Genomic DNA, 223,881 nt, shown 5'->3' on the forward strand with positions numbered 1-223,881 from the left:
GGACGCCAACCGCCTCGCACGCATCCTCCGCCTGCACCTCCAGAACAAGCTCAACGCACTCCGCAAAAGCCTCGAAAAGGCAAGCAGCGAAAAGCGGCAGCACCGCGCCTGAGCCGCATGCGAACAAGCGTCAGTGCGACATCAGCACCGGTATCTGCGCGTGGTCGAAGATATCGCGCGTCACGCCGCCGAGGATGTCCTCGCTGAACTTGCTGTGCTCGTAGGCCCCCATCACCAGAAGACCGGCCCCGACCTCCGCGCAGGCATCGAGAACAGTCCGCCCTATGCCGCCGCGTCCGGCGGGCCGCACCAGCGCCTCGGCCGCGATGCCGTGCCGACGCAGCAGCGCCAGAACATCGTCACCCGGCCTCTCTGGCAGCGCATCGCGATCTCCCACCGTGAGAACGGTCACGCGGCTCTTCGTCTCAAGAATGTGCATCGCGTCGCCGAGCGCTCGCGCGGCGGCCCGCTTGCCATCCCATGCGACAAGCGCATGTTCGTTGATCTCCGCCACGGCATAGTCCTGCGGCACCAGGATGAGCGGGCGGCCGCTGCGCAGCGCCACGACATCGGGTCGTGCGACGAAGTGCTCCCGACCAACCTTCGCCGCGCGTGCGCCCATCACGACGACATCGTAGCCGCGGGCGCACGCGGCGAGATTGAAGTCGCTCCTCCCTGTAAGGTCGAGGAACGTGCTGCGCGAGCCGAGGTCCTCAGCCGCGACTCGCGCCGCGAAGTCTCGCCGGATTTCGCCGACAAGCTCGGCGTCGCGTTCGCGAAGCACGCCGAGCACCTCCTGATTGAGATAACCGCGATAACGGCTCTCGAGAAAGCTCGGCCCGTGCCAGACGACGCCGGTCAGGTGCGCGTCGTACTTGCGCGCCATCAGCGCCGCCAGTCTCAGACCGCTCGACCCCTCGGCATCGCCGGAATAGGCGGCAAGGATGCTCTTGATCGACATCGACTGATCCTTTCTCCGATGTTCCGCCTCGGCGTGAGGCTCGGTTTCGCTGCGACGGCCCGTTTCTCATCCAGGCTCCCGCGTTGTCTACAGATCCCGGAAGCCCTCGACCTCGCGCAGAGGGCGCGCAGCGGCCAGCGCGTCGAGATCGGGCCGTGAGAGGCGCATCGAAGCGTCCGACGAGATCACCGCCTCGAGTTCGGCCGCGACCGCCAGCACGCCGGCGTCGTCGTTGCGCCGCCCGACGATCTGCAGACCGAACGGCATCCGGTTCGCATCGGTCCCGCACGGGATCGTCACCGACGGGTGACCGGCGATCGTTGTGGCATAGGCGAGCGCCAGCCAATGGTAGTAGCTTTGCGTCGGCTGGCCGTCGATCTCCGCCGGGTAGAGCTCGCGCCAGTTCCGCGGGCTGACTGTCACCGCCGGGCTCAGCACGAAGTCGACGCTCTCGAAGAAGTTTTGCCACGCGCGGTAGTACACCGCCTGCGCCGCGAGGGCCTCGGCCACGTCGCGGGCCGAGTAGCGCAGACCCTCCTCGACGTTGGCGCGGACGTTGGGGCCGACCTTCTCCGGGTATCGCTCCATGCGGTCGCGATGCGTGCCGAGGAAGCCCACCGCACGCAGCACCGCGAAGATCCGATCCGCCTGCGGACAGTCGGGGGTGGCGTGCTCGATCCGCAGATGGGAGGCGAGCCGCCTGACTCGGTCGCGGAACGCCTCGCGCACCACGCTTTCGGTCGGCGCGAAGCCGAAGTCCTCGGTCGCCGCGACCCGCAGGCGCGAGAGATCGGGCGCCCGCAGCGGCGCGAGGGACGCCGAGTCCGGTGCGGCGGCGCGCCCGCCGCCCGTCTGTGACCACGGATCGCGCCGGTCGGGCCGCGACAGCACCGACAGAAGCAGCGCCGCGTCGGCGGCGGTCCGCGCCATCGGGCCGGACGTCGACATGGGCAGCAAAGCCATTTCGCTGGTGGTGCCGGGAACGACACCCGGCGAAGGCCGGAACCCCACGACGCCACAATAGGCGGCGGGGTTGCGCAAGCTGCCGCCGAGATCGGACCCGGTCGCGAGCGGCGCCATTCGCGTCGCCAGCGCCACCGCAGATCCGCCTGAGGAGCCTGCGCATGTACGCTCGAGGTCGTAGGGATTGGCGGTCACGCCGAAGACGCGGTTGCGCGTATTGGCACCGGCGCTCCATTCCGGCACGTTGGTCTTGCCAAGGATCAGCCCTCCCGCGGCACGCACGGAAGCCACTAGGGAATCGTCGCTGTCGGGAACATTGTCGGCGAAGATCTCCGACCCGTAGGTGGTCGGCAGGCCGGCCACGTCGTTCATGTCCTTGATCGCGACCGGCAGGCCATGCAGGGCGCCGAGCGGTTCCCCGCGCGCCACGGCCGCCTCGGCACCGTGCGCCTCGTCCATCAGTCGATCGAAGTTGCGGGCGACGACGGCGTTGACTGCGGGATCGAGGGCTTCGACGCGTGCGATGCAGGCCTGCGCCAGTTCGACGGGCGACAGCTGTCGGCGGCCGATCATGCGTCGCGCCTCGATTGCGGTCAGGTCAGCGGGATCGCTCAAGAGATTACTCCTCGCTTCGCGACGTGCGCCGACCGCGCCAGGCTGCCCGCAGCAGAGCCGTTCCGGCATCGAGATTTCCACTTGTGAATTATGAATGCAAGATGCAGAGTTCTGATTGACGCTGTGAAAAGCAGGAGCGGATCGGGAACGGGGGAGGATCACGTTCGCAGACGCTGCGGAGACGACCGTCGAGCGCGTGGAGGTCGACGATTGCGGGCGAGCTCACAACAAATGACCGCAGACCGCGCCGCAACCACCGGCGCAGCGATCATGAGAAAAATCCGCAGACAGATCTGCGGCCGGGCGGAACAGGGAGACGTTTTCGGATGAAGATCACCGAGGTTCGCGCGACTGTGCATCGGTTCGACACGCGCCTGCCAATCGTGGGAAAGCCCGCCGGGGACGCAGTTCGCATCGTCTGCGAGGTCGAGACCGACGAGGGCCACGTCGGCATCGGCATGGCGTCACGCTTCCTGCCCCACGGCGTCGCGGCAATCGTGCAGCAGCACCTCGCCCCTGCCGTCATCGGCGAGGATCCGCGCGACCTCGAGCGCATCAACGACCGGCTGCACAAGCTCGTGTCCGAGCGTGGCCAGACCATCGGCGTGAACCTGGCGGCGCTGTCCTGCCTCGACCTCGCCCTCTGGGACATCATCGGCAAGGCTGCCGGCCGCTCGGTCGCGCAACTGCTTGGCGGGCACAAGGATCATGCCGAGTGCTACGTCACCTTCGGGTTCGGCGCGTTCGACCGCGACCAGCTCGTCGAGGTTGCGAAAGACCTGCAGGATCGTGGACATCGCCGCTTCAAGATGCTCGTCGGCGTGGCGGAGGGCGGTCTCCGCGAGGACGCCGCGCGTGTCCGCCACCTGCGGGAGTCGCTCGGCGACGCGGCGACCATCGCCGTTGACGCGAACGAGAGCCTGCCTCTCGACGAGGCGCAGCGCCTCGCCCGCATGATCGAGGACTGCGACATCGCATGGTTCGAGGACCCGGTCTGGCGCAACGATCCGCGCGACCTCGCGATCCTGCGCGCGAAGACGATCATCCCGCTCTCCGCGGGCCAGATGGACGGCCATTCGGCGCGGTTCCGCGAATTCGTCGAGCACGGGTCGATCGACATCTTCATGCCGAACAGCCTCTACAACGGCGGCATGACCGAAACGCGCCGGGTCGCGCATCTGGCGCAGATCTACGACCGGCCGCTCTCCGACGCGGGCGGTGGCGGAATATTCTGTCTGCATCACGTCGCCGGCTTCCGCAACGGCACGCTCGCCGAGACGCATCTCGGGGTCGAGCAGGTCGAGCGCGCGCTCTTCAAGGCAGTCCCCGAGGTCGAGGACGGCCGCCTTCGCGTACCTGACGCGCCAGGCTTCGGCGTCGAGCTCGACCGCGACGTGATGAGGGACACACTGGATGCGGCCGCATAGTGGCCGATCGCGCGGCCGGAATGGTCGGCCGGAGCAGCGCCGCAAGAGCGCGACCAACAGAGGAGACGACGAGATGACATTCATGAGAAGCCTGACGATCGGAGCGATCGGCGCGCTCGCCCTGGGCGGCGCAGATATCGCGAGCGCGCAGGCGTTGAGCCTGAGGATCTCGGGCGAGAACCCGATGACTGGGCTCGACCTGCGCATGGCCGAGCGGTTCGCGCAGAACCTCGAGGCCGAGCTCGGCGACGACTTCGACCACGAGCTGTTCCACACCCAGGCGCTCGGCGACGAGAACGTGCACCTGCAGATGATCCGCACCGGGCAGATCGACGTCTATCCGATGGGCTCGGATGCAGTGACGCTCGACGGCAAGTGGGCGATCTTCGACATGCCGTTCCTGTTCTCGGACCGTGAGACGATTGCTCGCCTGCTAGATGGCGAGGTCGGCGAGGAGCTGCGGCAGTCGATGCGGGAGTCCGCCGGCCTCGAGGTGCTTGCGTTCGGCGAACTCGGCTTCCGGCAGATCACGAACAACGTGCGGCCGATCAACGTGCCTGCCGACCTCGAGGGCGTGCAGATCCGGGTGCCCGGCAGCCCGGCGCGCATCCTGTCGTTCACCGAGCTCGGCGCGCAGCCCATCTCGATGAACTTCGGCGAGCTGTACCTGGCGCTGCAGCAGGGCACGGTCGATGGGCAGGAGAACCCGCTCATCACCATCAAGAACCGGTCGCTCTTCGAGGTGCAGGACTACCTCTCGATGTCCAACCACGTTTACTCGCCGGTCACGCTGGTGATGAACGGCGCCAGGTACGACGCGCTCACCGACGAGCAGAAGGAGGCGGTGAACGCCGCCGCCCTCGAGGCGGCGCAGTACACCCGCCAACTGGGCACGGAGGGCGACGCGACGCTGCTCGAGGAGCTGTCGCAGAGCATGGAGGTCAACGACATCGACCTCGCCGCCTTCAAGGAAGCCGCGCGTCCGATCTGGGACCAGGTCGGCGAGATGGCCGGGTCGGAGTTTGCGCAGGGCGTCATCGACCGCGTCAGCGAATAAACCAACTGTGCAGGGCCCGCGGCACCGTCCGCGGGCCCTTTCGCCGCCGTCCAGGGGGTAGAGAATGACCCGCGACCCAGATGACGAGGATCTCGGCCGCCAGATCGAGGAAGCATCGCGTGCCGCCGACTTTCTCGAATACGACCAGGGCCTCGGCCGGTTCGACCGGACGATCAACCTGATTGCCGAACTCGCGGGCGTGGCGATCTTCGCCACAATCCTCGGCCTCGTGTTCTTCAACGCCGTCGGCCGCTACGCCCTCGGCTTCACCTTCATCTGGGGCGACGAGATCGTGCTGTCGCTGCTGCCGTGGCTGGGCATGACCGGCATGTTCCTGGCGATCCGCCGCCGGCAGGTCATACGCATCGAGTTCTTCGCCAGCCTGCTGCCTCGCCCCGTCTACCGTGTGCTGACGATTACCGCCTCGGTCTTCGCGGCCGCGGTCTTCCTGTGGCTCGCCTTCGTGTCGATGCGCTATGTCGGCCTCTTCGGCGGCGACCGGCTGATCTACCTGCCAATCGACAAGGTCTGGTTCATGTCCGCAATGGTCATCGGCCCGGCCATTGCGGCCGTCGCTTACCTCATCGTCGCGGTCCAGGACGCGGTCGGACACGGGAGCGGCGGGCGGTGACCGTTTCCTTCCGCACGAGGTTGTCCGAATGATCGTTTCTCTCGCCGCCATCGGGATGATGCTGATCCTGCTCGTCCTGGGGATGCCGATGGTCGCCGCGCTTCTCGCGGCGGTGTCTTTCAACTTCGTGGCCGGCGGCCAGTGGGGCATCATGGTGCCGCAGACGATGGTCTCGGGCGTCAGCCAGTTCACCCTTATCGCGCTGCCGCTCTTCGTGCTCGCCGGCGTCATCATGAACGCGGGCGGCATCTCCGGCCGCCTCTTCGACTTCGCCCGCGCCCTCGTCGGCTGGATGCGCGGTGGTCTCGCGCAGGTCAACGTGCTCACCTCGATGTTCTTCGGCGGCATGATCGGCTCGTCGACCGCCGACCTCGCCGGCTCCGGCTCGATCCTGATCCCGGCGATGAAGCGCGAGGGCTACTCGTCCGAGCTTGCCGCCTCGGTCAGCGCCTCGTCGTCCGGCATCGGGCCGCTGATCCCGCCCTCCTCGCCGATGATCCTCTACTCGGCGGTCACCGGCACCTCGCTGGGCGCGCTCTTCATCGCCGGGCTGATCCCGGGTCTCCTGCTCGGCGGCGCTTTCATGGTCGCGATCGCGTTCCTCGCCCGGCGCCGCAAGTGGGTGCGGCACGGTGACCTTTCGCTGAAGGAGATCGCGCGCACCGGCTCGCGCGCGTCGCTCGCCTTCGGCACACCGCTGATCATCGTCGGCGGGCTCGTGCTTGGCGTCTTCACCCCATCCGAAGGCGGCGCCTTCGCGGTGGTCTACGCGATCCTGCTCTCGCTTTTCGTCTATCGCACGTTGGACCTGCGTGGCCTCTACCGCGCCTTCGTCGCGGCGCTGCAGATGACCGGCGAGCTCCTCATCATTGTCAGCCTCTCCTTCGCCCTCGGAGCGAGCCTCTCGAGCGCGCAGGTGCCGCAGGCGATGGCGTCGCTGATCGACGTCTTCACCCCCGGCGACAGCATGTTTGCCCGCCTGCTGATCCTGATGGTCCTCGCGATCATCGCCGGCATGTTCCTCGACCCGCTGATCCCGGTGCTGGTTCCGGTTATCCTGCCGACATTGATCATCTATCAGGTCGACCTGCTGCACTTCGGCACGCTGATGGTGATGGCGGTGGTGATCGGCCAGCTCACGCCGCCGCTCGCCATCGCGCTCATCATCACGTCCCGAATAGCCGAGACCGACCAGCTGAAGATCTTCTTCGCAAACCTGCCGTTCTTCCTGCTGATCATCGTTTTCACGCTCGTCCTCATGGCGGTGCCGCAGCTCGCGACATGGCTGCCCGCGCAGGTCGGGTGACCAGAAAGGAACGCGCTCAGATGTCCTCGACCTACCAGGCCAACGACGGCCCCGCCTACGAACGCTTCATCGGCCGCTGGACCCGCCGGCTCGGCGACGCCGTGGCCGAAGCGGCCCCGCCGGGAGGCGACGGCGCGATTCTCGATGTCGCCTGCGGCACCGGCAGCATGACCGCCGCGCTCGCCGCCATCTCGTCGGGCCGCCGCATCGTCGGCATCGACGTCGCGTCCGCCTATCTCGACCACGCGAGGACTCGCACGGATACCGGAGCTGCCGAATTCATCGAGATGGACGCGCAACAGCTGCTGTTCGAAGACGATGCCTTTGCCGCGGCCTATGCGACGATCGCGCTCAACTTCATGTCGGAACCCATTGCCGCGGCGCGCGAGATGAACCGCGTCGTGCAGCCGGGTGGTCTCGTGGCAGTGGCCGGCTGGGACTTCCGCGGCGGCCTCGTCTACCAGCGGATGCTGTGGGACACTGCCGCGGCCATCGAGCCCGGCGCGGCCAAGGTGCGCGCCCGCATCTTCTCGCACCCGCTCGCCAAGCCAGATGGCCTGGGCGACCTTTGGCAAGAGGCGGGCATTGTCGATGTCACGCGCAGGTCGCTCACCATCCGCATGGACTTCCAGAACTTCGACGACTACTGGCTGCCACTGCTTGGTGGTCAAGGGCCGGTCGGCGGCTACGTCGCCGCGCTCGACGAGGCCACGCAGGTGCGGGTCCGCGACGCGGTGCGAGAAGCCTACCTCTCCGGCGATGCCGACGGCCCTCGGTCATTGACCGCGACAGCGTGGCTTGTCACCGGCCGCGCCACCTGACCGCCAGTAAGGAGTCCCCGCATGAGCCTCTTCGAACGCATCGGCATGGACGTCGGGCGCGATCTTCCCGCCGAGGATGCAATCCGATGGGCCGCCGCAAACGACGTCAAGTATCTCGACGTGCAGACGGACCTCGCACCGAACGCTCTGGCCGAAATGCCCGCGCGCGCGGCGGCGATCCGCGAGCTCTGCCAGGAGACGGGGGTGGAGCTTGGGCTCCACACGCTCTCGGGCGTCAACATCGCGGAGGTCTCGCCGCACGTCTCGGACGCCGCGGACGCGTACCTCCGCAGCTACATCGACCTCGCTGCGCTCACCGGCGCCGGCTGGGTCATCGTTCACGCCGGCTACCACTTCACGTCGGACTACGAGCGGCGCCGCCAGGCGGGGCTCGAGCGGCTGCAGCGCGCGGTGGACCATGCCGAGGCGCAGGGCATCACACTCCTGCTCGAGAACACCAACCGCGAGCCCGACCATGCCGAGGTGCACTATCTCTGCTGCACGCTCGGTGAGATCCGCTGGTACTTTGAGCGACTGACCTCGCCAAACCTGCAAATGGCGTTTACCGCCAACCATGCGCATCTCTACCCCGAGGACGTGGCCGGATTCGTCGACGCGATCGACTTCGGACGCTGTCGCGAGGTGCGCCTCGCCGATTGCCGCGGCGAAGTCGAGGAGCACCTTCAGCCCGGCGAGGGCACGATGGACTTCGCCGACATGTTCCGCCGAATTGAGGCGGCGGGCTTCACCGGTCACTACATGAACCAGTTCGGCACGCTCGACGACATGCTGGTAGGACGCCGGTACCTTGTTGAAAAGGCCCGCACGGTCGGCCTCGCCTGACCGACACCGGCGCACGATGGCCGGATTGTCGACGCGCGCGAGGGTTTCGAGCGACAAGTAAGGTCGCGCCACGGCTGTTCGTTGTTGGTCTCGTGCAGTTCGCCATGAGGCTGGTCGACGTATACGTCGACGATCCGAGGCCTATGGCGGATGCCCGACGAACAGCGCGACCGCCTCGTCGTTCGGCAAGATGCTGATGACATCGCCGTGCCGAACTCGTGGTTCAGCCGTTCGAAGAGTTGGTGCAGGCGGTCTGGACCCGGTGCCGGCGAGGGCAGGCCATGCAGGACAGGACGCCGTCCCCAGACGCGTCCGTGAAGGCGCCGAGCTTCTCAATCTTCTCTCGGGATCCGCGTCGACCTCGGTGTTCCACCGGGGCTCGGCATCGGCCTTGCTCTCCTGCGCAGAGTTCGACTTCAGCATCGCCGCGACCGCGGCGCACTGCCTGGCCGAGGCATGCGACGGCGCATTGCGCATTCGGTGAATCCGGCACCTCTGGGTTTGCCATCGTCGCCCGGACCAATGGCGCATGCGCCGACCGATCCAATTACTCGCGCAAGGAAGCCTGCGTCCACGGCGTCTCGAGCCGGTCCATTGATGATCCCTGGTCAAGGCCATTGGCGCGGGCGGCATGTCTAAGAGTCAGGTCGGCCGGCTTTGCGTCGAGACCGACGAGCGCGTGAGCGCGTTCCTCTCCCGTCCCTTGGAGGGGTCGACGCATTCGCCGACGGCCCTTCCTCTGGCTCGATTGACCTGCGTCGAGGTTCGCGAGAATGGGGTTCGGGCACGCCCTCGAACCGGTATCGGGCATGCCCAAACCATCAGCCCTGCCGTGATGGTCGCTGTCGCGGTGAACGAGGTCGGCAAGCGCCGAGGGTGAGCCATCGATGCGCCGTTGGTTCAAGTACGGTGGCGCACGGTGGCCGCCAGCGTCACCGCCAGTCCCGTACCGCGCTACGCCGATGGCTCCGCGCGCGGCCTCCTGCACGCAAGCAACTGGGACAATGCCCCTGATGCTGAAGTCTTCCTCCATTCGGTCCAGCAACGTCTGCGAGGCGCCGACTTCGGCCTCACCGATGACGCCGCATGGCGCTCTCCTCTCGACTCACCGTACATGATGACGAAGCACCTGGTGTCGATCAAACAGGCCTCGGCGCAGGCGAAGCAGGACCGGCATCCCTGAGCGCGCGCCCATTGAGTCGCCTTGTCGCACTTCGCCTCGAACTTCGGCTGCGACGGTGAGGCCGCCTCGAAGGGGGCGGGTCCTGCTGGCATCCGCCGAGAGCAGGCGGCATCGACGGCGAAGCTCTCGCCCGAGACAGGTTCTCCTTCAGGCGTCGCTGCCCGTGCGGGATATACCTGCCTCGGCAGGTTGCACTCGCGGAACTTGTCGTGCCGATAGGTCGGAAAGCGACTGATCCGCCATCCTGCCGCCCCGGCCCAGCCCGCAGAACTACCGGCAGTCGGCAGTTTCCTGCGATGAAGCACGGGCTCAGGCAACATTATCGGCGCGGTCGACGGGATGAAGCCGCCGCTCTTGGCATGAATGCGTCCCGGCGCAGCTTATCAAGAGGATGCGACGAAGCGGGCCAACTTGCCGAGGGTCTGGAGACCCAGTTCCACGGCGCCGAATTCCTTCGCCTGCTGAAACTCCGCAGCCGTGCTGAAGACCATCCCTAGCGTGACTTTCGTCGCCCCGTCCCGATCCTCGAACGAGGCCCAGGCATCGGCATGTTTCGGCCCGTCCTCGCCCCAGAGCAATGTGTAACCGATCCTCTCCTCGGGCCGGACCTCGACATAGAGGTGGTGGTTCGGAAAGATGGTGCCGTCGGGCGCGATCATGTCGAACAACCACTCGCCGCCCGCTCGCAGGTTGATCCGCTGCGTCCGGCAGGAGAAGCCATCCGGCCCCCACCATTGCGGCAGCGTTTCCGGGTTCATCCAGGCGCCCCACACGACGGATCGCGGTGCCTGGATGAACCGCTGCAGCACCATGGTCCGTTCAGCCACCCCGACGAGGTTGTCGAGGCCGGCGCCGAACCCCTGCCGGTACCCGGCCTCCATACCCTCCACCAGCGACGAGAGCTGCACCGTCACGACCAGCCGGCTGCCTTCCTCCGCGCCCGAGATCTCCGCCGTCACCAGCGCTGCCGATCGCGTCACGCCGTCGAACGAGATCACCTCATAATTGACGCTGCGTGCCGTCGGCTGCAGTTCCAGCCACCCGCAATCGCAGCGGATGTCGGGTTCGCCTGCGACCTTGCAGAGCGAAACCTCACGGCCACCGACTCTGGTGTCGGCCTCAAGGAACTCCACGCTGACCGAAGGCGATGGCGCAGCCCAGACCGCCCGCGCCGCCGGGGCCGTCCATGCCTCCCACAGCGCGTTCGGTGGCGCGGCCACGTCCCGCTCGAAGGTGAGCGTCGCGAAACGGCTCCTTCCCTCATCTGTCGGAGCATGCGGCGCACTGTCCTCAGTCAAGCATCGTGTCATCTGTAGCCATCCTTCCTCGCCATCATCACGAATGCGTCCAACCGATCGAGCCGGGCCTCCCAGATGGCCCGCTGCTCATCAAGCCACGCCCGCACCGGCTCCAGGGCCTCGGGAACCATGGCGCAGGTACGAGTCCGCCCGTCCTTCGACGTGCTTATCAGACCTGCTTCCTCCAGCACGGAGAGGTGCCGCATCACCGTTGGCAGTCGCAGCCCGGTAGGGCTGGCCAGATCCGTCACGCGCGTGGGCGTCTCGGCAAGCCGCGTCAGGATCGACCGGCGGGTCGGATCAGCCAAAGCGTGGAAGAGCAGCGAGAGATCCGGATCATGCTTAGCCATACGTCTAAGTATGACGGGCGTCGGCAAAGGAGCAAGCAAAAAGGTTCGCCGGATGGCTAAGTTTTGCCGCAGGGACGCGCCCAGCTAACACGATCGTCGACGTCGACCGCCGTTCTCGCCAAGAAACCCGCTCGCGACGAGGCGCCACTGCCGGTAGCAGCTGGCACCTCGATACCGTCCCTATCGGTTGCACCGCAGGCTTCGCGAGTGCAGTCGGCCGTAATTCACGGCTCAGTAGGCACGCCGCCCTTCCAGTCGTCCCAGTTGCGGATGATCTCCTGCGCCAGCGCGTTGGCGACGCGAAAGGCATTCTCTGTCGCCGGGCCGAAGCCGCCAGAGTCCGCCGCGAGCGAGGCCGCCGCGCTTCCCCCCTCGGGCTGGCGGTCGAAGTTGGAGCCAGTCCGGAGCACGGCGATCCTGTCGAAATTCACCGCGCCTGCCTCGGCCGCGCGCGACAGCGCGGTCAATGTCGCGTTGTCCTCCATCTGAGTGGTGCAATACGTCGCCGCGCCGTCGGTCAATCGCTCCGTCCGGTCCTCCATCGCCTCGGCGACGATCCGCCCGTGCCAATAGGTGTCGGACGAGACGGTGTCGCAAGCGCTCACGAAGGGCGCCCGGCGTGCCGCCTCGGCATCATAGCTGGCGCGATACTCGGCCGCGCGGTCGCTGTCGGCCAACTCCACTTCTTGGGTAAGCTCCAGCGCCCGTTCGACCAGATCTGCGTTCAATTCGTAGACCTCGGATCCCGCCGACCACCCGCCTTCGCCGCCCGGCTCGGTGGTGCCGAGCGTCAGGGACCCGGTGCTCCAGTCCGCCGGGATCTCGCGCGGGTCGATCAGATGGCGCAGTCCGCCATCGACGACCCAGCGCGCCCAATGCGCCGAGCCGAGCGTTCCCTGCTCGGGGTCCACCCCCGCGATCCCTGCGATCAAGATGTAGCTTTCCGACAGGTCGACCACGTCGGACAAGGCTACGGCGGCGACCGACGAGGCGGCGTTGGCGAACCCCATCGTGGTAGTCATCACGCACAGATCGTCGTCGCAGAGAAGCTCCGGTGCGCTTTCCGGCAGCCCGGGGACATCAATTCGCCGGGTGAGGTCGAGGTTGTCGCGCCAAGGCTCGGTCTCTCCGTCGAACATCGTGATGACGAGGACCTTCGGCGCAAAGCTCTCTTGCGCCGAGGCAGCGAGGGGCACGAGGAGGGCAGCAGCAAGGAGCACGGGCTTTAACGGCATGGTGGACCCTTTCGATCAGCGCTTCATCATCTCCTGTTCGTTCCTTTAGAGACCTGACTGCTCGGCGCCCGCAAGTGTGGATCCGAGTGATGCGGCTCTTGACCGGCGTCAGGCATCGATCTGTTCCGCCGATTCCACGCTCTTGCAGTTCAGCGGAATCAACGCCGAGGACGAGTTGATCCTGCTCCCAGTATTCCCGGCGGGACATCGTGTCATTCTCCTCCTGTGGAAGACGCCTGGGTCGATGTGGCGTTCGATCCGAACTCAGTCTCCTTGTCGCTGATGATCGCCCGCCGGCCGCGCAGTTCGACGATCGCGATCGATCTCCGGCGGGTCATGCGCGCTTCGGAGAGCGAGGTTTCGGCGAGGGCATCGGTGGGTGAATTTCGTCCACCCGCGCCCAAGACTTGGCCCTTGCCATCGGCGCGCGGACTTTTCGAGTCCGCTTGCGTCAGCCGCGTCGCCGTGCGGCCAGTCGTTCTTCGCGATACAGGCGGAACAGCGTATTGTGAGTCAGTTTGCAGCAGGAGGTGCCGGCGGCGATAGCGCGGACACGCAGGTCGTCGTCGACCGGCCGAGTCGAAAGGCGTCGCAACGTCTTCGGGCGCGATCTCCCCCAGAACGCAGGCGTGGTCCTGAGAAAAACACATCCTGAATGTCAAAGTCACGGCTCGTACAGCATCGGGACTTTCGCCACAGTCTCCGCCAGCAGTTCCTTGAGCTGACTGTTCTCCTCTTCATTGAACGCAGGCCCGCATGCTCCTTCAGGATCGTGATCGCATATATCTTGCTGAGCCGGAACCTGCGCATCCGATTATCTTTTTTCTGAAGAACAGCCCAAGCCCATTTCGGCGCATCTGCGGGGGCAAGGCCAAGGGTCAAGGCGTCGGCATCACTTGGCGAACACGCGGAGCTAAGCTGCCGATCAGGGACTTTTCCTGAGCCGCACTGCAAGATCCCGAACAGGGTTATGCGTGCGGCGCACGACATACTCCTGCGCGCGTATGCCAGCTGAACGGAACATCGTTTCCAATCCTGCTGTCGGCGACCTGACGCGCCTTTGCGCTCGCGCAGATCCGCCTGAAGTCAGCCCTCGCTCACCTCCGCCGCGTTGCCCTGCGCTTCGAAGAGGAAACTGCCGGTCTTCAGGTAGTGCCTCTCGAGCGCCTCCACCGCGTCGTCGGCACGCCGCGCCAGGACCAGGTCCTTCAGGGCGTCGTGCTCCGTCGAGACGGTCCGGGTGCGGCGAGACTTCCGGCGCGACTGGAAGCGATAGCGTATGTTGAGGTCATAAAGCTTCTCGCAGTTCGCGGCCAGGATCGGCGAGCCGCAGGCGGAGATGAGGGCCATGTGGAATGTCTTGTGCGCGTGCTCCCAGTCACGGTTGATGTCGGTGTCCTCGGCGCTTCCGAAGCGGGGGACACGCCCCAGCCGGAAATGCGCCAGGAGCACCTCCTCCTCCCACGTGCTGTCGCCGGAGGCGATCGAGCGGCGCAGAGCCTCGGTCTCGAGAAAGCACCGGTTCATGAGGATGTCCTGGAATTCGGCCTCGGACGTCAGTGCCACGAAGAACCCGCGCCGGTCCAGCCGGACGACCCACCCGTGGCTGGCGAGCTGGCTCAGCGCCTCGCGTATCGGTGAGGCGCCGCAGCCGTAGCGGTCGCAGAGAACGCGCAGCCGCAGCTGCTCGCCCGGGCGGAGCTCGGCGTAGAGGATGTCCTTCTTGATCGCCTCGAACGTCGAGATGCCCAGCGAGGTGGCCTTGCCCGGCGCGTCGTCCGTCCGCGCGTGTACCACGCCTGATCTCCACTCAATCCGCCCCCGACCGCTGCGATCGATGCCGCCGGGGCCCTGCGTCAGCTCATCGGGACGCCTTGCTCCCCTCAAACCCGGCGGAGCCTGTCAGTGCTCCATCACCGCGCTCGACTTCTGCCAGAACACGAAGCGTTTCTGTGCCCACACGACCGCCATGAAGATCAGCATGCCGACGAGACTGAGATAAATGATCAGCGAGAACACCCGCGCCGTGTGCAGGTTGGTCGAGGCGATCCGGATCAGCTCGCCGAAGCCCTTGCCACCGCCGAGAAACTCGGCGGTGATGGCGCCGGCCATCACGCCGACCGAGCCGATCTTCAGGCCAGTGAAGAAATGCGGCATTCCGGTGGGCAGTTTCATCTTGACGAGGGTCTGCCAACGGCTCGCACCCAACGTCTTGAAGAGCATCCGCGCGTTCTCGTCGGCCGCGTGCAGGCCGGCCGCCGTCCCGACAATAATCGGGAACGTCGCGATGTAGGTCGCGAGCGCGACCTTCGACTCGATCCCGAAGCCCAGCCACGCGATGAAAAGCGGCGCGAACGCGACCTTGGGCATCGTGTCGAACGCCACGAGATAGGGCATCAGCGCGCGCTCGCCGAATGCGGTCTCGCCCACGATGACGCCCAGCGTGAAGCCGAGAACGATCGCGAGGACGAAGCCGTAGAATACTTCCTTCATCGTGATCCAGAGCGAGGTCAGCATGTACCCCCCGGTGAGGAGGTTGTGTCCCACGAACCAGATCTGCTCGGCCGTCTCGACGGGCGAGGGCAGGATGATCGGCGAGACGATGCCTGTGACGACGACGAGCTGCCAGAGCCCAACGCCGAGAACGAAGATTGCCGCCATGGCGACCGAGCGCGGCACCCGGTCGAACCAGGAGCCCTCCTCGACCCAGACTGTAGACACCGCACCGCTCGACGCGGCGATGTGAACCCCTTCGTCGGCCGGAGAGACATGGGTCATTCGAGTACTCCCATTTCGAGATGGCCCCGGATTCGGTCCACGAGCGCGCCGAACCGTGGCGTCGTGATCATGTCCAGCGTCCGCGGCCGCGGCAGGTTGACCACGACTTCCTCGACGAAACGTCCCGGGCGGGGCGACATCACGTAGACGACGTCGGAGAGGATCACCGCCTCGGGTATCGAGTGGGTGACGAGGAAGACGGTCGCGTTGCGCTCCATGCAGATTCGCTGGAGCTCCATGTTCATGAAATCGCGCGTCAGCTCGTCGAGCGCGCTGAAGGGTTCGTCGAGGAGCAGCACCGAGGGTTTGGAGACCAGCATTCGGCAGATCGCCGCCCGCTGGGCCATTCCGCCCGAAAGCTCGTTTGGGTAGGCGCCAGCGAATTTCGACAGGCCCGCCATCCCCAGCAGCTCGCGCGCTTGGTCATGCGCCGCGCGGGCCGCCGCCTTACCGTCGCGGATCTCGATCGGCAGCACCACGTTCTCGATCACGGTGCGCCACGGGAAAAGCGTTGCCTGCTGGAACATCATTCCGATGTCGTCCCGCGTCCCGAGCACCGGGCGGCCGTCCAGCATGACCGAGCCTTCCGACGGCGGCTGCAGCCCCGCCATGATCTTGAGCAGCGTCGACTTCCCGCACCCGCTCGCGCCGATGACCGAAGAGAAGCTACCTTCCCTCAGCGTCAGGTTGATGTGGTCAAGGGCATGGACGTTCCGCTTGGGAAAGACCTTGCTGACGTCGGTGAGCACGTAGATCGGCCGCGCGTCCTGCGCGGCCGACTCCGTCTCGTGTGGAACTGCGTTCACTCGGCGTTCCATGTTTCGATGAACTGGTTCGTGTAGACGCTCTCGAGATCGTCGAGCGGCTGTTCCAGTTCGCCGCTCGCAACCAGGCTGTCGTGCCATTCCTGCCAGTGCTCGGGGTCGTTGTAGCCCCAGCCGTTCTCCATGTTGTGCGGAATGCCGTTCTCCAGCACCTGGTCGAGCAGCGCGTTGGCAAAATCCTTGTCTTCGCCCTCCTGCGGATTTCCCGCCGCCAGATGCTCGAGAACACGCTCGCGGTTCGCTGGATCGCGCGTGAAGTTGTTGGCCCGCACCAGCGCCCGGCCGAAGCCCTCGACAGCCTCTGTATTCTCCTCGAGGAACTCGCGCGTCACCGCGTAGCCGTTGCCGAAGAGCGTCTGGAACCGCTCCGGAGTGATGTTGCGCATCGGCATGCCGCGGTAGGTCAGGATCGCGCGGTCGGCGGTGCTGCCGACATAGGCCACGATCTCGTCGCGCATCAGGCCGGCGAGCGCCGTGCCACCGTCACCCACGGGGATGAATGTGTAGTCCTCAGGCTCGCTCATGCCGTAATCGTTGAGGATGGTCCGCGCGAAGCCCACCTCGGCCCCGTCGGCGGTGCCGACGCCGATCGCGTTCCCGGCGAGTTCGTCAGGCTCCTGGTATTCCGACTCCTCCGGCACGAGGATCCCGAACGAGCTGCGCGGCAGCGAATTGTAGATGAACACGATCTCTTCGCCGCGCGCGTTGGCGAGGATCACCGGCGCGGGCCCTGGTCGTCCGAACTGCGCCTGACCCGAAGCCAGCGCCTGAAGGATCGCCGACGAACCGTTCACCGCCTGCGGGATGATCTCGAGTCCCTCGTCCGCGAAATAGCCCTCGCCTATGGCTACGAAGACGACATACGAGTTGATCGCCGAAGGGCTCGGCGACACGTAGGTGTATTGCTCCAGGTCTTGCGCGGCCACCGGGCCGGCGAGTGCCAACCCAAGAGCAATCGCACCGAGACCTGAGGTCCTCATTGCAGTCATGTTGCTTTCCTCCCTTTCGGTTTTTTTTGCCGAAGTGCGGGCGCCCTCCCCGCGCCCGCACTTCCTACGCCGCCGGCTCGGACGCGTACTTGCCCGAACTCTGCGGCGGTAGCGCCTCGAGCCCCTTCTCCTGCCGCTCGAGACGCGTCTCGCGCGGCCAGGTCCGCTTCAGCTCGTCGCGGATCGAGATGGAGAGCCGCCCGATGCCGCCGCATTCCAGCTCGACCCTGTCGCCATCCTGGATGCTGCTGAGGCCACGGTGGTTCGTCCCGGTGGCGAGGACGTCGCCAGGCTCGAGCGCATGGATGCTGCTGGCCCACTCGATGCAGCGGGCGATGTTGTGCCCCATGTCCGAGGTGTTGAAGCTCTGCTTCAGGTCGCCGTTGACCCAGAGCCTGATCGGGATGTCGTACGGATCTTGGACCTCATCGGCGGTGACGATCCACGGACCCATCGGCGCGAATGTCTCGCGCGACTTGCCCTGGAAGAAGACGTTGCGATCCGGCGGCAGCCCGCGGGCCGAGCCGTCGAGGAAGGGTACATAGCCGAAGACGTGATCCATCGCCGTGTCGGCGCCGACGTTGGCGGCGCGCTTGCCGATGATCACGGCGACTTCGGCCTCGCACTCGAAGTTGCTGGCGGGCACGTCGGGCAGAACCATCGTGTCGTCGGGTCCGATGACGGCGTTGGGCGCCTTGTGGAACGCGTTGATCGGCTTCGGCTCGGACAGCGTGCCATCCTCCAGGTAGTTCGTCGCCATGCAGACGATGTTGCGCGGCCGCGGCAGCGGGGCGCGGACACGGACCGAGCTCACCGGCGGGCCGCTCGCCTCCGCAACGTGCGCAGCGATCCTGTCTCGATAGCTGTCGAAGTTGGCGATCAGCGCCGCCATGAGATCCTCGCGCCGCAGATGCGGCAGATCCTCGACGAGCGGTGTGATGTCGATGGCCTGCTCGTTGGCGAGCACGCAGAGCCTGTAATCGTCCGCATAGAACAGCCGCATCGTTCCTCCCCGTTGTCGTTTGTTGTTTCTCGCGCAATTGATCATCGAAAAATCGCGCCGGTCAATCCACTTTGTCGATAATCGCGCCTGGAGCAATCGCCCACTGAAGCGTCGACGCATTCTGCAAGTTGTGCGACGCTAGCGAAGATCACGCCGGACTGGCGTTGATCGGCATCTTGGGAGGAGTACCATGACAAAGCGGCTCACGATCCGGCCCGTTCTGGGCGCCGGGATCCTCGCGATGGCAGTCTGTCACGCACCATTCGCGGCGGCGCAGGAGGAGGTCCCTCCTGCCGCGCAGTCCATCACCGACTATTCGCCACGCGACATCCCGACGGAGCAGCAAGTGGTGATGTCTCAGGGCACCGAAGTCGAGGAAGGCGTCGATGCAGAGGGCGTTCCGCACTACCGCGTCGATCCGTTCTGGCCAAAGCCGCTGCCCAACAACTGGGTGCTCGGGCAGGTCTCCGGCGCCGACGTCGGGCCGGACGGGAACATCTGGTTCCTGCACCGGCCGCGCTCGCTGAGTGATCGCGAGGTCGGGGTGACGCAGGACCCGCCGATCAACAAGTGCTGCTATCCCGCGCCGCCAGTGGTGGCGTTCGACCCGGAGGGCAATCTGGTCGACGCCTGGGGCGGTCCGGCCGAGGGATACGACTGGCCGGCAAACGAGCACGGCATCCATGTCGACGACGAGGGCTTCGTCTGGATCGGCGGCAATGCCGAGGACGACAATCACATCCTGAAGTTCACACCCGAGGGCGAGTTCCTCATGCAGATCGGTGCACCCGGCGCGAACCAGGGCAGCAACGATACCGAAAACCTGGGCCGTCCGGCGGACCTCGACGTCGACGAGGAGGCGAACGAGGTCTACGTGGCCGACGGCTATGGCAACCGCCGCGTCATCGTCTTCGACAGCGAAACCGGAGAGTACAAGCGTCACTGGGGCGCCTATGGCAACCAGCCCGACGACAGCGTGACGCCGCCCGAGGATCCGCGGACGGGCGACGCGCCGCAGTTCGGCAGCCCGGTCCATTGCGTCAGGCTGTCGGCAGAGAACCGTGTCTTCGTCTGCGATCGCGTGAACAACCGCTATCAGGTGTTCGAGAAGGACGGCACGTTCGTGAACGAGGCATATTACGAGCGGGATACGCTCCTCAGCGGCTCGGTCTCGGACCTGGTTCTTTCGAACGACCCCGAGCAACGGTTCGTCATCATGGTCGACGGATCGAACAACGAGATGCGCATCGCCGACCGCGAGGCGGCGGAGACGGTCGCTCGCGTCGGTCGGCCGGGCCGCAATGCGGGCCAGTTCCACGTCGTGCACGATATCGCCATCGACCAGGCGGGCAACGTCTACACGACCGAGGTCAATACGGGACAGCGCATACAGAAATTCGAACTTGTAGAGCCTTCCAACTAGTCTTTCAGCCAAGGCGCGGCGGAGGGAGCCCCCGCCGCGCAGTCTATCAGTTCACGCTTTTCGCAAGACCAGGGCTGCGGGGATGCGCACCGACACCGCATGCCCCGCAGGCATCTCAACGCTCGGGAATGGCCTCTTCCGCGGCTTCCAGAGCGGCGGCATTGTTGGGGCCCAGCCCTCCGCTCGCGCCCCCGAGGTTCAGCATCATCCACCCGGCCTCGATCCGCTCCGCCATTTCTCCGGCCGCGATCGACTCGCCGCAGGCCACGTTGTGCGCGAGGCAGGCCTCCAGAATCGTCGCACGCGCCTCGTCGATTTCCGGGGAGCTGCTCGAAACGCCCAAGGACCGCGACAGATCGGACGCCCCTACAAAGATCGCGCCGACTCCGGGCGTCGAAGCGATCGCATCCACGTTCTCCAGACCCTCCGCCGTCTCCACCATCATTATGGCCAAGAGTTCACCGTCCGGGTTCAGCGGCCATACGTCCGCGACCTCGGCGTATTCCGATGACGGGATGCCCCAGAGCCAGGTGGCATTGCCGGGGGACCAGCCGCGCAGTCCCGCGGGCTCGGGGATCTCGGCGTCACGCCTAGGCGGATAGCGCATCGTCCGCACCGCGAATTCAGCCTCCTCGGCATTGTTGATCGAGTTGAAGATGATTCCCATGAGCCCCAGATCGAGAGCCTGCTTCGAAATCCATTCCACCTGCTCACGACCGTATGGCGGGAAGCGCGCGAATATTGCGATGTCGGATTGCAGGTTGCCGCGCTCGTGAATCGCGGCGCGGTCGATGGTGGCGAGCGAGAAGCGGTAGAGCTCGCTCATGTCCATCGGGTTGTGCTCGAAATCGACGTAGACATAGTCGATTGGCGCCTGCGCCAGCGCTTTGGCGTGCTCGGGCGAGAGATTTGCGGTGCTGACGCCGATGAATGGCTGCCCGTTGGCTAGTCGCTCGATGACGGGATTCAGATAGCGGGTTCGCGTCCCGGCCGCGCCGGACACGGCGGCCTGATCCACCGTGTCCGCCTCCTCAGCAGCGTCGGGCGTCTCTTGTGCCACGGACGGCGATAACCCGAGACAGAGAAGTGCGGCGACTGCCGCGCTCAGTCGCATCAGCGAGTCGGGCTTGGCTTGCAACGTCATGTAGTGGTCCTCCTCCAGATTTTCGTGGAACGTGCTCCCGAAGGCCGGTTGCCTCAGGCACTTGCGGGCGACGGCATCGCTGTCGGCTGCGCCGCCACGCTACCACGTCGACGCGAACCGCCCTACACTTCAGGACGAGGTCAGATGCAGGTCCTAAACCGCCGCTTGATCTGGAATGCAGGATGGCAAGAGCACGTCGTTCGGCCAAGCTTCAGGCGTTCTTCGCGGCGCCTTCTGGCTAAGCGAGCTTTGCGAGCCAGATCGTGTGCCGTCCGCCGCGTTTCCCGCGCACGGCACGCGCCTGTACCACGCGGACATCGAAGCCGCACTTCTGGAGCCGACGGGTAAAGTCGCGATGTGGCGCGGCGGACCAGACGGCGAGCACGCCCCCGGGCGCCAGCGCCCGACGCGCCGCTGTTAGTCCCCGCTCGCTGTAAAGCGCGTCGTTGCCCGGCCGGGTGAGTCCGTCGGGGCCGTTGTCCACGTCGAGTAGAATGGCGTCGTAGGTTCCCGCCGCCTCGCGGATCTGCACCGCAACGTCAGATACGCACACTTCGACTCGCGGATCGGCGAGACTGTCGCCGAAGAGCGCGGACATCGGCCCCGTGGCCCAGTCGACCAGTTCCGGCACGATCTCGGCGACAACCAGATGCGCCTCGAGACCGACCATCGCCTGCGCCGCGCGGAGCGTGAACCCCATGCCGAGCCCGCCGATGAGCAGCCGCGATGCGAAGCGATCGGAAAGTTGCTCGATGGCGAGCGTCGCCAGCGCCTCCTCCGACCCGCTAAGACGGCTGTTCATCAGCTCGTTCCCTCCGTCGAGCCGGATCGAGAATTCGTCGCCGCGGCGCATCAGGCGCAGGATTGTGCCCTCCGGCGTCATCGCCGATCCGAGTTGGTGCCACGGCAGCATCGCATGCCTCTCAGTCTGACCCATCGCTGCCTGCACGCCACAGCCGTTCGCCGCAATGGCTGTCGCAGAGCCAACAGCTTCGCAATCCGGCGCCGACGGCCGCGGCGCTGCGGCGATCTGGTGAGGGCGAGAGCCGCCTGACCCTGCGTAAGTCTGCGCTTGCCAAAAACCGGCACTCTGGTACCATCTGAAGCTGATAGTTTATTAGACCGCACCACCGGCAATTGCCGCTGTCCATTTTCTTTCTCTAGCCATTTCGGAGACGGGATGGGAAAAGCGATTTCCACGGCCGTGACGGAAAGATCCGGCTGCGAGCGCCGCGTCACCGTCACATCGATCGGCACGGCGACTCCGGGTCAGGCCGCCTCCATTGCAATCGGGCTCGGGGTGCCGGTCCAAAGGGTGATGGCGGCGCTTTACCGGGCTCCCACCATACTCGTCGACGGTCTGCAGCCAGAGATCGCGCATCGCATGGCCGAGCTGCTTCGCGACGTCGGCTGCGAAGCTTGCGTCGAGGATGAGGCGGCCCCTCCGCCGGCGAAGGAGCCGCTCTTCGACGTCGCGCTCCATATCACCGACACTGGCCGCCATTCGGCGATTACCGAGTCGCTGGGCACGTTCCTGGGCATCGATGCGGGCGGCGCGGCTCGGCTTATCGCGCAGCAGCCGGGCGTCGTTCTGGGACAGGTCAGCGGCGCGACGGTCGCGGCGCTGCGGGAGCGGCTCGGCGACGGCGCGGACCTCCTGGCGTCCGATCCCGACACCGCCACCTACGACGTCTTCCTCGGCGACGGAGATGCGGCGTCGCGGACGCGTCTGCTCGGGCAGCTGAGGCGCCGAGGGCACACGCCGCTCGCAGAGCGTGGTTGTCTCCTGACCGGTCTCGATCGTGCCGCGGCCGACGCAATCTGGGCGGCCCATCACCGCGTCGCGGCCTTGCGGGTCATCAACCGCGATTTCCTCCGCTTCGACGTTGTGCTGACAGGCGGCGCGCCGACGCCCGAGGCGCTGGCGACGCTCGCCTCGGTCGCAGGCATTCCCGAGACGGTCCTGCCACGGCTCTTCGAGGCACTCCCGATCACGGTCATCGAAGCGCTGCCGAACGAGGCGCTCGCCGGGACGATGACCGCGCTGGCGCAGGCGAACCTCGAAGTGCGGGCCGATCTCATGACCTTCCTGCACCTCGGCGTTGAGGTCACTTCGGCGCCCTCTCGCTCGCGTCTTGCGCGGACGCTCTCCGTGCTCGGAGCCGAGGCGGAAGGGCTGAGTGCGCGGCCGCTGCCGATCCGACTGCCCTACCTCATGCCGGAGCTCCAGGCGCGTCTCCTGCGCGAAGCGCTCGCGGCGCAGGGCATCGAGGCAATGCTTTTTGAAGCGGCCGAGGCGGCATGACGCGCCCCGCCGCAGCCAGTGCGCACGAGATGCACCTCGGGATTGCCGAGGCCGGCAAGGCCGCGGCGCTCGCCGGGGATCATGTCGAGGCGCTGCGCCACTACCGCGAGGCGCTTCGCCTCGCCGTTTCGTCCCGTGCGCCCGAGGTCTTCTTCCGCCACTACACCCAGTGCGCGCTAGAGAGCCTGGAACTCGCCGGCCACTACGGCGACGTGATCGCCTTCTGCGAGCGGGCCGAGGCGCACTACCGCGAGATCGGCGTCAGTAATCCACTGCAGCGGCGCGACCGCGGCAGCATCCTTGAGCGCAAGGGGATTGCGCTGATCAAGCGCGGCGATCCGGCCGAAGGCCAGGCTGCGCTCGAGGCCGCCGTCGCGGAGGCCGGAACCGCCACGCTGCCGGTCAGCGAGACGGTGCTCGGGTGGCTGCGCCGCGGGCTGCGCCCCGACGTTCGCCGCCTGACCGAACTGCAGCGGCGCCAGCGCTATTTCACCGTCCGCCCCGGCCAAGTCGACGCCGACCGGGCACGCCCGCTACCCAAGCCGCGCACGCGCGGCAGAGGGGAGGCCGCCGCGCAGCACGCCCGCTGACCCCGCGCCGCTGCGTGGACCCATTCGAGAGGACGACCGAGATGCCCGACATCGAGAACATGACGCCCGGCGAGGTGCTCGCAGAGGCCAGCGTCGCGGACTTCATCAAGGCGCTGGGACTGTCGATCGCCGAGGCGCAGCGCGCGCTGGACGAAAACTCCGTCGACCAGATCGGCGAGTTCATCCGCCCGCGCGAAGGGCTCGACGGCCGTTCGCTCCTCGACCTCGGGTTGTCGCCGGCCTTCTATCATTATCAGCACGCCGACATCAGCTGCTCCATGCAGCTGTCGCTCCGGGTCGAGAAGGACCTCAGCGTCGGCGTCAACCTGTCCGGCTCATTCAGCGACACCTCGACCAGCGACGAGAACCGCTCGGAGAGCACGACCTCGACCGAGAGCGGGTCCACCGAGGTCAGCCGCGAGCGCACGGCCGAGATCGAGATTCAGTCCGCCTCGACCGGCGCCGTCTCGATCGGCGGGCGCGAGTTCCAGCTGTCGGGCGGCGATCCCCTGACCCGGATCCGCGCGCTGCAGGAAGCGGTAAGGTCGGACGCCTCGGCAGGAGTGCCGCGGCTGCTCTACGAGCCGACGCCTAGGACCTTCACCATCACCACCGATGCTCCGCCCGACCGCGTGCACACGACGTCCAACACAGTCGCCTTCCTCGGTTCCGCGAGCGATTTCGCGATCATCCAGATCGATGCGAACGCTGATACGAGCTACGTCTTCAATGGTACCACGACCATCGCCACCACTGCCCAGGGGGATCTCGACACCTATGCCGCGCATGTGGAGGCGCAGGTGCAGGCAGCGGGCTACACGACGCTGCTGGCGTCCCCCACGAGCCCGCTCGTCACGGTCAATTTCGCCACGGGCCTGCACCACTTCCAGGAGACAAATCCCGACGGACCGGTGGACAACACAGGCGACCGCAGCCGCCTGAAGCTGATCGCCCTCGTCGCACGCGCGAGGAATCTCGCGATCACCGTTCAGGGATACGCGGACGCACAACGCTATCCCGGCGGCCAAGCGATCTCGGATCAGGAGAACCGCCGGCTGGGCGACCGTCGTGCGGCGGAGATCAAGGCGATCCTCGAGAGCTACGGGGCGGATCCCGCGCGCGTTAAGATCACGCCGTCGACTGGAGCGGCGGATGCGAACGCGGACGTCACTGCCGGAGGATCGCGCGCAAACGTCAATTTCCGGCGCGTCGATGTCCGCATTCCCGGGCGCCCGCACTGGCTCTCGGTGAAGTCGAATACCGCCGCGCAGGCGATGAGCGGCATCGACCCCGACCGCCGCGCGCCGGGCAGCACCGGCAACGGCTTCATCTTCCTGCTCGCCACGCAGGCCCTCTCGCTGTCGGGGATGAAGTGCACCATCGACGGCACCGACTTCCCCTTCTCGGGCTCCGCTGCGGGCGGGCACGCCTCCGGCTCGGCCGAAGCCTACGCCGTCAACCTGAGGGACGACATCAACGGCAACGCCAGCGTCGACTATCAGGCCTCGGCCGATGGCAACATCGTGACGGTCTTCGGCAAGAGTTCGCCCTTCAAGGTCACGCTGCTCACGGCGGAGAACCGCCAGATCCAGCTCAGCGGCCGCGACGGCGTGTCGATCAAGCGCGAGTTTACCCGCACGTCGACCTCCAGCCTGACGCGGCAGAACACGGGCAACCGCACCGTCGCCGTCGGCGCCTCGGTCGATGTGCGCTTCGGTCGGCAGTTCGAGATGAACGTCACCGGCAACTCCGCGATCTCGGCACGGCTCGTCTCGATCCCGGCGCCGCCGCAGTTCCTTGAGACGATCAAGGAATACCTGCGGCAGGACAACGAGGGCTGACGATGGCCGAGACGCCGCAGGTCGTCCGCTCGCTGCTGTCGGCGCCGCTGCCGCAGATCATCGAGCGTCTGGGGGTGGCGGTCGCGCAGGCGCAGATGGCGCTCGACACGAACTCGGTCGAGATCGCGAAGACGATGTCCGAGACCGAGGTCGAGATCGGCGACAAGACCTACAACCTGCTCTCGCTCGGATTCGTGCCGAGCTTCTATGCCTTCACCGAGGCGACGGTGGAAGCGAAGCTCAGCTTCCAGATCTCCGAGTCGACCGAGACGTCGATCAACGTCGGAGTGCAGGCCGGCGTGCAGTACGGCGTCTTCATGGCCGCCGCCTCGATCGACGTCGGGTACGCGCGCAAGTTCAGTGTCTCGGCCGAAGGCATGTCGTCGCTCGCGGCGCGGCTGGTCTCGCTGCCGCCCCCCGAAATCTTCCTCGAATTGCTCAAGCGCGAATACCAGCAGGACATTCAATAGGGCGCCGGCCGCGTCCGCCGAAGGACAGGAGAGTCAAGGATGTCGATCGGACAGGAACTTCTGAACGTCCCGATGGGGGACATGATCCGGCAGATGGCCTTCGCGATCGCGGACGGGCAGGCCAAGCTGGACGAGAACTCGATCAACACCGCCGAGATGATGGGCGGCCTCACCACCGTCTACGACGCCGAGGGCAACGTTACCTTCGACGACAGCCGGGTGTTCTTCGGCTACGAGTACATGACGCTGGCCGAGGCGGTGGCCTACGCGATCATGGACGACGCGGTGACGGGCGCGCTTGACGAGACCGAGGCGGTCAAGCTCCTCGACCTCGTCAAGAAGGTGGCACAGCAGCTTCACGGCATCAACATCACGGGAACCGACGGTCAGAGCATGATCGACGGGATGACGGACGAGCAGAAGCGGCTCGAGATTCGGGTGCCGACGCGCCTGTCGATGATGGAGCTCGGCTTCGCGCCGACCTTCTATCAGTTCGTCGACACGATCATCGAGGTGAAGATCGCCATCAAGATCACGCGGACGAGCGAGTACACACACACCCGGCGCAATCGAGACTCGTCAGTCGACAGTTCGAGCCGGCGCAAGCGCAGCTTCTGGGGCACGAGCCGGTCGTCAAGCTACAGCCGCGACGTCGCTACCAGCCAAGTGGATGCGACCTACGCCAACAAGTACTCGTACTCCGCCGAGGGCGCCTCGATCCTGCGGACCAAGATCGTGCCGGTGCCGGTGCCGACAGCGCTCGAGGACCGGATCCAGTCCTTCATGCAGACCGAGGAGGCGCGGCGCGAGGCGAACCTCGAGAAGCGGCGGACGGAGTTCGGTCTGACGAACGGCTGATGGCGGGCGCCTGACAGGAGGAACGAGAGATGTCCGTCAGCACGGAGATGACCAACACGCCCTTCCCCGAGATGGTGCGGCTTCTCGGGATCGGCATCGCCGAGGCGCAGTACGAGCTCGACCTCGTCTCGCTCAAGATCGCGCGGATGATGGCGGGCTACATGCCCGACCCGGAGCCCGAGCCGGGACAGCCGCCGCCCGCGCCGTCCGGCACGCCGGAGCGGACGGTGCTGGTCAAGCTCGGCGATGGCAACGAGTACTCGCTGCTCGAGCTCGGCTTCGTGCCGACTTTCTACCAGTTCGTCGACACGCTGATTGAGCTGAAGCTGTCTATCTCAGCCTCGCGCGAAACCAACATTTCGCGCTCGTCGACCACCGTGAACGCGTCGGTCACGGGCAAGGTCGGCTTCTTCTCGGCCTCGGCCAAGATGCGGGTCAGTTCGGTCTCGGCGTCCTACTCGGCCAAGTACCAGTATTCGGCCGAGGGGTCGTCGCTGATGCGCACGAAGCTCGTTCCGGTGCCGGCGCCGGCGATCCTGGAAGAGCGCATCCGAGCGATGATCGCCTCCACCGTCGAAGAGGAAGGATGACGCGATGACCCGGCGCAGCTGGCGCGACCTTGCCGGTCAGCAGGCGACGCCTGCGGCCCCGCCGCGCTCTCCGGCGGCGGCGGGCGACGGCGACCTTCGCCGCGCCGCGGAGCTGGCGCCGCAGAGCCGCCTGGGCGACCTGCTGGCGCAGCGCGAGGCGCTGGAGCGGCGGCTGCGCGGCCTCACCGGCGCGCCCGGCAGCGAAGACGCCGCACGGGTGGCCCGCTTCCAGGTGATGACCTTCGCGGAGCGGCAGGCGCAGCAGCGCGAGCTCGACGCGCGGCAGGCCGCGCTGCGGCAGCGCCAGGACGCGCTGCGCCGCGCCGGCCAGACGCCCGGCGGCGGTTCGTCCCCCCTGCCCGGCTTCGCCGACACGCCGCTCGCGCAGCGGATGGAGGCGGGCCTGCCGGAGGGCACTGCGCTCGGCCGAGACGCGCGTTCGGGTCTCGGGCTGCCGGCGCTCGGACAGCTGCGCCAAGGCCGCGAGAGGATCGCGGGCCGCAGCCGGGCCGCCCGCAGCGCGCCTGTCGACCCCCTGCGGCGCGTCCAGGCGCAGGCGGAGGAGGTCGGGCGCCCGCTGCGGGACGTGGGTCGCCAGGTGTCGGATGCGCGGGACCAGCTTGCCGACCTCGACCGCCGGCTTGCCGCGGAGGGCGTGAGCGAGGCCGACCGCGCCGCCGTCCGCGAGGGCGTGGGCGGCGACACGCTCGACAAGGTCGGCGCGCGGCTCGACAAGGCGAACGCGGCCCTCGACGCGCCGAAGCGGATGGCCGACAAGATCGAAGCGGGCTGGATCGCGCGCGAGCGGCAGGTGACGGCGCCGATGGACCGTTTCTCGTCCTACGCCACACAGCGCGACCGCCGCCTCTCGACCGAGTTCGGCGGCTCGGGCGACCTCTTCGAGCGCATGATGCGGAACCGTAGCCGCGCGCTCGAGCGGCGGCGCGAGGCGCAGGCCGAGGAGGCGCGCGACCGCCGCCGGCAGGAGCGCGCGCAGGAGGCCGGGCGCGCCCGCCGCGCCGAGATGGAGGGCCCGAGGCGATGAGCGACGGGGCCTTCATCGCCGACACGCTGGAGAGCCTGATCGTCGGCATGGCGGAAAGCTTGCGCGAGGCCCAGGAGGAGCTCAGTGCGACGCCACCGCTCGACGGGTTCGGCCGACCGGTACCGCAGTACCGCATCCCGTACCTCGACTTCGAGATCGGCTTCCGCCTCGTCACCGAGACCAAGTCCTCGGGCGGCATGCGCCTCATCTTCGCGCCGGTCACGTCGAGCGAGGCTGCCCGCGAGGTGACGTCCCGCATCACCGGGCGCTTCGTCTCGATTCCGCCGGGCGAGGGCCTGCCGCTCCCCGTCCTCTCGGCGCAGATCACGGGCTCCGGCGCGGAACGCGAGCTGCGGGTGACCGCGGCGACGACGGCCGGCGAGCTCCTCGCCGGCGCGGAAGTGCAGCTCAACGTGGAGGTGGCCGCCTCAACCGCGCTCTCTCAGGCGGCAGGCATCACGAACCCGCGCATCGCAGGTGAGGTCGGCTTCGGCGCCGCTGTGCTGACGACCGGCGAGGACGGCACCGCCATCACCACGATCACCTTCGGCGCCGGGCTGCAGTCGAATGCGCGGGTGGTGGTGACCGCGGAACTCGGCCCCGAAATGATCCGCCTCACCACCGGCAAGGGCATCGGCTGATGAAGCGCATTCTGATCACCGCGCGCCTGTTTGGCGATGAGGAGGAGCCGGCGGCCGGCCACGTCGTCACGCTCGAGCTCTTTCGCATCGAGGGCGGCACCTGGCTCGAGATCGCGCGCAGCGAGACGGCCGGCGACGGACGACTGCAGATCGACCTCGACCCGGCCCAGCTCGGCATCGAGGGGGTCGCCCCGGCGCTCCGTCTCATCGAGGAAGGCCAGCCCGCGCCGCGCGTCCTCTCTGCCGGCGGCATGGTGCGCTACGATGGCCGCAGGCGCATCCTGTTCGTGGACTTCGGCGAGATCGAACGGCTCGAGGAAAGCGCCTACTCCCGCCCCGCCGTCGAGGAGAGCTTTTCCGGAAGCCCGGACGCCGTTGCGGGCGTGCCCCGGCGGGCGGGGCTGAACCAGCACATCATGCTGAGGAACCTCGACCGGAACGCGGTGCTGCGTGACGCCGTCTCCCGCAACCGGGTACCGCTCGGCGGCCTCGTCCTCAACACCACACCGGCGGTTGAGGTCGCGGAAGCCGGTTCGCCGCGGCTCCGCGACGAGGTCGTGGTGAAGCCCGCAGCGGATATCGCGGCGGCCATCCCACGCGAGGTCGACACGCTGAAGGGCATCATGATCGAGAAGGACAACCTCATCGTCCAGAAGGACCAGCAGCTCCTGTCGAGGACGAACGAGCTGAACCTTGCGAAGGCCCGGAACGACGAGCTGGCGAGCCGCCTCTCCACGGAGGTCGAGCGCGCCGACATCGCGGAGAAGAAAGTCGCGACGTTCGAGGCGCAGAAGCGGGTGACGGCACCCGTGACCTCCGTCGTTGCGGGCCTCGGGACGAAACTCGCCGACGCCAACGCCGAAATGAAGTCGAAGGCGGTCCCCTTCCGCCTCGGCGCGGTCAAGATTGATGTCCGCGGCCGCCTCAGCGAAGACGGCAGCGCGATCGTCATGGGCGACGACGTCAGGGACGGCTCCGGCTTCAGCGCTGAAATGCACGCCGACGCGCAGGCGGAGCGGCCAACGAGTGGGGTCACTGTGCCCGACGTCGGCGGCCTCACCACGGCGGCGGCCCAGAGGGTGCTGCGCTCGATCGGACTGAAGCTCGCGGTCGCGCAGCAGACGCTTCCCGCGGGCAGCGGCACGCCGGGTCAGGCACTGATGCAGCATCCGCGCGCCGGCGAGAGCGTCGCGCACGGCAGCGACGTCCTCGTCGTCTTCGGCGTCGCGTCCGCATGAGAGGGATCGGGAGTCCATGACCACCATAAAGTCGCTCGTGAACGATGTCGTGGCCTCGCCACTCGGCGACGTCATTGCTGCGGTGGGTCGCGGGGTGGCAGAAGCGCAGAACGCTCTCGACGAAGCCTCGCTGGCCGCGGTGCTCGATATCTACGCCGAGAACGACGACGCGAAGATCCGCCTCCTGCAGGAGATCGGCTACCGCCCGACGTTCTACGCGCTGCCGGATACGACAGGCGAGGTGCGCGTCGCGCTGCGGTTGGGACAGGGCGCGGCCGGCGCCGCCGGCGCGCAGGCGACGCGGCCGGCTCCGGCCCTCGCGACGCCCGCAGTACGGGCGGTGCCGCTCCGCATCGGCCTGAACGCGCGCCTCGGCTCCAAGCTCTACGCGACACCTGTCGACGCGGCGTACCAGAACCAGTTCGGCTACACCGCCGACGTCTCGGCGAAGGTGACCTTCAAGATCGTCCCGATCCCCGCACCGCAGGGCGCGGACGAGCTGCGCGTCGTGCCCGACCTCGGCGGCCGCACCGCCGCAGAGGCGGAGGCGGCACTCCGGCAACTCGGCCTCAACGCGTCGTTCCGCAACGCGGACGGCACCGTGCGACAGGATCCCGACCCCGAGGCAGAGGTGGCCGCGCAGGAGCCGGCGGCGCTCACGATCCTGCGCATCGGCGACGACGTCGTCCTGAAGCTGGAGACCTGACGGCAATCAGCGGCCGAGGGAAACCAGAATCGTCGGCCGAGAAACCTTCGCCGCAGGTCCGGCGAGTAGCCGCTGCACCCCCGGCGCGGTCGCGACGTCGCGACGTCAGTTACTCCGCGCAGCCAACCATCTCCTCCGCCACCGAGCGCAGGAGCTGCGGGTAGAAGTCAGGCCCGCTCTCGAGCCCGACACCGAGCGGATCGATGACGGCGGAGCGCGCCCGTGTTCCCTCGGTCACCGTACGGACGAGCGCCTGGTTGTACTGCGGCTCTGAGAAGACGCACGTTACACCGAGTTCCGTCACCGTCTCGCGCACCGCCTCGACCCGCGCCGGGCTGGGATCGCTTGCGTCACTGAGCGAGATCGCTCCCGCGGCCTGAATTCCGAAGCGCGCTTCGAAGTAATGGTAGGCATCGTGGAAGACGATGAAGTCCATCCCGCGGGCGGGAGCGATGAGCCGCTCGATCTCGGCCTCGACGGCTTCGATCTCCGCGTGTCCCGCCTCGGCGTTCGCTGCGTAGGCCGCGGCGTTCTCCGGGTCGAGGCGCCCCATCTCATCCGCGATCACCTCGAGCCACGCCTTGCCGTTCTCTGGATCGAGCCAGGCATGAGGATCATGCCCCTGCTCGTGGTCCTGTTCCTCCTCGTGCTCTTCGTGCGCGTGCTCGGCGAAGGTGGCGCCCGTCCGGAACTCGAGCACGGTCGTCGTGGGCGCATCGAGCAGCGCGACAGACACGGCATCCGGTGCGAGGTTGGCGATCGCATCCTCGAGCCACGGTTCCAGTTCGGAGCCGATCCAGAAGACAGCATCCGCCTCGCTCAGCGCGCGCGCCTCGGACGGACGCATGGAATAGCCATGCGGCGAGGCGCCAGGATCGACCACGAGGGATGGCTCGCCCAGCCCGTCCATGACGCGGGCGACGAGCGAATGCACCGGCGCGATGTCCGTCGCGACGCTCGGCACCTCTGCCGAGGCGGTAGCGGCGGAAAACGCGGCGCCGACAAGAGGCGCCAATCCGGCAATGGCACGACGCAGACGAATGGACACCAGCACCTCCTGTAATTATATAACGTTGACGAAGCTCTATGCGATACTGTATAACATTTCAAGAGCTGGTCCGGAGGAGAGGGTGCGCGAGCAGGTCGAGGTGTTCGGCGCACATGATCACGCGGGCTGCATGGCCGACGCGATGGCGGCGGCTGAGAGACATTGCACCGCAAACAAGCTCCAGTTCACCCCCAGCCGGCGGCGCGTGCTCGAGATCCTGCTCCGCGAGCACAAGGCGATGGGCGCCTACGAGATCCTCGACAAGCTGCGTGAGGAAGGGCTCGGCTCGCAGCCGCCCGTCGCCTATCGCGCCCTCGACTTCCTCGTGACGCACGGTTTCGCGCATCGGATCGAGCGGCTCAATGCCTTCATCGCCTGCACCCGCACCGAGGATCGGCACACGCCCGCCTTCCTGATCTGCCGCTCCTGCGATCGCGTCGTAGAGGCCGATACTGATCCGGAGGCGGGCGAACTCGGCCGCGCCGCCAAGCGGACTGGCTTCATCATCGAGCGCACCGTGCGGGAAGCCGAGGGGTTGTGCCCCCGATGCGTCGAGCGGAACGCCGCATGAACGAGTCCCTCGTCCAGACCACCGGACTGACGGTCCGTTACGGAGAGACACTGGTCCTCGAAGGTGTGGATTTCCGCATCGCGCGTGGGGAGATCGTCACGATCGTCGGCCCGAACGGGTCCGGTAAGTCGACGCTCCTCCGCGCGCTTCTGGGCGGTGTGGGACCCTCCGCCGGTCGCATTGAAAAGATGCCGGGGCTGCGCATCGGATATGTGCCGCAGCGCCTGGTGCTCGACCCGACGCTGCCGATGTCTGTCACGCGCTTTCTCGGCCTGCCGCGGCGCGTGACGGCGCGAGCCGCCGAGGAGGCGCTGGACCGCGCGGGCGTCCCCGGCACCGGCACGCGACAGATGTCCGCGCTCTCGGGCGGGCAGTTCCAGAGGGTCCTCCTTGCCCGCGCGCTGCTCGAGAAGCCGGACCTCCTGATCCTCGACGAGGCGGCGGCGGGCCTCGACCAACCCGGCGCCGGCGCCTTCTACCGCCGCATCGCGGCGGTGCGGGCCGAGACGGGCTGCGCCGTGCTCATGGTCAGCCACGACCTGCACGTCGTCATGAGCGCCTCCGACCGCGTCATCTGCCTCAACGGCCATATCTGCTGCGAGGGCGCGCCCGAAGTCGTGGCCGAGGCGCCAGTCTATCGCGCGCTCTTCGGCGAGGGCACGCAAGGGGCACTCGCGCTCTACCGGCACCACCACGATCACCACCACCACCGCGGGCAGGACGCCGCCGAATGATCCTCGACGACTTCATGGTCCGCGCCGCGCTCGCCGGCGTCGGCACGGCCTTGGCGGCGGCACCTCTCGGCTGCTTCGTCGTATGGCGCCGGATGGCGTATTTCGGCGACGCGACCGCCCACGCGGCCATCCTGGGCGTCGCGCTCTCCCTTGCCCTGTCGCTGCCGGTCTTCGCCGGGGCGCTGGTGGTCGCGCTCGTCATGGCGACGGTGGTGACGATCCTGACCGGGCGGGGCTACGCGATGGACACGCTCCTCGGCGTGATGGCGCACTCGGCGCTGGCGTTCGGGCTGGTGGGGGTGTCGTTCCTTACCAACGTCCGCATCGACATAATGGCCTATCTCTTCGGAGATATCCTGGCGGTGTCCCGCGCCGACCTCGCCGTCATATGGGGCGGCGCCGCCGTCGTGCTGGCCCTTGTCGCCTGGCGCTGGTCGGCGCTGCTGACAGCCACGCTCAACCCCGACCTCGCCCGCGCCGCCGGCATCCAGCCGAAACGGGAGCAGCTCGTCCTGACGCTCGCGCTCGCCGTGGTCGTGGCGGTCGCGATCAAGGTCGTGGGCGTCCTGCTGATCACCGCCATGCTCATCATTCCCGCGGCCACTGCGCGCCCGTTCTCGCGCACGCCCGAGGCCATGGCCGCCATCGCGTCGGGCGTCGCGATGCTCTCCGCGTGGGGCGGGCTGCGCGCGTCCTACATGCTCGACACGCCGACAGGCCCGACCATCGTCTGCGTGGTGGCAGTCCTCTTCTGCCTCTCGACCCTCATTTCGGGAACACGCCGCCGAGCTTGACACCGGTGCCGGACTCGTTGCGGTGCCGAGGGGACGACGCCCTTGTCCTGGATATGGCGAAGCCCGACTTGCGGACTCCGCCTCGCTCCCGGACCTGAGCTCCGCTCGCCGCCTCGGCGGATGTCTCAGTTGAGCGCGGCGACCACGGCGTCGAAGAACGCCATCGGGTCGATTGGCTCCTTCCCAAGCGGCTTGGGCTGCGCCATGTGCGTGGCGATGACCACGTTCCTCGTCGGGTTGATGTAGACGTTCTGCCCCTGGATGCCGATCGCGGCATAGGCACCGTCGGCGGTCGAGCCCTCGGTCCAGCCGGGCCACCACATCAGCCCGTAGTCGATGACGGTCCCGTCATCGAGGGTCTGCTTCTGCCCCGCCATGTCGGTCCAGCCCTCGGGCAGGACACGCTCGCCGTCGATGACGCCGCCCTCGAGGAAAAACTGGCCGAACCGGGCGTAGTCGCGGAGCGTGGCGGAGATGCCGCTGCCCCCGATCTCCACGCCGTCCGGCGAGTCGAGCCACCAGTTGGCGTCCGCCTCCATGCCATAGGGCTTCCAGATCTGTTCGGAGAGGTAGTCCGCGAGCGGCCCACCGACGGCGCCGTAGACCACCTCGCCCAGCACCTGCGTCTCGCCGGTCGAGTAGTTGTGGATCGTTCCCGGCTCGCCGGCGCGGGGCAGCGCGGCCATCACCTCCATCGCGCCGCCCGGCTCCTGGGCGATCTGCGCGCGCAGCAGGTCGCGGCGGTCCGAGGTAGGGTCGGTGTAGGTCTCGTTCCACTGCACGCCGGAGGCCATCAGGAGTACGTCGCGGATGCTCACGCCGTCATAGGCGCTGCCCTCGAGCGCGGGCACGTACTCGACCACCATGTCGTCGACGCTGCCGATGTGGCCGTCTTCGATCGCCGCGCCGACGAGTGTCGAGGTAATCGACTTCGCCACCGACATCGACATCCATCGCGTCTCGGGCGTGTTGCCGCGCTGGTAGGTCTCGTAGACCACCTCGCCATCCTGAAGGACGATCATGCCCGTGACGTTGTTGAGCGCGAGGAAGTCATAGAGGTCGTAGGTCTTGCCGTCGGCCTCCATGGAGACCTCGCCCTCGAGGTCCTGCTTCGCCTCGGGCAGGGGTCGCGGATCGTCGCCCGCCTCGATCACGCGCACCGGGAAGAGGCGGTCGATGTTGCGAAAGGTGTTGACCGCGAGGTCGGGCGTAAGGTGGCCGTCATAGACCTGCTCCACCGTCCCGATCGGCTCGTCCGCATGGGGATAGTCCTGAGCCACCGCCCCTCCTGCCGCAGCCAGTGCGCCTGTCATCGTCGCCACCCCCAGGACCGATGGCCAGATGCAGGTCTCGTTCTTCGACGTCAGCATGTCAGCTTCTCCTCCAGCTCTGTTTCGTCCCCGCACAGGTTCGCGCCGCCCCGATCCACTTGCACCACGCGTCCGGGCGAGGCGCAAGGTTGCACCTGCGCGCAAGCAAGTCTGCTGCCGACATGGATCGGCCGTGGCGCCAACTCGTGAGCGCCGGACGGTTTGGATATCTCTGGCCGCCGCCTCGGCAGGCAACGCGGCTCAGAGCCGGTCGAGCGTCGGCTCCTCCTCGCCCGTCCAGGCATCGCGCCACATCGTCATTGCGGCTTCGGCGCCCTCCGGATCGTCTTGCGCCTCCCTTGCCTTGGCAAGACCCCAGTACGCCCAGCCGTTGTCGGGGCTCTCCACGAGGGTGGCGAAGAACTCCTGCTCCGCCCGCTCGGCCTGACCGTCGGCGAGGAGTGCTGCGGCAAAGCTCTGCCGCGCCGGATAGTACCAGAACGGCGGCTCGAGGTACGGCAATTCGGCCTGGATCGCCGTCGCCCGGCCCCAGTGGTCGATCGCCGCGTCGCGGTCGCCCTCGGCCATCGCTGCCCGCGCCAGCACGCTCTCCTGCATGATGTCGACGAGCGGCGCGCCCGGCATTCCGGGGATCGCCGCGCCCCAGTCGGTGGCCTCGTCGAGCGCGGCCAGCGCCTCTGCCTCGGCGCGCGCCTCCTCCGGCTGTCCGAGCCGCGCTGCCGCCTCTCCACGTGCGTAGCGCCACGCCGCCTCGATGTAGGCGGGCGCGTCCGCGGGAGCGGGTGCCGCGAGGATCTCCTCGAACTTCGCCGCGTCCCCGAACTGGACCTTGGCGAACCATGGCGCCGCCTTGATCAGTTGCACCCAGCCCTCGACCGTCGCCATCTCCATCGGCAGCGCCGCGTCGAGCTGGTCGGCGGCCTCCATCACCGTGTCCGCCTCCCCCGCCATCTGCGCCGAGGTCAGGACGAAGTGCACGTTGTGGGGGTAGTAGCCGTAGCGGTAGATCGGGCTGATGGCGTCGCCCGCCTGCGCAATGTACGCCTCGTCAACCGCCACGGCCGCAATGTTGGCGTCGAGCGAGTCGGCGAAGCGCCCGACCCGGAAATAGGTGTGGGCCGGCATGTGGACGAGATGTCCCGCTCCGGGCGCCAGCTCGCCCAGTTCGGCGGCGTAGCGCTCGGCGCGCCAGGGATCGTCCGACGCTTCGGTCATGTGGATGTAGAGATGGATCGCCAGCACGTTCTCGGGGTTGCGCCCGAGGACCGTCTCGAGGCGGCGGAGACCGTCGCCGGCCGCGCCCTTCGGCGTGCGTCCGCCAACCTCCCAGTAGTCCCACGGCTGCGCGTCCATGATCGCCTCGGCCGCCAAGGCCTGGACCTGGTCGTGCTCCGGAAAACGATCGGCGACCTGCTGCATCGCCTCGGCGTAGGCGGCATCGAGCGCCGCCCGGTCGGCCGCCGGAACCTCCGAATAGCGGGTGAGCAGCGCTTCGGTCAGCGCCCGCTCGAGCTCGGTCCCGGCCTTTTCGGCCGCCAGGCGCGCGGCCTCGAGTGCGCGTGGATTGTTCGCAGGATCCATCGGGTCATTGATGTTGGGGCCGAGCGCGTAGGCCTCGCCCCAGTAGCAGAGCGCACACTCCGGGTCCGCCGCCTGCGCCGCCCGGAAGGCCCGCACCGCCTCGAAATGGTTGAAACCGTCGACCAGCCCGACGCCTTGCTCGAAGTAGGGGCGCGCCGTCTCGTTCACCGTCGCCTCAAGTGCCGACGAGGCGACCCCCGCGATCAGCGTCGGCGGAGCCGCGGGATCCGCGGCCGTTTGCGCGTAGGCTTTCGCCGCGCTGATGAAGAGACCGCGGCGCGTCGGCCCCTCCGCCGTCGTCGTGCGGCAGATCGAGAGGCTGGCGCTGAGCGGGTCGAGCGCGGACACGCCACTGCGCGCCTCGTCCGCCGGGCCGACAAAGGAGATCGTGGGAAGCGCAACGAAAAGAGCACAGCCGGCAGCGCCGGCGAGAAGCTTGGATCGCATCTGGCCCTCCTGGACCCGCAATCCCCATGGCTGCGCAGACTCGCGCGGGCCGAACGAGCGGTGCGCCTGCGGATGGTCTCACATCTCCCCGCTCCGATCAATTCGGTGCCCGCGCGCTTCGGTCGATCGCAAGACGTGCGGCCCGTCCACTGGCAGGCCTTTTCGCGCACCCCGGAATGCCTGATAGAATGAGGACAGCTGGCCGCGGGCGCGACGGCGAGCCCCCCGATGCGAGTGACCCCGCATGAGCGACGACCGCCCTCTCGGCTATGCCTCGCCCCCGTGCCTCGCGCACGAGGTCGATCCAGCGTACTTCGACCCGCTCGCCGTCGATCCGCAGCAGGCGGCCGATGTCGCCCGCTGGCGCCGAACCACGCGCGAGCGGCTGCTGGCCGAGCGGGCAGCGCTGCCCGCATCCGCGCGCACGGAGATGGGCAGGGCGCTCGCGGCCGGGCTCGATGCCCTTCTCGCCGAACAGGTCGGACCGGTCTCGGGGCGGATAGTCTCGGCCTATTGGCCCATCAAGTGCGAGCCTGACCTGCGTGGGTGGCTCCGGCGGCTGCTCGCTGCCGGAGCCACCACGGCCCTGCCGGTGGTGGAAACGAGGGCGGCGCCGCTGGTCTTTCGCTGCTGGCGACCCGGTGCGCGCATGACGCGCGGCCACTGGAACATTCTGGTGCCGCCGGAGGATGCCGGTACCGTCACGCCGGAGGTCACCATTGCACCCCTCGTCGGCTGGGACGCCGCCGGGTATCGGCTTGGCTACGGCGGCGGCTACTTCGACCGCACCCTCGCGGCGCTTTCGCCCGCGCCCTTCGTCATCGGCGTCGGTCTTGAGGCAGCCCGGCTGGCGACGATCTACCCGCAGCCGCACGACGTGCCGATGGATGCGATCGTCACCGAGGCGGGCCTGCGGATAGTTCGGGGCCGCTGACGCAGATCCACCGCGCGGGCTGTCGCCGCATGTTCCCGCGACCCTCCGCGGAGGACGCGGAACAGGCCGGGCAGAGATTTCCCGATGGGTGCTCGCGAGCGACATGAGCCCTCTCACTGCCGGTCGGTCGCCAAGCGGATCCGCCCGCCCCTCGGCATAATGGCGGCGTGCGGGCGCATCGCCGCGCTCTCCCGCTCGGGGCGGAAGAGGAGCAGGCGGAGCGCATTCAGCGTCACCAGGACCGTCGCGCCGGTGTCGGCGAGGATCGCGATCCAGAGGCCGGTGATGCCGAAGACGGTGGTGACGAGGAACACGCCCTTGAGCCCGAGCGCGATGGCGACGTTCTGGCGGATGTTGGCCATCGTCGCGCGGGCGAGGCGGATCTTGCCGGCGACGTCGGTGACGCGGTCGCGCAGGATCGCGGCATGGGCGGTCTCGAGCGCGACGTCGGTGCCCGAGCCCATTGCCACGCCGACATGCGCCGCAGCGAGCGCCGGCGCGTCGTTGATGCCGTCGCCCACCATCATCACCTGCGCCGCGCGGGCGAGGGTCCGGACCTCGGCCACCTTGTCCGCGGGCAGGAGACCGGCGCGATGGTCGAGCCCGAGGCTGGCGGAGACGGCGGCGGCGGTGCGGGCATTGTCGCCGGTCAGCATCACCGGGACGACGCCCATCGCGCGGAGCTGGCGCACGCCCTCGGCGGCATCCGCCCGCGGCTCGTCGCGGAGCGCGATGAGGCCGAGTGGCGTCCCGGCACGCCAGACGGCGACCACGGTCTTGCCCTCCGCCTCCAACGTGCCGATGCGCGACCGGACCTCATCGGTCAGCACGCCCGCCTCATCCGCGAGGCGCGGCGAGCCGACGGTCGCCGTCGCGCCATCGACCACCGCCTCGGCGCCCTTGCCGGGGATCGCCCGCGCGCCCATGGCGCCCAGCTGCGCGATTCCGTCCGCCTCGGCGCGGGCGCAGATCGCCTTGCCGAGCGGGTGGCTGGCGCCGCTCTCGACGCCGGCGGCGACGGCCAGCAACTCCGCCGCCGTCCCCGCCAGCGGCACGAGGTCGGTCACGCGCGGGCGGCCGTGGGTCAGCGTGCCGGTCTTGTCGAAGGCGACGTGGGTGGTGCGCGCCGCCGCCTCGATCACCGCGCCGCCCTTCATCAGCAGGCCGTTCCGCGCCCCCGCCGACAGCGCCGAGGCGATGGAGGCCGGGACCGAGATCACCAGCGCGCAGGGGCAGCCGATGAGCAGCAGCGCCAGCGCCCGGTAGACCCACTCGCCCCAGGCCTGCCCGAAGGCGAGCGGCGGGACGACAGCGACGAGCAGCGCCGCGCCGACCACCGCCGGCATGTAGACGCGGCTGAACCGGTCGATGAAGCGTTCGGTCGGGGCGCGGGCGCTCTCCGCCTCCTCGACGAGCCGGATGATGCGGGCGACGGTGTTATCCTCGGCCGACCGGGTGACGCGGATCCGCAGCGCCGCCTCGGCGTTGATCGAGCCCGCGAAGACCTCCACGCCCGGCTCCTTGAGGGACGGCACGCTCTCGCCCGTCACAGGGCTTTCGTCGACGCCGGAGACGCCCTCGATCACCGCGCCGTCGGCCGGCACGCGGTCTCCCGGCCGGACGAGCACGACCTGGCCGACCTTGAGGCTCTCCGCCGGCACCTCGCGCGTGCGGCCCCCGATCTCGAGCAGCGCGGTCCGCGGCACCAGCCGCGCCAGCGCCCGGATGCCGTCGCGCGCCTTGCTGGCGGCGAGCCCCTCCAGCATCTCGCCCACGGCGAAGAGGAAGACGACGAGCGCCGCCTCCTCCGCCGCGCCGATCACCAGCGCCCCGGCGGCGGCGATGGTCATCAGCATCTCGATGGTGAAGGGCATACCCGCGCGCGCCATGGCCACCGCCCGCCGCGCGATCGGCAAGAGGCCGATCAGCGTCGCCAGCGCGAACGCCCAGTGCGCCACCTCGGCGGAGGCGGCGAGCCGCACCGCCCAAGCCGCGGCGAGCAGCGTCCCGGTTCCGAGCACCAGCCGCCCCTTGGCGGTGGCGTGCCACTTCGGCGCGACCTCCTCCGCCGCGCGCGCCATCGGCTCGACCTCCTCCGCCGACTTACCGGTAGCGGCTGGGAACGCCCCGTCCGGCAGGATGAAGCCGCCCTTCGGCCTCTCCGGCGCGGCGCCCTTCGGCGCGATGCCGAAGCCGAGCGCGCGGACGGCGCCCTCCACCCGCTCCGGCGGCGTCCGCGCCTCGTCGAGCGTCAGGCGCAGCCGCTCGGCGAGGAACGCCACGTCGACCTCGGCGACCCCCGGCAGCCGCTCGACCGCGCCGCGCACCTTGGTGGCGCAGGCGCCGCAATCCATGCCCGTTACCCGCCACTCGCGCTGCCTTGATGCGCCGTCTGCCATTCCGTTCTCCCGTTGTCCGCGTAGGTCAGATACGACCTCCAGCGGCTAGAGCTTCAAGCCCTTTCTCCGCGATCTGGGGCCTCGCATCTCGCGTGGCCTGCGGCCAGAGCCTTGCCTGCGGGCTACCTGAACCTACAGTGACTGTAGCAAAGGGGAACGGCAATGATCTCTATCGGGACGCTCGCCGGGCGCACCGGCACCAAGGTGCAGACGATCCGCTACTACGAGCAGATCGGCCTCCTGCCGGAGCCGGAGCGAACCCAGGGCGGGCAGCGCCGCTATGACGATGCCGACCTTGACCGTCTCGCCTTCATCCGCCACGCCCGCCAGCTTGGCTTCACCCTCGAGGCGATCCGCGAGCTGCTGGAGCTCTCGGACCGGCCCGAGCGCTCCTGCGCCGAGGTCGATGCCATCGCCCAACGGCAGCTGCGCGAGGTTTCGGCGCGGATTGCCCGCCTCGAGGCGCTGCGCGGCGAGCTGCGGCGGATGCTGCGCGAGTGTCAGGCCGACCGGGTGGCGGACTGCCGCGTGCTCGAGGTGCTGCGCGACCATGCCGAGTGTCTGACTGATCACGACCGGATCGGGACGTGAGGCCCAGCCGGCGCATCAAGTCGCCACCGTCGCGCTCAGCGCGACATAATTTCGAATTACCTGGAAATACCGCTTGACGCGGCGCAGTCGACTGCGCAGTGTTATTCTATGAACATCGAAACAGCCTCTCGCCAGCTCGACGCACTGGGAAAGCCGACCCGGCTCAGGATCTACCGCACGCTGGTGCGCGCGGGGACAGCCGGCCTCTCGGTCGGGACGTTGCAGGAGCGCATGGCAATGCCGGCCTCGACCCTGTCGCACCACCTCAAGCGCCTCGTGGAGACCGGCCTAGTCTCGCAGGAGCGTGTGGCGACGACCTTGATCTGCCGGGCAGAATACCCGGCCATGAGCGCTCTCATCGGATATCTCGCGGACGAGTGCTGCGCGGACGAGCATGCCGAAGAGGCCCAGGCGGCGAGGCCATCGTGAGCCGATTCACACTCAAATCCCCAGACTGGAAGGTACTCCCATGACACCCTCCAAGACGCTTCCGATCGCGGTGCTCGGTGCCGGCCCGGTCGGCCTCGCCGCCGCCGCGCGTCTGGTCGAGCGCGGGCTCGAGCCGCTGGTCTTCGAGCGGGGCGCGCAGGCTGGCGCGAGCGTTGCCGAGTGGGGCCACGTCCGCGTCTTCTCGCCTTGGCGCCACAACATTGACGAAGCCTCCCGCGCGCTGCTCGAGGCGGAGGGCTGGCGGGAGCCCGACCCGGACGCCTTGCCGACCGGGGCGGAGATCGTGCGCGACTACCTCGCGCCGCTGGCGGCGCATCCGGCGATCGCACCGAGGCTGAAGACGCGGGCGACGGTGCTCGCCGTCACCCGGCAGGACCGGAGCAAGCTCCACTCCGACGGACGGGAGGCGGTGCCATTCGTCGTCGTCTGGCGCGACGCGGAGGGGCGGACGCACCGCAGCCTCGCCCGCGCGCTGATCGACGCCTCGGGCACTTGTACCCGGCCGAATCCGATCGGCCGCGACGGCTTGGCCGTCGAAGGCGAGGTCGAGAACCGCGCCCGCATCGCCTACGGTATCCCCGACGTCAAAGGCGCCGCCCGCGCCGACTATGCCGGCCGGCATATCCTTGTCGTCGGCGCCGGCCACTCGGCGATCAACGTCGCTCTCGACCTCGTCGGCCTCCAGGAGGACTCGCCACGGACCCGCATCACCTGGGCCACCCGTGGCGGCGGTGTCGGCCGGCTGCTCGGCGGCGGACTCAACGACCAGCTACCGGGCCGCGGCCAACTCGGCCTCGCCGCGGTCGAGGCGGTGCGCTCGGGACGGCTCTCGCTCCTGTCGCCGCTCGCCGTGCGCCGAATCGAGGCGCGGGGCGACGGCCTCGCCGTCAGCGCCGAACGCAACGGAGCGGAGGTCGCGCTCGAGGTCGACCGGATCGTCGTCGCGACCGGCTTCCGACCTGACCTCGACCCGCTGCGCGAGCTGCGCCTGTCGCTCGACCCGAGCGTGGAGGCGACGCCGGCACTGGCACCGCTGATCGACCCGAACCTGCACTCCTGCGGGACGGTGCGGCCGCACGGGGTCGACGAGCTCGCGCACCCCGAGCCCGGCTTCTACATCGTCGGCGTGAAGTCCTACGGCCGCGCGCCCACCTTCCTGATGGCCACCGGCTACGAGCAGGTGCGCTCCGTCGTGGCCGAGCTCGCAGGCGACTCCGTCGCCGCGCGGCAGGTCCACCTCGTCCTGCCGGAAACGGGTGTCTGCAAGGTCGCCGGTCCGGCGCCGGCGGCCGCGTCCTGCTGCGGCCCTGCCGAGGAAGGCTACTGCGCCGCCGCGCGGTCGGAGGTAGCGGCTGACGTCACCGACGCCTGTTGCGGCGGCCCGGCGAGGGAGAACGCCGAGGCCTGCTGCGCCGCCGACGAAGATGCCAAGGCCGGAGGAATGGCCGGCTGCGGCTGCGCTTCAACGGCCAACGCCGATGCCTCTTGCGCACCGGCATGATCTCGCACCGTGCCGGCGTGATCTCGGCGCTGGGAATCGTCGAGATCTTCGCCTGGGGCTCGACATTCTACCTGCTGGCGGTTCTGGCAGAACCCATCATCGCCGACACCGGCTGGTCCCGGACCGTCGTCACCGGCGGCATCTCCCTCGGCCTCCTCGTCGCGGGCGCGGTGGCGATCCGGGTCGGGAGCTTGATCCAGCGGCACGGCGGCCGTCCCGTCTTGGCCTCGGCTATGGCCCTTATCGCGGCGGGACTGGCCCTGCTCGCCGCCGCCCCCAACGTGGCAGTCTACCTCTGCGCTTGGATCCTCCTCGGCGTCGGCATGGGCGCTGGCCTCTACGACGCCGCCTTCGCAGCGCTCGGCCGACTCTACGGGCGGGACGCGCGGCGCGCGATCACCGCCCTCACGCTCTGGGGCGGGTTCGCGAGCACCGTCTGCTGGCCGATCTCGGCCCTCCTGGTCGAGTCGATCGGCTGGCGCGGCACCTGCCTTTCCTACGTCGCGCTGCACCTCACCGTGACGCTGCCGCTCTGCCTGATCCTGCCGCGCGCGGAGCCGCCGCTGCAGTCCAAGGCGGCGTCGCGGTCCGCGCCAGCGTCCTCGCCGCTCCGCGACCCGAAGTTCTGGCTGCTGGCGCTCGCGGGAACCACGCTCGCCATGATCGCATCGCTCTGGTCTGTGCACCTGATCTCGATCATGCAGGCGCACGGGCTGACGCTGGCGGCCGCTGTCGCGCTCGGCACGCTGATCGGTCCTGCGCAGGTCGGGGCGCGCGTGGTGGAGATGCTCTCCGGCGGACGGCACCACCCGATCTGGACGATGCTCGCCGCCACGCTCCTCGTCGCCGCCGGCTTCGCGGGCTTGCGGGCCGGAGTGCCGGCCTCCGCCGCCGTCGTCGCCTACGGCGCCGGCAACGGCATCTGGTCGATCACGCGCGGTGCCATGCCGCTCTCGCTCTTCGGGCCGGACGACTACCCCGCGATCATCGGGCTGCTGGCGGCCCCGGCGCTAATCGCCTCCGCCTTCGGACCGGCCGTCGGCGCCGTCGTCATCGAGCGCTTCGGCGCGGAGGGCGCGCTGGCCCTCCTCGCGGGCGCGGCCCTGCTTCCGGTCCTCTGCGCCATACTTGTCTTCGTGCTGCTCCGAAGAAACACGCCGCTCTCGATCTGATGCTGGCGCCGCCGCCGAGCGACCGGGCGCTTCAGGCGATGTCGCGCCGCGTGACGCCGTCGAACCCGAGCACGAAATCTGCTCCGAAGGCGGCGCCGGGCGTGTGGAAGCCGGGCGGAACGGCACCCTCGGCGACCCGCGCGGCGACCGCGAGGGCGGTGAGGGCAGTCAGGGCGTAGGGGTCCGGCGTCCGCATCAGCGAGGCAATGCGTCGGCCGGACTCATCCCACGCCTCGCCGAGCAGCCGCGCCTCTCCCTTCGCCCGCGACTGCGCGTCCGGGCCCGCCGCCGCCCGTCGCGCAAGCGCTTTCAGCACCGCCTTCAGGGGGCGCGACCGGAGCATGGCGCCGATCGGGGCCGGCGCTCGCGCCAGCGCCGAAAGCGCGGGAGACGCCTCGAAGTGCACCTCGATCCAGGGGGCGGCGGTGGTGTACCAGGCGGTCGCCACGTCGCCCCAGCTGACGGCGACAGTTGGACGCGGGCCGTCCCCGAAGTCCGCCTCAGCGCGCGGCGGCCGCGGCAGCTCGACGAGTTGACCCTCCCGTCGGACCAGCGTCCCGCGCCCGATCGCCTCGATCGCGGTCAAGGTCGTGCCGCGGCTCGCGCGGTTGAGACCGGAGATCGACAGGCGCAGGCGCTGCATCCCCGGCATCCGGTTCTTGAGATGCTTCGTCAGGCAGTCGCTCGGCACGACGTCGAAACCCGCGCCCGGCAGCAGGACGATGCCATCCCGCCGCGCCTCGGCGTCGCGGGCGGCCGCGGCCTCCAGCACGGCCGCCTCGCCGGTCACGTCGACATAGTTGGCGCGGGCGTCGCGGCAGACGTCGATCAGCGGTGCCGCCGTTGCCGAGAACGGGCCGGCGAGGTTCAGGACTGTGCCAATGCCTTCCAGCCCCGCGCGCAGCCGTCCCGGTTCGTCGAGCGCGAAGCTTCGCCAGGACAGACCGAGTTCGTGGGCCAGGCGCTCCAGCTCACGCTGGTTGCGGGCGGCGAGGACGACGCGCAGTCCCTGCAGCGCCGCCTCCTCCGCCACCAGCCGGCCGGTATAGCCGGTGGCCCCGTAGATCAGCAGCGTGCTCATCGGCGTCGAGATTGCGGATTTGGTGCCGCGAGCGCAACGGCTGCCTCTCGCTCCGCGATGGGTAGCTGCCCATCAGCCTTGGCAGCAGCGACCTTGCTGCGTTTGCGACACGATGGACGGGTCAACTCGCCGGCACACGCGACTGCGCAGCTCGACGGGCCGCACGTTGAGCGGGGCCTTCGGGCGCCGGCGTCGTCGTGGCCATCGCGTCGAAGTTGAACCAAGCGGCCAGATGCCAGATCAGGCGCGGCGGGCCGTCGGCCGTCAGCCGACCCGTCTCCAGCGCCGCCGCCAACGGGACGTCGCCGCGGTAGACGTGGATGAGATCGCGGAGCGTTCCAGCGAGGTAGAGGGCGGTCTCGCCGCCCGGATCGGAGACGCAGAGGTCCAGCGTCCCGCCCTCGCAGACGAACCAGTAGAGCCGCTTGCCGGCGGGCTGATCGTTGACGTCGAGCCGCAGGACGTGCCGCTCCGGCCCGAACGCCGCCGGATCGACCGAATGCTCGAGGCCCCAGATCAGGAGCCCGAGGTCCAGCTCTCCCTCCGCAAGTTCGCGGCGCGTCCACCGCTGGCCCCAGACGCCGAGGGCGCCAACAAGGGGCAGGAATTCCGCGCCCGCTTCGGTCAGGTGGTAGGTCCAGCTCTTGCCGCTGGCGCTGCGCCGGCGCGTCACCAAGCCCTCGGCCTCGAGCTGACGCAGCCGCCGCGTCAGGAGCGTCGCCGACATGTGCGGCACGCCGCGATGAATGTCGTTGAAGCGCTCCGCGCCGGCGCCGAGATTACGGATGACGAGCGCCGTCCAGCGCTCGCAGAAGATCTCGGCGGCCTTGGCGATCGGGCAGAACTGGCCGTAGCCCTTCATCTGCGCCTCCCTCGGATGTCTTCAGGATAGCGCAGAGAAGGGCCGGGCGGATACTCCAGATCGTGGAGTTTCCGGCGGCGCCGCGAAGGCGCAGGATCGCTCGCGAACCTGCGAAGGAGGCGGCCATGGATACGGCAATCGATCTCGCGCCAGCGGCGCGAATGTGGGGCGAACCGGGCGCAGCCTATGACGGCATCTCGTTCGGTCTCTCCGACACGATCTCGCACGCGGTGCAGCTGCTCTGGCCACGGCCCGGCGAGCGGGTGCTCGACGTCGGCACCGGTACCGGGTGGGCCGCGCGCCTCGCGGCACGGCGTGGGGCGCGGGTGACGGGCGTGGACATCGCTCCGGGAATGCTGGCGGCGGCCCAGCAGCTGTCGGAAGGGATCGAGCCGCGACCCGAGTTCGTCCGCGCGCGAGCCGAGTCGCTGCCGTTCGAGGACGCCACGTTCGATGGGCTGATCTCCACCTTTGGGGTGATCTTCGCCGAGGACTCCGCCGCAGCGATCCACGAGATGGCGCGGGTGCTTCGCCCCGGTGGTCGGCTGGCGCTCGCGACGTGGGCTGACGAACCGGAAGGCTACATTGCCCGGTTCTTTGGCCTGACTGCCCGCTGGTCGGACGTGCCGCCGCCGCCGGCCTCGCCCTCGGACTGGGGCCGGCCGGACTGGCTGGCGGCGGCGATGCAGGGGCGCTTCGAAATCGCCTGCAGGGCGCAGGTGACGGTTCTCTATGCTCCCGACCCGGCAACCGTCTGGCAGGAGTATCTGCATGGCTTCGGCCCGGTCGCCGCGACGCATGCCGCCCTGCCAGAGGAGCGGCGCGCGGACTTCCGCGCCGAGTTCGAGGCAATGCACCGCCAATATCAGACCGAGATCGGCCTGGTGATCCCTCGAAGTGCCCTGCTCGTGCGCGGCACGCGGATCTGACGCGGGACAGCCCAAGGCGGCGCGAGGAACGGGTCTGCGACGCACACGTTGACCGCCCGGACAACATCAGGACGGTCATCATGAGCCTCAAGCGTATACTGGGAACGATGCTCGCCACCCGCATGGCGGGACGCGGACGGCGACGCGGATCGATGGGAACCGCGGCGATGCTCGGCGGACTCGGCTATCGCAGGCGCCCGAGGATGGGCGGCAAGATGGGCCTCGCCGCACTCGGCTACATGGCCTACCGCGCCTATCAGGACCACCAGTCGAAGACCGGAGGTAGCACCGGGAGCACGAGACGCTCGAGCTCCGGCGGCGGCATTGCAGGCATGGTCCAGGACGTGGCGGACCGCCTCGGGGGAAGCATGGATGCAAACAACCGCGGGACCGGCGCAATGCCCGGCGCGGGCGAGGAGGATCTGCGCGAAGACGAGCGCGCCGCCGACAGCTTCAGCGACCAGACCGCACTCCTCTTGATCCGGGCGATGATCACCGCCGCCTATTCTGACGGTGCCATGTCCACCGACGAGCGGCAGCGGATCATGCAGGAGATCGACGAGGCCGGCGCCGACGAAGAGGATCGCGGCGTAATGGAACGTGAGATGGCGAACCCGAAGCCGCTGGACGAGCTGCTGGCGGAGATCCACGACGAGGAGACGGCGGAGGAGTTCTACCTAACCTCCCGCGCCGCGGTCGACGGCGAGACGGAGGCGAATCGCGCCTACCTCTCCGAGCTTCGCCGGCGGCTCAACCTCTCCGAGCAGCAGGTCGCCGAGGTGGAGGAACTTGCCTCCTGACGACATCGACCTTCCCTGAGATCCTCTCGCGATCCGCCGGCTTCCCCCGTGGTTCCCATCGGCAGGCGGACGCCATATGGTGCGCGCGAACGAGGCAGCGGCCGCTGCGAGAACAGGGAGGAAGAGTATGACGTTCGCGTTTCGGAAATCGATGATCGCCGCCGGGCTGACGGCTGCGATGCTGGGCGGGGCGGCCTCTGCGGAGACGCTGAGGCTTTCGCACAATGTCGGCGACACGACGACCTGGCACCGCGGTGCCGAGCGGTTCAACGAGCTGCTGCAGGAGAAGACGGGCGGCGAGTACGACGTGCGGATCTTCCCCAACGCCCAGCTCGCTGGCGGCGACCAGATGAAGCAGGCCGAGATGACCGGACGCGGCGCGATCGACGTCGTGCTGACCTCGGCGATCAACGTGACGCCGCTCGCGCCCGAGATGGCTGCATTCTCGCTGCCCTACCTCTACGCCGACTACGAGGCGGTCGACGCGACCACGTCGGGCGAGGCCGGCGCGCGAATGGAAGAGGTGATGGAAGGCCACGGCATCAAGGTGTTGGCCTGGGGCGAGAACGGTTTCCGCGAGGTCACGAACAATGTCCGCCCGATCCGCACGCCCGAGGACATGGCGGGCCTCAAGATGCGCGTCGCGGGGCCGATGTACATCGACGTGATGAATTCGCTCGGCGCCAACCCAGTGCAGATGCAGTGGTCCGAGACGTTCCCGGCGCTGCAGCAGGGCGTGGTCGACGGGCAGGAGAATCCGATCGGCGCCGTGATCATCCCGCAGCGGGTCTACGAGGTGCAGGATCACCTTACGACATGGCACTACTCCTACGACCCGATCTTCCTCGGCGTCAGCATGGAGCGCTGGGAGGCTTGGGACGAGGAGATGCAGGCCGCCGTGCAGGAGGCCGCGACCGAGGCGATGGAGTACCAGAAGCAGATCAGCCGCGAAGACACGGCGACCGGCGTGGAGTTCCTGCGTGAGCAGGGCATGGAGGTCTACGAGCCCACGGCCGAGGAGCTGCAGGCGTTCAAGGAGGCGACGCAGCCTGCCTTCGACAAGTGGGCCGAGCAAATCGGACCCGAAATCGTCGAGCTTTTCGTCTCCGAGGCGGGCGCGGCGGCGACCAACTGAGCCATCTGGGGGCCGCGTCCTGCGGCCCCCGACCGCCCGGAGGCGCGCCTTGCTGCGGATCCTCGTCACAGAGTTAGAGAAGATCGTCTGCGTCTCGCTCCTCGTGGCGATGACGGTTCTCGGCTTCGTCAACATCGTCGTGCGCTACGCGACCGACTACTCCTTTGCCGCGTCCGAGGAGCTGCTGACGAACGGCTTCCTGCTGCTTACGATATTCGGCGCGGCGATCGCGGCGCGGCGGGGTGAGCATCTCGCGGTCACGCTCGTGGCCGAGGCGCTGCCGGCGCTGCCGCGGCGCGGCGTGTTCCTCCTGTCGCTGGCCCTATCGCTGATGCTGCTCGGCCTGACCGCCTGGTTCATCTGGCAGCTCCTGCAGAACCAGCGCGGCACCGGCGTGCGGTCCTACGCCCTGCAGGTGCCGATGTGGTACTACACCGCGGCGCTGCCGCTCGGCTTCGCGCTGATCCTCGTCCGCACGGTCGAGCACGCCGTCCGCCGGATGCGTCACGACGCCCTCGACAGCGCCGACCCGCCGCATGTCTGACTTCAGCCCCGGCTCGCAGATGGTGGTGCTGTTCTTCGCCCTCCTGGCATTGCGCGTGCCGGTGGCCTTTTCGCTGGGGCTCTCGGCGATTTGGGCGATGTGGCAGCTCGGCTTCGGGCTCGACCTCGTGGGCGACCTTGTGACCGCCAGCGTGGCGCGCTTCTCGTTGCTCGCGATCCCGTTCTTCATCCTCGCCGGCACGCTGATGGCGGAGCTGGGCATCGCGGAGCGGATGATCCGCTTCTTCCGCGTGCTCGTTGGACGACTGCCGGGCGGAATGGGCCTCGTCGGGACCGTTGTGTGCCTCTTCTGGGGTGCAGTCAGCGGCTCGGGCCCGGCCTCGGTCGCGGCGATCGGCCCGATCGTCATCCGCTCGATGGCCGAGGACGGGTACTCGCGCGCCTTCGCCGCCGGCCTCGTCTGCACCGGCGCCGCGCTCTCCATCGTCATCCCACCGTCGATCGGGCTCATAGTCTACGGCGTCATTGCCGAGACCTCGATCGCCGACCTGTTCCTGGCGGCAATCCTGCCTGGCGCGGTGCTGGGGGTGCTGATGCTCTGCGCCCTCCCCTTCGGCAAGCCGCGCGGAGGCGCGCCCGCGCTCGAGGCGCTGGCGCCGATGCCCTACCAGGAGCATCCCTATGCCACCCGCCTCTGGCTCAGCTTCCGAGATGCGTTCTGGGGGCTGCTGACGCCGGTCGTGATCCTCGGCGGGATCTATTCCGGGATCTTCACCCCGACCGAGGCGGCCATCGTCGCCACTGTCTACGCGCTGCTCGTCGGAACGATCTACCGCACGCTGACGCTGCGCCGGCTCTACGAGGCGTTCTCCGATGCGGCGGCCTCGTCGGCGGTGGTGATGCTCGTCGTCGCCTATGCCAGCCTCTTTGGCTGGGTAGTGACGGTCGACGACCTGATCGGCCGCTACTCCGAGGCGCTGCTGGGGCTCAGCGGCAACGAAACCGTCATCCTGCTCGTGATCATGCTGATCCTGCTCGGCGCGGGCATGTTCATGGACGCGATCACCATCATGTTCATCACGCTCCCGATCTTCCTGCCGGTGATGCGCGAGCTCGGCTGGGACCCGGTCTGGTTCGGCGTGATGGTGATGATCAACCTCGCCATCGGCCTCTTCACGCCGCCCGTCGGCATCAACCTCTACGTCGCGGCCAACCTGACGCGCCTGCCGCTCGAGCGGATCGCGCGGGGCGCGCTGCCGTTCCTGGTGACGAGCCTGATAGGCCTCGGCCTCGTCGCGGCGCTGCCGAGCCTGTCGCGCGTCTTTCTCGACGCGTCAGGCGGATGAGCGCGAGCGGCCTCTGGCCATCGCGCGGCAGGGTCGCCCTGGCCGTCCCTCCGGTCACCAGGTGGCGAGGACGCCACCAGTAGGGCGGCGACCAGCGGACTTTACCGGGCTTTCCTGCGGACGCATCATCGATGGTGCGACGGAAGCCTTTGGCCAGCAAGAGCGAGGGACGAGAGATGAACGGGCGAACGGCAGCTTCGGCGGATGGCCCCACCGGATGACGGGCGAGCGTCCGCCGACCACCAGTCCGGCGATCCGGACCATCGCCATGCCGGCCGACACGAACCCCGCCGGCGACATCTTCGGCGGCTGGCTGATGAGCCAGATGGACCTTGCGGCCGGCAATCTTGCCGCGCTCACCGCCCGCGGACGAAGCGCCACAATCGCGGTCGACGCGATCAGGTTCCACCGGCCGGTGAAGGTAGGCGACGAGGTCTCGCTCTACGCCGAACTTCTCTCCGTCGGGCGCACGTCGATGAAAATCCACGTCGTCGCCTGGCGCCGCTACCGCGATCGCGAGGAAAGTCAGAAGGTGACCGAGGCGACGTTCACCTTCGTCGCCCTCGACGAAGACGGGCGCTCGCGTCCCGTCCGGCCGTAGCTTCAGCGCTCCACGAAGGTCTCGCAGCAGCGCGCGCGAGCCCGATTCCGGATTCGACCGTCGACCGATGGTGGTCGAACGTCGTGCGGGGCGCAGGCTAGGATGCCGCGGGTGGTCAGGTCGGAGCGGCGTCCGGTTGCGCGTCGTGCCTGCTCATGGCGCGGGCCAGCCGCCGGATCCTGATCGCGCGGTTCAGCTCGCCGCCAACGATCAGGACCAGCGCCGCGAGGTACATGAAGTAGAGGGCCGCGATAATGCCCGCCAGCCCGGCATAATAGCTGGCATACGTCCCGAAGCTGCGCAGGTAGTACGAGAAGACGGCCGCGAGGAGCATCCACGCGGTCACGGTAAAGAGGACGCCGGGCCAGATGCTCGAGAACCGCGTGCGCCGGGCAGGCAAGAAGACGTGGGCCGCGAAGAGGGTTACGAAGAGGATGCCGGTCGCGGCAGGATAGCGGATCAGCCCGACCGTAACCGACGCCGGATCGAAACCCGGCATCAGCGTGTGCAGCCAGGATCCCGCCCGCGGCGCCAGCACCAGCAGGTAGCCGACCATGACGAGGACCAGGCTGGCGACGAAGACCATCGCCGTCTGCACGGCATAAAGCACGACCGCGGAACGTGTCTCGTGGATGCCATACGCCCGGTTCAGCCCCACCCGGACACCATCGACGCCGCCGACTGCGAACCAGATCGTCAGCAGGATGCCGACGCTCAGCACGCCACCGCGCTGCACGGTCATCACCTGCCTCACCTCGGCGACGATGGGCTCTACCAGCGCGGGGGGCACGATCGCGATGAGGAAGGCGATCAGGTCCTGCGCCATGGTCCGGTCGCCGATGAAGGCGGTCAGCGAACTGGTGAAGATCAGGAACGGGAAGATGGCCAGCAGGGCGCGGAAGGCCACGTTGCCCGCGAGCCCGAAGGCGTCGTCGCTCCAGAGCCTCAGCGACGCCTCGCGGACCACCGCCCACGGCACACGCCAGCCCGTGCCGTGCAGCAGGTCCTCGGGATGCTCGCTCAGGACACCATGGGTCAGGACCGCGTCCCGCCCCGATTGATGGGCTGGCTTGGCACTCATGCACTGGCTCCGCGCACCTGCGACCCTTGCATGCGTAGCGACCTTCGCGACTATGGACCAGCCGCGCCAGGTCCGGGCCCGGCTCAGGCGAGGCGGGCATAGACGTCGCCCGAATTCCATTCGTCGGGCGCATCGCGAAGGAGGGCCGCTGCCTCGTCCGCGGACACCCACTTGCGAAGGTGGAGCACGTGCCGCTCACCCACGGACAGACCGAAGACGTAGCCGCCAAGTTGCACGAGCAGGCCCAGCGCCTCGAGCGCCTTGTCGCGCTGCATCGTCGTGAACTCGAACGAGAGCGCCGGGAGCGGCCGGCTCAGCCCCGCGATGACATCCGGCTCGAACCCCTCCACGTCGATCTTCGCGAAGTCCGGCACGCCGTGCCGCGCGATGAGGTCGTCGAGCGTCAGCAGCGGCACGTTGATGACCCGGTCCCAGCGCTCGTCCTGCCAGCCCCGCGTCTGCCCCGCGGCGGCCATGAAGCTCGGCGAGGCGCTGGAGACGGTGGGGTTCCGCGTGTTGACATGAAAGGCGATGCTGCCCGTCGCGGCCCCGACGGCGGCTGGCAGGAGCATCACCTCCGCGTCACGATGGAAGAGCAGGCGCAGCGCGCGGAACGCGGCCGGCTGCGGCTCGACCGCGACCACCCGCGCGCCCAGGCGGCGAAAGCTCGCGACCCGGTCGCCCACATGCGCGCCGATGTCGAAGGCGAGACTGCCGGGGCGGACGAAGAGAGCGTTCAGGGCATCCATCCGCCGGACCCGAACCGCATCGCGGTGATAGATCCGCAACGAGCGGGCGATGCCGACCGCTGCCGGCCGTTCGCTCTCTGCCATGTCCCGCTCCACTCGCACCCCAGGCGACGGAGGTAGTGCGCGGGAGCCATATGGCACCTGGCACGCGCCAGGGCCCCGCGGCGTCAGAGGAGGAAGTCGTCCAGCTCTCCCGCGTCGACGGCGGGCTCGGGCGCGGCATCCTCGCCGATGAAGTCCCTGTGGACCCGGCGCTCCGCCTCGGTGGTATAGCAGTCCCACAGCCACGCCGCCGAGCCGCGCTCGGCCGGGCTCACCGGTGGCGTCTGGCGCAGGAGGTGCGACAGCCGCGCCTCGGCCGCCGTGCCGTGCTGGATGAGCTGCCGCGCCTTTCGCGCATTCTCGCCCAGCGACCGCAGGCCGCGCGCGAGATCGGCGCGCACCTCGGCCTGGCGCTTCAGTTGCGCGTCCTGCTGTCGGACGGCCTCCTCCGAGGCGGCCTGGCTCTGCGAGAGGACGTCGAGCCCGTCCATCAGCGGCCTGCGGTCCACCGCTTCCAGCCCGGCGCCGATCGTCTCGAGCGCCGCGCGGCTGTCGCGCAGGCGGCTGGCGCAGGAACGCGCCGCCTGCTGCACCTGACCCGACAGGAACTGCAGCGCACCGCCGGCCTCGGACGCCCGCCCGGCGGCGATCGCCGCGTTGACGGCCGCGAGGTCGAGCTGGGCGATGAGCGCCTGGAAGTCGGCAATGGCCGTAGAGGCCCGCTCTCCCGACCGGGCCACCGCGTCGAGCAGGTCGCCCGCCACGCCGAGGCGCGCGCGAGCCGCCGAGACCGCCTCGCTGATCCGGGCGATCCTCGCACGCCGGTCGTCGAGCCACCGTTCGGCGGAGTTCGGGGCCGCGCCGGGAGCGAGGACGCTGGCGGCTTGCGCGGTGGCCTCGCTCATCCGGTCGAGTGCGTCGGCCGCGGCGGCTGCGACATTCCGGTGATCCTCGACCAGTGACGCAAGCTGCGCGGTCATCAGGGCGCGCGCGGCCTGCTGCGACGCGGGTCCCCGCGCCTCGATCTCGGCCGCGATGCGGACGAGGTTGCCAATCCGCTGGCTGAGCTCGTCCGAAAATTGCAGCGCCGGCACCAGCCGCCCGATCTGGCCGCCGCAGGTGATCGCCAGCTCCTGCGAAGTCGCCTTCAAGTTACCGAGATAACGGGTTCGGGATTGAAAGAGCGCCGTAGTTTCGGCGCTTTCGGCTCCGCATTTCTGCCGGGCATCGCGGAGCGACCGGGCCGCGACGGAAACGCCGATGCCGGCTGCGGAAATGTGCTCGCGGATCGGCCCGACCTGCCGGCCGGCCTCGCCGATGGCAACGTCGAGGCGTCGCACCAGGTCGTCCACCATCGTCGCGAAGTCCGAGGTGTCGCCACGCGCGGCATCGGTCGGCGGCGCGCTCGTCTTCACGAGGACCGAGACGATCGACAATTCCAGCGTGTGACGCCCCGCGTCCTTGAGGCAGGACCCGAGGTGCTGCGTGCACTGGATCAGGCCCGCGTCCGCAAGTGCTTCAGATGCGCACTGGCTGGTCGCGCAGATCTCGTCCAGCGTGCGCTCGTCGATCAGCGCGGCGTCGGCGGCACCGTCGGCGGCTTCGATCGTCCGGACCAGCTGGTCGGACTGGGCGACAATCGCGCCGACCGCATCGCGTACCCGCCCGATGAGCGGGATCATGCGCTCGTAGTCGCGGCTGATTGCGCGGCCGGCCTCCGACAGCGAGGCAGTCGCCACCGCACACGCCTCCGATGCGTCGAACAAAACGATGCCTCCTCGATACTTCGCGACAGTCGCGGGCGGTGAATTGGCAGCAAGTCTTTTCCGAAACGTGAATCGGCGAAATCTGCAAACGGGCAACTGCTCTTTAAGACTCGTCGCGGAAACAGGCGCCGCCGAACCAACCGAGCGGATTGCGCCGACATGACCACGACCGATTCCTTCTCGATGGCAGCCGACCTCGGGCCGGCGGACGCGCCGTCCTGCCGCGAGGCGCTGCTGGCCTGGCTCCGGTCTCCAGCCGATGGCGCAGTTCTCGAACTGGGCGCGGAGGCGGAGGCGCCGAGCGCCTGCGCGCTGCAGCTTCTCGCCGCCACGAGCCGCTCGCCGCTCTTCACGTCCCGCCGCACCGGGCCCCGCGCGACGGCCGCGCTCGCCGCCCTTCACGCCACGCAATCCGTCAAGGAGTCCGCCCGATGACCAAGACCATCCTGACCGTCGACGACTCGCGCAGCATCCGCGACATGATCGCCTTCGCGCTCGAGCCCCAGGGCTACCGCGTCGTCAAGGCCGAGGACGGCAAGGACGGCCTCGCCAAGGCGCGCGCCGAGCGTCCCGACATGATCGTTACCGACCTCAACATGCCCGTGATGAACGGCATAGAGATGATCCGCGAGTTGCGCGCCGACGCCAGCTTCAACGGCCTGCCGATCGTGATGCTCACGACCGAGGCGCAGAAGGAAAAGATGCTCGAGGGCAAGCAGGCCGGCGCCACCGGCTGGATCGTCAAGCCCTTCGACGAGGCGAAGATCACCGGCGTCGTCGCCAAGCTGCTGGGATGAGCGGAATGTCGAACCCTTCCGACACCTTCGCTCAGGAGGCCGAGGAGCTGCTGCAGTCGCTCGAGCAAAGCCTGCTGGAGCTCGAGGGCGCACCCGGGAACGCGACGCTGGTCGACGCGGTATTCCGCGCGCTGCACACGCTCAAGGGCTCGGGCGACATGTTCGGGTTTTCCGCCCTCGCCCGCTTCACGCACCACTTCGAAACCGCCTTCGACCAGGTTCGCGAGGGCCGCGCCCGCGTATCGCACGAGCTGATCGCCGTGGCGCTGGCCTCGCGCGATCACCTCGCGGCCCTGCTCGCTCTCGGTGCCGAGGCCGTGGCCGATGCCGGCATCGCGGCCGAGGGACATGCACTTCTCGCCCGGCTCAATGCGGTCGTCGAGGAACAGCCGGCCGGGGCGGCCAATGTGGAGGCACGCGCCACGCGCACCTGGCACATCCGTTTCCGCCCCGCGACCAACGCGCTCCGCAACGGCTTTCGGCCCGACCTGCTGCTCGCCGAGCTGGCCGAGCTCGGTCGCCTCGACTGGAGCTGCAGCGACGAGCTGGTCCCGGCGATCGAGGACCTCGACGCGTCGGATTGCTGGCTCGTCTGGGAGATGACGCTCGAGACCTCGGGCAGCCGCGAGGCAATCGACGACGTCTTCCTCTTCCTGCAGGACGGCGAGATCGACATCACGGCCGCCGACGAAGCGCCGGCCGAGGCGGAGACCGGTGATGAGCCTGTCACCGCGGACAAGGTCGAGCCGCAGCTCGAGACGTCCGCAGGTCCCGCCGCTCCGAAGTCAGACTCCGTCCGGGTGCAGTCGCATCGCCTCGACGAGCTCATGGACCAGCTCGGCGAACTCGTGATCGCCCAAGCGCGCCTGCGCCGCATCTCCGACGAGCTGGGCGACACCACCCTCGGCGAGACGGCCGAGGAGATCGAGCGCCTGGTGACCGGCCTGCGCGACGCCACGCTCTCGATCCGGATGCTGCCGATCTCGCTCGTCTTCGGCAAGTTCCGCAGGGTCGTCCGCGACCTCTCCGAAGAGCTTGGCAAGCCCGCGCAGCTCGTCACCGAAGGCGACGAGACCGAGGTCGACAAGAACGTCATCGACAGCCTGACCGAGCCGCTGGTCCACCTGATCCGCAACGCGATCGACCACGGCATCGAGACGCCCGAGACGCGCGCCGCCGCCGGCAAGCCCGCCGCGGCCCGCGTCACCCTGCGCGCCCGACAGGCCGGCGGCGAGGTGCTGATCTCCGTCACCGACAACGGCGGCGGCCTCGACGCGGACGCCATCCGCCGCCGGGCGATCGAACGCAAGCTGATTGCCGCGACCGACGACCTCTCCGAAGAGGCGCTCTACCAGCTCATCTTCGAGCCGGGCTTCTCGACGGCCAAGGCCCTCTCCAGCGTCTCCGGCCGCGGCGTCGGCATGGACGCCGTGCGCCGCGTGATCGAGGATCTGCGCGGCACCGTCGAAGTCCGCTCGCGGACCGGGATCGGCACCGAGGTGACGCTGCGCCTGCCGCTGACGCTGGCCATCATCGACGGCCTGCTCGTGCGGGTCGGTGAGGGCAGCTTCGTCCTGCCGCTCGCCAGCGTCGAGGAGTGCGTCGAGCTGCCCGAGGACGAGGAGGCGCGCCAGAGCGGCCGCTCGATCCTCCGCATCCGCGACCAGCTGGTGCCGTTCGTCGCCCTCGACACCCAGTTCGGCTTCCCGCCATCCGACCGCAAGCGCCGCCGCGTCGCCATCGTCTCGGTCGAGGGGCGCCGCGTCGGCCTCGTCGTCGACGACGTGCTCGGCCAGCACCAGACCGTGGTCAAGCCGCTCAGCGCCTACCACCGCGGCATCGAGGGGCTCGCCGGGGGGACCATTCTCGGCGACGGCTCGGTCGCGCTGATCCTCGAGGTCGCGACGCTCGTCCGCCGCGCCCAGTCCGCCCCCCGTATAGCCGCCTGAGGAGTAAGCATGTCCGACTTGAGCAACACGCCCCAGACGGCGCTGACCTTCGTCCTCGACGGCGAGACCTTCGGCGTCGACGTCGCCCGCGTCGAGGAGATCGTAGACCCGCTGCCGATGACCCGCGCCCCCAACGCCGACCCGTTCGCGCCGGCCCTGGTCAACGTCCGCGGCTCGATCGTGCCGGTGGTGGACCTGCGCCACCGCCTCGGGATGGCCGCGGCCGAGCAGCGGCCGTCAAGCCGCCTGCTGGTTCTGAACGTGCTTGTCGACGGCGAGCCGACCCGCGTCGCTCTCATGGCCGACGACGTCGACGCCATCGTCGAGACCACGGCCGCCGAGATCGAGGCGGTCCCCGAGCTCGGCCTGCGCTGGCCGGCCAAGTACTTCCGGGGCGTCGCCCGCAAGAACGGCGTCCTCGTCATCCTGCTCGACGAGCAGACCACCTTCCCGCCGCAAGCCGCGTGAAGATCCCTCCCGCCCCTACTCAACGACCGGAAACATCATGCGTATGACCATCAAGACCAAGCTGATCGGCACCTTCGTCCTGCTGATCGCGGCCCTCGGGATCTCGAGCCTCCTGTCCATCCGGCAGACCACCCAGCTCGACAGCCAGATCACGCTCGTGGCGGAGGAATACGCCCTGCAGCAGGAGCTGAGCCTCGACGTCAAGGCCGTCGTGGCCGACGCCATCGCGCTGATCCGCGGCTATCTCATCGCCGACACCCGGCAGGCCGCCCAGGACCTGGCGGTGACGCTCGACGCGCAGCTCGCGCACATTGAGGAGACAGTGGACAGGATCCGCCCGCTCCTGAAGACCGAGGAGAGCCAGGCGGTCATGAGCCGCTTCGACACCGAATGGGCAGAATTCCTCGCCGTCGAGGCGGAACTGCGCGAATTCGGCCTCGAGAATTCCGACACCCGCGCCCGCGCGATAAGCCTCGACGAACTCGAGCCGGCCTACGAGCAGATCATGGTCAGCCTCGACGCCGTGATCGAGCCGGCGCGCGAGCGGCTCGCGGCGCAGGCAATTCCCGATCCGGACCTCCAGGCGCTCGAAGCCACGCTCGACAGCGCCATGGACGACGTGCGCGCCATCCGCGCCTCCGAGATCGACATGCTCGTCGATCCCTCGCAGGACGCCCGCGACGCCAACGCCGAGATCATCGCCCAGTCCGTCACCTCGTTCGACGGCAAGCTCGAGAAGGTCCGCAGCCTGATCGACCCCAACCAGCGCGGTCCGATCGATCAGATCGGTGCAGACTGGCAAGTCTACCGTGACGGGATCAACGTGTTCTCGCCGCTCATCGTGCAATCGACGCAGCGGCGTGCCTTCGAGCTTCTCGATGCCGAGCTGGTGCCGGCCTACCTTGAGGCTTCCGGCGCTGCGAGCGACCTCGCCGAGCGTTCGGCCGTCGTGATGGCTGCCGCAACCCAGCACGCACACGACCTCGCCGCCACCACGAAGCAACTCCTGATCGGCGTCGGCGTCTTCGCCGCCCTCGGCGCAGCCGCCGCCGCGTTCTGGCTCTCGACCTCGATCAGCCGCGGTCTGGGCCGGGCCGTTCAAGTCGCCAAGGAAGTCGCTCGCGGCAACTTGGAGGTCGACACGAAGACGAAGAGCCGCGACGAGATCGGCGTGCTTCTGAACGCAATGGACCAGATGGTCGTCGACCTGACGGGCATGAGCCGCTCAGCCGAGCGGATCGCCCAAGGCGACCTGACGGCGGACGTCTCGCCGCGCTCGAACGAGGATAGGCTGGGCAACGCGCTGCGCGACATGACACACAAGCTGCGCGAGGTGATCTCCAACGCCTCGACCTCCGCCGGATACGTGGCCGAGGGCGCCGAGCAGATGTCGACCACCTCCGAGCAGCTGAGCTCGGGCGCCAGCCAGCAGGCCGCGGCCGCGCAGCAGGCCAGCTCGGCGGTCGAGGAGATGGCGGCCAACATCCGCCAGAGCGCCGACAATGCCGGCCAGACCGAGAAGATCGCCAACCAGTCCGCCGCCGACGCCCGCCGTTCGGGCGAGGCCGTGGCGGGCGCGGTCCGCGCGATGAAGACGATCGCCGACAAGATCAACATCATCCAGGAGATCGCCCGCCAGACCGACCTGCTGGCGCTCAATGCCGCCGTCGAGGCGGCCCGCGCCGGCACCCACGGCAAGGGCTTCGCGGTCGTGGCCTCCGAGGTACGCAAGCTGGCCGAACGCAGCCAGCAGGCCGCGGCCGAGATCAGCCAGCTCTCGGGCGAGACCGTCGGCGTCTCGACCGAGGCGGGCCAGATGCTCGAGACGCTGGTGCCGAATATCCAGCGCACCGCCGACCTGGTGCAGGAGATCTCGGCGGCCACGCGCGAGCAGAACATCGGCGCCGAGCAGATCAACCAGGCGATCCGCGAGCTCGACCGGGTGATCCAGCAGAACGCCGCGGCGGCCGAGGAATCGGCTGCGACGAGCCAGGAACTGGCCGCCCAGTCGACGCAACTGACGAGCGTCATCGGCTACTTCCGCGTGGGCGAGCAGACCGCCGCGGCGGCCGAGGCGCCGAAGGCGAAGGTCACGCCGCTCCGCGCCGCCAAGCCCGCGCCGGCCAAGGCACAGAAGCCCGCCAAGGGCTTCGAGCTCGACCTCTCCGCCGAGGAGGTCTCCGATGCGGAGTTCCAGCGCTATGCGGGATGATCGCGACACGGCCGGGGACCAGGAGGCGGACGCCGCCTCGACCTTCCTCACCTTCGACCTTGGGGCGCAGAGCCTCGGGGTCGAGGTCCGCCACGTCCGCGAGATCCTCGACATGCAGAAGATCACGCGACTGCCGAACGCGCCGCACGACGTCCACGGCGTCGTCGACGTCCGCGGCGCCAGCGTGCCGATCGTGGACCTCAAGTCGCGCCTCGGCGTGCCGCCCTCCGAGCTCGGCCCCGACGCCCGGATCGTGGTTTTGGAGGTCGAGGCCGGCGCCGCCCGACAGCCGATCGGCATCCTCGCCGACCGTGTCCGCAACGTGGACCTGATCGGCGACGACGAGATCGAGCCCGCGCCCGGCGCTGAAATCGGCGCTTGGGACGCCAGCACCCTACGCGGCCTGGTGCGTCGCGACGGCGATCTGATCGTGCTGGTGGACCTGCGAAAGGTCTTTGGCGGCGAACGCAGAGGACTGCCCGAGTTTTGCTGAAGCACGCGACCGCCATGCGGCATTACCGCGACACGGCAGACCGGGAGTAGGACGATGACAGAGCATCCGGGGCAACTTTTCGCAGCAGGCCCGCGCCTCAGGCCGGAGGAGGTACCCGCTCTGACGGCTGTCGCGCTCCGCGATGCCGGGATCAACCTCCACGGCGGCAAGATCGAGTTCCTGCAGGCCCGCCTGTCGCGGCGTGTCACGGCGCACGGGCTGGAGAGCTTCACCGATTACGCGCGCCTGCTCGAGCGCGACGCGGCGGAGCGGCGGGAGTTCGTCGAGGCGCTGACGACGCATACAACCAGCTTCTTTCGCGAAGGGGCGCAGTACCGCTGGCTCGAGATCACCGGCCTCGCAGCGCTGGAGCAGGCGCGGCAGCACCACCGCGGCGACCTCGTGATCTGGAGCGCCGCCTGCTCGACCGGGCCGGAGGGGTGGAGCGCGCTGATGGTGACCGAGCGGGCGCGGCGGATGCAGACCATGCAGCGGCGATTCCGGCTGATCGGCACCGACATCTCGCGCCGGGTGCTCAAGACCGCCGCCGACGCCGTCTATCCCGCCGCCGAGGTGGCGGGGGTGCCGGTCGAGATGCGGCGCCTCTTCCTCCTCTCCTCGCGCAGCGGCGACGCGCGCTGCCGGATCGTGCCGGAGCTTCGCACCCTGGCGCAGTGGCGGCAGGCGAACCTCGTGGAGGGCACCGGCCTCGACGGCATTGAGGCGGACATCGCGTTCCTGCGCAACGTGCTGATCTACTTCGACGCGCCGACGCAGGCCGCCGTAATCGACCGCGTCGTGCGCCGCCTGCGCCCGGGCGGCTACCTCTTCACCGGGCACACCGAGACGGCGTTCCGCCACCCCGAGCTGACCCCGCTCGGCCCCTCCATCTACAGAAAGGACGAGCGGTGACGACCGGCAGAAAGCGCGTGCTCATCGTCGACGATTCCGCCCTCGTGCGGCAGACGCTCTCGGACATCATCTCGGCGCATCCGCGGCTCGAGGTGATGGCCACCGCCTCCGACCCGTTCCAGGCGTCCGAGCGCATCCGGGCCGAGCTGCCGGACGTCATCACGCTCGACGTCGAGATGCCGCGGATGGACGGGCTGACGTTCCTCCGCCGCCTGATGGCGCAGCGCCCGATCCCGGTCGTGGTCTGCTCGTCGCTCGTGGGTGAGGGGACGGCGACGATGCTGGCGGCGATGGAGGCAGGCGCGGTCGAGGTCATCGCGAAACCCACGCTCGCCACCAAGCGCCAGCTCGAGGAGGCGAGCGTCCGCATTCAGGACGCCGTGCTCGCGGCCGCCGAGGCCCGTCTCGACCGGCGGAAGCCGATCCCGGCGGAGGGCAAGCTTTCGGCCGATGCCATGCTCGAGGCGCCGCGTCCGGGCGCGATGATTCAGACCACCGACAAGGTGGTGGCGATCGGCGCCTCGACCGGCGGCACCGACGCGCTGCGGCAGGTGCTCGAGCGGCTGCCGCCCTACGCCCCTCCCATCGTCATCGTGCAGCACATGCCGCACACCTTCACCGGAGCCTTCGCCAAGCGCCTCGACTCGCTCTGTCAGATCACGGTGAAGGAGGCGCGGAACGGCGACCGGCTGCTGCGCGGGCAGGCGCTGATCGCGCCCGGCAACGCCCACATGCTGCTGCGGCGGAGCGGCGCGAACTATCACGTCGAGCTGCGCGACGGCCCGCTTGTCAGCCGGCATCGTCCGTCGGTCGACGTGCTCTTCCGCTCGGTCGCGCGCTTCGCGGGCTCCAATGCGCTCGGCGTCATCATGACCGGCATGGGCGACGACGGGGCCCGCGGCCTTAAGGAGATGCGCGACGCGGGCGCCCGCACGGTCGGCCAGTGCGAACAGAGCTGCGTCGTTTACGGCATGCCCGCCGAGGCGGTGCGCCACGGTGCGGTCGAGAAGCAGGCCGACCTTGCCAAGATCGCCGACATCATCCGCCGCACCGGCGCGGAGACGGCCCCGGCGGAGTGACGCGCGGCATGAAGGGTGCATCGGCGGCGGTCGCAGGCTGTCTGCACCCGCCGCGCGCGGGCTACTCGACCTGCTCGATCTGCAGTTCGACTTCCGAGTACCAGTCGGCGACCTCGCGGATCTCGGCGTCGGTCATGTCCGCCGCTATCTGCGACATGATCTCGTGCTCTCGCTTGCCGAGACGGAAGGCCTTGAGCTGGGTGTCGATGTAGATGTTCACCTCGCCCGCCAGGTTGGGCGCGTCGAGCAGAAGCGAGATGCCGTCGGCACCATGACAGGAGACACAGGCCGCGGGCGCGTCATCCTCGCTGACGCCCTCCGGCAGCGTCGCGACGGCTTCGTGCGACGCATACCAGGCCGCGACGTCCGAGATCTGCTGCGCAGAGAGGCTGGCGGCGACCACGGACATCATCTCGTGCTCGCGCGCGCCCGTCTTGAAGGCCATGAGCTGCGCCTCGAGGTACTTCTCCGGCTCACCGCCGATGTGCGGGGCGATCGGGATCTGCGCGTAGCCGTCGATCCCGTGGCACGTCCGGCACATGTTGGCGACCTGGCGCCCGGCCTCGGGATCGCCGGCCATCGCCGGCTGTGCGGTGCCCCCGGCGAGCATCAGCCCGCCGAGAGCGATCGCGACCGCAGGCCTCATTCGGCCGGCGTAGGATTGTAGGCGATCCGCCAGATCGCGCCAGCGAAGTCGTCGGAGACCAGCATGGAGCCGTCCGGCAGGAACTCGATGTCCATCGGGCGGCCACGATACTCGCCCGTGTCCTCGTTCAGCCAGCCATCCGCGAAGACCTCGGCGCCGACCGCGTTGCCCTCCTCGTCGAGCGGGGTGAACATGACCCGCGCGCCGACCGGTTCGGTGCGGTTCCAGGAGCCGTGCTGCGCCCAGAAGATGCCGCCGTGATACTTCTCGGGGAACGAGTCGTCGTGGTAGAACCGCATTCCGAGATCCGCCGCATGCGCCGTCAGCTCGAGCTGCGGCTCGACGAACGTCACGCCCTCGGGACGCGGCACGTCCTTGTATTCGGGGATCTCGATCCGGCTGTTGGTCCAGGGGAAGCCGAAGTGCTGGCCCGCCGCGGTCTGCCGGTTCAGCTCGCCCGGCGGGATGTCGTCGCCCATTCCGTCGACCTGGTTGTCGGTGAACCAGAGCTCGCCCGTCTCCGGGTTGAAGTCCTGCCCGACCGAGTTCCGCACCCCGCGCGTATAAACCTCGCGGCCGGTCCCGTCGGTATTCATGCGGATGATGCCGCCGACGCCTATCTCGTCGTACATCTCGAGCTTCTCGACCGGCTGCACGTTGTACGGCTGGCCAAGCGAGATGTAGAGCATGCCATCAGGCCCGATGTCGCACACGCGCGCGGTGTGGTTGAAACTCTCCTCCTCCGGCGGGATGAGCTCGCCCTGATCGACAACCACGCCGACCGCCGGATCCGGCCCCTCGAAGAAGAACTCAGCCGCCGGGAACACGAGCACGCGGTTGCGCTCGGCGATGTAGAGGAATCCGTCCGGCGAGAAGCAGGGCCCGTTGGGGATGTCGAAGGTGATCGAGGGCGCGAAGTCCTTGACCTCGTCGGCCACGCGGTTGCGGTCGCGGTCGACGATCGACCACATCTTGTCCTTGCGCGTTCCCGCGAAGAGCACCGTGCCCTGCGGTGCCATCGCCATCGAGCGCGCGTCCGGCACCACGGCGTAGAGGCTCACCTCAAATCCGTCGGGCACGTTGATGTTCTCGACGATCTCCCTCAGCGCCTCGGCCCGCTCCCCCTCCTGATCGACATGCGTGAACGATGCGTCCGTCTTCTGCATGTTCGTCAGCTTGTCCATGTTGTCCTGCGCCAGACTTGGCCCAGACAGCATGGTTCCGAGCAGGAGCCCGGAAAGAACACGGCTGTTTCTCATGTAGTCCCCTCCCTTCGAGTCGATGAACCGGCGAGCCGCTTCAGCGTCGGCGTCCCTTCACCTCGCATACATTCGCTTCACGCTCGGTCACGTGTCAACTTCCTGCACTGTTCTGCGAGTGCCTGGCGTGGCGCTCCGGCGAGTGTGTGGCTCCAGGCGTCGGGCCTTTCGCGTTGCGCCGGAAGGGCACAGCGCCTAAACACGGGGCACCTTGCGGGGCCTTGGCGGAGAAGCGCCGCAACATCAGCATGTTGAGCCTCGCGCTGCGGATGGACCCGATGAAGGACGACACCGCCCGCGCCGACGATCTCGTCGCCCTCTGCCGCGCCGCGGTCGAGGGGGAGGCCGCCGCGCTGACCGCCTACGCCGCCGAGATGGGGCCGGAGGTCGCCGAGGCGCTCGCGCTCCTGTCCGCCGCCACCGCGCCGGTCGTCGTCTCCGGCGTCGGCAAGTCCGGCCACGTCGCGCGCAAGATCGCCTCGACCTTCTCCTCCATCGGCAAGCCCGCGCTCTTCGTCCATGCGGCCGAGGCAAGCCACGGCGACCTCGGCCTGATCGCGCCCGGGTCGGTGGTGCTGATCCTGTCGAACTCGGGCGAGACGCCGGAACTCTCGGACCTCATGCACTACTGCGAGGCGCACGACGTCCCGACCGTGGCGCTGACCGCCCGGCCCGACAGCACGCTCGGCCGCAAGGCGCGCGTCACCCTCGCCTATGGCCCGGTGACGGAGGTCTGCCTGATCGGCCTCGCCCCCACCACTTCGACGACGCTGCAGATGGCCGTCGGCGACGCGCTCGCGGTCGGCCTCACACGGATCATGGGCACCGTGCCCGACGACTTCCGCCGCTACCATCCCGGCGGCAAGCTCGGCGCCCGCCTGACCCGCGTGGCCGCGGTGATGCATACCGGCGACGGCCTGCCCCTCGTCGCGCCGGACACGCCGATGGCCGAAGTGGTGGTGGAGATGTCGCGCAAGTCGCTCGGCGTCGCGATCCTCTCCGAGGCGGGCGAGGTCGGCGGCATCATCACCGAGGGCGACCTGCGCCGGAACCTCGACCGCCTGTGGGACGCCCGCGCCCGCGATGTGGCCACGCCGCGCCCCGTCACCGTGGGACCCGACATGCTGGTGCACGAGGCGGTCGACCTGATGACCGCCCGCGCCATCACCTCGCTGATTGTGGCCGAGGACGGCCGCCTCGCCGGCCTCGTCCACGTCCACGATTGCCTGAGGCTGCTGTGAAGGTCGCCGTCATCATCCCGGCCCGCTACGCCTCGTCGCGCTTCCCGGGCAAGCCGCTGCACCCGCTCCGCGGCCGCGACGGCACCAAGACGCTGATCCACCGGACGTGGGAGCGCGCGGTCGAGGCGGTGGGCGCAGACGCCGTCTGGGTCGCCACCGATGACGGCCGCATCGCCGAGGCCGTGCGCGGCTTCGGCGGCCGCGTGGCGATGACATCGGCCGACTGCCGCAACGGGACCGAGCGCTGCGCCGAGGCGCTGCCCCAGCTCGGCGACCCGGACCTAGTCGTCAACGTGCAGGGTGACAGTCCGCTGACCCCGCCCTGGTTCGTCACCGGCCTCGTCGATGCGCTCGCCGCCAGCGACGCCGGCGTCGCGACGCCGGTCCTGCGCTGCGACCCGCAGACCCACGCCCGCCTGCGCGAGGACCGCGCCGCCGGACGCGTTGGCGGCACAACGGCCGTCTTCGGCAACGACTTGTCGGCGCTCTACTTCTCCAAGGAGGTCGTGCCCTTCGTCCCCGATGGCACCGCCAACCCGCCCGTCTTCCACCATGTCGGCCTCTACGCCTACCGCCCCAACGCGCTCGCCCGCTACGGCGGCTGGCCGCCCGGCAAGCTCGAGGAGATGGAGGGGCTGGAGCAGCTGAGATTCCTCGAGAACGGCGAGCGCATCCTCTGCGTCGAGGTCGAGGCGCGCGGCCGCGTGTTCTGGGAGCTCAACAACCCCGTCGACGTCGCCCGCATCGAGGAGGTGCTATGAAGACCGTCCGCGTGGGCGAGATCGACATCGCCAACGGCCGCCCCTTCGCGCTGATCGCCGGTCCCTGCCAGATCGAGACGCTGGACCACGCGCTGATGATGGCCGAACGCATCGGCGAGGCCGCCTCGACCGCCGGTGTGCCCTGGATCTACAAATCGAGCTTCGACAAGGCCAACCGCTCGTCCATCTCGACCCAGCGCGGCGTCGGGCTCAAGGCGGGGCTCGAGATCCTGGCCGAGGTCAAGGCGCGCTTCGGCTGCCCCGTCCTCACCGACATCCACGAGCGCGAGCAGTGCGCCCGCGCGGCCGAGGTGGTCGACATCCTGCAGATCCCCGCCTTCCTCTGCCGCCAGACCGATCTGCTCATCGCCGCGGGCGAGAGCGGCGCGGCGGTGAACGTCAAGAAGGGCCAGTTCCTCGCGCCGTGGGACATGGGCAACGTCGCCGACAAGATCGCCTCGACCGGCAACCAGCGCATCCTGCTGACCGAGCGCGGCACCTCGTTCGGCTACAACACCCTCGTCACCGATTTCCGCGCCCTGCCGCAGATGGCCGGGACCGGCTGGCCCGTCGTCATGGACGCGACCCACGCGGTGCAGCAGCCCGGCGGCCAAGGCACCTCATCGGGTGGCGACCGGCGCTTCGTCCCGCCGCTTGCCCGCGCCGCGGTCGCGGTGGGCTGCGCCGCGCTCTTCATGGAGGTGCATGAGGACCCGGACAACGCTCCCTCCGACGGGCCGAACATGCTCAGGATCGGGGACCTCGCGCCGCTCCTGCGCCAGCTTCGCGCGATCGAGACCGCCCGCGGCGACGTCTGGGGCTAGACCTCAGCCCCGCGCGATGTGCCGGTGGATCTCGGCGATCAGGCTCTCCGGCACCACGCCCGACAGCGCCGTTACGATCCGGCTCGGCGCTCCCGGCACCGTCTTCGCCTCGCCGCGCATCAGCGCCTCGTAGCCCGCGCGCGCCACCGCCGCCGGCTTCTTCGTCAGCACCTCGTTCGAGATCGGCGCGTCGCCCATGCCGGCCTTGTCGAAAATGGCGGTGTCGACCGGTCCGGGCATCAGCGCCGTCACCACCACGCCGGTCTCCTTAAGCTCGTCTCGCAATCCCATTGCGAAACTGTCGAGGTACGACTTGCTGGCGTTGTAGACCGCATCGAAGGGACCCGGAGTGTATCCCGCGATCGACCCGGTGATCAGGATGCGACCCCGTCCTCGCGCCGCCATGCCACGAGCGACCTCATGAACGAGCCGCGTCGTCTGCCGCACGTTGAGCGCGATCAGGCGGGCGATGTCTTCCCACGCCTGCTCGTGCAACGCGCCTTCTAAAGCGATGCCCGCATTCGCGAACAGAAGGTCGACCTCGCGCCCTTCCAGCTGCGCCAGCAGAGCCGCGACGCCCTCCTCGGTCGCAAGATCGGTTCGCACGGTCTCGACCGTTCCGCCCAAGCGACGAAGCTGATCCGCCGCCTGCATGAGCGCCGCGTCGTGCGCCACCGCGATCAGCGCGTGCCCGTCCTCGACCGCCCGCCGCGCGAGCTGATAGCCGATCCCGGACGACGCGCCGGTGATCACCGCCAGCGCCATTCAGTCCGCCTTGTCCGGGTCTGCCATGTTCCGGTGCATCTGCGCCAGAACGCTCTCCGGCACCACGCCTGCCAGCGTCGCCTGCACCTTGTTCTTCAGCCCCGTCGTCACGCCCGACGAGCCCTTCAGCATCGCCTGCCAGCCCTTCCGCGCCACCATCGCCGGGTCGTCCTTGTCCGCCTGCCCGACCGGCGTGTCTTCCATGTGGGCGCGCTCGAAGAACTCCGTCTGGGTCGGCCCGGGCATCAGGCAGGTCACCGTCACCTCGCTGTCCTTCAGCTCGTTGCGCAAGGCCCAGCTGAGGCTGTCGAGGTAGGCCTTCGTCGCGTTGTAGACGGCCTGATAGCTGCCGGGGATGAAGCCCGCGACCGAGCCCACGATCAGGACCCGGCCCTGGTCCCGCGCCACCATGTCCCGCAGCGCCCGGTGCACCAGCGCGGTGGTGCCGGTCACATTTGTGTCGATCACCCGCGCGATGTCCGGCCACTCCTGCTCGACGAACGCGTGGCCAAGCCCGCGCCCCGCGTTCGCCACGAGATAATCGACCGGCCGCCCGGCGACCGCCTGCCACAGCCGGTCGATGCCCTCCATGGTCGCGAGGTCGGCCTGCACCGCCTCGACCGTCGCGCCGCCGGAGCGGAGCTCGGCGGCCGCCTTCTCGATCTCCGGCTCATCTGCGCAGAGGATGAGGTCGCAGCCGTCCTCCGCCGCGCACCGCGCCAACTCCAGCCCGATGCCCGACGAGGCGCCCGTCACGACTGCCAGTTGCGCCATCTCAGACTCCCGCCGTTCCGGGCTTCAGCACGACCTTGGTCCAGTCGTTCTGGTTGTTGGCGAAGTTGTCGTAGCCGCGCGGCGCCTCCTCCAAGGGCAGCCGGTGCGAGATCATGAAGGTCGTGTCGAGCTCGCCGTCCTGGATGCGCTTCAGGAGCTCCTTGATGTACTTCTGCACGTGGGTCTGCCCGGTCCTGACCTGCAGCCCCTTCTCCATCAGCGCGCCCAGCGGAAACTTGTCGAGGAAGCCGCCATAGACACCGGGGATCGACACCCGCCCGCCCTTGCGTACCGCCATCAGCGCCTCGCGCAGCGCGTGGCCGGCGTCTGCGCCGAAGCCCACCTGCTGCTTGATGTTGTCGAGGATGTTGTCGGGTGCGAAGCCGTGGCTCTCCATGCCCACCGCGTCGATCACCGCGTCGGGACCGATGCCGCCCGACATCTCCATCAGCGCCTCGAGCACGTGGGTCTGGGTGTAGTCGATGACCTTCGCCCCCAGCTTGCGCGCCAGCGCCAGCCGGTTGGGGTAATGGTCGATCGCGATCACCTGATGCGCGCCCATCACCAGCGCCGACTGAATCGCGAAGAGCCCGACCGGGCCGCAGCCCCACACCGCGACGGTGTCGCCCTCCTCGATGTCGCAATTCGCCGCCGCCATCCAGCCGGTCGGCAGGATGTCGGACAGGAACAGCACCGTGTCGTCGTCCATGCCGTCGGGGATCACGATCGGCCCCACGTCGCTAAACGGCACCCGGACATACTCCGCCTGCCCGCCGGGGTAGCCGCCCGTCAGGTGCGAATAGCCGAAGAGCCCGCTGACGGAATGGCCGTAGAGGTTCTCGGTAATGTCCTGGTTCGCGACCGGGTTCGAGTTGTCGCAGGCCGAGTAGAGCTGCTTCTGGCAGAAGAAGCACGACCCGCAGGAGATGGTGAATGGCACCACCACCCGGTCGCCCTTCTTCAGCGTGCTCTTCGGCCCCGTGTCCACGACGCGGCCCATGAACTCGTGGCCGAGGATGTCGCCCGAGGTCATGCCGGGGATCACCCCGTCGTAGAGGTGCAGGTCCGAGCCGCAGATCGCGGTCGACGTCACTTCGATGATGGCGTCGCGGGGATTGATGATCGACGGGTCGTCGACGGTGTCGACGCGGACGTCGTGCTTGCCGTGCCAGGTGAGTGCGCGCATAGGGTCCTCCTCAGGCCGCGGACTTGTGGAGTTCGGAGGTGGCGATCTCGCCCGTCTCCATCAGCATCTTGAGCCGCTTCAGCTCGCGGCGGCCCTGGATCGCCGGCTCGCGCTGGAACAGCTTGGCGATCCACCGGCCCAGCTCGCCGGCCGGCGGGCGGTAGGCGACGATGGCCTCGACCTCGGTGCCGCGTCCGCCGGGGGCGTCGCGAAACATCACCTTGCCCTCGGTGTCGATCTGCGAGCTCTCGGTCGCGCGCCAGGCGATCTGCTCGCCGGCGCGGTCCTCGATGACGCGCGTCTCGACATGCACCGAACGGCCAGCCGGGCCAGCGATCTCCCAACGCGTCACATCGCCCGCGGTCGTGACCGACAGGACGTTCTCCATGAACTTCGGCAGGTTCGAGAAGTCGCGCCAGAAGGCGTAGAGCTCGTCCTTCGGCTTGGCGATCGTGACGGTCCGCCCGGTGACGGCATAGCGTCCGAAACGGCTCTGCCGCGCGGTGCGTCCCGGCGCGCTGTCGCCAGGCCGCCGCGCACGCTCGCGCCGCGACTGCTGGGTATACCAGGCAAGGCCCGCCGCGCCGAGCAGCGCCCCCACGCCCAGCGCGAGCCAAACGTTCGCATTGTCGTCGCCGCGGCCATAGGGGCTGTGGCGGAGGTCTTCGAGATGGTCCATTGCTGGCCCTCCGGATAACTGTCGCGGGTGCGCCGGGCCCGACGTACGGGGCCCGGCCGTCCGCTTACTTCTCCTGCTCGCTCTGCGCGCCGCTCTTCGGCTTGGCCTTGCCGAGGTCGGGCTTCTGGCCAAGCGGCTGCACCTTGTCGACGATCTTGAACTCCGAGCGTCCGTCAAGCGAGGGACCGCTCGTCCAGCGCCCTTCCGGGGTCGGCTCGTCCAGCGAGGTGTTGAGGAAGTAGTAGCTGTGCTCGGTCGCCTCGTGCTCCGTCGGCGTCGAGTTCGGGATCGGCAGCTGCGCGTTCCAGCCGCCCAATTCCTCGATCACCGCCAGCCACTGCTGCTGGTGCATCGTGTCGCGCGCGATCAGGAACGACAGCATGTCCTTCATGCCGGTGTCATCCGTCATGTTGTAGAGGCGGCTCGCCAGCACGCGCCCGCCCGACTCGGCCACCGCGTTCGCCATCATGTCGGCGGCGAGGTTGCCGGTCGCGTAGACGTGGCTCATGTCGAACGGCACGCCATTCGCGTTGACCGGCATCGCGCTCAGGCCCGAGGACAGGATGTGCCGCGGGTTCGCGCCGCCCATGATCGCGTGCACCACCGGGTCCTTGGCGGCCTCTTCCTGCGCCGTCACCGGCGCGCCCTCGAGGTTCAGCGCCACGGCGTGGCCCAGGAACTCGATGTGGCTCAGCTCCTCGGTCGCCGTCATCATCAGCATGTCGCGGTACTTGGCGTCGCCCCGCGCACCCATGGCCTGAAAGAAGTACTGCATCGCGACCCGGATCTCGCCCTCGATCCCGCCGATCGCCTGCTGCAGGTACTTGGCGAAGACCGGATCCGGCTTCTCGACGCGGACCTCGTACTGTAGCTTGCTCGAGTGGTGGAACATCGCTTTCCTCCTGGACAGTGACAGGCACCCAAAGCAGTGCCATCGAGAGTTGTTCCAGCCTGCGAGAGAGATAGTGGCCGCGACTCAGGCGCGTCAGGGCGGGTGGCCGACCGAGTGCCTAACCGTTTTCTTCGGCGGAATCGGACCGCCTCTTGCTGGTCCGCGAACGAGCTGGATGGCTTGCCACTCGGCGAGACAGCCGCGAGTTGATTTGAAGAGAAATTTACAACCGATTGCAGACCGCCAGCATCGAGAAAACTCTGGATAGAGCATCAATCGCGAAGTAGACTGGGAAAAGAAGATGTTCTTTATATGCGTGGATTTGCGATGAAAAGAATTAGTTCGGGCCTGTTTTGGGCTCTTGCCGCAACTGCATTGTTCATTTCGACAGATGCGGCGCTCGCACAGGATCGGGGAAGTATATGGGGCCGAATCCGAGATCGAATTGAGGACCGCAGGGAAGAACGCCGGGATCTGATCGAGGACTGGATCGAGCGCAGGAACGGGGGGGAAGTGCTCAACGCGCCCGAAATAGATGCCGCGCATGGTCTTGCCGCTCTTGCCGTTATCGGCGGGGGTCTGGCCTTGGCGTGGGAGCGGCGCAAGCGACGCACGTGAGGAGCCGGGGCTGTGCTCGCGGACGGAGCGCGTAGCGCCGCAACCTGCCCCGCCCGGACGTAGCCGAACGTCATCCGCGCGTCCGACGGCCGCCGCGCGATCCGCCGCGCCACGAAGGCGATGGCGAGCGAGATCGCGTCGCTGAGGTTGTGCACCGCGTCGGCGATGAGCGCGAGGCTGCCCGAGAGGAGGCCCGCCACGATCTGCGCCACCGTCAGCCCAAGATTGACCGCCACCGCGGCGAAGACGCGCCGGTCGCCGGCCTCCGGGTCCATGTGGTGCGCGTGGTCGTGCGGCATGACCTTCACCTAGCGTCGTTACTGCGCGAGAGACAGCCCCTCCCGCTCCCGCCGGGAGCGGCTATGCTCCGGGAGCCACGACCGGAGGCCGCCATGACCCACCGCCCGCCCCGCCTGATCCGCCGCGAGGACTGGGCCTCGCACCCTACCCTCCCGAAGGGTCGAGTCGAGGGCCACAGCCTCGGCACCGGCGTCACGGTCCTCTTCTACGCGACCGACGAGGTCGGCGCCGGCCCTCGCTGGCACGTCCACCCCTACGACGAGATCTTCATCCTGCGCCAGGGCCGCGCCCTTTTCACCGTGGGCGACGCGCGCATCGAGGCCGAGGCGGGCCAGATCGTCTTCGGCCCCGCGCACGTTCCGCACAAGTTCCGCAACCTCGGCCCCGGCCGGCTCGAGACCACCGACATCCACGACAGCGACCGCTGGATCCAGACCGACCTACCGGACCCGGAGGAGCCGGGCTAGCGCCGCCCCACGTCACGCCCCGGCCGCGCGCGCCAGACCGGCAGCGTCCAGCCAAACGCCAGCGCCGCCGCCCTCAGCCCGAACGCCGCGGCGAAGGCCAGGACCGCCGCCCACGCCCGCCCCTCCATTATGCCGTCCAGCACCACGAAGACGGCCGCGCCCAGCGCCGCGGCCGCGACGTAGATCTCGCGCCGCAGGATCACAGACGGCTCCTGCGCCAGCGTGTCGCGGATGATTCCGCCGACGCTGGCCGTGAAGACGCCCATCACCACCGCCACCAGCGCGCCGGCGCCAGCATCGACCGCCCGGGCCGCGCCTGCCACCGTCACCAGCGCCATCCCCACCGCGTCGAAGACGAGAATGTAGCGATAGCGGCTCTCCATCATCGGCGCGACGAAGTGCATGACCGCCGCAGTCAGCAGGCAAGCCACCAGAGGTGCGGGCGCCACCACCCAGAAGACGTCCAGCCCCAGCAGCAGGTCGCGCACCGTGCCGCCGCCGACCCCCGTCGCCACCGCCAGCCAGGCGAAGCCCAGGATGTCGAGCTGCTTGCGCGAGGCCGCCAGCGCCCCCGTCGCAGCGAAAGCCACCGCCGCCGCAAGGTCCAGCAGCGTCAGGATCGCGCCCAGCTCGGCCATCGCCTCAGTGCGCCGCCGCCCAGTTCCGCCCCCAGCCCGCGTCCACCGTCAGCGGAACCGACAGCTCCACCGCCGGGTGCGCCGCCCCCTCCATGACCTCGCGCGCCCGGTCGGCCAGCGCCTGCTCCGACCCTTCGTCGACCTCGAACAGCAGTTCGTCGTGCACCTGCAGCAGCATCCGCGCGGGCAGGCCCGCGATCGCGTCCTCCATGCGGATCATCGCGCGGCGGATCACGTCGGCCGCCGTCCCCTGGATCGGCGCGTTGATCGCCGCCCGCCGCGCGAAACCCGCCGTCGGCCCCTTGGCGTTGATCTCGGGCGTGTTGATCTTCCGCCCGAACAGCGTCTGGACGTAGCCGTTGTCCATCGCGAACCGGGTCGTGTCGTTCATGTAGTCCCTGATGCCCGGGAACCGCTCGAAGTAGCGGTCGATGAAGCCTTGCGCCTCGTCCCGCGGGATGCGCAGGTTCCGGGCGAGGCCGAAGCCCGAGATGCCGTAGATCACCCCGAAGTTGATCGCTTTCGCCCGCCGCCGCGTCTCGGCCGGCATCCCCTCGACGGGCACGCCGAACATCTCCGACGCCGTCATCGCGTGGATGTCCGTCCCGTCGCGGAACGCCGCCTTCAGCGCGTCGATCCCGGCGACGTGCGCGAGGATGCGCAGCTCGATCTGGCTGTAGTCGATCGAGACGAGGCTCTTGCCCGGCTCGGCGATGAACGCCTCGCGGATGCGCCGCCCCTCCTCCGTCCGGACGGGGATGTTCTGCAGGTTGGGGTCGGTCGAGGCCAGCCGCCCCGTCGCCGCCCCGGCGATGGAATAGGACGTGTGCACCCGCCCCGTCTCCGCGTTGATCGCCGTCTGCAGGTTGTCGGTGTAGGTGTTCTTCAGCTTCGAAAGCTGCCGCCAGTCCAGCACCCGTCCCGGCAGGTCGTGCTCGGTCGCCAGGTCCTCCAGCACCTGCGCCGGCGTCGCGTAGGCGCCGTTCTTGCCCCGCTTGCCCCCCGGCAGCCCCATCTTGCCGAACAGGATCTCGCCCAGTTGCGCGGGGCTGCCCACGTTGAACGGCTCGCCCGCCAGTGCGTGGATGTCGGCCTCGAGCTCCGCCATCTTCTGCGCGAACGCCCCGGACATCCGGCTCAGCGTGTCGCGGTCGACCTTGATCCCCGCCATCTCCATCCGCGCCAGCACCGGGATCAGCGGCCGCTCCATCGTCTCGTAGACCGTCGTCACCCGCTTCTGGTGCAGCTGCGGCTTCAGCTGGTCCCACAGCCGATAGGTCACGTCAGCGTCCTCCGCGGCATAGGGGCAGGCGTCGTCCACCGCCACCTTGTCGAAAGTGATCTGGCTGCGCCCCGACCCGATCAGCGTCTTGATGGCGATCGGCTGGTGCCCGAGATAGCGCTCGGAAAGCTCGTCCATCCCGTGATTGTGCAGCCCCGCATGCATCGCGTAGCTGAGGAGCATCGTGTCGTCGAGCGGCGCGACATCGATCCCGCAGCGCGCCATGACCTTAAGGTCGTATTTGGCGTTCTGCGCGATCTTCATCACCGCCGGGTCCTCCAGCACCGGCTTCAGCAGTGCCAGCGCCTCGGACCGGTCCATCTGCCCGTCCGCCAGACCGTTCCCCAGCAGGTCGTCGCCCTTGACGTGGCCCAGCGGCAGGTAGCGCGCGCGGCCCGGCGCGACGGCCATCGAGATGCCGACCATCTCGCACGCCATCTCGTTGAGGCCCGTGGTCTCGGTGTCGAAGGCCACCCGGCCCACCTCCCGGATCTCCGCGATCCAGTCGCGCAGCGCCTCCGCATCATGGATGCAGGCATAGCTCGCATGATCGAAAGGCAGTTGCTCCGGCATCTCGGGCTCGGCCGCGCGCCGCGGCGCGCTCTCGCCTTGCATCGGCACCTCGACGCCCAGATGCTCGGCCACCCGCTTGACGATGGTGCGGAACTCCATCTCCTTGAGGAAGCCCAGCAGCACCTCCGGGTCCGGCTCCTTCACCTCCAGGCTCTCGAGGTCGTAGCCGAGCTCCATCCCGCAATCGAGCTGCACCAGCCGCTTCGACGTGCGGATCTGCTCGGCATAGTCGATCAGGGTCTGCCGCCGCTTCGGCTGCTTGATCTCGCCCGCCCGCTCGAGCAGCTTCTCAAGGTCGCCATACTCGTTGATCAGCAGCGCCGCGGTTTTCACCCCGATCCCCGGCGCGCCCGGAACGTTGTCGACGCTGTCGCCGGCCAGCGCCTGCACGTCCACGACCCGCTCCGGCCCCACGCCGAAGCGCTCGCGCACCCCGTCCGCGTCGATGCGCAGGTTCTTCATCGGGTCGAGCATCTCGACCCCGTCGCCCACGAGCTGCATCAGGTCCTTGTCGGACGACACGATCGTCACCCGCCCGCCCGCGTCGCGCGCCTTGCAGGCGAGGCTGGCGATGATGTCGTCGGCCTCGAACCCCTCCTGCTCCAGGCAGGCCACGTTGAACGCCCGCGTCGCCTCCCGCGTCAGCGGGATCTGCGGGCGCAGTTCCTCGGGCATCTCGTCGCGGTTCGCTTTGTAGGCGTCGAAGATCTCGTTGCGGAAGGTGATCGAGCCTTTGTCGAATACCACCGCCGCATGGGTCGGCGCGTCCGAGCCCTTGCCGTCCTGGATCAACTTCCACAGCATGTTGCAGAAGCCCGAGACCGCCCCCACCGGCAGCCCGTCCGACTTCCGCGTCAGCGGCGGCAGCGCGTGATAGGCGCGAAAGATGAAGGCCGACCCGTCGACCAGGCTGAGGTGATGGCCCTTGCCGAATGGTTCGCTCATGCCAGACTCCTGCGCGTGTCGACGGAGGTCTTGCCATGATCCGGCGCCTGCTGCCAGCCGCCCTCGGGCTTCTCGCCCTCCCCGCCGCCGCGCAGGAATGCCCGCATACCGGCGGACCCGACAATTGCTCCCGCGTCCTCGCCTGCGTCGGCGACGACGGGCTCTGGTTCGACGGCCGCGCCATCGGCTGGGGCCACGGCACCGTCGCGGGAGAGCTCAGCGACGGCACCCTCTGCACCGGGGAATGGGCGTACCAGAGCGCCATCACCAGCCGGACCTACATCTCCTGCGACAACGGGATGGAGGCCGTGGTCATCGCCGTGTCGCAGGATCCGCCGACTGCCACCTCTATCGGCGAGGGCCAGACCTCCGACGGCCGCCGGATCACCGCATAGACGGGCCGCTACGTGCTCAACTTCCTCCGCGGACCCGACGGCACGCCGATCCTGCCCTGCACCGACGGCGCCATCCCGATCGGCTAGCCTTCGCCGGGCAGCCGGCGGAACGTCCGGCGTCCTCCGTCGTTCGGCGCCAAGGAGGACCGCAGATGGCCACGCACGCACCCACATTCCCCACCACCGCCGGCATCCTCTTCGGCCTCGGCATCGGCGGGTTCTTCGACGGCATCGTGCTGCACCAGATCCTGCAGTGGCACCACATGGTCTCGAGCGCCGGCTATCCGCCCGACACGGTCGAGAACCTGCGCATCAACACCTTCTTCGACGGGCTCTTCCACGCCTCGACCTACATCTTCGTGCTGGCGGGCCTCGCGCTCCTCTGGCGCAGCGCGCATCGCCGGCACCTCTGGTGGTCGGGCCGCCTCCTTGTCGGGACACTCCTGATGGGCTTCGGTCTCTTCAATCTCGTGGAGGGGGTGATCGACCACCACATCCTCGAGCTGCACCACGTGAACGAGACCGTCCCGCGCGAACAGTGGATCTGGTGGGACCTCGGCTTCCTCGCGTGGGGGGCGCTCATGCTCGGCGGGGGCTGGTGGCTCTACCCCTCCGGCCGCCACCGATCGCCTGCGGCTTGACCCCTCGGCTCCGGCATTGGAACCTCCGGCAGGTGCCCGGCTGAAGCCCGGCCTACGGATGCTCCGGCGGACGCGCCGCCCTCAGCGGTTCGGCTCGTCCCGCGTCGGGATGCCGGGATGCGAGTCCGCAGGCTGCACCGCCTCGCCCGGCGTCACCGCGCTCTCGTGGATGTAGCGCTTGTCGCAATAGCCGCACTCGACCCAGCCCAGCTCCTCGGGGATCTGCAGCCAGACGCGCGGGTGGCCCAGCGCCCCGTCGCCGCCGTCGCAGGCCACGCGCCAAGACGACACGACCTCGCTCTCGGGCGCGTCGTGGGTGGTTGTCCGCGGCTCGTTGCCCCTGGTGATCTGCGCCATGCGCCCTCCGCTCCGCTTGCCCCCGGCAGTCCCGGCAGCTAGGTCGCGGCGCATGATAACGGCACGACCGGCAGCCACAAGGCGAACGAGATGAGCAACGCCATCGAGATCGAGGGCCTGCGCAAGACCTACCCCGCCTCGGGTTCGGAGCCGCCCAAGGAGGCGCTGAAGGGCGTCGACCTGACCATCCCCGAGGGCTCGATTTTCGGCCTGCTCGGCCCCAACGGCGCGGGCAAGTCGACGCTCATCAACATCCTCGCCGGGCTCGTCGTGAAGACCTCCGGCACCGTGCGGATCTGGGGCTTCGACCAGGACCGCAACCCGCGCCAGTCGCGCGCGGCGATCGGCGTGATGCCGCAGGAGCTGAACATGGACCCGTTCTTCACGCCGCGCGGCTCGCTCGACGTGCAGGCGGGCCTCTACGGCGTCCCCCGGCGCGAGCGCAAGACGGACGAGATCCTCGCCATGATCGGCCTCTCCGACAAGGCCGACGCCTATGCCCGGAACCTCTCGGGCGGGATGCGCCGCCGCCTGCTCCTCGGCAAGGCGCTGGTCCACTCGCCGCAGATCCTGGTGCTCGACGAGCCCACGGCCGGCGTCGACATCGAGCTCCGCCAGATGCTCTGGCGCAACGTCCGCCGCCTCAACGAGGAGCGCGGGATGACCATCATCCTGACCACGCACTACCTCGAGGAGGCCGAGGCGATGTGCGACGAGATCGCCATCATCGACCATGGCGAGGTGCTGGTCCGCGACACCACCCGCGCCCTCGTCGCGCGGATGGATGCCAAGACCCTCGTCATCACGCCCGAGGCGCCGCTGCCAGCCGACCTCGCCCTGCCGCCTGGCGTCGAGACCGAGGCGCGCCCGGGCGGCGCATTCGCCTTCACCTATCGCCGCGCCGAGACCTCCCCGGACGACATCCTCTCGGCGCTGCGCACCGCCGGCGTCCGCATCCGCGACGTCGCCACCGAGGAGGCCCGGCTCGAGGACGTGTTCCTCGACCTCACCCGCGGCACCCACGACACGGCCGCCTGACGGTCGTTCACCGCCCCCAGCCTCGTCTTCGGCCCGGCTGGCCGCCAACGTCGCGACTGCATCGCCTGGATCGACAGAACTCACTGGCGCCGACGCGACGACCGATCCACCTCCTCGCTTGCCACGAGGCCAGCGACGAGATCGTCACCCCCCGCCCGATGGCGGACAGACGGGTCGAGCGCGAGCCAGCGTCTCGCCGCGCGCGAATGGCAGAGAAACGAGCGTCAGGCGCTGCTATCGCGACAAAGCCCGCCGCGCTGCCGGCCGTGCCCGCCTCAGTCGACCGGGGCCTCGAACTCGAACGAGCAGGACAGGCCCTGCTCCTCGAAATCGAACCGGACCTCCGCCTCGAACTCGGCGGCGAACACCGCCTCGATCATCCGCGTGCCGAAGCCGCGCCGCGCGGGCGGCCGGGCGGGCGGGCCTCCGCGCTCGATCCAGCTCAGGCGGATCCTTCCGCCCTCCTCGCCGACGGCCTCCCAGGTGACCAGGACCCGCCCCTCCGGCACCGACAGCGCACCGTACTTCAGCGCGTTCGTGGCCAGTTCGTGCAGCGCCAGCGCCATGTTCGTCGCCCGCTTCGGCGACAGGTCCAGCGGCGGTCCGCGATAGCTCATCCGGTCGGCCCCGCCAGCCTCCGCCGCCGTCAGCTCCATCAGGTCGTGCAGGCCGATGTTGCGCCAGTCCATCCCGATCAGCAGGTCCTGCGCCTGCGACAGTGCATGCATCCGCGCCTTGAACTCCGCCGCTTCCGGCCCCGTGAGCGACTGCCGCGCGATGCTCAGCACCACGCTCAGCACGTTCTTCACCCTATGGTTCAGCTCGCCCATGATCAGGTGAAGCTGCCGCTCCGCGCTGCGCCGCGCCGAGACGTCGCGCAGCACCACCGAGTAATCCGGATCGGAGAGCCCGCCATTCTCGTTGACGGGCAGGACCTGCACCTCGAGGTCGGTGCCATCCTCGAGCGCCGCCGCGAACTGCAGGCCCGCGACGGCGTCCGGGCGCGCATGCTCGGCGAACCAGCCCTCCGCCCTGCTCAACCGCACCACGGACTCGATCTGCCGCGACCGGGCTGCGTCGGCTGACAGGCCTAGCAGCCGTTCCGCGCCCCGATTCCAGCGACGGACCAGTCCCTCCGGCCCGACGCGGATCACCCCGTCGGGCGAGCATCGGACGATCGCCGCCAGCTCCTCGGCCTCGGACCGCGCCTCGCGCAGCGATGCCTCGTAGCCCGCGCGCTCGGTCGCGTCGAAGAGGGTCCAGTCGATCCGCTCGATCCGGTCGTCGGCGCCGCGCCGCACCACCGCATTCAAGAGCACCGGACGCGTCCCGCCGTCCTCGCGCACCAGCTGAAAGGCGATCTCGCGCACGAAGCCCTGCAGTCGCAGCATGGGCGCGACGTGCGCCTCGAGAAAGATCCGCCCCGGCACCGTCAGCAGGTCACCCAGCCGCGCCTTCTCCACCAGATCGTCGCGACAGCGGCCCACCCAGCGGCACAGGATCCGGTTCGCGATCAGGAACCGCCCGTCGGGATCGGTCACCGCGATGCCGCACGGCGCATCCTCCAGAAGCTCCGCCGCCAGCTCCTCGAGCTGTGGCAGGCTGTCTCGGTCAGCTGCCGTCACGGCCAAGATATGCTCGGATCGCTCGCACCGTCACGTCCGGCGCAGTCAGGTGGGGACAGTGGCCGCTGACATCCACCACCTCCAGAGCGCTGCGCGGGATCGACGCGTGCATCCATTCGCCCACGCCCACGGGCGCCAGCGCGTCGTCGGCGCACTGCACGATCAGCGCCGGCACCTCCAGGTTCGGCATGTCCGCCCGCCGGTCCGACAGGAACGTCACGCGGCCGAAATGCTGCGCGATCCTCGGATCGGTTCGACAGAAGCTCTGTGTCAGCTCCACCGCCCCCGGCTCGTCGCCGTCCTGCCCCGCGATCGTCGGCGCCAGCTGCGTTGACCAGCCGAGGTAGTTCTCGTCCATGAAGGCGATCAGCCCCTCCAGCTCCGCGCGCTCGAAGCCGCCACGATACGCTCCGTCGTTCATGAAGCAGGGCGACGGCGACAGGAGCACCAGCCGGTCGAACAGGTCCGGGCGGCGGATCGCGGCCAGCGCAGCGATGATCGCGCTGACCGAGTGCCCCACGGCCACCACGCGCTCCAGCCCCAGCGCCTCGCAGATCTCGATCATGTCCTCCGCATGCCCGTCTAGCGAGCGGTAGCGGGCGAAGTCATAGGCCCCGAGGTCCGAGCCCCCGGCCCCGGTCAGGTCGTAGAGCACGACCCTGTGGTCCGTCTCGAATTCAGGTGCCACCTGCCGCCACATTGCCTGATCGCACCCAAAGCCGTGCGCGAAGAGCAAGACCCTCGCGCCCTGCCCCGTCACCGTCACCCGATTGCGCTCAAGAACCGACAACGACACCTCCACTACAGACCCGCTCTATAGATCAGTCGCCAGCACGACGCGAGCCCGAGCCGACACGAGGCTCCAACGCCCGCTTAGCACCCGAGCAGGACGAAAGGCGTCGGCCCTGCCATGGACCGGCGCAGGCGCCAACTGCCGCCTGCGGAGTGCATGCCCTTCGGTTCGGTCGCTGAACATGAGCGGCCCGTCCACGTCCTCAGGCTCTGCGCCGTTTCATTGTTTGCCGCGATCCACGCGGGCGGGCTGCCATGGGCAGAGACGCGCGCCGAGATGGGCGCCGCGCGTCGCAGCCGCGCCTCGTCCGGCTCCGCGCGCTCCGCGGAAGTCGCTCCGTCATGATCCAGCGCCTCCGCGCGCCTGTCCCTTCGTCTCCAACCGCAGCTTCATCACGCTGCATCCGGCGCGGGGCCCACCGCCGTTGACTCCCGCGCGCGCCGCCCGGAGACTTCCCCGACTTCACGTCGTGGGAGACGCCGATATGACAAAAGCACTTCTGGTTTTCGCGCTGGTCGTCGCGTCCCTCGGGTCCGCGGTTCAGGCGCAGGACATCTACGACCGGACGCAGCTCCCGCCGTTCCTGCAGAGCACGATCATCTTCCCGGGCTTCCTGGCCATCTGGCACCACGCCCCGGAGAAGGCACGTCCCGGCGAAGTCACCGTCGATGCCTTTCATGCGCTGCAGGCCATCGCGGACCATCCCGCGCAGTGCCTGGGACAGAACGCCGAAACAGTGCGCTACACGACGCAGATCGACACGGTCACCCGCGACGGCTTCGGCATCGAGCGCGACCGCGAGACCATGGTCGCCGAGAGCGGGCTCGACGTGCGGCCGGAATTCGCGCCTTGGGTCCGGGAGAACATCCGCTCTATCAACAGCAATCCGCTCTCCGGCGTTCGCGAAGGAGTCTGGAACCTGATCGACGCAGCCGGATGCCACAGCGACGAATTCCGTCAGCTCGAGGAGGGCTTGGCGCTTGCCTTCGGCGTCACCCTGGTCGAGCCGGAGGTGCCGCAGATGGCCGAGGCCGACTGGCGCGCCTTCGTGGCGACCTGCCAGCCCGCCCAAGTGCGCGCGATGGCCGCCCGTGGTTACAACGTCGGCGAGCGCGGAATGGCGCTGGTTTGCGTCTGCACCGAGCACGCGGCGCAACTGGCGGGCGACGCCGCGCTCTACGAGAAGCTGCGGATTGCCGATCCAAGCGCCTGGGAGACGGTGCCCCCTGGCTTTCAGGAGACCTTCGACAGCTGCTATCATGAGCGAGAGCCGGCCGAGGTCGTCGCGCGCTACGAAAGCTTCATCCGCGAGAACGGCCTCTAGGCGGACACACCGCCCGCGCAACCCCGGCCAGATTTTGCAAGAACATGCAAGATGGGCGTCGAAATCTTGCACGTATTTGCAAGAACCGGGCTCAGCCGGGCTGGAGCATCCGGCCGAGTGGGCGGCCGCCGAGGATGTGGAGGTGGTAGTGCGGCACCTCCTGCACACCCGCCTGGCCGGCGTTCGAGATCGTCCGGTAGCCGCCGTCGGCCAGCCCCTGCTCCGCCACCACGCGAGCCGTCAGCCGCATGAAATCAAGCACTTCCGCGTCGCTTGCCTCGGCCGCGAAATGGTCGTGGCAGACATAGCGCCCCTTCGGCACCACCAGCACATGCACCGGCGCCTGTGGCCTTATGTCATTGAAAGCCAACGAATGTTCCGTCTCCGCCACAGTGTCGTTCGGGATCTCGCCCCGGATGATCTTGGCGAAGATGTTCTGATCGTCATAGCTGTAGGCCATCCGCCCCTCCCTCAAGCCATTGACCTTGCCGTCATTTCAGCCCCGCCTCGCGGAAGAGCTCCCGCACGTCCACCTCCGGCCGCGCGCCATAGTGCCCGATCACCTCGCGAGCCGCCAACACGCCCATTCTACCTGCGTTCTCAAGGTCTTGTCCGGTCGCAATCCCATAGAGGAACCCCGCCGCGAACTGGTCCCCCGCCCCCGTCGCGTCGACCGGCTGCACCCGCTCCACGGGCACCACGACCCGCTCGCCGCCCCGGATCAGGATGACGTCTTCCCCGGAACGCGTGCAGATCACGAGGCCACAATCACGGGCCGCGTGGCCCAGGGCCGCCTCCAGATCTTGTGTCTCGTAGAGCGAGATCCACTCCTTCTCGTTGCCGATGACGTAGTCCAGTTCGCCCACCAGGCGGCGAAAATCCATGCGGTGACGGTCGACGCAGAACGGATCGCTCAGCGCGATGCCGGCCTTGCCGCCACCCTCGCGGCAGGCCCGCGCGGCGGTGAGGAACGCCTGCTTTCCCTTTTCCTTGTCGAAGAGATACCCTTCGAGGAACAGGAGCGCCGCGCGACCCGGCACCGCCGCATCAACGTCCTCAGGCCCCAGCTCGGCGGAGACACCAAGGTAGGTGTTCATCGAGCGCTCTCCGTCCGGGGTGACGAAGATCATCGAGCGTGAGGTCGGCAGCTCGGCCGCAACCGGATCGTTGACGAACGCCATGCCGTGATCGCCCATCGAGGCCACGTAGAATTGCCCCAGCGCGTCGTCCCGCACGCGCCCGATGAAGCCCGTCGACATGCCCAGCGCCCCCAGCCCCGCCAGCGTGTTGGCGACCGAACCGCCGGCGATCTGGTGGCGATTGCTCATCGCGCCGTAGAGCGCCTCGGCTTCATCGCGCTCGACGAGCTGCATGATCCCCTTGGTGATGCCCATGCGGTCGAGGAAGTCGTCGTCGGTCTGGCTGATGACGTCGACGATGGCGTTGCCGATTCCGACGACGTCGTAGAGCTGGGTCATGTGGTCTTGTCCTCGTATTCGCAGAGATCGCGGATCAGGCATGCGGGGCATTTCGGCCGTCGCGCCACGCAGACGTAGCGTCCATGCAGGATCAGCCAGTGGTGGGCGCGGAGCTGGTAGGGCACCGGCACGTGGTCCTCGAGCGCACGCTCAACGGCGACCACGTCTTTGCCAGGCGCCACGCCGGTGCGGTTGGCGACGCGAAAGATGTGGGTGTCGACGGCCTGCGCAGGATGGCCGAACCAGGTGTTGAGCACCACGTTCGCCGTCTTGCGCCCCACCCCCGGCAACGATTCCAGCGCCGCCCGGCTCGCCGGCACCTCGCCGCCGTAGAGCTCGACTAGGATGCGGCTCATCCGGATGACGTTCCTAGCCTTGTTGCGGTAGAGGCCGATCGTCCTGATCCGCTCGGCCAGTCCCTCCTCGCCGAGCGCCAGCATCTGCTCGGGCGTCGATATCTCGGCGAAGAGCGGCTCGGTCGCGCGATTCACACCGGCGTCGGTCGCCTGTGCCGAGAGCGCCACGGCGACGAGCAGCTGGAAGGCGTTGCCGTGGCGAAGCTCCCCCACGGGCGAGGACTCGGCCTCCTCGAAGCGCGCGAAGATCTCGCTGAGCGTGGCATAGGGGAGCTGAGCCGGCATCGGCTGCGGGTATGGCGGCCGCGCGCGCGCGGGACAAGCCGGAATGGCGCCCTTTGCGCAAGATCCGGGTCGTGCGGCCTGATCGCACGGCGTAGATTGGGCGCAGACCGCGGGGAGACCGAAGATGCTCGACACGGATGCTGAGCCCGAGAGCCGCTACCATTACGGCGTGATCCGACGCGCAATCGACCAGATCGACGGCGCCGGACGCGAGTTGACGCTGGACGAGCTGGCGGCTGAGATGCAGCTCAGCCCGGCGCACTTCCAGCGGCTCTTCACGCAGTGGGTCGGGGTCTCGCCGAAGCGCTACCAGCAATATCTTGCGGTCAGCCACGCGCGCGCCCTGCTCGGCGCGCGCTTCACGACGCTGGAGGCGGCGGAGGCGCTGGGGATGTCCGGGCAGAGCCGGCTGCACGACCTCTTCCTGCGGTGGGAGGCGATGACGCCGGGCGACGTGCGGCGCGGCGGCGCCGGGCTGACGATCCGCACCGGCAGCTTCGAGGGGCCGTTCGGCCCGATGCTCGCCATGGGGACGGAGCGCGGCCTCTGCGCGCTGGCCTTCACCGAGGAGACGGGCGAGCCGGCCGCCTACGACGACCTGCGCGCGCGCTGGCCCGCAGCGGCCTACGTGCCCGACGCCGGGGCGCTGGCGCCCTGGGTCGAGGCGGCGCTGGCGCAGCGGGGCGAGGCGCGGCTGCACCTGATCGGCTCGCCCTTCAATCTCAAGGTTTGGCAGGCGCTGCTGGCGATCCCCTCGGGCCACGTCACGACCTATGCGGAGGTCGCGCGCGCCATAGGCTCGCCGCGCGCGGTGCGCGCCGTCGGCACCGCAATCGGCCGCAATCCGGTCAGCTGGCTGATCCCATGCCACCGCGCTCTGCGCAAGTCGGGCGGGCTCGGCGGCTATCACTGGGGCCTGCCGGTCAAGCGCGCCCTGCTCGCCCACGAGAGCGCGCGGGCCGATGCGCGCGGCTGAGACCTCGGCGGTCGTTCGCCGAGGGATGACGCAATCGCGTCGTGCAAGCCGCTGCCGGGTGCGCTAAGTGCGGCGGCGGAGATGCGTAATCGTGACGAGGTTCGAACCATGAGCATCAAGACAAGACCGGTCCTGCTGGCATCCGCCTGCGCGCTGGTGCTGGCGGGCTGCGCCGACCCCTATGGGTACGGCGGCGCAATCGGCAGCCCCGACTACGAGCGCACCCGGCAGGGCGCGGCCGTTGGCGCGGCCATCGGCACCATCGCCGGCGCGCGGCGCGGCGACGACACCAACGACCGGGTCCAGAACGCGGCCGTGGGCGGCCTGCTCGGCGCCGCGGTCGGCGGCGGCGTCGGCGCCCTGCTCGACCGGCAGGCGCGCGAGCTGCGCAACGACTTCGACAACAGCCAGATCGACGTCGTGAACACCGGCGAGCAGCTGATCGTGCGGATGCCTCAGGACATCCTGTTTGCCGTGAACAGCACCGCGGTGCGGGCCGACCTGCAGTCCGACCTGCGGGTGATGGCGGCGAACCTGCAGCGCTATCCCAACAGCCGCGTGACCGTGATCGGCCATACCGACAGCGACGGCAGCGCGGCCTACAACCAGGATCTGTCGGAGCGTCGCGCCCTTGCGGTGACGTCGATCCTGCAGGCCAACGGCGTCTCGGGCAGCCGCCTGCAGGCCGTCGGCCGGGGCGAGGACCAGCCGATCGCCAGCAACGCGACGGCGGCCGGCAAGGCGCAGAACCGCCGCGTCGAGATCGTCGTCACGCCGTACTGAACTTTCGAAGACGAACAATCTGCGAGGGGCCGGGCGGCGACGCCCGGCCCCTCGGCATTCGGAAGCCAGGTAAGCAGATGCGGGGAGTTGTTCCGAACGGCCAAGCGCCCTCGGCCCGCTACTGCATCGCCTCGTCGGAGGAGCCGCCGCGCAGCGCGAACTCGATGAGAGTGACGAGCGTCTCGCGCCGCGTCTCCAGCGACGGCGCCTCGAGCAGCGCCTGCTTGTCCTCCGGCTCGAACGGGCAGAGCATCGAGAGCGAGTTGATCAGGAGCTCTTCGTCCGCCTCGCGCAGGCTGTCCCAGTCGGTCGAGAGGTGCTGCGACTCGAAGTAGCGCCCGAGCAGACGCATGAAACCGTCGCGCGGAAAGCCGCTGTCGTGCTCGGTGCCGCCGAGATCCTGCACGAAGTCCTGCCACACGACGTCGCACCTGATGTAGGGCGCGAAACCCTCCTGCACGTTGCTGACACGGAACCGCGAAATTCCGCTCAGCGTGATCATGTAGCGCCCGTCCTCGGTCTCGGAGAAGGCGGTGACGCGGCCGGCGCAGCCGATGCGGTGCAGCCGCGTCTCGTCGCTGCCCGGCACCTCGCGCGGCTGGATCATCCCGATCAGGCGGTGCGGCGTCTTGAACGTGTCGTCGAGCATCTGCAGGTAGCGCGGTTCGAAGATGTGCAGCGGCAGACGCGACCGGGGCAGCAGCAGGGCACCGGGCAGGGGAAAGACGGGAATCGACTGCGGCAGGTCCGCGACCGTGAACATGGACCTGCAGGTAGGCGCGGCGGGCCCTCAGGCAAATATCATCGACGAGAGCCGGCGGCGTCCATTGAGCACGATCGGGTCCTGCGGCTTCAGCGCGTCGAAGATGGTGAAGAGCTGCGTCTTGGCCGCGGCCTCGTTCCACTCGCGATCGCGCCGGAAGAGCTCGAGCAGCTGGTCCACCGCGCCGGCGACGTCGCCCTTGGCGTGGAGCGCCAGCGCTAGGTCGAATCGCGCCTGGTGGTTCGTCGGGTCGGCCTCCACCGCCTGCTGCAGCTCAGCCACGGGTCCCGCCTTCTCGGCCTGCCGTGCGAGTTCGAGCTGCGCGCGCGCCGCCTCGAGCTCGGGCGAACCCGAAATTTCCGCGGGCGCCGCATCGATCAGCTGCGCCGCCCGGTCAGCCTCGCCCATGGCGAGATGCGCGCGCACGAGGCCGCCATAAGCCGCCGCGTTGGTCGGGGCCTCGCCCAGGATGGCTGCGAAGGTCTGCGCCGCATCGACCGCCGCGCCCTCCGCCAGCATCGTCTCGGCCGCCTCGACCGCCTCGGCGAGCGGATCGCCGTCGTCGCCGCCGCCGAGCTTCACCAGGCGCTCGATGAACTCCTTGATCTGGCTGGGCGGTACCGCGCCCTGAAAGCCGTCGACCGGCTGGCCCTGCCAAAAGGCGTAGACCGTGGGAATCGACTGGATGCGGAGCTGCGCGGCAATCTGCTGGTTGCGGTCGACGTCGACCTTGACCAGCCGCACCTTGCCGCGCGCCTCGGTCACCGCCTTTTCCAGCGCGGGCGTCAGCTGCTTGCAGGGACCGCACCACGTCGCCCAGAAGTCGACGATCACCGGCACGTCGCGACTGGCGTCGACGACGTCCTGCATGAAGGTCGCCTCAGTCGAGTCCTTGATGAGATCCGTCGCCGCGTCCTCTTTCCGACCGCCAAGCTCCAGCATCGGTTTCCCCCTGTTCCGGATTCGCGGCCCTATATGCGCCCGACGCGGCCGAAGGCCAAGGGCAGCGGTCAGTCGAGCCGTACCGGTAAGTCCGCGCCGCGCAGCGCCTCGGCCGCGCTCAGCGGGCGACGTCCCTCGCGCTGGACCTCGGTCACCTCGACGGCGCCGCTGCCGCAGGCGATGCGCAGCCCCTCCAGCCGCTCGCCCGGCGCCCCCTCGCCCGCCGCCAGGCGCGAGCGCAGGAGCTTCAGCCGCTCGTCCCCCGCCAGGCACCAGGCGCCCGGGAACGGGGAGAGGCCGCGGATCTGGCGGTCGACCTCCACCGCCGGGCGGCTCCAGTCAATCCTGGCCTCGGCCTTGTCGACCTTGGTGGCGTAGGTGACGCCGAACTCGATCTGCGGCACCGGGACGAGGCCGTCGAGCCGCGAGATCGCCTCGACGATCAGCCGCGCCCCAATCGCCGCCAGCCGGTCGTGCAGGTCGCCGGTCGTGTCCTCCGGCCCGATCGGCGTCGCCTCCATCAGGAGCGCCGGCCCGGTGTCCAGCCCCTCCTCCATCCGCATGATAGAGATGCCGGTCTCTGCGTCGCCCGCCATCACCGCCCGGTGGATCGGCGCCGCGCCGCGCCAGCGCGGCAGGAGCGAGGCGTGGATGTTGAGGCAGCCCCGCGTGGGTGCGTCCAGCACGGCTCGCGGCAGGATCATGCCGTAGGCCACGACCACCGCGAGGTCGGCGTCGAGATCGGCGAGACGCCCCTGCTCCCCAGCATCGCGCAATGTCCGAGGATGCCGGACCTCGAGGTCGAGCGCCTCCGCCCGGCACTGCACCGGCGACGGCCGGTCCCGCTTGCCCCGCCCCGCCGGCCGCGGCGGCTGCGTGTAGACGGCCGCGATCTCGTGCCCCCCCTCGACCAGGGCCTCGAGCGCCGGAACCGAAAAGTCGGGCGTTCCCATGAAGACGATGCGCATGGGCAGCTTGTTACCATTCCCGCCCGGCGACGCCAGCGCGGATCTCGGCGCGGGCCTCGCTACGCCGTCCCCGTCACCGCCCATGCCTTTGCGCGAAACACGAGGGTCCCGTCCGCACGGCGAGGCAGCGCCTCCTCCAGCGACGCCCGCAGACGCTTCCGCGCATCTTCCGGAAGGTTGGCGCAATAACCGGGCGCCGGTCCCGCGCCGCGGGTGAACGGCCGCCAGTAGTCGTCGAAGTCGCGGAACACCGTCTGCGTCTCGATACCCTCGCACGCGACGTCGACCAGCCCCGCCTGCTCGGTCAGGGAGACGAGGTCGTGCGGCGTGCAGAACGTAAAGCGCCGGCTCTCCCGCAGGTCCTCCGCATGTGGATCGAGCGCGATGGCCGCGTCCCAGAAGCGGGCCAGAAACTCGAGGCCCCTGTTCGGATAGTCCCAGACGTAGAATCCGACGCGCCCGCCGGGGCGCAGGATCCGCTTCGCCTCTGCCAGCGCCGCCACCCGGTCCGGCACGAAGTTCAGCACGAGCCCAGAGACCACCAGGTCCCGGCTCTCGCTCGCCACGTCGAGGTGTTCGGCGTCTCCGATCCGGAATGTTGCCCGCGGATCATCGAGATTGCGCGTGGCCTGCGAGATGAAGTCTGGCGACCTGTCGATGGCGAGGACGCTCGCGGGGTTCCTCGCCAGTATCTCACGCGTGAGCGCGCCACTGCCGCAGCCGATCTCGAGCCAGTCGAGCCCCTCGCGCGGCTTGAGCCAATCGAGAAACAGGGGCGCGACCTGCCGGCTCCACCGGCCCATGTAGCCTTCGTAGGCTTTGCCCTCGCGCCAGACATCGTGCCGCGCCGACTCGCTCATCCCGGGCTCCCGCTGCTGGCTCAGCTTCACACGCCTGCGGGACGCTGTCAGCAGCAGAGAATGGGAAGCCGGGCGGGAATGTCAGACGCGCGTCACGCGCGCTGCCGCTCGCGCTTCAGCTTCTGCATCTTGCGGGTTATGATCTGCCGCTTCAGCGGCTTGAGATAGTCGATGTAGAGCCGCCCGTTCAAGTGGTCGAGCTCGTGCTGGACACAGACCGCGGCGAAGCCGTCGAACGTCTGCTCCCGCTCGCTTCCACTGAGATCGAGCCAGCGCATGGCGACCTCTGCCGGGCGCTCGACGTCCGCATAGATCTCGGGGATCGAGAGGCAGCCCTCTTCCCAGACCTTGGTCTCGTCCGAGCGGGCGATGATCTCGGGGTTGACCAGCACCATCGGCTGCGGATCCGTCCCCTCCTTCTTGGCGCAATCCATCACGAAGATGCGCTTCATCACCCCGATCTGCGTCGCGGCGAGGCCCGAGCCGGGCGCGTCGTACATGGTTTCGAGCATGTCGTCGGCCAGCTGCCGCAGTTCGTCCGAGATATCGTCCACGGGATCGGCCACCGCCTTCAGTCGCGGGTCGGGATGGATCAGGATCGGTCGCAGGGCCATGGAGGCGGATTTAGGCGAGGGCGCCGCGCCGCGCAACGGCCCTTGCGCTCGGCCGTGCAGGGTCTAGCCTCGCGCCGCCATCAGCAGGGGCCTTTTCATGAACGTGGACCTCACGACCGACTTCGACCGCATCATCGACCGCCGCGGCACCCAGTGCCAGAAGTGGGACATGATGGAGGCGCGTTGCGGTGTCGCCGGCGAGGACGCGCTGGCGATGTGGGTGGCGGACATGGACTTCCGCTCGCCGCCCGAGGTGCGCGAGGCGCTGAGGCAGGCGGCCGAGCACGGCGTCTTCGGCTACCTCGGGGACGAGGGGCCCTACCGCGAGGCGATCCGCTGGTGGATGGAGACACGGCACGCTTGGCGGCTCGACCCCGACCACGTCTTCACGACGCACGGCCTCGTCAACGGCGTCTCGCTCTGCCTCCAGGCCCTCACCGAGCCTGGCGACGGGATCGTCCTGATGACGCCAGTCTACCACGCCTTCTCCCGCGCGATCCGCGCCAATGCGCGCGAAGTGGTCGAGATGCCGCTGACGATCGGCGCGGACGGCTGCCACGCCATGGACATCGACGCTTGGGAAAGCGCCATGACCGGGCGCGAGCGGATGCTGATCCTCTGCTCGCCGCACAATCCCGGCGGCCGGGTCTGGACGCGGGACGAGCTGCGGCAGGTCGCCGACTTCTGCCGCCGCCACGACCTGATCCTCGTCAGCGACGAGGTGCACCACGACCTCGTCTTCGCACCGCACGCGCACGTCCCGATGCCGCTCGCCGCGCCCGAGGTCGCCGACCGGCTGGTGATGCTGACCGCCGCCAGCAAGACCTTCAACATCGCCGGCGAGCACATCGGAAACGTCACCATCGCTGACCCCACCTTACGCGCACGCTTCGCCGCCCGGATGCAGGCGAGCTCGATCAGCGCCAACTTCCTCGGGCAAGGGATGGTCCGCGCCGCCTACTCGCCCGAGGGCGCGGAATGGGTCGGCGAGCTGGTGGGCTACCTCGACGGCAACCGCCGCCTGTTCGACGACGGTCTCGACGCGATCCCGGGCGTGCGCTCCATGCCCCTGCAGTCGACCTACCTCGCCTGGGTCGACTTCTCGGGCACCGGAATGACGGCCGACGAGGTCAACGCGCGGGTGGGCCGCGTTGCCCGCATCGCCGCGAGCCCGGGCCCGGCGTTCGGCAAGGGCGGCGAGAGCTGGCTGCGCTTCAACCTCGGGATGCCGCGGGTGCAGATCGCCGAAGCGGTCGAGCGGCTGCAGCACGCCTTCACCGACCTGCAGTGACTCCTGCGCCAGCGCGCATGCCATGTGCGCGCCCTGCTGTTCCCACGCAACCGTCGCGAGCCATGTAGAGGATTGGTCAGAAGGGAGATGGCATGGGACAGCTCATCGGCGGCGTCTGGCACGACGCGTGGTACGACACGGCGAGCACGGGCGGGAAGTTCGTCCGCTCGACCTCCAAGTTCCGCAACTGGATCACGGCTGACGGCGCGGCGGGTCCCACGGGCGAGGGCGCATTTGCCGCCGAGAGCGGGCGCTACCACCTCTACGTCTCGCTCGCCTGCCCCTGGGCTCACCGCACGCTGATCTTCCGCCGGATCAAGGACCTCGCGCCGCACATCGGCGTCAGCGCCGTCCATCCTGACATGCTGGACGAGGGCTGGGAGCTTCGCGACGACTTCCCCGGCGCGACGGGCGACGATCTCTACGGCCTGCCCTATCTGCGAGACCTCTACGTGAAGGCCAAGCCCGATGTCTCGGGCCGCGTCACCGTCCCGGTCCTTTGGGACAAGCAGCGCGAGACCATCGTCTCGAACGAGTCGTCCGAGATCATCCGCATGTTCAATTCCGCTTTCGACGGCCTCACCGGCAACACCGACGACTACTGGCCCGAGGAACTTCGCGACGAGATTGAGGCAGTCAACAAGCGCGTCTATTCCACCGTCAACAACGGCGTCTACAAGGCCGGGTTCGCGACCTCGCAGGAGGCCTACGACGATGCGGCACGCGCGCTCTTCGACAGCCTCGACTGGCTCGACGGCATCCTCGCGCAAAACCGCTACCTGGTCGGAGACCGTGTGACCGAGGCCGACTGGCGCCTCGCGACGACGCTCTTCAGATTCGACCCGGTCTATCACACCCACTTCAAGTGCAACCGGAACTACCTGCGCGACTATCCGAACCTCTGGCCCTACGCGCGCGAGCTCTACCAGTGGCCGGGCGTCGCGGAGACGGTCGACTTCGACCACATCGTCCGGCACTACCACTACAGCCACGACACGGTAAATCCGCACCGCATCATCCCGATCAACCCGGTGCTCGACTGGGATGATCCGCACGGGCGCGACCGCCTGAAGAAGTCGCAGAGTCTGCTGATGTAGCGGCGGCGGCCCCGTGCGGCGCTGCGACAGATCCAACTCCGCCCGCCCAGGTGAAGCGGTCCCCGGACCGGACACCAACAGGCGGCGCCTCTCATCGGTAGCCGGCCATGCTGCTTTCGTAGCGGTCGGGGCTCAGGCAGCCGGGCGACGGGTGAAGCGCCGGGCGTCGTGCTACGCGCTGACGGCGGGGGTTTCTCCACGCAGCGAGCGGCCCCACGCCATCGACCTTCAGCGTCTCCGTATGTCACCGTCGTCCGGGTTTCCGCGTCTGTGAAGGAGCCGACCGGGTTCGCCTCGCGAAGGCTGTCACCGTAGTTCTCGCCGGCTTCCTGCCGCCCGCGGCCACCTTTCGGCCGGCTTACGCAGCGCGGGCGCCCGCGTCCGCCGCGCGTCGACCCGCCGGCCCATCGTGCAGCCCACGATCCTTAGCAACCTGGCGTCCATGAGCGGACCTCGGTCCGGTCGTCGTTTACGCCAACGGTCCGAGACGGAGCCGAGCGCCTCGGCGACGCGTCAGCCGCTTCAGTTCCTTGTAATCTACGACCCGGCCCGATCGACCGGCTGACGCCGCACGACGATGCGGTCGGCGGCGGCTTCATCCTCGCCATCGACCGCAACCCACTGACCGGGCTCTGCAGGGCCCTGTTCTTCAAATTTGTCGATCAACCGAAATCGGCCGTGCGCTCGAGAGCTCCGCGCCCCAGACCACGGATGCAGATCGAAGGCGAGGGTCGCAAAGCCGGTTCCGCACAACACCGCGCCAGGTGGCAGGCCCGATCCGGATTTGGGAGGCAGCCGAATTCTAGGAGCTGGATGGCACGAGCCGGAGGGCGATCCAAGCTCGGCTCGCCTGCGGTCAGGTGGACGAGAAGTGCTCGACGATCGCGACAAGGTCCTCGGGACTGGTCTCGGCCCGCATGAACGCGCAGGCGTTCGGGATGTGCCGGAAGATCGAGCCGTCCGAGAAGAACGAGGTGTCGGTCACGAAGATGACCTTGGCATCGGGTCGGCGGTAGCTGGCGTAGTCGGCCACGGCGAAGGCCGATTCGCCCGGCAGGACGAGGTCCAGCACCACCACGTCGACTGCAGGGTCGCGCTGCAGTTCGTCTATCGCTTCATGCTGCGTCGTGGCCACGCGCACCGCCGCGCCCCGACGCTCCAGCGCTCGGCGCCAGAGATCGGCCAGCGCCGCCTTCGGCTGAACGATCAGAACCTGCATCACATACCTCTGCGGCAACCGGCTTGCCGCGGCCCCTTGCCGGCACGTTCGTCCGTGCAGTTTAACGACCATCTAACGTCGACACACACCACATGGAAGACAAGCGATTCTTTGCTGACGACTTGACGCCGCCGTCCCGCGCCCGATGCTCTGCGGCATGCACAGGATCCTCCTACTCGCCGCCGCTCTCGCCCTTCCCCTTCCGTCCGCCGCGCAGGTTGCTTGCGGTGGCGACTTCGGCGGCTTCGTGCAGCGCATGGCGGCAGAAGCACGCGCCCGCGGCTTCGATCAGTCCACCGTCGGGAGCTTCTTCGCCGGCGTCCGACAGGACCCGGCGGTGATCCGTGCCGACCGGGCCCAGGGCGTCTTCCAGCTGCCCTTCATCGACTTCTCCCGCCGCCTCATCAGCCAGAACCGGCTGCAGAACGGCGCCCGCATGGCCCAGCGCTACGACGCCGTCTTCGACCAGATCGAGCAGCGCTACGGCGTCAGCCGCGGCGTCCTGCTGGCCTTCTGGGCCTTCGAGACCGACTTCGGCCAGGTGCAGGGCGACTTCAACACCGTCAATGCGCTGATGACGCTGGCGCACGACTGCCGGCGCCCGGACCTCTTCCGGCCGCAGGTCTTCGCCGCGCTCGAGCTCTACCGCCAGGGTGCGCTTGATCCGGCGCAGACGCAGGGCGCCTGGGCGGGCGAGATCGGGATGGTGCAGATGCTGCCGTCCGAAATCATCGAGAAGGGCGTCGACGCAGACGGCGACGGCCGCGTCGACCTCAAGGGCTCTGCCACCGACGCGCTCTTCACCGGCGCCGCGGTCCTGCGCTCGCTAGGCTGGCGCCCGAACGAGCCGTGGCTGCAGGAGGTGACGCTGCCCGCGAGCTTCGACTGGGCGCAAACCGGCCTCGACGTGCAGCGCAGCGGTGGCGAATGGGCGCGCTTGGGCGTGCAGCCTCGCTGGGGCAGCATCACGAACCTGCCTGCCTCGGTGCTCCTGCCGCAAGGGCGGGGCGGCCCCGCCTTCCTCGCCTATCCGAATTTCAACGTCCTCTTCGAGTGGAACCGGAGCTTCGTCTACGTTACCACTGCCGCCTACTTCGCCACCCGGCTCGAGGGTGCGCCGGTCTACGCCGCCGGCAATCCCTCCCCTGCCCTGTCCGAGGGCCAGATGCGCCAGCTCCAGCAGAAGCTCGCCGCGCGCGGGCATGACGTCGGCGGCATCGACGGCATCCTCGGCGCGATGACGCGCTCGGCGGTGCAGGCCGAGCAGCGGCGGCTGGGCCTGCCGGCCGACGCCTGGCCAACGCCGGAACTCCTGCAGCGCCTCTGACACCCAGCGCGACCGCGCCGCGCCGTCAGGCGCGGCGCCCGGCCCAACCCCCGGCAAGCGCGCCAGCGCGCAGTCCGGGGGGCGGGAGCGCCCCAGTCAGGCCACCAGGCTCTCGGCCGCGCGCAGGTCCACGCTCACGAGCTGGCTCACCCCCTGCTCGCCCATCGTGACGCCGAACAGGCGGTCCATCCGCGACATCGTCACCGCGTGGTGCGTGATGATGAGAAAGCGGGTGTCGGTCCGCCGGGTCATCTCGTCGAGCAGGTTGCAGAACCGCGTGACGTTCGCGTCGTCGAGCGGCGCGTCGACCTCGTCGAGAACGCAGATAGGCGCGGGGTTCGCCAGGAACACGGCGAAGATCAGGGCCAGCGCCGTCAGCGTCTGCTCTCCGCCGGACAGGAGCGAAAGCGCGCTCAGCTTCTTGCCCGGCGGCTGGCAGAGGATCTCCAGCCCCGCCTCCAGCGGGTCGTCGCTCTCCACCAGCTCCAGCCGCGCCTCCCCGCCGCCGAAGAGGTGGGTGAAGAGCGTCGCAAAGTTCTCGTTGACCTGCTCGAACGCGGTCAGCAACCGCTCGCGCCCCTCGCGGTTCAGCCCGGCGATGCCGTGGCGAAGGGCGCAGATGGCCTCCTCGAGGTCCGCCTTCTCGGACAGGAGCATGTCATGCTCCTCCCGCACGCTTCGCGCATCCTCCTCGGCGCGCAGGTTCACCGCGCCCAGCGCGTCGCGCCTGTGGCGCAGGCCCGAGATCTCGTGCTCGATCTCCGAGGCGGTGCGGGCGCCGGTCGCGGCCTCGCCCAGCCGCTCGGCAAGCGCTTCCGGCGTCGCCTCCGCCTCGTCCGCGATGCGCGCGACGGCGGCGCCTGCAGCCTCGCCGGCCGCCTCCGCCCGCGCCTGCCGCGCCGCGCGGGCCTCGCGCGCCGCGCCCGCCCTGCGCTCCGCCTCGCGCGCCGCGTTTTCCGCCGCCCGCTCGGCCGTCTCCGCGGCGGCGAGCGCATCGTCCGCCTTGCGCCGCCGCCCTTCGGCCGTCTCAACCGCCTGCCGCAGGCGCGCTTCCTCCTCCGCCAGCGCCGCCGGCGCCGCTTCCGCCGCGGCCAGTTCCGCCGCCGCCTTCTCCCGCCGCGCGCGCAGGTCCGCTAGCCTGCTCTCGGCAGTCTCCAGCCGCCGGCTCCAGGTCTCGCGGTCGGCGGCAATGCCCTTCAGCCGCCGCTCCCGCGCCTCGCCTGCCCGGCGCAGCTCGTCGTGCGCGGAGCGGCGCGTCAGCATGGCCAGCCGCACCGCCTCCACCGTGGTCTTCGCCTCGTCGATTGCCGCGCGCGCGGCGGTGAGGTCGCCGAGCCCGTGAAGCGCAGCCTCGGCCTCGGCCAACCGGCCGCGCGCCTGCTCCGCCTCGCGCGCATGGCGGACACCGGACTGCTCGGCCCCTTCCAGACGCTGCTGGGCCGAGTTCCGTTCCGCCTCCGCCCGCGACAGCGCCCGCGCGGCGGCGCTTGCCGCCTCCTCGGCGGCACGGCGCACCTCTCTGTGGCGGCGCTCGTCCCGGACCAGCGCATCGAGCCGCTCGCGCGCCGCCTCATGATCGCGCGCGGTCGTCTCCAGGGCCGCTTGCGCCTTGGCCAGCGCCGCCTCCAGTTCAGCCAGCCGGTTCGCCTGCTGCAGCCTCAACGTGGCACGCGAGGCGGCGCTCGCCGCAACCGTCCGGAGCCCGTCCCAGCGCCAGAGGTCACCCTCGACGCTGACCAGTCGCTGCCCCGGCCGGAGCGCCGGCTGCAGTCGCGCCCCGTCGCTGCGCGCGACGAGGAACGTCCGGGTCAGGCGCCGCGTCAGCAGGGACGGCCCTTCCACCAGCTCCGCGAGCGGCCGGGCGCCCGGCGGCGCCTCCTGGGGCCCGAGATCGGGCAGCGCCGCCCAGCCCGGCCCGTCGCCCTCGGCAAGCGGTGCCTCCAGATCGTCGGCCAGCGCCGCCCCCAGCGCCGCCTCAAAGCCGGACGCAACCGATACGCTGTCGAGCAGGCGGTTGCCAGACGCCCGCTCCTGCCGGAGCAGCCGCTCCAGCGCCGCCGTCTCGGCCTCCAGCGTCTTCGCCTCGCGCGCGGCCGCCGCATGGGCCGCCCCAGCGTCCGCCTCGCGGGCCTGCACGTCCGCGCGCGCGGCGTCCGTCTCGGCCAGCGCCTCGTCGGCCGCGCCGGCCGCCTCGACCGCCGCGCCGCGCCGCGCCTCGGTCTCGTCGCACGCCGCCGCCGCCCGGCGCAGCGCCTCGCGCGCAGTCTCCTGTGCCTGCCTGGCCCCCTCGACCTCCGCCTCGGCGCGTGACACCGCTGTACGGCTCTCGGCAGCGGCGCGCTCCATGGACTGGCGCCGCGCCACAAGGACCGCCATCTTCTCCGTCATGTCCGAGAGCGCATCCTCGTGCTCGCGCAGGGTCTCCGCCGCATCCTCGGCGGCGTGCGCGGCCTCGGCCAGCTGGTCGTCGTGCCCCTCCGCCTCGTCCCGCAGTCGCCGCGCCTCGTCATCAAGCCTTTGCAGCGTGCCCGTCGCGTCGCCGTTCAGCGACTCCTCGCGCTCGACGTCCCGCTCGAGCTGCGCCGCCCGGCCGGTCAGCGTGCGGATCGCCGTCTCCGCCGCCTCGCGCCGGCTTTTGAGCGTGTCACGCTCCACGTCGAGGCGCTGCATCAGCGCGCCCGCGATTGCCGCCTCCTCGCGCAGCGGCGGCAGCGCCTCGGCCGCCTGTTCCCGCGCGGCGGCGGCGGCGCGGGCGGCGCGCTCGGCCTCGGACGCCGCGCGGAGGGCCTCGGCCAGCTCCGCCTCGGCGGCAGTCCGCTGGTCCTCGGCATCGCGCCAGCGCCGCCAGAGCAGCACGCCCTCCGCCTGCCGGAGCGCGGCGCCGATTTCGCGGTACTTCGCCGCCTGCCGCGCCTGCCGCGCCAGCGAGCCGAGTTGCGACGCGAGCTGCTCGACCACGTCATCGACCCGCGCAAGGTTCGTCTCCGCCCCGTTCAGCTTCAGCTCGGCCTCGTGCCGCCGCTGGTAGAGGCCGGAGATGCCCGCCGCCTCCTCCAGGATGCGGCGCCGCGCCACCGGCTTGGCGTTGATCAACTCGCTGATCTGCCCCTGCCGCACCAGCGCCGGCGAGTGCGCGCCGGTCGAGGCGTCGGCGAAGAGCATCTGAACGTCGCGCGCCCGCACGTCGCGCCCGTTGGCCTTGTACGCCGAGCCGGCGTCCCGCGTGATCCGCCGCACGACCTCCAGCACGTCGCTGTCGTTGAAGCCTTGCGGCGCGCGTCGCTCGGAATTGTCGACGAGCAGCGCGACCTCGGCGAAATTGCGCGCGGGCCGCGTGGCGGCGCCGGCGAAGATCACGTCCTCCATCCCGCCGCCGCGCATCGCTGTCGGGCGGTTCTCGCCCATTACCCACCGCAGCGCCTCGAGCAGGTTCGATTTGCCGCAGCCGTTCGGGCCGACGACGCCGGTCAGCCCCTCGGCGATCGTCAAATCTGTGGGGTCGACGAAGCTCTTGAAGCCCGTCAGACGAAGGCGGTTGAAACGCATGGACTGCCCGTTCCTCGTGCGTTTTTTCTTTTCAGCCTCGTTCACGCGCGGGGCGCTTGTCAAGATCGGGTGTCGGACCCGACATGTTGGCCCGAGATATGGGCGTGGATGGCGGATGACGCGGCGGACGGCGTGACCTAAGACTCGCGTCATGGTCGCCGGGCTCGCCATCCTCCTCAGCTTCCAGCTCGCAGGCGAAATTGCGTCGCGTGCGCTGGGCCTGCCGGTCCCGGGGCCGGTGCTGGGCCTCGGCCTGCTGCTGGCCGCACTGGCGCTGCTGCCGGATCTGGCGGAGCGGGTGGCGCCGACGGCGCGCGTCCTGCTCGCCAACCTGTCGCTGCTCTTCGTGCCGGCCGGCGTGGGCGTCGTGGGCCACCTCGACCGGCTGGGCGAGGACGGCGTGGCGATCTTCGCGGCGATCCTCGTCAGCACCGTGCTTGCGCTGCTCGTCGCGGTCGGCACGTTTCTCGCCGTCCGCCGCCTCGTCGGTGCCGAGGATGGTGAGAGCCAATGAACGACATCACGGGGCTCTGGAGCTATCTCTCGCAAGAGCCACTGCTGTGGCTGACTGCGACCATCCTCGCCTACCTCGCGGGCGACGCGGCGTTCCGCGCCGCGGGACGGCGGCCGCTGGTCAATCCGGTCCTGGTGGCGGTGGTGATCCTGGCGCTGCTCCTCTGGATCAGCCGCACGCCCTATCAAACCTACTTCAAGGGTGCGCAGTTCGTCCACTTCATGCTCGGGCCGGCGACGGTTGCGCTGGCCGTGCCGCTCTGGACCAACGCGGCGCGGGTCCGGCGGACGCTCCTGCCCATCGCCGCGGCGCTTGTCGCCGGCTCGCTGACGGCAATACTGAGCGCGCTGGGCGTGGCGGCGGCGCTCGGGGTGCGGGGCGAGGCGCTTCTGTCACTCGCGCCAAAGTCGGCCACCGCGCCGGTGGCCCTCGGAATATCGGAGCAGATCGGCGGCTCGCCGACGCTGACCGCGGTGCTCGTCATCCTGACCGGCATCACCGGCGCCATCGTGGTGACGCCGCTGATGGACGCCCTCCGCGTCCGCGACTGGCGCGCGCGCGGCTTCGCCGTGGGCGTGGCGAGCCACGGGATCGGCACCGCCCGCGCCTTTCAGGTGAATGAGACGGCCGGTGCGTTCGCGGGCATCGGCATGGGTCTCAACGCGCTCCTGACGGCGATCCTCGTCCCACTCATCGCCGGCTGGCTCTAGCCGTCAGGCCGGCAGGTCGGCACCTGTCGACAGCGTGCGCGGGTCGAGCCGCAGGTGCAGGATCGCCGGACGTTCCGCCGCCAGCGCCCGGTCGAGCGCGGCGGGGAAGTCCGCATCCCGCTGCACCGTCTCGCCGTGGCCGCCATGGGCGCGGGCCAGCGCGGCGAAGTCGGGGTTGATGAGGTCGGTGCCGGAAACGCGGCCGGGATAGGCCCGCTCCTGGTGCATCCGGATCGTGCCGTAGCGGCCGTTGTCGCAGACCAGGACCACCACGTTCGCGCCATGCTGCACGGCGGTGGCGAATTCGTTGCCGGTCATCTGGAAGCAGCCGTCGCCGGCGAGACAGACCACCGGCACCTCCGGCCGCTCCAGCTTGGCGGCGATGGCGGCGGGCAGGCCGTAGCCCATGCTGCCGCTCGTCGGGGAGACCTGCGTGCCATAGCGCCGCCAGCGGAAGTAGCGGTGCAGCCACGCCGCGTAGTTACCCGCGCCGTTCGTCACGATCGCCTCGGTCGGCAGGCGCTCGGCCAGCCGCGCTACGACCTCCTCCATCCGAAGGGCGCCGGGCGTGCGGCGCTGGCTCTGCCACGCATCGTAGTCCGCCCGCGCCTGCTCCATCGACCCGTCGCTTCGCGGGCGCGGCTCGGGTGCGGCCAGCGCCGCCACCGCGTCGGGCGCGCGGGCGGTGATCGTCAACGCCGTGCGGTAGACGGTGCCGGGCAGGTCCGGCGCAGGGTGGACATGGACGATGGCCGGCGGCTCCGCAGGACGGATCGTCTCGTAGCCGGCGGTCACGATGTCGCCGAGGCGCGTCCCAAGCGCCAGCACCAGGTCGGCCTCCGCCAGCCGCCGAACCAGCGCCGGGTTGGCGCCGACACCAAGGTCACCGGCATAGGCGGGCGAGGTATTGTCGATTCGGTCCTGCCGCCGAAAGGCCACCGCGACCGGCACGCGCCAGCCCTCGGCAAAGCGGGCGAGATCGTCCGCCGCCCGCTGCGACCATTCGGGGCCGCCGGCGACGATCAGCGGCCGCTCGGCCCGCGCCAGCATCTCCAGCGCCTCGTCCACCGCCGCCGGGTCAACCGCCTGCCGCGCCGTCCCCGTCGGAGGCAAGTCCGGCACATCGGCCTCGGCCGACAACACGTCCTCGGGCAGCGCCAGCACCACCGGCCCCGGACGCCCCGACTGCGCGACGTGGAAAGCGCGCATGACGTATTCCGGCAGGCGCTCCGTCTCGTCCACCTCGGCCACCCACTTGGAGAGGCCGCCGAAGACGGCGCGGTAGTCGAGCTCCTGGAACGCTTCGCGGTCGCGGTGGCCGCGGGCGATTTGGCCCACGAAGAGGATCATCGGCGTCGAGTCCTGCCGCGCCACGTGCACGCCCGCCGCCGCGTTCGTCGCCCCCGGCCCACGGGTGACGAAGGCGACGCCGGGCCGCCCGGTCAGCTTGCCAGTCGCGTCCGCCGCCATCGCCGCCGCTCCCTCGTGACGGCAGACGACGTTCTGAACGCCGGTGTCGTGGAAGCCGTCGAGGGCCGCGAGGAAGCTCTCGCCCGGAATCGAGAACACGCGCCGGACCCCGTGCAGGGCCAGCGCATCGGCGAGTATCCGGCCACCGTGCCTCATCGCGCGGACCAGAGGGCGCGGTCGAGGTCGCCGTCGAACTCCTCGGCGGCGAACATGCCGCCCTGGAACGCGTCGGCCACGGGGTCTCGCTCGGTCTCCTCCGCAAGGCTTCGCGGCGACTCGTAATCCTCGGCCGCGTGCTTCGGGCGGTACCCGAGGCGGAAGGCCGGCTCGTTGTCCCAGAAGTTGCGCGTGTTGTGCGACGCGCCGAACACTATCTGGTTGTGGATGTCGGGATGCTCCAGCCCGATCGTGCAGAGCTGGAAGAAGTCCTCCGGGTGCAGCCAGATCTGCTGCAGCCGCGCGTCCACGGGTTCGGGCACGCACTGACCGATGCGGACTGAAAGGGTACGGATGCCGAACTTGTCGGCGTAGAACGAGGCCAGCCCCTCGCCGAAAACCTTGCTCAGCCCATAGCGCGTGTCGGGCCGGGTCGGATCGTCCGGCCCAATGCGGCGGTGGCGGGGATAGAAGCCGATGGCGTGGATCGAGGAGGCGAAGACCACGCGGTTGACCCCCGCCCCGCGCGCCGCCTCGTAGAAGGTGTAGAGGCCGTCGATGTTGGACTTCAGCACCGTCTGCCAGTCATCCTCGACCGACTGGCCGCCCAGGTGGATGATGCCGTCCACCCCCTCCATCGCGGCGTCGAGCGCGGCGCGATCGGTGAGGTCGGCGGGGCGCGAGCTTTCGCCCTCCTGCAGGTCCTCGACCTCGCTCCGCGAACTCAACACCACGTCCCCGTAGCGCTCGCGCAGCATCGGGCGGATGAAGCCCGCCACCTCTCCGGTCGCGCCGGTCATCAGGACTTTCATGTCGCCTCCCTCCTGTCGCCCCGGCATGGTTCGCACCCGGGTTCGCAGACGTAAAGGTCGAGCGGCGGCACGGTTCCGGTTCAGCCGGCGCGCGCGTCGGAGCCGATCCGCACCACCGGACCGCTCGCGGCCGCGGCGTCGTCGGCGTCGTGCGTGACCATGAGGACCGGCAGGCCTCGCGCCCGCGCTCGCTCGATGACGAGGCCGCGGACCTGCGCGCGCAGCTCGGCGTCGAGGCCGGAGAAAGGCTCGTCGAGGAGGAGCGCCCGGGGCTGCGACAGGAGCGTGCGCATCAGCGCCACGCGCGCCTTCTGTCCGCCCGACAGGGTCGCGGGATCGCGCGGTCCGTAGCCCGCGAGGCCGAACTCGTCGAGCGCCGCCTCCACCGCCGCCGCGCGCTCGGCGCCTCGCGGCGGCCGGGCGAGGCCGAATGCGAGGTTCTGCGCGACGCTGAGGTGGGGAAAGAGCAGGTCGTCCTGGAAGAGGATCCCGACATGCCGCCGCTCGGGCGGCAGCGCCGTCAGGTCGCGCCCGTCGAGCAGCACCCGCCCCTCCAGCCGGAACTCCGGCGGCAGCACGCCCACGATGGCGGCGAGGAGCGTCGACTTGCCCGATCCCGACGGTCCCATCACCGACAGCACCTCGCCCGGCGCCACGATAAGGTCGAGCCGCAGCATCGGTCCGCCGGCGCCGAGGATCGCCAGCCGGTCGAGCCGCAGCCCCGCCTCAGCCATGCCGCAGCCCCCGCCGCTGCGCGAAGACGAGCCGCGGCACCGCGAGCGCCAGCGCGAAGGGCAGAAGCGCCGCCGCGGTCTGCGCCAGCGCATAGGCGCCGATCGCGCGCCGGTCGCCGCCGGAGGCGAGCGCCACCGCCTCGGTCGTCAGGCTCTGCACCCGGCCGCCGCCGATCAGGAGCGTCGGGAGGTACTGCCCCACAGACACGGCGAAGCCCACCGCGGCGGCGGTCAGCACCGGAGCGAGCAGCATCGGCAGCCGCACTGCCCAGAGCACCCGGTCGGGACCCGCGCCCAGGGCATGGGCGACGGTGCCGTGACGCGAGTCCCAAGCCCGGAACGGATCGCCGAGCGAGAGGAAGACGTAGGGCAGCACGAAGACCACGTGCGCCGCGATCACTGCGTCAAGGCCGGTGCTTGCGCCCGCCTGCAGCATCAGCATCTGGAGCCCCGGCAGGAAGGCGACCTGCGGCACCAGTAGTGGCAGGTAGAGCAGCCACATCGCCCGGCGCGTCATCCTGAGGCCGTAGCGGTGCTCGGCCTCGAGGCAGCCGATGGTGAGCACCAGCGCCGCCAGAGTCGCGACGGCGGCGATGATCCCCGTCTCCGCCGCGGTCTCGGCCAGGGCCGGCGCGAACCTCTGCCATGTGCGCAGGGTCAGGCCCTCCGGCAGCGCATCGGGATAGGTCCAGAACCCCGCGACCGACCAGAGCGCCAGGCCGGCGAGGCCCAGCAGCACGGCCGCGCCCGAGCCCGCGGCCATCGCCACCGCGATCGGGCGCACCAGTCGCATCGACGTGCCGCGGCGCCCGCTCCACACCCAGCGGCGGCCCAGGGCCGCGACTGCGAGTTCGCCCAGTCGCCAGAGGCCCAGCGCGCCGACGACCAGCGCCAGCTGCAGGACCGCGCCCGCCGCCGCGCGGAGCCGCAGTGCGAGGTCCGGGTCGCCGATCCAGCGCACGACTTGGACTGAGAGCGTCGGCGGCGTGTTCGGCCCAAGTATCACCGCGACGTCAACCACCGTCATCGAGAAGGCCAACACCACGTAGACGGGCAGCCGGATCTGCGCGTAGACGCGCGGCAGGACGACCTGGAGCCAAGCGGTCTCGCGCCCGTAGCCAAGCGATTGCGCGACGAGTACGCTGCGTCGCGCCTCGACCTGCCCGAGCGCGGCGATGGTCATCAGCATGAGAAACGGGACCTCCTTGGCAATGAGGCCCGCGATCAGCGCCAGCCCAGCGGGGTCCTGCACGATTAGCAGGTCGGGCGGCCGCTCCCATCGGGTGAGCCAGGGCGAGAGAACGCGGGCGACCCAGCCGGAGGGGGCGATCAGGAAGGCGATCCCAAACGCCGCCGCCGCGTGCGGCACCGAGAGGAGTGGGGACAGCAGGCGCTCGACGACGGCGAAGGTGCGGGTCCCCTGCCAGCAGGCCGCGATCATCGTTACGATCGCAAGCGACGCCGCCGTGGCGGCGAGGCCGGTCCAGAGGCTGAGCAGCGTCGCGCGCGGCAGGCCCGGCCAGCCGAGGAGGTCGCGGAACGCGCCGAGGCCCGGCTCGACGAGGCCTGCGGCGGGCAGAATGCCAAAGGCGGGCGCGAGCGTCCCCAAGAGACCCGCCGCGACAGGCCCGAGCATCACTGCGAGCGTCATGGCCGGCAGGAGGTGCAGCCCCCGCCGGCCGCGGCGCGGGCGCACCCGCAGCGCAGCGCCGGGCCGGGTGGCCTCCGTCATCGCTTCAGTCCGCGACGCCGTAGCGGCGGGTCCAGTCCGCTTCGATCCGCTCCATCCACGACGGGTGCGGCTCCGGCAGGATGGGCCCCAATTCCTCGGGCGGCAGCGTCGCCACGCCGAGGTCGACCCGGTCGAAGAGCTGGCGCTCCGCCGGGTCGAGCTTTTCCATCGCGAGAACTGTACCGTAGCCGAGGTGGCCCGGATCGAGCGCCCGCGCCTGCGCCTCCGGCGAGAGGAGGAAGTTCGCCACCACCATCGCCCCCTCCTTTGCGCTGGCGTTGTAGGGGATCGCCACGAAGCTGACGTTGCCGATCGAGCCGCCGTCCATGACGAACGTCCGCACCACCTCCGGCAGCTGGAAGTTCGCGATTGCGGTCGAAGCCTCGCCGGGACTGAAGGAGATCGCGAGGTCGATCTCGTCGTCGGCCATGAGCTGCAGCTGCCGCGGCCCGCTCTGCGGATAAGCGCGCCCCGAGCGCCAGAGCTGCGGCGTCAGCGCATCGAGAAAGTCCCAGAGCGGCGCCGTCACGGCCTCGTAGTCCGCCTCGTCAACCGGGTCGAGCAGCGGCGCGGTGTCCGGCGCGAGGTCGTAGAGCGCCTGCTTGAGGAAGGTCGAGCCGAGGAAGTCCGGCGGCTGCGGAAAGGTGAAGCGGCCGGGGTTGGCCTTGACCCAGGCCAGCAGCGCCCCCATGTCCGGCAGCGGCTCGGGCAGGTCGGCCGTGTCGTACATGAAGACGACCTGCGCGGCGGCCCACGGGCTCTCGTAGCCCTCGGTCGGCACGGTGAAGTCGGTGCGGACCGTCGCCCCCTCGACATCGACATGCTGCCAGTTGGGCAGCGCCTCGGCGAACGGCCCGAAGAGCAGTCGCGCCTGCTTCATCGCCGCGAAGTTCTCGCCGTTGATCCAGATGAGGTCCACGGCGCCGCCTTCGTCCCGCCCCGCCGCCTTCTCGGCCAGCACCCGACTGACTGCGTCGCCGGTGTCGGATAGCTTCACGTGCTCGACCGTGACGTCGAACTCCTCCTTCACCCGGTCGCCCACCCAAGCGATGAAGTCGTTGGTCGCCGTCGAGCCGCCCCAAGCGTTCCAGTAGACCGTCTGCCCTCGCGCCGCGTCGAGCACGGCGGGCCAGTCGGCGGGATCGGTCTTCGCCGCGGCGGGCGTGGCAAGAAGGGCTGCCGCCGCGAGGCTGAGTGCAGGTCTCATGTCAGATCTCCGTGGGTTCTTTCGTGTCGTCGGGAAACACGCGCCGCGCCAGCACCAGCCTCAGCGCGCCGGTGACGAAGCAGAGCGCGCCGAAGATCCAGGCGAGCGGCGCGAACCAGTCGGGCACGAGGCACAAGAGAACGAAGAAGCCGATCGTCTCGCTCCCCTCCAGCAGACCGCCGGTGAAGTAGAGCGACTTCACGCCGCGCACGTCGGTCCGCATCCGCCGCTTCTCGGCCAGGATGGCGAAGCCGAGGAAGCTCGTCCCGTTGAAGTAGAAGCTCGTCAGCAGGAACGCGCCCGCCGCTCCGTTCGCGGCCGGGTCGAGCCACACGAAGGCCATCGGCACGGCGCCGTAGAAGAGGAAGTCCGCCGCAATGTCGAGGTAGCCGCCGAAGGCCGTCGGCCGCGTCGCCCGCGCCACGGCTCCGTCGAGTCCGTCGGCCAGCCGACTCAGGATCAGCGGCACGAGCGCCCATCCCGGCGCGCCCGCCGCGATCAGTCCGGCGGCCGCCAGCCCGAGGACAAGGCCGAGCGCCGTCACCGCGTTGGCGCCGACGCCCAGCCGCGCGAGTGCCGCGCCCTGCCGGTCGAGCGTTGGGTCGATCAGCCTGCGAATGGACGCGTCGAGCATATGCGGGACCTAGAGCGCTTTTCCATTCATGTCGCTTCAAGCCGCCCTGCGGTTACGAGGCTGACGGAAATGTGAGCCGGCGCTCGCCCGTTCAGGCGCGCCGGGCGTTACGCCGCCCGGCGAGGCCACCCGCCGGCCGCAACGCAGCACGCCCGATTTCCGTAGGCAGGCAGTACTCGCCACGGCTTCCGCCAGTGATCATACGCCGCCGCCGGTGTGGATCGCCTTGAAGGTGATCGTGGTCAGCGAGCGCACGATACCCGGAATGTCGAGCAGCCCCTCGTTGAGGTAGACTCCGATGTCTTGGTCCTCGGGCACGTAGATCTTGGCGAGCAGGTCGAAGTCCCCGCTCGTCGAATAGAGTTCGGACGCGATCTCGCGGAGGTAGACCTCCTGCGCGACCTCGTAGGTCTTGCCCGGCTGGCAGCGCAACTGAACGAACACGCACTTCATCGGCTCGCCCTCCTCCGGTCCTTGGTTAGCGCGCGCCTGCGGCAGGCGAAAGTCGCAATGTTGCGCGAAACGCCGGGCGAGCGCACGCCAGGGTAAGGAAAATGTCACTTATCAGCCTCAGCCTGATGTGGCTTGCTGAAGGGGTGGAACGATTGCCGGCAGAATTGCGCCTCCCCGCCACGCGTCACCCTGAAATGGCGAGTGGCGGATAGGCAATGGCCTGACCTAAGGTCGCCGCGGCCAAAGTCCTGACTCGCGCGGGACGGGCGATTGCGACGAAGGTCGACGAACTCGGCGAAAGCCGGGCTGGGCGGAAGGTGGCGGCTGAGGTTGGGAAATGCTGCCTTCCGCCCAAGATGGCCGTCGGACCGGGAAAGGCGGCGACCAGGTCACAGGATGTCATCCTGCACCCGCGCCTCCAAGCCAATCAAACAGAAAATTTGATCATCTTCTCGGGCCCGCGCGGAGGCAGCGTCATCCGTCGATCGCGCCAGGCGTGCCAGTTGAAACGGGAAGCCGCGCATCCTGTCTTGCACGACATATCGGACAGAACTGCGTCTCTGCGCCTTGTCATGCCAAGGCTGACGCCAGCAAACGGTGCCAACAGAGGTGAGACTGTCGCCGTTTGCGCCCGTAACTCCTCTTCGCCGAGGTTGACGCCGCGCCGATCCACACCGCAACGTCGGACGGAGGCAAGTGTGCGAGGCTTCATGACGCCTGACGTCCCTGCGAGACCGGGCCGCCCGCTGGTCGCCATCCTGCGCGGCGTGGAGCCGTCCGAGGCGACGGGGATCGCCAGGGCGCTGGTGGAGGCCGGGATCACCTGGATCGAGGTGCCGCTCAACTCGCCCTCTCCGCTCGACTCGATCGCGGCGATGGCGCAGGCGCTGCCGGACGCGCTGATCGGCGCCGGCACCGTCCTGTGGCCGGAGGAGGTGGCGCAGGTGGCCGCAGCAGGCGGGCGCCTGGTGGTTTCGCCCGATTGCGACGCCGACGTGATTCAGGCGACAAGGCGCCTCGGCATGGTGAGCGTTCCCGGCGTGCTCACGCCCTCCGAGTGCTTCCGCGCGCTGAAGCTCGGCGCCGACGGGCTGAAGGTCTTTCCGGCGTTCCGGATGGGGCGCGACGGGCTGAAGGCGCTGCGCGCCGTCCTCCCGCCCGAGGCACAGGTCTACATGGTCGGCGGCGTCGGACCCGCCGACTTCGGCGACTGGGTCGCGGCGGGGGCGAGCGGCTTCGGGCTCGGCTCGTCGCTCTACGCGCCCGGAGACACGGCAGCCGACGTCGCATCTCGGGCGCGCGAGGCCGTTGCGGCCTGGGACGAGGCGGCGGCTTGAGCCGCGTCTGGGATGCCACTGCCTGCACGCTCGGCGAAGGGCCGCTCTGGCATCCGCTCCGGGGGCAGCTCTTCTGGTTCGACGTCGAGGGCGAGTGCCTCCTCACCCGCGACGGCGACCGGACCCGGCAGTGGAGCTTCGGCGAGCCTGTGTCGGCGGCAGGTTGGATCGACGAGACGACGCTGGTCGTCGCCTCGGCGAGCCGCCTCCTGAGGTTCGACGTCGAGAGCGGCGCGCGCGAGGATATCTGCGCACTCGAGGCGGACGACCCCGCGACGCGCTCGAACGACGGCCGGGCCGATCCGTGGGGCGGATTCTGGATCGGCACGATGGGACGGCGGCAGGAACCGCGGACTGGCAGCGTCTGGCGCTACTATAATGGCGAGATGCGACGACTGTGGGGCGGGATCACCATCAACAACGCCACCTGCTTCTCGCCGGACGGCCGCTGGGCCTATTTCGCCGACACACCGACCGGGATCGTCCGCCGCGTCGCGCTGAAGTCGGACGACGGCTGGCCAACCGCCGAGCCCGAGGACTGGCTCGACCTCCGCACTCAGAACCTGAAGCCCGACGGAGCGGTGACCGACGCCCACGGCAACTTCTGGAGCGCCCAGTTCGGCGCGGGGCGCGTCGCCTGCTACGCGCCCGACGGACGTTTCCTCAGGGCGGTGCGTTTCGATGCGCCGAACACCACCTGCCCCGCCTTCGGCGGCCCGGACCTCGACACGCTCTTCTGCACGACGGGTCGCGCCGGCCTCTCGGAAGATGATCTCGTCGCCGCCCCGGACAGCGGTCGCACCTTCGCCGCCGACGGAGTCGCCCGCGGCCGGCCCGAACCCAAGGTGATTCTGTGACAGGCGATCCACGCGCCCGGAAGAGCGGCACAAGCTCGACGCCGGGTGCGACCGCCGCGACTGCGGCCGCTGCGGCAGGGGGGTCAATCCCCCCTGTCGGAGCGCCCCCCTTGCGGCATCACGGATGACGATCGAGCGCTTCGGCGCCATGCCGGACGGTACGGTGGTCGATCGCATCGTGCTGTCGGACGGAGAGCTGACGGTAGGCCTCCTGACGCTGGGCGCGATCCTGCAGGACGTGCGGCTGCGCGGCGTGCCGCTTGGACTGACCCTCGGCTCGCCCGGTCTCGACGCCTACTTGGGTCCGATGCGCTTCCACGGCGCCGTGATCGGGCCGGTGGCCAATCGCATCGCCGGCGCGCATGCGCGGATCGACGGCGTGCCGCATCGCTTTCCAGCCAATTTCGGCTCCCACACGCTCCATTCCGGCGACGCAGGAACTCAAGGCAAGGTCTGGCGCATCGAGGCGGCCGACGTCGCCTCGGCAACCCTCGCCATCGACCTGCCGGCAGACGAAGGCGGCTTTCCCGGCAATCGCACCTTGCGCGCCACCTGGCACCTCGCGCCGCCTGCCGGAATCGAGCTGATCGTGACGGCCGAGACGGATGCGCCGACGCTCATGATGGTCGCGCACCATCCTTACTGGAACCTCGACGGGACCGACACCTGGGACGGACACGCGCTCGAGGTGGAAGCGGACCGGTACCTGCCGGCGGATGCAGTCGACCTGCCGACCGGCGAAGTCCTCGACGTCTCCGGCACGCCCTATGATTTCCGGGAGCCGCGCATCGTCCCGCGCGAGCCGCTCTACGACAACAGCCTCTGCCTGGCCGATGCCCGGCGACAGCTGACGCGTGTGGCGCGTCTTCGCGGCCGCTCGGGCCTCGCGCTCGACATCGCGACCACCGAGCCGGCGCTGCACCTCTATGGTGGCCATGGCGCCGACACCTCGGGAGTCGCCGGACATGATGGGCGGCGGTACGGGCCGCGCGCCGGCCTGGCGCTCGAGCCACAGTTCTGGCCCGCCGCGTCCGGCTACACGCACTTTCCGGACATTACCCTTCGTCCCGGAAACGACTGGCGCCAGCACACGCGCTACGACTTCGTCCGCTGAGGACTCAGATCGCCGCCTGCGTCTCGCGCTGGTCCAAGATCGTCTCCAGCGGGTCGTGCTCCGCCACGAGATGCCCCGGCGCCAACTCGCGCAGCTTCGGCGGGTGTCCCGAACCGGCTCGCGAGGGCATGAAGCGGTAGACCGCCTCGGGGTCGAGCGGCGACGGCAGCTCGCCCGGCAGGCGCAGCCGCTCGCGGGTGCGCTCCACGCGCGGGTCGGGGACCGGCACCGCGGAGATCAGCGACTGCGTGTAGGGATGGCGCGCATCCTCGTAGATCGCGTCGCGGTCGGCAAGCTCCACGATACGGCCGAGGTAGAGGACCATGATCCGGTGGCTGATCTCGCGCACCACCGAGAGGTCGTGGGAGATGAAGAGCATGGACATCCCGAACTCGGCCTGCAGCTCCTTCAGCAGCGCAACCACCTGCGCCTGGATCGAGACGTCGAGCGCCGAGACCGCCTCGTCGCAGACGATGAGCTTCGGTCGGTTGATCATCGCCCGCGCGATGCCAACCCTCTGGTTCTGCCCGCCCGACAGCTCGTGCGGATAGCGGTTGATGAGCGCGGGCTCGAGTCCCACGCGCTCCATCATCTCGGCGACCTTGATCCGCCGCTCCGAGCGGGTCAGCCCCGGCTGGAAGGTCTTGAGCGGCTCGGCGATGGACGAGGCGATGGACATCCGCGGGTCGAGGCTGGCGAGCGGATCTTGGAACACGATCTGCAGGTCGCGACGACGCTTGATCAGCTCGCGGCGCGACAGCTCGTTCAGCGGCTCGCCCAGCCAGGTGACGCGGCCGTGCGAAGGCGGGATCAGCTGCAGCACGGCGCGCGCCAGCGTGGACTTGCCGCAGCCGGACTCGCCCACGATGCCGAGCGTCTCGCCCGGCGCAACCTCGAAGCTCACCCCGTCCACCGCCCTCAGCGGCACCATTTTGGGCCAGATGCCGCCGCGGACGCGGATCGGGAAGTGCACGCGGACGTCGCGCACCTCCAGCAGCTCGCCCTCCGCGCGCACCGGCACCGCGGGTTCGGGGCTGTCGATCCGCGGCGTCGCGTCGATCAGCATGCGGGTGTAGTCGTGACGAGGCGCGTGGAAGATGTCCTCCGCCGTCCCCTCCTCGACGTACTCGCCGAGGCGCATGACCTGGATGCGGTCGCACATCCGCGCCACCACGCCCATGTCGTGGGTGATGAGCGCGATCGCGGTGCCCTCTTCGCGCTGGAGCCTCGCCATCAGGTCGAGGATTTCGGCCTGCACCGTCACGTCGAGCGCGGTGGTCGGCTCGTCCGCGATCAGGAGGCGCGGGCCGCAGAGCATGGCCATTGCGATCATCACGCGCTGGCGCATCCCGCCCGAGAGCTCGTGCGGGTACTGCCCGAGCCGCCGCTCCGCCTCGGGGATGCGGACGCGGTCGAGCCAGTCTAGGCTGAGCCGCCGGGCCTCCGCGCCGCCGAGCCTCTTGTGAAAGGACAGCACCTCGCGCATCTGGTCGCCCACCCGCAGGTGCGGCGTCAGCGCGGTCAGCGGGTCCTGGAAGATCATCGAGACGGCGTCGCCGCGCAGCCGGTTCAGGCGGTCCGCCGGGGCGTTCAGCATCTCCTGCCCGTCGAACCGGGCCGAGCCCGAGGCGCGGCCGTTCTCGGCCAGAAGGCCCATCAGCGCCATGAAGGTCTGGCTCTTGCCCGAGCCGCTTTCGCCGACGATGCCCAGGCACTCGCCCGCCGCGATGTCGAACGAGACGCCTTTGACCGCCTCGACCTCGCCGTCCGGCGTGTCGAAGCTGACGCGCATGTCGCGGACCTCGAGCAGCGCCATCTCAGCGATCCTTCGGGTCGAGCGCATCGCGCAACCCGTCGCCCACGAAGAAGAGCGAGATGATGACGACGAGGAAGAAGAAGAGCGGGAAGGCGAGCTGCCAGATCGTCCCGTAGGTGATCGTGCTCGCCCCCTCTGAGATCAGGCGCCCGAGCGACGTGTTCGGCTCCTGCACGCCGAGGCCGAGGAACGAGATGAAGCTCTCGAGCAGGATCATCTGCGGCACCAGCAGCGTCGCGAAGACCACGACCACGCCCAGCAGGTTCGGCACGATGTGGCGCAGCACCATCTTGAACCAGCCGACGCCCGCGGCATGGGCGGCCTCGACGAACTCCCGGTGGCGCAGGCTCAGCGTCTGGCCCCGGACGATCCGGCTCATGTCGAGCCACGAGATGATGCCGATGCCGACGAAGAGCATCAGGAACGACCGCTCGAACATCACCATCAGGAGAATGATGATGAACATGTACGGGATCGAGACAAGAATATCGACCGTGCGCATCATGACGTTGTCGATCCAGCCGCCGACGAAGCCCGAGGTCGCGCCGTAGAGGGTGCCGATGACCACGGCGACAAAGGCGCCAATGACGCCGACGATGAGCGAGGTGCGGGTGGCCTGGATGGTCCGGGCGTAGAGGTCGCGGCCAATCGGGTCGAGGCCGAAGTAGTGGCCGGTCTCCAGCGACGGCTGGCCCTGCACTGCAATGTCGCCCATGCGCGCCCAGTCGATCTCCTCGTTCGACCACTGGGCGAAGAACGGACCGACGAGGGTGAAGAGCACCACGAGGGCCAGGACGACCAGCGCCCCCGTCGCGGCGCGGTTGCGGATGAAGCGCCGGCCGGCGTCCTGCCAGAGCGAGCGGCCCTTGATGCGCTCGGCCTCCGCCAGCCGCTCGGCGATGCGGGCGTTCTCGACCTCGCGCGCCGTCTGCGGCGCCCGGAGGTCAATACCGGATCTTGGGGTCGAGCCAGGCATAGAGGACGTCCGCAACGAGGTTGAAGAGGATGGTCAGCGCGCCGTAGAGGATCGTGATGCCCAGCATCACCGAATAGTCGCGATTGAGCGCCGACAGCACGTAGAGCTGACCGATGCCGCCGGTCGAGAAGTAGAGGTCGATCACCACCGAGCCGGTGATCATGGCGACGAAGGTCGGGCCGAGATAGCTGACGACCGGCATCATCGCGGGCTTCATGGCGTGGCGCCAGATCACCGTCCGCTCCGGCAGGCCCTTGGCGCGCGCGGTCCGGATGAAGTTGGCGTTCAGCGTCTCGAGCATCGACGAGCGGGCGATCCGCGCGATCGATGCCATGTAGGACGTGGCCAGCGCGACGACCGGCAGGATCACGTACTGCCACTGTCCGCCGGCCCAACCGCCGCCCGGCAGCCAGCCGAGCTGCCAGGTGAAGACGATGACGAGGATCGGCGCCATCACGAAGTTCGGCAGCGCCTGCGCCGAGAAGGTCGCGCCGACGGCGATGTAGTCGAGGACCGTGTTGTGCCGGATCGCTGCCATTACGCCCAGCGCGACGCCCACCACCGTGGCCAGCACGAAGGCGATGGAACCGTATGTCAGCGTGACCGGAAAGCCCTGCTGGATGATGTCGTTCACGTCGCGGTCGCGGTAAGCGAAGGACGGGCCGAAGTCGAAGCGGGTGACGATCCCGACCAAATAGTCCCAGATCTGCTTCCACATCGGCTGGTCGAGGCCGTACTGTGCCTCGATGTTCGCCATCACCTGCGGCGGCAAGGGCCTCTCCGAGGTGAACGGGCCGCCGGGCGCGGAGAACATCAGCAGGTAGCAGATCACGACCAGCAGGATCAGGGTCGGGATCGCGACGAGCAGGCGCCTTATGATGTAGCTGGTCATCGTTCGGGCTGTCCGGAGGCGCAGGCGCCTCCGGAGACGTTCGTCACTGGGCGACCCGGTAGAGGTCCTTGGCGTACCAGTCCTGCGAGACGTTCTCGTAGGGCCAGCCCTTGATCGCCGGGTCGAGCATGAAGGCGTTGGTGTACCAGTAGATCGGTATCAGCGCCGTGTCCTCTGCCGCGAGGCGCTCCATCTCCTGGTACTGCTGCTCGGGGTCGTCGCTCGTTGCGGCTTCTTCGAAGAGCGCGTCGATCTCCGGGTTCGAGTACTTGCCGTCATTGTACTCGGACGGCGTCGTCAGCAGCTCGACGAAGGTCGAGGCCTCGTTGTAGTCGCCGCACCAGGCGGCGCGGGCGAGGTCGAACTCCTGATTGCCGCGCGCGGTCAGGTACGTGGTCCATTCCTGGTTGGCGAGCGTCGTCTCGACGCCGAGCTTCTGCTTCCACATCTGGCTCGCGGCGATGGCGATCTTCTGGTGCGCCTCGGACGTGTTGTAGATGAGCTCGAACGGCGGCGGCGGGTTGTCCGGACCGTAGCCTGCCTCCTGCATCAGTTGCTTCGCCATCTCGTCGCGCTCGGCCTGCGTCATCGTCTCCGCCTCGACCTCGGGCGGGGAGTAGCCTGCCGTCGCCTCCGGCGTGAACGTGTAGGCGGGGGGTTGGCCGCCCGCCATGATGTTCTCGACGATTACGTTACGGTCGAGCGCCAGCGACAGCGCCTTGCGGACGCGGGCGTCTTTCAGAGCCTCCGGACCGCTCTCGCTGAGGTTGATCCAGTAATAGTAGCTGCAGAGCTCCGGGACGCTGGTCGCGGCGTCGGGATGCTCTTCCTTGAGGCGCGGGAACTGGCCGGCAGGGATCAGCGTCCAGTCGACCTCGTCGGCCATCCAGCGGGTCAGAGCCTGGTTCTCGTCGTTGATGACGAGGCGTACGACGCGCTCGATGATGACGTTCTCGGCGTCCCAATATTCGGGGTTCTTCTCCATCTCCAGCCGCTCGCCGGGAACGTACTCGGTCAGCACATAGGCGCCGTTCGAGACCATGTTGCCGGGCCGGGTCCACTCGTCGCCATGCTCCTCGATCACCGCGCGCGGTGCGGGAAAAGTGGTGGCGTGGGTGACCATCTGGTCGAAGTAGGGCACACCCTCGGTCAGCGAGACCTCGAGCGTGCGGTCATCCACCGCGCGCACGCCGAGCTCGGTCGGCTCCATCTCGCCGGCGATGATCTCGGCGGCGTTCACGATCTTCATCAACTGGATGTACCACGCATATTCCGAGGCGGTGGCCGGATCGGCAGCGCGCTGCCAGGCGTAGACAAAGTCCTCCGCGGTCACAGGTTCGCCGTTCGACCAGGCGGCGTCTTCGCGAAGCGTGAAGGTCCAGGTCTTGCGATCGTCGCTCGCCTCCCACTCGGTGGCGACGCCGGGGACCACCTCGCCCTCTGCATCGGTGTTCAGCAGGCCCTCGAAGAGGTTGCGCACGATCTTGGAGCCATCCACGTCCTCGACCTTCTGCGGATCAATCGACGGACTCTCGTCCAGCGCGCGATAGACGAAGGTCTGGTCCTCTGCCAGCGTCTCGCCCGTCTCCGGGTGCGTCGCCTGCGCCCAGAGCGGGCCGGCGGCCACCGTGCCTGCGAGCAGCGCGGCGATCAGGGTTCTGCCATGTTGCATGTCGTTGCCTTTCCTCCTGTCTTGCTGGCGGCCCGGCCCTGACTTCTCTCGAGTCCCTGCGGCCCGGCGGTCAGCACTGTTATCGAGCGAAGCTAGGGCAACTTACGCCCGTTGCGATAGCTTTTCGCTACGTCAAGTCGCCTGACGCGCATTGCGCGCCGCCTGACGCAGTGGCAGCGGACGAAGCCGGCCCCGGACCATGGTGTGACGCGACCCTTTTGGGGTAACGTCCCGGCAATAGAGGTTTCGAAAGGGAGGAACCCATGAGGCTCATCCGACACGCCGCGACGCTTGCCTTCTCGACCCTGGCGCTGGGCGCCGCCGCTCACGCACAGGAGCACACTTTCAAGCTCCACCACTTCCTCGGCGCGCAGACGCCGTCGCAGACCGAAATGCTCGAGCCGTGGGCCCGTCAGGTCGAGGCGAATTCCGGCGGCCGAATCGCGATCGAGATCTACCCGGCGATGTCGCTCGGAGGTCGTCCGCCCGAGCTGATCCAGCAGGCCCGCGACGGCGTCGTCGACATCATCTGGACGGTGAACGGCTACACGCCCGGCCTCTTTCCACGTACCGAGGTGATGGAGCTGCCGACCGTCTTCACCAACGACCCCGTGGCGGCGAACCTCGCCCTCCACGACATGTTCGACAGCGACCTCGCAGAGGAGTACCAGGGCGTCGAGGTCATGTTCCTGCACACCCACCCCGGCAACGCGCTCTACACCCTCGACAGCGAGGTCGGGACGCCGGCCGACGTCGCTGGGATGAACCTGCGGATCCCGACCCGGACCGGCGCCTGGATCATCGAGGCACTGGGCGCGAACCCGGTGGCGATGCCGGTGCCGGAACTGCCGCAGTCGCTGTCGAAGGGCGTGGTCGACGGCGCCTTCATCCCCTACGAGATCGGCGCGGCGCTCAAGCTGCAGGACCAGATCGGCTATGTCGTCGAGGGTCCCGACGACAGCAAGTTCGGCAGCACCACCTTCCAGGTGTCGATGAACAAGGCCCGGTGGGACAGCCTGCCGCCGGAAATCCAGAAGGCCTTTCGCGACGCCTCGGATCGCGACTGGTGGGGCGAGGTCGGCGAGATCTGGAAGGCCACCGACGACGCGGGCCTGCAGACGATGACCGGGGCCGGCGTGACGCTGATCGAGCTCGACCCCGAGAACTACGCTGCATTCGAGACGCAGATGCAGCCGGTCGTCGATCGCTGGATCGAGGAGGTCGAAGCGAAGGGCATCGACGGCGCTACCCTCGTCGAAAAGGCGCGCGCCCTCATCGACGAGAACACGGACACCTCGATGTGAGCGACCGCCGTCGCAGCCGCGTTATCGGCGCGGCCGAGGCGCTGATCCACGGCTGGGCCATCGCCGGGGGGCTCGTCCTCCTGGCGGTGGTCCTCGTCAACGTGCTCTCGGTGCTTGGGAGCATCTTCTGGAAGCCGTTTCCGGGCGACTTCGAGCTCACCGAGATGGGCGTCGCCATCGCCGCCTTTGCCTTCCTGCCGTTCTGCCAGCTGACCGACGCGAACGTCACCGCCGACATCTTCACCGCCCGCGCATCGCAGCGCTGGATTTCGGCTTTCAGGCTCGCAGCCTCGGTCGTGGCGCTCGGCTTCGCGGTCCTTCTGGTCTGGCGGATGTATGCCGGCATGGGTGACCAGCGGACCTACGGCTACACCACGGCGATCCTGAGCGTGCCGATTTGGTGGGCCTTCGTGCCGATCCTCGTCTCGCTCGTCCTGCTCGCGATCGCCGCGCTCATCACGCTCGTCGACAACGGGCGCTCGGTCGCCTGCGGAAACCATATCGGATGATGGAAGCAACCGGCCTCGGGATCACGGGCCTCGTGATCCTGGTGGCGCTGATCGCGCTCCGGATGCCCATCGCCTATGCGATGATCCTCGTCGGCGGCGGCGGGGTGGCGCTGCTGAGCGGTCCGACCCTGCTCCTCAGCCAGCTCAAGACGCTCGCTTACGGGCAGTTCTCCATCTACGACCTCTCGGTCGTGCCGATGTTCGTGCTGATGGGCGCGGTCGCCTCGAAGGCGGGTCTAAGTCACGCGCTCTTTCGCGGCGCCAACGCCTGGCTCGGCTGGATGAAGGGCGGCACGGCAATGGCCGCCATCGCCGGTTGCGCGGGGTTCGGGGCAGTCTGCGGCTCGTCGCTGGCCACCGCCTCGACCATGGGCAAGGTCGCGCTGCCCGAGCTCAGGCGCTACAACTACTCGGGCGCGCTGGCGACCGGCTCGCTGGCGGCGGGCGGGGTGCTGGGCATCCTGATCCCCCCCTCGGTCGTGCTCATCATCTATGCGATCATCGTCGAGGCGAACATCGTCACGATGTTCATGGCAGCGATGATCCCCGGCCTGCTCGCGGTGGTGCTGTTTCTGCTGACGATCGCTGTCTACGTCGCCATCTGGCCCGAAGCCGGCCCGCGCGGCGGCTCGTCCGACCGGGCCGAGTTCATTGCCGCGACCGTCGGAGTGGTCCCGGTCCTAGTGATCTTCGGCCTCGTCCTCGGCGGCATCTACGGCGGTTTCTTCAATCCGACGCCAGCCGCGGCGGTGGGGGTGGCGCTGGTCTGGCTCTACGGCGTCGCCAGGCGGACGGTGCGCCTGCGCGAGATGAGGGAGGCGCTCTTCGAGACCGCGGGCACCACGGGCATGATCTACCTGATCCTCCTCGGAGCCGAGCTCATGAAGATCTTCATGTCGCGCATCGGCCTGCCGCAGGAGACGGCGGCCTGGATCTCGGGGAGCGGGATGGCGCCGATGACGGTGATGGTGCTGCTGCTGGTCGCGCTGATCTTACTTGGCTGCCTGATGGACAGCCTGTCGATGATCCTGCTGGTGATCCCGTTCTTCTGGCCGGTCCTCACCGATCTGAACGGCGGCCTCCATCAGATGGCCGACGGGTCGGGCTTCGGCATGTCGACGGAGGAGCTCAAGGTCTGGTTTGGCATTCTGGCGCTGATCGTCGTGGAGCTCGGGCTCATCACGCCCCCCGTCGGCATGAACGTCTTCGTCATCTCGGCGCTGGCCAAGGACACGCCGATGATCGAGACCTTCAAGGGCGTGATGCCTTTCTTCGCGGCCGAAATCCTGCGCGTGATCCTGCTGCTGGCCTTCCCGGCGCTCACGCTCTGGCTTCCAGCCGTCCTGCGCTGAGGTTCAGTCCTCGCGTGGGAGCGACAGGCAGATCGGGCCTCCGTGCGTCGGCCCAGCGATCGCGAGCGCTTGGTGCAGCTCGTCCGTCACCCGCTCGGAATGGCGCGGCTCCGAGTCTCTCCGTCCGCGCGCCTTGAACATCCGTGCTCGGTCACGGGCGTGCGCCCCGACATCATCAGGACCGGCGAGCTTAGCGCTTGACCTTCCCGTCAAGGCGGTGCTGACCTGAGTCGCGTCGCGAGAGGCCGGAAACACCCGCGCCAGCCGAAGGGAGGCACGACCGCCATGCAACTGACGGACGAGCGCGAGATTGCGGCTGATCCTGCGAGGGTTTGGGGGTGCCTCACCGATCCGGAGGTGCTGAAGCGCTGCATCCCCGGCTGCCAGGAGATGACCGGAACGCCTGACGCGGGCTACTCCGCCACCGTCGTGCAGAAGGTCGGGCCGGTAAAGGCCACGTTCCGCGGAGAGGTGAAGCTGAGCGAGGTGGTCGAGCCGGTGAGCTGTACAATCACCGGCCAGGGCAAGGGTGGGCCTGCCGGCTTTGCCAAGGGCGCCGCCGACATTGCCCTCGCTCCGAATGGCGAAGGCACTCGGCTCTCCTACGACGTCGAGGCCAAGGTGGGCGGCAAGCTCGCCCAGCTCGGAAGCCGGCTGATCGACGGCTTCGCCAGGAAGATGGCCGACGAGTTCTTCGACCGGTTCAAGGCCGAGGTCGAGGACGGGGCGCTCGCGTCCGCCGGAACGGCTGCGGCGGCGGCCCCGGCAGCCGACGCCTCCATCAGCGATGCGGACGAGGTCGAGCGCCTGACTACCCGCTGAGACGCCCCCACCAGGAGATACGATGACGCGTGTGACGATTACCGTGAACGGCCGCGAGCGGTCGGCCGAAGTCGAGGGCCGGACGCTGCTCGTCGAACTCCTGCGCGAGGGGCTGGGACTGACCGGCACTCATGTCGGCTGCGACACCAGCCAGTGCGGCGCCTGCGACGTGCATGTCGACGGCCTGCTGGTGAAATCCTGCGCCATGTTCGCGGTCGAGTGCGACGGGGCCGAGGTCACGACGATCGAGGGGATGGCGAACGCCGACGGCACGTTGGGCCGGGTGCAGCAGGCCTTCCAGAACCACCATGGGCTGCAATGCGGCTTCTGCACGCCCGGCATGGTGATGGCGGCCGCCGCGCTCCTGAAGGACAACCCCCAGCCGAGTGAGGCGGAGGTGCGTTACTATCTCGACGGCAACATCTGCCGCTGCACGGGATACCACAATATCGTCAAGGCCGTCATGGCCGCGAGCGGGCAGGACGTTCCCGCCTGCGCCGCCGGATAGTCGCCATGTACGCGTTCGACATCAAACGCCCCCGTAGCGTCGAAGAGGCGGTCGCGGCCCTGGCCGACGGCGAGGCGCAAGCGCTGGGCGGCGGGCAGACCCTGATCCCGACCCTCAGGCAGCGGCTGGCGGACCCCGGCACACTGGTCAGCCTCTCCGGCATCGCGGAGCTGAAGTACGTGCGGATGGAGGGCGACGTGCTGCGCATCGGCGGCGGCACCACCCACGCGCAGGTGGCGCGGGAGGCGGCGGCGCATTATCCGGCGCTGGCGAGCCTTGCGGGCCGGATCGGCGATCCGGCGGTACGCAACCGCGGCACGATCGGCGGCAGCCTGGCCAACAACGACCCCTCGGCCTGCTACCCCGCCGGCGCGCTGGGCTCGAACGCGACGGTCGTGACCGGCGCGCGGGAGATCGCGGCGGACGACTTCTTTCAGGGCCTCTTCGAGACCGCGCTCGACGAGGGCGAGATCGTCACCGAGGTCCGCTTTCCGGTCCCCGAGGCCGCGCGGTACGAGAAGTTCATCCAGCCGGCGAGCCGCTTCGCCCTCGTCGCGGTCTTCGTCGCCCGCTTCGCCGGCGGTGTGCGCGTGGCCGTCACCGGCGCGTCGGAGAGCGGCGTGTTCCGCTGGGCTGAGGCGGAGGCCGCGCTGGCGGCGGACTTCACGCCCGAGGTGGTGCGCGGGCTGACAGTCCAGGCGGAGGGCATGATCGGCGACCTGCACGGCAGCGCCGAGTACCGCGCGCACCTTGTCGGGGTCATCACCCGCCGCGCCGTGGAGGGCGCACTGGCGTGAGACAGGGGCGCTGCGGCGTCACCCGCGCGGAATGAGCCACGTCTGGGTCCGCGCCGAGCAGCGGCCGAACGAGCGCCGCGTCGGACTGACGCCCGAGGGCGCGGCCGCGCTTGTCGCCGCCGGCCACGCCGTCACGATCGAGGAGAGCGAGACGCGGGCGCTACCGCTCGAGCCGTACCTCGTCGTTGGGGCGGAGGCGGCACCGGTCGGAAGCTGGCCTGACGCGCCGGACGACGCGTGGATCTTCGGCCTCAAGGAGCTTCCGGACGACGAAACGCCACTGCGGCACCGGCACATCATGTTCGGACACGCCTACAAGGGGCAGCCGGACGGCGCGCGCCTGTTGCATCGTTTCGCGGCGGGGGGCGGCGCCCTCTATGATCTCGAGTACCTCGTCGACGAGGACGGACGGCGCGTTGCCGCCTTCGGCTACTGGGCCGGCTATGTGGGCGCCGGGATGTCGCTCGCCTGCCACGCCGCTCAGCGGCGGGGCGAGCCGCCGCAGCCGGGTCGCAGTTACGCATCAGCGGCGGAGATGCTGTCGTGGCTGCGGGATCTGCTCGGGGACGCAATGCCCACGACACTGATCATTGGCGCGCACGGCCGCACGGGTCGTGGCGCCGCAAACCTCTGCGCCGCGCTCGGCATCGCACCCACGCTCTGGGACATGGCTGAGACGGCTCATGGCGGACCGTTCCCGGAGATCCTGGAGCACGAGATCGTGCTGAACTGCATCCTCGCGGGGCCGGAGACGCCGGTATTCGTGCCCAGCGATGCCGGCCGCCGTGCGCGGCGGCTGACGGTGATCGGCGACATTGCCTGCGATCCGACCTCGGACTTCTCGCCGATCCGCGCCTACGACCGCCCCACGAGCTGGGAGCGGCCGGCGCTGCGCGTACACGAGGCGCCGCCGCTCGACGTGATGGCGATCGACAACCTGCCGTCGATGCTGCCGGCCGAGGCATCGCGCGACTTCGCGGCACAGCTCCTGCCGTCGCTGCTGGCGCTGCCGGATGGTGCGGTCTGGGAGCGCGCGCTGCAAAAGTTCCGCCGACAAGCACCCGCCACGCCCTGAACGCGCCTCAGCGGTAGATGCGGTAGTAGAGCCAGTCGGGCAGGAACTGGCCGATCCGGAACAGCGAGCCGTAGAGGAGCGGGAAGGTCCGCGAGAACGAATTGTTGTTCATGTGCTCAAAGACCAGCCGCGCCGCGTCCTTCGGCTCCATCATGAAGGGCATGTCGAACTCGTTGCGCTGTGTCAGACGAGTGCGCACGAAGCCGGGATTCGCCAGCTGAACCTCGACGCCGGTCTCGCGCAGGCCGGATCGGAGCGACTCGGCCAAGTGCATCACACCGGCCTTGGACGCGCCATAGGCCAGTGACGCCGGGAGGCCGCGATACCCCGAGAGCGAGCCGATCAGCACGATGTGGCCGCGATCGCGCTGGACCATCTTCGGGACCACCTCGCCTAGCACCCTGAGGCAGCCGACGAGATTCACGTTCAGGGTCTCCTCGGCCCGCTGGGCGTCCCATTCCATGACCGTCATCGGCCAGTAGACCCCGGCGAGATATACCATGCCGTCGACCTCGCCCACCTCCCGCGCCGCCGCGCTGACCGATGCCGTGTCTGCCACATCGCACCGCACCGCGCGGGCGCGGCCCGGCAGCTCGTCCACGGTCCGCCGCAGCTTCTCTTCGTCACGCCCGGAGAGGATGAGCTCCACCCCCACGGTGCTCAACTGCTCGGCTAGCGCCCTCCCGAGCCCGTCGGACCCGCCGACCAGCCAGTACCTCTTGCCCTGCCACTCCTTCATGCCCCCTCCTCGCGTCGGCTTGCCGTCGCATCGTCAATGGTTGGCGAGGCGGCGGCGTTCCGCCTAACCGAACCCGTCACGCGCCGCGATGCAAGTGCCGCCGCGCCGCCGTGAAGCGGTCGGGGGCGATAGCGCGCCCCGCTCCACCAAAGCTGCAGCGCCTGCCAGTGGATGAGGGCCAGCACGACCGGCGCACCGAAGCCGCGGCGCGCGCAGATGACGAGCAAGGACAGAGGAGTCAGGGGGCGGCGCTCGCCCGCCAGCGTCGCGACGAGCGTGCCGCCTGCGTGGCGGAGAGAGACCCGGATCGCTATCCGGCGTGCGCGCAGATCGAAGCGAAAGCTGTAGGTGCCATCCATCGGCTGAAATGGCGAGACGTGCATGACCTTGCGCGCCTCCATCACGTCCGACGACGCAATCGGCTCGAGATCCAGCCGGTGGCAGACATAGGCGTGACGGTCGCCGAACGTGTTGTCGACCTCGGCGACGACGATCCGCAGCCGCCCTTCGGCGTCGTGGGCGAACCAGAAGCTGATCGGGTTGAAGGCCCGGCCGAGAACCCGCGGCTGCGTCAGGAGAAGGAGCCGCCCCGTGGCCACGTCGCCGACGCCCCGCTGCGCAAGCAGCCGGCGCAGCCAGCGGCTGCCGCTGCCGTCGCCATGATCGCCGTCCTGCACCGATACCAGCGCGGCCGAGTTGAGACCGAAAAACCGCCAGCCACACGCGTCCGCTTCCGGGTCGAGGAGGACGAAGTCGATCGGGTAGTCAAAGCCTCGGGAGACGCGTCCATGGCGCCGATGCCTAGTCCGGCCGGCGAGGTGCTCGACCCCGCTCATGCGGCGGCGATCGCCGTGCGCCGCGCGTCCGCCAGTCCGCGCGCGACCTCGGCCGCGCTCGCCAGCGCATCCTCGTGAAAGCCGTTCCGCATCCAGGCGCCGCAGAACCAGGTTCCATGGGCGCCGTTGATGACCCGCACCGTCTCCTGCGCCGCGAGCGCCAGGTGATCGTAGACCGGATGACGGAAGGTCGTGACGTCGTAGATCAGGTCGGGCCGCAGCGATGTACCGGGGTTCAGCGTGACGAACATCTGGTCGTCCCGCGGGATTGGCTGGAGCGAATTCATCCAGTAGCTTAGCTCGATCCGGTCGGGCGCCGCACCCGGCCGCTCTGCATAGTTCCACGACGACCAGATGCGGCGGCGCCGGGGCATGACCGACGGGTCGGCGTGCAGCACCGCCTCGTTCGCCTGGTAACGGAAGGCCCCGAGCGCCGTCCGCTCGACGCCCGTGGCGTCCGACAGCAGACGCAGCGCGTCATCCGCGTGCGTGGCGAGTACCACGTCGTCGAAACGCTGCCAGGCGCCGCCGACGAGCCGCACCTCGACCGCCCCCGGCCGGCGCCGCACGCCTGCCACGCGCGCGTCCGTCCGGACCTTCGCCCCGCGCCTGCCCAGCAGGTCGGCGAGGCGACGCACGTACTGCTCGGAGCCGCCGGCGACGGTGTACCACCGATGCTGGCCGGTATGGCTGAGCAAAGCATGGTTGCGGAAGAAGCGAACCATCGCCTGCGCCGGGAAATCCAGCACCCCCCGCGTGGGCGTCGACCAGATCGCGCCGGAGAGCGGCAGCAGGTAGTATTCTCGGAACCACGGGCCGCTGCCCAGCCGGACGAGGAGGTCGCGCACGGTCATGAGGGGATCATCGGCGAACCTTGCGGCGCGCGCATTGAACCGGACGATATCGCGGATCATCCGCAGGAACTGCGGCCGCACGAGGTTGGAGCGTTGCGCGACGACAGCGGCAAGGTCGCGCAGGCCGTACTCCACCCGCCCCCCGCGCACGGAGGCGGCAAAGCTCATGTCGCTCGGCGCGATCTCCACGCCAAGACGTTCAAAGAGGGTTGTGAGACGCGGATAGTTCGGCCGGTTGAAGACGATGAAGCCCGTGTCGACCGGTTGATCGCCCCGCCGTCCGGCGACGACGGTGCGCGCATGGCCACCGAGGCGCGGCGCGGCCTCGAACAGCGTCACCCGGTGCGTCCCGGAGAGTAGCAGGGCCGCGCCCAGTCCCGAGATCCCTCCGCCGACGATCGCGACATGCGGCTGCCCGTCGCGCCACGGTTCCTTCTGCATCGGCGTCCCTCATTCCTCGCGCGCGAGAATGGCCGAATTCTTCGCGGACCGGAATCGCGACTTGATCCGGACCGGCGTCGAAGGCGTATCACGATCATGTTGATCGGTGCGCAAGTCTCGACGAATACGGGTGCGCTCCGGCGCCGGGGGCAATACGCTGGGCGGGCGGAGCGGCGGCTCCGGTCAATCGAAGGCAAGGGCATGCCGTCGGCGGAGACGATGGAAGAGAACTGGGTCGGCCACATCCGCCGCATCCACCACGACAAGGACGAGGCCGCGTTCGCCGAGCTGTTTCGGCATTTTGCGCCGCGGGTGAAGGCGTTTCTCATCCGCTCCGGCGCCGACGCGGCATTGGCCGAGGAATGCACGCAGGACGTGATGGCGACGCTCTGGCGCAAGGCGCACATGTTCGACCCGTCGCGGGCGAGCGTCGCGACCTGGATTTACACGATTGCGCGCAATCGCCGGATCGACGTGCTGCGCCGGCAGCGGCGGCCCGAGCCGGAGGATCTTCCCTGGGGACCGGAGCACGAGCCGGACCAGGCGGACGTGATTGCGATGCAGCAGGAGGCCGAGCGGCTGGGACAGGCCATCGCCGAGCTGCCGCAGAAGCAGAGGGACCTGCTGGCGCGCGCCTTCTACGGCGAGCTCAGCCACTCGGAAATTGCGGCGGAGACCGGCCTGCCGCTCGGCACGATCAAGTCGCGTATCCGGCTGGCGCTGGACCGGCTCCGGCACGCGATGGGATGACGGCGACGATGGGGACAATACGGCATCACCTGACGGACGAGACGTTGCTGGCCTATTCGGCCGGGACGCTTCCGGAGGCGTTCGCGCTGGTCGCGGCGAGCCACCTTTCTCTCTGCGACGAGTGCCGCGCGCGCCTCGGAGCATTCGAGGCGGTGGGCGGCGCGACGCTGACGTCTGTCGGCACGGCGGAGATGGGAGACGCCAGCCTGGAGCGGACGCTGGCCATGATCCGCGGTACGCCGGGCGATCCCGATCCTGCCCCGCGGCGGTCGGCGGGCACGCTGCCGATTCCGCTCAGCGACTATGTCGGCGGCGACGTCGACGCGATCCGCTGGCGCCCGGTCGGCGGCGGCGTACGACAGATGGTGCTGAAGACCGGCGACGAGGCGACGGCGCGGCTCCTCTACATCCCCGCGGGCGAGGCGGTGCCGGAGCACACCCACGGCGGGATGGAGCTGACCATGGTGCTGAGCGGCGCGTTCAGCGACGAGGTGGACCGCTTCGGGCCCGGCGACGTGGAGACGGCGGACCCGACGATACAGCATCAGCCCATCGCGGAGCCGGGCGCGCCTTGCATCTGCCTCGCGGCGACCGATTCGCGGCTGCGCTTCCGCTCATGGATCCCAAGGCTGCTGGGCCCGATCATCGGCATCTGAAGGGGGGCGTCCGTTATCGCGCCCGGCCTTGGCGCCCGCGGTCAGGTGCGGCCGAAGAGGCGCTCGATGTCCGAGAGCTTGAGCTCGACGTAGGTGGGCCGGCCGTGATTGCACTGGCCCGAGTGCGGCGTGGCCTCCATCTCGCGCAGGAGAGCATTCATCTCCTCGCCATTCATCCGACGGCCCGCGCGGACCGAGCCGTGGCAGGCGACACGGCTCAGCACCTCCTCCAGCCGGCCCGCGAGCGGCGCGTCGCCCTCGTCCAGCGCATCGAGGATGTCGTGGACCAGCCGCCGCGCATCCACCTGGCCGAGCAGCGCCGGCGTCTCGCGCACGGCAATCGCGCCGCGCCCGAAGGGCTCCACAGTCAGGCCCAGGCAAGCCAGCGTCTCCGCCTCGTCCAGCAGGCGCTCCGCCGCATCGGGCGCGAGCTCCACGATGTCGGGCACCAGTAGCGCCTGCGCCCGGACGCCTTCTCGCCCCATCTGGCTCTTGAGCCGCTCGTAGACCAGCCGCTCGTGTGCGGCGTGCTGGTCCACGATGACCACGCCGTCCGCCGTCTGCGCCACGATGTAGGTCTCGTGCAGCTGCGCGCGCGCCGCGCCGAGCGGGTGGTCAGATGCGGCGGGCTCGGGCTCCAGCCGCGCCGAGGGCGGTTCGGCGAAGCCCGCTTGCGGCGGCGGCGCCGCCGGACGATGGACCGGCCGGTCCATCTGGTAGACGCGCGGCTCGGCCGGCTCGGGCCGCATCGCGCCCAGCGCCGCGGCCGAGCGTGTGCTGGCGGTGCGGTGCCCGGCACCGGCGAGGGCGTGGCGGACGGCCGAGACGATCAGGCCCCGCGCGGTGCCCGGATCGCGGAAGCGCACCTCGGTCTTGGCCGGGTGCACGTTGACGTCGACGAGGCGCGGATCGCATTCCAGGAACAATGCCGCTGCCGGGTGACGGCCTCGCGGCAGGAGGTCGGTATAGGCGCCGCGGAGTGCGCCGGCGAGCAGCTTGTCCCGCACGGGACGGCCGTTGACGAAGAGGTACTGCATTACCGCCGCACCGCGCGAATAGGTCGGCAGGGCGGCGAGCCCGGTCAGCCGCAGTCCCTCGCGCTCGGCGTCGAGCGGCAGCGCGTTCTCGGCGAAGTCCCGACCCAAAGCCGCCTCAAGACGCGACAGCATCGCCTCGGCGGACGTGCCGCGGGCGGGGTCAAAGCGCAGCACGACTCGCTCGCCGTCGCGCAGGGTGACGCGGATGCGCGGCTCGGCCATGGCGAGCCGGCGCACCACGTCCGTGACCGCCTGTGCCTCGGCCCGGTCCGAGCGCAGGAACTTGAGCCGCGCGGGCGTCGCCGAAAAGAGGTCGCGAAGCTCGACAACCGTGCCGCGATCGAGCGCGGCGGGGCGCACGGGCTCAGCCCGCCCCCCCGTCACCCGGATTTCCGCCGCATCGTAGCCCTCGACCCGGGAGACGACGCAGAGCCGCCCGACCGCCGCGAGAGACGGCAGCGCCTCGCCGCGGAACCCGAAGGTATGGATGGAGAGCAGGTCGGTGCCATCGATCTTGGAGGTGGCGTGCCGTGACAGCGCGAGCGGCAGGTCCGAGGCGGCAATCCCACAGCCGTCGTCGCGCACGCGAATCAGCGTCTTGCCGCCGTCCTCGATGCAGACCTCGACCTGCCCGGCGCCCGCGTCGAACGCATTCTCGACAAGCTCCTTTACCGCCGAGGCGGGACGCTCGACCACCTCGCCCGCGGCAATGCGGTTTACCGCCGCCTCGTCAAGCTGGCGTATGACTGGCTGGCTTATGTTGCGCTCAGGTCGGCCCATGCCACTAAGGGTAGCATGAGCCGGGCCGCGCGACCAACAGGAAATCAGTTGGTGGCGGAGAGGCCCTCTGGCTGTCCGACAACCACGAAGTGCAGCGATTCCGGGTCCCACAACTCGGCCGCCACGCGATTCGCGTCCTCCAGCGTCACCGCCTCGACTATATCGTTGCGCGTGTTGACGTAGGATGGCGGCAGGCCTTCCATCTGCATCCCAACGAGGATGCGGGCGATCGGACCGTTGCCGTCGAACCTCAGCGGATAGGCGCCAGTCAGATACGTCTTCGCCGCCTCCAGCTCTGCCTCGGTCACGCCTTCCTCTGACAGGCGCGCCCACTCGTCCCGCACCACGTCGATCGCTTCGGCCACGCTCTCGTTCCCGCTGGCGACTTGGCCGAGGAGCGTATCGGAGTAGTCCTGATTCACGAGGTAGGTGCCGATCCCGTAGGTGAGGCCGCGCTTCTCACGCACCTCCCTCATCAGGCGGCTGCCGAAGGACTGGTCGCCGAAGACCTGGTTCACGACGTAGGCCGCGAAGAAGTCCGGGCTGTCGCGGTCGATGCCCGGCTGGCCGAAACGCACCACCGACTGCGGCGTGTCGAAGTCGACCACGGTCACACCCTGTCCCAGCTCGAACGTCGCCGACGGCGGCATCGGCGCCCCCTCCGCCGGCAGCCCGTCGAAGAGCGAGTCGAGCATCTCGCCCAGCTCATCGGGAGTGATGTCGCCCACGGCCGAGACAAAGAGCCGGTCCTTGGCCAGCACCCGCCCATGCGCCTCGATCAGATCGTCCCGCGTCAGCGCCGAGACGCTCTCCACCGTGCCGCTGGTGTCGCTGCCGTAGGGGTGGGCGCCGTAGGCGAGACCGTCGAAGGTCTGGCTGGCGATGGAGGAAGGGTCGGTGGCGTCGGACTGGATGATCGACAACACCTGCGAGCGGACCCGCTCGATCGCGCCCTCATCGAAGCGCGGCTCGGTCAGCGCCTCGTGCAGGAGCGTCACGGCCTCATCGCGATTTTCGGTCAGGAAGCGGGCGGAGACGCTAAGCGCATCGTCGTAGACGTCGAAGGAGAAGCTGGCGGCGAGCCCCTCGACCTCGGCGGCGAACTCTTGGGCGTCGCGGTCGCCCGCGCCCTCCTCCAGCAGTCCCGTCATCAGGTTGATCGCGCCGCGCTTCCCCTCTGCGTCCAGAGATGCACCGCCCTGAAAGCGGATCTCGAGTGCGACAAAGGGGATCGAATGCTCCTCGACAAGCCACGCGTCGATGCCGCCGGGCGATGTGACTTCCTGGATCTCGACCGCGGCCAGCGCCGGAAGGGCGACGAGCGAGAAGGCTGCCGCGAACATGGCTCGGATCATTGAGTTACCTCCTGGATATCACCGTCTTCCGGTCCGGTCAGCCAGCCAGTGACCGCGTTCGACCTGTCGAGCAGCGTGCGCGCCGCGGCGATCACCTCCTCCTCCGTCACGGACTGGAGGATCTCGGGCCACGCCTCGACGTCGTCGACCGCGAGACCAACTGTCAGCGCCTGACCGTAACGACGGGCGAGCGCGGACACGTCGTCGCGCGAATAGATGTCGGCAGCGCGGACCTGCATCTTGATCCTCTCAAACTGTTCGGCGTCGACGCCCTCCTCGACGAAGCGGGCGAGCGCCTCATCGAGGGCGGCCTCCGCCTCGTCCAGCGCAACGCCGGGCGCCGGAACCACGGTCAGGCCGAAGGTCGTGTCGTCCACGCTGAGCCCGTTGTAGAAGGCCGAAGTGTAGATCGCGAGCGGCTCGTCGAACTGCAACTGCCGGCCGAGCCAGGAGGTCGCCGACGAGCCGCCGAGCAGCTCCGAGAGCATCGTCAGAACCGCGGCCTCGCGCTGGTCGCCCGGATCGCGCTCTGGTGCGAGATAGGTCCGCACGATGTAGGGCTGCGCCACGCGCGGGTCACTGTAGGTCATCCGCCGCTCGACGAGCTGCGGTGGCTCCTGCGGCCGGGCGCGCGGCTCGAGCTCCGGGTTCGGCTCCAGGGGGCCGTAATGCTCTTCGGCGAGCGCCCTGACCTCGTCAGGCTGCACGTCGCCCGCCACGACCACGATCGCGTTGTTCGGGGCGTAGTTCTCGCGATAGAACCCAAGCGCGTCGTCCAGCGTCAGCTCCGCAATCTCGTGACGCCAGCCGATCACCGGAATGCCGTATGGGTGGGCGAGGTACTGCGCTGCGGTGCGTTGCTCGGAAAAGACCGAGCCTGGATCGCTGTCGGTGCGCTGCGTACGCTCCTCCAGCACCACGGCCCGCTCCGGCAGCGCAAGCTCCTCGGTCAGGGCGAGGCCGCGCATCCGGTCGGCCTCGAGCTCCATCATCAGGTCCAGCCGGTCCGCCGCGACGCGCTGGAAGTAACCGGTGTAGTCGTAGGAGGTGAAGGCGTTGTCGGTGCCTCCCTGCGCCGCCACTAGGTCCGAGAACTCGCCCGGCGCCACGTCGTCGGTGCCCTTGAACATCAGGTGCTCGAGGTAATGGGCGATGCCGGACTTGCCCGCCGGCTCGTCGGCCGAGCCCACCCTGTACCAGACCATGTGGACGACAACCGGGGCGCGGTGGTCTTCGATCACCACGACCTCCATGCCGTTCTCGAGCGCGAAAGTCGTCACGTGGTCGTCAGCCCAGGCAGGCAGCGCGAGGCAGGTGGCGGCGAGTGCGGCGAGCCGTCGGATCATCGAACCAACCTTTTCCGGTGTGCAGGTCAGAGCGACAGATACCACCGGCCGAAACCGCATCAAGCGGGCTGGCGCGAACGTGAGCGCGCTAGCGTGGCGCCGGCGCGTCCGGCGGCCGCACGACGAGCTGCGGCTCGGTCCCCTCGGGCGGCGCGGCCGGCGTGCGGATGCCGGCGCGGCGGAACCGCTCAAGCTCGGCGTATTGATCGAGGGACTGCCGCGCATAGGCGTCGAAATAGGTGTTCACGCCAAAGATCCGCTCGAGCAGCAGCCCGTCGTTGCGGCGCCGGAATTCCCGGTCCGCGGCGGCGAGCTCGGGTCGGATCGCCGGGGCGACGCCGAGGCGTGTGGCATAGTTGACGATGCCGCCATCGACCGGCCGGCCCAGCACCGCGGGGTTCCCGCCAAGCGCGGCATAGACGTCTGCCTCGGGCGTCGGATCGGCCAGGTTCCGACCACCGGGCGCCGGCGGCGGCAGCGCTGCGCTTTCCTGCGGCAGCTCCAGCGGCTTGGTGGGCAGGATGCGGAACTCGTCCGGGCCCTCGCCCGGCGTGCTGAGGTTCAGCAGGCGCGGCTCACCGCCCCCGCAGCCCGCGAGCAGCGCCAGCGCCACGATCAGAGGGGTCAGTCTCATCGCCGTCCTTCGTCCGTTCCGGCCCTCTCTACCGCAGCGCATCGGTCGCGTCACGATCTCTTGTTCCGCCCGTCGCCCGCCAGCAGGGCCAGCCCAGCCGCGCCAAGGAAGATCGCGATGTCGGCCACGTTGAAGGCGTAGGGGTTCTCGATCCCGCAGCAAGACATGTTCAGAAAATCCGCCACCGCGCCGTAGAGCAGCCGGTCGATCACGTTGCCCACCGCGCCGCCGATCAGCAGGCCCGCCGACGCCTGCACCGCCGGCCCAGGCCGCTGCCGCCACATCCACCAGCCGACCCATGCGGCGATGCCGAGCGCCAGCGCGATCAGGATCCACCGTGTCGTGTCGCCGCCGGCGAAGAGGCCGAAGTTGACGCCGCGGTTCCACGCCATCCTGAGCGTCAGGTAGGGCGGCCAGACCTCGATCACCCCGCGCAGGGCGAGGTCCATCCACCAGACCACCACCACCTTGGTGATCTGGTCGAGCGCCAGCGTCGCCAGCGCCGTCCAGACTGTCCAGCGCAGGCTCAATGGCGGAAGTGCCGCTGGCCGGTGAAAACCATGGCGAGGCCCGCCGCGTCGGCCGCCGCAATTACTTCGTCGTCGCGGACCGAGCCGCCGGGCTGGATCACCGCCGTCGCCCCCGCCTCGGCCGCGGTCATCAGCCCGTCGGGGAACGGGAAGAAGGCGTCGGAGGCGACGACCGATCCGCGGGCGGGGGACTCCGCCAGGCTCAGCGCCTGGGCCATGTCCTGCGCCTTGCGGGCGGCAATGCGGGTGGAGTCGATCCGGCTCATCTGGCCCGCGCCGATGCCGACGGTCGCGCCGTCCCGGGCATAGACGATGGCGTTCGACTTGACGTGCTTGGCCACCCGCCACGCAAATAACAGATCCGCCATCTCGCGCGCGTCCGGGGCACGCTGCGTCGCCACCTGCAACTCGTCCTCGCGCACCATCCCGGTGTCGGCGTCCTGCACCAGAAGGCCGCCCGCAACGCTGCGTACCGCGTGGCGCGGCGCGCGGGGGTCCGGCAGGCCGTCAGTCAGGAGAAGGCGCAGGTTCTTCTTCGCCGCCAGCACCGCCATCGCGTCGGGATCGGCCCCCGGCGCGACGACCACCTCGGTGAAGATCTCCGCCACCCGCTCGGCCGTCGCCGGGTCGAGCGGGCGATTGAGCGCGACGATCCCGCCGAAGGCCGAGACGCGGTCGCAGTCGAACGCCCGTGCGTAGGCGTCGGCGAGCGATCCCGCGGTGGCGACGCCGCAGGGATTGGCGTGCTTGACGATGACGCAGGCGGGGCCGTCGAACTCGGCCACCGCCTCCATTGCCGCGTCGGTGTCGGCGATGTTGTTGTAGCTCAGCTCCTTGCCCTGAATCTGCCGGACGGTGGCGACGCCGGGCCGGGCGGAGCTGTCGGCATAGAAGGCGGCCGACTGGTGTGGGTTCTCGCCATAACGCAGCGTCTGCACGAGGCGTCCCGCGACCGCCCGCCGCCGCGGCACCTCGCGCAGCTCGCCCGCCAGCCAGCCCGAGACCGCCGCGTCATAGGCGGCCGTCCGCGCGAAGGCGGTCAGCGCCAGCCGCCGCCTCGTGCCGGCGGAGATGCCGCCCCGCCCCAGCTCCTCGAGCAGCGGCGCGTAATCCTCGGGGTCCGTCACCACGGCGACGTGCGCGTGGTTCTTGGCCGCCGCACGCAGCATGGCCGGGCCGCCGATGTCGATGTTCTCGACGCAGGCATCGTAGTCGCCGCCGCCCGCCACGGTCGCCTCGAACGGGTAGAGGTTCACCACCAGCAGGTCGATCGGCGCAATTCCGTTTTCGGCCATCGCGCGCTCGTGCGCCGGCTCGCCGCGGAGCGCCAGCAGGCCGCCGTGCACCGCCGGGTGCAGCGTCTTGACTCGCCCGTCCATCATCTCGGGAAAGCCTGTCAGCTCCGCCACGTCGCGCACCGCGAGGCCCGCGTCCCTCAGCGCACGTGCGGTGCCTCCGGTCGAGACCAGCTCGACGCCGTGTTCCGCCAGCGCGCGCCCCAGCTCAGCCAACCCGCTCTTGTCGGACACGGAAAGAAGCGCGCGGCGCGGCATGATCTGGTCGGTCATCTCAGGTCTCCGGGACTCAACGCTCGAGGTCGCGCAGCGCCAGTGGCGTATCCTGCGTCTTGGCCAGCGACCACGCGAGGCGGGTCGCATATTCGCGCGCCGAGGAAAAGAGCGCGATCTGCCGGGTGGCGCGGGGCTGGCGTCGGCCCTTTTCGAGGTAGACGGAGTTCTCCAGCGACAGGTGCGCCGTCCCCTCCAGAAGCCGGAACACCCACACCTCGCCGCTCGGCAGCGCGAGCGAGACCGCCTTGCCGCCGAGGTCCAGCTCGGCGTCCACATCGGGGTGCAGGTGAAAGCGCGCGGCGAAGCGCACGCCGCCCTCGCGCCGCATCATCCGGTCGAAAAGCTTGCGATTGCCGCTGTCGAGCGCGACGAGCGTGTCCTCGCCCCTCAGCCGCCGTCCGTCCCACGCGAGCTCCAACTCGCGCACATGGACGAGGCCGTGTGTACCGACATAGCCGTCGTGGCTTGCTACCAGCACCTCGGCCTGCTCGCCCTCTTCGCGCTCCAGCCGGACGTCGCGCGGCGCGTCGACCAGGAGGTCCGCCTTGCGCCCGGTGCCGCCGAAGCGCGACGAGGAATATCCCTCGACCGCCAGCGTGGAGTGCGAGGCGGTGGCGCGGCCCGCACGGCGCCAGCGGTCGCCGAAGCTCTCGCCCGAGCCGCAATTCACGATCAGCGGCCGCCGCCCCGACGTCAGCTCGAAGGCGAGCGTCGAGGCGTGCGCGGTGGACGCCGCCGCGCCGATCGGCGGCACCGCCACGTCGGCGATGACGCTCGTGCGGCCCTGCCGCAGCCGCGCGTAACCCATCGCCGCGTCGCCCTCCGGTGGCCGGTGCCGCACCCCGGAGGTAAAGAGCGCGAGGTCGAGCCGGCCTGGCGCGCCGCGATCGCCGCCGTGATAGCGGGCGAGGCCGCCATCGGCGTGGCGGAGGCTCCGCAGGGTGGGCGCGATGCGCGCGATCGCCGCGAGGAGCGGAGCACCGGGTCGACGGCCGGTCCGCACAAGCGTGTCGGCGCTCCAGGTGAGCAGCGTGAAGATCTCCAGGAGCTCCTCGGGGTTCCGCGTGGCGATGCCGCCGTCTGAGCCGATCTGCGCCTGGCATTCCCGGTCGAGCGCCGCGGTCGCCGGCGCCACGCGCTCGGCGCGGCCGCTCATCGCCAGCGCCGCGTGGACCAGCCCGCTCAGCGCCTCGATCCGCGGCAGGCCGGGCGGCGCCGCCTGCCACCGACGCGCCAGGAAAAGCGTCTGCCGGCCCAGCGCCCGCATCAGCCGCGCGCGCAGGCCCGCGTACTCGGGGTCGAGCAACAGCTCGGCGTGATGGAGCCAGCGCAGTACCCGCCGCCCCGTCAGCGGCGCCGACCATCCAGGCCCGCGGCCGGCGCCGTAGCGGACGAGCCACGCCTCGGTCCAGTCCCGCGCCAGCGCGTCGGCCTCGGGCTCGGCCACTGCGGCGAGGTCGTCCAGCCAGCCGAAGCCGTGCAGCTCGGCGGCAAAGGCGGGACCCGGCGGCGTGATGTCCCAAGGGATCACGCCGGGGCTCTCGACGAGGTAGCCCGCGAAGAGGAAATGCCCGGCGAGCAGGTCACGGCCGCGCGCGACGCTGCCGATACTGCGCGGTTCGGATGGCCGGACCAGCTCGGCCGCGGCGGCCACGCGGCCGGCAGTCCGCGCATGCAGCGCGTCGCCCCAGCGCTGCGGTCGGCTCCTCGCGATGTTCCGCTCGATCACGCGCCCCTCCTCGGCTCGCCGCTCATCCTACGCCGCGCGACGGTGCCATGTCAGCAGACGCTCAACCGCGCAGCACGGCGATGTAGAAGCCGTCCATGCCGCCCCGCTCGGGCCAGTAGTCCGGGCGCAGCCGCAGACCGCCCTGCTTGTCGACCCACCCTTCCTCGATCCATTCAGCCTCCGGACGCACCGTGCGCAGTCGCGGGTGCCGCGCGTGGGCGGAATGGACCTGCGCCTCGCCCTCCTCGGGCAAGATCGAGCAGGTGCAGAAGACGAGCCGCCCACCCGGCCGCAGCGCCGCGACGGCGCGGTCGATCAACGCCCTCTGCAACTCCAGCAGCGGCTCCATGTCGCCCAGCGCCTTGGCGTGCGGCAGGTCGGGGTGACGGCGAATGGTGCCCGTCGCCGAGCAGGGCGCGTCGAGCAGCACGAGGTCGAAGCCGCCGCCGTTCCAATCGAGCGCATCCGCGACCACCGTCTCGGCCCGAAGCCCGCAGCGCGCGAGGTTGTCCTCCAGCCGCCTCATCCGCGCCGCCGACAGATCTAGCGCCGTCACCTCCGCGCCCGCCGCCGCGAGCTGCAGGGTCTTTCCGCCCGGCGCGGCGCAGAGGTCGAGCGCGCGCTCGCCCGGCTGCGGGTCTGCCAGCCGCACCGGCAGGGCCGCCGCCGCGTCCTGCACCCACCAGTCGCCTTCGGCATACCCCGGCAGGGCCGACACCTGCCCGCCACGCGCCAGCCGCACGCTGCCCGTCGGCAGCACCACGCCACCCAGGCGCGCGGCCAGCGTCGCCGCATCCACATCTTTCGGCGTCACGTCGAGCGGGGCGCCGGCGGCGTGCGCCGCCTCCATCGCCTCGGCGGCCGGCCGGCCCCACGCCGCGAGGAGCCGCTTGCGCAAGGGGCGCGGCAGCCGCGGCACCGGCAGCGTGTCCCACGCCTCGTGCCCCGCCTCGGCCAGCCGTCGCAAGATGGCGTTGACCATGCCCGCCTGATTGCGGGTCTGCCGGTCCTGCCCCATCAGCCCGACCAGCGCATCCACCACACCGTGCGGCGCGGCGCCATCGCCGCAGATCTCCCAGGTGCCGAGCCGCAGCGCGTCGAGCGCCTGCTGTGGCGGCCTGCGACGCAGGTGCGGCCCCAGCATCCGGTCCGCGCGGTCGGCCCAGCGCAGCGTCTCGGTCGCCAGCCGCTGCGCCCGCGCCCGCTCCGCCGGGGCGAGCGCCGCCGTCTCCCGCGGCAGCGCGTCCGAGAGCAGCCGGCGCTCCATCGTCACCGCACCGATCAGTCTCAGCGCCGCGCGCCGTGCCTCCTGCTCCACGTCATCCTCCGGTCGCCGGCGTTGCATCGCCGCCGCCGCGGCGTATATCGAGCGCCAGAGCCAAGCACGAGGGTGCGATGCCCGAACCTGTCGATGATCTGCCGCCCGCCGCCCGCCGTGCGCTGGAAGAGGCCGAGGCGCGCCGTCGGCAGGCTGCGGACCAGGATTTCCCCCCCGAGCGCGGCGGTCGCGAGGGGCCGGAGCCGGTTCGCTTCGGCGACTGGGAGCGCAAGGGCATCGCCGTCGACTTCTGAGGCTCAGCCGTCGCGCAAGCCCAGAACGTCGAGCATGTCGTATTCGCCGGGCTTCCGGTCCTGACCCCAGAGCGCCGCCTTGAGCGCGCCGCGGGCGAAGACAGCCCGATCGGTCGCGACGTGGCGCAGCACGATACGCTCGCCTGCACCGGCGAAGATCACGTCGTGCTCGCCCACGATGTCGCCGCCGCGGATGGCAGAAAAGCCGACGTGCCCCCTGTTACGCGCCCCGGTGATGCCGTCGCGGCCCCGGTCCGCCACATCGGACAAGACCACTCCGCGCGCCTCGGCCGCCGCCTCGCCCAGCATCAGCGCCGTGCCCGAAGGCGCATCGGCCTTCATCCGGTGGTGCGCCTCGACGATCTCGACATCCCAGTCCTCGTCCAGCGCCGCCGCCACCTGCCGCGTCAGTTGAACCAGCAGGTTGACGCCAAGGCTCATGTTTCCCGCCCGCACGATCGGCGCATGGCGCGCCGCCGCAGCAAGCCGCCGCAGATCGTCCTCCGAGAGCCCCGTTGTGCCAATGACGTGTACCGCGCGAGCCTGCGCCGCGAGGCCGGCAAAGGCCACCGTCGCGGCCGGCGCGGTGAAGTCGATCACCGCTTGCGCCCGCGCGAAGGCCTCGACCGCGTCGTCGGTCACGGCCACGCCCACGGGCGCCTCGCCCATCGCCGTGCCGACATCCTGCCCGATCCAGTCATGACCTGGCCGCTCCAGCGCCGCGACCAGGCGTGCCTCGGCGCTTTCGACCACCAGACGCACCAGCATCCGGCCCATCCGGCCCGACGCCCCCGTCACCACGATCCCAGGCAATTCGCTCATGCACGACCTCATAGCCGCCCGCGCCGCGGAGGGCAAAGGCCGCTTGCGAAGGTTCCCCGGCAGGCATAGACCGGCGCCATGTCACGCAGGAGCGGAACCGGCGCGCCGTCACAACGGCAGCTTCGGGTGGGCGAGTTGATCCGCCGCACCCTGAGCGACGTGCTGAACCAGGGCGACATCCACGATCCGGAGCTGAACCGCCTCTCGATCACCGTGGGAGAGGTGCGCACGTCTCCCGACCTGCGCGTCGCCACGGCCTATGTCCTGCCGCTGGGCGGCGAGCATCGGGACGAGGCACTGGCGGCGCTCAGGCGCAACCGGGGCGAGCTGCGGCGCGCGATCTCCAAGGACCTGACGCTGAAGTTCTCGCCCGAGCTGAGGTTCGAGATCGACGACACGTTCGACCGGATGGACGAGACGCGCCGCCTCTTCGAGAGCGATGCGGTGCGGCGCGACGTCGAAGGGGAATGACCCGATGCTGCGCGCGCTGATCATTGCGCTGGGTCTTGCACCGGCGGTGCCCGCGGCGGCGCAGGAATGCGAGCGTATCACCTTCGACGGCCTCGACCACACGATCTGCGAGCTCGACCCGGCGACGACGACGCTCCGCCTCTTCCACGCCGACGAGCGCGGCGCGCCCTGGGGCCACTTCCCGCGCCTGGACGCGGCGCTCCGGCGTGAGGGCAAGGCGCTGGGCGTGGCGATGAACGGCGGGATGTACCACGACGACCGCCGGCCCGTCGGGCTCTACATCGAGGACGGGACCGAGGTGCAGCCGGTCGTCACCCGCGCCGGGCCCGGCAACTTCGGCCTGCTGCCGAACGGGGTCCTGTGCCTCAGCGACGGGTCGGCCTCCGTCGTGGAGAGCCGCCGCTTCGCCGAGGAGCGCCCGGAGTGCCGGGATGCATCGCAGTCGGGGCCAATGCTGGTCATCGACGGGGCTTTGCACCCGCGCTTCCTGCCGGACAGCACCTCGCGCCACATCCGCAACGGCGTCGGCGTGCGCGAGGACGGGACGGTGGTGCTGGCGATCTCGGACCAGCCAGTGACGTTCCACGAGTTCGGGCGGCTCTTCCGCGACCGGCTGGAGACGCCGGATGCGCTCTATCTCGACGGCAGCGTCTCCCGGCTCTGGGCGCCGGCGATCGGGCGGCGCGACCTCGGCCGCGCGATGGGGCCGATCCTCGGCACGGTCGTGCCCGCCGACTGATGGGGCGCCGCCGCAAGGGCCGCAACGTCTCGGGCTGGGTCATCGTCGACAAGCCCGCCGGCCCGACCTCGACCCAGGTGACGGGCCGGGTGCGCCGCGCCTTCGACGCGCGCAAGGCGGGGCACGCGGGCACGCTCGACCCGGCGGCCACCGGCGTGCTGGCGGTCGCGCTCGGCGAGGCGACGAAGACGATGCCCTTCGTCGCTGACGCGTCGAAGAGCTATCGCTTCACCGTCCGGCTGGGCGCAGCCACCGACACTGACGACGCCGAAGGCGAGATCATCGCCACCTCCCTAGAGCGCCCCTCTGACGAAGCGCTCCATAGTATCCTGCCGCGCTTCACCGGCGACATCATGCAGGCTCCGCCGCGTTACTCCGCGATTCATGTCGAGGGGCGGCGCGCCCACGAGGTGGCGCGCGCAGGCGGTGACGTCGTGATTCCCGCGCGCCCACTCAGGGTCGAGCGGCTCGTGATGGTGAACAGGCCCGATGCCGATCACGTCGAGTTGGAGATGGCGTGCGGCAAGGGCGGCTACGTCCGCTCGATCGCCCGCGATCTGGGCGAGGCGCTGGGATGCCTCGGCCATGTCCTGACGCTCCGGCGGATCGCGGCAGGCCCATTTCGAGAGGACCATGCGGTCGCACTTGCGGAAGTGGAGGCAGAGCCCGAGGCGCAGCTGAGGCCGGTGGAGACCGCTCTCGTCGGCCTGCCCGAAGCGCCTTGCGACGATGCGGCGGCGGGCCGGCTGGCGCACGGCAACCCCGCGCCGGTCGCGGGATCCGACGCGCCGATCGCGTGGGCCTCCCACGGCGGGCGAGCTGTCGCGATCGGGCGCGTCGCCGGCGGCATACTGCACCCGGCGCGCGTCTTTCGGTGATCGTTCGGCGGCACGAAAAGGCCGGCACGACAAGCGCCGCGACCTACTCGCCCTGCGGCCTCTACCGCTATGCGCTGACGCGGGAGTGGGACGCCGCCGCACGGCGCATCCTCTGGGTAATGCTCAACCCGTCGACCGCGAGCGAGGTGCGTAACGACCCGACGATCGAGCGCTGCGAGCGTCGATCGCACCGTATGGGCTACGGCGCCATGCGGGTCGCCAACATCTTCGCGTTTCGTGCCACGCGGCCTGCCGAACTGGCGCGAGCAGCGGACCCGGTCGGAGCGGAGAACCACGGCGAGTTGCAGGCGGCGGTCGCCTGGGCCGACGATATCGTGGCGGCATGGGGAGCACACGGCCGCCTCCTCGGACGTGGCGCGGCGGCGGCGGCCGACTTGAGGCGGATTTGCCGACCCGTCCTGCACCTGGGCCTGACGTCGCAGGGCGAGCCGCGCCACCCGCTCTACGTCGCCTACGCCGTCGAGCCGACGCTCTGGCTCTGACCTCCGGCAGGCGAGGGTTGGCGGGCACAGAGAGGTGACCCATCTGCGACGGGTCGCGCCCATTCACGGGCGGGCTTCCCTTGCGGCGACATTTCCTCTATTGGCCCGCATCCGCCCGAACGAACGGGCGGCCTCCACGGGCCTGTGCTGGACGACATCCCGGCCTGCGCCATCACCCAATCCAAAGGAGATCCCGATGTCGATCACTGCCGAAGAAAAGCAGCGCCTGATGAAGGAATACGCCACCAAGGACGGCGACACCGGTTCGCCGGAAGTCCAGGTGGCCGTGCTCACGAGCCGCATCGCGACGCTGACCGAGCACTTCAAGACCCACAAGAAGGACAATCATTCCCGCCGTGGGTTGCTCAAGCTCGTGGCCCAGCGCCGCAAGCTGCTCGACTACGTCAAGGGCAAGGACGAAAAGCGCTACCAGGACCTGATCCAGCGCCTCGGCATTCGCCGCTGACGACTTGAACCGCGCCCTCCGGGGCGCGTTTCTCTATCCGAGGGATCGCCTGCGCCGGGCCTTACGCGCGCGATCGGGATGACGAAGACGAGGCCACGGGCATCCGGCCCGTACGCAACGGCCCGAGGGGATACGCCCCGACCGGCCACCGATAGGAAACGAGATGTTCAACTTGACGCGCAAATCCATGCAGTGGGGGGACGAGACCCTCACGCTCGAAACGGGCAAGGTCGCCCGTCAGGCCGACGGCTCGGTCATCGCCACGCTGGGCGAGACCTCCGTGATGGCCAACGTGACCTTCGCCAAGCAGGCGAAGGAGGGGCAGGACTTCTTCCCCCTCACCGTCCACTATCAGGAGAAATACTACGCCGCGGGCAAGGTGCCGGGCGGCTTCTTCAAGCGCGAGGCGCGTCCGACCGAGAAGGAGACGCTGACCGCCCGCCTGATCGACCGGCCGATCCGGCCGCTCTTCGTGCCGGGCTTCAAGAACGAGGTGCTCGTGATGTGCACCGTTCTGAGCCATGACCTCGCCAACGACCCCGATATCGTGGCGATGATTGCCGCCTCGGCCGCGCTGACGCTCTCGGGCGCGCCATTCATGGGCCCGATTGCCGGCTGCCGCGTCGGCTTCGTCGGCGGCGATTACGTGCTGAACCCCGACGTCGACGACATGCAGAACCTGCGCGCCAATCCCGAGCAGCGGCTCGACCTGGTGGTCGCGGGCACGCGCGACGCGGTGATGATGGTCGAGTCGGAGGCCTACGAGCTGACCGAGGCCGAGATGCTGGGTGCGGTCAAGTTCGCGCACGAGCAGCTGAAGCCCGTCTGCGACCTGATCATCGACCTCGCCGAAGACGCGGCGAAGGAGCCGTTCGATTTCCAGCCGCCCGACTACAGCGCGCTCTACGACCGGGTGAAGTCGCTAGGCGAGGAGCAGATGCGCGCCGCCTTCGCGATCCGCGACAAGCAGGAGCGGACCAGCGCCATCTCGGCCGCCCGCACGGCGGTAAAGGAGCAGTTGAGCGAGGACGAGCTCGCCAACCCGAACCTCGGCTCCGCCTTCAAGAAGCTCGAGAGCTCCATCCTGCGCGGCGACATCATCAAGGGCGGCGCCCGCATCGACGGCCGCGACCGCACCACGGTCCGCCCGATCGAATCGGAGGTGGGCTTCCTGCCCCGGACGCACGGCTCGGCGCTCTTCACACGGGGCGAGACGCAGGCGCTCTGCGTCACCACGCTCGGCACCGGCGAGGACGAGCAGATCATCGACGCCCTGCACGGCAATTTCCGCTCGAACTTCCTGCTGCACTACAACTTCCCGCCCTACTCGGTCGGTGAAGCGGGACGTGTCGGCCCTCCGGGACGGCGCGAGATCGGGCACGGGAAGCTCGCCTGGCGCGCACTGCAGGCGGTTCTGCCGCCGGCGACCGACTTCCCGTACACGATCCGACTGGTCAGCGAGATCACCGAGTCGAACGGCTCGTCGTCGATGGCGACGATCTGCGGCTCTTCGCTCTCGATGATGGATGCGGGCGTGCCGCTGAAGTCGCCGGTCGCGGGCGTCGCCATGGGCCTGATCCTGGAGGATGACGGCCAGTACGCGGTGCTCACCGACATACTGGGCGACGAGGATCACCTCGGTGACATGGACTTCAAGGTCGCTGGAACCGACCAGGGCATCACCAGCCTCCAGATGGACATCAAGGTCGCGGGCATCACGCCCGAGATCATGGAGCAGGCGCTGGCGCAGGCCCGCGACGGCCGGATGCACATCTTGGGCGAGATGGCCAAGGCGCTGACCGAGGCCGGCGACTTCTCGGTCCACGCCCCGCGCATCGAGACGATGACCATTCCCACCGACAAGATCCGCGAAGTGATCGGCTCGGGCGGCAAGGTGATCCGCGAGATCGTCGAGGTTTCGGGCGCCAAGGTCGACATCAACGACGACGGCGTCATCAAGATCGCCTCGCCCAACGGCGAAGCCATTCAGAAGGCCTACGACATGATCCATTCGATCGTGGCGGAGCCGGAAGAGGGCAAGGTCTACAAGGGCAAGGTCGTGAAGCTCGTCGACTTCGGCGCCTTCGTGAACTTCTTCGGCAAGCGCGACGGACTGGTGCATGTCAGCCAGATCGCCGAGAAGCGGCTTAACCACCCCTCCGACGCCCTGAGCGAGGGTCAGGAGGTCTGGGTCAAGCTGCTGGGCTTCGACGACCGCGGCAAGGTGCGCCTGTCGATGAAGGTCGTCGATCAGGAGACCGGGCAGGAACGCACCAAGGAGCAGGAGGAGGCCGCCGGCTGACGGCGTCTCTTCCATACCTGAAGGTTCAAGCCCCGGCCAGCGGCCGGGGCTTTTTCATGACCCCTGGCACTTGCTGTTCATGGGCGAGATGGGCTCTACCTGCTCCCGAGAGCTTCATGCACGGAGCGCGCCATGAGATCCTGGGTCCTCGCCGCCGCCGTCGCGCTGACCGCAACCGCTCCGGCAAGTGCCGGCGTGGTTACCGACCTCTTCACCGGTTTCTACGTCTTCGGCGACAGCCTGAGCGACAACGGCAACCTGCCTGATCCGGTCTGGCTGGCCGAGACAGGCGGCGCGCCCTACGCCAATGGGCGCTTCAGCAATGGCCCGGTGTGGAACGAGCCGCTCCTTGCCGACTTCGACGCCGCGGGCCTCGATGCCGAGAATTTCGCCTTCGGCGGCGCCGAGGCGAGCGGCGGCGGTCCTATTCCGGACCTCCTGACGCAGGTCGGGGGATACCTCCAGACCACCAGCCCCGGCGAGCGGGGGGCGCGGCCGCTGGCTTCGCTCTGGTTCGGCTCGAACGACGTCTTCGGTGCCCTGGGGAGCGGCGCCATTGCCGAGGCGACGCAGGCGGCGGCCGACGTCGTCCAGGGCTCGAGCATGCTCGCCACCCTCGGCGGCATCTCGGACTTCGTGCTCTTCAACCTGCCGGACTTCTCGCGAGTCCCGGCCTTCAACCTCTTCCGCCCGGACCTCGCCGCCGAGGCGCGCGCCGCCGCGCTTGCCTTCAACGCGACCCTCGACGCGGCCATCCCCCTGCTGGAGGCGCAGGGTATCGGCATTACCGAGATCGACATCTTCAGCATCCTGAACGATGCGATCGGAAATCCGGCCGCGCTCGGGCTCGAGACGGCGACGCTCCCGTGTGTCTTTCCTTCGACTCAGGCCGCGCTCGTCTTCGCGCAGCCGCTCCGGTGCGATGCGCAGACGGCGCAGGACCGCTTCTTCATCGACGGCGTGCATCCGAACTCTGTCGTTCACGAAAGGCTGCAGCAGATCGTGCGCACCGAACTCCTGGCGCCGATCCCGCTGCCCGCGACGGCACCGCTGGCCTTCGCGGCGGTCCTCGTGCTCGTCCTCGTCGCCCGGCGCCGCTCCGCCTGATGGATAGGGCGGGCTTCCGGGCTAGGTCCCTTCGGACCGAACGGAGGAGGTTCCATGCCCGCACGCTTCGCGCTCGTCGCCCTCGCACTGACGCTCGCGGCCTGCACAGTCATCCCTGAGGAGGAACGCGCCCTGCTGAGCGGCGACATCGACTGCGACAGCGCCGAGCAGGATATCGCCGCGCTGGATGCCGCACGACCGACCGATGCCCGCAAAGCCCGCGTGCTCGCCTCGTCCCTCGGCGCGGGTGGGCTTGCCGTCATGGTCGCGCGCAGCGACGTGGAGGACCGCCGGGAAATCCTGTCCGGCCGCTACGGGGACCAGATTGACGCTCGCATCGCGCTTGTCCGCGAGACCTGCGAAGTCTGAGGCGCATCGGCTGGCGCCAGCTGCGGCAGCCTGACCCGGTCCGACACCGCAATTATCGCGCGACTGTCAAGCTGACGCCGGGTTAGGCTGCCTGCGACGGCGAACCGATGGTGGGGAACCCGCAGCAGGCCGCCGCGCCAGCAGGGAGAATCTCATGAACCGAATGAAGGCCAGCGACTTCGATCCGCGCATCCTCGAAATTTTCGACGGCTACGTGCACGGCAAGCTCACCAAGCGCGAGTTCATCGCACGGGCCGGTAAGTACGCCGCCGCCGGCGTGACGGGGGCGATGATCCTCGAGCAACTCGCGCCGAACTACGCGCTTGCGCAGCAGGTCCCGCCCGACGACCCCGCCATCACGACCGAGACGGTGGAGTACGAGTCACCGCAGGGCCACGGCACGATGCGCGGCCTGATGGCGCGACCCGCCGATGCCACGCCGCCGCTGCCGGCCGTCCTCGTCATCCACGAGAATCGCGGCCTCAATCCCTACGTCGAGGACGTGGTGCGGCGGCTCGGCAAGGCAGGCTACCTCGCCTTCGGACCCGACGCTCTCACGTCGCTCGGCGGCTATCCCGGCAACGACGAGGAAGGCCGCGAGATGCAGCAGCAGCTCGACGGGGCCCAACTGATGGAGGACTGGTTCGCTGCCTACGAGTTCCTGCGCGACCACCCCGACTCGACGGGCCGCGTGGGCGCCGTGGGCTTCTGCTACGGCGGCGGCGTCGTCAACGCGCTGGCCGTCGCCTACCCCGACCTCGCCGCGGGCGTTCCCTTCTATGGCCGCCAGCCGGCCGCCGAGGAGGTCTCCCGGATCAAAGCGCCGCTGATGATCCACTATGCCGGGCTCGACGAGCGCATAAACGAGGGGTGGCCCGCCTACTCTCAGGCGCTGGCAGAGAACCAGGTGCCGTTCAGCGTGCACTTCTATCCTGAAGTCAACCACGGCTTCCACAACGACACCACGCCGCGTTACGACGAGGCGGCCGCCACGCTCGCATGGGACCGCACGTTGGCGTTCTTCGACGAACACCTGCGTCAATGAGTTCCGGCGCGGAGGGGTGTCCGCCCTCCGCGCCGAACTAAGGTTCGGGTTGTCAGAACAACTCGAGCGGAGTGATGGACACCTTCATAAGCCTCGACGCGATCATGCTGGCGCGGATCCAGTTCGGCTTTACTGTCGCGTTCCACTTCATCTTTCCAGCTTTCACCATCGGCCTGGCAAGCTACCTCGCCGTGCTGAACGGCATGTTCCTCTGGACGCGGGAGGAGGCCTATCTCCGGCTCTTCAAGTACTGGCTGAAGATCTTCGCCATCACCTTCGCCATGGGCGTCGTCTCGGGCATCGTCATGTCCTACCAGTTCGGCACCAACTGGTCGGTCTTCTCGGACCTCGCCGGTCCGGTGATCGGCCCGCTCATGGCCTACGAGGTGCTGACGGCGTTCTTCCTCGAAGCGGGATTCCTCGGCATCATGCTCTTCGGGCGCGAGCGCGTGGGCAATGGCCTGCACATGTTCGCCTGCCTCATGGTCGCGGTCGGCACGGCGATCTCGGCGACCTGGATCCTTTCGGTCAACTCGTGGATGCACACGCCGGTGGGCTACGCGATGGCGGAGAACGGACAGTTCTTGCCGGAGGACTGGCTGCAGATCATCTTCTCGCCGTCCTTTCCCTACCGTCTCGCCCACACGCTCACCGCCGCCTACCTGACCACCGCCTTCATCGTGGGCGGGGTCGGGGCGCTGCATCTGCTACGCGGCCATGCGCGCAACCATGGCGTCCAGACGATGTTTTCCATGGCGATGTGGATGGCAGCGCTGGTGGCACCGCTGCAGATCTTCCTGGGCGACCTTCACGGTCTCAACACCCGGGAGCACCAGCCGCAGAAGGTCATGGCCATGGAGGGCCACTTCCAGAGCTACCCGGACGGCGCGCCGCTCTACCTCTTTGGCGTACCCGACCAGGAGGCGGGCGAGTTGCGTTACGCGGTGGGCATCCCCAAGCTCTCGTCGTTGATCCTCCACCACAGCCTAGACGCGCCGGTCGAGGGGCTGGACACCATTCCCGACGAGGAGGAGCCGCCGGTGGCGGTCGTCTTCTGGTCGTTCCGTGTAATGGTCGCGCTCGGGTTTGCAATGGCGGGGGTCGGGCTCTGGTCGCTCCTCGCGAGGTTTCGCGGACGGCTCTTCGACGATACGTGGCTGCACCGGGCGGCGCTCGTGATGGGCCCCTCCGGCCTCGTCGCCGTCATCGCCGGCTGGATCACCACCGAGGTCGGACGCCAGCCCTATGTGGTCTACGGGCAGCTCAGAACGGCGGACGCGGTCTCTCCCATCGCCGCGAGCGCGGTCGGCTCGTCACTCGTCGCCTTCGTGCTGATCTACTTCGCGGTGTTCGGCGCGGGCGTCATCTACCTGTTGCGCCTGATGAGCCACCCGCCCGAGCCCGGCCAGCGCGGCGTGCGCGTCGAGCCCGGGCCAATCCGCACCGCCGGCTCGACCCCGGCGCCGCAGGTCGCCCGGCAGAACCCCGAGCAGATGGCGGAGTAACGCGATGTTCGTCTCCATCGACCTCACCATCGCCTGGGCGCTGCTGCTGGCCTTCGCCGTCTATGTCTACGTGATCCTGGACGGCTTCGACCTCGGCATCGGCATCCTCTACCCGCTTTTCCCGACCAAGCGCGACCGCGACCTCCTGATGAACTCGGTCGCGCCGGTCTGGGATGGCAACGAGACGTGGCTGGTGCTCGGCGGCGGCGGCCTCTTCGCCGCCTTCCCCCTCGCCTATGCCATCATCATGCCGGCGCTCTATCCGCCAGTAATCGCGATGCTGCTCGCGCTCGTCTTTCGCGGCGTCGCGTTCGAGTTCCGGTGGCGCACTGTCCGGCGCTTCTCTCAGTGGTTCTGGGATGCCGCCTTCTTCGGCGCCTCGCTGCTCGCCGCCGTTTCGCAGGGCGTCATTCTCGGCGCGCTCCTGCAGGGCATCGAGGTCGACGGGCGCGCCTATGGCGGCGGATGGCTCGACTGGCTGACCTGGTTCTCGCTTCTCTGCGGCGTCGCGGTGGCCTGCGGCTATGCCCTGCTCGGCGCCTGCTGGCTGATCCTGAAGACCGAAGGCGAGGTGCATGACCGGGCACGGGCGCTGGCGCGAACCTTCGGCTTCGCCACCGTCGGCTTCATCGTCGCCGTCAGCCTCGCCACACCGTTCCTCGAGCCGATCTACTTCTCGCGCTGGTTCACCTGGCCGACAATGTTGCTGCTCTCGCCGGTGCCCGTTGCGGTGGCGGTGACAATCCTCGTGCTGGCACGGACGCTGCTGACGCCTGGGCGTGACTGGCTGCCGTTCGTCCTGTCTCTGGGCCTCTTCGCGCTCTGCTTCGTCGGCCTCGGCCTGTCGATGTGGCCCTACGTGATCCCGACCGAAGTCACGATCTGGGACGCCGCCAGCCCGTTCAAGAGCCAGCTCTTCATGTTCGTGGGCGCCATCGTGTTGGTACCGATCATCCTCGCCTACACCGGCTACGCGTACTGGGTGTTTCGCGGCAAGCTCGACCCCGACGAGGGCTACCATTGATCCGCAGGCTCGCATGGTTTGCCGCGATCTGGCTCATGAGCGTCGCCGCCCTTAGTGGCGTCGCCTGGCTGATCCGCGCGGTGCTGCTCTAGGCCGGACGAAGGCTTCGAAGTCCGGCGCGACGATGTTCGCGCGCGCCCGTCAGAGCGGCGCGTAGACTACCCCGATCCGCTCCAGTGCAGAACCGGGCGTCACCGTCTCGAGGCGCGATGAACGCTCCTCCGCCAGTTGGAGCGCCACCGCGAAGTGCGACAGGATCCTCGCCTGCCCCGCTTCGATACCCGACGCAGCGGTGCGGCCCGCTGTCTCATAGAACCGGGGCGCCGCCGTGTTGGTCAGATCGACGCCGGCAACGGCGATTCGGCGGGCCTCGGTGGCCAGCGCGAACTGCAGCACCGAATATGCCACCGTCCCCGCCACGACCACGCCCTGCTCCGGCTCCCGCGATACCGCGGCGTCACCGTCGCGGAGGACCCGGCTCTCCACCTCCTCCAGCGACCTGCGCCGGCTCCGGAACGGCTTCAGCAGGTTTTCCATGACGATGACCGGCGCGTCCCGCAGCAGGTCCGGCTCCTGCTCGGCCAGCGCGCGCATGACCGCGGGCGAGAAAAGCCGCAGCGTCTCCGGCCGCAGCGCCGCCTTCAGCATGTCGAGGTGACGCCAGACGAACCGCTCGTCCTCAACGGCGACAGCATGATCGGTAAAGGCCGCGTGGAGCGAGGCAGCGCCGTTCAAGAGGATCGGAAAGCCTGGCAGCCGCGCGGGGTCGACGTCCCGCATCGACGGGCCGGAGCCCACGATGGTGATCGTCCCGCCCGCGCGCGCGTCGAGCGCCGCGACAGGCTGTGGCGCGCAAAGGCGCTGGTTGCGGTAGCGGACCTCGACGCCACGCGCGATCTCCAGCCCGGGCCAGCCCTCCTGCCAATGGGCGCGGTCGCGGCCGAGCAGTGCGCAGGCGAGCTTAGCCGCGCGCCGGTGCAGCGGCCGGTCGCTCAGCCCGGCGCCCTCGGCCGCGCCATCCGGAGGTACGGCAGCTTGCGCTCGAAGGTTCCGTACCTCGCGGCCGCATCGGCGTCGCTGATGGCGTTGGTCAGGATCACCTCGTCGCCTGGCCACCAGTTCGCCGGTGTCGCCACCTGCTCCTCGGCCATTAGCCGGATCGAATCGAGGGCGCGGAGGATCTCGGCAAAGTTGCGGCCCGTGGTCATCGGATAGCAGAGGATCAGCTTGATCCGCTTGTCCGGCCCGACGACGTACACCGCCCTGACAGTGGCGTTCTGCGACGGTGCCCGCGCCGGCCCCGGCTTCTCGCCGATGGGCAGCATGCGGTATAACTTGGCGACCTTCATCTGCGGATCGGCCGCGATGGGATAGGTCACCGGCTGCTGGGCAAGCCGTTCGATGTCGCGCTTCCACCGGTAGTGGTCGTCGACCGGATCGACCGATATGCCGATGACCTTGGCCCGGCGCTGCGCAAACGCCTCCATCAAGCCTGCCATGGCCGCCAGCTCGGTCGTGCAGACCGGCGTGAAATCGCGTGGATGGCTGAAGAGCACGGCGTAGCCGTCGCCCATCCACTCGTAGAAGTTCAGTGCTCCCTCGGTCGTCTCGGCCGTGAAATCCGGAGCAACGTCGCCAAGCCTCAGGCCCATCCGGGGACTCCTTCGAGGCTATCCCTCGCAGGGCAATGTAGCTCAGGGGCAACGCAACGAATAGGTCCGTCACGCGCATGCGCTCTGTCGAATGTGTTCGATTTTGCGCGAATCGTGTTCGAACCTTCGGCTTCTTTTGGAGCTGTGCGCGGGTTAGTCCCTGCTAAAGATGCGAGGAGGCTCAGATGCTCGATCAGATCAAGGGACTGCACCATGTGACGGTGCTCGCCAGTTCGGCGCGCGCGAACAATGCCTTCTTCACCGGCACCCTGGGGCTGAGGCGAGTCAAGAAGACGGTGAACTTCGATGCGCCGGACGTCTACCATCTCTACTATGGCGACGAGCGCGGCACGCCCGGCACCGTGATGACCTACTTTCCGTTCCCCGGCGCCGCTCCCGGCCGTCGCGGCACCGGCGAGATCTCTTCCACCGCCTTCACGATCCCGCGCGGCAGCGCGGAGGCATGGGCGGAGCGGCTGACTCAGGCCCGCGTGATGAACCTCGACCGCCGAACAGCTTTCGGCGAGACGCGGCTGACCTTCACGGGGCCCGATGGCGAGGGACTGGCGCTGGTGGAGGCGGAGGACGCGCGGACGCCCTGGACCGGCGGCGGCGTCGACGGCGACATGGCCATCCAAGGTTTCCACTCCGTCCGCCTGCGGCTGGCGGACGCCGCGCCCACGGCCGAGTTGCTGCGCTTCATGGGCTACCGCGAGTCGGCACATGAGGGCGCCGTCTCGCGATTCGAGATCGACGGCAACGGCGCGAACGTGTTGGAGGTCGAGGCGGCGCCGGACGATCCCGCCGCCCGCCAGAGCGCCGGATCCGTGCACCACGTGGCCTTCGCCGTGGCCGACCGGACGCAACAGGCCGAGGTGCGCGAGGCGCTGGCCGGACAAGGCTTTCACGTCACGCCGCAGATCGACCGGGACTACTTCTACGCGATCTACTTCCGCGGTCCCGGCGGCGTGCTCTTCGAGGTGGCGACCAACGAGCCGGGCTTCGCGATCGACGAGGACGCCGCGCATCTGGGCGAGGCGCTGAAGCTGCCGGCGCAGCACGCGCACCTCCGTGCCCGGCTAGAGCGGGACCTCGAGCCGCTCGACGCCTGAGATCAGCGGCCGCGCGGGCGAAGGCGGAGGGGCGGCACCCACATCGTCGGCCCCAGCCTTCGCACCCGCGCGCCACAGCCGATCTTGAAGCGGGCGAGTCCGGGCGCGGCTTCTGTGTCGACTGTCCCGAGATCGAGAAGCGCCACCCCCTCTGCCCGCAACGCCTCGATCGCGGTCCAGAGGCAGAGATTATGCGCCGAGGTGGCGCGGCCGTCCGGACCGGACCAGCCGATCTGGTAGGTCGCGCGACGGCCGTGTCGCAAGAACAGCATCGCCGCCACGCGTTCCCCTCCACACCAGGCAGACAGAACGTGAACCCGTCCCGGCACGCTGCGATGCCAGTGCGGGACGAGGTTCGGTGGCCAGCCGCGATAGCCGCGCTGCCGTGCCTGCGCCGCCTCTGCCTCGAGGAGCCACGCGTAGCGGTCCGGGCGATCCTCACGCCGGACCGTCAGGCCGGCGCGCCCGGCTGCGGCAAGCCGGTTGCGCCACTTCCCGTGCAGACCGGCCCGCAGATCGTCGAGCGTCGGCTTGAGGTTCAGTTCGGCCACGTGCGTGGGTGTCACCAGCGGCACCATGCCCCGCACCGTATCGTCTGGCGTGACGACCAGCGCCCGTGGCCCTCGCGCGGGCAGGCTTCGCCGCAGCGCGTGCAGCACCGCAGGCTGGTCCACCGCGGCCAGCCAGACCGGCCCGCGTGAGACCAGCGCCAGCGTCGCCGGACCGAAGCGTCGCAGCAAGACCTGCGCGAGGGCGACTTCGGCCCCGCCGCTCCGCACCACTGCCCGCGCAACCTGCGCTCCCGCGGCGGACAGGATCTCGCCCCAATCCCAATCCTGCTGAAGCGGCGCCCCGGCGGCGGCCTTGCGCCAGCTTTCGACACGCGCACTCGTCCAATCAATCTCCATGAGCTACACTTCAACCAAAGGGAGAGCGCGATGCCAGACCAACCAAGCAGAAAAGGCGTGAGCGGTGTCTTCGCGCCGACGCCGCGGCTGACCGTCTGGGCGCTCGCGGGCATCGCGACGTCGCTCAGTGGGGCCTTTCTTCTCGTCCTGGCGCTGTTCGGTTTCGCCACATGATGCCGGCGCTCGCCCTGCGGCCGCTCGTGCGCTAGATTCCGGCGATGTCGTATCATGCAGCCCGCATCCCCGCCGAGCGTGGCGCGCCGCTCGTCTTCACCTTCCACGGTACCGGCGGCGACCAGCACCAGCTTCACGACCTCGGGCGCCGGATGGTGCCGCACTCGGCGGTCGTCTCGCCGCGCGGCGACGTCAACGAGATGGGGCACTTGCGCTTCTTCCGCCGGCTCGGCGAGGGAGTCTATGACATGGAAGACCTCGGGCGGCGGGTAGAGGCCATGGCGGCCTTCCTCGCGGCAGAGAAGGCGGAGGCCGCGCCGTCGCGCACCATCGGGATCGGCTATTCCAACGGAGCGAACATCCTTGCCGCGACCGCGTTCCGTCACCCGGACATCGTGGACGAACTCGTGCTGATGCACCCCCTGATCCCCCACTCACCGGAGCCGCAGCCGGGCTTCGCCGACCGGCGCATCCTGATCACCGCGGGGCGAAACGACCGGATCTGTCCCGCGGAGCGGACCGAGGAACTGTCAGACTGGTTCGAGGAGCAGGGTGCGGATGTCATCCTGCACTGGCACGAGGGCGGACACGAACTGCGCGAGGACGAGCTGATGGCCGCGCACGCCTTCCTCAACCGGCGCTAGAACGGGCAGGTGGCGCTGAAGGTCAGGGCCTTGCCGCCGTCCGGGTGGCGCAGGCGCAGGCTCTCGGCGTGCAGCATCATCCGCGGGGCGTCGCGCGCCTCTCCGGTGGCGTAGAACGGATCTCCCACGATAGGGTGCCCGATCTCGCGCATGTGGACGCGAAGCTGGTGGCTGCGCCCGGTCCTGGGCATCAGCCGCATCCGCGTCGTGCGCTCTTCGTGCCGGGCGACGCGCCACTCCGTCAGTGCCGGCCTGCCCCGCTCGAAGTCGACCATCTGCAGCGGCCGGTTCGGCCAGTCGACGATCAGCGGCAGGTCCACCGTCCCCGTCTGCTCCGCCACGTGGCCCCAGACGCGCGCCACGTAGATCTTCTTCACATGCCGCCGCTCGAACTGCAGCCCGAGGTTGCGTTGCGCGTTGGGCGTCAGCGCGAAGACCATCACGCCGGATGTGTCCCGGTCGAGCCGGTGCACCAGCAGCGCCTCGGGGTAGGCCGCCTGGACGCGGATCAGAAGGCTGTCGCGCAGGTGCTCTCCTCGCCCGGGCACCGAGAGCAGGCCGGCGGGCTTGTCCATCAGCAGGATCTCGTGGTCCACATGCAGGATGCTCAGCGGGACATCGGGCGGGTCGTAGCTCATGCGCGCGGCTGCAAAGCGCCGAGCGCCACGCCGTAGCCGATGAAGAGCGCCGCCATTCCGCGCCTGAGCCAGATGTTGGCCAGCGCGCCCAGGGCCAGGCGACCGAGCCCTGCGCCCAGCGCGACATATCCAGTGTAGCTCGCGGCGGTGATCGTCAGCGCGGTGGGAAAGATCACGACCATCTGCTCAGCGATCGGCACGCCCGGCTGCACGAACTGGGAGAAGGCGGCGAGGTAGCCCGCCACGCTCTTGGCGTTGATCGTGGCGATCAGGAAGGCGCGGCCGAAAAGATGCCTCCGCTCAACCGGCACCGCCATCGGGCGCGACGCCATCAGCCAGCCGCGCATGCCCAGCCAGATCAGCACCGCCGCCCCGGCTAACTTGATCCAGAAGTAGAGGCCGGGCGAGGCCGCGATCAGCGCCGTCACGCCGATGGCAGACAGCGTCAGGAACAGCGTCGCCTGCATCAGGATCGCCAGCACGCAGACCAGCGCCCGGCGAAAGCCCACCTCCATCGCCACCTGCACGCAGTTGACGGCGTTTGGGCCGGGAGACGTCACGAACACCACCCAAAAGGCCCCAAAGACCAGCCACGCCTCGACGCTCACCGCGCGAAGGTCTCGCGCAGGATGCGGGCAAGGCCCTCGGCGTCGGCCTCGCCGAACGCGTCCGGGCGGTCGCTGTCGACGTCGAAGACGGCGATCAGCTCGCCCTGTGCGTCGAGGACTGGCAGGACGATCTCGGACCGGGTGGAGGCGGCGCAGGCGATGTGCCCGGGGAACGCCTCCACGTCGGGCACGATCTGCACCTCGCGCGTGCGGGCCGCCGCGCCGCAGACGCCGCGACTGAAGGGGATCGTCAGGCAGCCGTGCCCACCCTGGTAGGGTCCGATCTTCAGGAGATCCGGCGCGACGACGCGGTAGAATCCGGTCCAGTCAAAGCGGTCGTCGGCATGGTGCACCTCGCACGCCACCGTCGCCATCAGCGCCACCGGATCGTCCTCTCCTGCGGTCAGCGCCGCGACGCGTGCCGCGAGTTCGCCGTAGTGGAGCTCTATCACGGACGCTCGATCGCGATGGCCGTGCCCTCGCCGCCGCCGATGCAGATGGCGGCGACGCCGCGCCTCAGCCCCCGCGCCTCCAGCGCGTGGAGCAGGGTGACCATGATGCGCGCGCCCGACGCGCCGATCGGGTGACCCAGCGCGCAGGCCCCGCCATTGACGTTGAGCCGCTCGCGCGGGAGGCCCATTTCGCGCATGAAGGCCATCGGCACGACGGCAAAGGCCTCGTTCACCTCCCAGAGGTCCACGTCCTCCACCTTCCAGCCGATCCGGTCGAGCAGCTTCTTTGCCGCCGGGACCGGAGCGGTGGTGAACCAGCCGGGCGCCTGCGCATGACTCGCGTGCCCCAGCAACCTTGCGCGGACCGTCAGCCCCGCATCCGCCGACGCCAGCACCAACGCCGCGGCCCCGTCGGAGATGGACGAGGCGTTGGCCGCCGTCACCGTCCCGTTCTCGCGGAAGGCAGGGCGGAGCGTCGGGATCCGGTCGGCGCGCGCCAGCGCCGGCTGCTCGTCCTCAGCCACCACCGTCTCGCCCTTGCGGCCCCGCACCGTCACCTGCGCGACCTCGGCGCCGAACGCCCCCGACTTTTGCGCCGTCAGCGCCCGCTCCAGCGATTCGAGGGCGTAGTCGTCCTGCGCCTCGCGCGTGAACTGGTAGTGCTCGGCACAATCCTCGGCGAAGGTGCCCATCAGACGGCCCTTGTCGCAGGCGTCTTCCAGCCCGTCGAGGAACATGCTGTCGATGACTTGGCCGTGCCCCATCCGCGCGCCGGAGCGCATCCGGGGCAGCAGGTAGGGTGCGTTGGTCATGCTCTCCATGCCGCCCGCGACGACCACGCGGGATGCGCCCAGCGCGATCTGGTCAAAGGCCGTCATCGCCGCCTTCATCCCCGAGCCGCACATCTTGTTGAGCGTCGTGGCCGGCACGCCCTCGCCCAGGCCGGCGGCAAAGCCCGCCTGCCGCGCGGGCGCCTGTCCCTGACCCGCGGGCAGCACGCATCCCATCACGACCTCGTCGACGACGGCCGCACCGGCGCCGTCGAGCGCGGCGCGGATCGCGACGCCGCCGAGCTCGGGCGCAACGACACCTGCCAGTGCGCCCTGAAGCGCGCCCATCGGCGTCCGCGCCGCTCCGGCAATGACCACTTCCTGCATGGCATGTCCCTCCCGGACCCTGCGTCCGCGCCTGCTTACCGGATGGTAAGATACGAGGTCTAGCCTCAGCCACGGGCGAGTTTGGGGCGGCCTCATGAAACTGACCAGCGAGCATCGTGACGATGGACTGATCGTGCGCGTCGAGGCGAGTCGAATAGACGCCGCCGCTGCGGTCCAGTTCAAGGACAGCATGCGCCGCATCGTCGACGGGGCGCCGGCGCGCGTGGTGCTCGACCTCTCGCAGGTCGACTTCATGGACAGCAGCGGACTTGGCGCCATTGTCGGCGTCATGAAGCTCGTCTGTGCGAAGCGGCGGCTGGAGCTTGCCGGCCTCACCGCGAACGTGCGCAAGGTCTTTCGCATCACGCGGATCGACACGGTCATCACGATCCATTCTACTGCTTCCGAAGCATTCGATGGCCTGAAGCATGCGTCCTGACGCGCCGTACGCCGACCCTGACATCCCTGAGAATGAGGCGCGCCCGACGAGCGAGTGCTGCCTGCACCTCGCCATTCCAGGCAGCATGCAGGCGGTGAGAGGTGCGTTGGCGCAAGTCGTCCGGACGCTTGCTCTGCAGGGCGTCGCGGACGAGCAGCGCGGCACGGTCGAGCTGGTCCTCGCCGAAGTGATGAACAACATCAGCAAGCATGCCTACGCAGGCGCGTGCGGGCGGATCGAGCTCGACATCGCTCGTGACGGCGACGACCTCTCCTTCTCGGTGGTGGATGACGGGCGACCGATGCCGTGCGGCGTGCTGCCGCGAGGATGCGCGGCCGAGCTCGACTGCGCCGTCGAGGATCTGCCCGAAGGCGGATTCGGCTGGAGGCTGATCCGCGAACTGACGCGCGACCTCGTCTACCTCAGGATCGGCGAGCGCAACCACCTCGCTTTCCGCATCCCCGCCCGCGCCTGACCGCGCGCTCCGCGGGAGCGCCATTTACCCGCCACAATTCCATGTCACCAAGCCAGCGCCCTCCCAGGGCTCGGTCCGGTGCCGCGCCGATTCCTGCCCCCAATCCGGGCGCGGCACCGGGTCCTTGGCACGTTTTGCCTCCAGCTTGCGAGGGAGGGCGCGTCGCCGGTCCGGGCCAGGCACATGCAGGCTCGAACGAAGCCTCGAATTATGCGACGACAGGCGCGCTCGATTGACCAAAAGGAGCGCGACATGTCCATCAGACCCGTGAGCGAGCTCGTCGCCGACGCCAAGGCGCGCGTCCGCTCCATCTCACCGCAGGAGGCGCGCGAGGCAGCCGAGCGTGGCGCGCTTCTCGTCGACATCCGCGACATCCGCGAGCTCGATCGCGAGGGGCGCGTGCCCGGCGCGTTCCACGCGCCGCGGGGGATGCTGGAGTTCTGGGTAGACCCCGCCAGTCCTTATTACAAGGAGGCGCTCTCGGCCCGGCCGCTCATCCTCTTCTGCGCCGCCGCATCGCGGTCCGCTCTGGCCGCCGATGCGCTCCAGCAGATGGGCGTGCCTCACGTCTCCGAGATCGAGGGCGGCTTCGGCGCCTGGCGCGATGCAGGGCTTCCGATCTCGCGCTAGCAGATCATTCATTCCAGAGCGCTTCCTCGACAGGCTGCTGCGGCGTCACGACCCACGCCATGATGGACACCCTGTCCTGGGGCTCGAACGGCCCGAGGTAGCGGCTTATCCGGATCGTCACGTCGGCGTCAGACGCACTCACGTAATCGATCAGCGAGGAGACGCCCGTGTCGTCGTCGTCGCTGTAGGCGATGCTGTCTCCCGTCGCTGCGTCGAAAACCTCGATCACCGTGTCGACCTCGAAATCCTGCCCGACCGGCATGCCGGTGTCGACCATCAGCCGCTCGCCCGCCACGAGGCTCGCCCCAAGCCAGACCTCGGCCACGCCCGTGCCGCCGTCGAACTCCAGCTCAAGTCCATCACCGATCTCGACGGGGCTGCGCTCGGAGCCGTATTGCGGCACGGGCTCGATCCACGCGCCTGCAGGTGTCGCGGAGCCGACGATGTGGAACTCGGCCTCGTAGACAGCATCCGGCGCCATGAGCCAGTGCCCGGCGAACGAGCCATCCTCCTGCCTCGTCAGCACCACGTCGACGGCGCTCCCCGATGCGTCGGCAATGCTGATGGTCGGCGCCTGGTCGGCTCCCGGAGCGTCGAGGACCACCTCGACGTCGACCTCTTCCTCGTCCGCCGAACGCAGCTTCAGGCGACCGCCGCCATCGGGGATCAGGAGCGCTACGCCCGGGTTCACCGGTACCGCCTCCTGCGGCGCCGCCGGATCCGACAGGTCGATCGCCCCTTCGAGCGTCCGCGCCGTGAAGCGGACGAAGCGACGGCCGAGCGGGTCGAAGGCGATATCGAGCCAGTAGGTTCGATCCGCCTCCAGGAGGTAGACCCAGCCGTTGCCGCCCGCATCGACCTCGAGCGGCGGCACGACAATCTCGCCATGACCGATCGACAAGTCGAACGCGTCGACGTCCACGCGCACGATTGCAGTCTGCGAAGGCCGAAGCTCGAGAATGTTGTCCGCGTACTCGTCGATCTCGACAAAAAGGTCCTCGTCCGGCCGCACCATCGGCGCGTTCTGGAGATCGAGTGCAGCGAACACTACCGCGTCCGCCTGGTAGAGCCGCGTCTCCACCCGGAAGCGCTCTTCGGGAACGAAGAGCCGGGGTCCGTAGTGCGCGACCCCGACCAGGACCGGCCCGTCCTCCAGCACCTGGTACTCTAGCCGCGAAAAGCTTGTGCCGCCGTGGTCGTCATTGTAGGCGAGCTGCTCGTCGGTCGCGGCATCCCGGATCTCGAGCACCGTGTCGACGGTGGTGCCGACTTCCGCGCCCGTCTCGATCACCAGCACCTGCCCCGCACGCGCATCCGTCCGCAGCCACAGCTCGCCCGGCGCCTCGGCGCTGTAGACGAAGCTGCCGATTTCCGGCAGCTGGTGCGGCGCCTCGCGGGTCGACGGGCCGAGCAGCGGCGGCGTCCGCGACGCGCGCACGATCAGCCGGTCGCCGGCCTTGGCGACGCCGCGCAACTTGCAGGAGCGGACGGAGATCACGTACTCGCCCGCGTCCAGCAGCCGCACCAGTTCCTCCGCCTCGGCCGCGCGACCCAGAACGGCGCTACGGTCGGCGTTCAGGATCGCCGGACTGAGATGCTCGGGCCGCCCGATCTCGATCCGCATCGGCTCCGGCAGCACCAGGCCGACCCAGACGCCAGCGCCCGCCTCGACCGCCGGCAGCGTCAGCTCGTGCTCGCCCTCCGTCGCCTCGATCCACTGCGCCTCCGGGGCAAGCGGCACCCCGACCCAGTTCACCTGCTCGCGCAAGCCGGCGATCCGGCTGTCCTGCGGCACCTGCTGGCCAATCCGGCCGAGCCCTGCATCCTCGACCGCCGCGAACACGCCGCAAGGGTTCGAGCCGCTCCGCCTCAGGAGTTCCCCTGCCACCAGGTCCGCCCCCATGGTTAGCTTCGAGGAACCGGACTCGAGCGACATCGCCGCGAAGCTGGCGGCCCGCGCGAGAAGGTCGTTCTCGGTCCATTCCTGCGCCGTTCCCGCATCGTCGCCGAGGCCCGCCATGACGAGGTTCTGGAGCTGGCGCTCGCCGCCGGCTGCGGGTCCGTCGGAATCGAGCACCGTCCGCATCCAGGCGAATTCGGTCGAGCCGTCGCGCTCCCTCCGCACGACCTCGCGCACCGTCGCGTTCAGATCCTGCCGCGGCAGCCCTTCGGCGACCTCCCGGGCCAGCGTCTCGGCAAACTCCAGGAACATGTCGGGCGATGCGTTGCGGATGGCATAGGCGAGGTCGGCGCGGGCGATCCGCGGCGCGGTCGCGGGTCCGCCATCCACCAGCGCTTCCAGCACCTGGTCCGAGGCGAAGCTGTCGGCGATGAGCGCGGGATTGGCATCGTCGAGCCGCGCCCGCTCCAACCAGATCGCATAGGTGAGCATATCCGGCCCGAGATGGCGGTCCGGCGTGCGACGCGCGAGGATGAGGTGATCCCAGTCGTTGCGGGTGCCCCGCTGCGCGTCCGGCCGGGAGCGGAGCAGGCTCAGCATGGCGTCCCGCAGCAGCCGGTCCTCCTCCTGCGACGCCATCTGCTCCTCGGTCAACGCGACGGGTTCGGCGATCGTCATGGTGTCCGGCGCCACCGGCTCCGGTGCCGGCCTGAACGCGCGGGCGAGGCCATCGAGGTTGTTTTCCCACAAGAGCAGCGCGGCGGTGCGGCGCTTGTCAAAGTCGAGCTGCGCCGAGGGGGCGAGCGCCGCGAGGACCTCGAACGCGAATCGACGCAATCCATCCTCGGCCCGGCGCGGCACGGTGTAGCGCGCCATTTCCTCGACTAGGTCGGACATCACGCCCGGCTCGCCGCTGCGGGCCAGCCGGCGCACGATCTCGCGCATCGCCATGTTCGACGGATCGTCGAAGAGCGCCTTGGCGACGAGCCCGAACTGCATCCGGGTGACCTTGGAGAAGAACCTCAGGTAGTCGTCGCGCTGCTCGTCGTAGAGGTGCCCGTTGCGGTCAATGTGCTCGAGCATCGCCAGCAGCATCCGTTCGTCAAGGCCGGCGCAGACGGCCGCATCGGGGCACTCGGGCGACGGCTCGTTGAGTGGGTAGAGCTGGACGATCGCGCCGAAGACGTCGGGCGGCAGCTCGCGCTCCTGCTCGGCCATCTCGATCATCGTGGCGCGCACCGGCTCGATCTGGCCCTCCTCGCCCGATCCAAGCAGCTTGTAGAGCTGCAGCCCGAAGGCGCGCGTGGCCGGCGAGCCCTCCCTGGCGCGTGCCAGCGCCTCCTCCAGGATGACCCGCTTCAACGCACCCGGCGCGCGCAGCGCCTCCCGCATTGCTGCCTCGGCCTGTGCGCCGAATTCCGCACTGCTGCCGATCTCCGAAATCAGCCGCGGCGCCTCGACCTCCTTCAGTTGCTCGCGCACCGTCTCGACTAGCCGCGCCTGGTTGATCAGCGCCTGGGTGACGAGCGGGTCGATCTTTTCGGGCAGCTCGCTCTCGAGCGTGCTGAACTCGTCAGCGTAGCGCCGCTCGAGTGCGGTGAACTTCTCGCTGAGATCCTGCTCGACGACCTGCTGCGCCGCCGCCGCGGCGTCGGTCGTGAGCTTGTTGATGATGTTGTTGTAGAAGGCGATCGAATAGCCGACGAGAGCCACCACCGTGACGATGCCGATGCTGCCGGTGAACGCCACGATCCGGCGGATCATCCGGTCAGTTACGTTGCTCTGCACCCAGAGCCGGTACTCGGCGGGGCCCCACTTGACCGCCTCTTCCTCGAGCCGAAGGTCGTCGTCCGCCATGTCGCATCCGCCCTGCCGGAGCTTCCGTGGAAGCCGTGGGATCGCATCGACGGCCGCCGGGACAACTCGCTCTACAGGATCAGCAACTCGCAACAAAGGCCAGTCGTCGAGGACCAGCAGCCGACAATCACGACTGTGACACTAGCATGAGACCCGTCGATTCGTCGCTACGAACCGCAGACGGCAATCCCGGCGCGGGGCGAGGGCGTCAGTTCAGCGCGAAGTGCAGCGGATACGCTCCGTTCTGGAAGTCGCCGAAGAGGTCGGGAAGGTCCGGATGCTCCACCGGCTCGCCCGAGACGTCGGGAACGAGGTTCTGCTCCGAGACGTAGGCGACGTAGTAGCTCTGATCGTTCTCGGCCAGCAGGTGGTAGAACGGCTGGTTCTTCCGCGGGCGGCTGTCCTCGGGAATGGCGTCGTACCACTCCTCGGTATTGTTGAAGGTCGGATCGACGTCGAAGACAACGCCGCGGAAGGGGTGCTTCTTGTGCCTCACCACCTGGCCGAGGTGATACTTCGCATTGCTTTTCAACATGGCACCACTCCTTAGGGACGCTTACTACGCCTTCAACGCCGCTTTTGTCCATGCGGCACCGTTGAGCAGGGGAAACAGTGTGTGGCGCTGATCCTTACGGTTGCAGAGGTCGTCGCGCCTGTCTTTCTTCTCGCCGCGGTCGGTTTCGTTTGGGTGCGGCTCGGCTTCGAGTACAGGGTCGAATTCGTCACCCGCCTGTCGATGACGTTGTCGGTTCCGTGCCTGATCTTTGTCTCTCTGATGCAGACCGAGATTGCGCCGGCTGCGCTCAGCACGCTGTCGCTCGCGGCGCTCCTGGCCTATGGCGGCGTCGGGCTCGGGGCACTGGCGCTGGTGTTCGTGGCACGGCTGGAGCTGCGCACGTACCTCGCGCCGATCATCTTCGGCAACACCGGCAACCTCGGGCTGCCGCTCGCCCTCTTCGCCTTCGGCGACGAGGGGCTCGGCTACGCGGTCGTCGTCTTCGCGGTGATGGCGATCCTGTCCTTCACCATCGGGGTCTGGATGGTTTCCGGCGGCGGCGGCTTCCTCAAGGTGATGCGCGAACCGATGGTGGCGGGCACGCTCCTCGGCGCGCTGTTCCTCTGGCAAGGCTGGCAGACGCCCACCTTCCTCACCAACACCCTGAGCCTCATTGGCCAGATCGCCATCCCGCTGATGCTGATCACGCTTGGCGTCGCGGTGGGGCGACTGGCGCCGGGGCGGCTGGGCCGTGCGTTGTGGCTGGCGGTGACAAAGATCGTTATGTGCGTCGGGGTCGCATGGACCGTCGGGCGCTGGCTTGATTTGCCACCTGTCGCCTTCGCCGTTCTGGTCCTTCAGGTCGCGACGCCGGTGGCGGTGACGTCGTACCTGCTGGCGGAAAAGTACGGCGCCGACGCGGATGCGGTAGCGGGCCTCGTCGTGGTCTCCACGCTGTTATCGGTCGGGGTTCTTCCCATCCTGCTTGCAATCGTGATGTGACCCCCCGTTCCCGTTCGGGGATCTATGCGCTAGGCTTGGGAAAAAACAGGCAAAGCGATCGAGAGGCAGATGAGCAGAATCCTCCGGGCGGTCGTCCTGACTCTACTGGCGGCCAGCTGCGGCAGCGGAAACTACACCGCGCCGCGCGATCTTGAGAATGCGTGCGCGATTGTGGCCGAGCGGCCGCACTACCTGCGCGCGATGAAGCGGACCGAGCGGCGCTGGGGCGTGCCGGTCCATGTGCAGATGGCGACGATCCACCAGGAGTCGAAGTTCATCGGCAATGCCCGCACTCCGGTGCAATACACGCTCGGCATCATCCCGATGGGGCGGCAATCGTCGGCCTACGGCTACAGCCAGGCGCTCGACGCGACCTGGGACGAGTACCGGCAGTCCAGCGGCCGGCGCCGCGCCCAGCGCGACGACATCGATGACGCGACCGACTTCATGGGTTGGTACATGAACAAGACGCGCGACCGGAACCGGATCGCGCTCAACGACGCGTTCAACCAGTACCTCGCCTACCACGAGGGCCACACCGGCTATGCCCGCGGCAGCTACAACGGCAAACCGTGGCTGATCGAGGTGGCGCAGCGCGTCTCGACCCGGGCCGAATACTACCGCGGGCAGCTGAGGGCCTGCGGCCGCGCCTAGCGGCCGCGCCGCTGGATCTCGAGCGGAATGTTGAAGAGGGCGGCGGACAGGTTCGCGCCCGTGCTGAGCGGCCCGAGCGACACGGTCGTCCGGTTGCCGCCGCTGTCGGTCACGATCCACTGGCGCAGTTCCACCGGGTTGTCGGTGAACTTCAGCTCGATCGAGCCGTACTCCGGGTGCTGCGGGTCCTGCGCCCGCACCGTCGTCGCGGTGCCGTCATAGCTGTGGCCCGTCACCATGTTGCGTCGCGACAGATCGACGTTGCGCTCCAGGATGATGTTGAGCGGCGTGCGGGCGAGCGGATACTGCTCGGGCGTGGCGATGTTCGAGCCGCCGTCGAAGATCGCCACCTGTCCGCCGCCTGCCATCACCAACGTCGGGTCCGGCTGTTCGTACTCGAACCGCATCCGGCCGGGGCGGCGGATGAAGAGTTCGCCCGTGGAGATGGTGCCGTCCGGGTTGATCTGCGTGAAGTCCGCCGTCGCGGTCTGCAGACCGTTCAGGTAGCGCGAGATCTCGTTCAGCGAGAGCTGGTCCGCCCGGACAGGCAGCACCAGCAGGACGAGGGCGAGCGGGGCGAGGAGCAGGCGTGCGATCATGTCGCCAGACATAACCGCTCGCCGCGCCGTTGCCACCTCACCTTCCGGCAATTCGCGGTGAGCGGCTTGTAACACAGATGGCGCTTTGGCGGCCTGATCGGCCGTGGCATCCTGCTGCTCATGACGCCCGACGAGCAGGTCCGCTATATCGAGAACATGGCGATGTATCGCCACTACTCGAACATCCGCTTCCTGATGGTGCCGATATTCGTCACCGTCACCTTCGGCCTTTCGCTTGAATACGGCAACCTCGACCACATCCACGTTGAGACTCACGAGCGTGTGGTCTGGGTGGCGCGGCGTTTCCTGCCGCTGGCCGGCATGGCCGTGGCGCTGGTTTTCGTCCGGGTCGAGAACGTGCTCGACAGGTACATCCGCAAGCACCGGCTGGCGGCGGCGGTGTCCGACGCCCCGCTCGCGGACCTGCCTGACGGGGCGGTCTGGGTGAACCCGGCGATCAAGGTCATCTACGCCGGCGCGTTCCTCTACTGGAGCGTGCTGTTCCTCATGGCGGTCTACTACCGCCTCTGAGCCGCGCCTACTGCGGCTCGGGCACCAGGATCTCGCGCTTGCCGACGTGGTTGGCGGGGCTCACGAGGCCCTGCTCCTCCATCTGCTCCACCAGCCGCGCCGCCTTGTTGTAGCCGATCGCCAGCTTGCGCTGGATGTAGGAGGTCGAGCACTTGCGGTCCTGAATCACGATCGCCACCGCCTGATCGTAGAGCGCATCCTCGCCGTCGGTGTTGCCGCCGAGGCCGAGGACTGCGTCGATGTCGGCGCCCTGGTCCTCGTCCGGCCCCTCCTGCACGCCGCCTACATAGGCGGGCGGCCCCAGCGACTTCAGGTGCCGCACCACCTCCTCGACCTCTTCGTCGCTGACGAATGGCCCGTGCACGCGGGTGATCTTGGACCCGCCGGCCATGTAGAGCATGTCGCCCATGCCGAGGAGCTGCTCCGCCCCCTGCTCGCCGAGGATGGTGCGGCTGTCGATCTTGGACGTCACTTGGAAGCTGATCCGGGTCGGGAAGTTCGCCTTGATCGTGCCGGTGATGACATCGACCGAGGGCCGCTGCGTCGCCATAATGAGGTGGATGCCCGAGGCCCGCGCCATCTGCGCCAGGCGCTGGATGCAGGCCTCGATCTCCTTGCCGGCGACCATCATCAGGTCGGCCATCTCGTCGACGATGACTACGATGTAGGGCATCGCCTCGGGCTGGATCTCCTCGGTCTCGAACACCGGATCGCCGGTCTCGTCGTCGAAGCCGGTCTGCACCGTGCGGCTGAACGTCTCGCCCTTGGCCAGCGTCTCGCGCACGCGGCCGTTGTAGCCGTCGATGTTGCGGACGCCCATCTTCGACATCTTGCGGTAGCGCTCCTCCATCTCGGCCACGACCCACTTGAGCGCCACGACCGCCTTCTTGGGGTCCGTCACCACGGGCGACAGGAGGTGCGGGATGCCGTCATAGACGCTGAGTTCCAGCATCTTCGGGTCGATCATGATGAGGCGGCATTCCTCGGGGCTGAGCTTGTAGAGCAGGCTCAGGATCATCGTGTTGATGGCCACCGACTTGCCGGAGCCGGTGGTCCCGGCGATCAGCAGGTGCGGCATCCGTGCTAGATTCGCCACCACCGGATCGCCGCCGATGTCCTTGCCCAGCGCCAGCGGCAGGCGCTGGTTGCCGTCGCCATAGTCGCGCGCCGACAAGATCTCGCGCAGCACGACCTGCTCGCGCGTCGCGTTCGGCAGCTCGATCCCGATCACGCTGCGGCCCGGCACCGTCGATACCCGTGCCGAGAGCGCCGACATCGACCGCGCGATGTCGTCGGCGAGGCCGATGACCCGGCTGGCCTTCAGCCCCGGCGCGGGCTCGAGTTCGTACATCGTGACGACCGGTCCCGGGCGGACGCTGACGATCTCGCCCTTGACGCCGTAATCGTCCAGCACCGTCTCCAGCATTCGCGCGTTTTCCTCCAGCGCCTCGGTGCTGGGGTTGTGGCGGACGACCCCGGCGGGGTCGGCCAGCAGGGCGAGCGGCGGCGCAGAATAGGCTTCTGCCGTCTCCTCCAGCGGCAGCACCGGCTGCGCCTCGGCCTGCGCCCGGCGCGAGGTGCGCGGCCGCACCGCCGGCGTCCGCACCACCTCGGCAGCGCCGCGGACGAAGTTCGGCGGCACGATCGGCCGCTGCTGCACAAGCTCCGGCTCGGGCAGGTCGTCCTCCTCGTCGCGCTGCGGCTCCGGCCGCGCGATCCGCGGCTCCATTCGCAGGCCCTTCGCCGGGGCCGTCGGCGCCGCCGCGGGCGCGGGGTCGTCCTCGATCACGATCTCCTCCGCTTCCTCGCGGCGCGCCCGCAGCCGCGCGAGCGGTCCCGGGCGCCGCGGCTGGGCCTGCCGCGCCTCGCGTCGCGCCTCGGCCTTGTGCACGGCGGTCGTCAGCGCCGCCGCACCGCCATGGAGCCCCGCCCGCATCGCCGCCGCGACTCCCTTCTGGCAGAAGCGGCGCATCGTGTTCATTTCCGCCACGGTGACCCCCGCGACGTAGAGCGTCAGCGCCACCATCGCGACGGCCGAAGCGAGCGCCACCAGCTTCAGCGACAGGACCGGATTCGTCGGCATCAGCGCCAGAAGCGCGCCGAGGATCGTGTCGCCGAAGAGCCCGCCGAGCCCGAAGGAGTGGCCCCACCCATCCTCCGGCGCGTGGGTGGCGAAGTAGATCGCGGTGACCGCGACGGCGATCGGCGCGAAGATCAGGCGGCCCAGCGCCTCCTCGCCGCGATGAAGCGTCAAGCGCACGCCCCAGACGATAAACAGGAGTGCGAGGCTCCACGACGCGACGCCGACGATGACCATGAGCGGCGAGGCGATGGAGGCGCCGAACCGGCCCAGCAGGTTTCGTGCAGGCTCGTCGGTGACGGCCAGCCAGCTCGGATCGTCTGACGAGTAGCTGCCGAGCAGCATAGCAGCGGCCACGCCCGCGCCGAGCAGCACGAGACCCAGCAGCTCCTTGCCGCGCCGCTCGAGCACAGCCTGCGTCTTGCTGTCGAGAAGCGGATCGCGCCGCTTGGCCTGGTACGCCATGAAACCCCCGTCAGTCGTAAAGCGTCGTGCGGATGGCGGTCAGCCCGCGCCGCACCTCGTCAACATCGGCCACCAGGGCGACGCGCACATAGCCCGCGCCCGGATTGCCGCCCTCGGCATCGCGCGAGAGATAGGCGCCGGGCAGAACCCGCACTCCCGTCTCGCGCCAGAGCCGCAACGCCGCGGCCTCGCCGTCCTCGACCGGCAGCCACAGGAAGAAACCCGCCGGCGGGACGGGCGCAACGTCGCCCAGGATCTCCTGTGCCACCGCGTACTTCTCCTGGTAGAGCGCCCGGCTCGCCTCGACATGCGCCTCGTCCGACCAGAGCCGCGCGCTCGTCGCCTGGATCGGACCCGGCATCGGCGGGCCAGCATAGGAACGGAGCTGCCGGATCGCCTTGATCGTCCGTGGACCGCCAGCCACGAAACCCGACCTGAGGCCCGGTACATTCGACCGTTTGGAGAGCGAGTGGAAGACCGTCACCCGCTCCGGGTCGGCACCCATCGCCGCCGCGACCTCCAGCGCCCCCGGCGGCGGCGACTTGCGCCAGATCTCGCTGTAGCACTCGTCGGCGAAGACGCGGAAGTCGTGCCGCTCCGCCAGCTCGATCAGGTGCCGCCAATAGCTCTCGTCCGCCACCGCGCCTTGCGGGTTCGAAGGCGAGCAGAGCCAGGCGATGGCCGTCCGGTCCAGCACCTCGGGCCGCACCGCATCGAAATCGGGGAGAAAGCCGTTCTCCGGCAGCGCCGGCAGGTAGACCGGCCGCGCCCCCACAGCGAGCGCGCCCACGGCATAAACCTGGTAGAACGGGTTCGGCACCAGCACGTCCGCCCCGCCGGGACAGAGCGCGAGGCAGGCGTTGAAGAGCCCCTCGCGCGTGCCGTTCAGCACCGTCACCTGCGTATCGGGGTCAAGCGTCACGCCATAGCGCCGCCGGAACCAGCCGGTAATCGCCCGCCTGAGCTCGTCCGTCCCCTCGTTCGGCGGGTAACGTCCGAATCCTTCGGCGTTGTTGGCGATGACCTCCACCAACCAACTGGGAAACGGATGGCGCGGCTCGCCGATCGTCATGTGGATCGGCTCTCCGCCCGGAGCATGCACGTCGAGCAGGCCGCGCAAACGCGGGAACGCGTATTCCGGCAGGTCCGAGAACCGGTCGGGAAGATTCATGCTGGCCTCAAATGGTCGGGATCGTTGCGTCCCTTTGGAGCGCACGCTAGCGCGGCGGGGGCCGCCCGGTCCAGCGCGGCGCGGCGGCGGCGCCACGAGTGTGACCCTCAGACCACCCGCGCTCCGCGGTCGTCCTCAGGCCAGCGCGCCTTCGGCCGCCGCGCCGAGACGCAGCAGCCGCGCATCCTGTCCGCCCGGCGCCTGGAAGAGGATGCCGGCCGACGGCGTTCCCGTGGGCAGCGTCAGGCCGCAGAGGTCGAGCAGGCTTCCGATCCGCGTGTTCCTTAGCGTCATCAGGTTGCGCTCGGCGAAGAGCGCGTGGTCGTCCAGCACCGCCTGCCGCTTCGGCGGCGCGATGGCGCAGGTCGGCAGGATCACCGCATCGGCGCCCGCGGTGCGCGCGCGATAGATCTGCCGCAGCTCGCGCAGGCGAGCCCAGCCCGCGACGTACGCATGTGCCGGAAAGTCCCGGCCACCGCGGAAACGCTCGCGGACCGGGTCGAACATCAGTTCGGGCCGCGCTTCGATCTCGGCGCTCCAGGTGCCGTAGGCCTCGGGCGCAAAGAGGCTGGCCGAGAGATCAACCGCCTCGGCCACCTCCGGCGCCTCGATGCGCGCGATTTCCGCGCCCGCGTCCGCAAGCCGCTTCAGCGCCTCGTCGAAGCCGCGCGCCGGTCCGTCATCGATCGCGTCGAACGCGACCGTCTCCAGCACCAGGAGGCGCGCGCCCTGCAGGCTGGCGCCGCGCAGGTCGGGCGGTCGGCCTCCCTGCATCGCCGCGGTCAGGAGCGCCGCATCCTCGACCATGCGCGCAAGCGGGCCGGCCGTGTCGAAGCTGGGGCAGAGCGGCAGCGCGCCGTCGAGCGGAATGACGCCGTGCGACGTCTTGAGCCCCACAAGGTCGTTCCACGCCGCCGGAATGCGCACCGAGCCCGCCGTGTCGGAGCCGATTGCGCCTGCCGCGAGGCCGAAGGCGACGGAGGCCGCCGCACCCGACGACGAGCCGCCCGGCAGCGCCTCGGCGTCGTGGACGTTGGGCGGCGTGCCGGTCACCGGGTTGAGCCCGAGCCCCGAAAATGCGAGCTCCGTCAGGTGCGTCTTGCCAAGGCAGACGAGGCCGGCCGCCGTCGCCCGCGCCACCACCCGCGCGTCGGCCGCCGGCACGCGTCCCGCAAGCAGTGCCGAGCCGCCCTCGGTCGCCGTGCCCGCCGTGTCGAAGAGATCCTTCCAGGACACCGGCACGCCGTCGAGCGGGCCGCGCTGCAACCCCGCTCGCGCCCGCTCGCGGGCCGCTCGAGCCTCGGCCCGCGCCCGATCGGGGGTCGTCCGCGCATAGATCTCGTGCCCGTGCGGATGACGCGCGATCGCGTCGAGCATCACCTCGGCCAGCTCGGTCGGGTCGATCCGCCCCGCGCCGATCTCCCGCCCCAGCGCCGCCGCGCCCATCGTCCGCCACTCGTCCATCGGCCGCGACGGTAGCTGCGCCACGGCGCGTGGACAATGCCCCGCCGGCGGTCATATCAAGCGGCATGTCATACGATGCGGACGTGCTGATTGCCGGCGGTGGGCTCGTGGGTGGAACGCTGGCGCTGGCGCTGACCTCCGCCGGGCTCGACGTGATCCTGATCGACCCCGCGCCCGAGGCGGGCGGTGCGGGCTTCGACGGCCGCAGCTCCGCCCTCGCTCTCACTTCGCAGCGCCTGCTCAAGGCGCTTGGGGTGTGGGCGCGCCTGGCCGACGACGCCCAACCGATCCTGCAGATCAAGGTGACGGACGGCCGCGCGGGCGAGGCGCCTTCGCCCTTCGCCCTCGAGTTCGACCATGCCGAGATCGAGGAAGGCCCGATGGGCTACATGGCCGAGAACCGCCACCTACGCTTCGCCATCGCCAGCACCGTGGCGGAGAGCCCGGTGCGCGCCATTGCCGCCGGCGTGACGGCGCAGAGCACCGACGGCGCGGGCGTCAGCGCCAACCTGGCGGACGGCCGCCGCCTGCGCGGGCGCGTCCTGATCGGCTGCGACGGACGCGACAGCGGGACGGCGCGGCGGGCGGGCATCCGGCACGTAGGCTGGCGCTACCTGCAGAGCGCGCTCATCTGCGCCGTCCGGCACGAGCGGCCGCATGGAGGCGTCGCGCACCAGTTCTTCATGCCGGAGGGGCCGCTGGCGATCCTGCCGCTCACCGGCAATCGCTCATCCATCGTCTGGTCGCAGCCCCACGCGCAGGCCGCGCGCGTGATGGCGCTGGACGAGGCAGGCTACCTCGCCGCCCTGCGCCCCCGCTTCGGCGGATTCCTCGGAGAGATCGCACTGGAGGGCGAGCGGTACACGTATCCCCTGTCGCTGTCGCTGGCGCAGCACTTCGTCGCGCCGCGGGTCGCGCTCGCCGGCGACGCCGCCCATGTGGTGCATCCGATCGCGGGCCAGGGGCTGAACGCCGGCCTCAAAGACGTCGCCGCTTTGGCGCAGGTACTGGCCGAGGCGCGGCGCCGAGGCGAGGATGTGGGCGCCCCGGACGTGCTGGCGCGCTACCAGACATGGCGGCGCTTCGATGTAACGGCGCTGGCGGTCGCGACGGACGCATTCAACCGGCTCTTCTCGAACGACAACCCGCTCCTGCGCTTCGGCCGCGACATCGGGATGGGCCTCGTCAACGCGCTGCCCGGCGCACGGCGCGGCGCGATCCGCGAGGCGGCGGGGCTGACGGGCGATCTGCCGCGCCTCCTGCAGGGGCGCCCGCTCTGACTCAGTCCTCAAGCCGGCGCGCCTCGTCGGCCAGCATCACTGGGATGCCGTTCCGGATCGGGTACGCCAGATGCGCCGCCTTGCTGACCAGCTCCTGCCGCTCGGCGTCGTAGTGCAGGATGGCGCGGGTTTCGGGACAGACCAGCGCTTCGAGCATGCGCCGGTCGAACGCCGGGACGTTCGGCTTGGTGTCGTCATCCACAGGTGTCTCTCCTCTTCAGCGCCGGGTGTGCGGCGCAGTCATTGCCGGCGCTCGCGGTGGAACACGTAAAGGCCAGAGCCGAGGATGATCGCGGTCCCGAGCCAGGTGAGCGCATCGGGGAAGTCGCCGAAGACGATGTATCCCATCAGCGTCGCCCCGAGGATCTCGAAATACTGCATCGGCGCAAGCACGCTGGCCGGGGCGCGACGATAGGCGCCGGCGATCAGCAGGAACGTCACGCCGGACAGGCAACCCGCCGCCACGTACATTGGCCAGAGATAGGCCGGCCCGTGCGTTCCGGTCCAGGCGAAGAGCCCCAGCGCGGCGCCCGCGACGAGCCCCGCGCCGAGCAGGAGCGCGGCGTAGAACGACATGCCGACCTGGATCGCCAGTCCCGACCGGGTGCGGGAGGCGATGCGGATCAGGATCATGTTCAGCGCGAAGGCGACCGCCGCGCCGAGGGGCAAGATGGTGTAGGCCCCGAAGATCGACCAGTTCGGCCGGATCACCACCACTGCGCCGATCAAGCCCACGAACACCGCGAGATACCGGCGCCACCCCACGGGTTCGTTCAGCAGGAACGCGGACAGCACCGTCAGGATCAGCGGCTCGACGAAGAAGATCGCGATGGCGGTCGCGATCGGCATGGTCGAGAACGCCGCGATCAGCAGGACCAGCGTCGCGGCCGCCGCGACGCCGCCCAGCGCAAGGATGGGGGAGAAGAGGCGGCCCGTCACGCGGCGCGGCATCAGCCAGGCGGCCGTCCCCAGCACCAGCGTCTGGAACGCCAGGCGCCAGAACGCGATCTCGGCCGGATGCGCCACCGCGGTCAGCAGCTTGGACAGAGTGTCGCCTACCGGCAGCAGCATCGTAGAGGCCAGCATCATCGCGAACGCGATCTCGGTCTGGCCGAGCGCAATTTCCCGCCGCTCCGATCCTCTCGCCGACATCCGCCCGCTCCTTTCCGATCCAGCCGGTCGGCCCTAACGCCGCAGGCGACGCGGGTCCAGCCGCCCAACTCCCGTGCACGAATGATGCGGAACCGAGCCCGACCGCATATGTTTGATCTTCAACCGGGGAACATCAAAAGCGAATCGACAGGGAGAGCGTATCGACATGGCTGAAGCGCAGACGCAATCGAGGACGACACTGATCGTCGTCGCCGTGGTGGCCGTCATAGGCTGGCTCCTCGCGGCATGGGCCTGGACGTCGCAGTCGTCGATCCGCGACGAGATGAACGTCCTCGTCGAGGAGGAGCGGGCGGCTCGCGTCGCGAGCGAGGAGGAACTGGCCGCGCAGACCGAGGCGCTCGGCACGGTCGGCGATCTGGAAGGCCAGTCGCAGACGCTGCAGGGCGAGATCGAAATGCTCACGGCCGAGCGTGACCGGATCTCCGGCGAGCTCGAGCCGGCGGCGCGACGCCTCGAGGAGCTAGAGAGCCAGTCGGCCGAGATGCAGGCGCAGGTGGACACGCAGCAGTCCGAGCTGCAGTCGCTCAATGAAGAACTCACGCCGCTGCGCGAAGAACTCGGCACCTACGAGACGCGCCTCGCAGAGGCCGAGCAGGCAGTCGTTGACCGGACGCGGGAGCTCGAGGAAGTGGGCACGCGTCTGGAGGAGGCCCGTGCGCGCGAGGCCGAGCTGCAGGAGACGCTGGCCGGCCTGAGCCAGGACGTGGCCGACCTTTCGAGCGAGGCAGCCGACGCCGAAGAGCGGGTCCAGGCGGCGCGCGAAGCGGAGGCTTCGCTTGAGGAGCAGCTTGCGACGGCGCGCAGCGAGCTTTCGCAGATTGAGGAGCGGCAGGCGATGCTGGAAGCGAGCGTCGAGGACCTGACCCAGCGCCGCCAATCTCTGCGCGAAGACGTGGCCGCGGCCGAAGAGCAGCGGCAGCAGCTCCAGAGCAGCGTCACCGAGCTTGCCAACCAGCTCGCCAGCCGCGCCGAACAGCTCGCCCAGCTCGAGCAGCGGATCGGTCAGCAACAGCAGACCGGGGACCTGGTCGCCACCGCGCGGTCTGCGGGACTGCAGCAGGGCCAGTACACCCTCGGCCCCGTCACCGCGACCTTCGCGCCCGACGGCACCTTTCAGATGTCGGGCGCCGATCAGATCCGGAATGTAAGCGGTACCTACGAGGTGCAGGACGATACCCTGATCCTGCGCGACGCCGAGGGCGACGTTGGCGCGGCGCGCTTTCCGATGCAGTGCGCAATCTCGCCGACGAGCTCGGGCTTTGAGGTCTCCGACAGCGACGGCTCCTGCGGCCTCTTTGCGGGGATGGCGTTCGAGCGGGTCGAGTAGTCAGGGTCAGTCGTCCGCCGGCGGGTCCGGCGGGCGGCGCACCGCCCAGCTCGTGTCGCGCGGCGGCGAAGGCATCTCATCGTCGTCGATGTGCTGATGGATGTGCGCCTTGGCGATGAAGTGCGCCGAGATCGGGGCGGTCACGAACAGGAACGCCGTGATCAGCAGCTCATGCAGCGAAAGATCGTCCTGCAGCACCGAGTAGGCGACCGATGCGATGAGCAGACTGCCGATTCCAAGAGTGCTCGCTTTCGTCGGGCCATGCAGCCGCGCCATCGGATTGTCGAGCTTGATCAGCCCGTAGGAGCCAACGAGCGCGAAGAAGGCTCCCACAACGATGAAGAGGCTGACGAAGACTTCAAGGATCATGCCGCCCTCACTCGATGATGTCGCCGCGCAGCACGAAGCGGGCGTAGGCCACGGTCGAGATGAAGCCCAGCATCGCGATTATCATGGCTGCCTCGAAGTAGGTCTGCACCCCGGTCGCGATACCAAAGAGCACGATCAGCCCGATCGCGTCGATGAACATCGTGTCGAGCGCCAGCAGCCTGTCCCCGATCGTGGGCGCGAAGATCAGCCGCCACATTGCGAGGACGGTCGCGAGCGCGAGGCACCCGAAGGCGAAGGCGAGAGCGTAGAAGATCATTCGAATATCTCCTTCAACCGGCGTTCGTAGCGGGTCTTGATCTCGTCCCGCACCGCGTCCGCATCCTCCGCGTCGAGGCAGTGGACGAGGAGACTGTGCCCCTCGCTCGAGAGGTCGGCCGAGACCGTGCCGGGGGTAAGCGTGATCGTCCCCGCCAGCACCGTGATGGCCTCGGGCTTGCGGATGTCCAGCGGGATCGAGACCCACTTGGAGCGGATCCGGCTATTGGGCTTCGTCAGGATCGTGATGGCGACGACCACGTTCGCCACGAGGATGTCCCACATGACGATGAATATGTAGGTCAGCAGCTTGCCCGGACGCCGCAGGAGCGGCCGGTCGGGCCAGTAGGCCGCCGTCGCGATCGGGATGACGAGGCCGAGCACGAAGCCGAGCAGCACCGCGCCTACCGAGATGCCGTTGACCAACAGGAGCCAGACCACGGTCAGCAGCGCCGTGAGCCACGGATGTGGGAGCAGGCGGCGCATCATGATGCCCGCGCCCCAAGAACCGCCTCGATGTAATTCGCGGGCGTGTAGATCTGCGCGGCGATTGCGGCGAAGTAGTCGGTGAGCGGACCGGCAAACACCGTCGCCGCGACGAGCAGCGTCATGATGCCCCCGACCGAGACGAACGGCAATGCCGCGGGCCGGACGGCCGGCGGCGGATCGGCAACGGCAGCTCCGGCAGCCGGCATCACGGCCGCGCTCTTCCAGTAGAGCGTGCTGCCGGCGCGCGCGAACCCAACGATTGCCAAGAGCGACGTCGCCAAGATCACCGTCCAGATCAGCCAAGTCCGTTCGGCCGCTCGCGCCGCGTCGAGCACGAGCAGCTTGCCGAGGAAACCCGACAGTGGCGGCATTCCCGCCAAGGCGATGGCGGCGGCGAAGAAGAGCCCCGCGATCAGGCCGTTCTGAGCGATCGGCGGCGCGACGGCGATGCGTCCGCCCTCGGGCCGCCGCTCGACCGTCAGGTCGAGGATCAGGAAGAGCGCCGCCGAGGCGAAGGTCGAATGCACGATGTAGTAGAGCGCAGCCGCCGTCGCCTGCTCGGTCAGCGTGGCGACGGCCACGAGCAGCGTGCCCATCGACCCGACGACGGCGAACGCCACCAGCCGCTCCAGCCGCACCGAGCCGAGGACGCCGATCATGCCCACGGTCAGCGTCAGCAGCGCGGCTGGCATAAGCCATATGTCGAAGAGCCCCTGCGTCGCCACCAGGCTGGGCGGGAACACCAGCGAGTATATCCGGATAATCGCGTAGGCGCCGACCTTGGTCATGATCGCGAAGAGCGCTGCGACCGGCGCGGGCGCGTTCGCATAGCTCCCCGGGAGCCAGAAATGCAGCGGCAGGATCGCCGCCTTGACCGCGAAGACGAGCAGCAGCAGCGTCGCCCCGACCCGCACCAGCGCCGTCTCCTCCGCCGGCAGAGCCGCGATGCGCTCCGCCAGGTCGGCCATGTTGAGCGTGCCGGTGACGGCGTAGAGCGTGCCGAGCGCGAAGAGGAAGAGCGTCGAGCCGAGGAGGTTGTAGACGACGTACTGCACCCCCGCCCTGAGCCGCGCCGTGCCACCCGAATGGATGATGAGGCCGTAGGACGCGATCAGCAGGACCTCGAAGAAGACGAAGAGGTTGAACGCGTCGCCGGTGAGGAACGCGCCGATGATCCCCATGATCTGGAACTGGAGCAGGGCATGGAAATGCCGTCCGCGCCGGTCCCAGCCGGTTCCGATCACGTAGAGCGCGACGGCCAGCGCCAGCAGCGTGGTCAGCAGAACCATGAGTGCCGACAGGCGGTCGACGACGAGGACGATGCCGAACGGAGCCGGCCAGTCACCGAGTTCGTACACGTGGATCGCGCCAGTGCCTGCACTGACGTTCAACCCGATCGCGATGAACAGGACGGCTATGATCCCGCCCACCGAGAAGGTCCGCTGCAGCGCCGGATGGTGGCGCATCGTCAGCACCATCAGCGCGGCGAGCAGCGCCGGCACCACGATCGGCATGACGACCCAGTGGCTCATGTGTCTGCACCCGGGCGCGTGTCGACGTGGTCGTCGTCACCCGAGAGGTACGCGCCGAGCGCGATCATCACGACGACCGCGGTCATGCCGAACGAGATCACGATCGCCGTCAGCACCAGTGCCTGCGGCAGCGGATCGGTGTAGCCCGCCGCGTCGTCCGACAGGATTGGCGGTCGGTTCACCACCAGCCGGCCGGTCGCGAAGAGGAAGACGTTGACGGCGTACGACAGGAGCGAGACGCCGAGGATCACCGGGAACGTCCGCTGCCGCAGCACGAGATAGACCCCCGCCGCAGTCAGCGCGCCGATCGCCGAGGCCACCAGAAGCTCCATCTCAGCACTCCTCCCGCGACGGGTCGATGTCCATCGGGTGCGCGCTGACGCGGTCGCCGCTGCGGCGGGCGATGCGCGAGAAACTCTGCAGCGACAGCAGCACCGCGCCTACCACGGTGAGGAACACGCCGAGGTCGAAGCCCATCGCCGTGGCCCACTCGAACTCCTCGATCGGCGGCAGATGGATGTAACCATAGGCGCTTGTCAGGAAGGGCTCGCCGGCGAACCAGGCGCCGATCCCCGTCAGTCCGGCGATCAGCACACCCGCGCCTATGGCGCCGTGATAGGGATAGCGCTGACGCGCCTCGGCCCAGGCGAAGCCGCTGGCCATGTACTGCATCACCACCGCGATCGCGACGATCAGTCCCGCGATGAAGCCGCCGCCAGGGTCGTTGTGGCCCCTGAGCAGGATGTAGACGCCGACCATCAGCACCACGGGCAGCATGACCCGCGTCACGACGACCATCATCATCGGGTGGGCGTCGCCCGCGTCGGGCGATTCGTCGGTCCAGGCCAGCAGGCGGGCGCGCACCGGGCTCGACAGCAGCGCCTCGGTCAGTGCGTAGATCACCAGGGCGGCGATGCCGAGCACGATGATCTCGCCGAAGGTGTCGAAGCCGCGGAAGTCGACGAGGATGACGTTGACAACGTTGGTGCCGCCGCCGCCCTTGTAGGAATTTGCGAGGTGGTACTCCGAGATAGTCGGGAAGGCGAAGTCGCGCACCAGGAGCGCGTAGATCAGCGCCCCCGCCCCCAGCCCGGCGACCACGGCGATGCCGCCGTCGCGCACACGGCGCGCGACGCTGCTTTCGGAGGGCGTCGTCTTGGGCAGGAAGTTCAGTGCGAGCAGCAGGAGGATGATCGTCACCACCTCGACCGAGATCTGCGTCAGCGCAAGGTCGGGCGCGCTGAGGTAGACGAAGCCGACCGAGACCACGAGACCCACGATCGCCATGAGCACCAGCGCCACCAGACGCCGCCGATGGAAGGCGACGAGACAGCCCGCGGCAATCAACAGCATCGCCCAGCCGATCGTCGGAACTACCCCCGGCGGCATCATCGCGCGCGTCGGCCTGGAGATGCCGCCGGTGAGGTAGGCATGCACCGCGAGCGCGAGCACCGTGACGGTGAAGATCGCGGCGTAGCGTGTGAGCGCGCCGTCATGCAGACGGTCGGTCAGCCAGCGGCTGCCGCTGGCGGCGCCCTCGACAACCGCGTCGAAGATTATCTTGGCCTCGGGCCGCGGTGCGGCGATCCAGGCGCGGTCGAGCGGACGGTGCAGAGCCAGCAGGATGACGCCGCCGACGACGGCTATGATCGACATGACGAGCGCGGCATTGACCCCGTGCCAGAGCTGCAGGTGGAACTCGGGCAACTCGCCGCCGATGACCGCCGCGGCTGTAAGGCGCACCAGCGGCTCTGCCAGGGAGGGCATGATACCGATGAGCACGACGAGGACGCTCAGGAAGGCGGGTGACGCCAGCATGCCGAAGCCCGGATCGTGCGGCTTCGACGGATAGTCCTTGCGCACGGGGCCGAAGAACACGTGCCAGATGTAACGGAATGAGTAGGCGGCCGAAAACAGCGCGCCGACCGTGGCCAGCACCGGCACCACCCAGTAGCTGCCCGCCCACGGGGTATGCGACGCCTCGTAGAGCATCATCTCCTTGGAGAGGAAGCCGTTGAGCAGCGGGATGCCCGCCATCGACAGCGCTGTGATGGTGGCGATGACGAAGGTCGCCGGCATCAGCTTGCGGAGCCCGCCCAGCCGCTTGATGTCACGCGTATGCGTCTCGTGGTCGATGATGCCGGCCGTCATGAAGAGCGCGGCCTTGAACGTCGCGTGGTTGATGATGTGAAACACCGCCGCGACTGCGCCCATCCCTGTGCCGAGCCCCAGCAGCATGGTGATGAGCCCGAGGTGGCTGACCGTCGAGAAGGCCAGCAGAGCCTTCAGGTCGTCCTTGAAGAGCGCGATCACCGCGGCGATCACCATGGTCACGAGGCCAGTGGTGGCGACGATGTAGAACCACGCATCGGTCCCCGCGAGGACCGGCCACATCCGCGCCATCAGGAACAGGCCCGCCTTCACCATCGTCGCGCTGTGCAGGTAGGCCGAGACCGGCGTCGGCGCGGCCATTGCGTGCGGCAACCAGAAGTGGAACGGGAACTGCGCCGACTTGGTGAAGGCGCCGAGCAGGATCAGGATCAGCGCCGGCATGTAGAGCTCGGACGACTGGATCGCCTCGCGGTTCTGCAGGATCACCGTCAGGTCGTAACTGCCCGCGATCTCGCCCAGGATCAGCATTCCGGCAATCATCGCGAGGCCGCCTCCGCCGGTCACCGCCAGCGCCATCCGCGCGCCCTGCCGCCCCTCCGGCAGATGCTTCCAGTAGCCGATCAGCAGGAAGGACGAGAGCGACGTCAGCTCCCAGAAGACCAGGAGGAGCAGGATGTTGTCGGAGAGGACAATGCCGACCATCGCGCCCTGGAACAGGAGCAGATAGGCGTAGAACTGCCCCATCGGATCCTCGCGCGAGAGGTAGTAGCGCGCGTAGATGATGATGAGCAGGCCGATGCCGAGGATCAGCCCCGCGAACAGCAGGCCGAGCCCGTCGAGGAAGAAGTTGGCGTCGAGCCCCAGCGCCGGCAGCCACTCCACCCGCGCCTGCACCACCTCACCGCGCAGCACCGCCGGCACGTGCGTCATCAGCCCGATGAAGGCCAGAGCCGTAACCGACAGCGTGGCCAGCGCACATGCCCGCCGCCCCGCCTGGATCATCAGGCCGGGCACGAGGGCCCCGATGAAGGGGAGCGCGACGATCAGAAAGAGCGACATTGCATCATCGATTCATCATGTCGCTTCCGAACGCCATGCCATTGGGTGCCACTCAATGCGGGACAAGCGCAAGAGTTGACGCCGCGCTGCCGGCTCTGCGAGGCAAGTCGTGACGCGCCCGCACACCGCGGGGGACCGTTCTCAGGCATCGAGCGGCTCCTCCGAAGCGATCTCGGGGATGTCGGTCCGCTTTGGCCGCTCGCCGCCGGTCAGGATGTCCGCCGCGCGGTCTGCCGCGTCCTGGAAAGGCTCGAGCACGACATCGGCGCCGGCGTCGTGCAGCTCGTCTGTATCGCTTCGCGAGTGCGAGGTGACGGCGATGCGGCCCCGGTAGCCGCCTGCGCGCGTCAGCTGGATCAGCGTGTTGCGGGCGTCGGCATGGCTCAGGCCCGACGGGTGCACCGGCACGGTCGAGACGATCCAGCGCGCGTGTGCCAGCGGCAGCGACGCAATGAACTCGGGATCGGTCGCGTCGCCGTATTCGGTATCGATCGCGAGCTGGCGGCAGCGCCGCACCGCGACCGGGTTGAAGTCGATGCCGAGCACGCGGACGCCCTTGTCCCTGAGCCTGACGCCCACGGCGGTGCCGAAGCGCCCGAGGCCGAAGATCAGCACGTCGTAGCTGGCGAAGGCGGGCGCGCCGCCATCTTCGGCCTCGCGCGGCGTCCCCGTGCGCTCGAAGACGCCCAGCACCGGCTCGAAGAGCGCGTAGAGGCGGTTCGAGTAGGTGATCATGTAGGTGGAGGCGGCGATGGTCACGAGCCCGACCAGCGTCACAAGGCCCAGCGCCTCGGGCGGGACGTGGCCGAGCGCCACGCCCATGGCGATGAAGATCAGGGAGAACTCGCTGATCTGCGCTACCGTCAGGCCGGCGAGGAAGCCGGTCCGCTTGCGATAGCCCAGCGCTCCCATGATCGCCAGCACGATCAGCGGGTTGCCGATCAGCACGAACGCCGAGAAGACCGCGGCGGCGGTGACGTGGCTGCCGAGCAGCGACAGGTCCAGCGTCGCGCCGAGCGCGATGAAGAAGAAGAGAAGCAGGAAGTCCCGGAGCGGCGCCAGTCGCGCCGCGATCGTTTCGCGGAACGGCGTCGAGGCGAGCGAGACGCCCGCCAGAAGGCCGCCCACCTCCTTGCCAAGGCCGACGAGGTCGCCGATGGCTGCGAACAGCGCCGCCTGCGCGATGGCGAAGATCACGAGGAGCTCCGACGCCTGCGCCAGCTTCTCGGTCAGCGGCGTCGCGACGTAGCGCACGAAGAGAATCACCAGCGCGACCAGCGCGACCCCGGACAGAAGCACCATCACGACGCCACCCGCGCCCTCCGCCTCGGCGCCGATGCCGACGGCCGAGAGCACGATCATGGCGAGAACCACGACGAGATCCTGCACGATCAGGAAGCCCAGCGCGATCTGCCCGTGCAGCGCGTCGATCTCGCGCTTGTCCGACAGCAGCTTGACGATGATGATCGTGCTCGAGAACGTCAGGGCGACCGCGACGTAGAGGCTGGTGACGTGGCCCAGCCCCAGCGCCAACCCGATCAGGTAACCGAAGACCGAGGTGAAGGCGACCTGCCCCAGCCCGGTCAGCAGCGACACCGGCCCCAGCGAGCGTATCAGCTTCACGTCGAGCTTGATGCCCACGAGGAACAGCAGGAGCGCAATCCCCAGCTCCGACAGCAGGTCGATCTGCTCGTCCGAGCGCACGAGGTCGAGTCCGGACGGCCCAGCCAGCAGGCCGACCGCGATGAAGCTCACGATCAGCGGCTGGCGCAGCATCAGGCCTACGAAGCCGATGCCCGAGGCCAGCACCAGCAGCGCCGCGACCTCTGCAAAGGCGGAATGGCTGATGATGTCGGTCAACGATCGTTTTCCGTGGTGGCTTCAGGTGGCCTTTAACCGACACAGCATCTCCCGCGTGGCCTGCCGATGAGACCGACTGTCGCGGGGGGCCGGAGGCAGTCGGGGCGGCGGATGCCGCCCCTGTCGCTCACCCGGCGGTATAGCGGTAGGGCCGTCCCGCCTGCTGCATCGTCTCGTTGTAGTCCTTGAGGATCTGCACGACGCGTGCCTTGACCTCGGATTCCGCCGCTATCTCGTCCCAGAACTCGCGGGCGGCTCGCTCGACCTGGTCCCACTCGTCGTCGGGGATCGAAGTCAGCTCCATCTTCTCGCCGCGCACGCGCAGCGCGGCCTCGCCGCCCCAGTACCACCATTGGCGGTAGTAGTGCGAGCTGTCGAAGGTGATCCGGAGCAGCTCTTGCAAGTTCTCCGGCAGTTCGTTCCAACGGTCCATGTTGGCAAAGAACGAGCCCGCCCAGGCGCCCGAGATGTTGTTGGTGAGGAAGTAGTTCGTCACGTCCGCCCAGCCGACGGTGTAGTCCTCGGTGATCCCGGACCAGGCGACGCCGTCGAGCTCGCCGGTCTGGACCGCCACCTCGATGTCCTCCCACGGCAGCGTCACCGGCACCACGCCGAACTGAGCGAGGAACCGCCCGGCAGTCGGGAAGGTGAAGACGCGCTTGCCCTGCAGGTCCGCCAGGCTGCGGATCGGCTCCTTGGTGGCGAAGTGGCAGGGATCCCAGGCGCCAGCCGAGATGTGCTTCACGCCAACCTTCGAGTACTCCTCGTCCCATATCTCGGCGAGACCGTACTGGTTGAAGAGCACCGGCACGTCGAGCGAGTAGCGCGAGGCAAAAGGGAAGTAGCCGCCGAACACCGTCACCTCGGTCGGCGACTGCATCGAGTCGTCGTCCGACTGCACCGCGTCGATCGTGCCGCGCTGCATCGAGCGGAAGAGCTCGGACGTCGGCACCAGCTGGTCGGCATAGTAGAGCTCGATCTGCATCTGGTCGCCGGCGATCCGGTTGAAGCTGTCAATCGCGGGCTTGATGACATGCTCGGCCAGCGCGGGCCCGGCGTAGGTCTGCATCCGCCAGGTGATCGGGCTCTGACCGTGGACGGCGGGTGCGGCGAGCGCCCCGGTGCCGACCGCGGCCGCGCCGGTCAGGAACTTGCGTCTGTTGGTCATCTTCTTACCTCCTCCTTCTTGATTCAGTTGCCGTAGACGTAGCCAGGCAGCCACAGGGCGATCTCGGGGAACATCATGACGATGGCGAGCGCCATGGCCATCACCGCCACGAAGGGCACGATCGAACGATAGATGTCGCCGAGCCGGATCTCGGGCGGGGCCATCGCGCGCATCAGGAAGAGGTTGTAGCCGAAGGGCGGCGTCATGTAGGCGATCTGCGTCGTGATGGTGTAGAGCACGCCGTACCAGATGAGGTCGAAGCCCATCGCGCCGACCAGCGGCACGTAGAGCGGCGCCACGATGACCAGCATCGCGGTGTCGTCGAGGAACGTGCCCATGACGATGAAGCTGAGCTGCATCAGGATCAGGATGCCCCAGGGGCCGAGGCCGAGGGTCTCGGTGAAGAGCCCCTCGATGGCGCGGACCGCGCCGAGGCCGTCGAAGACCGCGCCGAACGACAGGGCCGCGGCGATGATCCACATGAACATGCAGGTGATGGCGAGGGTCTGGCGCACCGAGGTCTCGAACACCGCGCGGGTCATGCGGCCCTTGAGGACGGCGGCGAGGAAGGCGGTGACGGCGCCGATGGCGGAGGATTCGACGAGGCTGGTCCAGCCGTTCACGAACGGCACCATCATGGCGAAGAAGATGACGAGCGGCAGGAGGCCCGCGCGCAGCAGCCGCAGCCTTTCGGGCCAGCCGACGTCGCGTTCCGCCTCCGCGAGGGGCGGTCCGAGATGCGGCTGCAGGCGGCAGCGGAGCGCGATGTAGACGACGAAGAGCGCCGCCATCGTCAGCCCCGGGATGACGCCGGCGAGCCAGAGCTGCCCCACCGGCTGACGGGCGATCATGGCGTAGAGCACCAACACCACCGAGGGCGGGACGAGGATCCCGAGCGACGACCCTGCCTGGATCACGCCCGTCACCATGCGCTTGTCGTAGCCGCGGCGGAGCAGCTCTGGCAGGGCGATGGTGGCGCCGATCGCCATGCCGGCGACGGAGAGGCCGTTCATCGCCGAGATCAGCACCATCAGCCCGATCGTGCCGATGGCGAGGCCGCCGCCGAGGCCCCCCATCCAGACGTGGAACATCCGGTAGAGGTCGTCGGCGATGCGGGACTCCGACAGCACGTAGCCCATGAAGATGAACATCGGCAGGGTCAGCAGCGGATACCATGCCATCACCTTCATCAGGCCGGAGAAGGCGAAGTCCGACCCGCCGGTGCCGTAGAGCAGGATCGCCGCGGCGCTGGCGACGAAGCCGATCGCGCCGACGACGCGCTGCCCGGTCATCAGCATGACAATCATCGACGAGAACATCAGGATCGCGATGCCCTCGTAGCTCACGACTTCTCCTCGACGTCGCGATGACCCGTCAGGCGCATGATGTCCTTGAAGAGCTCCGCCAGCGCCTGGCTCAGCATCAGCAGGATGCCGGCCATCATCACCACCTTGATCGGCCACATGTAGGGCCGCCAGGCGGTGCGGGTGCGCTCGCCGTACTCGATCGAGTAGCTGGTCGAGAGCCACCCGCCGTAGAACATCACGCCGAGATAGAAGAGCAGGAAGAGCACGGTGACGGCGTCGAACGCGGCCTTCTGCCGGTCGGACCATGCGCCGTAGAGCAGGTCCATCCGCACGTTCGAACCGAGCTGGATCGAGTAGGCGCCGCCGAGCAGGAAATACGCCATCATCGTGAACTGCGCCATCTCCAGCGTCCAGAGCGACGGCAGGAAGAAGGTCTTGGAGATCGACGACCAGGCGAGGATGCCGATCATCAGGAAGATGAGGTACATCGCGAAGCGGCCGAGGCGGTAGTTAAACGCCTCCACCCGGCGCACATAGGCCTGCATGAAGGCGGTCACGCCCGCCCCTCGGATCCCGTCATCGCGCCATATCGCCCCGTTCCCGCGCCAAGGGTCCGGCATCGCGCCGGGGCTGTCAATGCGCCTCGCCCGCGCAACGCGCGACCCGCGCCGCTGGGACCCGGGACGGCCGCACGGCCGCTCCCGGCGCCGCGGCGAGCGGCGGCCCTTGCGGCCGCTCGAGCCGCGGCGCGCCCTAGCCCGACGCCTCCACGAAGAGCTGCCGGACGTTGTCGCGCGTCAGGGCCACCGGGTTGCCGCCGCAAGAGGGGTCACGCATCGCCATCTCGGTCAGCGCGTCGAGCCGGTCGTCCGCCACCCCCATATCGCGCAGCGTCGCCGGGATGCCCAGATCCGCCCGCAGCCGCATCACGAAGTCGAAGAAGCCCTCGAAGCCGCCGCCGATCCTCAGGTAGTCCGCCGCGCGCGCCAGCCGGTCCTCGACCGCCGGCCGGTTCAGCCGCAGCACCGCCGGCATCACCACGGCGTTCAGCGTTCCGTGGTGCAGCCCGTACACCGCGCCCAGCGGGTGGCTCAGCGCATGGATGGCGCCCAGCCCCTTCTGGAACGCCACCGCGCCCATGCCGCCCGCCGCCAGCATCTGCGCCCGCGCCCCAAGGTCGCTCCCGTCGCGATAGGCGCGCGGCAGGTTCTCGGCGACCAGCCGCATCCCCTCCAGCGCGATGCCGGCGCTCATCGGGTGGAAATGCGGCGAGCAATAGGCCTCGAGGCAATGCGCGAAGGCGTCCATTCCCGTCCCCGCCGTGATCGCCGGCGGCATTCCCACCGTCAGCTCGGGATCCGCGATCACCACCTTCGGCAGCATCCGCGGATGGAAGATGATCTTCTTCTCATGCGTCGCCGCGTTCGTGATGACGCTCGCCCGGCCCACCTCGGACCCCGTTCCCGCGGTCGTCGGCACTGCGATGACCGGCGCGATGGCGTCGGCGTTCGCGCGCGTCCACCAGTCGCCGACGTCCTCGAAGTCCCAGACCGGGCGCGTCTGCCCCGCCATGAAGGCCACCGCCTTGCCGAGGTCGAGCCCCGAGCCGCCGCCGAACGCGATCACGCCGTCGTGCCCGCCGTCGCGGTAGGCCGCCACGCCCGCCTCCAGGTTCGCCTCGTTCGGGTTCGGGTCCACCTCGGCAAAGAGGGCCCGGCCGAAGCCCGCCTCGTCCAGCAGGCCCAGCGCCCTCTCAGTGACCTCGAGCGTCGCCAGAACCCGGTCCGTCACCAGCAGCGGCCGCGTGATGCCGGCCTCGGCGCATGCGCCCGCAAGCTCGGCAACGCGGCCGGCGCCGAACCGGATCTGCGTGGGATAGGACCAGGTGCCGGTCAAGGTCATGCCGTCACTCGCTTCAGGTGATATGATTTCGGCCGCGTCAGGTTGTGGAAGCCGATCACGCCCAGCGCACCGCCGCGCCCGGTCTCCTTGCACCCGGTCCAGCAGAGCGCCGGGTCGAGATAGTCTGCGCGGTTCATGAAGACGGTCCCGGTCTCCAGCCGCTCGCCCAGCGCAGCGGCGCGGTCGGTGTCGGCGGTCCAGAGCGATGCGGTCAGGCCGTAGCGGCTGTCGTTCATTAGCCGCAACGCCTCGTCGTCGCTGTCGACCGGCATGATCCCCACGACGGGGCCGAAGCTCTCGTCGCGCATCACGCTCATCTCGTGGGTCACGCCGGTCAGGATCTGCGGCGAGAGGTAGGCGCCGCCGTCGTCGGCCTGCAACCGGGGCAGGTGCGCGGTGGCGCCCGCCGCCATCGCTTCCTCGACTTGACGCCGCACCGCGTCAGCGAAGCGCCGGCTCGCCATCGGCCCCAGCGTCGTCTCCGGGTCGAGCGGATTGCCGAGCCGCAGCTTGCGCACCTCCGCCACCGCCGCCTCGACGAAGTCGTCGTAGCGCGCACGGTGGACGTAGATCCGCTCGATCCCGCAGCAGCACTGGCCTGAGTTGTACATTGCCCCGTCCATCAGCGTGACGGCCGCCGCGCCGAGGTCGGCGTCCTCCATGACATAGCCCGGGTCCTTGCCGCCGAGCTCCAGCCCCAGCGGCGTGAACGTTCCCGCCGCGGCCCGCTCGATCGCCCGGCCGCCCTCGATCGAGCCGGTGAAGTTCACGAAGTCGAACGCGCGCGCCGCGATCAGGCGCTCGGTGGTCGCGTGGTCCAGGAACACGTTGGCGAAGACGTCCTCCGGCACCCCCGCCTCGACGAAGGCGCGCACCAACCGCTCACCCGCCAGCAGAGTCTGCGTCGCGTGCTTGATCACCACTGCGTTGCCCGCGATCAGCGCAGGCGCGACCGTGTTGATCGCGGTCAAATAGGGATAATTCCAGGGCGCCACCACCAGCACCAGCCCGTGCGGCTCGCGCCGGACCTCCCGGCGAAAGCGCTCGCTGCCCTCCACCTGCATCGGCGCGAGCGCGGTGGCGGCGATGCGGCTCACGTACTCCGTTCGCTCGCGAACCCCGCCGAACTCGCCGCCGTGGCGGACGGGACGGCCCATCATCCAAGCGAGCTCCGGCACGATCTCGTCGTTCATCGCGCCGAGCCGCTCCATGCCGTTCAGCACGAGGTCGACACGCTCGTCCATCGGGCGCGCGGCCCAGCGCCTCTGCGCGGCGCGCACCCGGCGCACCAGCGCTTCGGCCGCGTCGAACGGGAGCGCCTCGCGCTCGGCGAAGACCGAACCATCCACCGGCGAGACGCACTTGAGCATGGTCATCCCGAAGCTCCTCCTTTCGTTCGACTGCGATGTCGCAAATGCCTGCCGCCCGTGCAATGGCGCCGGCGAGACCCACCGGGTCTCGCCCGCCGCGCCGAGGGCGCCTTCAGGCCCCTCCGAGGCGCGGCGCCCCCGGGCTGTCAGGCGAGCTCGAAGCCGCGCGCGATCTCCCAGTCGGTCACGGCGGCATCGAACGCCTCCTGCTCCCACTCGGCGGCGCGAACGTAGTGCTCGACCACCGCGTCCCCCATCGCCCGGCGCAGCAGCGCGGAGCCGCGCAGCGCCTCGGTCGCGGCACGCAGGGTCAGCGGAATCTCCGGCGCGTCGGCAGCGTTCTCGTAGGCATCGCCGCGCACCGGTGGCGACAGCTCCAGCCCCTCCTCCAACCCTGCGATACCTGCCGCGAGCAGCGCCGCGAGCGCGAGGTACGGGTTGAGGTCAGACCCGCCGATCCGGCACTCGATCCGCACCGACGCCGTCCCCTCGCCCACAAGCCGGAAGCCGGCCGTCCGGTTGTCCACCGACCAGACGCAGCGGGTCGGCGCGAAGGTCCCCTTGCGGAAACGCTTGTAGCTGTTGACGTAGGGCGCAAGGAACACGGTCGCCTCCGGCGCGCCGCGCAGGAGGCCGGCCAGGAACGAGCGCCCGGTGGCCGACAGCCCGTGCTCCGCCTCCGGGTCGTGAAACGCCGGAGTCCCGCCCTTCGTCAGCGACAGGTGGACGTGGCTCGCGCTGCCGACCCGGTCGGCGCGCCACTTGGGCAGGAAGCTTGCCGTCGCGCCGTTCGCCCACGCGATCTCCTTCGCCGCGTGCTTGGCGATCGTGTGGTAGTCCGCCGCCAGCAGCCCCTCGCCATAGCGCAGGTTCAGCTCGGCCTGCCCGATCTCGGCCTCGCCCTTGGTTCCCTCGACGGGGATGCCGGCGGCGACCAGGTGGTTGCGCAGCGGGCGCAGGATCCCCTCCTCCTTCGTCGTCTGGAAGATGTGGTAATCCTCGCTGTAGCCCGAGATCGGGTCCAGCTTGTGCCCGCCGCGCCGGATCTCCTCCGCCGTGCCGCGAAACAGGAAGAATTCCAGCTCCGTCGCCATGGCCGCCCCGTAGCCCAGCGCCTCGAGCCGCTCGAGCTGGCGCTTGAGCATCTGCCGCGGGCTGTGCGGCACCGGCTCGTGGGTATGGTGGTCGAGCACGTCGCAGAGCACCATCGCCGTGCCGTCGAGCCAGGGCACCAGGCGCAGGGTGTCGAGGTCCGGGCGCAGCACATAGTCGCCGTAGCCCTTGCGCCAGCTCGTGGCGGCGTAGCCCTCGACCGTGTACATCGGCAGGTCGGTCGCCAGCAGGTAGTTGCAGCAATGGCTCTCACGGTGGCCCGAGCCGAGGAAGTGCGAGACGTGGAGGCGCTTGCCCATCAGCCGGCCCTGCATGTCGACCATGCAGATCAGGACCGTATCGATCTCGCCCGCCTCGGCCGCCTTGCGCAGCCCGTCCATCGTCAGATTGGCCAACATTCTCCGTCCCCCGGCGCTTTTCCCCAAGCTCTAGCGATGGCCGCGGGCGAGCGCCACCCGCTCAGAGGCTCGCCTCGACGCGGAACGGCGTGGGGATCGCGTCACGGTTGCGGACGACGAGGTCTGCCATCAGCCGGCCAACCTCGACCGCCACGCCGAAGCCGATCTTGAATCCGCCGTTGGCGACGTAGTGGCCCGGCCGGTCTGGCCACGTGCCCAGCATCGGCGCGCGGCTTCGGGCGCGGGGGCGGATGCCTGCCCAGCGCCTGAGAACCGGCGCACCGGCGAGCGCGGGGCATATCGCGCGGGCGCGGGTAATCACCTCGTCGAGCTGCGCGTCCGGCTCGGGCGTCGTCCAGTCCCGCTCCGTCGTCGAGCCGACGCCGACGGTGGCGTCCTCGTGCGGCACGATGTAGATCCCGTCCGCCTGAACCTGCGGGAATCCGCGCGCATCGAAGCCCAGCGTCGCCGCCTGCCCCTTGATGCCCCGCCCCGCCTCGCGCGCCCTGCGGCGCGACAGGTCGGCAAGTCCGGCATGGCCGGCGGCCCAGACAACAGCGCCCTCGTCGCGGGCCTCGGGCACGATCTCCACGCCGCACCGCCGCAGCGCCTCGGCCAGGCTCAGCGTCGCCCGCGCCGGATGCAGCCGGGCCGAGAGCGTGTCGCGCACGGCAAGTCCGGTCGCAGAGGGCGCCCAGTCGTCCGCCTCCACCAGCGTCCACGCCCCGGCCTCGCCCCAGTTGCGCGCCGCCTCGCGCGCAAGCTCCCGCGCCCGCGCCACCGCATCGGCGTCGGGCAGCGGCCGCACCCGCGGCACCGGGCCATAACCGGAACGCAGGCCCGTGACGGCGTCGACCTCGGGCCAGAATGTGCGGGCGGCGACGAGCGAGCGGAGCTGGAACGCCTTGACCTCGGACCAGCGGTCCGGGCTATGCGGCGATAGCGCGCCGACGAGGCCGCCGGAGGCACCCGCCGCGACGCCCGCCGGATCGACCACGCGCACCCGCGCCCCGGCCTTCAGACAGAACCACGCCACGCTGAGGCCAAATATCCCGGCGCCCCGGACCGTCACCGTTGTCATTGCCGCCGCCCTCGCCCATTGTCCGCCGCGACACGCTTAGGACGAAACGCCGGTGACGGACCAGACTGCCGGACTGGGCTGGACCGCGGGGGGCGTCCCCGTCTCCACCCGGTTCGACGACCCCTACTTTTCGTTGGAGGACGGATTGGCCGAGGCGCGGCACGTCTTTCTGCGCGGCAACGGCCTGCCGGGCCGGTTCCGCCCGGGCTTCCGCATCGGCGAGCTCGGCTTCGGGACCGGGCTGAACGTCCTCGCCGCCTGGCGCGCCTGGCTCGACGCCGACCTCGGGGGGCCGCTCGAAGTGACGAGCTTCGAGGCATGGCCGCTGACGGCCGACGCCATGGAGACCGCACTTGCGGCCTTTCCCGAGCTGGCACCGCTCGCGTCGGAGCTGACCACGGCATGGCGCGCGGGGCGGCGCATGATCGAGACGCCGACGCTGCGGCTGACGGTGATCGTCGGCGACGCCCGCCGCACGGTGGGAGCCTGGGACGGGCAGGTGGACGCCTGGTTCCTCGACGGCTTCGCGCCCGCACGCAACCCCGAGCTCTGGGAGACCGCGCTGATGCGGGAGGTGGCACGCCACACCGCCCCCGGCGGGACCGCTGCGACCTACAGCGCGGCCGGCGCCGTGCGCAGGGCGCTAACGGAGGCGGGATTTTCCGTCGAGCGCCGCGCTGGTTTCGGACGCAAGCGGCACATGACCGTGGCGCACCTTTGAGCGCGCCCCAAAACAACCGCCTCGGTATCTGGCTGATGATATCGACGACGCTGGTCTTCTCGCTGCAGGACGCCGTGTCGCGCTATCTCGCGGGCGAGTACAACGTGTTGATGGTGGTGATGATCCGGTACTGGTTCTTCGCCGCCTTCGTCGTGACCGTGGCGTCTCGCCGCGCCGGCGGCATCCGCGCGGCCGCCGCGACGCAGATGCCCATGCTCCAGATCTCTCGCAGCCTGCTGCTGGCGGGCGAGATCTGCGTGATGATCGCGGCGTTCGTGCTGCTCGGGCTGATTGCAAGCCACGCGGTCTTCGCCTGTTACCCGCTCCTGATAACCGCGCTGGCCGGGCCGATCCTGGGCGAGCGCTCGGGCTGGCGCCGTTGGACGGCGGTGGCGGCGGGGTTCGCGGGCGTCCTGGTGATCCTGCAGCCGGGGACGGGCGCGCTGGCACCGGCGGCGGCGGTGCCGCTGCTCGCCGCGACACTGTTCGCGCTCTACGGCCTCCTGACGCGCTACGTCGGACGCCTGGACAGCGCCGCCACGTCGTTCTTCTGGACCGGCACGGTCGGCGCTGTCGCGATGACCTGCGTCGGCGTCTGGTACTGGGAGCCGATGGCCCGCGCGGACTGGATCTGGATGGCGCTGCTCTGCATCTCGGGCTCGGGCGGCCATTTCCTGCTCATCAAGACCTACGAGGTGGCCGAGGCGACCGCCGTGCAGCCGTTCGCCTACTTCCAGCTCGTCTTCGCGGCGGCGCTGGGGATCCTCGTCTTCGGCGAGACGCTGGAGCTGAACGTCGTGATCGGTGCGACGATCGTTGTCGCCGCCGGCCTCTTCACGCTGGCGCGGGCGCGCAAGGTCGCCGCCGCGGACCCCTAGCCGGGCTTGCCGGAATGCCGGCCGCTCCGTATGAAGCGGCGCGTCAGGGACAGGGGACGCGGGGCGATGCCGCTTCTGGTGATGAAATTCGGCGGCACCTCTGTCGCCACGCTGGACCGCATCCGGCGCGCAGCAAAGCGCGTGGGCCGCGAGGTGGCGAACGGCTACGACGTCATCGTCATCGTCAGCGCCATGGCCGGCAAGACCAACGAGCTGGTCGGCTGGGTCGAGGAGACGTCGAAGTTCTTCGACGCGCGCGAGTATGACGCGGTGGTGTCGTCGGGCGAGAACGTGACGGCCGGCCTGATGGCGCTGACGCTGCAGGAGATGGACGTGGCGGCGCGGTCCTGGCAGGGCTGGCAGGTGCCGCTCAGGACCACCTCCGCGCACAGCGCGGCGCGGATCGTCGAGATCCCGACCGACAACATCAGCGGCCGCTTCGCGGACGGGATGCAGGTGGCCGTGGTCGCGGGTTTTCAAGGCGTCAGCCCGGAGGGGCGGATCACGACGCTCGGTCGCGGCGGATCGGACACCACCGCCGTCGCCTTCGCCGCCGCCTTCGGAGCCGAGCGCTGCGACATCTACACCGACGTCGACGGCGTCTACACCACCGACCCGCGGATCAGCTCCAAGGCGCGGAAGCTCGACCGGATCGCGTTCGAGGAGATGCTGGAGCTCGCTAGCCTCGGCGCCAAGGTGCTGCAGACCCGCTCGGTCGAACTCGCGATGCGCTACGGCGTGCGCGTGCGGGTGCTGTCGAGCTTCGAGGACAACGACGAGAACGCGGGCACCATCGTCTGTGCCGAGGAGGACATCGTGGAAAGCAGACCTGTCTCCGGCGTCGCCTACAGCCGCGACGAGGCCAAAATGACGCTGATGTCGGTCGCGGACCGGCCTGGCATCGCCGCCGCGATCTTCGGCCCGCTGGCCGATGCGGGTGTCAACGTCGACATGATCGTGCAGAATATCTCGGAGGAAGGTCGCACCGACATGACCTTCTCCTGCCCGGTGGGCGACGTGGCGCGGGCCGAACGCGCGATGAACGAGGCAAAGGAGCGGGGCGAGATCAACTTCAGCGGCCTCGTCGCCGACACCGACGTCTGCAAGGTGTCGGTCGTGGGCATCGGGATGCGCTCGCAGTCGGGGGTGGCCGCGCAGATGTTCCGGGCGCTGCGCGACGAGGGCATCAACATCAAGGTCATCACAACTTCCGAGATAAAGATCAGCGTTTTGATCGATCGCAAGTATATGGAACTGGCGGTGCAGGCGCTCCATGATACCTTCGGGCTCGACCGGGCGGCCTGAGCCCGCGCGTCAGGGGACCGATGGCCGAAGCGACCGAGAGCGAGAGCCGCAAGCTGCTGGGCCGCCTGCGTGAGGCGCTGGCCGAGGACAGCGCCGGGCAGGCGCGCCTCGACCGGGTGGTGCAGATCATCGCCTGCTCGATGGCGACGGAGGTCTGCTCGATCTACCTCTTCCGCGACAGCGACACGCTGGAGCTCTGCGCGACCGAAGGGCTGAAGCCCGAGGCGGTTCACCACACCCGGATGCGCCTCGGCGAGGGCCTTGTAGGCCGTGTCGCCCGCACCGGGCAGATCATCAACGCGCCCGACGCGCCGGCCGAGCGCGGCTTTCGCTACATGCCGGAGACGGGCGAGGAGAGGTTCTCGTCCTTCCTTGGCGTGCCAATCCAGCGGCTGGGCGAGCGGCTGGGCGTCCTCGTCGTCCAGTCCAAGTCCAACCGCGAGTACACTGACGACGAGATCTACGCGCTGGAGGTCGTGGCCATGGTGCTGGCCGAGATGACCGAGCTCGGCGCCTTTCTGGGTGAGGGCGAGGCGCTGAGAGCGCGGCACCAGCAGCCGGTGGTCTTCCGCGGCGTCATGGGTCAGGAGGGCACCGCGATTGGTCACGTCTGGCTCCACGAGCCGCGCGTGGTCGTCACCAATCCCATCGCGGAGGACCCGCAGCGCGAGCTGGAGCGGCTGCGCGTGGCCATGGAGACGTTGCGCCGCACCGTCGACGGCATGGTCAACGCCGTCTCGCTGGTCGAGGGCGAGCAGCGCGAGGTGCTGGAGACCTACCGCCTCTTCGCGAACTCGCGCAGCTGGCTCAGCCGGATGGAGGAGGACATCTCGCGCGGCCTTTCCGCCGAGGCCGCCGTGGAGAAGGAGCAGTCGTCGGCCCGTACCCGGATGAAGCAGGTGCCGGACCCTTACCTGCGCGAGCGCCTGCACGACCTCGACGACCTGTCGAACCGCCTGCTGCGCATCCTGACCGGCCAGGGCAACGAGACCGGCGCGGAGATGCCGGAGGACCCGATCCTGGTCGCGCGCAACATCGGGCCGGGTGAGCTGCTGGACTACGGTCGCAAGCTGAGGGGCGTGGTGCTCGAGGAAGGTTCGGTCGGCAGCCATGCCACGGTGGTGGCGCGGGCGCTTGCGATCCCGCTGGTCATCAACGCCGCCGGCATCACGACCGAGGCATTGAACGGCGACCTCATCACCGTCGACGGCGACCACGGCATCGTCCACCTCCGCCCCGAGGAGAACGTCCGGACGGTCTTCCGCGACAAGCTGGCGATGGACGCCAAGGCGCAGCGGCGCTATGACGACCTGCGGGACCAGCCGGCGCGGACGCTCGACGGGCGGGTGATCGAGCTGCACATGAACGCGGGCCTGATGGCCGACCTGCCGTCGCTGCACGGCTCGGGCGCCGAGGGTGTCGGCCTATTCCGCACCGAACTTCAGTTCCTGACCCGCAACAAGGTGCCGCGGCGTGGTGCCTTGGCCGCCCTTTACGCCCGGGTGATGGACGCCGCCGAGGGCAAGCGCGTCGTGTTCCGCACCCTCGACATCGGGTCGGACAAGGTGCTGCCCTACATGAAGCCGCAGGACGAGCCGAACCCGGCGATGGGCTGGCGCGCGATCCGTGTCGGCCTCGACAAGAAGGGCGTCATGCGGATGCAGCTGCAGGCGCTGATCCGCGCCGCGGGCGGGCGGCCGCTGACGGTGATGTTCCCGTTCATCGCCCAGTTCGAGGAGTTCAAAGAGGCGCGGCAGCACCTGCTCAGCGAACTCGAGCGGGAGGACAAGCTGGGCCACGTCCTGCCCGAGAGCGTCGAGATTGGCGCAATGCTCGAAACGCCCAGCATGGCCTTCGCGCCGCGGCAATTCTTCGAACTCGCGGACTTCATCTCGATCGGCGGCAACGACCTGAAGCAGTTTTTCTTCGCCGCCGACCGCGAGAACGAGCGTGTGCGGCGCCGCTACGACACGCTGAACGTGAGCTTCCTCACCCTGATCGAGACGATCGTGGTGCGCTGCATCGGCACCGGCACGCCGCTTTCGTTCTGTGGCGAAGATGCGGGAAGGCCGCTGGAGGCGGTTTGCCTGACGGCGATGGGCGTGCGGTCGCTGTCGATGCGGCCAGCGTCGATCGGCCCCGTGAAGAGCCTTCTCAGGCGCGTCGACATCGAGGAGGCAAAGAAGGTGATCGATCGCGCCCGAGCGAGCGGCGAGCAGTCCGTGCGCTCGGCCGTCGCCGAATGGCTCAGGAACGCCTGAAACGCAGGAAGGCCGCCCGTAGGACGGCCTTCCGAAAGCGGTATGAGCGCTCTTATTGGTTGAGCACCGCGCGGATACGATCTTCCTCGACACTCTCCGAGTCGCTGCTGGTATCGATGATGTAGAGCTCAGTCAGCTGCTCATCGGTCAGCGTTGCAACATCCACCTCAACTTCATAGGTCTCGAGCATCTGCGACACCAGAGCGCGCAGCTGATTGCGCGGAAGCGTTACCGACACGGGCTCGACGTCCTCATCACCCTCCATCACGCGATATGTGCGGATGCGGTTCGGTCTCGGCTCATTCCCAGCCACCTCGTCAATGACACGGTCTACACGCTCACGCTGGACGCTGCTCGAGTCCGTGCTGGTGAAGATGAAGTAAAGCTGCGAAACCTGCTCCGAGGTCAGATCGTCAACCGTCACGTCGGTCGCGCCATACTCCGACAGCTCCTGCGAGACGAGTTCACGCAGCTGAGCGGTGTCGGCGTCTTGCGCAAAGGCAGCGCCAGTGGTGGCAAGCGCCAGTGCGGTGCTCAGCAGAATCCGTTTCATGTCAATCCTTCCTTCCATTGGCTTAAAGCGCGCGCCATGCGGCCAGCCCCACAGCGTTTACGGTGCGATAACAATCGACGCACGAATCGGTTCCGCAGCGAGCCGGTCCTGGCGAAACGGTGGAATTTTTCAGGGCCGCTGAGCCTGCAGGCCGTCAGACGCCTCGCCCAGGCGCATGCGGAACTCCTCGACCAGCGTGGCGTGGTCGTAGTCGCTCTCGATCGCCAGCCGCTTCAGGCCGAAGTAGACGTGCGCCATCTCCTGGTAGTAGCTGGTGAAGGACCAGTTGATCGCGGCGCCCGCCGCGGCGCCCAGCACCGGCACCGCCTGGGCCGCCAGCTTCTGGCCCAGCACCGCACCTAGACGCGGCGCAAGCCTCGTGATCAGCCCGCTGATCGAGGCGCCGGTCAGCGATACCCGCGCGGCGAGAAAGGCGACGTCAGCCCCGTCGTCCCGCTCGAGCGGGCCGGAGGCTGCGAACACCTGCAGGCAATCCATTCGCACGGCCGGATCGGCGGGATCGAAGCCGTGCTCGGAGGCGATCCCCTGTATTGCGCGGAGCAGGACGGTGGTGGTGACCGGCAGTTCGGCCATGGCGGTTGGCAGGCCGCCCATTCCGCCCACCGCGCCCATCGCCGTCGTGAGGGCGGTGTTGAGCCAATCGCTCGTGTCCGGCACGCGGCTACGCGACCGGGCGGCGGCGTCCGCGGCGATCTCGAGCGCTCGGCGCGTTGCGCCCTCGAGGTTCAGACGAACCTCGGCCGGCAAGCGCCGCAGCAGGGTCTCCGCGCGCCCGCCGAGCATCGTGATGACCTGCATCCCGACCCCTTCGGCCGCTCGGTGGCGCCGCACCAGATCGTCCAGCGCCCGCGACGTCGCCTCGTCAAGGGGACCGCTCACCGTCATGTCTCCAGCCTTCGTCATTCCGGAAGAATGGGGCCGCGCGTCTCCGGCGGCAAGCCATCGCACCAGCGCCGGACCTCGCCCGCCACACCGCTCCATGCGCCGGGCACCAGCGCGTGGCCGAGGACACGGTCGGGATTCGTCGGTGGCGGCATCTCGACGCCGCTGAGCCGCTCGAAGCCGAAGCGCCCGTAGTAGGGCGCGTCGCCCACCAGCATCACGCGCTCCCACTCGGGTGCCGCGCGCGCCATGGCCTCGCGGATCAGCAGCCCGCCCAGCCCTTCGCCCTGCCGCGTCGGGTGCACCGCGACGGGCCCGAGCAGCAGCGCCGGCGCCGCGCCCACCCGCACCGGCCAGTGCCGGATCGCCGCGGCCAGCGCGCCCCGGTCCCGAGCCACGAGGCAGAGCGGTGCCACCGGAGGAACTCCATCCCGCAGGCGATAGGAGGAGAGCGCTTCGCGCCCGGGCGCGAAGCAAAGGTCATAAAGCGCCTCGACCTCCCACCAGTCGCGCTCGGTTTCCTCGTGGAGTTGCACCGCCTGCCCCAGTTGAAGCTGGAATCGCCCCTAGCACGCGTCTAGGTGCATTTGGAACTGCAAGGAGACCAGATGTTCTACCGCCCGGAGGATGGCCACGGCCTGCCGCACAACCCGTTCAACGCCGTCGTCTCGCCACGGCCGATCGGCTGGATCGCGACGCGCGGCGCCGACGGGTCTGACAATCTCGCGCCCTACTCCTTCTTCAACGCCGTCGCCTACGTGCCACCGCAGGTGATGTTCGCCTCGACCTCGGCCAAGGAGGATCGCGACGGCACCAAGGACAGCGTCTCGAACATCCGCGACACGGGCGTCTTCTGCGTCAACATCGTCGAGTATGCCATGCGGGACGTGATGAACGTCTCCTCTGGCCCGTGGCCGCGCGAGGTGGACGAGTTCGCCAAGGCCGGCATCGAGCGGGCGGACTGCCATACGATCCCCTGCTCGCGCGTGGCGGGTGCACCGGCCAACCTCGAGTGCCGCCTGACGCAGATCGTAAAGCTTCCGGGCGAGGCGAATTTCGTCGTTTTTGGCGAGGTCGTGGGCGTCCATCTGCGCGACGACTGCATCGTGGATGGCCGCTTCGACGTGCTGCGGTACGAGCCGCTGGCCCGGCTCGGCTACCGCGACTATGCGCGGGTGAGCGAACTGTTCAGCCTCAAGCGCCCGGGAGAGAGCTAGGCGCCTTTCCCCTGCCGCCCGCTTGGCCTAGGGTGCGGCCTGTTTTTCCAGAGGAGCACCGGATGGCCGACGCAGAACGAGCCGAGAGCGTATTCATCAACCTGCCCGTCGGCGACGTCGCGCGCTCGCAGGCGTTTTTCGAGAGCCTCGGCTTCGAGGCCGACCCGCGCTTCTCGGCCGAGGATCGCGCCGCCTGTATCGTGCTCTCCGGCACCGTGTCGGCCATGCTTTTGAGCCGAGAGACGTTCGGCGCCGTCTCTCCGAAGCCGGTGGCCAACACGGCGACCATGTCGGCCGTGCTGACCTGCCTGCGCGTCGACGGGCGCGAGCGGATCGACCGGATCATGGACGCCGCTCTCGAGTCCGGCGCGACCGAATCGCGGCCGCCCCGCGACCAGGAGCGCGTCTACTCCCGTGCCTTCGAGGACCCCGACGGCAACGTATGGGAGCTCCTCTGGGTCGATGGCGATGCCTGACGCCTTCCTCGGCGTCATCGGAGGGTCGGGCCTCTACGACATCCCGGGCCTCGAGGAGGCGCGGTGGCAGCGGGTCGAGACACCTTGGGGCGAGGCCTCCGATCAGATCCTGACAGGTCTCCTCGACGGTCTTCGGATCGCGTTCCTGCCGCGGCACGGACGCGGCCACCGCCTCAGCCCCTCGACCGTGCCTTACCGCGCCAACGTCGACGCGTTGAAGCGGATCGGCGTCACCGACCTCGTCAGCGTCTCGGCCTGCGGCTCCTACCGCGAGGACTTGGCGCCGGGCGACTTCGTCGTCGTGGACCAGTTTGTCGACCGGACGAGCGGGCGCGACCGCTCCTTCTTTGGCACCGGCTGCGTCGCGCATGTCAGCCTCGCGCACCCGACCTGCGCCCGGCTGGGCCGGCTCTGCGCCGAAGCGGCCGAAGAGGCCGGCGCGCGGGTGCATCGCGGCGGCACCTACCTCGCCATGGAGGGGCCGCAGTTCAGCACGGCGGCGGAATCGCGCCTCTTCCGCGAGGCCTTCGGCTGCGACGTCGTGGGCATGACCAACATGCCCGAGGCGCGCCTCGCCCGCGAGGCGGAGGTCTGCTATGCGAGCGTCGCGATGATCACCGACTACGACAGCTGGCACCCCGGCCATGGTGCCGTCGAGGTTGCGGACATCCTGCGCGTCCTGTCGGACAACGCGGCCAAGGCGACGCGCCTCGTCGCAGCAATGCCGCAAAGGCTGCCGCGCGAACGGGCGCCGTGCGACGAGACGTGCGACCGGGCGCTCGACCACGCCATCCTCACCGCGCCCGCTGCCCGCGACCCTCAGGTGACCGCGCGGCTGTCGGCGGTGGCGGGACGAGTCCTCCACGGCGGTCCTGGTACGCCGAGACCGTGATACCCGCTCCGGTTTAGCCCGACGCGATAACGGGACGTTGCGACCGCCAGCGAAATGAATGGCGACAGGATGCAACCATTCGTGAAACGGCGCGTTAGCCCTTCATCTGCTGCTTGCACAGTTCGGATGCACACCGACACTCGCAGACGGGCATGTTCGTCATCGGGCATGCCCGTCACGCGTTCCTGAGCATCGCTCCTGGGTTCATTATGCCGAGCGGATCGAGCGCGGCCTTGATCCGGCGCATCGCGTCCAGCTTCGCAGGGTCCCCGTAGCGCTCCAGATCGTCCACCTTCAGCCGCCCCACGCCATGTTCCGCACTGAACGAGCCCTCGTGCGACTGCACGAGGTCGTGGATGACGCGGCTGATCTCGGCCGCGCGAGGCCTGTAGGCGTCGCGCTTCTCGCCCTTCGGCGGGAAGATGTTGTAGTGCAGGTTGCCGTCGCCGAGATGGCCGAAGACGTTGATGCGGAAGGGACCGAGCGCCTCGACCGCCGGGCCGGCTGCGTCGAGGAAGCGCGGAACCTCGCCCAGCGGCAGGCTGATGTCGTGCGACGCGATAGCCCCGATCTCGCGGTTCGCCTCCGGGATGGTGTCGCGCAGAGTCCAGAAATCCTGCCGCTGCGCGCCGCTCTGGGCGATGACGCCGTCGAGGGCGAGATCCCGCTCGAAGGCGTCCGCGAAGAGCTCCTCCAACACCGCGTCCGGATCCTGGCCCGCCGGCAGACCGAGGTCGATCAGCACGCACCATTCCGGTGCCTCATCGAAGGGCTGCCGCACGTCGAAGCCCATCTCGCGCAGGAACTTCAGCCCCACGCCCGAGATCAGCTCGAAGGCGGAGATGCCGCCCGCCATCATATCCTGCGCGAGACCCAGGAGGTCGAGCGCGGTATCCGGCCCCGGTACCACGATCATTGCCGCTCCCTCGCGCGCGGGACGCGGAAAGAGCCGCAGCGCTGCGGCGGTGATGATGCCGAGCGTCCCCTCGGCCCCGACGAGGAGGTGCCTGAGGTCGTAGCCGGTGTTGTCCTTTCGCAGGCGCCGCAGTCCGTGCCAGATCTGTCCGTCCGGCAGCACCGCCTCGAGCCCCAGCACCAGGTCGCGCGCATTGCCGTAGCGCAGCACATTGGCGCCGCCCGCGTTGGTGGCAAGCAGCCCACCTATCCGCGCCGACCCCTGGCTGCCGAGCGAAAGGGGAAAGAGACGCTCCGCCTCCTGCGCCGCCGCCTGGACGTCGCTGAGCACCGCGCCCGCCTCGGCCACGATCACGTTCTCGCGCGGCAGGACCTCGCGCACCGCACGCATCCGCTCGAGGGAAAGGACCAGCGGCGCCGGCCCGTCCTGCAGGAGTTGCCCACCCACCAGCCCGGTGCCGCCGCCATAGGGCACCACGCCAACCCGCGCCTCGCCCGCGACACGAATGGCCTCGGCCACTTCCTCGGTGTTCGCGGGCGCCACGACAAGACCGGCCTGCCCGCGCCAGGTGCCTCGCGGCTCGGAGAGGTAGGCCGCCGGGTCGCGGAACGCGGCCTCCGGCAGGCGCGCCCTCAGCCGCTCGCACAGCGCGTCGTCTACGGGATTGAGGCTCACTCCGCCGCCAGCCGTTCGGGTTCCAGAACTACCACGGTGGGCCGGTCGGGCAGGGTCCTGAGGCTCACGACAAGGCTCGACTCGCCGGGCCGCTCGATCTGGAATTCGTCCGACATTCCGATCAGAAAGCGATCGAGCGACCCGCGCCCGAACCAGTGCATCGGGATCACGACGGACGAGCGCAGCCGCTGGAGCGTCCTGATCATTGTCGGCAGGTCGAGCGTGAGGCCGCCATCGACGGGCGCCATGACGACGTCCAGCCGGCCCAGCGCCGCGTACTGCGCCGCATCCGGCTCGTGGTGAAGGTGGCCGAGATGGCCGATGCAGAGCCCCTCGACCTCGAAGACGAAGATCGAGTTGCCGTACTTCTCGACGGTATCGCCCCACGAACGGATGTCGGTCGGCACGTTGCGCACCAGCATCTCGCCCAGGTCGAGGTAATGCTCGTTCGGGGCGGCCCCGTCGCCCCAGCCGCGCAGTGCGTGCGGGATCGCCGGATCGGGATTCGGGGTCCAGTGCGTCCCGTGGGCGTGGTTCATGGTAACGACGTCGGGGACAAGAGCGGTCGTCCCGATGAAGCCCGTGTAGTCGGTCACCGCGGAGAGGCCGCGCGGCGTCTGCAGCAGGAACATCGCGTGATCGATGTAGCTAATCCTGACGGAGAAATCCGGCACCGGCTCCGTGTAGGAGGCAGGCTGCACGTAGCGCAGCCCCGGCGCCTCGGCGATGGCGATGCAATGGCTGGGGCGGCGCTCCTGCGCCGCCGCCGCGCCGGCGGCGAGGATCAGAAAGAGCGTGAGGCGGATCATGCGGTCTCCAGACTGACAGCGCGGATCATAGCACGCTCCGGCGCAACGTCAGCCCACGTCGGTGCGCCCGCGCCTGTCACGCCGCAGGTTCGCGTAGAGCACATGGTTCCGCCATCGCCCGGCGATCTGCAGATAGCTCTGCGCGACGCCCTCGTACTTGAAACCGCAGCGCTCCAGCACCCCGCGGCTGGCGGCGTTCTCCGGCAGGCAGGCGGCCTCCAAGCGGCTGAGGTCCAGCGCGTCGAACGCATGCTGCACCGTCGCGCCCAGCGCCTCGGCCATGTAGCCGCGCCGGGCAAAGGGCTCGCCGATCCAGTAGCCGAGCGTGCCCGCCTGCGCCGGCCCGCGCCGGATGTTGTCGAGCGTGATGGCGCCCAGCAGCGCCTCGTCGCTGCGCCGCACCAGGAACAGCGGCAGCGACGTGCCGCCGTTGATCGACCGGTTCGACCAGTAGACGCGGTTGGTGAAGGAACGCCGGGTCAGGTGGTCCTCGGCCCAGACCGGCTCCCACGGTGTCAGGAAACCCGCCGAGGCTTCGCGCAACGTACTCCAGGCGCGGAAGTCCGCGTGCTGCGGCGGCCTCAGGATCAAGCGCTCGGTCAGGATACGGACCCGCTGTCCGACCCGGATCATCACGCGGCGAGGCCTTCTCGGATGGCGTCGAGATCCGGCGCCGCCGCGCCCGGCCCGTAGAGCGCGAGCGCCACGCCGCGGCTGCCCGTCATCTCGGCCGAGAGCCGCCGGACGTCGTCGGCGGTCACCGCGTCGATCCGCGCGACGGTCTCCTCCAGCGAGGGAACCCTGCCCCAGATCGCGACCATCCGTGCCAGCCGCTCTGCGCGCGAGGACGGACTCTCGAGCCCCATCAGCAGGCCGGCCTTCATCTGTGCCCGCGCGCGAGAGACCTCGGCCTCGTTCAGGTCGCCGGCGAAGCCCGCGATCTGGTCCAGGGTCAGCCGCGCGAGGTCGGCGATCTGGTCCTCTCCGGTACCGGCATAGACGGTGACGTGCCCGCCGTCGGCATAGGCTCCGGCCTGCGCGAAGATCGTGTAGCAGAGCCCGTGCCGCTCACGCACCTCTTGGAAGAGGCGCGAGGACATGCCGCCGCCCAGCGCCGAAGCGTAGACCTGCGAGACGTAGATGTCGTCGTCGCGGTAGCTCGGCGCGTCGATGGCGAGGGCGAAGTGCACCTGCTCCAGTGGTCTGATCTCGCGTCGCTCTCCCCCGGTGAAGCGAGCTGGCTCGGGGCGCTCGACCTTGCGCGGAGCAAGGTGTCCGAACGTGCGTTCGGCCGCGGCGACGATCGCGTCGTGGTCGACCGCACCCGCCGCGGCTAGGATCATCTGGTCCGGCGCGTATCGTTCGGCGACAAAAGTCGTCAGGTCGTCGCGCCCGAAGGCGCCGACCCTCTCGGCAGGCCCGAGGATCGAGCGGCCTATCGGCTGGCCGGGATAGGAGACCTCCTGCAGCCAGTCGAAGACGATGTCATCCGGTGTGTCGAGCACCTGCCCGATCTCCTGGAGGATCACGCCCCGCTCGACCTCGATCTCGCGCGGCTCGAACATCGGGTCGAGGAGGATGTCGGCGATGACGTCGAGCGCCAGCGGCACGTCGTCCTCCAGCACGCGGGCGTAGTAGGCGGTGGTCTCGCGGCTGGTGTAGGCGTTGAGGTAGCCGCCGACGTCCTCGATCGCCTCGGCGATCTGGCGCGCGTTGCGGCGCCGCGTGCCCTTGAACGCCATGTGCTCGAGAAAGTGCGCGATCCCGTTCTGCTCGACGCGCTCGTGCCGGCCGCCAGCGCTGATCCAGACGCCGAGCGAAGCGGAGGCGAGACCCGGCATGCGCTCGGTCACGATGCGGAAGCCGTTGGAGAGTGTGGCGATCTGGACGTTCACGAGCTGCGACGCTCCCGTATCAGGGTCTTCAGGGCGGTGAGGTCGTTCGGCGCCCGAACCACCCGTTCTGGCCGCTCCATCAGGTCAGCCATGCGCGGCGGCAGCGGCGGACGATGCCCGGTGGCCCGCTCAACCGCATCGGGAAATTTCGCGGGGTGCGCGGTGGCCAGCGTCACCATCGGCACCGCGGGGTCCAGTCGCTCGGCCGCGACCTTGGCGCCGACGGCGGTGTGGGGGCAGATAATCTGCCCGGTCTCGCGCCGGACGCGCGTGATCGTCGCCGCGGTCTCGTCCTCGTCGCAGCGGCCGCTATCGAAGTCCTCGCGCAGCCGCGCCAGCGCCCCTTGGCTCAGGTCGAAGCCGCCCGCGCGCAATTCGAACATGAGCTGCGAGACGGCAGGGCCGTCACGGTCGTAGACTTCGAACAGCGCGCGCTCGAAATTCGAGCTGACTTCGATGTCCATCGACGGGCTGATCGTCGGCGCAACCCCTGCCTTCTGATGCGCACCGCTCGTCAGGGTGCGATGCAGGATGTCGTTGCGATTGGTGGCCACGACCAGCCGGTCGATCGGCAGTCCCATACGCTTGGCGATGAGCCCCGCAAATATATCGCCGAAATTGCCCGTTGGCACCGTGAAGCTGACGCGCCGGTGGGGTGCGCCGAGGGCGACGGCCGCGGTGAAATAGTAGACGGTTTGCGCCAGCACTCGTGCCCAGTTGATCGAGTTGACGGCCGCCAATCCGACCTCGTCGCGGAACGTGGCGTCGGCGAACATCTCCTTCACCGCAGCTTGGCAGTCGTCGAAGTCGCCATCAACGGCGACCGCATGCACGTTCGCCTCGTCCGGCGTGGTCATTTGACGGCGCTGCACGTCGCTGACGCGGCCGTAGGGGAAGAGGATGAAGACGTCGACGTTCTCGAGCCCGCGGAACGCCTCGATCGCAGCACTTCCGGTGTCGCCGCTGGTCGCGCCGACGATGGTGATGCGCTGCTTGCGCCGGGTCAGAACCTCCTGGAACATCCGGCCGATCAACTGCATCGCGAAGTCCTTGAAGGCCAGCGTCGGCCCGTGGAACAGCTCGAGCAGGAAGTGCCCGGGCGCGAGCTGCACCAGCGGCGCGCGGGCGGCGTGGCCGAAGTCTCGGTAGGCGTCCTCGATCAGGCGGCGCAGGGTCGCCTCGTCGAACGTCTCGCCGACGAAGGGGCGAATGACGCGGAACGCCGCCTCCTCGTACGGCACGCCCGCCAGCGCCCGGATGTCGCGCGCATCGATGTGCGGTACCGCAGCAGGCACGTACAGACCGCCGTCGCGTGCGAGGCCGGTTAGCATCGTGTCCTCGAAGATAAGTTCCGGGGCCTGCCCCCGCGTCGACACGTACCGCATCCGATCCCTCACTCAGGCCGCTGCCTGATACGCCACAGAAGCAGGCCTGTCATCCCGGCCCACGCCGCGGCAAGGCTGAACCACGTCAGCGCGTACTCGAGGTGATTGTTCGGGATGCCGGTGGTGTCGATCGGCTGCGGGATGGCAGGATCTCCAGAGATCTCGCGGGCGACGACGAGAATGGGCTCCGTCTCGAGCGACTCGGCCATTGCCGACACGTCGCGCGCGTACCAAAGTCCGGCAGCGGGGTCGGGCTCCGGAGTGAACCCGTCCACCTCGTCCGGCCAGTGCAGGTTGCCGCGGACAGTTGCGGAGCCAGTATAGTCGAGCGCCTCCGTGGCGGCGTCCTGCGGCACGATTCCGCGATCCACCATGATGCGGCGCCCGTCCGCGGTCAGAAATGGCGATATCAACCGGTAGGCGGGCCCGACGCCGCTGACGGCCGTCAGAACGCGCGCAGGTGGCGGCAGCAATCTTCCGCTGACCTCGACGGGGAGGAATCGATCGGCAGACGGATCTGGCTCGCGTGGCAGCGGCACCGGGACGGCCGACAGCCGCGACTCGATCTCGGCAAGAACCTCGCTCTTCCAGTAAAGCCGCTGCAACTGCCAGCTTCCCAGCGCAATCAGGATGGCGCAGCCGATCGTTCCGAAGAGGAGAGGAAGGATCGCGCGGCGCATCATCGGGGACGCGGGACGCAAGGAGCGCGCAGCCGCGCCGCGCGCTCCAGAAATCTCACGAAGCTCATCGGGACGCCGTCAGGAGCCCCAGATGTATATCGCCGCGAAGAGAAACAGCCAGACGACGTCGACGAAGTGCCAGTACCAGGCAGCCGCCTCGAAGCCCACGTGCTTCTCCGGCGAAAAATGTCCCCTCATCAGTCGCAGGAGACAGACGAAGAGGAACACCGTGCCGATGATGACGTGCACGCCGTGAAATCCCGTCGCCATGAAGAAGTTGGCGCCGTAGATGTTGCCGGAGAAGCCGAACGCCGCGTGGCTGTACTCGTACGCCTGGAAGAAGGTGAATAGGACGCCCAGCACTATGGCCAGGATCAGGCCGTTGCGCATGTCCGTGCGGTTGTTCTCGTGCACCAGGGCGTGGTGCGCCCAAGTCGCCGCTGCACCCGAACAGAGAAGGATCAGCGTGTTGATCAGCGGGAGGTGCCAAGGGTCGAACGTCTCGATCGACGGGGGCGGCCACTGCCCTTCGGAAAAGGCTTCCATCGGGTACATGGCGTGCTTGAAGAACGACCAGAACCACGCCGCAAAGAACATGACTTCGGACATGATGAAGAGGATGAATCCGTAGCGCAGGCCGATCCGCACGACGGGAGAGTGATCCCCCTGGGCCGACTCGGCGACCACGTCGCTCCACCAGGCGAACATGACATAGGCCACCACAACCGCGCCGATCAGGAACGTCCACGGGCCGGAGCCGTGCATCCAGATCACGCCGCCGAACAGCATGATGAATCCCCCGACGGCGCCGAGGAACGGCCAGACCGACGGATGCAGGATGTGATAGTCGTGGTTCTTTTCGTGCGCCATCTCTGCTTCCCCTATTGGACGGCTTTCTGGACCGCCGGGTCCGTCGATTCAAGGGCCGCATGCTCCTGCGGCAGGTCGATGTGGTAGAAGGTGTAGGATAGCGTGATCTGCCGCACGTACTTGGCATCACGGTCGTCGACGATGGCCGGGTCGATGTAGAAGGTCACCGGCATTTGCACGGTCTCGCCCGGCTGCAGCACCTGTTCAGTGAAGCAGAAGCAGTCGATTTTGGTGAAGAAGCCGCCGGCGTCGAAAGGGCTGACGTTGTAGCTGGCCTGGCCAGCGACCGGCCGGTCGGTCGGGTTCGACGCCTCGTAGAAGGCGAGGCCGGTCTCGCCGACGCGGACCTCCATCTCACGCTGCGCGGGGCGGAAGGTCCACGGCATGTCGCGCTCGAGCGACGCATCGAAGCGCACGGTGATGGTCTGGTCGAGGATCCGGTCGGAGCCCTGGGAGGCGACGCTTGTCGCGCCTCCGTAGCCGGTGACGCGGCAGAACCAGTCATAAAGCGGGACCGAGGCCCAGGCGAGCGACCCCATGAAGAGAACCGTGCCCACCGTGAGGGCGAGCGTCTTGCGCGGTCCGTTCACCGATCGTCCTCCACCAGTTGCGGGCGCAGGGCGTGGTCATAGCCCTCCATGCTCTCGCCCGTGGTGATCTTCACGACGGAGAGGCCGAAGACGACGCCGATCAGCGCCACCAGCACCAACCCCAGCCCGACGTTCCGCGACCTGCGGCGCCGGTGCATCTCATGCTCGACCTTCAGCGCCATCAGACCCAGCCTGCCGTGCGCAGGGCCGCGTCGCATAGCAGCGCTCCAAAATGCAGGAAGAGGTAGTAGAGCGAGGTGCGGAACACCGCCTTCTCGACGGCGTAGCGGTCATCCTCGGCCTGCGCCTCGTCGCGGCGGGCGATCCGCAGCGCGCCGAGCAGGAACTGCGCGTTGAGGACGAGGGCTGCAACAAGAGTGACCGGCCCGCCGATCGAGCTGACCGCGAGCGCCAGCGAGACCGGGACCAGCAACAGCGTGTAGACCAGGATGTGCCGCCGCGTGATACGCCGCCCGTGCGTCACCGTCAGCATCGGTACACCGGCATCGTCGTAGTCGGATCGCATGAAGAGGGCGAGCGCCCAGAAATGCGGCGGCGTCCACATGAAGATCAGCATGAACATCATGGCCGACTCGATCGAGACGCCACCCGTCGCCACGGCCCAGCCAATCATCGGCGGGAACGCCCCCGCGGCACCGCCGATCACGATGTTCTGCGGCGTCAATCGCTTGAGCCACATTGTGTAGACGACGGCATAGAAGAAGATCGTGAAGCCGAGCAGCGCGGCCGCGAACAGGTTCGCCGCGAGCGCCAGCATCACCACGGCAAAGCCCGACAGTGCAAGCCCGAGCGAGAGCGCGTCGCCCGCGGTCAGGCGACCGGACGGCACGGGCCGTCCGCGAGTTCGCTTCATCAGCTCGTCGATGTCGGCGTCCCACCACATGTTGAGCGCGCCAGATCCCCCCGCTCCGATGGCGATGAAGAGGATGGCGGCGAAGGCCACCATCGGGTGCACCGGCACCGGGGCCACTAGCAGTCCGACCGCTGCGGTGAACACCACGAGCGACATGACCCGGGGCTTGAGCAGGGCCACGTAGTCGCCGAACTGCGCCTCGCCCTGGAGCCGGTCGTAATCCACGTCGCTCATACGGGAACCCGCCGCCCTACTCGGCCGACGCCACGTCGATGGCGCGCGGCTTGCCCGCGTACTGCTCGATCGCGCTGTCGAGCCACGCCTCATATGCCTCGGGGCTGACGACCTTGACGGTGATCGGCATGAAGGCGTGGTCGATCCCGCAGAGTTCGGAGCATTGGCCGAAGTAGACGCCCTCCTGGTCTGCCTCGAACCAGAGTTCCGCCAGGCGTCCGGGAACCCCGTCCTGCTTCACGCCGAACGCCGGGATGGTCCATGAATGGATCACGTCGGCGCCGGTGACCTGAACGACGACTGTCGCGCCCGTGGGGACCACGACCGCCGTGTCGGTGGCGAGCCGATACTCGTCCTGCGTGTAGCCATAATCCTCTAGCTCTTCCCGCGTCAGCATGAAGCTCTCGAACCCGAACTCGTGATCCGGATACTCGTAGCCCCAGTACCACTGATAGCCGGTGGCCTTGATGGTGACGTCGGCCTCCGGAATCTCCTGCTGCTCGAAAAGAACCGGGAGCGAGAAGGCGCCGATGAAGACGAGAACGATGATCGGCACGATCGTCCAGGCGATCTCGATGGGCGAATTGTGGGTGAAGCGCGCGGGAACGGCGTTGCGATTCTGGCTGTAGCGGAACGCCACCCAGCCGAGCAGCGCGGTGATCAGCAGGACGATTGCGGTGATGATCACCAGCACCATGTTGTCGAGCCAGTGCAGGTCGCGCGCGATGTCGGTAACGGCCGGCTGGAAGCCCATCTCGCCCTGCAATGGCTTGCCGATGATCGGCAGGTCCTCCAGACCGTCCTGAGCCCGCGCCGCGCCGGTCGCGATGAGGGTTGCCGCCGAGGCAAGGGCGAGAGTCTTCGGTGCCATCGTCTTCATCCTGTCCGAAGGTAGGCCGCGCCGAGCGGGCCAGGCGTTGTGTGTCGCGCGCTTAAAACCATATATGCCGCGGGCGAACAAGGCGCAGGATTGCGGCAATCGGCCGCCGCGGCGCCTCCGAGAGGAGCATGAGCATGACCGACGGCCCTTTCCGCCCTTTCGAGCGCGATCTCGACGAGCATATTGCGCTGACCCTCCTGAGGGAGGCGGTGAGCGGTGGCGACGATGGCGAACTGTTCCTCGAGCGGCGCCATTCGGAGGTGCTGGTCTTCGACGACGGCCGCATCAGGACCGCAAGCTACGACGCTGCCGAGGGGTTCGGACTGCGCGCCGTTCGGGGCGAGACGGCGGGCTATGCCCATTCGACCGATATCTCGGAGGCGGCACTGCGGCGGGCCGCCGAGACGGCGCGGCTGGCGGTCGGCGACGGCGGCGGCAAGATCGCGGACGCGCCCCCACCCACGAACCGCCGACTCTACACCGACGCCGATCCGCTCGATGACGCCGCATTCCCGCTCAAGGTCGATACGCTGGCCGAGATCGACGCCTTCGCCCGCGCGCTCGACCCGCGGGTGCGGCAGGTCTCCGCCACGCTCGCCGCGTCGCTGCAGGAGGTCGAGATCCTGCGGCCGGAGGGTCACAGGGTACGAGACGTGCGGCCGATGACTCGCCTCAACATCAGCGTGATTGTCGAGGAGAACGGCCGGCGAGAGAGCGGCAGCCACGGCAGCGGCGGGCGCACCGGCATCGCCGGGCTGATCGCGCGGGATACGTGGGAGGCGTCGGCGCGGGAGGCGCTTCGCATCGCGCTCGTGAACCTGCGTGCGGAACCGGCCCCCGCGGGCGTCATGGACGTGGCGCTCGGCGCCGGCTGGCCCGGCATCCTGCTGCACGAGGCGGTCGGGCACGGGCTGGAGGGTGATTTCAACCGTAAGAAATCCTCGGCCTTCGCCGGACTGATGGGTCAGCGCGTCGCCGCGCCGGGCGTCACCGTTCTCGACGACGGGACGATCCCGGATCGCCGCGGCTCGATCAGCGTCGACGACGAAGGGACGCCGTCGAACAGGACGGTGCTGATCGAGGACGGGATCCTCGTCGGCTACATGCAAGATCGTCAGAACGCCCGGCTGATGGGTGTGAGTCCCACCGGCAACGGCCGCCGCGAAAGCTTCGAGCACGCGCCGATGCCGCGCATGACCAACACCTACATGCTGGCGGGCGGGTCGGACCCCGCCGACATCGTGGCCGACGTGCCGGACGGCATCTACGCCGTCGGCTTCGGCGGCGGTCAGGTCGACATCACGAGCGGCAAGTTCGTTTTTTCCTGCACCGAGGCCTATCGCGTGCGGAACGGCAAGATAGGCGCGCCGGTGCGCGGCGCGACGCTGATCGGCGACGGCGCGACGGCGCTGCAGAAGATCCGCGGTATCGGTAACGACATGACGCTCGACCCGGGGATCGGCAATTGCGGCAAGGCGGGCCAGTGGGTGCCGGTCGGGGTCGGGCAGCCCACGCTGCTGGTCGGCGGGCTCACGGTGGGCGGATCGGCCGCCTGAGCGGCGTTTATACTCTGTTAAGCATGCGGCCTCTAGAGACGGCGCTGCAAGTTGGCGAGGTCAGGATGGTCGCGGAAATCCCCACTTCCGAGAACTCCCTCACCCCACCCACCTCAGCGGAAGCGCAGCTTGACTGGCTTCGCCTCTTGCGCTCGCGCCGGGTCGGCCCGGCGACCTTCTTTCGCCTGATGGCCGAGCATGGCAGCGCGGCCGCCGCTCTGGAGGCGCTGCCAAGGGTCGCGCAGGCGGCCGGCGCGACGGGCTATGCTCCCTGTCCGCCCGGCGTCGCGGCGGCCGAGCTACGCGCAGGGCGCGCGGCCGGCGCGCAATTCATCGCTTGGGGCAGCCGAGGATATCCATGGGCGCTGACCGAGCTGGCCGACCCGCCGCCGATCCTCTGGACTCTCGGCGACGTGCGGCTGCTGGAGCGACCGATGGTCGCGCTCGTCGGGGCCCGCAACGCCTCGAGTCTCGGGCTGCGGATGACGCGGGCCCTGGCGCACGACCTGTCGCAGGCGGGCTGGGTCGTCGTCTCCGGCCTCGCCCGTGGCGTGGACGCCGCGGCGCACGAGACGGCGCTGGCCGGCGGCACGGTTGCCGCGATGGCGGGCGGCGTCGACGCCGTCTACCCGCCCGAGAACGAGGGGCTGGCGCAGCGGATCGCAGAGCAGGGGCTCCTGCTCTCGGAGCAGCCAATGGGCATGAAGCCGACGGCACGGCACTTTCCCCGGCGCAACCGCATCGTCTCCGGCCTCGCCCGCGCCGTCGTAGTGGTGGAGGCCGCGGCGAAGTCCGGCAGCCTCATCACCGCGCGCAATGCCCTCGACCAGGGACGCGAGGTGCTCGCCGTTCCGGGCCATCCGTTCGACGCCCGTGCCGCAGGCTGCAACGGCCTGATCCGCGATGGCGCCGTGCTCGTCCGCGACGCCCGCGACGTCCTGGAAGTGCTGGGTGAGGCGCAGCCCGCGCGGCGTCCCGCCACCGCACCGACGCCCGGACGTACGACTCCGCGACAGGACAAGGGCCCCGCGCGACCACCTGCCGCGACCGCGGGCGACCTCCACGCCGCGATCCTGTCGCGGCTCGGGCCGAGCCCGGTCGCTGAGGACCAGCTTATCCGCGACCTCGGCCTTACGGCGGCGGAGGTGTCGCCGGAACTCACGTCGCTGGAGCTCGAAGGGCGCATCCAGCGCCAGCCGGGCGGCCTTCTGTCACTGGCCTGATCCCCCGCCAGAAGCCGGATTGACAAGGCGCGGGGGTAGCCCACATCTTGCGCCGCCGTCGCCCCCGGCGCCAATTCGGAAGGACTCCCATGCCCGTCGTCGTCGTCGAGTCGCCTGCCAAGGCCAAGACAATCAACAAGTATCTTGGCGACGACTACACCGTGCTGGCGTCCTACGGGCATGTGCGCGACCTGCCGCCCAAGGATGGCTCCGTCGATCCAAACCAGCAGTTCGAGATGCTGTGGGAGGTGGCGTCGGACAGCCAGAAACACGTGCGCGCGATCGCAGAGGCGCTAAAAAAGGACCCCGCCCTGATCCTCGCCACCGACCCCGATCGCGAGGGCGAGGCGATCTCGTGGCACCTGCAGGAGGCGCTGACCAAGCGCCGGGCACTCAAGAAGGACACGCCGGTCAGCCGCGTGGTCTTCAACGCCATCACCAAGGCCGCCGTGACCGAGGCGATGAAGAACCCGCGCGGCGTCGACATGGAGCTGGTCGAGGCCTACCTCGCCCGCCGCGCGCTCGACTACCTCGTGGGCTTCAAGCTCTCGCCCGTGCTCTGGCGCAAGCTGCCCGGCGCCAAGTCGGCGGGCCGGGTGCAGTCGGTCTGCCTGCGCCTGATCGTCGAGCGCGAGATGGAGATCGAGGCGTTCCGGCCGCGCGAGTATTGGTCGGTGACCGCGCTTCTCGAGACGCCGCGCGGCCAGACCTACGAGGCGCGCCTCGTCACCCTCGCCGGCAAGAAGCTCGACCGCTACGACATCGGTGACGGCACCGCGGCCGAACTGGCGGTGCAGGCTGTCACCTCACGCGATCTGATCGTGCAGTCGGTCGAGGCGAAGCCTGCCAGCCGGAACCCGGCGCCGCCCTTCATGACCTCGACGCTCCAGCAGGAGGCGTCGCGCAAGTTCGGCTTCGGCGCCCGGGCGACGATGTCGGCGGCCCAGCGGCTCTACGAGGCGGGTCTCATCACCTACATGCGGACCGACGGCATCGACATGGCGCCCGAGGCAGTCATGGCGGCGCGCGACGCGATCAAGGACCGCTACGGCGCGGACTACGTCCCGAAGAGCCCGCGGATGTACAAGAACAAGGCGAAGAACGCGCAGGAGGCGCACGAGTGCATCCGGCCGACGGACATGGCGCTGGCGCCCGACAAGCTGCGGGTATCCGAGCCGGATCAGCGCAAGCTCTACGACCTGATCTGGAAGCGGACGCTGGCGAGCCAGATGGAGGCCGCGCGGCTGGAGCGCACGACCGTCGAGGTCGGCAGCGCGGATGGCGAGGTCGGGCTGCGCGCGACGGGTCAGGTCGTGCTCTTCGACGGCTTCCTCAAGGTGTACGAGGAGGGGCGTGACGAGCCGGCCGACGACGAAGACAAGCGTCTGCCGCAGATCCATCAGGGTGAGGCGGCGAAGAAGCAGTCGGTCACGCCGGAGCAGCATTTCACCCAGCCGCCGCCGCGTTATACCGAGGCGACGCTGGTCAAGAAGATGGAGGAGCTAGGAATCGGCCGCCCCTCGACCTATGCCTCGATCGTCACCACGATCCAGGACCGCGGCTATGTCCGCAAGGACAAGAACCGGCTGATCCCCGAGGACAAGGGGCGGCTGGTTACCGCGTTCCTCGCCAACTACTTCCGGCGCTACGTCGAGTACGACTTCACGGCGGACCTCGAGTCCCAGCTTGACGATGTGTCAGCAGGCGACCGGGACTGGAAGGAGGTGCTCGACCGCTTCTGGCGCGACTTCTCCGCCGCGCTGGCCGAGACGTCCGACCTCCGCATCGGGGAGGTGCTGGAGAAGATTGACGAGGTCCTCGCTCCGCACCTCTATCCCCCGCGCGAGGACGGCACCGACCCGCGCCTCTGCCCGAACTGCGGGCAGGGTCGGCTCAACCTCAAGACGGCGCGCTCGGGCGGCGCCTTCATCGGCTGCTCGAACTACCCCGAGTGCCGCTACACGAGGCCGCTTTCCGCGCCGGGCGGCGAGGACGACGCCATCGGCCCGGACGGGAAGCTGCTCGGCCACGACCAGGGCGACCCGATCAGCCTGCGCACCGGCCGCTTCGGTCCCTACGTCCAGCGCGGCGAGCCCACGGAGGAGCAGCCGAAGCCGCCGCGCGCCAGCCTGCCCAAGGGCTGGTCGGTGGAGGACATCGACCTAGAGAAGGCGTTGATGCTTCTCTCCCTCCCTCGCGAGATCGGCCCGCATCCCGAGGACGGCGAGCCGGTCGAGGCCGGCATCGGCCGCTACGGCCCCTACGTCAAGCATGGACGAACCTATGCAAATCTGCCTGAAGTGGAGGAGGTCTTCACCGTCGGTATGAACCGCGCGGTCGAGGTCCTGGCCAGCAAGCCCGGCCGCGGTCGGACGGCTGCCAAACCGCTGCGCGAGCTAGGCGACCATCCAGAGAAGGGCGGTGCAATTTCGGTGTTGGCCGGTCGCTACGGGCCCTACGTGAAGTGGGAGAAGGTCAACGCGACGCTGCCCAAAGACGTGGAGCCGGCGGACCTGACGCTGGAAGAGGCCGTGCGCCTCGTCGAGGAGAAGGCTGCGAAGAAGGGCGGCCGCAAGAAGGCGACGCCACCGGCCAAAAGCAAGAAAGCGCCTGCGAAGAAGACGCCTGCGAAGAAAGAGGCCACGGAGGCGAAGCGGAAGTCAGGCAGCGGCTAGGCCCGGTCGCCGCGCGTCGGGCCGTCAGTCCGAAGCCTCAGTTCTCCGGGAAGAAGCAGGCGGCCGGGTGCGGCTCGCCCTCCAGCCACGGACGCTCCGCCCGGCATTTCTCCTGCGTCTTCCAGCAGCGTGGCGCGAAGGGGCAGCCCGGCGGCACGGCCAGCGGCGACGGCAGTTCGCCCTGCAACTTGATCCGCTGCTTGCGCAGCGCGGGGTCTGCGCTTGGCGTCGCTGAGAGCAGCGCCTTGGTGTAAGGGTGCCGCGGCGCCGCAAAGACCTCGTCCTTCGGCCCCGCCTCGACCGGCCGCCCGAGATACATCACCACCACGTCGTCGGCAATGTGCTTCACCACCGACAGGTCGTGCGAGATGAAGAGGTAGGCGAGCTGCAGCCTCTCCTGCAGGTCGATCAGCAGGTTCAGGATCTGGCTCTGGATCGAAAGGTCGAGCGCCGAGACCGGCTCGTCCAGCACCAGGAGCTTCGGCTCGAGCATGAGCGCCCGCGCTACGGCGATCCGCTGCCGCTGGCCGCCCGAGAACATGTGCGGGTAGCGGTCGTAATGCTCCTCCCGCAGGCCGACGAGGCGCATCATCTCGCGCGCCTTCTCTTGGCGCTCCTTGGCACTCATGTCGCGTCGGTTGATCTTGAGCGGTTCCTCAAGGATCGCGCCGACCCGCTGACGCAGGTTGAGCGAACCGTAGGGGTCCTGGAACACGATCTGGACGTGGGTGCGCAACTCGGCCCAGCGGTCCGGCGTGGCCTCGATCCCGTCGATCGTCAGCCGCCCCGACGTCGGCTCTTCGATGAGCGTGATCATGCGGGCGAGCGTGGACTTGCCGCAGCCGGATTCGCCCACGATGGCGAGCGTCTTGCCGGGGGCGAGCGTGAACGATGCGCCGGCGACCGCGCGCACCGTCTGAGGTCTGGAGAACATGCCGCCGCCGACCTCGTAGTCGCGGCCCAGATCCTCGGCGATGACGACGGGGGCGTTCATGCGGTCTCGACCTCGGCGGGCACGTTCAGGGGATAGTGGCAGCGGGCAAAGCCGATGGCCGGCGGCTGCACCGGCGGCGGCACCTGGCGGCAGCGCTCGTCGGCGAACTTGCAGCGCGGCGAGAACAGGCAGCCGACCGGCTTGTCGTGCTGCCCCGGCACCACGCCGGGGATGGTGGGCAGCCGGCGCTCGGTAGCGCGCTCCGGCAGGGCCGCGAGCAGCGCCGCTGTATAAGGGTGGTGCGGCCGGGCGAAGAGGTCGGTGACAGGCTGGTCCTCGACCTTCTGCCCGGCGTACTGCACCGCCACCCGCTCCGCCGTCTCGGCCACCACGCCCATGTCGTGGGTGATTAGGATCAGCGCCATCCCCGTCTCCTTCTGGAGATCGGTCAGCAGGTCGAGGATCTGCGCCTGGATCGTCACGTCGAGCGCCGTGGTCGGCTCGTCCGCGATCAGCAGCCGCGGCTTGCAGGCGATCGCCATGGCGATCATCACCCGCTGGTTCATGCCGCCCGAGAGCTGGTGCGGGAACGCCTTGAGCCGCCGCTCGGGGTCCGGGATGCCCACCATCTCGAAGAGCTCGACCGCGCGCGCCTGCCGGCCCTTCTTGTCGAGGTCGAGATGCTGCTTCAGCGCCTCGCGGATCTGGAAGCCGACGGTGAAGCAGGGGTTCAGCGACGACATCGGCTCCTGGAAGATCATCGCAATGTCCTTGCCGATCAGCCGACGCCGCGCCGGGCCCGATAGGCTGCGCAGGTCGGTGCCGTCGAACTCCATCCGCTCGGCGGTGATCGTGGCGGTCCAGGGCAGGAGGCCCATCGTCGCCAGCATTGAGACGGACTTGCCCGAGCCGGACTCGCCGACGATCGCCAGGATCTCGCCGCGGTCGATGTCGACGTCGACGCTGTCCACCGCCCGGAACGCTCCGGAGGCGGTCGCGAACTCTACCGTAAGGTTTCGGATCGTCAGCAGCGCCATCGTCAGCTCCGCTTCAGCTTGGGGTCGAGGGCGTCGCGCAGGCCGTCGCCCATGAGGTTGATCGCGAGCACGGTCACCAGGATTGCGAGGCCCGGGAACGTGACCACCCACCAGGCGCGGAGGATGAACTCGCGCGCCTCGGCCAGCATGGTGCCCCATTCCGGCGTCGGCGGCTGCGCCCCCATGCCGAGAAAGCCCAGCGCCGCGGCGTCGAGAATGGCGGTCGAAAAGCTCAGCGCCGCCTGCACGATGATCGGCGCCAGGCAGTTCGGCAGCACCGTCACGAACATCAGCCGCGGCAACCCGGCCCCCGCCACCTTGGCCGAGGTGACGTAGTCCTTCGTCCGCTCGTTTATGACCGAGGCGCGGGTGAGCCGGACGTAGTGCGGCTGCAGCACCAGCGCGATCGCAATCATCGCGTTGATCAGCGACGGCCCGAGGATCGCCACCAGCACGAGCGCCAGCAGCAGCGTCGGGAAGGCCAGGATGATGTCCATCAGCCGCATGATCAGCGTGTCGAGCCACTTGGGTGCGAAGCCCGCCAGCAGGCCCATTATCACGCCGCCCGTCGCCGCGACCACCACGACCACGATGCCGACGAAGAACGAGAACCGCGCTCCGTGGATCAGGCGCGAGAGCATGTCGCGCCCCAGCGGATCGGTGCCGAGCGGGAACTGCCAGCTGCCCCCCGCCTGCCAGAACGGCGGCTGCAGGACGTGCTGCCGGAATTGCGCCGTCGGGTCGTAGGGCGCGATCAGGTCGGCGAAGACGGCGACGAAGGCAAAGACCGCGAACACATAGAGGCCCATGACGGCGCCGCGGTTCTCGCGGAAATAGCGCCAGAACTCGGACAGGCGGCCGGGGCGGCGCGTCGGGACGGTGCGGGCGATCTGTGAGGATGCGTCGGCCATCAGCGCTTGCGGATCTTGGGGTTGATGAGGCCGTAGAGCAGATCCACTGTCAGGTTCACGATCATCACCATGAGCGCGATCAGCAGGAGCCCGCCCTGCACCACCGGATAGTCGCGGCGGAAGATCGAATCGACCATCCACTTGCCGATGCCGGGCCAGGAGAAGATCGTCTCGGTCAGGATTGCGCCAGCGAGTAGCGTGCCGACTGAGAGGCCGATCACGGTGACGACCGGGATCATCGCGTTCCTGAGCGCGTGGAGTCCGTTGACCCGCGCGGGGCGCAAGCCCTTGGCCCGCGCGGTGCGGATGTAGTCCTCGCTCAGCACCTCGAGCATGGCCGAGCGGGTCTGTCGCGCGATCACCGCGAGGGGAATGGTGCCCAGCACGATCGTGGGCAGGATCAGGTGCTGCACCGCCGACGTGAACGCGCCGGCCTGACCGGAGAGCAGCGAGTCGATCAGCATAAATCCCGTAACGTCATCGAAGAAGTACATGAGGCTCATCCGCCCCGACACCGGTGTCCAGCCGAGGTTCCCCGAGAACACGATGATGAGCAGCAGCGCCCACCAGAAGATCGGCATCGAGTAGCCCACCAGCGCCGTGGACATCAGTGCCCGGTCGAAGAACTTGCCGCGGTAGACGGCGGCGATGACGCCCGCCGGCAGGCCGATCAGCGTGGCAAAGATGATCGCGCAGATCGAGAGCTCGAGCGTCGCGGGAAAGAGCGTGAAGAATTCGTCCCAGACCGGGCGGTTGGTGATGAACGAACGGCCGAGGTCGCCCTGCACCACGCCGGTCAGGTAGTCCCAGAACTGCAGGTAGAGCGGCTGGTCGAAGCCGAAGCGCTGGACGAGCTCGTCGTAGCGCTCCTGCGTCATCCCACGCTCGCCGGCCATGACGATGATCGGGTCGCCCGGCAGGACGCGGATGAAGGCGAACGAGATCAGCGTCACGCCGACGAAGGTCGGCACGAAGGTGATGAGGCGTGCGAGGATGTAGCGCAGCATCAGCCGACGACCCTCAGTTCGCGCGCGAAGGTGGTAAGTGAGCGGCAGCCACCCTCCGTCACAAGGACGTCGTCCTCTATCCTGATGCCGAATGCGCCTTCGCAGTGCAGGCCGGGTTCGTCGGTGAAGACCACGCCTGGCTCCAGTTCCTGATGATTGCCGCGCATGATCCAGGGCGCGGCGAAGGCGCCGGCGTAGCCGTCCTGATCGCGCCAGTCGAAGATCTCGCCCTCGAAACCGACTGCAGCCCAAGAGCCCAGCTCGAGGTTCGGCACGATGGCAGCGGGCGCCCCTTCGGCAGGGACGACAAGCAAAAGCGGCCGCTCGTGCGACATGAAGTCGTGGCCGGTCAGGCGGGCGATGTTCGGCCCCGGCACCAGGGCCACGGCGTCGACACCCAGCTGCCGCGCCACGGAAATAATCTCGGGATAGCGGTCGGACATCCGCTTCCTCCGTTTTGGCCGGCGGGACTTGGCCCCGCCGGCCGGCCTCGCGTCACTGCGAGAGGCTGACCTCGTCAAAGATGTGGCCGCCGAGCGGGTGGACCTTGTAGCCCTCGACCTCGGGCCGCACCGGCATGAACACGACGGAGTGTGCGATCGTCGCCCACGGCGCCTGCTCCTTGAAGACCACCTGCGCCTCCTCGTAGAGCGCCGCACGCTCCTCCTGGGTCGGCAGGGTCTTCGCCTCCATCACCAGCTCGTCGAATGGCTCGTGGCACCACTGCGCCCGGTTCGCGCCGCCGACCGCGTCGCAGCTCAGCAGCACGGCGAGGAAGTTGTCCGGATCGCCGTTGTCGCCGGTCCAGCCCAGCAGCACCGCACCGTCACGATCCACGTCCGACGACCGCTCAAGGTACTCGCCCCACTCGTAGGAGACGATGTCGACGTCGACGCCGATCTCGGAGAAGTCCTCCTGGATCAGTTCAGCCATCCGCCGCGCGTTGGGGTTGTAGGGCCGCTGCACCGGCATCGCCCAGATGTTCATCGCGAGATCCGTCACGCCCTCCTCCTCGAGGATCTGGCGCGCCTGCTCGGGATCGTACGGATCGTCCTCGACCGCCTCGTTGTAGGACCACATCGTCGGCGGAATCGGGTTCTTGGCGATCTGCCCGGAGCCCTGGAACACGACGTCGATGATCGCCTGCTTGTCGATCGCCATGTTGAGCGCCTGGCGCACCCGCGGGTTGTCGAACGGCTCCATCTGAGTGTTGTAGGCCAGATAGCCGACGTTGAGACCTTCCTGCTCCAGAACCTCGATGTCCGGGTTCTCCTGCATCGCAGCGACATCGGCGGGGTTCGGATAGGGCATCACGTGGCACTCACCCGCCTGCAGCCGCTGGTAGCGGACCGAGGCGTCGGGCGTGATCGCGAAGACGAGGTTCTCTACCTTCGGCAGGCCCTCTTCCCAGTAGTTCTCGTTGGCTGCGTAGCGGATCACCGCGTCGGTCTGGTAATCGACGAACTGGAACGGCCCGGTCCCGATCGGACGCTGGTTCAGCGCCTCGGGGGTGCCGGCCTCGACCATCGCGTCGGCGTATTCCTTCGACATGATCGACGCGAAATCCATCGCGAGGTTGGCGATGAACGGCGCCTCCGGCCGGCTCAGGTTGAACCGCACCGTCATGTCGTCGACCTTCTCGATCGTCTCGATCAGGTCGGGCATCGACATCGAGTTGAAGTATTCCCACGAGCCCGCGTACTCGTGGTACGGGTTCTCCGCGTCCATCTGCCGCTCGAACGTGAAGATCACGTCGTCGGCGTTCAGCTCCCGCGTCGGCGTGAACTGGTCATTGGAGTGGAACTGGACGCCGGGCCGCAGGGTGAAGGTGTAGCTGGTGCCGTCCTCCGACACCTCCCAGCTCTCGGCAAGACCGGGGACGACCTCCGTCGTACCGGTCACGAACTCGACGAGTTGGTTGTAGACCGTATGCGACGACGCGTCGAAGGTCGTGCCGGCGGTATAAAGCGCCGGGTCGAAGCCCTCGGGCGAGCCTTCCGAGCAGTAGACGAGCGTCTGCGCGCCCGCCGTTCCGGCGAAAAGCGCCAGGGCGATGCCGGGCGCGAGTATGTGGCGGATCTTCATCCATGCCTCCCTTATCGAACTGTCGTCCGACACCCGGGCGGTGCAACGTCCCGGCGGCGCCATGCAAGTTCGGACGCGGCCGGGAGGGTATGAACCCCGGTATCGATGGACACGGGTCGTCTTAACACCCGCGTAGGCGCTATGCCATCGCCACGGGCTCCAGATATCGTCAGGTCACTTGGCCGTTTCCTCACCAACCTCCGCAGGAGATCTGCCCTCGGGGGCGCGATGCGCGACCATTGGAACATCGCTGCGAATAGCGCCCCATTCCTGCGGCCTCGCCTTCACCGAGCTTGCCTCGAGCACACCTGACCGTAGCGATAGTTCAAGGGAGAAGGGTCGCGCTAAAGTTGCCTGTCAGCGCTTCATCCCGTGAATTAGAGCGCCACGCGCTTGCCCCGATGTCGACGTGTCGACGTGTCGACGTGTCGACGACGGCCGCCAAGAATTCTTGCGTAACATCGTCAATACGGTCCGGCCCTCCTGCCGCAAGTGCACATGCAGCGGGTGATCCTCAGATTTTGTCGAGGCGGCCCAGCGTCTCGATCAGCCCGTCGCCGAAAGACGTCGGTCCGGAACTAGGACGCCACGCTCCCTCACCAGCTTCACCGGCTGACTCTGGAACTCTCGGCCGAACGTCCGTTCCTTCATCTGATGTCCCAAGCTCCATGGACACAAACTCATGTTCGTGTCCACGAAACCGGCGGCAGGCAATTCCACGGCCTCTTGGCCGACAGAATGGCTCGTACCTTAAGGCACGGAAAGGTACCTGACGTTTCCGCCCTTTCTACTGTCGCATTCAGTCGAGCCAGCCGGCAACGTTTGCCTCGATCACCCGGGCCAGCGCGTCAATATGAGCGTCGTCGTCGTTGAGGCAAGGGATGTAGGTGAAGCACTCGCCGCCGGCGTGCTCGAAGCTTTCCCTGATCTCCTCCTGGATCTCCTCCAGCGTCTCGACGCAGTCGGCCGAGAAGGCCGGCGCGATGACCGCGATGCGCTTCTTGCCCGCTTGCGCCAGCCGCGCGACTTCTTCGACCGTATATGGCTTCAGCCATTCTTCCGGGCCGAAACGGGACTGGAAGGTGGTGACGATGTCGGTGTCGGCCCAGCCGAGCCGCTCCTTGAGGAGGCGCGTCGTCTTCTGGCACTGGCAATGATAGGGATCGCCCTCCATCAGATAGCGCACGGGAACGCCGTGATAGGAGCAGACCAGTATGTCGGGGCGCGGATCCGTCGCGGCATAGGTGTGCTCGACCGAACGGGCCAGCGCCTCGATGTAGGCGGGATCCTCGAAGTAGGCCGGCACGGTGCGAACCGCCGGCTGCCACTTCAGCTCCATGAGAGCGCGGAACAGCTGGTCGTTTGCTGTCGCGGTCGTGGCACCCGCGTATTGCGGGTAGAGCGGGAAGAAGACGATGCGGTGGCACCCCTGTTCGACGAGCGCTGCCACGCGGGAGCGGGTCGAGGGATTGCCGTAGCGCATGCAGTAGTCGACGACGACGCAGTCGCCATAGCGCTCCTTCATGCGCTGGGCGATTTTGTCGGTTTGCGCCTTGGTGGTCGTCGCGAGGGGGCTCTCGCCGCGGCTTTCGTTCCAGATCGAGCGGTAGGCTGCGCCAGAGGAAAACGGACGCTTGGTCAGGATGATGCCTTGTAGGATCGGCTGCCACTTCCAGCGCGGGTAGTCGATGACGCGCCTGTCGGACAGGAACTCGTTCAGGTAGCGCCGCATCGACCAGTAATCGTAGCCGTCCGGTGTGCCGAGGTTGGCAACCAGGACGCCCACGCGCTCTTTGGGGACGCGGGGATGGTCGGCGGGCGCATGAGCGGGACGGGACGCGCCTTCGACGTCGCCCATGGAAGGTGTGCCCGGCTTGGCGTCCAGCATGTCGTAGTTCCTCGCCTCTCGGATGATGCTCCGGAAATAACCGCGTCCGCGGCTCCGTCAATCGCCCTCGGGCGCGACCGAATCGCCGGCGCCGTGTTCGCTCGTGCCCAGCGCGTCGGCCAGACGGGCCGTCGCGCTGCCCGGCCGAAGTGGCTGCGGCTGGTCCTCGGACGGACCCCAGCCGGTCAGCCAGACGATCTCGAATGTGGCTCGAACGCGGCCGGGACCGGTCGAATAGCTTGAGGCGTAGATCCGGTTCGCCTCATCGAAGATGGCGCGCCGGGTGGGCCGGCGACGCCGCATCGCGAGCGCATTCTGCTCTCCCATCGCGCGAAGGTCGCACATCAGATGCCAGGCGGAGCGATAGTTGACGTTTATCGTGGCGCTGTCGGCTACCGGCAGCGCCAGCCCCGCCCGCTGCAACAATGCGCCGAGGTCCCGGATCTCGCCCATCGGCAGCACGCGCGGCGAGAGACCGCCGGTGAGCCGCGCTTCCGCCTCGGCCAGGGATGCCCGCAGTTCCGTCAGGGTCTGCCCGCCGAAGAGCGCCGCAAGCAGCAGGCCGTCGGGACGAAGCGCCCGCCGCGACTGCACCAGCTGACCCACGGGATCGTTCGCCCAATGCAGCGCCAGCGCGTGGATCACGAGGTCATGCGCACCCTGTTCCAGCGCCAGCGTCTCGTCCGGCGGCACGACGTGCGCCGCAGGCAGCCGCGCGCGCCATAGTTCCGGCCATGGCGTGACGACGGCGACATCCGTAAACGCCCTGTTAACCTCGTTCAGCCTTTCCTGCGCCTCGTCCGCGACAGCCTCGTGCAGGAAGAGCGCCGGAGCGGCACGCGCCCGCCGGCGATTCCGCACGAGGGCTGGGAGGTCCACGAGGTCGGGCGGCTTCTGCATGGAGGCTGAGGTAGGAGATGGCGATGGGATTGCAAAGCGGCGCCTTGCTGAGGCGCGCCGTCGACCTGATCCTGCCACACCAGTGCGCGGCGTGCCGCGAGATCGTCGAGGGGGGCGGCATGCTCTGCGGCGCCTGCTGGCGTCAGACCCCCTTCGTGACCGGACTCGTCTGCGACGGCTGCGGTGTGCCT

Annotated in this window: 221 protein-coding genes and 2 pseudogenes (1 of these 223 only partly in view); 104 read left to right on the forward strand and 119 right to left on the reverse strand. The window is 69.1% G+C overall.

Annotated features, from left to right (window positions below; all coding sequences use genetic code 11):
• Positions 1-130 precede the first annotated feature (130 nt).
• Entirely contained in the window at positions 131-961 is an 831-nt protein-coding gene (locus JM664_RS03360) for a universal stress protein (protein ID WP_227418496.1), read from the reverse strand.
• A gap of 87 nt (positions 962-1,048) precedes the next feature.
• A complete protein-coding gene (locus tag JM664_RS03365) occupies positions 1,049-2,539 on the reverse strand; it encodes an amidase (protein ID WP_227418497.1) in 1,491 nt (496 codons plus the stop codon).
• A 326-nt stretch (positions 2,540-2,865) separates the two neighbouring features.
• On the opposite strand from JM664_RS03365, the gene JM664_RS03370 reads away from it, so the two are divergent.
• The 8 genes and pseudogenes from JM664_RS03370 (at position 2,866) to JM664_RS03405 (ending at position 9,807) form a co-directional block, all read left to right on the forward strand.
• Positions 2,866-3,966: a mandelate racemase/muconate lactonizing enzyme family protein gene (locus tag JM664_RS03370; RefSeq protein ID WP_227418498.1), complete on the forward strand. Its 1,101-nt coding sequence runs from the start codon at positions 2,866-2,868 to the stop codon at positions 3,964-3,966.
• A 73-nt stretch (positions 3,967-4,039) separates the two neighbouring features.
• On the forward strand, positions 4,040-5,023 hold the full coding sequence (locus JM664_RS03375) for a TRAP transporter substrate-binding protein (RefSeq protein WP_227418499.1): 984 nt from the start codon (positions 4,040-4,042) through the stop codon (positions 5,021-5,023).
• 64 nt (positions 5,024-5,087) lie between these two features.
• On the forward strand, positions 5,088-5,654 hold the full coding sequence (locus JM664_RS03380) for a TRAP transporter small permease (RefSeq protein ID WP_227418500.1): 567 nt from the start codon (positions 5,088-5,090) through the stop codon (positions 5,652-5,654).
• Between the two features lie 28 nt (positions 5,655-5,682).
• Positions 5,683-6,960 carry a TRAP transporter large permease gene (locus tag JM664_RS03385; RefSeq protein ID WP_227418501.1) on the forward strand — a complete coding sequence of 426 codons (1,278 nt, stop codon included), beginning with the start codon at positions 5,683-5,685 and terminating at the stop codon, positions 6,958-6,960.
• Positions 6,957-7,781, forward strand: a complete 825-nt coding sequence (locus tag JM664_RS03390; RefSeq protein ID WP_227418502.1) for a class I SAM-dependent methyltransferase — start codon at positions 6,957-6,959, stop codon at positions 7,779-7,781. Before JM664_RS03385 ends, JM664_RS03390 begins: the two co-directional genes overlap by 4 nt.
• A 21-nt stretch (positions 7,782-7,802) precedes the next feature.
• Positions 7,803-8,624 (forward strand): sugar phosphate isomerase/epimerase family protein, encoded by an 822-nt coding sequence (locus tag JM664_RS03395; protein WP_227418503.1) that lies wholly within the window; start codon positions 7,803-7,805, stop codon positions 8,622-8,624.
• Positions 8,625-9,181: 557 nt separating this feature from the next.
• A pseudogene (locus tag JM664_RS18960) lies at positions 9,182-9,336 on the forward strand (transposase); the annotation flags it as partial.
• A gap of 207 nt (positions 9,337-9,543) precedes the next feature.
• Complete coding sequence (locus tag JM664_RS03405; protein ID WP_227418504.1) at positions 9,544-9,807, forward strand: hypothetical protein; 264 nt, start codon at positions 9,544-9,546, stop codon at positions 9,805-9,807.
• Between the two features lie 383 nt (positions 9,808-10,190).
• Here JM664_RS03405 and JM664_RS03410 read toward each other — a convergent pair whose 3' ends face one another.
• The 9 genes from JM664_RS03410 to JM664_RS03450 all read right to left on the reverse strand — a co-directional run bounded on the left by JM664_RS03410 (position 10,191) and on the right by JM664_RS03450 (position 18,284).
• A complete protein-coding gene (locus JM664_RS03410) occupies positions 10,191-11,117 on the reverse strand; it encodes an SRPBCC family protein (RefSeq protein WP_264465496.1) in 927 nt (308 codons plus the stop codon).
• Positions 11,114-11,455 (reverse strand): ArsR/SmtB family transcription factor, encoded by a 342-nt coding sequence (locus JM664_RS03415; RefSeq protein WP_227418506.1) that lies wholly within the window; start codon positions 11,453-11,455, stop codon positions 11,114-11,116. The genes JM664_RS03410 and JM664_RS03415 overlap by 4 nt, the downstream gene beginning before the upstream one ends.
• Before the next feature lie 224 nt (positions 11,456-11,679).
• Positions 11,680-12,690, reverse strand: a complete 1,011-nt coding sequence (locus JM664_RS03420) for a purine-nucleoside phosphorylase (RefSeq protein ID WP_227418507.1) — start codon at positions 12,688-12,690, stop codon at positions 11,680-11,682.
• A gap of 212 nt (positions 12,691-12,902) precedes the next feature.
• The gene (locus JM664_RS03425) at positions 12,903-13,094 is read right to left on the reverse strand and encodes a hypothetical protein (protein ID WP_227418508.1); all 192 of its coding nucleotides are present in this window, start codon (positions 13,092-13,094) and stop codon (positions 12,903-12,905) included.
• Positions 13,095-13,776: 682 nt separating this feature from the next.
• Positions 13,777-14,487: a GntR family transcriptional regulator gene (locus JM664_RS03430; protein WP_227418509.1), complete on the reverse strand. Its 711-nt coding sequence runs from the start codon at positions 14,485-14,487 to the stop codon at positions 13,777-13,779.
• Positions 14,488-14,592: 105 nt separating this feature from the next.
• Complete coding sequence (locus JM664_RS03435; RefSeq protein WP_227418510.1) at positions 14,593-15,468, reverse strand: ABC transporter permease; 876 nt, start codon at positions 15,466-15,468, stop codon at positions 14,593-14,595.
• Positions 15,465-16,274, reverse strand: a complete 810-nt coding sequence (locus tag JM664_RS03440; protein ID WP_227418511.1) for an ABC transporter ATP-binding protein — start codon at positions 16,272-16,274, stop codon at positions 15,465-15,467. The genes JM664_RS03435 and JM664_RS03440 overlap by 4 nt, the downstream gene beginning before the upstream one ends.
• Positions 16,271-17,281 carry an ABC transporter substrate-binding protein gene (locus tag JM664_RS03445; protein ID WP_227418512.1) on the reverse strand — a complete coding sequence of 337 codons (1,011 nt, stop codon included), beginning with the start codon at positions 17,279-17,281 and terminating at the stop codon, positions 16,271-16,273. Before JM664_RS03445 ends, JM664_RS03440 begins: the two co-directional genes overlap by 4 nt.
• A gap of 64 nt (positions 17,282-17,345) precedes the next feature.
• Complete coding sequence (locus JM664_RS03450; protein WP_227418513.1) at positions 17,346-18,284, reverse strand: fumarylacetoacetate hydrolase family protein; 939 nt, start codon at positions 18,282-18,284, stop codon at positions 17,346-17,348.
• Between the two features lie 190 nt (positions 18,285-18,474).
• On the opposite strand from JM664_RS03450, the gene JM664_RS03455 reads away from it, so the two are divergent.
• Positions 18,475-19,707 (forward strand): NHL repeat-containing protein, encoded by a 1,233-nt coding sequence (locus JM664_RS03455; protein ID WP_227418514.1) that lies wholly within the window; start codon positions 18,475-18,477, stop codon positions 19,705-19,707.
• A 115-nt stretch (positions 19,708-19,822) separates the two neighbouring features.
• On the opposite strand, the gene JM664_RS03460 is transcribed toward JM664_RS03455, so the two are convergent.
• The gene (locus tag JM664_RS03460; RefSeq protein ID WP_227418515.1) at positions 19,823-20,767 is read right to left on the reverse strand and encodes an HpcH/HpaI aldolase family protein; all 945 of its coding nucleotides are present in this window, start codon (positions 20,765-20,767) and stop codon (positions 19,823-19,825) included.
• 322 nt (positions 20,768-21,089) lie between these two features.
• Positions 21,090-21,788 (reverse strand): spermidine synthase, encoded by a 699-nt coding sequence (locus JM664_RS03465; protein WP_227418516.1) that lies wholly within the window; start codon positions 21,786-21,788, stop codon positions 21,090-21,092.
• A gap of 267 nt (positions 21,789-22,055) precedes the next feature.
• Between JM664_RS03465 and JM664_RS03470 the strand changes: the two genes are divergently transcribed.
• The 10 genes from JM664_RS03470 to JM664_RS03515 are packed head-to-tail and all read left to right on the forward strand — an operon-like array spanning position 22,056 to position 31,135.
• Positions 22,056-23,156 carry a hypothetical protein gene (locus JM664_RS03470; protein WP_227418517.1) on the forward strand — a complete coding sequence of 367 codons (1,101 nt, stop codon included), beginning with the start codon at positions 22,056-22,058 and terminating at the stop codon, positions 23,154-23,156.
• The gene (locus JM664_RS03475; RefSeq protein WP_227418518.1) at positions 23,153-23,746 is read left to right on the forward strand and encodes a hypothetical protein; all 594 of its coding nucleotides are present in this window, start codon (positions 23,153-23,155) and stop codon (positions 23,744-23,746) included. Before JM664_RS03470 ends, JM664_RS03475 begins: the two co-directional genes overlap by 4 nt.
• Positions 23,747-23,787: 41 nt before the next feature.
• Positions 23,788-25,587 (forward strand): hypothetical protein, encoded by a 1,800-nt coding sequence (locus JM664_RS03480; RefSeq protein WP_227418519.1) that lies wholly within the window; start codon positions 23,788-23,790, stop codon positions 25,585-25,587.
• Between the two features lie 2 nt (positions 25,588-25,589).
• Entirely contained in the window at positions 25,590-26,057 is a 468-nt protein-coding gene (locus tag JM664_RS03485) for a hypothetical protein (RefSeq protein ID WP_227418520.1), read from the forward strand.
• Positions 26,058-26,096: 39 nt separating this feature from the next.
• Positions 26,097-26,915, forward strand: a complete 819-nt coding sequence (locus JM664_RS03490) for a hypothetical protein (RefSeq protein ID WP_227418521.1) — start codon at positions 26,097-26,099, stop codon at positions 26,913-26,915.
• Positions 26,916-26,944: 29 nt separating this feature from the next.
• Entirely contained in the window at positions 26,945-27,505 is a 561-nt protein-coding gene (locus JM664_RS03495; protein WP_227418522.1) for a hypothetical protein, read from the forward strand.
• Between the two features lie 4 nt (positions 27,506-27,509).
• On the forward strand, positions 27,510-28,550 hold the full coding sequence (locus JM664_RS03500; RefSeq protein WP_227418523.1) for a serine/threonine-protein kinase: 1,041 nt from the start codon (positions 27,510-27,512) through the stop codon (positions 28,548-28,550).
• Positions 28,547-29,191, forward strand: coding sequence for a hypothetical protein (locus tag JM664_RS03505; RefSeq protein ID WP_227418524.1), 645 nt, complete (start codon positions 28,547-28,549; stop codon positions 29,189-29,191). Before JM664_RS03500 ends, JM664_RS03505 begins: the two co-directional genes overlap by 4 nt.
• Positions 29,191-30,429, forward strand: coding sequence for a PASTA domain-containing protein (locus JM664_RS03510; RefSeq protein ID WP_227418525.1), 1,239 nt, complete (start codon positions 29,191-29,193; stop codon positions 30,427-30,429). The genes JM664_RS03505 and JM664_RS03510 overlap by 1 nt, the downstream gene beginning before the upstream one ends.
• 16 nt (positions 30,430-30,445) lie before the next feature.
• Positions 30,446-31,135 (forward strand): PASTA domain-containing protein, encoded by a 690-nt coding sequence (locus JM664_RS03515; protein ID WP_227418526.1) that lies wholly within the window; start codon positions 30,446-30,448, stop codon positions 31,133-31,135.
• Between the two features lie 109 nt (positions 31,136-31,244).
• Here the strand turns inward: JM664_RS03515 and JM664_RS03520 are convergent, their stop codons facing one another.
• Positions 31,245-32,183 (reverse strand): zinc ABC transporter substrate-binding protein, encoded by a 939-nt coding sequence (locus JM664_RS03520; RefSeq protein WP_319637514.1) that lies wholly within the window; start codon positions 32,181-32,183, stop codon positions 31,245-31,247.
• Between the two features lie 130 nt (positions 32,184-32,313).
• Here JM664_RS03520 and JM664_RS03525 point away from each other — a divergent pair, with 130 nt between their 5' ends.
• The 3 genes from JM664_RS03525 to JM664_RS03535 are packed head-to-tail and all read left to right on the forward strand — an operon-like array spanning position 32,314 to position 34,282.
• Entirely contained in the window at positions 32,314-32,754 is a 441-nt protein-coding gene (locus tag JM664_RS03525) for a transcriptional repressor (protein WP_227418780.1), read from the forward strand.
• Positions 32,751-33,488 (forward strand): metal ABC transporter ATP-binding protein, encoded by a 738-nt coding sequence (locus tag JM664_RS03530; protein ID WP_227418527.1) that lies wholly within the window; start codon positions 32,751-32,753, stop codon positions 33,486-33,488. Before JM664_RS03525 ends, JM664_RS03530 begins: the two co-directional genes overlap by 4 nt.
• Positions 33,485-34,282, forward strand: a complete 798-nt coding sequence (locus JM664_RS03535; protein ID WP_227418528.1) for a metal ABC transporter permease — start codon at positions 33,485-33,487, stop codon at positions 34,280-34,282. Before JM664_RS03530 ends, JM664_RS03535 begins: the two co-directional genes overlap by 4 nt.
• 125 nt (positions 34,283-34,407) lie before the next feature.
• Here JM664_RS03535 and JM664_RS03540 read toward each other — a convergent pair whose 3' ends face one another.
• Together JM664_RS03540 and JM664_RS03545 are read right to left on the reverse strand one after the other, a co-directional pair.
• The gene (locus JM664_RS03540) at positions 34,408-35,652 is read right to left on the reverse strand and encodes a serine hydrolase domain-containing protein (protein ID WP_227418529.1); all 1,245 of its coding nucleotides are present in this window, start codon (positions 35,650-35,652) and stop codon (positions 34,408-34,410) included.
• Positions 35,653-35,853: 201 nt separating this feature from the next.
• Positions 35,854-37,641: a tetratricopeptide repeat protein gene (locus JM664_RS03545; protein ID WP_227418530.1), complete on the reverse strand. Its 1,788-nt coding sequence runs from the start codon at positions 37,639-37,641 to the stop codon at positions 35,854-35,856.
• 244 nt (positions 37,642-37,885) lie between these two features.
• On the opposite strand from JM664_RS03545, the gene JM664_RS03550 reads away from it, so the two are divergent.
• Positions 37,886-38,575 (forward strand): 5-formyltetrahydrofolate cyclo-ligase, encoded by a 690-nt coding sequence (locus JM664_RS03550; RefSeq protein ID WP_227418531.1) that lies wholly within the window; start codon positions 37,886-37,888, stop codon positions 38,573-38,575.
• Between the two features lie 113 nt (positions 38,576-38,688).
• Here JM664_RS03550 and JM664_RS03555 read toward each other — a convergent pair whose 3' ends face one another.
• Entirely contained in the window at positions 38,689-40,974 is a 2,286-nt protein-coding gene (locus JM664_RS03555) for a heavy metal translocating P-type ATPase (protein ID WP_227418532.1), read from the reverse strand.
• A gap of 162 nt (positions 40,975-41,136) precedes the next feature.
• On the opposite strand from JM664_RS03555, the gene JM664_RS03560 reads away from it, so the two are divergent.
• From JM664_RS03560 to JM664_RS03575, 4 genes are all read left to right on the forward strand, one after another.
• A complete protein-coding gene (locus JM664_RS03560; protein ID WP_227418533.1) occupies positions 41,137-41,565 on the forward strand; it encodes a MerR family transcriptional regulator in 429 nt (142 codons plus the stop codon).
• A 108-nt stretch (positions 41,566-41,673) separates the two neighbouring features.
• Positions 41,674-41,994, forward strand: a complete 321-nt coding sequence (locus JM664_RS03565) for an ArsR/SmtB family transcription factor (protein WP_227418534.1) — start codon at positions 41,674-41,676, stop codon at positions 41,992-41,994.
• A gap of 40 nt (positions 41,995-42,034) precedes the next feature.
• Positions 42,035-43,516 (forward strand): FAD-dependent oxidoreductase, encoded by a 1,482-nt coding sequence (locus JM664_RS03570; RefSeq protein ID WP_227418535.1) that lies wholly within the window; start codon positions 42,035-42,037, stop codon positions 43,514-43,516.
• Entirely contained in the window at positions 43,513-44,688 is a 1,176-nt protein-coding gene (locus JM664_RS03575; RefSeq protein ID WP_227418536.1) for an MFS transporter, read from the forward strand. Before JM664_RS03570 ends, JM664_RS03575 begins: the two co-directional genes overlap by 4 nt.
• Before the next feature lie 31 nt (positions 44,689-44,719).
• Here JM664_RS03575 and JM664_RS03580 read toward each other — a convergent pair whose 3' ends face one another.
• Together JM664_RS03580 and JM664_RS03585 are read right to left on the reverse strand one after the other, a co-directional pair.
• Complete coding sequence (locus JM664_RS03580; protein ID WP_227418537.1) at positions 44,720-45,769, reverse strand: saccharopine dehydrogenase family protein; 1,050 nt, start codon at positions 45,767-45,769, stop codon at positions 44,720-44,722.
• A 121-nt stretch (positions 45,770-45,890) separates the two neighbouring features.
• A complete protein-coding gene (locus JM664_RS03585) occupies positions 45,891-46,631 on the reverse strand; it encodes a winged helix-turn-helix transcriptional regulator (protein ID WP_227418538.1) in 741 nt (246 codons plus the stop codon).
• Positions 46,632-46,756: 125 nt separating this feature from the next.
• Between JM664_RS03585 and JM664_RS03590 the strand changes: the two genes are divergently transcribed.
• The 6 genes from JM664_RS03590 (at position 46,757) to JM664_RS03615 (ending at position 51,946) form a co-directional block, all read left to right on the forward strand.
• On the forward strand, positions 46,757-47,560 hold the full coding sequence (locus JM664_RS03590; RefSeq protein WP_227418539.1) for a class I SAM-dependent methyltransferase: 804 nt from the start codon (positions 46,757-46,759) through the stop codon (positions 47,558-47,560).
• A gap of 80 nt (positions 47,561-47,640) precedes the next feature.
• Entirely contained in the window at positions 47,641-48,360 is a 720-nt protein-coding gene (locus JM664_RS03595; protein WP_227418540.1) for a tellurite resistance TerB family protein, read from the forward strand.
• Positions 48,361-48,487: 127 nt separating this feature from the next.
• Positions 48,488-49,495, forward strand: coding sequence for a DctP family TRAP transporter solute-binding subunit (locus tag JM664_RS03600; RefSeq protein ID WP_227418541.1), 1,008 nt, complete (start codon positions 48,488-48,490; stop codon positions 49,493-49,495).
• A gap of 49 nt (positions 49,496-49,544) precedes the next feature.
• A complete protein-coding gene (locus JM664_RS03605; RefSeq protein WP_227418542.1) occupies positions 49,545-50,039 on the forward strand; it encodes a TRAP transporter small permease in 495 nt (164 codons plus the stop codon).
• On the forward strand, positions 50,032-51,345 hold the full coding sequence (locus JM664_RS03610; protein ID WP_227418543.1) for a TRAP transporter large permease: 1,314 nt from the start codon (positions 50,032-50,034) through the stop codon (positions 51,343-51,345). Before JM664_RS03605 ends, JM664_RS03610 begins: the two co-directional genes overlap by 8 nt.
• Positions 51,346-51,562: 217 nt before the next feature.
• On the forward strand, positions 51,563-51,946 hold the full coding sequence (locus tag JM664_RS03615) for an acyl-CoA thioesterase (RefSeq protein WP_227418544.1): 384 nt from the start codon (positions 51,563-51,565) through the stop codon (positions 51,944-51,946).
• Between the two features lie 115 nt (positions 51,947-52,061).
• Here the strand turns inward: JM664_RS03615 and JM664_RS03620 are convergent, their stop codons facing one another.
• The 3 genes from JM664_RS03620 to JM664_RS03630 form a co-directional block, all read right to left on the reverse strand.
• Positions 52,062-53,027: a YihY/virulence factor BrkB family protein gene (locus JM664_RS03620; RefSeq protein WP_227418545.1), complete on the reverse strand. Its 966-nt coding sequence runs from the start codon at positions 53,025-53,027 to the stop codon at positions 52,062-52,064.
• A gap of 83 nt (positions 53,028-53,110) precedes the next feature.
• Positions 53,111-53,860 (reverse strand): FkbM family methyltransferase, encoded by a 750-nt coding sequence (locus JM664_RS03625; protein ID WP_227418546.1) that lies wholly within the window; start codon positions 53,858-53,860, stop codon positions 53,111-53,113.
• Positions 53,861-53,943: 83 nt separating this feature from the next.
• Complete coding sequence (locus JM664_RS03630) at positions 53,944-55,584, reverse strand: coiled-coil domain-containing protein (RefSeq protein WP_227418547.1); 1,641 nt, start codon at positions 55,582-55,584, stop codon at positions 53,944-53,946.
• A gap of 159 nt (positions 55,585-55,743) precedes the next feature.
• Between JM664_RS03630 and JM664_RS03635 the strand changes: the two genes are divergently transcribed.
• Genes JM664_RS03635 through JM664_RS03670 form a run of 8 tightly spaced genes read left to right on the forward strand, consistent with a single transcriptional unit; the run spans position 55,744 to position 63,494 of the window.
• The gene (locus tag JM664_RS03635) at positions 55,744-56,019 is read left to right on the forward strand and encodes a hypothetical protein (RefSeq protein WP_227418548.1); all 276 of its coding nucleotides are present in this window, start codon (positions 55,744-55,746) and stop codon (positions 56,017-56,019) included.
• Positions 56,016-56,381 carry a response regulator gene (locus tag JM664_RS03640; protein WP_227418549.1) on the forward strand — a complete coding sequence of 122 codons (366 nt, stop codon included), beginning with the start codon at positions 56,016-56,018 and terminating at the stop codon, positions 56,379-56,381. Before JM664_RS03635 ends, JM664_RS03640 begins: the two co-directional genes overlap by 4 nt.
• Before the next feature lie 5 nt (positions 56,382-56,386).
• Positions 56,387-58,330, forward strand: coding sequence for a chemotaxis protein CheA (locus JM664_RS03645; protein WP_227418550.1), 1,944 nt, complete (start codon positions 56,387-56,389; stop codon positions 58,328-58,330).
• Positions 58,331-58,339: 9 nt separating this feature from the next.
• Positions 58,340-58,798, forward strand: coding sequence for a chemotaxis protein CheW (locus tag JM664_RS03650; protein ID WP_227418551.1), 459 nt, complete (start codon positions 58,340-58,342; stop codon positions 58,796-58,798).
• Positions 58,799-58,835: 37 nt separating this feature from the next.
• Positions 58,836-61,010: a HAMP domain-containing methyl-accepting chemotaxis protein gene (locus JM664_RS03655; RefSeq protein WP_227418552.1), complete on the forward strand. Its 2,175-nt coding sequence runs from the start codon at positions 58,836-58,838 to the stop codon at positions 61,008-61,010.
• A complete protein-coding gene (locus JM664_RS03660; RefSeq protein WP_227418553.1) occupies positions 60,982-61,503 on the forward strand; it encodes a chemotaxis protein CheW in 522 nt (173 codons plus the stop codon). Before JM664_RS03655 ends, JM664_RS03660 begins: the two co-directional genes overlap by 29 nt.
• Before the next feature lie 54 nt (positions 61,504-61,557).
• Positions 61,558-62,415 (forward strand): CheR family methyltransferase, encoded by an 858-nt coding sequence (locus tag JM664_RS03665; protein WP_227418554.1) that lies wholly within the window; start codon positions 61,558-61,560, stop codon positions 62,413-62,415.
• Positions 62,412-63,494: a protein-glutamate methylesterase/protein-glutamine glutaminase gene (locus JM664_RS03670; RefSeq protein ID WP_227418555.1), complete on the forward strand. Its 1,083-nt coding sequence runs from the start codon at positions 62,412-62,414 to the stop codon at positions 63,492-63,494. The genes JM664_RS03665 and JM664_RS03670 overlap by 4 nt, the downstream gene beginning before the upstream one ends.
• A 61-nt stretch (positions 63,495-63,555) precedes the next feature.
• On the opposite strand, the gene JM664_RS03675 is transcribed toward JM664_RS03670, so the two are convergent.
• Positions 63,556-64,140, reverse strand: coding sequence for a c-type cytochrome (locus JM664_RS03675; RefSeq protein ID WP_227418556.1), 585 nt, complete (start codon positions 64,138-64,140; stop codon positions 63,556-63,558).
• Entirely contained in the window at positions 64,137-65,399 is a 1,263-nt protein-coding gene (locus JM664_RS03680) for a PQQ-dependent sugar dehydrogenase (protein ID WP_227418557.1), read from the reverse strand. The genes JM664_RS03675 and JM664_RS03680 overlap by 4 nt, the downstream gene beginning before the upstream one ends.
• Positions 65,400-65,620: 221 nt before the next feature.
• Between JM664_RS03680 and JM664_RS03685 the strand changes: the two genes are divergently transcribed.
• From JM664_RS03685 to kdsA, 3 genes are read left to right on the forward strand one after another with little or no spacing between them, the layout of a single operon-like run.
• Positions 65,621-66,640 (forward strand): KpsF/GutQ family sugar-phosphate isomerase, encoded by a 1,020-nt coding sequence (locus JM664_RS03685; protein WP_227418558.1) that lies wholly within the window; start codon positions 65,621-65,623, stop codon positions 66,638-66,640.
• Positions 66,637-67,401, forward strand: coding sequence for a 3-deoxy-manno-octulosonate cytidylyltransferase (kdsB, locus tag JM664_RS03690; RefSeq protein ID WP_227418559.1), 765 nt, complete (start codon positions 66,637-66,639; stop codon positions 67,399-67,401). The genes JM664_RS03685 and kdsB overlap by 4 nt, the downstream gene beginning before the upstream one ends.
• The gene (gene kdsA, locus JM664_RS03695) at positions 67,398-68,225 is read left to right on the forward strand and encodes a 3-deoxy-8-phosphooctulonate synthase (protein ID WP_227418560.1); all 828 of its coding nucleotides are present in this window, start codon (positions 67,398-67,400) and stop codon (positions 68,223-68,225) included. Before kdsB ends, kdsA begins: the two co-directional genes overlap by 4 nt.
• A gap of 3 nt (positions 68,226-68,228) precedes the next feature.
• On the opposite strand, the gene JM664_RS03700 is transcribed toward kdsA, so the two are convergent.
• The 5 genes from JM664_RS03700 to JM664_RS03720 form a co-directional block, all read right to left on the reverse strand.
• Positions 68,229-68,990 carry an SDR family NAD(P)-dependent oxidoreductase gene (locus JM664_RS03700; RefSeq protein ID WP_227418561.1) on the reverse strand — a complete coding sequence of 254 codons (762 nt, stop codon included), beginning with the start codon at positions 68,988-68,990 and terminating at the stop codon, positions 68,229-68,231.
• Positions 68,991-69,764 carry an SDR family NAD(P)-dependent oxidoreductase gene (locus tag JM664_RS03705; protein WP_227418562.1) on the reverse strand — a complete coding sequence of 258 codons (774 nt, stop codon included), beginning with the start codon at positions 69,762-69,764 and terminating at the stop codon, positions 68,991-68,993. It abuts the gene before it with no gap.
• A gap of 1 nt (position 69,765) precedes the next feature.
• Entirely contained in the window at positions 69,766-70,950 is a 1,185-nt protein-coding gene (locus tag JM664_RS03710; RefSeq protein WP_227418563.1) for a zinc-dependent alcohol dehydrogenase, read from the reverse strand.
• 10 nt (positions 70,951-70,960) lie between these two features.
• Entirely contained in the window at positions 70,961-71,629 is a 669-nt protein-coding gene (locus tag JM664_RS03715; protein ID WP_227418564.1) for an SRPBCC family protein, read from the reverse strand.
• 64 nt (positions 71,630-71,693) lie between these two features.
• Positions 71,694-72,521 (reverse strand): manganese catalase family protein, encoded by an 828-nt coding sequence (locus JM664_RS03720; protein ID WP_227418565.1) that lies wholly within the window; start codon positions 72,519-72,521, stop codon positions 71,694-71,696.
• A 327-nt stretch (positions 72,522-72,848) separates the two neighbouring features.
• Between JM664_RS03720 and JM664_RS03725 the strand changes: the two genes are divergently transcribed.
• Entirely contained in the window at positions 72,849-73,139 is a 291-nt protein-coding gene (locus JM664_RS03725; protein ID WP_227418566.1) for a VPEID-CTERM sorting domain-containing protein, read from the forward strand.
• Between the two features lie 32 nt (positions 73,140-73,171).
• On the opposite strand, the pseudogene JM664_RS03730 reads toward JM664_RS03725, so the two are convergent.
• A pseudogene (locus JM664_RS03730) lies at positions 73,172-73,438 on the reverse strand (cation diffusion facilitator family transporter); the annotation flags it as partial.
• 93 nt (positions 73,439-73,531) lie between these two features.
• Here JM664_RS03730 and JM664_RS03735 point away from each other — a divergent pair.
• Complete coding sequence (locus tag JM664_RS03735) at positions 73,532-73,906, forward strand: cupin domain-containing protein (RefSeq protein ID WP_227418567.1); 375 nt, start codon at positions 73,532-73,534, stop codon at positions 73,904-73,906.
• On the opposite strand, the gene JM664_RS03740 is transcribed toward JM664_RS03735, so the two are convergent.
• Both JM664_RS03740 and polA read right to left on the reverse strand, forming a co-directional pair.
• A complete protein-coding gene (locus JM664_RS03740) occupies positions 73,903-74,544 on the reverse strand; it encodes a trimeric intracellular cation channel family protein (RefSeq protein ID WP_227418568.1) in 642 nt (213 codons plus the stop codon). The genes JM664_RS03735 and JM664_RS03740 overlap by 4 nt on opposite strands.
• Positions 74,545-74,548: 4 nt before the next feature.
• Positions 74,549-77,344: a DNA polymerase I gene (gene polA / locus JM664_RS03745; protein ID WP_227418569.1), complete on the reverse strand. Its 2,796-nt coding sequence runs from the start codon at positions 77,342-77,344 to the stop codon at positions 74,549-74,551.
• 35 nt (positions 77,345-77,379) lie between these two features.
• Here polA and JM664_RS03750 point away from each other — a divergent pair, with 35 nt between their 5' ends.
• Positions 77,380-77,739, forward strand: a complete 360-nt coding sequence (locus JM664_RS03750; RefSeq protein ID WP_227418570.1) for a hypothetical protein — start codon at positions 77,380-77,382, stop codon at positions 77,737-77,739.
• A 152-nt stretch (positions 77,740-77,891) separates the two neighbouring features.
• The gene (locus JM664_RS03755; RefSeq protein ID WP_227418571.1) at positions 77,892-78,380 is read left to right on the forward strand and encodes a DUF2243 domain-containing protein; all 489 of its coding nucleotides are present in this window, start codon (positions 77,892-77,894) and stop codon (positions 78,378-78,380) included.
• Positions 78,381-78,461: 81 nt separating this feature from the next.
• Here JM664_RS03755 and JM664_RS03760 read toward each other — a convergent pair whose 3' ends face one another.
• Positions 78,462-78,737: a zinc-finger domain-containing protein gene (locus JM664_RS03760; protein ID WP_227418572.1), complete on the reverse strand. Its 276-nt coding sequence runs from the start codon at positions 78,735-78,737 to the stop codon at positions 78,462-78,464.
• Between the two features lie 90 nt (positions 78,738-78,827).
• Here JM664_RS03760 and JM664_RS03765 point away from each other — a divergent pair, with 90 nt between their 5' ends.
• On the forward strand, positions 78,828-79,775 hold the full coding sequence (locus JM664_RS03765; protein ID WP_227418573.1) for an ABC transporter ATP-binding protein: 948 nt from the start codon (positions 78,828-78,830) through the stop codon (positions 79,773-79,775).
• 275 nt (positions 79,776-80,050) lie between these two features.
• Here JM664_RS03765 and JM664_RS03770 read toward each other — a convergent pair whose 3' ends face one another.
• Together JM664_RS03770 and JM664_RS03775 are read right to left on the reverse strand one after the other, a co-directional pair.
• Positions 80,051-81,400: a sensor histidine kinase gene (locus tag JM664_RS03770; protein WP_227418574.1), complete on the reverse strand. Its 1,350-nt coding sequence runs from the start codon at positions 81,398-81,400 to the stop codon at positions 80,051-80,053.
• On the reverse strand, positions 81,387-82,190 hold the full coding sequence (locus JM664_RS03775; protein ID WP_264465501.1) for an alpha/beta fold hydrolase: 804 nt from the start codon (positions 82,188-82,190) through the stop codon (positions 81,387-81,389). Before JM664_RS03775 ends, JM664_RS03770 begins: the two co-directional genes overlap by 14 nt.
• Before the next feature lie 487 nt (positions 82,191-82,677).
• Between JM664_RS03775 and JM664_RS03780 the strand changes: the two genes are divergently transcribed.
• The gene (locus JM664_RS03780; protein ID WP_227418576.1) at positions 82,678-83,517 is read left to right on the forward strand and encodes a hypothetical protein; all 840 of its coding nucleotides are present in this window, start codon (positions 82,678-82,680) and stop codon (positions 83,515-83,517) included.
• Positions 83,518-83,608: 91 nt separating this feature from the next.
• Here the strand turns inward: JM664_RS03780 and JM664_RS03785 are convergent, their stop codons facing one another.
• From JM664_RS03785 to nth, 3 genes are read right to left on the reverse strand one after another with little or no spacing between them, the layout of a single operon-like run.
• On the reverse strand, positions 83,609-83,977 hold the full coding sequence (locus JM664_RS03785; protein WP_227418577.1) for a histidine triad nucleotide-binding protein: 369 nt from the start codon (positions 83,975-83,977) through the stop codon (positions 83,609-83,611).
• Positions 83,978-84,008: 31 nt separating this feature from the next.
• Entirely contained in the window at positions 84,009-84,995 is a 987-nt protein-coding gene (locus JM664_RS03790) for an adenosine kinase (protein ID WP_227418578.1), read from the reverse strand.
• The gene (gene nth / locus JM664_RS03795) at positions 84,992-85,636 is read right to left on the reverse strand and encodes an endonuclease III (protein WP_227418579.1); all 645 of its coding nucleotides are present in this window, start codon (positions 85,634-85,636) and stop codon (positions 84,992-84,994) included. Before nth ends, JM664_RS03790 begins: the two co-directional genes overlap by 4 nt.
• 124 nt (positions 85,637-85,760) lie before the next feature.
• Here nth and JM664_RS03800 point away from each other — a divergent pair, with 124 nt between their 5' ends.
• Together JM664_RS03800 and JM664_RS03805 are read left to right on the forward strand one after the other, a co-directional pair.
• A complete protein-coding gene (locus JM664_RS03800; RefSeq protein ID WP_227418580.1) occupies positions 85,761-86,612 on the forward strand; it encodes a methylated-DNA--[protein]-cysteine S-methyltransferase in 852 nt (283 codons plus the stop codon).
• Between the two features lie 108 nt (positions 86,613-86,720).
• Positions 86,721-87,395, forward strand: a complete 675-nt coding sequence (locus JM664_RS03805) for an OmpA family protein (protein ID WP_227418581.1) — start codon at positions 86,721-86,723, stop codon at positions 87,393-87,395.
• 118 nt (positions 87,396-87,513) lie between these two features.
• Here JM664_RS03805 and JM664_RS03810 read toward each other — a convergent pair whose 3' ends face one another.
• The 5 genes from JM664_RS03810 to def form a co-directional block, all read right to left on the reverse strand.
• A complete protein-coding gene (locus JM664_RS03810) occupies positions 87,514-88,158 on the reverse strand; it encodes an LON peptidase substrate-binding domain-containing protein (protein ID WP_227418582.1) in 645 nt (214 codons plus the stop codon).
• 27 nt (positions 88,159-88,185) lie between these two features.
• A complete protein-coding gene (trxA, locus tag JM664_RS03815) occupies positions 88,186-89,100 on the reverse strand; it encodes a thioredoxin (protein WP_227418583.1) in 915 nt (304 codons plus the stop codon).
• 68 nt (positions 89,101-89,168) lie between these two features.
• Positions 89,169-90,068: a methionyl-tRNA formyltransferase gene (gene fmt / locus JM664_RS03820; RefSeq protein WP_227418584.1), complete on the reverse strand. Its 900-nt coding sequence runs from the start codon at positions 90,066-90,068 to the stop codon at positions 89,169-89,171.
• A 59-nt stretch (positions 90,069-90,127) separates the two neighbouring features.
• Positions 90,128-90,928 carry a class I SAM-dependent methyltransferase gene (locus JM664_RS03825; protein WP_227418585.1) on the reverse strand — a complete coding sequence of 267 codons (801 nt, stop codon included), beginning with the start codon at positions 90,926-90,928 and terminating at the stop codon, positions 90,128-90,130.
• A gap of 92 nt (positions 90,929-91,020) precedes the next feature.
• Positions 91,021-91,542: a peptide deformylase gene (gene def, locus JM664_RS03830; protein WP_227418586.1), complete on the reverse strand. Its 522-nt coding sequence runs from the start codon at positions 91,540-91,542 to the stop codon at positions 91,021-91,023.
• A gap of 97 nt (positions 91,543-91,639) precedes the next feature.
• Here def and JM664_RS03835 point away from each other — a divergent pair, with 97 nt between their 5' ends.
• Positions 91,640-92,833 carry a MalY/PatB family protein gene (locus JM664_RS03835; protein WP_227418587.1) on the forward strand — a complete coding sequence of 398 codons (1,194 nt, stop codon included), beginning with the start codon at positions 91,640-91,642 and terminating at the stop codon, positions 92,831-92,833.
• A gap of 92 nt (positions 92,834-92,925) precedes the next feature.
• Complete coding sequence (locus JM664_RS03840) at positions 92,926-93,930, forward strand: glutathione S-transferase family protein (protein WP_227418588.1); 1,005 nt, start codon at positions 92,926-92,928, stop codon at positions 93,928-93,930.
• Between the two features lie 856 nt (positions 93,931-94,786).
• On the opposite strand, the gene JM664_RS03845 is transcribed toward JM664_RS03840, so the two are convergent.
• A complete protein-coding gene (locus tag JM664_RS03845) occupies positions 94,787-95,149 on the reverse strand; it encodes a response regulator (protein WP_227418589.1) in 363 nt (120 codons plus the stop codon).
• Positions 95,150-95,306: 157 nt separating this feature from the next.
• On the opposite strand from JM664_RS03845, the gene JM664_RS03850 reads away from it, so the two are divergent.
• On the forward strand, positions 95,307-96,476 hold the full coding sequence (locus JM664_RS03850) for a lytic murein transglycosylase (RefSeq protein WP_227418590.1): 1,170 nt from the start codon (positions 95,307-95,309) through the stop codon (positions 96,474-96,476).
• A 96-nt stretch (positions 96,477-96,572) separates the two neighbouring features.
• Here JM664_RS03850 and smc read toward each other — a convergent pair whose 3' ends face one another.
• The gene (gene smc, locus JM664_RS03855; protein ID WP_227418591.1) at positions 96,573-100,022 is read right to left on the reverse strand and encodes a chromosome segregation protein SMC; all 3,450 of its coding nucleotides are present in this window, start codon (positions 100,020-100,022) and stop codon (positions 96,573-96,575) included.
• Positions 100,023-100,173: 151 nt separating this feature from the next.
• Here smc and JM664_RS03860 point away from each other — a divergent pair, with 151 nt between their 5' ends.
• Together JM664_RS03860 and JM664_RS03865 are read left to right on the forward strand one after the other, a co-directional pair.
• Positions 100,174-100,536, forward strand: coding sequence for a CidA/LrgA family protein (locus JM664_RS03860; protein WP_227418592.1), 363 nt, complete (start codon positions 100,174-100,176; stop codon positions 100,534-100,536).
• The gene (locus JM664_RS03865; RefSeq protein ID WP_227418593.1) at positions 100,533-101,246 is read left to right on the forward strand and encodes an LrgB family protein; all 714 of its coding nucleotides are present in this window, start codon (positions 100,533-100,535) and stop codon (positions 101,244-101,246) included. The genes JM664_RS03860 and JM664_RS03865 overlap by 4 nt, the downstream gene beginning before the upstream one ends.
• A gap of 3 nt (positions 101,247-101,249) precedes the next feature.
• Here the strand turns inward: JM664_RS03865 and JM664_RS03870 are convergent, their stop codons facing one another.
• From JM664_RS03870 to JM664_RS03900, 7 genes are all read right to left on the reverse strand, one after another.
• On the reverse strand, positions 101,250-102,872 hold the full coding sequence (locus JM664_RS03870; RefSeq protein ID WP_227418594.1) for a thiamine pyrophosphate-binding protein: 1,623 nt from the start codon (positions 102,870-102,872) through the stop codon (positions 101,250-101,252).
• Entirely contained in the window at positions 102,869-103,684 is an 816-nt protein-coding gene (locus JM664_RS03875) for an NAD-dependent epimerase/dehydratase family protein (protein WP_227418595.1), read from the reverse strand. The genes JM664_RS03870 and JM664_RS03875 overlap by 4 nt, the downstream gene beginning before the upstream one ends.
• A gap of 80 nt (positions 103,685-103,764) precedes the next feature.
• The gene (locus tag JM664_RS03880) at positions 103,765-104,418 is read right to left on the reverse strand and encodes an ATP-binding cassette domain-containing protein (protein ID WP_227418596.1); all 654 of its coding nucleotides are present in this window, start codon (positions 104,416-104,418) and stop codon (positions 103,765-103,767) included.
• Positions 104,411-106,069: an ABC transporter permease gene (locus JM664_RS03885; protein ID WP_227418781.1), complete on the reverse strand. Its 1,659-nt coding sequence runs from the start codon at positions 106,067-106,069 to the stop codon at positions 104,411-104,413. Before JM664_RS03885 ends, JM664_RS03880 begins: the two co-directional genes overlap by 8 nt.
• Before the next feature lie 85 nt (positions 106,070-106,154).
• Positions 106,155-107,357 (reverse strand): ABC transporter substrate-binding protein, encoded by a 1,203-nt coding sequence (locus tag JM664_RS03890; protein ID WP_227418597.1) that lies wholly within the window; start codon positions 107,355-107,357, stop codon positions 106,155-106,157.
• 1 nt (position 107,358) lies between these two features.
• Complete coding sequence (locus JM664_RS03895; protein ID WP_227418598.1) at positions 107,359-107,991, reverse strand: CDP-alcohol phosphatidyltransferase family protein; 633 nt, start codon at positions 107,989-107,991, stop codon at positions 107,359-107,361.
• 198 nt (positions 107,992-108,189) lie between these two features.
• Positions 108,190-108,444: an Lrp/AsnC ligand binding domain-containing protein gene (locus JM664_RS03900; protein WP_227418599.1), complete on the reverse strand. Its 255-nt coding sequence runs from the start codon at positions 108,442-108,444 to the stop codon at positions 108,190-108,192.
• A 710-nt stretch (positions 108,445-109,154) separates the two neighbouring features.
• On the opposite strand from JM664_RS03900, the gene JM664_RS03905 reads away from it, so the two are divergent.
• The 3 genes from JM664_RS03905 to JM664_RS03915 all read left to right on the forward strand — a co-directional run bounded on the left by JM664_RS03905 (position 109,155) and on the right by JM664_RS03915 (position 111,752).
• Positions 109,155-109,781 carry a 2-dehydro-3-deoxy-6-phosphogalactonate aldolase gene (locus JM664_RS03905; RefSeq protein ID WP_227418600.1) on the forward strand — a complete coding sequence of 209 codons (627 nt, stop codon included), beginning with the start codon at positions 109,155-109,157 and terminating at the stop codon, positions 109,779-109,781.
• Positions 109,778-110,638: an SMP-30/gluconolactonase/LRE family protein gene (locus JM664_RS03910; RefSeq protein ID WP_227418601.1), complete on the forward strand. Its 861-nt coding sequence runs from the start codon at positions 109,778-109,780 to the stop codon at positions 110,636-110,638. Before JM664_RS03905 ends, JM664_RS03910 begins: the two co-directional genes overlap by 4 nt.
• A 124-nt stretch (positions 110,639-110,762) precedes the next feature.
• The gene (locus JM664_RS03915; RefSeq protein WP_227418602.1) at positions 110,763-111,752 is read left to right on the forward strand and encodes an aldose epimerase family protein; all 990 of its coding nucleotides are present in this window, start codon (positions 110,763-110,765) and stop codon (positions 111,750-111,752) included.
• A 4-nt stretch (positions 111,753-111,756) separates the two neighbouring features.
• On the opposite strand, the gene JM664_RS03920 is transcribed toward JM664_RS03915, so the two are convergent.
• The 4 genes from JM664_RS03920 to JM664_RS03935 are packed head-to-tail and all read right to left on the reverse strand — an operon-like array spanning position 111,757 to position 117,108.
• Complete coding sequence (locus JM664_RS03920) at positions 111,757-113,568, reverse strand: ABC transporter ATP-binding protein (protein WP_264465502.1); 1,812 nt, start codon at positions 113,566-113,568, stop codon at positions 111,757-111,759.
• Position 113,569: 1 nt separating this feature from the next.
• Positions 113,570-114,544 carry an ABC transporter permease subunit gene (locus JM664_RS03925; protein ID WP_227418604.1) on the reverse strand — a complete coding sequence of 325 codons (975 nt, stop codon included), beginning with the start codon at positions 114,542-114,544 and terminating at the stop codon, positions 113,570-113,572.
• A complete protein-coding gene (gene oppB / locus JM664_RS03930; protein ID WP_227418605.1) occupies positions 114,513-115,436 on the reverse strand; it encodes an oligopeptide ABC transporter permease OppB in 924 nt (307 codons plus the stop codon). The genes JM664_RS03925 and oppB overlap by 32 nt, the downstream gene beginning before the upstream one ends.
• A gap of 43 nt (positions 115,437-115,479) precedes the next feature.
• On the reverse strand, positions 115,480-117,108 hold the full coding sequence (locus JM664_RS03935) for a peptide ABC transporter substrate-binding protein (protein WP_227418606.1): 1,629 nt from the start codon (positions 117,106-117,108) through the stop codon (positions 115,480-115,482).
• A gap of 263 nt (positions 117,109-117,371) precedes the next feature.
• On the opposite strand from JM664_RS03935, the gene JM664_RS03940 reads away from it, so the two are divergent.
• From JM664_RS03940 to JM664_RS03970, 7 genes are all read left to right on the forward strand, one after another.
• The gene (locus JM664_RS03940; protein ID WP_227418607.1) at positions 117,372-118,412 is read left to right on the forward strand and encodes a TRAP transporter substrate-binding protein; all 1,041 of its coding nucleotides are present in this window, start codon (positions 117,372-117,374) and stop codon (positions 118,410-118,412) included.
• Complete coding sequence (locus tag JM664_RS03945; RefSeq protein ID WP_227418608.1) at positions 118,409-118,921, forward strand: TRAP transporter small permease; 513 nt, start codon at positions 118,409-118,411, stop codon at positions 118,919-118,921. The genes JM664_RS03940 and JM664_RS03945 overlap by 4 nt, the downstream gene beginning before the upstream one ends.
• Positions 118,918-120,273 (forward strand): TRAP transporter large permease, encoded by a 1,356-nt coding sequence (locus JM664_RS03950; RefSeq protein WP_227418609.1) that lies wholly within the window; start codon positions 118,918-118,920, stop codon positions 120,271-120,273. Before JM664_RS03945 ends, JM664_RS03950 begins: the two co-directional genes overlap by 4 nt.
• A gap of 285 nt (positions 120,274-120,558) precedes the next feature.
• A complete protein-coding gene (locus JM664_RS03955; protein WP_227418610.1) occupies positions 120,559-121,095 on the forward strand; it encodes a CoxG family protein in 537 nt (178 codons plus the stop codon).
• 22 nt (positions 121,096-121,117) lie between these two features.
• A complete protein-coding gene (locus JM664_RS03960; RefSeq protein ID WP_227418611.1) occupies positions 121,118-121,603 on the forward strand; it encodes a (2Fe-2S)-binding protein in 486 nt (161 codons plus the stop codon).
• Between the two features lie 5 nt (positions 121,604-121,608).
• Positions 121,609-122,400: an FAD binding domain-containing protein gene (locus JM664_RS03965; protein ID WP_227418612.1), complete on the forward strand. Its 792-nt coding sequence runs from the start codon at positions 121,609-121,611 to the stop codon at positions 122,398-122,400.
• A 31-nt stretch (positions 122,401-122,431) separates the two neighbouring features.
• On the forward strand, positions 122,432-123,475 hold the full coding sequence (locus JM664_RS03970) for a saccharopine dehydrogenase (protein ID WP_227418613.1): 1,044 nt from the start codon (positions 122,432-122,434) through the stop codon (positions 123,473-123,475).
• 7 nt (positions 123,476-123,482) lie between these two features.
• On the opposite strand, the gene JM664_RS03975 is transcribed toward JM664_RS03970, so the two are convergent.
• Genes JM664_RS03975 through JM664_RS03985 form a run of 3 tightly spaced genes read right to left on the reverse strand, consistent with a single transcriptional unit; the run spans position 123,483 to position 126,345 of the window.
• Positions 123,483-124,214, reverse strand: a complete 732-nt coding sequence (locus tag JM664_RS03975; protein ID WP_227418614.1) for an SDR family NAD(P)-dependent oxidoreductase — start codon at positions 124,212-124,214, stop codon at positions 123,483-123,485.
• A complete protein-coding gene (locus JM664_RS03980; protein WP_227418615.1) occupies positions 124,211-125,050 on the reverse strand; it encodes a DUF1365 domain-containing protein in 840 nt (279 codons plus the stop codon). Before JM664_RS03980 ends, JM664_RS03975 begins: the two co-directional genes overlap by 4 nt.
• Positions 125,047-126,345: an NAD(P)/FAD-dependent oxidoreductase gene (locus JM664_RS03985; protein ID WP_227418616.1), complete on the reverse strand. Its 1,299-nt coding sequence runs from the start codon at positions 126,343-126,345 to the stop codon at positions 125,047-125,049. The genes JM664_RS03980 and JM664_RS03985 overlap by 4 nt, the downstream gene beginning before the upstream one ends.
• Before the next feature lie 219 nt (positions 126,346-126,564).
• Between JM664_RS03985 and JM664_RS03990 the strand changes: the two genes are divergently transcribed.
• Together JM664_RS03990 and JM664_RS03995 are read left to right on the forward strand one after the other, a co-directional pair.
• A complete protein-coding gene (locus tag JM664_RS03990) occupies positions 126,565-127,095 on the forward strand; it encodes a sigma-70 family RNA polymerase sigma factor (RefSeq protein ID WP_227418782.1) in 531 nt (176 codons plus the stop codon).
• The gene (locus JM664_RS03995; RefSeq protein ID WP_227418617.1) at positions 127,092-127,751 is read left to right on the forward strand and encodes a ChrR family anti-sigma-E factor; all 660 of its coding nucleotides are present in this window, start codon (positions 127,092-127,094) and stop codon (positions 127,749-127,751) included. Before JM664_RS03990 ends, JM664_RS03995 begins: the two co-directional genes overlap by 4 nt.
• A 41-nt stretch (positions 127,752-127,792) precedes the next feature.
• On the opposite strand, the gene mutL is transcribed toward JM664_RS03995, so the two are convergent.
• The 8 genes from mutL to JM664_RS04035 form a co-directional block, all read right to left on the reverse strand.
• Positions 127,793-129,568, reverse strand: a complete 1,776-nt coding sequence (gene mutL, locus JM664_RS04000; protein ID WP_227418618.1) for a DNA mismatch repair endonuclease MutL — start codon at positions 129,566-129,568, stop codon at positions 127,793-127,795.
• A gap of 44 nt (positions 129,569-129,612) precedes the next feature.
• A complete protein-coding gene (locus JM664_RS04005) occupies positions 129,613-130,920 on the reverse strand; it encodes a M16 family metallopeptidase (protein ID WP_406675768.1) in 1,308 nt (435 codons plus the stop codon).
• Positions 130,920-132,269, reverse strand: a complete 1,350-nt coding sequence (locus JM664_RS04010) for a M16 family metallopeptidase (protein WP_227418620.1) — start codon at positions 132,267-132,269, stop codon at positions 130,920-130,922. The genes JM664_RS04005 and JM664_RS04010 overlap by 1 nt, the downstream gene beginning before the upstream one ends.
• 88 nt (positions 132,270-132,357) lie before the next feature.
• Positions 132,358-132,903: a DUF3035 domain-containing protein gene (locus JM664_RS04015; RefSeq protein ID WP_227418621.1), complete on the reverse strand. Its 546-nt coding sequence runs from the start codon at positions 132,901-132,903 to the stop codon at positions 132,358-132,360.
• Between the two features lie 50 nt (positions 132,904-132,953).
• Positions 132,954-133,427: a signal peptidase II gene (gene lspA / locus JM664_RS04020; protein WP_227418783.1), complete on the reverse strand. Its 474-nt coding sequence runs from the start codon at positions 133,425-133,427 to the stop codon at positions 132,954-132,956.
• Between the two features lie 2 nt (positions 133,428-133,429).
• Complete coding sequence (purH, locus tag JM664_RS04025; protein ID WP_227418622.1) at positions 133,430-135,001, reverse strand: bifunctional phosphoribosylaminoimidazolecarboxamide formyltransferase/IMP cyclohydrolase; 1,572 nt, start codon at positions 134,999-135,001, stop codon at positions 133,430-133,432.
• A 16-nt stretch (positions 135,002-135,017) separates the two neighbouring features.
• The gene (locus JM664_RS04030; protein WP_227418623.1) at positions 135,018-136,733 is read right to left on the reverse strand and encodes a heparinase II/III family protein; all 1,716 of its coding nucleotides are present in this window, start codon (positions 136,731-136,733) and stop codon (positions 135,018-135,020) included.
• Positions 136,734-136,794: 61 nt separating this feature from the next.
• Positions 136,795-138,078, reverse strand: coding sequence for an RsmB/NOP family class I SAM-dependent RNA methyltransferase (locus tag JM664_RS04035; protein WP_227418624.1), 1,284 nt, complete (start codon positions 138,076-138,078; stop codon positions 136,795-136,797).
• Between the two features lie 50 nt (positions 138,079-138,128).
• Here JM664_RS04035 and JM664_RS04040 point away from each other — a divergent pair, with 50 nt between their 5' ends.
• Positions 138,129-138,305: a DUF1674 domain-containing protein gene (locus JM664_RS04040; protein WP_227418625.1), complete on the forward strand. Its 177-nt coding sequence runs from the start codon at positions 138,129-138,131 to the stop codon at positions 138,303-138,305.
• Positions 138,306-138,308: 3 nt separating this feature from the next.
• Here the strand turns inward: JM664_RS04040 and dapB are convergent, their stop codons facing one another.
• Complete coding sequence (gene dapB / locus JM664_RS04045; protein ID WP_227418626.1) at positions 138,309-139,127, reverse strand: 4-hydroxy-tetrahydrodipicolinate reductase; 819 nt, start codon at positions 139,125-139,127, stop codon at positions 138,309-138,311.
• Between the two features lie 78 nt (positions 139,128-139,205).
• Between dapB and rbfA the strand changes: the two genes are divergently transcribed.
• From rbfA to JM664_RS18640, 12 genes are all read left to right on the forward strand, one after another.
• Complete coding sequence (gene rbfA, locus JM664_RS04050; protein WP_227418627.1) at positions 139,206-139,598, forward strand: 30S ribosome-binding factor RbfA; 393 nt, start codon at positions 139,206-139,208, stop codon at positions 139,596-139,598.
• A gap of 4 nt (positions 139,599-139,602) precedes the next feature.
• On the forward strand, positions 139,603-140,337 hold the full coding sequence (locus tag JM664_RS04055; RefSeq protein WP_227418628.1) for a phosphodiester glycosidase family protein: 735 nt from the start codon (positions 139,603-139,605) through the stop codon (positions 140,335-140,337).
• Positions 140,337-141,215: a tRNA pseudouridine(55) synthase TruB gene (gene truB / locus JM664_RS04060; RefSeq protein ID WP_227418629.1), complete on the forward strand. Its 879-nt coding sequence runs from the start codon at positions 140,337-140,339 to the stop codon at positions 141,213-141,215. The genes JM664_RS04055 and truB overlap by 1 nt, the downstream gene beginning before the upstream one ends.
• Positions 141,212-141,718 carry a DUF1643 domain-containing protein gene (locus JM664_RS04065; RefSeq protein WP_227418630.1) on the forward strand — a complete coding sequence of 169 codons (507 nt, stop codon included), beginning with the start codon at positions 141,212-141,214 and terminating at the stop codon, positions 141,716-141,718. Before truB ends, JM664_RS04065 begins: the two co-directional genes overlap by 4 nt.
• Positions 141,719-141,914: 196 nt before the next feature.
• Positions 141,915-142,184: a 30S ribosomal protein S15 gene (rpsO, locus tag JM664_RS04070; protein ID WP_227418631.1), complete on the forward strand. Its 270-nt coding sequence runs from the start codon at positions 141,915-141,917 to the stop codon at positions 142,182-142,184.
• A gap of 163 nt (positions 142,185-142,347) precedes the next feature.
• Complete coding sequence (gene pnp / locus JM664_RS04075) at positions 142,348-144,486, forward strand: polyribonucleotide nucleotidyltransferase (protein ID WP_227418632.1); 2,139 nt, start codon at positions 142,348-142,350, stop codon at positions 144,484-144,486.
• 132 nt (positions 144,487-144,618) lie between these two features.
• Positions 144,619-145,593 (forward strand): SGNH/GDSL hydrolase family protein, encoded by a 975-nt coding sequence (locus tag JM664_RS04080; protein WP_227418633.1) that lies wholly within the window; start codon positions 144,619-144,621, stop codon positions 145,591-145,593.
• Positions 145,594-145,647: 54 nt separating this feature from the next.
• Positions 145,648-145,962 carry a hypothetical protein gene (locus JM664_RS04085; protein WP_227418634.1) on the forward strand — a complete coding sequence of 105 codons (315 nt, stop codon included), beginning with the start codon at positions 145,648-145,650 and terminating at the stop codon, positions 145,960-145,962.
• A 154-nt stretch (positions 145,963-146,116) separates the two neighbouring features.
• Positions 146,117-147,007 carry a YghX family hydrolase gene (yghX, locus tag JM664_RS04090; protein WP_227418635.1) on the forward strand — a complete coding sequence of 297 codons (891 nt, stop codon included), beginning with the start codon at positions 146,117-146,119 and terminating at the stop codon, positions 147,005-147,007.
• Between the two features lie 74 nt (positions 147,008-147,081).
• Positions 147,082-148,512 (forward strand): cytochrome ubiquinol oxidase subunit I, encoded by a 1,431-nt coding sequence (locus JM664_RS04095; RefSeq protein WP_227418636.1) that lies wholly within the window; start codon positions 147,082-147,084, stop codon positions 148,510-148,512.
• A 4-nt stretch (positions 148,513-148,516) separates the two neighbouring features.
• Complete coding sequence (gene cydB, locus JM664_RS04100) at positions 148,517-149,536, forward strand: cytochrome d ubiquinol oxidase subunit II (RefSeq protein WP_227418637.1); 1,020 nt, start codon at positions 148,517-148,519, stop codon at positions 149,534-149,536.
• On the forward strand, positions 149,533-149,628 hold the full coding sequence (locus tag JM664_RS18640; RefSeq protein ID WP_264465503.1) for a DUF2474 family protein: 96 nt from the start codon (positions 149,533-149,535) through the stop codon (positions 149,626-149,628). The genes cydB and JM664_RS18640 overlap by 4 nt, the downstream gene beginning before the upstream one ends.
• A 49-nt stretch (positions 149,629-149,677) precedes the next feature.
• Here the strand turns inward: JM664_RS18640 and JM664_RS04110 are convergent, their stop codons facing one another.
• Together JM664_RS04110 and JM664_RS04115 are read right to left on the reverse strand one after the other, a co-directional pair.
• Positions 149,678-150,334, reverse strand: coding sequence for a glycosyl transferase (locus JM664_RS04110; RefSeq protein ID WP_227418638.1), 657 nt, complete (start codon positions 150,332-150,334; stop codon positions 149,678-149,680).
• A gap of 194 nt (positions 150,335-150,528) precedes the next feature.
• Positions 150,529-151,188 carry a redoxin domain-containing protein gene (locus JM664_RS04115; protein ID WP_227418639.1) on the reverse strand — a complete coding sequence of 220 codons (660 nt, stop codon included), beginning with the start codon at positions 151,186-151,188 and terminating at the stop codon, positions 150,529-150,531.
• A gap of 185 nt (positions 151,189-151,373) precedes the next feature.
• Here JM664_RS04115 and JM664_RS04120 point away from each other — a divergent pair, with 185 nt between their 5' ends.
• Positions 151,374-152,300, forward strand: coding sequence for a ring-cleaving dioxygenase (locus JM664_RS04120; protein WP_227418640.1), 927 nt, complete (start codon positions 151,374-151,376; stop codon positions 152,298-152,300).
• A 2-nt stretch (positions 152,301-152,302) separates the two neighbouring features.
• Here the strand turns inward: JM664_RS04120 and JM664_RS04125 are convergent, their stop codons facing one another.
• Positions 152,303-153,208, reverse strand: a complete 906-nt coding sequence (locus JM664_RS04125; RefSeq protein ID WP_227418641.1) for a lipid II:glycine glycyltransferase FemX — start codon at positions 153,206-153,208, stop codon at positions 152,303-152,305.
• A gap of 30 nt (positions 153,209-153,238) precedes the next feature.
• Between JM664_RS04125 and JM664_RS04130 the strand changes: the two genes are divergently transcribed.
• Positions 153,239-153,382 (forward strand): hypothetical protein, encoded by a 144-nt coding sequence (locus JM664_RS04130; RefSeq protein ID WP_227418642.1) that lies wholly within the window; start codon positions 153,239-153,241, stop codon positions 153,380-153,382.
• Positions 153,383-153,426: 44 nt separating this feature from the next.
• Complete coding sequence (locus JM664_RS04135) at positions 153,427-154,026, forward strand: alpha/beta hydrolase (protein ID WP_227418643.1); 600 nt, start codon at positions 153,427-153,429, stop codon at positions 154,024-154,026.
• Here JM664_RS04135 and JM664_RS04140 read toward each other — a convergent pair.
• From JM664_RS04140 to JM664_RS04155, 4 genes are read right to left on the reverse strand one after another with little or no spacing between them, the layout of a single operon-like run.
• Positions 154,023-154,664, reverse strand: a complete 642-nt coding sequence (locus JM664_RS04140; protein WP_227418644.1) for an RluA family pseudouridine synthase — start codon at positions 154,662-154,664, stop codon at positions 154,023-154,025. The two genes, JM664_RS04135 and JM664_RS04140, sit on opposite strands and share 4 nt — an antisense overlap.
• Complete coding sequence (locus JM664_RS04145; protein ID WP_227418645.1) at positions 154,661-155,272, reverse strand: LysE family translocator; 612 nt, start codon at positions 155,270-155,272, stop codon at positions 154,661-154,663. Before JM664_RS04145 ends, JM664_RS04140 begins: the two co-directional genes overlap by 4 nt.
• The gene (locus JM664_RS04150) at positions 155,269-155,721 is read right to left on the reverse strand and encodes a GAF domain-containing protein (RefSeq protein WP_227418785.1); all 453 of its coding nucleotides are present in this window, start codon (positions 155,719-155,721) and stop codon (positions 155,269-155,271) included. Before JM664_RS04150 ends, JM664_RS04145 begins: the two co-directional genes overlap by 4 nt.
• Positions 155,721-156,881: a thiolase family protein gene (locus JM664_RS04155; protein ID WP_227418646.1), complete on the reverse strand. Its 1,161-nt coding sequence runs from the start codon at positions 156,879-156,881 to the stop codon at positions 155,721-155,723. Before JM664_RS04155 ends, JM664_RS04150 begins: the two co-directional genes overlap by 1 nt.
• Before the next feature lie 94 nt (positions 156,882-156,975).
• On the opposite strand from JM664_RS04155, the gene JM664_RS04160 reads away from it, so the two are divergent.
• The 3 genes from JM664_RS04160 to JM664_RS04170 all read left to right on the forward strand — a co-directional run bounded on the left by JM664_RS04160 (position 156,976) and on the right by JM664_RS04170 (position 158,425).
• Entirely contained in the window at positions 156,976-157,320 is a 345-nt protein-coding gene (locus JM664_RS04160; protein WP_227418647.1) for an STAS domain-containing protein, read from the forward strand.
• Positions 157,321-157,405: 85 nt separating this feature from the next.
• Complete coding sequence (locus JM664_RS04165; RefSeq protein ID WP_227418648.1) at positions 157,406-157,795, forward strand: ATP-binding protein; 390 nt, start codon at positions 157,406-157,408, stop codon at positions 157,793-157,795.
• A gap of 252 nt (positions 157,796-158,047) precedes the next feature.
• Complete coding sequence (locus JM664_RS04170; RefSeq protein ID WP_227418649.1) at positions 158,048-158,425, forward strand: rhodanese-like domain-containing protein; 378 nt, start codon at positions 158,048-158,050, stop codon at positions 158,423-158,425.
• A 4-nt stretch (positions 158,426-158,429) separates the two neighbouring features.
• Here the strand turns inward: JM664_RS04170 and JM664_RS04175 are convergent, their stop codons facing one another.
• Both JM664_RS04175 and hspQ read right to left on the reverse strand, forming a co-directional pair.
• Complete coding sequence (locus JM664_RS04175) at positions 158,430-162,182, reverse strand: hypothetical protein (RefSeq protein ID WP_227418650.1); 3,753 nt, start codon at positions 162,180-162,182, stop codon at positions 158,430-158,432.
• Positions 162,183-162,390: 208 nt separating this feature from the next.
• Positions 162,391-162,717, reverse strand: coding sequence for a heat shock protein HspQ (hspQ, locus tag JM664_RS04180; protein ID WP_227418651.1), 327 nt, complete (start codon positions 162,715-162,717; stop codon positions 162,391-162,393).
• Positions 162,718-162,798: 81 nt separating this feature from the next.
• Here hspQ and JM664_RS04185 point away from each other — a divergent pair, with 81 nt between their 5' ends.
• On the forward strand, positions 162,799-163,680 hold the full coding sequence (locus JM664_RS04185; RefSeq protein WP_227418652.1) for an AEC family transporter: 882 nt from the start codon (positions 162,799-162,801) through the stop codon (positions 163,678-163,680).
• A gap of 69 nt (positions 163,681-163,749) precedes the next feature.
• Positions 163,750-164,334 (forward strand): transglycosylase SLT domain-containing protein, encoded by a 585-nt coding sequence (locus tag JM664_RS04190; RefSeq protein ID WP_227418653.1) that lies wholly within the window; start codon positions 163,750-163,752, stop codon positions 164,332-164,334.
• Here the strand turns inward: JM664_RS04190 and JM664_RS04195 are convergent.
• Entirely contained in the window at positions 164,331-164,933 is a 603-nt protein-coding gene (locus JM664_RS04195; protein WP_227418654.1) for a LolA family protein, read from the reverse strand. The genes JM664_RS04190 and JM664_RS04195 overlap by 4 nt on opposite strands.
• Before the next feature lie 120 nt (positions 164,934-165,053).
• On the opposite strand from JM664_RS04195, the gene JM664_RS04200 reads away from it, so the two are divergent.
• Positions 165,054-165,464, forward strand: coding sequence for a hypothetical protein (locus JM664_RS04200; protein ID WP_227418655.1), 411 nt, complete (start codon positions 165,054-165,056; stop codon positions 165,462-165,464).
• A gap of 7 nt (positions 165,465-165,471) precedes the next feature.
• On the opposite strand, the gene JM664_RS04205 is transcribed toward JM664_RS04200, so the two are convergent.
• From JM664_RS04205 to JM664_RS04215, 3 genes are all read right to left on the reverse strand, one after another.
• Positions 165,472-168,009: a DNA translocase FtsK gene (locus tag JM664_RS04205; RefSeq protein ID WP_227418656.1), complete on the reverse strand. Its 2,538-nt coding sequence runs from the start codon at positions 168,007-168,009 to the stop codon at positions 165,472-165,474.
• A 10-nt stretch (positions 168,010-168,019) separates the two neighbouring features.
• Positions 168,020-169,180, reverse strand: a complete 1,161-nt coding sequence (locus JM664_RS04210) for an aminotransferase class I/II-fold pyridoxal phosphate-dependent enzyme (RefSeq protein ID WP_227418657.1) — start codon at positions 169,178-169,180, stop codon at positions 168,020-168,022.
• A gap of 135 nt (positions 169,181-169,315) precedes the next feature.
• Positions 169,316-170,644 (reverse strand): amidase, encoded by a 1,329-nt coding sequence (locus JM664_RS04215; protein ID WP_227418786.1) that lies wholly within the window; start codon positions 170,642-170,644, stop codon positions 169,316-169,318.
• Between the two features lie 65 nt (positions 170,645-170,709).
• Between JM664_RS04215 and JM664_RS04220 the strand changes: the two genes are divergently transcribed.
• Entirely contained in the window at positions 170,710-171,924 is a 1,215-nt protein-coding gene (locus tag JM664_RS04220; protein ID WP_227418658.1) for an FAD-dependent monooxygenase, read from the forward strand.
• Between the two features lies 1 nt (position 171,925).
• On the opposite strand, the gene JM664_RS04225 is transcribed toward JM664_RS04220, so the two are convergent.
• Together JM664_RS04225 and JM664_RS04230 are read right to left on the reverse strand one after the other, a co-directional pair.
• Entirely contained in the window at positions 171,926-172,081 is a 156-nt protein-coding gene (locus tag JM664_RS04225; protein ID WP_227418787.1) for a Trm112 family protein, read from the reverse strand.
• Between the two features lie 83 nt (positions 172,082-172,164).
• On the reverse strand, positions 172,165-173,076 hold the full coding sequence (locus JM664_RS04230) for a DMT family transporter (RefSeq protein ID WP_227418659.1): 912 nt from the start codon (positions 173,074-173,076) through the stop codon (positions 172,165-172,167).
• Between the two features lie 166 nt (positions 173,077-173,242).
• Here JM664_RS04230 and JM664_RS04235 point away from each other — a divergent pair, with 166 nt between their 5' ends.
• Positions 173,243-174,424, forward strand: coding sequence for a coiled-coil domain-containing protein (locus JM664_RS04235; RefSeq protein WP_227418660.1), 1,182 nt, complete (start codon positions 173,243-173,245; stop codon positions 174,422-174,424).
• Between the two features lie 6 nt (positions 174,425-174,430).
• Here the strand turns inward: JM664_RS04235 and JM664_RS04240 are convergent, their stop codons facing one another.
• The 14 genes from JM664_RS04240 to JM664_RS04305 form a co-directional block, all read right to left on the reverse strand.
• A complete protein-coding gene (locus tag JM664_RS04240) occupies positions 174,431-174,793 on the reverse strand; it encodes a Na+/H+ antiporter subunit G (RefSeq protein ID WP_227418661.1) in 363 nt (120 codons plus the stop codon).
• Between the two features lie 7 nt (positions 174,794-174,800).
• Positions 174,801-175,070, reverse strand: coding sequence for a K+/H+ antiporter subunit F (locus JM664_RS04245; RefSeq protein ID WP_227418662.1), 270 nt, complete (start codon positions 175,068-175,070; stop codon positions 174,801-174,803).
• Positions 175,067-175,558: a Na+/H+ antiporter subunit E gene (locus tag JM664_RS04250; RefSeq protein ID WP_227418663.1), complete on the reverse strand. Its 492-nt coding sequence runs from the start codon at positions 175,556-175,558 to the stop codon at positions 175,067-175,069. The genes JM664_RS04245 and JM664_RS04250 overlap by 4 nt, the downstream gene beginning before the upstream one ends.
• A complete protein-coding gene (locus tag JM664_RS04255; protein ID WP_227418664.1) occupies positions 175,555-177,090 on the reverse strand; it encodes a monovalent cation/H+ antiporter subunit D in 1,536 nt (511 codons plus the stop codon). Before JM664_RS04255 ends, JM664_RS04250 begins: the two co-directional genes overlap by 4 nt.
• Positions 177,087-177,422: a Na+/H+ antiporter subunit C gene (locus JM664_RS04260; protein ID WP_227418665.1), complete on the reverse strand. Its 336-nt coding sequence runs from the start codon at positions 177,420-177,422 to the stop codon at positions 177,087-177,089. Before JM664_RS04260 ends, JM664_RS04255 begins: the two co-directional genes overlap by 4 nt.
• Position 177,423: 1 nt before the next feature.
• A complete protein-coding gene (locus JM664_RS04265; RefSeq protein ID WP_227418666.1) occupies positions 177,424-180,261 on the reverse strand; it encodes a monovalent cation/H+ antiporter subunit A in 2,838 nt (945 codons plus the stop codon).
• Between the two features lie 141 nt (positions 180,262-180,402).
• A complete protein-coding gene (locus JM664_RS04270; RefSeq protein WP_227418667.1) occupies positions 180,403-182,121 on the reverse strand; it encodes a cation:proton antiporter in 1,719 nt (572 codons plus the stop codon).
• 127 nt (positions 182,122-182,248) lie between these two features.
• Positions 182,249-183,289: a TRAP transporter substrate-binding protein gene (locus tag JM664_RS04275; RefSeq protein ID WP_227418668.1), complete on the reverse strand. Its 1,041-nt coding sequence runs from the start codon at positions 183,287-183,289 to the stop codon at positions 182,249-182,251.
• Positions 183,290-183,312: 23 nt separating this feature from the next.
• On the reverse strand, positions 183,313-184,635 hold the full coding sequence (locus JM664_RS04280) for a TRAP transporter large permease (RefSeq protein ID WP_227418669.1): 1,323 nt from the start codon (positions 184,633-184,635) through the stop codon (positions 183,313-183,315).
• A complete protein-coding gene (locus tag JM664_RS04285) occupies positions 184,632-185,153 on the reverse strand; it encodes a TRAP transporter small permease subunit (RefSeq protein WP_406675766.1) in 522 nt (173 codons plus the stop codon). The genes JM664_RS04280 and JM664_RS04285 overlap by 4 nt, the downstream gene beginning before the upstream one ends.
• A 196-nt stretch (positions 185,154-185,349) precedes the next feature.
• On the reverse strand, positions 185,350-186,498 hold the full coding sequence (locus JM664_RS04290; RefSeq protein ID WP_227418670.1) for an iron-containing alcohol dehydrogenase: 1,149 nt from the start codon (positions 186,496-186,498) through the stop codon (positions 185,350-185,352).
• Positions 186,495-187,874: an aldehyde dehydrogenase family protein gene (locus tag JM664_RS04295; RefSeq protein WP_227418671.1), complete on the reverse strand. Its 1,380-nt coding sequence runs from the start codon at positions 187,872-187,874 to the stop codon at positions 186,495-186,497. Before JM664_RS04295 ends, JM664_RS04290 begins: the two co-directional genes overlap by 4 nt.
• A 140-nt stretch (positions 187,875-188,014) precedes the next feature.
• Positions 188,015-189,379, reverse strand: a complete 1,365-nt coding sequence (locus tag JM664_RS04300) for a glutamine synthetase family protein (RefSeq protein WP_227418672.1) — start codon at positions 189,377-189,379, stop codon at positions 188,015-188,017.
• Positions 189,380-189,440: 61 nt separating this feature from the next.
• Positions 189,441-190,460 carry an NAD(P)/FAD-dependent oxidoreductase gene (locus tag JM664_RS04305; protein WP_227418673.1) on the reverse strand — a complete coding sequence of 340 codons (1,020 nt, stop codon included), beginning with the start codon at positions 190,458-190,460 and terminating at the stop codon, positions 189,441-189,443.
• 52 nt (positions 190,461-190,512) lie between these two features.
• Between JM664_RS04305 and mnmD the strand changes: the two genes are divergently transcribed.
• From mnmD to ptsP, 4 genes are all read left to right on the forward strand, one after another.
• Positions 190,513-191,181, forward strand: coding sequence for a tRNA (5-methylaminomethyl-2-thiouridine)(34)-methyltransferase MnmD (mnmD, locus tag JM664_RS04310; protein WP_227418674.1), 669 nt, complete (start codon positions 190,513-190,515; stop codon positions 191,179-191,181).
• A gap of 35 nt (positions 191,182-191,216) precedes the next feature.
• Complete coding sequence (locus JM664_RS04315) at positions 191,217-192,059, forward strand: DMT family transporter (protein WP_227418789.1); 843 nt, start codon at positions 191,217-191,219, stop codon at positions 192,057-192,059.
• A 66-nt stretch (positions 192,060-192,125) separates the two neighbouring features.
• The gene (locus tag JM664_RS04320; protein WP_227418790.1) at positions 192,126-193,364 is read left to right on the forward strand and encodes an aspartate kinase; all 1,239 of its coding nucleotides are present in this window, start codon (positions 192,126-192,128) and stop codon (positions 193,362-193,364) included.
• Positions 193,365-193,384: 20 nt separating this feature from the next.
• Complete coding sequence (gene ptsP, locus JM664_RS04325) at positions 193,385-195,625, forward strand: phosphoenolpyruvate--protein phosphotransferase (RefSeq protein WP_227418675.1); 2,241 nt, start codon at positions 193,385-193,387, stop codon at positions 195,623-195,625.
• Positions 195,626-195,677: 52 nt separating this feature from the next.
• Here the strand turns inward: ptsP and JM664_RS04330 are convergent, their stop codons facing one another.
• The 3 genes from JM664_RS04330 to JM664_RS04340 all read right to left on the reverse strand — a co-directional run bounded on the left by JM664_RS04330 (position 195,678) and on the right by JM664_RS04340 (position 197,617).
• Positions 195,678-196,178: a hypothetical protein gene (locus tag JM664_RS04330; RefSeq protein WP_227418676.1), complete on the reverse strand. Its 501-nt coding sequence runs from the start codon at positions 196,176-196,178 to the stop codon at positions 195,678-195,680.
• Positions 196,179-196,307: 129 nt separating this feature from the next.
• Positions 196,308-197,102: an EcsC family protein gene (locus tag JM664_RS04335; protein ID WP_227418677.1), complete on the reverse strand. Its 795-nt coding sequence runs from the start codon at positions 197,100-197,102 to the stop codon at positions 196,308-196,310.
• A complete protein-coding gene (locus JM664_RS04340; RefSeq protein WP_227418678.1) occupies positions 197,099-197,617 on the reverse strand; it encodes a GNAT family N-acetyltransferase in 519 nt (172 codons plus the stop codon). Before JM664_RS04340 ends, JM664_RS04335 begins: the two co-directional genes overlap by 4 nt.
• Positions 197,618-197,689: 72 nt before the next feature.
• Between JM664_RS04340 and JM664_RS04345 the strand changes: the two genes are divergently transcribed.
• The 3 genes from JM664_RS04345 (at position 197,690) to JM664_RS04355 (ending at position 199,666) form a co-directional block, all read left to right on the forward strand.
• Entirely contained in the window at positions 197,690-198,298 is a 609-nt protein-coding gene (locus tag JM664_RS04345; protein ID WP_227418679.1) for a flavin reductase family protein, read from the forward strand.
• 62 nt (positions 198,299-198,360) lie between these two features.
• Complete coding sequence (locus tag JM664_RS04350; RefSeq protein ID WP_227418680.1) at positions 198,361-198,774, forward strand: VOC family protein; 414 nt, start codon at positions 198,361-198,363, stop codon at positions 198,772-198,774.
• A complete protein-coding gene (locus tag JM664_RS04355; protein WP_227418681.1) occupies positions 198,767-199,666 on the forward strand; it encodes an S-methyl-5'-thioadenosine phosphorylase in 900 nt (299 codons plus the stop codon). Before JM664_RS04350 ends, JM664_RS04355 begins: the two co-directional genes overlap by 8 nt.
• A gap of 175 nt (positions 199,667-199,841) precedes the next feature.
• On the opposite strand, the gene JM664_RS04360 is transcribed toward JM664_RS04355, so the two are convergent.
• The 11 genes from JM664_RS04360 to coxB form a co-directional block, all read right to left on the reverse strand.
• On the reverse strand, positions 199,842-201,257 hold the full coding sequence (locus JM664_RS04360) for an FAD-binding oxidoreductase (protein ID WP_227418682.1): 1,416 nt from the start codon (positions 201,255-201,257) through the stop codon (positions 199,842-199,844).
• The gene (locus JM664_RS04365) at positions 201,254-202,066 is read right to left on the reverse strand and encodes an MBL fold metallo-hydrolase (protein WP_227418683.1); all 813 of its coding nucleotides are present in this window, start codon (positions 202,064-202,066) and stop codon (positions 201,254-201,256) included. Before JM664_RS04365 ends, JM664_RS04360 begins: the two co-directional genes overlap by 4 nt.
• A gap of 48 nt (positions 202,067-202,114) precedes the next feature.
• Entirely contained in the window at positions 202,115-202,699 is a 585-nt protein-coding gene (locus JM664_RS04370) for a GNAT family N-acetyltransferase (protein ID WP_227418684.1), read from the reverse strand.
• Positions 202,699-203,961, reverse strand: coding sequence for a M16 family metallopeptidase (locus JM664_RS04375; protein WP_227418685.1), 1,263 nt, complete (start codon positions 203,959-203,961; stop codon positions 202,699-202,701). Before JM664_RS04375 ends, JM664_RS04370 begins: the two co-directional genes overlap by 1 nt.
• Positions 203,958-205,346 carry a threonine synthase gene (gene thrC / locus JM664_RS04380; RefSeq protein ID WP_227418686.1) on the reverse strand — a complete coding sequence of 463 codons (1,389 nt, stop codon included), beginning with the start codon at positions 205,344-205,346 and terminating at the stop codon, positions 203,958-203,960. The genes JM664_RS04375 and thrC overlap by 4 nt, the downstream gene beginning before the upstream one ends.
• Before the next feature lie 8 nt (positions 205,347-205,354).
• On the reverse strand, positions 205,355-206,029 hold the full coding sequence (locus JM664_RS04385) for an SURF1 family protein (protein ID WP_227418687.1): 675 nt from the start codon (positions 206,027-206,029) through the stop codon (positions 205,355-205,357).
• Between the two features lie 75 nt (positions 206,030-206,104).
• Positions 206,105-206,896 (reverse strand): cytochrome c oxidase subunit 3, encoded by a 792-nt coding sequence (locus JM664_RS04390; protein ID WP_227418688.1) that lies wholly within the window; start codon positions 206,894-206,896, stop codon positions 206,105-206,107.
• Positions 206,897-206,907: 11 nt separating this feature from the next.
• Positions 206,908-207,486, reverse strand: a complete 579-nt coding sequence (locus JM664_RS04395) for a cytochrome c oxidase assembly protein (protein WP_227418689.1) — start codon at positions 207,484-207,486, stop codon at positions 206,908-206,910.
• Positions 207,483-207,668, reverse strand: coding sequence for a hypothetical protein (locus JM664_RS04400; protein ID WP_227418690.1), 186 nt, complete (start codon positions 207,666-207,668; stop codon positions 207,483-207,485). Before JM664_RS04400 ends, JM664_RS04395 begins: the two co-directional genes overlap by 4 nt.
• The gene (gene cyoE, locus JM664_RS04405) at positions 207,668-208,594 is read right to left on the reverse strand and encodes a heme o synthase (protein ID WP_227418691.1); all 927 of its coding nucleotides are present in this window, start codon (positions 208,592-208,594) and stop codon (positions 207,668-207,670) included. The genes JM664_RS04400 and cyoE overlap by 1 nt, the downstream gene beginning before the upstream one ends.
• A gap of 16 nt (positions 208,595-208,610) precedes the next feature.
• Entirely contained in the window at positions 208,611-209,465 is an 855-nt protein-coding gene (gene coxB / locus JM664_RS04410; RefSeq protein WP_227418692.1) for a cytochrome c oxidase subunit II, read from the reverse strand.
• Between the two features lie 143 nt (positions 209,466-209,608).
• On the opposite strand from coxB, the gene tldD reads away from it, so the two are divergent.
• From tldD to topA, 3 genes are all read left to right on the forward strand, one after another.
• Positions 209,609-211,030, forward strand: a complete 1,422-nt coding sequence (tldD, locus tag JM664_RS04415) for a metalloprotease TldD (protein WP_227418693.1) — start codon at positions 209,609-209,611, stop codon at positions 211,028-211,030.
• Between the two features lie 65 nt (positions 211,031-211,095).
• Positions 211,096-212,253: a DNA-processing protein DprA gene (gene dprA, locus JM664_RS04420; protein WP_227418694.1), complete on the forward strand. Its 1,158-nt coding sequence runs from the start codon at positions 211,096-211,098 to the stop codon at positions 212,251-212,253.
• Between the two features lie 89 nt (positions 212,254-212,342).
• Positions 212,343-214,928 carry a type I DNA topoisomerase gene (topA, locus tag JM664_RS04425; protein ID WP_227418695.1) on the forward strand — a complete coding sequence of 862 codons (2,586 nt, stop codon included), beginning with the start codon at positions 212,343-212,345 and terminating at the stop codon, positions 214,926-214,928.
• Positions 214,929-214,965: 37 nt separating this feature from the next.
• Here topA and JM664_RS04430 read toward each other — a convergent pair whose 3' ends face one another.
• The 8 genes from JM664_RS04430 to JM664_RS04465 all read right to left on the reverse strand — a co-directional run bounded on the left by JM664_RS04430 (position 214,966) and on the right by JM664_RS04465 (position 223,690).
• Positions 214,966-215,922, reverse strand: coding sequence for an ABC transporter ATP-binding protein (locus tag JM664_RS04430; protein WP_227418696.1), 957 nt, complete (start codon positions 215,920-215,922; stop codon positions 214,966-214,968).
• The gene (locus tag JM664_RS04435; RefSeq protein WP_227418697.1) at positions 215,919-216,899 is read right to left on the reverse strand and encodes an ABC transporter ATP-binding protein; all 981 of its coding nucleotides are present in this window, start codon (positions 216,897-216,899) and stop codon (positions 215,919-215,921) included. The genes JM664_RS04430 and JM664_RS04435 overlap by 4 nt, the downstream gene beginning before the upstream one ends.
• A 2-nt stretch (positions 216,900-216,901) precedes the next feature.
• Positions 216,902-217,810 (reverse strand): ABC transporter permease subunit, encoded by a 909-nt coding sequence (locus tag JM664_RS04440; RefSeq protein WP_227418698.1) that lies wholly within the window; start codon positions 217,808-217,810, stop codon positions 216,902-216,904.
• Positions 217,810-218,817 carry an ABC transporter permease subunit gene (locus JM664_RS04445; protein WP_227418699.1) on the reverse strand — a complete coding sequence of 336 codons (1,008 nt, stop codon included), beginning with the start codon at positions 218,815-218,817 and terminating at the stop codon, positions 217,810-217,812. The genes JM664_RS04440 and JM664_RS04445 overlap by 1 nt, the downstream gene beginning before the upstream one ends.
• Positions 218,817-219,260, reverse strand: a complete 444-nt coding sequence (locus JM664_RS04450) for a M24 family metallopeptidase (RefSeq protein WP_227418700.1) — start codon at positions 219,258-219,260, stop codon at positions 218,817-218,819. Before JM664_RS04450 ends, JM664_RS04445 begins: the two co-directional genes overlap by 1 nt.
• Positions 219,261-219,312: 52 nt before the next feature.
• The gene (locus JM664_RS04455; protein WP_227418701.1) at positions 219,313-220,902 is read right to left on the reverse strand and encodes an ABC transporter substrate-binding protein; all 1,590 of its coding nucleotides are present in this window, start codon (positions 220,900-220,902) and stop codon (positions 219,313-219,315) included.
• A 799-nt stretch (positions 220,903-221,701) separates the two neighbouring features.
• Entirely contained in the window at positions 221,702-222,790 is a 1,089-nt protein-coding gene (gene hemH / locus JM664_RS04460; protein ID WP_227418702.1) for a ferrochelatase, read from the reverse strand.
• 57 nt (positions 222,791-222,847) lie between these two features.
• The gene (locus tag JM664_RS04465) at positions 222,848-223,690 is read right to left on the reverse strand and encodes a methyltransferase domain-containing protein (protein WP_227418703.1); all 843 of its coding nucleotides are present in this window, start codon (positions 223,688-223,690) and stop codon (positions 222,848-222,850) included.
• A gap of 23 nt (positions 223,691-223,713) precedes the next feature.
• On the opposite strand from JM664_RS04465, the gene JM664_RS04470 reads away from it, so the two are divergent.
• On the forward strand, positions 223,714-223,881 hold the 5' portion of the coding sequence (locus tag JM664_RS04470) for a ComF family protein (protein WP_227418704.1). 570 nt of this gene lie beyond the right edge of the window; the window shows 168 of its 738 coding nt (coding positions 1-168); the start codon lies at positions 223,714-223,716; its stop codon lies beyond the right edge, outside the window.

This window comes from Roseitranquillus sediminis (assembly GCF_016918935.1).
Taxonomy (GTDB): Bacteria; Pseudomonadota; Alphaproteobacteria; order Rhodobacterales; family Rhodobacteraceae; genus Roseitranquillus; species Roseitranquillus sediminis.

Coding starts and splice junctions, on each gene's coding strand:
- JM664_RS03935 (WP_227418606.1), bottom strand. CDS start 117,108: ATGCAACATGGCAGAACCCTGATCGCCGCGCTGCTCGCAGGCACGGTG.
- JM664_RS03995 (WP_227418617.1), top strand. CDS start 127,092: ATGACGGCGACGATGGGGACAATACGGCATCACCTGACGGACGAGACG.
- def (WP_227418586.1), bottom strand. CDS start 91,542: ATGGCCCTGCGACCGATCCTGATCCATCCCGACCCGCGACTGAAGGCG.
- JM664_RS03960 (WP_227418611.1), top strand. CDS start 121,118: ATGACGCGTGTGACGATTACCGTGAACGGCCGCGAGCGGTCGGCCGAA.
- JM664_RS03635 (WP_227418548.1), top strand. CDS start 55,744: ATGACCACGACCGATTCCTTCTCGATGGCAGCCGACCTCGGGCCGGCG.
- JM664_RS03475 (WP_227418518.1), top strand. CDS start 23,153: ATGACGCGCCCCGCCGCAGCCAGTGCGCACGAGATGCACCTCGGGATT.
- fmt (WP_227418584.1), bottom strand. CDS start 90,068: ATGCGCATCGTCTTCATGGGAACGCCCGACTTTTCGGTTCCGGCGCTC.
- JM664_RS03395 (WP_227418503.1), top strand. CDS start 7,803: ATGAGCCTCTTCGAACGCATCGGCATGGACGTCGGGCGCGATCTTCCC.
- JM664_RS04250 (WP_227418663.1), bottom strand. CDS start 175,558: ATGATGCGCCGCCTGCTCCCACATCCGTGGCTCACGGCGCTGCTGACC.
- JM664_RS03780 (WP_227418576.1), top strand. CDS start 82,678: ATGACAAAAGCACTTCTGGTTTTCGCGCTGGTCGTCGCGTCCCTCGGG.
- JM664_RS03500 (WP_227418523.1), top strand. CDS start 27,510: ATGACCCGGCGCAGCTGGCGCGACCTTGCCGGTCAGCAGGCGACGCCT.
- JM664_RS03825 (WP_227418585.1), bottom strand. CDS start 90,928: ATGAGCGAGTCGGCGCGGCACGATGTCTGGCGCGAGGGCAAAGCCTAC.
- JM664_RS04295 (WP_227418671.1), bottom strand. CDS start 187,874: ATGACCATGCTCAAGTGCGTCTCGCCGGTGGATGGTTCGGTCTTCGCC.
- dprA (WP_227418694.1), top strand. CDS start 211,096: ATGGTCGCGGAAATCCCCACTTCCGAGAACTCCCTCACCCCACCCACC.
- nth (WP_227418579.1), bottom strand. CDS start 85,636: ATGCCGGCTCAGCTCCCCTATGCCACGCTCAGCGAGATCTTCGCGCGC.
- JM664_RS03560 (WP_227418533.1), top strand. CDS start 41,137: ATGATCTCTATCGGGACGCTCGCCGGGCGCACCGGCACCAAGGTGCAG.
- JM664_RS03495 (WP_227418522.1), top strand. CDS start 26,945: ATGTCCGTCAGCACGGAGATGACCAACACGCCCTTCCCCGAGATGGTG.
- JM664_RS03715 (WP_227418564.1), bottom strand. CDS start 71,629: ATGGACCATCTCGAAGACCTCCGCCACAGCCCCTATGGCCGCGGCGAC.
- JM664_RS04365 (WP_227418683.1), bottom strand. CDS start 202,066: ATGATCCGCCTCACGCTCTTTCTGATCCTCGCCGCCGGCGCGGCGGCG.
- JM664_RS03550 (WP_227418531.1), top strand. CDS start 37,886: ATGAGCGACGACCGCCCTCTCGGCTATGCCTCGCCCCCGTGCCTCGCG.
- smc (WP_227418591.1), bottom strand. CDS start 100,022: ATGCGTTTCAACCGCCTTCGTCTGACGGGCTTCAAGAGCTTCGTCGAC.
- JM664_RS03845 (WP_227418589.1), bottom strand. CDS start 95,149: ATGCAGGTTCTGATCGTTCAGCCGAAGGCGGCGCTGGCCGATCTCTGG.
- JM664_RS04175 (WP_227418650.1), bottom strand. CDS start 162,182: ATGGCGGACGACGACCTTCGGCTCGAGGAAGAGGCGGTCAAGTGGGGC.
- JM664_RS03600 (WP_227418541.1), top strand. CDS start 48,488: ATGACGTTCGCGTTTCGGAAATCGATGATCGCCGCCGGGCTGACGGCT.
- JM664_RS03985 (WP_227418616.1), bottom strand. CDS start 126,345: ATGCAGAAGGAACCGTGGCGCGACGGGCAGCCGCATGTCGCGATCGTC.
- JM664_RS03710 (WP_227418563.1), bottom strand. CDS start 70,950: ATGCGCGCACTCACCTGGCACGGCAAGCACGACGTCCGCGTCGACACC.
- JM664_RS03805 (WP_227418581.1), top strand. CDS start 86,721: ATGAGCATCAAGACAAGACCGGTCCTGCTGGCATCCGCCTGCGCGCTG.
- JM664_RS03810 (WP_227418582.1), bottom strand. CDS start 88,158: ATGTTCACGGTCGCGGACCTGCCGCAGTCGATTCCCGTCTTTCCCCTG.
- JM664_RS04265 (WP_227418666.1), bottom strand. CDS start 180,261: ATGTCGCTCTTTCTGATCGTCGCGCTCCCCTTCATCGGGGCCCTCGTG.
- JM664_RS04200 (WP_227418655.1), top strand. CDS start 165,054: ATGACGCCCGACGAGCAGGTCCGCTATATCGAGAACATGGCGATGTAT.
- JM664_RS04080 (WP_227418633.1), top strand. CDS start 144,619: ATGAGATCCTGGGTCCTCGCCGCCGCCGTCGCGCTGACCGCAACCGCT.
- JM664_RS04165 (WP_227418648.1), top strand. CDS start 157,406: ATGCAGGCGGTGAGAGGTGCGTTGGCGCAAGTCGTCCGGACGCTTGCT.
- JM664_RS03465 (WP_227418516.1), bottom strand. CDS start 21,788: ATGGGTCAGACTGAGAGGCATGCGATGCTGCCGTGGCACCAACTCGGA.
- ptsP (WP_227418675.1), top strand. CDS start 193,385: ATGGCCGAAGCGACCGAGAGCGAGAGCCGCAAGCTGCTGGGCCGCCTG.
- JM664_RS03385 (WP_227418501.1), top strand. CDS start 5,683: ATGATCGTTTCTCTCGCCGCCATCGGGATGATGCTGATCCTGCTCGTC.
- JM664_RS03620 (WP_227418545.1), bottom strand. CDS start 53,027: ATGAGTGCCAAGCCAGCCCATCAATCGGGGCGGGACGCGGTCCTGACC.
- JM664_RS03370 (WP_227418498.1), top strand. CDS start 2,866: ATGAAGATCACCGAGGTTCGCGCGACTGTGCATCGGTTCGACACGCGC.
- JM664_RS04465 (WP_227418703.1), bottom strand. CDS start 223,690: ATGCAGAAGCCGCCCGACCTCGTGGACCTCCCAGCCCTCGTGCGGAAT.
- JM664_RS04430 (WP_227418696.1), bottom strand. CDS start 215,922: ATGAACGCCCCCGTCGTCATCGCCGAGGATCTGGGCCGCGACTACGAG.
- JM664_RS03445 (WP_227418512.1), bottom strand. CDS start 17,281: ATGACTGCAATGAGGACCTCAGGTCTCGGTGCGATTGCTCTTGGGTTG.
- JM664_RS04400 (WP_227418690.1), bottom strand. CDS start 207,668: ATGGCGCTGAAGGTCGAGCATGAGATGCACCGGCGCCGCAGGTCGCGG.
- JM664_RS03455 (WP_227418514.1), top strand. CDS start 18,475: ATGACAAAGCGGCTCACGATCCGGCCCGTTCTGGGCGCCGGGATCCTC.
- JM664_RS03665 (WP_227418554.1), top strand. CDS start 61,558: ATGACAGAGCATCCGGGGCAACTTTTCGCAGCAGGCCCGCGCCTCAGG.
- JM664_RS04205 (WP_227418656.1), bottom strand. CDS start 168,009: ATGGCGTACCAGGCCAAGCGGCGCGATCCGCTTCTCGACAGCAAGACG.
- JM664_RS03420 (WP_227418507.1), bottom strand. CDS start 12,690: ATGCCGTTAAAGCCCGTGCTCCTTGCTGCTGCCCTCCTCGTGCCCCTC.
- JM664_RS04160 (WP_227418647.1), top strand. CDS start 156,976: ATGAAACTGACCAGCGAGCATCGTGACGATGGACTGATCGTGCGCGTC.
- JM664_RS03375 (WP_227418499.1), top strand. CDS start 4,040: ATGACATTCATGAGAAGCCTGACGATCGGAGCGATCGGCGCGCTCGCC.
- JM664_RS04055 (WP_227418628.1), top strand. CDS start 139,603: ATGCTGCGCGCGCTGATCATTGCGCTGGGTCTTGCACCGGCGGTGCCC.
- JM664_RS03905 (WP_227418600.1), top strand. CDS start 109,155: ATGACGCCTGACGTCCCTGCGAGACCGGGCCGCCCGCTGGTCGCCATC.
- JM664_RS03415 (WP_227418506.1), bottom strand. CDS start 11,455: ATGGCTAAGCATGATCCGGATCTCTCGCTGCTCTTCCACGCTTTGGCT.
- coxB (WP_227418692.1), bottom strand. CDS start 209,465: ATGGCACCGAAGACTCTCGCCCTTGCCTCGGCGGCAACCCTCATCGCG.
- JM664_RS04445 (WP_227418699.1), bottom strand. CDS start 218,817: ATGCTGCGCTACATCCTCGCACGCCTCATCACCTTCGTGCCGACCTTC.
- JM664_RS04385 (WP_227418687.1), bottom strand. CDS start 206,029: ATGATGCGCCGCGCGATCCTTCCTCTCCTCTTCGGAACGATCGGCTGC.
- hspQ (WP_227418651.1), bottom strand. CDS start 162,717: ATGTTGAAAAGCAATGCGAAGTATCACCTCGGCCAGGTGGTGAGGCAC.
- JM664_RS03380 (WP_227418500.1), top strand. CDS start 5,088: ATGACCCGCGACCCAGATGACGAGGATCTCGGCCGCCAGATCGAGGAA.
- JM664_RS03875 (WP_227418595.1), bottom strand. CDS start 103,684: ATGAAAGTCCTGATGACCGGCGCGACCGGAGAGGTGGCGGGCTTCATC.
- JM664_RS04235 (WP_227418660.1), top strand. CDS start 173,243: ATGGCTGAAGCGCAGACGCAATCGAGGACGACACTGATCGTCGTCGCC.
- JM664_RS04440 (WP_227418698.1), bottom strand. CDS start 217,810: ATGGCCGACGCATCCTCACAGATCGCCCGCACCGTCCCGACGCGCCGC.
- JM664_RS03955 (WP_227418610.1), top strand. CDS start 120,559: ATGCAACTGACGGACGAGCGCGAGATTGCGGCTGATCCTGCGAGGGTT.
- JM664_RS04195 (WP_227418654.1), bottom strand. CDS start 164,933: ATGATCGCACGCCTGCTCCTCGCCCCGCTCGCCCTCGTCCTGCTGGTG.
- JM664_RS04085 (WP_227418634.1), top strand. CDS start 145,648: ATGCCCGCACGCTTCGCGCTCGTCGCCCTCGCACTGACGCTCGCGGCC.
- JM664_RS03535 (WP_227418528.1), top strand. CDS start 33,485: ATGATCCTCGACGACTTCATGGTCCGCGCCGCGCTCGCCGGCGTCGGC.
- pnp (WP_227418632.1), top strand. CDS start 142,348: ATGTTCAACTTGACGCGCAAATCCATGCAGTGGGGGGACGAGACCCTC.
- JM664_RS03840 (WP_227418588.1), top strand. CDS start 92,926: ATGGGACAGCTCATCGGCGGCGTCTGGCACGACGCGTGGTACGACACG.
- JM664_RS04125 (WP_227418641.1), bottom strand. CDS start 153,208: ATGGAGATTGATTGGACGAGTGCGCGTGTCGAAAGCTGGCGCAAGGCC.
- JM664_RS04215 (WP_227418786.1), bottom strand. CDS start 170,644: ATGGACGAGTGGCGGACGATGGGCGCGGCGGCGCTGGGGCGGGAGATC.
- JM664_RS03950 (WP_227418609.1), top strand. CDS start 118,918: ATGATGGAAGCAACCGGCCTCGGGATCACGGGCCTCGTGATCCTGGTG.
- JM664_RS03755 (WP_227418571.1), top strand. CDS start 77,892: ATGGCCACGCACGCACCCACATTCCCCACCACCGCCGGCATCCTCTTC.
- purH (WP_227418622.1), bottom strand. CDS start 135,001: ATGACCGACCAGATCATGCCGCGCCGCGCGCTTCTTTCCGTGTCCGAC.
- JM664_RS04260 (WP_227418665.1), bottom strand. CDS start 177,422: ATGGAGCTTCTGGTGGCCTCGGCGATCGGCGCGCTGACTGCGGCGGGG.
- JM664_RS04190 (WP_227418653.1), top strand. CDS start 163,750: ATGAGCAGAATCCTCCGGGCGGTCGTCCTGACTCTACTGGCGGCCAGC.
- JM664_RS03870 (WP_227418594.1), bottom strand. CDS start 102,872: ATGAGGCACGGTGGCCGGATACTCGCCGATGCGCTGGCCCTGCACGGG.
- JM664_RS03900 (WP_227418599.1), bottom strand. CDS start 108,444: ATGAAGTGCGTGTTCGTTCAGTTGCGCTGCCAGCCGGGCAAGACCTAC.
- JM664_RS04450 (WP_227418700.1), bottom strand. CDS start 219,260: ATGTCCGACCGCTATCCCGAGATTATTTCCGTGGCGCGGCAGCTGGGT.
- JM664_RS03505 (WP_227418524.1), top strand. CDS start 28,547: ATGAGCGACGGGGCCTTCATCGCCGACACGCTGGAGAGCCTGATCGTC.
- JM664_RS03660 (WP_227418553.1), top strand. CDS start 60,982: ATGCGGAGTTCCAGCGCTATGCGGGATGATCGCGACACGGCCGGGGAC.
- truB (WP_227418629.1), top strand. CDS start 140,337: ATGGGGCGCCGCCGCAAGGGCCGCAACGTCTCGGGCTGGGTCATCGTC.
- trxA (WP_227418583.1), bottom strand. CDS start 89,100: ATGCTGGAGCTTGGCGGTCGGAAAGAGGACGCGGCGACGGATCTCATC.
- JM664_RS04320 (WP_227418790.1), top strand. CDS start 192,126: ATGCCGCTTCTGGTGATGAAATTCGGCGGCACCTCTGTCGCCACGCTG.
- cydB (WP_227418637.1), top strand. CDS start 148,517: ATGTTCGTCTCCATCGACCTCACCATCGCCTGGGCGCTGCTGCTGGCC.
- JM664_RS04290 (WP_227418670.1), bottom strand. CDS start 186,498: ATGACCTTGACCGGCACCTGGTCCTATCCCACGCAGATCCGGTTCGGC.
- JM664_RS04300 (WP_227418672.1), bottom strand. CDS start 189,379: ATGTTGGCCAATCTGACGATGGACGGGCTGCGCAAGGCGGCCGAGGCG.
- JM664_RS03490 (WP_227418521.1), top strand. CDS start 26,097: ATGTCGATCGGACAGGAACTTCTGAACGTCCCGATGGGGGACATGATC.
- JM664_RS03735 (WP_227418567.1), top strand. CDS start 73,532: ATGACCCACCGCCCGCCCCGCCTGATCCGCCGCGAGGACTGGGCCTCG.
- JM664_RS04035 (WP_227418624.1), bottom strand. CDS start 138,078: ATGCAACGCCGGCGACCGGAGGATGACGTGGAGCAGGAGGCACGGCGC.
- JM664_RS03835 (WP_227418587.1), top strand. CDS start 91,640: ATGAACGTGGACCTCACGACCGACTTCGACCGCATCATCGACCGCCGC.
- JM664_RS03970 (WP_227418613.1), top strand. CDS start 122,432: ATGAGCCACGTCTGGGTCCGCGCCGAGCAGCGGCCGAACGAGCGCCGC.
- JM664_RS03675 (WP_227418556.1), bottom strand. CDS start 64,140: ATGAGGCCTGCGGTCGCGATCGCTCTCGGCGGGCTGATGCTCGCCGGG.
- dapB (WP_227418626.1), bottom strand. CDS start 139,127: ATGAGCGAATTGCCTGGGATCGTGGTGACGGGGGCGTCGGGCCGGATG.
- JM664_RS03800 (WP_227418580.1), top strand. CDS start 85,761: ATGCTCGACACGGATGCTGAGCCCGAGAGCCGCTACCATTACGGCGTG.
- JM664_RS04390 (WP_227418688.1), bottom strand. CDS start 206,896: ATGGCGCACGAAAAGAACCACGACTATCACATCCTGCATCCGTCGGTC.
- JM664_RS03785 (WP_227418577.1), bottom strand. CDS start 83,977: ATGGCCTACAGCTATGACGATCAGAACATCTTCGCCAAGATCATCCGG.
- yghX (WP_227418635.1), top strand. CDS start 146,117: ATGAACCGAATGAAGGCCAGCGACTTCGATCCGCGCATCCTCGAAATT.
- JM664_RS03595 (WP_227418540.1), top strand. CDS start 47,641: ATGAGCCTCAAGCGTATACTGGGAACGATGCTCGCCACCCGCATGGCG.
- JM664_RS03925 (WP_227418604.1), bottom strand. CDS start 114,544: ATGCCTGGCTCGACCCCAAGATCCGGTATTGACCTCCGGGCGCCGCAG.
- polA (WP_227418569.1), bottom strand. CDS start 77,344: ATGAGCGAACCATTCGGCAAGGGCCATCACCTCAGCCTGGTCGACGGG.
- kdsA (WP_227418560.1), top strand. CDS start 67,398: ATGAAGACCGTCCGCGTGGGCGAGATCGACATCGCCAACGGCCGCCCC.
- JM664_RS03765 (WP_227418573.1), top strand. CDS start 78,828: ATGAGCAACGCCATCGAGATCGAGGGCCTGCGCAAGACCTACCCCGCC.
- JM664_RS04345 (WP_227418679.1), top strand. CDS start 197,690: ATGTTCTACCGCCCGGAGGATGGCCACGGCCTGCCGCACAACCCGTTC.
- JM664_RS03680 (WP_227418557.1), bottom strand. CDS start 65,399: ATGAGAAACAGCCGTGTTCTTTCCGGGCTCCTGCTCGGAACCATGCTG.
- JM664_RS03650 (WP_227418551.1), top strand. CDS start 58,340: ATGTCCGACTTGAGCAACACGCCCCAGACGGCGCTGACCTTCGTCCTC.
- JM664_RS03585 (WP_227418538.1), bottom strand. CDS start 46,631: ATGAAGGGCTACGGCCAGTTCTGCCCGATCGCCAAGGCCGCCGAGATC.
- JM664_RS04095 (WP_227418636.1), top strand. CDS start 147,082: ATGGACACCTTCATAAGCCTCGACGCGATCATGCTGGCGCGGATCCAG.
- JM664_RS03525 (WP_227418780.1), top strand. CDS start 32,314: ATGGCCGACGCGATGGCGGCGGCTGAGAGACATTGCACCGCAAACAAG.
- JM664_RS03990 (WP_227418782.1), top strand. CDS start 126,565: ATGGAAGAGAACTGGGTCGGCCACATCCGCCGCATCCACCACGACAAG.
- thrC (WP_227418686.1), bottom strand. CDS start 205,346: ATGCGGTACGTGTCGACGCGGGGGCAGGCCCCGGAACTTATCTTCGAG.
- mutL (WP_227418618.1), bottom strand. CDS start 129,568: ATGGGCCGACCTGAGCGCAACATAAGCCAGCCAGTCATACGCCAGCTT.
- JM664_RS03725 (WP_227418566.1), top strand. CDS start 72,849: ATGAAAAGAATTAGTTCGGGCCTGTTTTGGGCTCTTGCCGCAACTGCA.
- JM664_RS03655 (WP_227418552.1), top strand. CDS start 58,836: ATGCGTATGACCATCAAGACCAAGCTGATCGGCACCTTCGTCCTGCTG.
- JM664_RS04140 (WP_227418644.1), bottom strand. CDS start 154,664: ATGAGCTACGACCCGCCCGATGTCCCGCTGAGCATCCTGCATGTGGAC.
- JM664_RS04305 (WP_227418673.1), bottom strand. CDS start 190,460: ATGACAACGGTGACGGTCCGGGGCGCCGGGATATTTGGCCTCAGCGTG.
- JM664_RS03580 (WP_227418537.1), bottom strand. CDS start 45,769: ATGAGCACGCTGCTGATCTACGGGGCCACCGGCTATACCGGCCGGCTG.
- JM664_RS04225 (WP_227418787.1), bottom strand. CDS start 172,081: ATGCTCGAAGCGCTGGTCTGTCCCGAAACCCGCGCCATCCTGCACTAC.
- JM664_RS03890 (WP_227418597.1), bottom strand. CDS start 107,357: ATGAGACCTGCACTCAGCCTCGCGGCGGCAGCCCTTCTTGCCACGCCC.
- JM664_RS03720 (WP_227418565.1), bottom strand. CDS start 72,521: ATGTTCCACCACTCGAGCAAGCTACAGTACGAGGTCCGCGTCGAGAAG.
- JM664_RS04170 (WP_227418649.1), top strand. CDS start 158,048: ATGTCCATCAGACCCGTGAGCGAGCTCGTCGCCGACGCCAAGGCGCGC.
- JM664_RS03590 (WP_227418539.1), top strand. CDS start 46,757: ATGGATACGGCAATCGATCTCGCGCCAGCGGCGCGAATGTGGGGCGAA.
- tldD (WP_227418693.1), top strand. CDS start 209,609: ATGACCGACGGCCCTTTCCGCCCTTTCGAGCGCGATCTCGACGAGCAT.
- rbfA (WP_227418627.1), top strand. CDS start 139,206: ATGTCACGCAGGAGCGGAACCGGCGCGCCGTCACAACGGCAGCTTCGG.
- JM664_RS03705 (WP_227418562.1), bottom strand. CDS start 69,764: ATGGCGCAACTGGCAGTCGTGACGGGCGCCTCGTCGGGCATCGGGCTG.
- JM664_RS04435 (WP_227418697.1), bottom strand. CDS start 216,899: ATGGCGCTGCTGACGATCCGAAACCTTACGGTAGAGTTCGCGACCGCC.
- JM664_RS03545 (WP_227418530.1), bottom strand. CDS start 37,641: ATGCGATCCAAGCTTCTCGCCGGCGCTGCCGGCTGTGCTCTTTTCGTT.
- JM664_RS04455 (WP_227418701.1), bottom strand. CDS start 220,902: ATGAAGATCCGCCACATACTCGCGCCCGGCATCGCCCTGGCGCTTTTC.
- oppB (WP_227418605.1), bottom strand. CDS start 115,436: ATGACCAGCTACATCATAAGGCGCCTGCTCGTCGCGATCCCGACCCTG.
- JM664_RS04015 (WP_227418621.1), bottom strand. CDS start 132,903: ATGAGACTGACCCCTCTGATCGTGGCGCTGGCGCTGCTCGCGGGCTGC.
- JM664_RS03360 (WP_227418496.1), bottom strand. CDS start 961: ATGTCGATCAAGAGCATCCTTGCCGCCTATTCCGGCGATGCCGAGGGG.
- JM664_RS03860 (WP_227418592.1), top strand. CDS start 100,174: ATGGTCGCCGGGCTCGCCATCCTCCTCAGCTTCCAGCTCGCAGGCGAA.
- hemH (WP_227418702.1), bottom strand. CDS start 222,790: ATGCTGGACGCCAAGCCGGGCACACCTTCCATGGGCGACGTCGAAGGC.
- JM664_RS03885 (WP_227418781.1), bottom strand. CDS start 106,069: ATGACGCTCGCAGTGATGCTCGGGCCTGTCGCGGCGGGTCTCTTGGGG.
- JM664_RS04370 (WP_227418684.1), bottom strand. CDS start 202,699: ATGATCCGGGTCGGACAGCGGGTCCGTATCCTGACCGAGCGCTTGATC.
- JM664_RS03625 (WP_227418546.1), bottom strand. CDS start 53,860: ATGGCAGAGAGCGAACGGCCGGCAGCGGTCGGCATCGCCCGCTCGTTG.
- JM664_RS04245 (WP_227418662.1), bottom strand. CDS start 175,070: ATGATCTTCTACGCTCTCGCCTTCGCCTTCGGGTGCCTCGCGCTCGCG.
- JM664_RS03540 (WP_227418529.1), bottom strand. CDS start 35,652: ATGCTGACGTCGAAGAACGAGACCTGCATCTGGCCATCGGTCCTGGGG.
- JM664_RS04315 (WP_227418789.1), top strand. CDS start 191,217: ATGATATCGACGACGCTGGTCTTCTCGCTGCAGGACGCCGTGTCGCGC.
- JM664_RS03575 (WP_227418536.1), top strand. CDS start 43,513: ATGATCTCGCACCGTGCCGGCGTGATCTCGGCGCTGGGAATCGTCGAG.
- JM664_RS04330 (WP_227418676.1), bottom strand. CDS start 196,178: ATGAAACGGATTCTGCTGAGCACCGCACTGGCGCTTGCCACCACTGGC.
- JM664_RS03750 (WP_227418570.1), top strand. CDS start 77,380: ATGATCCGGCGCCTGCTGCCAGCCGCCCTCGGGCTTCTCGCCCTCCCC.
- JM664_RS03510 (WP_227418525.1), top strand. CDS start 29,191: ATGAAGCGCATTCTGATCACCGCGCGCCTGTTTGGCGATGAGGAGGAG.
- JM664_RS03530 (WP_227418527.1), top strand. CDS start 32,751: ATGAACGAGTCCCTCGTCCAGACCACCGGACTGACGGTCCGTTACGGA.
- JM664_RS04130 (WP_227418642.1), top strand. CDS start 153,239: ATGCCAGACCAACCAAGCAGAAAAGGCGTGAGCGGTGTCTTCGCGCCG.
- JM664_RS04275 (WP_227418668.1), bottom strand. CDS start 183,289: ATGACCAACAGACGCAAGTTCCTGACCGGCGCGGCCGCGGTCGGCACC.
- JM664_RS03790 (WP_227418578.1), bottom strand. CDS start 84,995: ATGACCCAGCTCTACGACGTCGTCGGAATCGGCAACGCCATCGTCGAC.
- JM664_RS03740 (WP_227418568.1), bottom strand. CDS start 74,544: ATGGCCGAGCTGGGCGCGATCCTGACGCTGCTGGACCTTGCGGCGGCG.
- JM664_RS04240 (WP_227418661.1), bottom strand. CDS start 174,793: ATGATCCTTGAAGTCTTCGTCAGCCTCTTCATCGTTGTGGGAGCCTTC.
- JM664_RS03565 (WP_227418534.1), top strand. CDS start 41,674: ATGAACATCGAAACAGCCTCTCGCCAGCTCGACGCACTGGGAAAGCCG.
- JM664_RS04230 (WP_227418659.1), bottom strand. CDS start 173,076: ATGTCGGCGAGAGGATCGGAGCGGCGGGAAATTGCGCTCGGCCAGACC.
- JM664_RS04040 (WP_227418625.1), top strand. CDS start 138,129: ATGCCCGAACCTGTCGATGATCTGCCGCCCGCCGCCCGCCGTGCGCTG.
- cyoE (WP_227418691.1), bottom strand. CDS start 208,594: ATGAGCGACGTGGATTACGACCGGCTCCAGGGCGAGGCGCAGTTCGGC.
- JM664_RS03615 (WP_227418544.1), top strand. CDS start 51,563: ATGACGGGCGAGCGTCCGCCGACCACCAGTCCGGCGATCCGGACCATC.
- topA (WP_227418695.1), top strand. CDS start 212,343: ATGCCCGTCGTCGTCGTCGAGTCGCCTGCCAAGGCCAAGACAATCAAC.
- JM664_RS03480 (WP_227418519.1), top strand. CDS start 23,788: ATGCCCGACATCGAGAACATGACGCCCGGCGAGGTGCTCGCAGAGGCC.
- JM664_RS03435 (WP_227418510.1), bottom strand. CDS start 15,468: ATGACCCATGTCTCTCCGGCCGACGAAGGGGTTCACATCGCCGCGTCG.
- JM664_RS03965 (WP_227418612.1), top strand. CDS start 121,609: ATGTACGCGTTCGACATCAAACGCCCCCGTAGCGTCGAAGAGGCGGTC.
- JM664_RS03975 (WP_227418614.1), bottom strand. CDS start 124,214: ATGAAGGAGTGGCAGGGCAAGAGGTACTGGCTGGTCGGCGGGTCCGAC.
- JM664_RS03915 (WP_227418602.1), top strand. CDS start 110,763: ATGACGATCGAGCGCTTCGGCGCCATGCCGGACGGTACGGTGGTCGAT.
- JM664_RS04350 (WP_227418680.1), top strand. CDS start 198,361: ATGGCCGACGCAGAACGAGCCGAGAGCGTATTCATCAACCTGCCCGTC.
- JM664_RS03515 (WP_227418526.1), top strand. CDS start 30,446: ATGACCACCATAAAGTCGCTCGTGAACGATGTCGTGGCCTCGCCACTC.
- JM664_RS04135 (WP_227418643.1), top strand. CDS start 153,427: ATGTCGTATCATGCAGCCCGCATCCCCGCCGAGCGTGGCGCGCCGCTC.
- JM664_RS03940 (WP_227418607.1), top strand. CDS start 117,372: ATGAGGCTCATCCGACACGCCGCGACGCTTGCCTTCTCGACCCTGGCG.
- JM664_RS04255 (WP_227418664.1), bottom strand. CDS start 177,090: ATGAGCCACTGGGTCGTCATGCCGATCGTGGTGCCGGCGCTGCTCGCC.
- JM664_RS03645 (WP_227418550.1), top strand. CDS start 56,387: ATGTCGAACCCTTCCGACACCTTCGCTCAGGAGGCCGAGGAGCTGCTG.
- JM664_RS03410 (WP_264465496.1), bottom strand. CDS start 11,117: ATGACACGATGCTTGACTGAGGACAGTGCGCCGCATGCTCCGACAGAT.
- JM664_RS03880 (WP_227418596.1), bottom strand. CDS start 104,418: ATGGCTGAGGCGGGGCTGCGGCTCGACCGGCTGGCGATCCTCGGCGCC.
- JM664_RS03485 (WP_227418520.1), top strand. CDS start 25,590: ATGGCCGAGACGCCGCAGGTCGTCCGCTCGCTGCTGTCGGCGCCGCTG.
- JM664_RS04155 (WP_227418646.1), bottom strand. CDS start 156,881: ATGCAGGAAGTGGTCATTGCCGGAGCGGCGCGGACGCCGATGGGCGCG.
- JM664_RS03555 (WP_227418532.1), bottom strand. CDS start 40,974: ATGGCAGACGGCGCATCAAGGCAGCGCGAGTGGCGGGTAACGGGCATG.
- JM664_RS03865 (WP_227418593.1), top strand. CDS start 100,533: ATGAACGACATCACGGGGCTCTGGAGCTATCTCTCGCAAGAGCCACTG.
- JM664_RS03920 (WP_264465502.1), bottom strand. CDS start 113,568: ATGGCGCTGCTCGAGGTCCGCGACATGCGCGTCAGCTTCGACACGCCG.
- JM664_RS04210 (WP_227418657.1), bottom strand. CDS start 169,180: ATGAATCTTCCCGACCGGTTCTCGGACCTGCCGGAATACGCGTTCCCG.
- JM664_RS03640 (WP_227418549.1), top strand. CDS start 56,016: ATGACCAAGACCATCCTGACCGTCGACGACTCGCGCAGCATCCGCGAC.
- JM664_RS03570 (WP_227418535.1), top strand. CDS start 42,035: ATGACACCCTCCAAGACGCTTCCGATCGCGGTGCTCGGTGCCGGCCCG.
- JM664_RS03610 (WP_227418543.1), top strand. CDS start 50,032: ATGTCTGACTTCAGCCCCGGCTCGCAGATGGTGGTGCTGTTCTTCGCC.
- JM664_RS03895 (WP_227418598.1), bottom strand. CDS start 107,991: ATGCTCGACGCGTCCATTCGCAGGCTGATCGACCCAACGCTCGACCGG.
- rpsO (WP_227418631.1), top strand. CDS start 141,915: ATGTCGATCACTGCCGAAGAAAAGCAGCGCCTGATGAAGGAATACGCC.
- JM664_RS03850 (WP_227418590.1), top strand. CDS start 95,307: ATGCACAGGATCCTCCTACTCGCCGCCGCTCTCGCCCTTCCCCTTCCG.
- JM664_RS04120 (WP_227418640.1), top strand. CDS start 151,374: ATGCTCGATCAGATCAAGGGACTGCACCATGTGACGGTGCTCGCCAGT.
- JM664_RS03450 (WP_227418513.1), bottom strand. CDS start 18,284: ATGCGGCTGTTCTATGCGGACGATTACAGGCTCTGCGTGCTCGCCAAC.
- JM664_RS04010 (WP_227418620.1), bottom strand. CDS start 132,269: ATGATCCGACGGCTCGCCGCACTCGCCGCCACCTGCCTCGCGCTGCCT.
- JM664_RS03700 (WP_227418561.1), bottom strand. CDS start 68,990: ATGGCGCTGGCGGTGATCACCGGCGCGTCGTCCGGGATCGGCTATCAG.
- JM664_RS03980 (WP_227418615.1), bottom strand. CDS start 125,050: ATGAGCGGGGTCGAGCACCTCGCCGGCCGGACTAGGCATCGGCGCCAT.
- JM664_RS04335 (WP_227418677.1), bottom strand. CDS start 197,102: ATGACGAAGGCTGGAGACATGACGGTGAGCGGTCCCCTTGACGAGGCG.
- JM664_RS03760 (WP_227418572.1), bottom strand. CDS start 78,737: ATGGCGCAGATCACCAGGGGCAACGAGCCGCGGACAACCACCCACGAC.
- JM664_RS04355 (WP_227418681.1), top strand. CDS start 198,767: ATGCCTGACGCCTTCCTCGGCGTCATCGGAGGGTCGGGCCTCTACGAC.
- JM664_RS04220 (WP_227418658.1), top strand. CDS start 170,710: ATGTCATACGATGCGGACGTGCTGATTGCCGGCGGTGGGCTCGTGGGT.
- JM664_RS04115 (WP_227418639.1), bottom strand. CDS start 151,188: ATGGGCCTGAGGCTTGGCGACGTTGCTCCGGATTTCACGGCCGAGACG.